This is a genomic window from Pantoea sp. y20, assembly GCF_054903455.1.
This window is the reverse complement of record NZ_CM142816.1, coordinates 230,687-461,372: the sequence shown is the minus strand read 5'-3', so window position 1 is coordinate 461,372 and position 230,686 is coordinate 230,687. Positions and strand designations below refer to the sequence as shown.

The 230,686-nt window shown below is 55.3% G+C and carries 187 protein-coding genes, 6 tRNA genes, 6 rRNA genes and 2 riboswitches (2 of these 201 cut by a window edge); of the genes, 64 read left to right on the top strand and 135 right to left on the bottom strand.

Annotated elements, in window-relative coordinates; translation table 11 throughout:
* Positions 1 to 852, top strand: the 3' portion of a protein-coding gene (locus tag ACYAC5_RS02045) for a Gfo/Idh/MocA family protein (protein WP_280172362.1). Its footprint begins 309 nt before the window's first position; only the last 852 of its 1,161 coding nucleotides appear in the window; the start codon falls outside the window, past its left edge; the stop codon is at positions 850 to 852.
* 64 nt (positions 853 to 916) lie between these two features.
* Here ACYAC5_RS02045 and ACYAC5_RS02040 read toward each other — a convergent pair whose 3' ends face one another.
* Entirely contained in the window at positions 917 to 2,155 is a 1,239-nt protein-coding gene (locus tag ACYAC5_RS02040; protein ID WP_462062333.1) for an MFS transporter, read from the bottom strand.
* Between the two features lie 419 nt (positions 2,156 to 2,574).
* Between ACYAC5_RS02040 and ACYAC5_RS02035 the strand changes: the two genes are divergently transcribed.
* Positions 2,575 to 3,174, top strand: a complete 600-nt coding sequence (locus ACYAC5_RS02035; protein ID WP_462062332.1) for a hypothetical protein — start codon at positions 2,575 to 2,577, stop codon at positions 3,172 to 3,174.
* A gap of 284 nt (positions 3,175 to 3,458) precedes the next feature.
* A complete protein-coding gene (locus ACYAC5_RS02030; RefSeq protein ID WP_217550018.1) occupies positions 3,459 to 5,849 on the top strand; it encodes a glucose/quinate/shikimate family membrane-bound PQQ-dependent dehydrogenase in 2,391 nt (796 codons plus the stop codon).
* An 80-nt stretch (positions 5,850 to 5,929) separates the two neighbouring features.
* On the opposite strand, the gene ACYAC5_RS02025 is transcribed toward ACYAC5_RS02030, so the two are convergent.
* The 3 genes from ACYAC5_RS02025 to ACYAC5_RS02015 form a co-directional block, all read right to left on the bottom strand.
* Positions 5,930 to 7,141, bottom strand: a complete 1,212-nt coding sequence (locus ACYAC5_RS02025; protein ID WP_277974416.1) for an MFS transporter — start codon at positions 7,139 to 7,141, stop codon at positions 5,930 to 5,932.
* Between the two features lie 112 nt (positions 7,142 to 7,253).
* A complete protein-coding gene (locus tag ACYAC5_RS02020) occupies positions 7,254 to 8,144 on the bottom strand; it encodes a LysR family transcriptional regulator (protein WP_309836209.1) in 891 nt (296 codons plus the stop codon).
* A 122-nt stretch (positions 8,145 to 8,266) separates the two neighbouring features.
* Positions 8,267 to 8,635, bottom strand: coding sequence for a helix-turn-helix domain-containing protein (locus tag ACYAC5_RS02015; protein ID WP_101762352.1), 369 nt, complete (start codon positions 8,633 to 8,635; stop codon positions 8,267 to 8,269).
* A gap of 165 nt (positions 8,636 to 8,800) precedes the next feature.
* On the opposite strand from ACYAC5_RS02015, the gene ACYAC5_RS02010 reads away from it, so the two are divergent.
* The 3 genes from ACYAC5_RS02010 to ACYAC5_RS02000 all read left to right on the top strand — a co-directional run bounded on the left by ACYAC5_RS02010 (position 8,801) and on the right by ACYAC5_RS02000 (position 12,070).
* Positions 8,801 to 9,460, top strand: a complete 660-nt coding sequence (locus ACYAC5_RS02010) for a response regulator (protein WP_008105599.1) — start codon at positions 8,801 to 8,803, stop codon at positions 9,458 to 9,460.
* Entirely contained in the window at positions 9,457 to 10,815 is a 1,359-nt protein-coding gene (locus ACYAC5_RS02005; protein ID WP_137384992.1) for a sensor histidine kinase, read from the top strand. Before ACYAC5_RS02010 ends, ACYAC5_RS02005 begins: the two co-directional genes overlap by 4 nt.
* Before the next feature lie 388 nt (positions 10,816 to 11,203).
* Positions 11,204 to 12,070, top strand: coding sequence for a nucleoside-specific channel-forming protein Tsx (locus ACYAC5_RS02000; RefSeq protein ID WP_101762354.1), 867 nt, complete (start codon positions 11,204 to 11,206; stop codon positions 12,068 to 12,070).
* Positions 12,071 to 12,192: 122 nt separating this feature from the next.
* Here ACYAC5_RS02000 and yjdN read toward each other — a convergent pair whose 3' ends face one another.
* On the bottom strand, positions 12,193 to 12,624 hold the full coding sequence (gene yjdN, locus ACYAC5_RS01995) for a VOC family metalloprotein YjdN (protein WP_280172360.1): 432 nt from the start codon (positions 12,622 to 12,624) through the stop codon (positions 12,193 to 12,195).
* 78 nt (positions 12,625 to 12,702) lie between these two features.
* On the bottom strand, positions 12,703 to 13,605 hold the full coding sequence (locus ACYAC5_RS01990) for a LysR family transcriptional regulator (protein ID WP_101762356.1): 903 nt from the start codon (positions 13,603 to 13,605) through the stop codon (positions 12,703 to 12,705).
* Between the two features lie 113 nt (positions 13,606 to 13,718).
* Between ACYAC5_RS01990 and ACYAC5_RS01985 the strand changes: the two genes are divergently transcribed.
* The 4 genes from ACYAC5_RS01985 (at position 13,719) to ACYAC5_RS01970 (ending at position 19,761) form a co-directional block, all read left to right on the top strand.
* Complete coding sequence (locus ACYAC5_RS01985; RefSeq protein WP_309836216.1) at positions 13,719 to 15,032, top strand: amidohydrolase; 1,314 nt, start codon at positions 13,719 to 13,721, stop codon at positions 15,030 to 15,032.
* Complete coding sequence (locus ACYAC5_RS01980) at positions 15,029 to 16,474, top strand: M20 family metallopeptidase (RefSeq protein ID WP_462062327.1); 1,446 nt, start codon at positions 15,029 to 15,031, stop codon at positions 16,472 to 16,474. Before ACYAC5_RS01985 ends, ACYAC5_RS01980 begins: the two co-directional genes overlap by 4 nt.
* Positions 16,475 to 16,622: 148 nt before the next feature.
* Positions 16,623 to 18,143 carry a p-aminobenzoyl-glutamate transporter gene (gene abgT / locus ACYAC5_RS01975; protein ID WP_462062326.1) on the top strand — a complete coding sequence of 507 codons (1,521 nt, stop codon included), beginning with the start codon at positions 16,623 to 16,625 and terminating at the stop codon, positions 18,141 to 18,143.
* A gap of 190 nt (positions 18,144 to 18,333) precedes the next feature.
* A complete protein-coding gene (locus ACYAC5_RS01970) occupies positions 18,334 to 19,761 on the top strand; it encodes an MFS transporter (RefSeq protein ID WP_309836221.1) in 1,428 nt (475 codons plus the stop codon).
* 189 nt (positions 19,762 to 19,950) lie between these two features.
* On the opposite strand, the gene ACYAC5_RS01965 is transcribed toward ACYAC5_RS01970, so the two are convergent.
* The 3 genes from ACYAC5_RS01965 to ACYAC5_RS01955 are packed head-to-tail and all read right to left on the bottom strand — an operon-like array spanning position 19,951 to position 23,803.
* A complete protein-coding gene (locus ACYAC5_RS01965; RefSeq protein WP_101762363.1) occupies positions 19,951 to 21,270 on the bottom strand; it encodes a c-type cytochrome in 1,320 nt (439 codons plus the stop codon).
* 11 nt (positions 21,271 to 21,281) lie between these two features.
* Entirely contained in the window at positions 21,282 to 23,066 is a 1,785-nt protein-coding gene (locus ACYAC5_RS01960) for a GMC family oxidoreductase (protein ID WP_192412642.1), read from the bottom strand.
* Positions 23,067 to 23,068: 2 nt separating this feature from the next.
* A complete protein-coding gene (locus tag ACYAC5_RS01955) occupies positions 23,069 to 23,803 on the bottom strand; it encodes a gluconate 2-dehydrogenase subunit 3 family protein (protein WP_101762365.1) in 735 nt (244 codons plus the stop codon).
* 296 nt (positions 23,804 to 24,099) lie between these two features.
* On the opposite strand from ACYAC5_RS01955, the gene sbmA reads away from it, so the two are divergent.
* Positions 24,100 to 25,335, top strand: coding sequence for a peptide antibiotic transporter SbmA (sbmA, locus tag ACYAC5_RS01950; protein ID WP_280172355.1), 1,236 nt, complete (start codon positions 24,100 to 24,102; stop codon positions 25,333 to 25,335).
* Between the two features lie 157 nt (positions 25,336 to 25,492).
* Here the strand turns inward: sbmA and ACYAC5_RS01945 are convergent, their stop codons facing one another.
* From ACYAC5_RS01945 to ACYAC5_RS01930, 4 genes are all read right to left on the bottom strand, one after another.
* A complete protein-coding gene (locus ACYAC5_RS01945) occupies positions 25,493 to 27,133 on the bottom strand; it encodes a dihydroxyacetone kinase subunit DhaK (RefSeq protein WP_192412647.1) in 1,641 nt (546 codons plus the stop codon).
* 122 nt (positions 27,134 to 27,255) lie between these two features.
* On the bottom strand, positions 27,256 to 28,308 hold the full coding sequence (gene yncE, locus ACYAC5_RS01940; RefSeq protein ID WP_192412649.1) for a 7-bladed beta-propeller protein YncE: 1,053 nt from the start codon (positions 28,306 to 28,308) through the stop codon (positions 27,256 to 27,258).
* 214 nt (positions 28,309 to 28,522) lie between these two features.
* Positions 28,523 to 28,732, bottom strand: a complete 210-nt coding sequence (locus ACYAC5_RS01935; RefSeq protein WP_192412651.1) for a YdgH/BhsA/McbA family protein — start codon at positions 28,730 to 28,732, stop codon at positions 28,523 to 28,525.
* A gap of 268 nt (positions 28,733 to 29,000) precedes the next feature.
* Positions 29,001 to 30,188, bottom strand: coding sequence for an MFS transporter (locus ACYAC5_RS01930; RefSeq protein ID WP_101763035.1), 1,188 nt, complete (start codon positions 30,186 to 30,188; stop codon positions 29,001 to 29,003).
* A gap of 104 nt (positions 30,189 to 30,292) precedes the next feature.
* On the opposite strand from ACYAC5_RS01930, the gene ACYAC5_RS01925 reads away from it, so the two are divergent.
* Complete coding sequence (locus ACYAC5_RS01925; RefSeq protein ID WP_101763127.1) at positions 30,293 to 31,243, top strand: AraC family transcriptional regulator; 951 nt, start codon at positions 30,293 to 30,295, stop codon at positions 31,241 to 31,243.
* Here the strand turns inward: ACYAC5_RS01925 and ACYAC5_RS01920 are convergent.
* The 7 genes from ACYAC5_RS01920 to gltP all read right to left on the bottom strand — a co-directional run bounded on the left by ACYAC5_RS01920 (position 31,240) and on the right by gltP (position 44,535).
* A complete protein-coding gene (locus ACYAC5_RS01920) occupies positions 31,240 to 32,784 on the bottom strand; it encodes a methyl-accepting chemotaxis protein (protein ID WP_462062323.1) in 1,545 nt (514 codons plus the stop codon). The genes ACYAC5_RS01925 and ACYAC5_RS01920 overlap by 4 nt on opposite strands.
* Positions 32,785 to 33,286: 502 nt before the next feature.
* The gene (locus ACYAC5_RS01915; RefSeq protein WP_462062322.1) at positions 33,287 to 39,358 is read right to left on the bottom strand and encodes an autotransporter outer membrane beta-barrel domain-containing protein; all 6,072 of its coding nucleotides are present in this window, start codon (positions 39,356 to 39,358) and stop codon (positions 33,287 to 33,289) included.
* Between the two features lie 491 nt (positions 39,359 to 39,849).
* Entirely contained in the window at positions 39,850 to 41,280 is a 1,431-nt protein-coding gene (gene murP, locus ACYAC5_RS01910) for a PTS N-acetylmuramic acid transporter subunit IIBC (RefSeq protein WP_462062321.1), read from the bottom strand.
* Positions 41,280 to 42,191, bottom strand: coding sequence for an N-acetylmuramic acid 6-phosphate etherase (murQ, locus tag ACYAC5_RS01905; RefSeq protein WP_192412661.1), 912 nt, complete (start codon positions 42,189 to 42,191; stop codon positions 41,280 to 41,282). Before murQ ends, murP begins: the two co-directional genes overlap by 1 nt.
* A gap of 140 nt (positions 42,192 to 42,331) precedes the next feature.
* Positions 42,332 to 42,736: a type II toxin-antitoxin system HicB family antitoxin gene (locus ACYAC5_RS01900; protein ID WP_101763040.1), complete on the bottom strand. Its 405-nt coding sequence runs from the start codon at positions 42,734 to 42,736 to the stop codon at positions 42,332 to 42,334.
* 112 nt (positions 42,737 to 42,848) lie between these two features.
* Positions 42,849 to 43,025 (bottom strand): type II toxin-antitoxin system HicA family toxin, encoded by a 177-nt coding sequence (locus ACYAC5_RS01895; RefSeq protein WP_222234556.1) that lies wholly within the window; start codon positions 43,023 to 43,025, stop codon positions 42,849 to 42,851.
* Positions 43,026 to 43,233: 208 nt separating this feature from the next.
* A complete protein-coding gene (gene gltP, locus ACYAC5_RS01890) occupies positions 43,234 to 44,535 on the bottom strand; it encodes a glutamate/aspartate:proton symporter GltP (protein ID WP_007888562.1) in 1,302 nt (433 codons plus the stop codon).
* Positions 44,536 to 45,116: 581 nt separating this feature from the next.
* Between gltP and acs the strand changes: the two genes are divergently transcribed.
* From acs to actP, 3 genes are all read left to right on the top strand, one after another.
* Positions 45,117 to 47,072: an acetate--CoA ligase gene (gene acs / locus ACYAC5_RS01885; RefSeq protein ID WP_462062318.1), complete on the top strand. Its 1,956-nt coding sequence runs from the start codon at positions 45,117 to 45,119 to the stop codon at positions 47,070 to 47,072.
* A 146-nt stretch (positions 47,073 to 47,218) separates the two neighbouring features.
* Positions 47,219 to 47,545: a DUF485 domain-containing protein gene (locus ACYAC5_RS01880; protein WP_008109989.1), complete on the top strand. Its 327-nt coding sequence runs from the start codon at positions 47,219 to 47,221 to the stop codon at positions 47,543 to 47,545.
* Entirely contained in the window at positions 47,542 to 49,194 is a 1,653-nt protein-coding gene (gene actP / locus ACYAC5_RS01875; RefSeq protein ID WP_462062317.1) for a cation/acetate symporter ActP, read from the top strand. The genes ACYAC5_RS01880 and actP overlap by 4 nt, the downstream gene beginning before the upstream one ends.
* 172 nt (positions 49,195 to 49,366) lie before the next feature.
* On the opposite strand, the gene ACYAC5_RS01870 is transcribed toward actP, so the two are convergent.
* From ACYAC5_RS01870 to ACYAC5_RS01855, 4 genes are all read right to left on the bottom strand, one after another.
* Complete coding sequence (locus tag ACYAC5_RS01870) at positions 49,367 to 49,912, bottom strand: YfaZ family outer membrane protein (protein WP_008109987.1); 546 nt, start codon at positions 49,910 to 49,912, stop codon at positions 49,367 to 49,369.
* A 140-nt stretch (positions 49,913 to 50,052) separates the two neighbouring features.
* Positions 50,053 to 50,595 (bottom strand): YfaZ family outer membrane protein, encoded by a 543-nt coding sequence (locus ACYAC5_RS01865; protein ID WP_462062316.1) that lies wholly within the window; start codon positions 50,593 to 50,595, stop codon positions 50,053 to 50,055.
* An 84-nt stretch (positions 50,596 to 50,679) separates the two neighbouring features.
* A complete protein-coding gene (locus ACYAC5_RS01860) occupies positions 50,680 to 51,375 on the bottom strand; it encodes an LrgB family protein (RefSeq protein WP_101763044.1) in 696 nt (231 codons plus the stop codon).
* Positions 51,368 to 51,790: a CidA/LrgA family protein gene (locus ACYAC5_RS01855; protein WP_462062315.1), complete on the bottom strand. Its 423-nt coding sequence runs from the start codon at positions 51,788 to 51,790 to the stop codon at positions 51,368 to 51,370. Before ACYAC5_RS01855 ends, ACYAC5_RS01860 begins: the two co-directional genes overlap by 8 nt.
* Before the next feature lie 104 nt (positions 51,791 to 51,894).
* Here ACYAC5_RS01855 and ACYAC5_RS01850 point away from each other — a divergent pair, with 104 nt between their 5' ends.
* Positions 51,895 to 52,797, top strand: coding sequence for a LysR family transcriptional regulator (locus ACYAC5_RS01850; protein WP_101763046.1), 903 nt, complete (start codon positions 51,895 to 51,897; stop codon positions 52,795 to 52,797).
* Positions 52,798 to 52,868: 71 nt separating this feature from the next.
* Here the strand turns inward: ACYAC5_RS01850 and ACYAC5_RS01845 are convergent, their stop codons facing one another.
* The 4 genes from ACYAC5_RS01845 to soxR all read right to left on the bottom strand — a co-directional run bounded on the left by ACYAC5_RS01845 (position 52,869) and on the right by soxR (position 57,452).
* On the bottom strand, positions 52,869 to 54,518 hold the full coding sequence (locus ACYAC5_RS01845; RefSeq protein ID WP_101763047.1) for a Na+/H+ antiporter: 1,650 nt from the start codon (positions 54,516 to 54,518) through the stop codon (positions 52,869 to 52,871).
* Positions 54,519 to 54,657: 139 nt separating this feature from the next.
* Complete coding sequence (locus tag ACYAC5_RS01840; protein ID WP_462062313.1) at positions 54,658 to 56,007, bottom strand: NCS2 family permease; 1,350 nt, start codon at positions 56,005 to 56,007, stop codon at positions 54,658 to 54,660.
* A 259-nt stretch (positions 56,008 to 56,266) separates the two neighbouring features.
* Positions 56,267 to 56,932 (bottom strand): glutathione S-transferase family protein, encoded by a 666-nt coding sequence (locus tag ACYAC5_RS01835; RefSeq protein ID WP_462062312.1) that lies wholly within the window; start codon positions 56,930 to 56,932, stop codon positions 56,267 to 56,269.
* 43 nt (positions 56,933 to 56,975) lie between these two features.
* Positions 56,976 to 57,452: a redox-sensitive transcriptional activator SoxR gene (gene soxR / locus ACYAC5_RS01830; RefSeq protein ID WP_101763050.1), complete on the bottom strand. Its 477-nt coding sequence runs from the start codon at positions 57,450 to 57,452 to the stop codon at positions 56,976 to 56,978.
* Between the two features lie 98 nt (positions 57,453 to 57,550).
* On the opposite strand from soxR, the gene soxS reads away from it, so the two are divergent.
* Together soxS and ACYAC5_RS01820 are read left to right on the top strand one after the other, a co-directional pair.
* Positions 57,551 to 57,982 (top strand): superoxide response transcriptional regulator SoxS, encoded by a 432-nt coding sequence (soxS, locus tag ACYAC5_RS01825; protein ID WP_036649992.1) that lies wholly within the window; start codon positions 57,551 to 57,553, stop codon positions 57,980 to 57,982.
* A 253-nt stretch (positions 57,983 to 58,235) separates the two neighbouring features.
* Positions 58,236 to 58,517 (top strand): YjcB family protein, encoded by a 282-nt coding sequence (locus ACYAC5_RS01820; RefSeq protein ID WP_008109973.1) that lies wholly within the window; start codon positions 58,236 to 58,238, stop codon positions 58,515 to 58,517.
* A gap of 55 nt (positions 58,518 to 58,572) precedes the next feature.
* Here the strand turns inward: ACYAC5_RS01820 and ACYAC5_RS01815 are convergent, their stop codons facing one another.
* Positions 58,573 to 59,523, bottom strand: a complete 951-nt coding sequence (locus ACYAC5_RS01815) for an ATP-grasp fold amidoligase family protein (protein WP_312462904.1) — start codon at positions 59,521 to 59,523, stop codon at positions 58,573 to 58,575.
* An 8-nt stretch (positions 59,524 to 59,531) separates the two neighbouring features.
* Entirely contained in the window at positions 59,532 to 60,788 is a 1,257-nt protein-coding gene (locus ACYAC5_RS01810; RefSeq protein WP_101763052.1) for an oligosaccharide flippase family protein, read from the bottom strand.
* 526 nt (positions 60,789 to 61,314) lie between these two features.
* Between ACYAC5_RS01810 and ACYAC5_RS01805 the strand changes: the two genes are divergently transcribed.
* Entirely contained in the window at positions 61,315 to 61,710 is a 396-nt protein-coding gene (locus tag ACYAC5_RS01805) for an IS3 family transposase (protein WP_008109970.1), read from the top strand.
* 934 nt (positions 61,711 to 62,644) lie between these two features.
* On the opposite strand, the gene ACYAC5_RS01800 is transcribed toward ACYAC5_RS01805, so the two are convergent.
* Both ACYAC5_RS01800 and ACYAC5_RS01795 read right to left on the bottom strand, forming a co-directional pair.
* Positions 62,645 to 63,598 (bottom strand): DMT family transporter, encoded by a 954-nt coding sequence (locus tag ACYAC5_RS01800; RefSeq protein WP_137384971.1) that lies wholly within the window; start codon positions 63,596 to 63,598, stop codon positions 62,645 to 62,647.
* A 72-nt stretch (positions 63,599 to 63,670) separates the two neighbouring features.
* Positions 63,671 to 64,501 carry an AraC family transcriptional regulator gene (locus ACYAC5_RS01795; protein WP_101763054.1) on the bottom strand — a complete coding sequence of 277 codons (831 nt, stop codon included), beginning with the start codon at positions 64,499 to 64,501 and terminating at the stop codon, positions 63,671 to 63,673.
* Between the two features lie 121 nt (positions 64,502 to 64,622).
* Between ACYAC5_RS01795 and ACYAC5_RS01790 the strand changes: the two genes are divergently transcribed.
* Positions 64,623 to 65,150 carry an isochorismatase family protein gene (locus ACYAC5_RS01790; protein WP_309836262.1) on the top strand — a complete coding sequence of 176 codons (528 nt, stop codon included), beginning with the start codon at positions 64,623 to 64,625 and terminating at the stop codon, positions 65,148 to 65,150.
* Positions 65,151 to 65,251: 101 nt separating this feature from the next.
* Here the strand turns inward: ACYAC5_RS01790 and ssb1 are convergent, their stop codons facing one another.
* Positions 65,252 to 65,806: a single-stranded DNA-binding protein SSB1 gene (ssb1, locus tag ACYAC5_RS01785; protein ID WP_192236001.1), complete on the bottom strand. Its 555-nt coding sequence runs from the start codon at positions 65,804 to 65,806 to the stop codon at positions 65,252 to 65,254.
* Positions 65,807 to 66,028: 222 nt separating this feature from the next.
* Between ssb1 and uvrA the strand changes: the two genes are divergently transcribed.
* Together uvrA and ACYAC5_RS01775 are read left to right on the top strand one after the other, a co-directional pair.
* On the top strand, positions 66,029 to 68,857 hold the full coding sequence (gene uvrA / locus ACYAC5_RS01780) for an excinuclease ABC subunit UvrA (RefSeq protein WP_101763058.1): 2,829 nt from the start codon (positions 66,029 to 66,031) through the stop codon (positions 68,855 to 68,857).
* 218 nt (positions 68,858 to 69,075) lie between these two features.
* Positions 69,076 to 70,140, top strand: coding sequence for an NAD(P)-dependent alcohol dehydrogenase (locus tag ACYAC5_RS01775; RefSeq protein WP_008109962.1), 1,065 nt, complete (start codon positions 69,076 to 69,078; stop codon positions 70,138 to 70,140).
* A gap of 6 nt (positions 70,141 to 70,146) precedes the next feature.
* Here the strand turns inward: ACYAC5_RS01775 and ACYAC5_RS01770 are convergent, their stop codons facing one another.
* From ACYAC5_RS01770 to dnaB, 7 genes are all read right to left on the bottom strand, one after another.
* A complete protein-coding gene (locus ACYAC5_RS01770; RefSeq protein WP_101763060.1) occupies positions 70,147 to 70,497 on the bottom strand; it encodes an MmcQ/YjbR family DNA-binding protein in 351 nt (116 codons plus the stop codon).
* A gap of 3 nt (positions 70,498 to 70,500) precedes the next feature.
* The gene (locus tag ACYAC5_RS01765; protein ID WP_061718371.1) at positions 70,501 to 70,917 is read right to left on the bottom strand and encodes a secondary thiamine-phosphate synthase enzyme YjbQ; all 417 of its coding nucleotides are present in this window, start codon (positions 70,915 to 70,917) and stop codon (positions 70,501 to 70,503) included.
* 108 nt (positions 70,918 to 71,025) lie between these two features.
* Positions 71,026 to 72,561, bottom strand: coding sequence for a catalase (locus tag ACYAC5_RS01760; RefSeq protein ID WP_462062307.1), 1,536 nt, complete (start codon positions 72,559 to 72,561; stop codon positions 71,026 to 71,028).
* A 190-nt stretch (positions 72,562 to 72,751) separates the two neighbouring features.
* Positions 72,752 to 73,945, bottom strand: coding sequence for an amino acid aminotransferase (locus ACYAC5_RS01755; RefSeq protein WP_101763128.1), 1,194 nt, complete (start codon positions 73,943 to 73,945; stop codon positions 72,752 to 72,754).
* 48 nt (positions 73,946 to 73,993) lie between these two features.
* Positions 73,994 to 74,608, bottom strand: coding sequence for a YitT family protein (locus ACYAC5_RS01750; protein ID WP_008109953.1), 615 nt, complete (start codon positions 74,606 to 74,608; stop codon positions 73,994 to 73,996).
* A 228-nt stretch (positions 74,609 to 74,836) separates the two neighbouring features.
* A complete protein-coding gene (locus ACYAC5_RS01745; RefSeq protein ID WP_097095220.1) occupies positions 74,837 to 75,328 on the bottom strand; it encodes an Lrp/AsnC family transcriptional regulator in 492 nt (163 codons plus the stop codon).
* A 128-nt stretch (positions 75,329 to 75,456) separates the two neighbouring features.
* Positions 75,457 to 76,863 carry a replicative DNA helicase gene (gene dnaB, locus ACYAC5_RS01740; RefSeq protein WP_101763062.1) on the bottom strand — a complete coding sequence of 469 codons (1,407 nt, stop codon included), beginning with the start codon at positions 76,861 to 76,863 and terminating at the stop codon, positions 75,457 to 75,459.
* A 73-nt stretch (positions 76,864 to 76,936) separates the two neighbouring features.
* Here dnaB and ACYAC5_RS01735 point away from each other — a divergent pair, with 73 nt between their 5' ends.
* Complete coding sequence (locus tag ACYAC5_RS01735) at positions 76,937 to 77,920, top strand: quinone oxidoreductase (RefSeq protein ID WP_192412679.1); 984 nt, start codon at positions 76,937 to 76,939, stop codon at positions 77,918 to 77,920.
* A 195-nt stretch (positions 77,921 to 78,115) separates the two neighbouring features.
* Here ACYAC5_RS01735 and pspG read toward each other — a convergent pair whose 3' ends face one another.
* The 3 genes from pspG to ACYAC5_RS01720 all read right to left on the bottom strand — a co-directional run bounded on the left by pspG (position 78,116) and on the right by ACYAC5_RS01720 (position 80,962).
* On the bottom strand, positions 78,116 to 78,382 hold the full coding sequence (pspG, locus tag ACYAC5_RS01730; protein ID WP_192412681.1) for an envelope stress response protein PspG: 267 nt from the start codon (positions 78,380 to 78,382) through the stop codon (positions 78,116 to 78,118).
* A 234-nt stretch (positions 78,383 to 78,616) separates the two neighbouring features.
* Positions 78,617 to 79,615 carry a tRNA dihydrouridine(20/20a) synthase DusA gene (gene dusA / locus ACYAC5_RS01725; RefSeq protein ID WP_137384962.1) on the bottom strand — a complete coding sequence of 333 codons (999 nt, stop codon included), beginning with the start codon at positions 79,613 to 79,615 and terminating at the stop codon, positions 78,617 to 78,619.
* Positions 79,616 to 79,711: 96 nt separating this feature from the next.
* Positions 79,712 to 80,962: a conjugal transfer protein TraF gene (locus ACYAC5_RS01720; protein ID WP_101763066.1), complete on the bottom strand. Its 1,251-nt coding sequence runs from the start codon at positions 80,960 to 80,962 to the stop codon at positions 79,712 to 79,714.
* Between the two features lie 451 nt (positions 80,963 to 81,413).
* On the opposite strand from ACYAC5_RS01720, the gene zur reads away from it, so the two are divergent.
* Positions 81,414 to 81,932: a zinc uptake transcriptional repressor Zur gene (gene zur / locus ACYAC5_RS01715; RefSeq protein WP_462062304.1), complete on the top strand. Its 519-nt coding sequence runs from the start codon at positions 81,414 to 81,416 to the stop codon at positions 81,930 to 81,932.
* Between the two features lie 75 nt (positions 81,933 to 82,007).
* Here zur and ACYAC5_RS01710 read toward each other — a convergent pair whose 3' ends face one another.
* The 4 genes from ACYAC5_RS01710 to ACYAC5_RS01695 form a co-directional block, all read right to left on the bottom strand.
* Complete coding sequence (locus ACYAC5_RS01710; protein WP_110868149.1) at positions 82,008 to 82,220, bottom strand: CsbD family protein; 213 nt, start codon at positions 82,218 to 82,220, stop codon at positions 82,008 to 82,010.
* Between the two features lie 164 nt (positions 82,221 to 82,384).
* Entirely contained in the window at positions 82,385 to 83,707 is a 1,323-nt protein-coding gene (gene dinF, locus ACYAC5_RS01705) for an MATE family efflux transporter DinF (RefSeq protein ID WP_462062303.1), read from the bottom strand.
* 136 nt (positions 83,708 to 83,843) lie between these two features.
* A complete protein-coding gene (lexA, locus tag ACYAC5_RS01700; protein WP_008109941.1) occupies positions 83,844 to 84,458 on the bottom strand; it encodes a transcriptional repressor LexA in 615 nt (204 codons plus the stop codon).
* Positions 84,459 to 84,563: 105 nt separating this feature from the next.
* Complete coding sequence (locus ACYAC5_RS01695; protein ID WP_101763070.1) at positions 84,564 to 84,932, bottom strand: diacylglycerol kinase; 369 nt, start codon at positions 84,930 to 84,932, stop codon at positions 84,564 to 84,566.
* Positions 84,933 to 85,059: 127 nt separating this feature from the next.
* On the opposite strand from ACYAC5_RS01695, the gene plsB reads away from it, so the two are divergent.
* A complete protein-coding gene (gene plsB, locus ACYAC5_RS01690; protein WP_110868147.1) occupies positions 85,060 to 87,483 on the top strand; it encodes a glycerol-3-phosphate 1-O-acyltransferase PlsB in 2,424 nt (807 codons plus the stop codon).
* Positions 87,484 to 87,531: 48 nt separating this feature from the next.
* Here the strand turns inward: plsB and ubiA are convergent, their stop codons facing one another.
* From ubiA to ACYAC5_RS01670, 4 genes are all read right to left on the bottom strand, one after another.
* Positions 87,532 to 88,416 (bottom strand): 4-hydroxybenzoate octaprenyltransferase, encoded by an 885-nt coding sequence (gene ubiA / locus ACYAC5_RS01685; protein ID WP_101763072.1) that lies wholly within the window; start codon positions 88,414 to 88,416, stop codon positions 87,532 to 87,534.
* Between the two features lie 7 nt (positions 88,417 to 88,423).
* On the bottom strand, positions 88,424 to 88,942 hold the full coding sequence (gene ubiC, locus ACYAC5_RS01680) for a chorismate lyase (protein WP_462062302.1): 519 nt from the start codon (positions 88,940 to 88,942) through the stop codon (positions 88,424 to 88,426).
* Between the two features lie 82 nt (positions 88,943 to 89,024).
* On the bottom strand, positions 89,025 to 89,435 hold the full coding sequence (gene psiE / locus ACYAC5_RS01675) for a phosphate-starvation-inducible protein PsiE (RefSeq protein ID WP_061718383.1): 411 nt from the start codon (positions 89,433 to 89,435) through the stop codon (positions 89,025 to 89,027).
* 68 nt (positions 89,436 to 89,503) lie between these two features.
* A complete protein-coding gene (locus ACYAC5_RS01670) occupies positions 89,504 to 90,202 on the bottom strand; it encodes a UTRA domain-containing protein (RefSeq protein WP_101763074.1) in 699 nt (232 codons plus the stop codon).
* Positions 90,203 to 90,426: 224 nt separating this feature from the next.
* Between ACYAC5_RS01670 and ACYAC5_RS01665 the strand changes: the two genes are divergently transcribed.
* From ACYAC5_RS01665 to ACYAC5_RS01640, 6 genes are all read left to right on the top strand, one after another.
* Positions 90,427 to 91,488, top strand: a complete 1,062-nt coding sequence (locus tag ACYAC5_RS01665; protein WP_277974398.1) for an ABC transporter substrate-binding protein — start codon at positions 90,427 to 90,429, stop codon at positions 91,486 to 91,488.
* A gap of 10 nt (positions 91,489 to 91,498) precedes the next feature.
* Positions 91,499 to 92,308 carry an alkaline phosphatase family protein gene (locus ACYAC5_RS01660; protein ID WP_192412697.1) on the top strand — a complete coding sequence of 270 codons (810 nt, stop codon included), beginning with the start codon at positions 91,499 to 91,501 and terminating at the stop codon, positions 92,306 to 92,308.
* Positions 92,308 to 93,153 carry an ABC transporter permease gene (locus tag ACYAC5_RS01655; protein WP_101763077.1) on the top strand — a complete coding sequence of 282 codons (846 nt, stop codon included), beginning with the start codon at positions 92,308 to 92,310 and terminating at the stop codon, positions 93,151 to 93,153. The genes ACYAC5_RS01660 and ACYAC5_RS01655 overlap by 1 nt, the downstream gene beginning before the upstream one ends.
* 10 nt (positions 93,154 to 93,163) lie before the next feature.
* Positions 93,164 to 93,949, top strand: coding sequence for an ABC transporter permease (locus tag ACYAC5_RS01650; protein ID WP_462062300.1), 786 nt, complete (start codon positions 93,164 to 93,166; stop codon positions 93,947 to 93,949).
* A gap of 2 nt (positions 93,950 to 93,951) precedes the next feature.
* Complete coding sequence (locus ACYAC5_RS01645) at positions 93,952 to 94,944, top strand: ABC transporter ATP-binding protein (protein ID WP_280172338.1); 993 nt, start codon at positions 93,952 to 93,954, stop codon at positions 94,942 to 94,944.
* Positions 94,945 to 95,052: 108 nt separating this feature from the next.
* Complete coding sequence (locus ACYAC5_RS01640) at positions 95,053 to 96,678, top strand: Na/Pi cotransporter family protein (RefSeq protein ID WP_222211738.1); 1,626 nt, start codon at positions 95,053 to 95,055, stop codon at positions 96,676 to 96,678.
* 85 nt (positions 96,679 to 96,763) lie between these two features.
* Here the strand turns inward: ACYAC5_RS01640 and gntU are convergent, their stop codons facing one another.
* The 4 genes from gntU to ACYAC5_RS01620 form a co-directional block, all read right to left on the bottom strand.
* Positions 96,764 to 98,104: a gluconate transporter gene (gene gntU / locus ACYAC5_RS01635; protein ID WP_462062299.1), complete on the bottom strand. Its 1,341-nt coding sequence runs from the start codon at positions 98,102 to 98,104 to the stop codon at positions 96,764 to 96,766.
* A gap of 2 nt (positions 98,105 to 98,106) precedes the next feature.
* On the bottom strand, positions 98,107 to 98,643 hold the full coding sequence (gene gntK, locus ACYAC5_RS01630; RefSeq protein ID WP_036621490.1) for a gluconokinase: 537 nt from the start codon (positions 98,641 to 98,643) through the stop codon (positions 98,107 to 98,109).
* 142 nt (positions 98,644 to 98,785) lie between these two features.
* Positions 98,786 to 99,781, bottom strand: a complete 996-nt coding sequence (gene gntR / locus ACYAC5_RS01625) for a gluconate operon transcriptional repressor GntR (protein WP_101763082.1) — start codon at positions 99,779 to 99,781, stop codon at positions 98,786 to 98,788.
* A 138-nt stretch (positions 99,782 to 99,919) separates the two neighbouring features.
* Complete coding sequence (locus ACYAC5_RS01620; RefSeq protein WP_110868138.1) at positions 99,920 to 100,615, bottom strand: pirin family protein; 696 nt, start codon at positions 100,613 to 100,615, stop codon at positions 99,920 to 99,922.
* Between the two features lie 217 nt (positions 100,616 to 100,832).
* Here ACYAC5_RS01620 and ACYAC5_RS01615 point away from each other — a divergent pair, with 217 nt between their 5' ends.
* Together ACYAC5_RS01615 and ACYAC5_RS01610 are read left to right on the top strand one after the other, a co-directional pair.
* Complete coding sequence (locus ACYAC5_RS01615) at positions 100,833 to 102,404, top strand: AbgT family transporter (RefSeq protein WP_192412701.1); 1,572 nt, start codon at positions 100,833 to 100,835, stop codon at positions 102,402 to 102,404.
* Between the two features lie 227 nt (positions 102,405 to 102,631).
* Entirely contained in the window at positions 102,632 to 103,123 is a 492-nt protein-coding gene (locus ACYAC5_RS01610) for a GNAT family N-acetyltransferase (RefSeq protein WP_101763085.1), read from the top strand.
* A 68-nt stretch (positions 103,124 to 103,191) separates the two neighbouring features.
* On the opposite strand, the gene ggt is transcribed toward ACYAC5_RS01610, so the two are convergent.
* On the bottom strand, positions 103,192 to 104,943 hold the full coding sequence (ggt, locus tag ACYAC5_RS01605) for a gamma-glutamyltransferase (protein WP_462062297.1): 1,752 nt from the start codon (positions 104,941 to 104,943) through the stop codon (positions 103,192 to 103,194).
* 327 nt (positions 104,944 to 105,270) lie between these two features.
* On the opposite strand from ggt, the gene ACYAC5_RS01600 reads away from it, so the two are divergent.
* Positions 105,271 to 105,549, top strand: coding sequence for a DUF2756 domain-containing protein (locus ACYAC5_RS01600; RefSeq protein ID WP_101763088.1), 279 nt, complete (start codon positions 105,271 to 105,273; stop codon positions 105,547 to 105,549).
* Here the strand turns inward: ACYAC5_RS01600 and ugpQ are convergent.
* The 10 genes from ugpQ to ACYAC5_RS01550 form a co-directional block, all read right to left on the bottom strand.
* Positions 105,546 to 106,289, bottom strand: a complete 744-nt coding sequence (ugpQ, locus tag ACYAC5_RS01595) for a glycerophosphodiester phosphodiesterase (protein WP_462062296.1) — start codon at positions 106,287 to 106,289, stop codon at positions 105,546 to 105,548. The two genes, ACYAC5_RS01600 and ugpQ, sit on opposite strands and share 4 nt — an antisense overlap.
* Positions 106,286 to 107,359, bottom strand: coding sequence for a sn-glycerol-3-phosphate import ATP-binding protein UgpC (locus ACYAC5_RS01590; RefSeq protein WP_462062295.1), 1,074 nt, complete (start codon positions 107,357 to 107,359; stop codon positions 106,286 to 106,288). The genes ugpQ and ACYAC5_RS01590 overlap by 4 nt, the downstream gene beginning before the upstream one ends.
* The gene (ugpE, locus tag ACYAC5_RS01585; protein WP_101763091.1) at positions 107,360 to 108,205 is read right to left on the bottom strand and encodes a sn-glycerol-3-phosphate ABC transporter permease UgpE; all 846 of its coding nucleotides are present in this window, start codon (positions 108,203 to 108,205) and stop codon (positions 107,360 to 107,362) included. It lies immediately after the preceding gene.
* Positions 108,202 to 109,089, bottom strand: a complete 888-nt coding sequence (gene ugpA / locus ACYAC5_RS01580) for a sn-glycerol-3-phosphate ABC transporter permease UgpA (RefSeq protein ID WP_101763092.1) — start codon at positions 109,087 to 109,089, stop codon at positions 108,202 to 108,204. Before ugpA ends, ugpE begins: the two co-directional genes overlap by 4 nt.
* A 63-nt stretch (positions 109,090 to 109,152) precedes the next feature.
* Positions 109,153 to 110,469, bottom strand: coding sequence for a sn-glycerol-3-phosphate ABC transporter substrate-binding protein UgpB (gene ugpB, locus ACYAC5_RS01575; RefSeq protein ID WP_110868133.1), 1,317 nt, complete (start codon positions 110,467 to 110,469; stop codon positions 109,153 to 109,155).
* Between the two features lie 291 nt (positions 110,470 to 110,760).
* Entirely contained in the window at positions 110,761 to 111,474 is a 714-nt protein-coding gene (gene livF, locus ACYAC5_RS01570) for a high-affinity branched-chain amino acid ABC transporter ATP-binding protein LivF (RefSeq protein WP_101763094.1), read from the bottom strand.
* A 1-nt stretch (position 111,475) separates the two neighbouring features.
* Complete coding sequence (gene livG, locus ACYAC5_RS01565; protein ID WP_110868131.1) at positions 111,476 to 112,243, bottom strand: high-affinity branched-chain amino acid ABC transporter ATP-binding protein LivG; 768 nt, start codon at positions 112,241 to 112,243, stop codon at positions 111,476 to 111,478.
* The gene (locus ACYAC5_RS01560) at positions 112,240 to 113,511 is read right to left on the bottom strand and encodes a high-affinity branched-chain amino acid ABC transporter permease LivM (RefSeq protein WP_462062294.1); all 1,272 of its coding nucleotides are present in this window, start codon (positions 113,509 to 113,511) and stop codon (positions 112,240 to 112,242) included. The genes livG and ACYAC5_RS01560 overlap by 4 nt, the downstream gene beginning before the upstream one ends.
* A complete protein-coding gene (gene livH / locus ACYAC5_RS01555) occupies positions 113,508 to 114,434 on the bottom strand; it encodes a high-affinity branched-chain amino acid ABC transporter permease LivH (RefSeq protein WP_101763097.1) in 927 nt (308 codons plus the stop codon). Before livH ends, ACYAC5_RS01560 begins: the two co-directional genes overlap by 4 nt.
* Before the next feature lie 66 nt (positions 114,435 to 114,500).
* Entirely contained in the window at positions 114,501 to 115,628 is a 1,128-nt protein-coding gene (locus tag ACYAC5_RS01550) for a branched-chain amino acid ABC transporter substrate-binding protein (RefSeq protein WP_061718403.1), read from the bottom strand.
* 191 nt (positions 115,629 to 115,819) lie between these two features.
* On the opposite strand from ACYAC5_RS01550, the gene ACYAC5_RS01545 reads away from it, so the two are divergent.
* A complete protein-coding gene (locus ACYAC5_RS01545) occupies positions 115,820 to 115,945 on the top strand; it encodes a hypothetical protein (protein ID WP_255527713.1) in 126 nt (41 codons plus the stop codon).
* A gap of 85 nt (positions 115,946 to 116,030) precedes the next feature.
* Positions 116,031 to 116,417, top strand: a complete 387-nt coding sequence (gene panM / locus ACYAC5_RS01540; RefSeq protein ID WP_462062293.1) for an aspartate 1-decarboxylase autocleavage activator PanM — start codon at positions 116,031 to 116,033, stop codon at positions 116,415 to 116,417.
* Between the two features lie 95 nt (positions 116,418 to 116,512).
* Here the strand turns inward: panM and rpoH are convergent, their stop codons facing one another.
* From rpoH to ftsY, 4 genes are all read right to left on the bottom strand, one after another.
* A complete protein-coding gene (gene rpoH, locus ACYAC5_RS01535) occupies positions 116,513 to 117,370 on the bottom strand; it encodes an RNA polymerase sigma factor RpoH (RefSeq protein WP_064737937.1) in 858 nt (285 codons plus the stop codon).
* 239 nt (positions 117,371 to 117,609) lie between these two features.
* Positions 117,610 to 118,593, bottom strand: coding sequence for a permease-like cell division protein FtsX (gene ftsX, locus ACYAC5_RS01530; RefSeq protein WP_101763100.1), 984 nt, complete (start codon positions 118,591 to 118,593; stop codon positions 117,610 to 117,612).
* Entirely contained in the window at positions 118,583 to 119,251 is a 669-nt protein-coding gene (gene ftsE, locus ACYAC5_RS01525; RefSeq protein WP_008109888.1) for a cell division ATP-binding protein FtsE, read from the bottom strand. The genes ftsX and ftsE overlap by 11 nt, the downstream gene beginning before the upstream one ends.
* Before the next feature lie 5 nt (positions 119,252 to 119,256).
* Entirely contained in the window at positions 119,257 to 120,702 is a 1,446-nt protein-coding gene (gene ftsY, locus ACYAC5_RS01520; protein ID WP_462062291.1) for a signal recognition particle-docking protein FtsY, read from the bottom strand.
* Positions 120,703 to 120,934: 232 nt separating this feature from the next.
* Between ftsY and rsmD the strand changes: the two genes are divergently transcribed.
* Together rsmD and ACYAC5_RS01510 are read left to right on the top strand one after the other, a co-directional pair.
* The gene (rsmD, locus tag ACYAC5_RS01515) at positions 120,935 to 121,531 is read left to right on the top strand and encodes a 16S rRNA (guanine(966)-N(2))-methyltransferase (protein WP_101763102.1); all 597 of its coding nucleotides are present in this window, start codon (positions 120,935 to 120,937) and stop codon (positions 121,529 to 121,531) included.
* The gene (locus ACYAC5_RS01510; RefSeq protein ID WP_008109883.1) at positions 121,521 to 121,790 is read left to right on the top strand and encodes a DUF1145 family protein; all 270 of its coding nucleotides are present in this window, start codon (positions 121,521 to 121,523) and stop codon (positions 121,788 to 121,790) included. Before rsmD ends, ACYAC5_RS01510 begins: the two co-directional genes overlap by 11 nt.
* A gap of 40 nt (positions 121,791 to 121,830) precedes the next feature.
* On the opposite strand, the gene ACYAC5_RS01505 is transcribed toward ACYAC5_RS01510, so the two are convergent.
* The gene (locus ACYAC5_RS01505; protein ID WP_101763103.1) at positions 121,831 to 122,187 is read right to left on the bottom strand and encodes a DUF2500 domain-containing protein; all 357 of its coding nucleotides are present in this window, start codon (positions 122,185 to 122,187) and stop codon (positions 121,831 to 121,833) included.
* A gap of 164 nt (positions 122,188 to 122,351) precedes the next feature.
* Here ACYAC5_RS01505 and ACYAC5_RS01500 point away from each other — a divergent pair, with 164 nt between their 5' ends.
* Together ACYAC5_RS01500 and ACYAC5_RS01495 are read left to right on the top strand one after the other, a co-directional pair.
* The gene (locus ACYAC5_RS01500) at positions 122,352 to 122,981 is read left to right on the top strand and encodes a lysoplasmalogenase (RefSeq protein WP_101763104.1); all 630 of its coding nucleotides are present in this window, start codon (positions 122,352 to 122,354) and stop codon (positions 122,979 to 122,981) included.
* Positions 122,982 to 123,073: 92 nt separating this feature from the next.
* Positions 123,074 to 125,350 carry a zinc/cadmium/mercury/lead-transporting ATPase gene (locus tag ACYAC5_RS01495; protein ID WP_462062289.1) on the top strand — a complete coding sequence of 759 codons (2,277 nt, stop codon included), beginning with the start codon at positions 123,074 to 123,076 and terminating at the stop codon, positions 125,348 to 125,350.
* Here ACYAC5_RS01495 and tusA read toward each other — a convergent pair.
* Positions 125,347 to 125,592, bottom strand: a complete 246-nt coding sequence (tusA, locus tag ACYAC5_RS01490; RefSeq protein ID WP_036649974.1) for a sulfurtransferase TusA — start codon at positions 125,590 to 125,592, stop codon at positions 125,347 to 125,349. The two genes, ACYAC5_RS01495 and tusA, sit on opposite strands and share 4 nt — an antisense overlap.
* 193 nt (positions 125,593 to 125,785) lie before the next feature.
* Here tusA and ACYAC5_RS01485 point away from each other — a divergent pair, with 193 nt between their 5' ends.
* Positions 125,786 to 126,451, top strand: a complete 666-nt coding sequence (locus tag ACYAC5_RS01485) for a 7-cyano-7-deazaguanine/7-aminomethyl-7-deazaguanine transporter (protein ID WP_137384947.1) — start codon at positions 125,786 to 125,788, stop codon at positions 126,449 to 126,451.
* Positions 126,452 to 126,567: 116 nt separating this feature from the next.
* Positions 126,568 to 127,125 carry a DcrB family lipoprotein gene (locus tag ACYAC5_RS01480; protein ID WP_061718408.1) on the top strand — a complete coding sequence of 186 codons (558 nt, stop codon included), beginning with the start codon at positions 126,568 to 126,570 and terminating at the stop codon, positions 127,123 to 127,125.
* 183 nt (positions 127,126 to 127,308) lie between these two features.
* On the opposite strand, the gene glgP is transcribed toward ACYAC5_RS01480, so the two are convergent.
* The 6 genes from glgP to asd form a co-directional block, all read right to left on the bottom strand.
* A complete protein-coding gene (gene glgP / locus ACYAC5_RS01475; protein ID WP_192236047.1) occupies positions 127,309 to 129,756 on the bottom strand; it encodes a glycogen phosphorylase in 2,448 nt (815 codons plus the stop codon).
* Between the two features lie 21 nt (positions 129,757 to 129,777).
* Entirely contained in the window at positions 129,778 to 131,211 is a 1,434-nt protein-coding gene (gene glgA / locus ACYAC5_RS01470; RefSeq protein ID WP_101763108.1) for a glycogen synthase GlgA, read from the bottom strand.
* A 63-nt stretch (positions 131,212 to 131,274) separates the two neighbouring features.
* Positions 131,275 to 132,567: a glucose-1-phosphate adenylyltransferase gene (glgC, locus tag ACYAC5_RS01465; protein WP_101763109.1), complete on the bottom strand. Its 1,293-nt coding sequence runs from the start codon at positions 132,565 to 132,567 to the stop codon at positions 131,275 to 131,277.
* 10 nt (positions 132,568 to 132,577) lie between these two features.
* Positions 132,578 to 134,557 (bottom strand): glycogen debranching protein GlgX, encoded by a 1,980-nt coding sequence (gene glgX, locus ACYAC5_RS01460; protein ID WP_462062287.1) that lies wholly within the window; start codon positions 134,555 to 134,557, stop codon positions 132,578 to 132,580.
* On the bottom strand, positions 134,557 to 136,743 hold the full coding sequence (glgB, locus tag ACYAC5_RS01455; protein WP_192236053.1) for a 1,4-alpha-glucan branching enzyme: 2,187 nt from the start codon (positions 136,741 to 136,743) through the stop codon (positions 134,557 to 134,559). The genes glgX and glgB overlap by 1 nt, the downstream gene beginning before the upstream one ends.
* A 356-nt stretch (positions 136,744 to 137,099) precedes the next feature.
* On the bottom strand, positions 137,100 to 138,209 hold the full coding sequence (asd, locus tag ACYAC5_RS01450) for an aspartate-semialdehyde dehydrogenase (RefSeq protein WP_101763112.1): 1,110 nt from the start codon (positions 138,207 to 138,209) through the stop codon (positions 137,100 to 137,102).
* A 195-nt stretch (positions 138,210 to 138,404) separates the two neighbouring features.
* Here asd and ACYAC5_RS01445 point away from each other — a divergent pair, with 195 nt between their 5' ends.
* Positions 138,405 to 138,998: a YhgN family NAAT transporter gene (locus ACYAC5_RS01445; protein ID WP_110868123.1), complete on the top strand. Its 594-nt coding sequence runs from the start codon at positions 138,405 to 138,407 to the stop codon at positions 138,996 to 138,998.
* A gap of 87 nt (positions 138,999 to 139,085) precedes the next feature.
* Here ACYAC5_RS01445 and panS read toward each other — a convergent pair whose 3' ends face one another.
* From panS to lysC, 3 genes are all read right to left on the bottom strand, one after another.
* Entirely contained in the window at positions 139,086 to 140,009 is a 924-nt protein-coding gene (gene panS / locus ACYAC5_RS01440; protein ID WP_101763113.1) for a ketopantoate/pantoate/pantothenate transporter PanS, read from the bottom strand.
* 174 nt (positions 140,010 to 140,183) lie between these two features.
* Positions 140,184 to 140,876 carry an aquaporin Z gene (aqpZ, locus tag ACYAC5_RS01435; protein ID WP_110868122.1) on the bottom strand — a complete coding sequence of 231 codons (693 nt, stop codon included), beginning with the start codon at positions 140,874 to 140,876 and terminating at the stop codon, positions 140,184 to 140,186.
* Between the two features lie 265 nt (positions 140,877 to 141,141).
* Positions 141,142 to 142,497, bottom strand: coding sequence for a lysine-sensitive aspartokinase 3 (lysC, locus tag ACYAC5_RS01430; protein WP_110868121.1), 1,356 nt, complete (start codon positions 142,495 to 142,497; stop codon positions 141,142 to 141,144).
* Between the two features lie 112 nt (positions 142,498 to 142,609).
* Positions 142,610 to 142,804, bottom strand: a riboswitch (Lysine riboswitch).
* Positions 142,805 to 143,177: 373 nt separating this feature from the next.
* Between lysC and pgi the strand changes: the two genes are divergently transcribed.
* The 5 genes from pgi to ACYAC5_RS01405 all read left to right on the top strand — a co-directional run bounded on the left by pgi (position 143,178) and on the right by ACYAC5_RS01405 (position 149,141).
* Positions 143,178 to 144,824: a glucose-6-phosphate isomerase gene (pgi, locus tag ACYAC5_RS01425; RefSeq protein WP_137384941.1), complete on the top strand. Its 1,647-nt coding sequence runs from the start codon at positions 143,178 to 143,180 to the stop codon at positions 144,822 to 144,824.
* Between the two features lie 523 nt (positions 144,825 to 145,347).
* The gene (yjbE, locus tag ACYAC5_RS01420) at positions 145,348 to 145,596 is read left to right on the top strand and encodes an exopolysaccharide production protein YjbE (protein WP_101763117.1); all 249 of its coding nucleotides are present in this window, start codon (positions 145,348 to 145,350) and stop codon (positions 145,594 to 145,596) included.
* Positions 145,597 to 145,669: 73 nt separating this feature from the next.
* Positions 145,670 to 146,317, top strand: a complete 648-nt coding sequence (locus ACYAC5_RS01415) for a YjbF family lipoprotein (protein ID WP_309836332.1) — start codon at positions 145,670 to 145,672, stop codon at positions 146,315 to 146,317.
* The gene (locus ACYAC5_RS01410; RefSeq protein WP_309836334.1) at positions 146,314 to 147,051 is read left to right on the top strand and encodes a capsule biosynthesis GfcC family protein; all 738 of its coding nucleotides are present in this window, start codon (positions 146,314 to 146,316) and stop codon (positions 147,049 to 147,051) included. The genes ACYAC5_RS01415 and ACYAC5_RS01410 overlap by 4 nt, the downstream gene beginning before the upstream one ends.
* A complete protein-coding gene (locus tag ACYAC5_RS01405; RefSeq protein WP_110868117.1) occupies positions 147,051 to 149,141 on the top strand; it encodes a YjbH domain-containing protein in 2,091 nt (696 codons plus the stop codon). Before ACYAC5_RS01410 ends, ACYAC5_RS01405 begins: the two co-directional genes overlap by 1 nt.
* A 97-nt stretch (positions 149,142 to 149,238) precedes the next feature.
* Here ACYAC5_RS01405 and metH read toward each other — a convergent pair whose 3' ends face one another.
* Positions 149,239 to 152,922: a methionine synthase gene (gene metH / locus ACYAC5_RS01400; protein ID WP_462062283.1), complete on the bottom strand. Its 3,684-nt coding sequence runs from the start codon at positions 152,920 to 152,922 to the stop codon at positions 149,239 to 149,241.
* A 197-nt stretch (positions 152,923 to 153,119) separates the two neighbouring features.
* Here metH and iclR point away from each other — a divergent pair, with 197 nt between their 5' ends.
* Positions 153,120 to 153,953, top strand: a complete 834-nt coding sequence (iclR, locus tag ACYAC5_RS01395) for a glyoxylate bypass operon transcriptional repressor IclR (protein ID WP_192412740.1) — start codon at positions 153,120 to 153,122, stop codon at positions 153,951 to 153,953.
* On the opposite strand, the gene aceK is transcribed toward iclR, so the two are convergent.
* The 8 genes from aceK to ACYAC5_RS01355 all read right to left on the bottom strand — a co-directional run bounded on the left by aceK (position 153,950) and on the right by ACYAC5_RS01355 (position 165,194).
* Complete coding sequence (aceK, locus tag ACYAC5_RS01390; protein WP_192412743.1) at positions 153,950 to 155,683, bottom strand: bifunctional isocitrate dehydrogenase kinase/phosphatase; 1,734 nt, start codon at positions 155,681 to 155,683, stop codon at positions 153,950 to 153,952. The genes iclR and aceK overlap by 4 nt on opposite strands.
* A 57-nt stretch (positions 155,684 to 155,740) precedes the next feature.
* Positions 155,741 to 157,042 (bottom strand): isocitrate lyase, encoded by a 1,302-nt coding sequence (gene aceA / locus ACYAC5_RS01385; RefSeq protein WP_101763124.1) that lies wholly within the window; start codon positions 157,040 to 157,042, stop codon positions 155,741 to 155,743.
* Positions 157,043 to 157,058: 16 nt separating this feature from the next.
* The gene (gene aceB, locus ACYAC5_RS01380) at positions 157,059 to 158,657 is read right to left on the bottom strand and encodes a malate synthase A (protein ID WP_462062282.1); all 1,599 of its coding nucleotides are present in this window, start codon (positions 158,655 to 158,657) and stop codon (positions 157,059 to 157,061) included.
* Positions 158,658 to 158,923: 266 nt separating this feature from the next.
* Positions 158,924 to 159,853, bottom strand: a complete 930-nt coding sequence (gene metA / locus ACYAC5_RS01375) for a homoserine O-acetyltransferase MetA (RefSeq protein WP_101763126.1) — start codon at positions 159,851 to 159,853, stop codon at positions 158,924 to 158,926.
* A 296-nt stretch (positions 159,854 to 160,149) separates the two neighbouring features.
* Positions 160,150 to 160,265 (bottom strand): 5S ribosomal RNA (rrf, locus tag ACYAC5_RS01370).
* Between the two features lie 106 nt (positions 160,266 to 160,371).
* Positions 160,372 to 163,276, bottom strand: a 23S ribosomal RNA gene (locus ACYAC5_RS01365).
* 215 nt (positions 163,277 to 163,491) lie between these two features.
* Positions 163,492 to 163,566, bottom strand: a tRNA-Glu gene (locus tag ACYAC5_RS01360).
* A gap of 88 nt (positions 163,567 to 163,654) precedes the next feature.
* Positions 163,655 to 165,194 (bottom strand): 16S ribosomal RNA (locus ACYAC5_RS01355).
* Together the 16S, 23S and 5S rRNA genes with 1 tRNA gene alongside form the textbook arrangement of a ribosomal RNA operon.
* A 630-nt stretch (positions 165,195 to 165,824) precedes the next feature.
* On the opposite strand from ACYAC5_RS01355, the gene purH reads away from it, so the two are divergent.
* Positions 165,825 to 167,414, top strand: a complete 1,590-nt coding sequence (gene purH, locus ACYAC5_RS01350) for a bifunctional phosphoribosylaminoimidazolecarboxamide formyltransferase/IMP cyclohydrolase (protein ID WP_192415510.1) — start codon at positions 165,825 to 165,827, stop codon at positions 167,412 to 167,414.
* An 18-nt stretch (positions 167,415 to 167,432) separates the two neighbouring features.
* A complete protein-coding gene (gene purD / locus ACYAC5_RS01345; protein WP_192415508.1) occupies positions 167,433 to 168,713 on the top strand; it encodes a phosphoribosylamine--glycine ligase in 1,281 nt (426 codons plus the stop codon).
* Between the two features lie 44 nt (positions 168,714 to 168,757).
* Here purD and ACYAC5_RS01340 read toward each other — a convergent pair whose 3' ends face one another.
* From ACYAC5_RS01340 to nudC, 6 genes are all read right to left on the bottom strand, one after another.
* Positions 168,758 to 169,423 (bottom strand): DUF1481 domain-containing protein, encoded by a 666-nt coding sequence (locus tag ACYAC5_RS01340; RefSeq protein WP_192415506.1) that lies wholly within the window; start codon positions 169,421 to 169,423, stop codon positions 168,758 to 168,760.
* A 68-nt stretch (positions 169,424 to 169,491) separates the two neighbouring features.
* Entirely contained in the window at positions 169,492 to 169,764 is a 273-nt protein-coding gene (hupA, locus tag ACYAC5_RS01335; RefSeq protein ID WP_007886275.1) for a nucleoid-associated protein HU-alpha, read from the bottom strand.
* A 188-nt stretch (positions 169,765 to 169,952) separates the two neighbouring features.
* Entirely contained in the window at positions 169,953 to 170,543 is a 591-nt protein-coding gene (locus ACYAC5_RS01330; protein WP_110868442.1) for a YjaG family protein, read from the bottom strand.
* A gap of 62 nt (positions 170,544 to 170,605) precedes the next feature.
* Complete coding sequence (gene nfi / locus ACYAC5_RS01325; protein WP_217550759.1) at positions 170,606 to 171,274, bottom strand: deoxyribonuclease V; 669 nt, start codon at positions 171,272 to 171,274, stop codon at positions 170,606 to 170,608.
* A 2-nt stretch (positions 171,275 to 171,276) separates the two neighbouring features.
* Positions 171,277 to 172,344, bottom strand: a complete 1,068-nt coding sequence (gene hemE, locus ACYAC5_RS01320) for a uroporphyrinogen decarboxylase (protein WP_192415504.1) — start codon at positions 172,342 to 172,344, stop codon at positions 171,277 to 171,279.
* Between the two features lie 39 nt (positions 172,345 to 172,383).
* On the bottom strand, positions 172,384 to 173,157 hold the full coding sequence (gene nudC, locus ACYAC5_RS01315; protein ID WP_110868440.1) for an NAD(+) diphosphatase: 774 nt from the start codon (positions 173,155 to 173,157) through the stop codon (positions 172,384 to 172,386).
* Between the two features lie 88 nt (positions 173,158 to 173,245).
* Here nudC and rsd point away from each other — a divergent pair, with 88 nt between their 5' ends.
* The 3 genes from rsd (at position 173,246) to thiE (ending at position 176,745) form a co-directional block, all read left to right on the top strand.
* On the top strand, positions 173,246 to 173,752 hold the full coding sequence (gene rsd, locus ACYAC5_RS01310; RefSeq protein WP_101763024.1) for a sigma D regulator: 507 nt from the start codon (positions 173,246 to 173,248) through the stop codon (positions 173,750 to 173,752).
* Positions 173,753 to 173,987: 235 nt separating this feature from the next.
* A riboswitch (TPP riboswitch) is annotated at positions 173,988 to 174,088 on the top strand.
* Positions 174,089 to 174,178: 90 nt separating this feature from the next.
* Positions 174,179 to 176,101 (top strand): phosphomethylpyrimidine synthase ThiC, encoded by a 1,923-nt coding sequence (gene thiC, locus ACYAC5_RS01305; RefSeq protein ID WP_277974381.1) that lies wholly within the window; start codon positions 174,179 to 174,181, stop codon positions 176,099 to 176,101.
* A complete protein-coding gene (thiE, locus tag ACYAC5_RS01300) occupies positions 176,098 to 176,745 on the top strand; it encodes a thiamine phosphate synthase (RefSeq protein ID WP_110868437.1) in 648 nt (215 codons plus the stop codon). The genes thiC and thiE overlap by 4 nt, the downstream gene beginning before the upstream one ends.
* 153 nt (positions 176,746 to 176,898) lie before the next feature.
* Here thiE and ACYAC5_RS01295 read toward each other — a convergent pair whose 3' ends face one another.
* Positions 176,899 to 178,353: an aminotransferase-like domain-containing protein gene (locus ACYAC5_RS01295; RefSeq protein ID WP_312464701.1), complete on the bottom strand. Its 1,455-nt coding sequence runs from the start codon at positions 178,351 to 178,353 to the stop codon at positions 176,899 to 176,901.
* A 175-nt stretch (positions 178,354 to 178,528) separates the two neighbouring features.
* On the opposite strand from ACYAC5_RS01295, the gene ACYAC5_RS01290 reads away from it, so the two are divergent.
* Complete coding sequence (locus ACYAC5_RS01290; protein WP_309836353.1) at positions 178,529 to 178,717, top strand: DUF1127 domain-containing protein; 189 nt, start codon at positions 178,529 to 178,531, stop codon at positions 178,715 to 178,717.
* Positions 178,718 to 178,783: 66 nt separating this feature from the next.
* On the opposite strand, the gene rpoC is transcribed toward ACYAC5_RS01290, so the two are convergent.
* The 13 genes from rpoC to ACYAC5_RS01225 form a co-directional block, all read right to left on the bottom strand.
* A complete protein-coding gene (rpoC, locus tag ACYAC5_RS01285) occupies positions 178,784 to 183,007 on the bottom strand; it encodes a DNA-directed RNA polymerase subunit beta' (RefSeq protein WP_101763019.1) in 4,224 nt (1,407 codons plus the stop codon).
* Positions 183,008 to 183,085: 78 nt separating this feature from the next.
* Positions 183,086 to 187,114, bottom strand: a complete 4,029-nt coding sequence (rpoB, locus tag ACYAC5_RS01280; RefSeq protein WP_008108400.1) for a DNA-directed RNA polymerase subunit beta — start codon at positions 187,112 to 187,114, stop codon at positions 183,086 to 183,088.
* A 332-nt stretch (positions 187,115 to 187,446) separates the two neighbouring features.
* The gene (rplL, locus tag ACYAC5_RS01275) at positions 187,447 to 187,809 is read right to left on the bottom strand and encodes a 50S ribosomal protein L7/L12 (protein ID WP_462062279.1); all 363 of its coding nucleotides are present in this window, start codon (positions 187,807 to 187,809) and stop codon (positions 187,447 to 187,449) included.
* Positions 187,810 to 187,875: 66 nt separating this feature from the next.
* The gene (gene rplJ, locus ACYAC5_RS01270) at positions 187,876 to 188,373 is read right to left on the bottom strand and encodes a 50S ribosomal protein L10 (RefSeq protein WP_007886294.1); all 498 of its coding nucleotides are present in this window, start codon (positions 188,371 to 188,373) and stop codon (positions 187,876 to 187,878) included.
* Positions 188,374 to 188,722: 349 nt separating this feature from the next.
* Positions 188,723 to 189,427, bottom strand: coding sequence for a 50S ribosomal protein L1 (rplA, locus tag ACYAC5_RS01265; protein ID WP_007886296.1), 705 nt, complete (start codon positions 189,425 to 189,427; stop codon positions 188,723 to 188,725).
* A gap of 3 nt (positions 189,428 to 189,430) precedes the next feature.
* Complete coding sequence (rplK, locus tag ACYAC5_RS01260; protein WP_007886298.1) at positions 189,431 to 189,859, bottom strand: 50S ribosomal protein L11; 429 nt, start codon at positions 189,857 to 189,859, stop codon at positions 189,431 to 189,433.
* A gap of 148 nt (positions 189,860 to 190,007) precedes the next feature.
* On the bottom strand, positions 190,008 to 190,553 hold the full coding sequence (nusG, locus tag ACYAC5_RS01255; RefSeq protein ID WP_007886300.1) for a transcription termination/antitermination protein NusG: 546 nt from the start codon (positions 190,551 to 190,553) through the stop codon (positions 190,008 to 190,010).
* Between the two features lies 1 nt (position 190,554).
* The gene (secE, locus tag ACYAC5_RS01250; protein WP_064741592.1) at positions 190,555 to 190,938 is read right to left on the bottom strand and encodes a preprotein translocase subunit SecE; all 384 of its coding nucleotides are present in this window, start codon (positions 190,936 to 190,938) and stop codon (positions 190,555 to 190,557) included.
* A 227-nt stretch (positions 190,939 to 191,165) separates the two neighbouring features.
* Positions 191,166 to 192,350, bottom strand: coding sequence for an elongation factor Tu (tuf, locus tag ACYAC5_RS01245; RefSeq protein WP_110867595.1), 1,185 nt, complete (start codon positions 192,348 to 192,350; stop codon positions 191,166 to 191,168).
* 107 nt (positions 192,351 to 192,457) lie between these two features.
* Positions 192,458 to 192,533: transfer RNA gene (locus ACYAC5_RS01240), tRNA-Thr, on the bottom strand.
* A 5-nt stretch (positions 192,534 to 192,538) separates the two neighbouring features.
* Positions 192,539 to 192,613: transfer RNA gene (locus tag ACYAC5_RS01235), tRNA-Gly, on the bottom strand.
* Between the two features lie 192 nt (positions 192,614 to 192,805).
* Positions 192,806 to 192,890, bottom strand: a tRNA-Tyr gene (locus ACYAC5_RS01230).
* A gap of 7 nt (positions 192,891 to 192,897) precedes the next feature.
* Positions 192,898 to 192,973, bottom strand: a tRNA-Thr gene (locus ACYAC5_RS01225).
* A gap of 327 nt (positions 192,974 to 193,300) precedes the next feature.
* Between ACYAC5_RS01225 and ACYAC5_RS01220 the strand changes: the two genes are divergently transcribed.
* Both ACYAC5_RS01220 and coaA read left to right on the top strand, forming a co-directional pair.
* A complete protein-coding gene (locus tag ACYAC5_RS01220; RefSeq protein WP_101762580.1) occupies positions 193,301 to 193,858 on the top strand; it encodes a GNAT family N-acetyltransferase in 558 nt (185 codons plus the stop codon).
* 202 nt (positions 193,859 to 194,060) lie between these two features.
* Positions 194,061 to 195,011, top strand: coding sequence for a type I pantothenate kinase (coaA, locus tag ACYAC5_RS01215; RefSeq protein WP_462062278.1), 951 nt, complete (start codon positions 194,061 to 194,063; stop codon positions 195,009 to 195,011).
* 60 nt (positions 195,012 to 195,071) lie between these two features.
* Here the strand turns inward: coaA and birA are convergent, their stop codons facing one another.
* The 10 genes from birA to pepQ form a co-directional block, all read right to left on the bottom strand.
* The gene (birA, locus tag ACYAC5_RS01210; RefSeq protein WP_192415497.1) at positions 195,072 to 196,034 is read right to left on the bottom strand and encodes a bifunctional biotin--[acetyl-CoA-carboxylase] ligase/biotin operon repressor BirA; all 963 of its coding nucleotides are present in this window, start codon (positions 196,032 to 196,034) and stop codon (positions 195,072 to 195,074) included.
* A complete protein-coding gene (murB, locus tag ACYAC5_RS01205; protein ID WP_462062276.1) occupies positions 196,031 to 197,068 on the bottom strand; it encodes a UDP-N-acetylmuramate dehydrogenase in 1,038 nt (345 codons plus the stop codon). Before murB ends, birA begins: the two co-directional genes overlap by 4 nt.
* A 148-nt stretch (positions 197,069 to 197,216) precedes the next feature.
* Positions 197,217 to 197,332, bottom strand: a 5S ribosomal RNA gene (rrf, locus tag ACYAC5_RS01200).
* A 105-nt stretch (positions 197,333 to 197,437) separates the two neighbouring features.
* Positions 197,438 to 200,342, bottom strand: a 23S ribosomal RNA gene (locus ACYAC5_RS01195).
* A 215-nt stretch (positions 200,343 to 200,557) separates the two neighbouring features.
* Positions 200,558 to 200,633, bottom strand: a tRNA-Glu gene (locus ACYAC5_RS01190).
* Positions 200,634 to 200,721: 88 nt separating this feature from the next.
* Positions 200,722 to 202,261: ribosomal RNA gene (locus ACYAC5_RS01185) — 16S ribosomal RNA — on the bottom strand.
* 409 nt (positions 202,262 to 202,670) lie between these two features.
* Positions 202,671 to 203,207 carry a menaquinone-dependent protoporphyrinogen IX dehydrogenase gene (gene hemG, locus ACYAC5_RS01180; protein ID WP_462062275.1) on the bottom strand — a complete coding sequence of 179 codons (537 nt, stop codon included), beginning with the start codon at positions 203,205 to 203,207 and terminating at the stop codon, positions 202,671 to 202,673.
* Between the two features lie 17 nt (positions 203,208 to 203,224).
* The gene (trkH, locus tag ACYAC5_RS01175; protein WP_101763723.1) at positions 203,225 to 204,676 is read right to left on the bottom strand and encodes a Trk system potassium transporter TrkH; all 1,452 of its coding nucleotides are present in this window, start codon (positions 204,674 to 204,676) and stop codon (positions 203,225 to 203,227) included.
* 27 nt (positions 204,677 to 204,703) lie between these two features.
* Positions 204,704 to 205,321: an IMPACT family protein gene (locus ACYAC5_RS01170; RefSeq protein ID WP_137384924.1), complete on the bottom strand. Its 618-nt coding sequence runs from the start codon at positions 205,319 to 205,321 to the stop codon at positions 204,704 to 204,706.
* Complete coding sequence (pepQ, locus tag ACYAC5_RS01165; RefSeq protein WP_462062274.1) at positions 205,321 to 206,652, bottom strand: Xaa-Pro dipeptidase; 1,332 nt, start codon at positions 206,650 to 206,652, stop codon at positions 205,321 to 205,323. The genes ACYAC5_RS01170 and pepQ overlap by 1 nt, the downstream gene beginning before the upstream one ends.
* A gap of 186 nt (positions 206,653 to 206,838) precedes the next feature.
* Between pepQ and fadB the strand changes: the two genes are divergently transcribed.
* Both fadB and fadA read left to right on the top strand, forming a co-directional pair.
* Complete coding sequence (gene fadB / locus ACYAC5_RS01160) at positions 206,839 to 209,022, top strand: fatty acid oxidation complex subunit alpha FadB (RefSeq protein WP_462062272.1); 2,184 nt, start codon at positions 206,839 to 206,841, stop codon at positions 209,020 to 209,022.
* Positions 209,023 to 209,032: 10 nt separating this feature from the next.
* Positions 209,033 to 210,196 carry an acetyl-CoA C-acyltransferase FadA gene (gene fadA, locus ACYAC5_RS01155; protein ID WP_101763726.1) on the top strand — a complete coding sequence of 388 codons (1,164 nt, stop codon included), beginning with the start codon at positions 209,033 to 209,035 and terminating at the stop codon, positions 210,194 to 210,196.
* A 117-nt stretch (positions 210,197 to 210,313) separates the two neighbouring features.
* On the opposite strand, the gene fre is transcribed toward fadA, so the two are convergent.
* The 3 genes from fre to pepE form a co-directional block, all read right to left on the bottom strand.
* On the bottom strand, positions 210,314 to 211,015 hold the full coding sequence (fre, locus tag ACYAC5_RS01150) for an NAD(P)H-flavin reductase (protein ID WP_101763727.1): 702 nt from the start codon (positions 211,013 to 211,015) through the stop codon (positions 210,314 to 210,316).
* A gap of 39 nt (positions 211,016 to 211,054) precedes the next feature.
* Positions 211,055 to 212,539, bottom strand: a complete 1,485-nt coding sequence (gene ubiD, locus ACYAC5_RS01145) for a 4-hydroxy-3-polyprenylbenzoate decarboxylase (RefSeq protein WP_462062271.1) — start codon at positions 212,537 to 212,539, stop codon at positions 211,055 to 211,057.
* A gap of 73 nt (positions 212,540 to 212,612) precedes the next feature.
* On the bottom strand, positions 212,613 to 213,344 hold the full coding sequence (pepE, locus tag ACYAC5_RS01140) for a dipeptidase PepE (protein ID WP_210080991.1): 732 nt from the start codon (positions 213,342 to 213,344) through the stop codon (positions 212,613 to 212,615).
* A gap of 209 nt (positions 213,345 to 213,553) precedes the next feature.
* Here pepE and rfaH point away from each other — a divergent pair, with 209 nt between their 5' ends.
* Positions 213,554 to 214,042 (top strand): transcription/translation regulatory transformer protein RfaH, encoded by a 489-nt coding sequence (rfaH, locus tag ACYAC5_RS01135; protein WP_101763730.1) that lies wholly within the window; start codon positions 213,554 to 213,556, stop codon positions 214,040 to 214,042.
* Here rfaH and tatD read toward each other — a convergent pair.
* The 10 genes from tatD to udp all read right to left on the bottom strand — a co-directional run bounded on the left by tatD (position 214,039) and on the right by udp (position 223,488).
* On the bottom strand, positions 214,039 to 214,821 hold the full coding sequence (tatD, locus tag ACYAC5_RS01130) for a 3'-5' ssDNA/RNA exonuclease TatD (protein WP_309836381.1): 783 nt from the start codon (positions 214,819 to 214,821) through the stop codon (positions 214,039 to 214,041). The two genes, rfaH and tatD, sit on opposite strands and share 4 nt — an antisense overlap.
* Before the next feature lie 84 nt (positions 214,822 to 214,905).
* Positions 214,906 to 215,664, bottom strand: coding sequence for a Sec-independent protein translocase subunit TatC (gene tatC / locus ACYAC5_RS01125; RefSeq protein WP_101763732.1), 759 nt, complete (start codon positions 215,662 to 215,664; stop codon positions 214,906 to 214,908).
* 2 nt (positions 215,665 to 215,666) lie between these two features.
* Positions 215,667 to 216,194 (bottom strand): Sec-independent protein translocase protein TatB, encoded by a 528-nt coding sequence (gene tatB, locus ACYAC5_RS01120; RefSeq protein WP_101763733.1) that lies wholly within the window; start codon positions 216,192 to 216,194, stop codon positions 215,667 to 215,669.
* Positions 216,195 to 216,196: 2 nt separating this feature from the next.
* Positions 216,197 to 216,451, bottom strand: a complete 255-nt coding sequence (gene tatA / locus ACYAC5_RS01115) for a Sec-independent protein translocase subunit TatA (protein WP_008105810.1) — start codon at positions 216,449 to 216,451, stop codon at positions 216,197 to 216,199.
* A gap of 110 nt (positions 216,452 to 216,561) precedes the next feature.
* The gene (gene ubiB / locus ACYAC5_RS01110) at positions 216,562 to 218,199 is read right to left on the bottom strand and encodes a ubiquinone biosynthesis regulatory protein kinase UbiB (protein ID WP_101763734.1); all 1,638 of its coding nucleotides are present in this window, start codon (positions 218,197 to 218,199) and stop codon (positions 216,562 to 216,564) included.
* Positions 218,196 to 218,801 (bottom strand): ubiquinone biosynthesis protein UbiJ, encoded by a 606-nt coding sequence (gene ubiJ / locus ACYAC5_RS01105; protein ID WP_462062269.1) that lies wholly within the window; start codon positions 218,799 to 218,801, stop codon positions 218,196 to 218,198. Before ubiJ ends, ubiB begins: the two co-directional genes overlap by 4 nt.
* Before the next feature lie 6 nt (positions 218,802 to 218,807).
* A complete protein-coding gene (ubiE, locus tag ACYAC5_RS01100) occupies positions 218,808 to 219,566 on the bottom strand; it encodes a bifunctional demethylmenaquinone methyltransferase/2-methoxy-6-polyprenyl-1,4-benzoquinol methylase UbiE (RefSeq protein WP_008105805.1) in 759 nt (252 codons plus the stop codon).
* 75 nt (positions 219,567 to 219,641) lie between these two features.
* Positions 219,642 to 221,153 carry a DNA recombination protein RmuC gene (rmuC, locus tag ACYAC5_RS01095; protein WP_101763736.1) on the bottom strand — a complete coding sequence of 504 codons (1,512 nt, stop codon included), beginning with the start codon at positions 221,151 to 221,153 and terminating at the stop codon, positions 219,642 to 219,644.
* Positions 221,154 to 221,355: 202 nt separating this feature from the next.
* Positions 221,356 to 222,627 (bottom strand): tetratricopeptide repeat protein, encoded by a 1,272-nt coding sequence (locus ACYAC5_RS01090; protein WP_101763929.1) that lies wholly within the window; start codon positions 222,625 to 222,627, stop codon positions 221,356 to 221,358.
* A 99-nt stretch (positions 222,628 to 222,726) separates the two neighbouring features.
* A complete protein-coding gene (udp, locus tag ACYAC5_RS01085; RefSeq protein ID WP_008105797.1) occupies positions 222,727 to 223,488 on the bottom strand; it encodes a uridine phosphorylase in 762 nt (253 codons plus the stop codon).
* Positions 223,489 to 223,789: 301 nt separating this feature from the next.
* Here udp and ACYAC5_RS01080 point away from each other — a divergent pair, with 301 nt between their 5' ends.
* Positions 223,790 to 224,626, top strand: a complete 837-nt coding sequence (locus tag ACYAC5_RS01080) for a dienelactone hydrolase family protein (protein ID WP_462062267.1) — start codon at positions 223,790 to 223,792, stop codon at positions 224,624 to 224,626.
* A 41-nt stretch (positions 224,627 to 224,667) separates the two neighbouring features.
* On the opposite strand, the gene metE is transcribed toward ACYAC5_RS01080, so the two are convergent.
* On the bottom strand, positions 224,668 to 226,938 hold the full coding sequence (metE, locus tag ACYAC5_RS01075) for a 5-methyltetrahydropteroyltriglutamate--homocysteine S-methyltransferase (RefSeq protein ID WP_462062266.1): 2,271 nt from the start codon (positions 226,936 to 226,938) through the stop codon (positions 224,668 to 224,670).
* 135 nt (positions 226,939 to 227,073) lie between these two features.
* Between metE and metR the strand changes: the two genes are divergently transcribed.
* Positions 227,074 to 228,006, top strand: coding sequence for an HTH-type transcriptional regulator MetR (metR, locus tag ACYAC5_RS01070; RefSeq protein ID WP_280172313.1), 933 nt, complete (start codon positions 227,074 to 227,076; stop codon positions 228,004 to 228,006).
* A gap of 93 nt (positions 228,007 to 228,099) precedes the next feature.
* Positions 228,100 to 228,579, top strand: a complete 480-nt coding sequence (locus ACYAC5_RS01065; protein WP_101763741.1) for a YehS family protein — start codon at positions 228,100 to 228,102, stop codon at positions 228,577 to 228,579.
* Positions 228,580 to 228,712: 133 nt separating this feature from the next.
* Here the strand turns inward: ACYAC5_RS01065 and ACYAC5_RS01060 are convergent, their stop codons facing one another.
* On the bottom strand, positions 228,713 to 229,576 hold the full coding sequence (locus ACYAC5_RS01060) for a carboxylate/amino acid/amine transporter (protein ID WP_137384917.1): 864 nt from the start codon (positions 229,574 to 229,576) through the stop codon (positions 228,713 to 228,715).
* A 336-nt stretch (positions 229,577 to 229,912) separates the two neighbouring features.
* On the opposite strand from ACYAC5_RS01060, the gene glpT reads away from it, so the two are divergent.
* Positions 229,913 to 230,686 carry the 5' portion of a glycerol-3-phosphate transporter gene (gene glpT / locus ACYAC5_RS01055; RefSeq protein ID WP_110867929.1) on the top strand. The gene runs 567 nt beyond the window's last position, so 774 of the gene's 1,341 nt are visible here — the first part of the coding sequence; the start codon lies at positions 229,913 to 229,915; its stop codon lies off the right edge, out of view.

Below are 230,686 nucleotides of genomic sequence, written 5' to 3'. Positions count from 1 at the left end.
ACCATGGCGATGGCGCAGCTGGTGCAGCAATATGGTCACGAGCGCATTCTGGTCGGCTTGGTATTGCGTTACTCGCCGCTCTATCGCGACCTGCTCACCGCGCGTGATGAAAATCGCCTCGGCGAAATCACCTCAATTGAAGCCACTGAACACATCAAGCCGTATCACGGTGCGTTCTTCCAGCGCGACTGGCGCCGTCTGGAGAAGTACGCCGGCCCGTATATTCTGGAAAAATGCTGCCACGATATCGATCTTTATCAGGGTCTGGTCGGCGAGCGTCCGGTTCGTGTTGCCAGCTTTGGCGGACGCAAAAACTTCACCCCGCAGCACGCGCCTAAAGGTGCGGTAACAGCGCAGTCAGAGGTGTATCACGTTAAACCGAGCGGCTGGTCGAGTACCGATGCGGTGTTTGACGGCGATGCCGACATCGTCGATTACCAAACCGCGCTGATTGAGTATGCCGGTGGCGCGACCCTCGCCTTCCATGCCAACCTTAACGTACCGGATGAGTTCCGCCGCTTCTGCGTGATGGGCACCGATGGCATGGCCGAAGGTGACTTCGTGCGTAACTACTTCCGCGTGCACAACGCGCGCACCGGTGCGCGCGAAGCGGATACTGAGTATGACGGCAACGCCTATGACGGCCATTACGGCGCAGATGCGCTGATGGCTGAAGAGATTGTGAAACACATTACACAGGGAACGCCGCTGAAGGTTTCAGTGGTGGACGCACTGGAAGCGGGCCTCACTGCGATCAAAATCGATGAAGCGCGAAAATCGAAAACCGTGGTGGATATGACGGAGAGTTGGAAAAAATTTGACGCCAACCTGGGGAAAGCAGCAACCGCGTAAGACACGCGCAATAAATTGCGCCGCTACAATCCGTAGCGGCGCGATTCATCGCGCGATGTTGAAGTTAGGTAACGGTTTCGTTTTCCAGCTTCTGCCGCTTACGCAGATGCGGGAAAATCGCCATCCACACGCCCACCACGATCAGCGTGCCGATGCCGCCAATCGCCGCCGCGGGCACTGCGCCCATCCATGCCGCCAGTAAACCTGACTCAAACTCGCCGAGCTGATTCGAGGTATTAATGAAGATGGCGTTGACCGCATTCACGCGGCCACGCATGTCATCCGGCGTATCGAGTTGCACCAGCGCGCCGCGAATCACCATGCTGACCATATCGAAGCCGCCCAACGCCGCCAGCGCGATCACCGACAGCCACAGCTGCGTGGAGAGCGCGAACACCAGCGTCGCCACGCCAAAACCGGCCACCGAGCCGAACATGATCATGCCGACGTTCTTTTCCAGCTTGTGACGACTCAGCCACACGCCAACCAGCAGCGCACCGACCGACGGCGCGCCGCGCAGGATGCCCAAGCCCCACGGCCCGGTATGCAGGATATCTTGCGCGAAGATCGGCAGCAGCGCGGTGGCCCCGCCCAGCAGCACGGCAAACAGATCGAGTGAAATCACGCCGAGCACATCTTTGCGATCGCGGATAAAGCGCACGCCGGCAAACAGGTTCGGCAGATTCATCGGCAAGCGCGCCTGCGGCGGCCGCTCATAGCGCAGTCGGCTCACCAGCACGATGGAGAACAGATAGAACAGCGCCGAGACGCCATACACCACTTCCGGACCGGCGACATAAAGGAAGCCACCGAGCGTTGGGCCGATAATCACCGCCGCCTGTCCGCCCACCGAACTGGCGGCCATGGCGCGCGCCAGAATCGGTGGCGGCACCAGCGCCGGCAGCATCGAGGTAATCGCTGGCCACTCAAGCGCCTTGGCGACGGAGATCAGAAACACCAATCCCCAAATCTCGATCTTGCCCGCCCAGTTCATCAGCGTGAGCGCAACCAGCCCCAGCAGCGCCAGCCACTCAATAAATTGTCCGAGCAATACGATACGACGACGGTCAAGCTGATCGGCCAGATGCCCGGCGGGCAGCGCCAGCAGTACAGAAGGCAGAAACTGCATCAGACCGATCATGCCGAGCGCCATCGCGCTGTGGGTCAGCGCGTAGATTTGCCAGCTGACCGCGACCGAAAACATTTGAAAACCAAACGATGAACAGGTGCGCGCCAGCCAAAAGGCGACAAACGACCTGTGCCGCAGCAATGAATCCTCTGCTGCGGATACTAGAGAACCCATAGTTTTATCCCATCCTAAACAATTACATCGGTTAGCGTCGTTGCACTAACCTGGTGAAAAGCCACGTTGCGGCTTCCGCTTTATTTTTTCAGGCCACAGAGTGCGGCATCTTACTGAGCCAGGCAATGGCTAGCCGTGCTGTTTAAAAACAGAAGCTTATCCAAAAATTAGCTAAGCATGGAGCTCTTAATATTAGCAGGCTGATGGTTATGAGATGAAAATATCCAAAAGTTTCCCAATATGGCAATAGCCGATTAATTCATCCTGCTCAGCGCCTAATATCTCTCTATCAGTGACAGTTAAAAAAAGGTGATCTTGATAAACAAAACGATCTATATTGACTGTGTTTAGATTTCATTATCCCGCCGTCCTTATAATAATTAAGACGCTCCAGTTAATTAATTTATTCACAGAGATAAATGGAAAACAGTTCTTATAATCCTTATGTTACTGAGCGCATCCATCGCTTCGACGGGGCGCTAGCTGGCGTGTGTTATTCAGCCCCCTTTATGCATTGCGAACAGGAAAACACAGCAATACTTAATGGACGCAACATAATTTCGCTGCATAATCAGTTGCCGGATACACCCGAATTAATAATCATCCCGTTAACGGGAAATAACCTTATGCGTTTTTTACAGGATCCGGAAATTTATTCCAGCCTGCAGGATGAGAATGTACAGCTGGCAATCAATTATGCCGATTTAGTTCAGCAAGATAGTGCTTTACGTAGGGCCGCAGAGCGTTTCTCATTTTGGCTCTATGATTTGGCACCGCCCGGCACCTGCTGGAAGAATATCGCTGCGTTTCCATTTAGCGGTATTGCGCTGACCAACGAGTTTTTTCACGATAATTATCTCAAGTTCAGCTTTCCTTTTCTGCTGGAATCCTGTCGTGAAAGAGAAGTGGAAGTAATATTACGCACGCCACAGTTAACGTTGCCCGCTGAGCACTATGCGCAACTTAATTTGAGCGGCTGGCAGGAACAACGCACCAGCAGCACGCTGTTTGAAGGGTAAACGTTTACACAATGTGTTGCTCTTAGGTGTTGTGGCCCGATCTAACCGGACATAACACCTTTATTCCCTCATAAAATGTCGCAGTACTTCCCTTCAACGAGTGCAAAGCACTAAAAATATCAAACCCTTTAACGTTTTTAAGATAAAATTTAACGCAAAGGGAACATCTCGCCGCACGGAAAGCGTCGCTCGAACCGTTTCGTTATTTCGTACTCTATGTCGGGAAGCAACCCAACGCGTTGTTTCCTTTTTAGTTTTTAATGGCAAAGAAAGAGGTCAATATTATGGGGAAAGCTTCCTCATCTTTTGGCGTAATCCGTTTTCTCACAGTGCTTTTTGCACTGCTGACGGGCGCGTTTATGCTGGTTGGTGGCGTTTGGTTAGCCGCCATTGGTGGTTCCTGGTACTACGTTATTGGCGGTGTGGTCATGTTGATCACCGCTATTCTGCTGTGGCGCCGTAGCGGCTCAGCATTACTGCTGTACGCATTGCTGCTGTTGGCAACGCTGGTGTGGGGCGTGTGGGAAGTCGGTTTCGACTTCTGGGCGCTGGCACCGCGTACCGATGTGCTGGTGATCTTCGGCATCTGGCTGATTCTGCCGTTTGTGTATCGCGGTCTGAATAATGCCGGCAAAGGCGCTCTGGCGCTGCTGTCAGTGGCGCTGCTTGCCAGCGTACTGGTGCTGGCGTGGGCGGTATTCCACGATCCGCAAGAGCTGAACGGTGAAATTCCAGCGACAGCAGCCAATGCTCCGCAGGCACAGCCGCTGAGCAACATCGCTGATGCTGACTGGCCGGCGTATGCGCGTGACCAGCAAGGCACCCGCTTCTCCCCGCTGAAGCAGATCAACACCGGTAACGTTAAAGAGCTGCAGGTTGCCTGGCAGTTCCAGACCGGCGATTTGAAGACGCCAAACGATCCGGGCGAAATCACCGATGAAGTCACGCCAATCAAAATCCGTGACACCCTGTATCTCTGCTCACCGCACCAGATTCTGTTTGCGCTGGATGCCAAAACCGGTAAGCAGAAGTGGAAATTTGATCCGGGCCTGAAGCCGAATCCAACCTTCCAGCACGTGACCTGCCGTGGCGTTTCTTACCACGAAGTGCCTGCTGCGGCCGATGCGGCCAATACCCAACCTGCGCTGTGCTCACGCCGCATTTACCTGCCGGTGAATGATGGCCGCATGTTCGCGCTGGATGCGGAAACCGGTGAACGTTGTGCTGCCTTTGGCAACAACGGTGAACTGGATCTGCAGCACAAGCAGCCGGTATTGACGCCAGGCCAGTATGAGCCGACGTCGCCGCCGGTCATCACCGACACCACCATCGTGGTAGCGGGTGCGGTCACCGATAACTACTCTACCCGTGAGCCGTCAGGCGCCATCCGTGGCTTCGACGTTAACACCGGTAAACTGCTGTGGGTGTTCGATCCGGGTGCCAAAGATCCAAACGCGATTCCAGCGGATGAACACAGCTTCACCATGAATTCACCGAACTCATGGGCACCGGCGGTGTACGATCCGAAACTGGATATCGTTTACCTGCCGATGGGTGTGTCAACGCCAGATATCTGGGGCGGCAACCGCACACCAGAGCAGGAACGTTATGCAAGCAGCGTACTGGCGCTGAACGCCACCACCGGTAAACTGGTGTGGTCGTATCAGACCGTGCATCACGATCTGTGGGATATGGACCTGCCGTCGCAGCCGACGCTGGCCGATATCACGACTAAAGATGGCAAAACCGTACCGGTGATTTATGCACCGGCGAAAACCGGTAACATCTTTGTCCTGGATCGTCGTACCGGTGAGCCGGTTGTCCCTGCGCCGGAAACTCCGGTTCCACAGGGTGCCGCTAAAGGTGACCACGTTGCGCCTACTCAGCCGTACTCCGAACTGACCTTCCGTCCGAAACAGAATCTGACGGACAAGGACATGTGGGGCGCGACGATGTACGACCAGCTGGTATGCCGCGTGATCTTCAAGCGTCTGCGCTATGAAGGTCCGTTCACCCCGCCGTCTGAGCAAGGTACGCTGGTGTTCCCAGGCAACCTTGGCATGTTCGAATGGGGCGGTATCGCAGTTGACCCACATCGTCAGATTGCGATTGCTAACCCAATGGCGCTGCCGTTTGTGTCGAAGCTGGTTCCGCGCGGTCCGGGCAACCCGATCGAGCCACCGGCTGACGACAAAGGCGGTTCAGGCACCGAAACCGGTATCCAGCCACAGTACGGCGTACCGTACGGCGTGGAGCTGAATCCGTTCCTGTCACCGTTTGGTCTGCCATGTAAACAACCGGCGTGGGGCTATGTCTCCGCAGTTGATCTGAAGACCAACGAAACCGTGTGGAAAAAACGCATTGGTACGGTTCGCGATAGCGCGCCAGTGCCACTGCCGTTCAAAATGGGTATGCCAATGCTGGGCGGCCCAATCACCACCGCCGGTAACGTGTTCTTCATTGGTGCCACCGCAGATAACTACCTGCGTGCGTTCGACACCAATACCGGTGAAATGCTGTGGCAGGCACGTCTGCCAGCAGGCGGCCAGGCAACGCCGATGACCTATGAAGTGGATGGCAAGCAGTACGTTGTTATCGCTGCCGGTGGTCACGGTTCGTTTGGCACCAAGCTGGGCGATTATGTGATTGCTTATGCACTGCCTGATGCGAAGTAAGTTTTCGCGTTGAGATAACAAAGCGGGCTTAGGCCCGCTTTTTTTATATGTAACGGTTGCCATGAATGGCGCCCTACATGTTAGGTTTTACGCAGCACTCGCGCGTTCAGCAATGCGCACAGCGCCATGATCACGCAGGTCGCCAGAAACACCGGACGCATACCAAACGCGCCGCCAATAAAGCCGCCGAACAGCGGACCTGAAACCTGGCCGACATACTGCGCCGAGGTTGAATAACCCAGCATCTTGCCCACCTGCGACTGCGGCACGCTGTGACGAATCAGCGCGGTGACGCACGGCATCAATCCACCCAGCGCCATGCCCATCAGAAAACGCAGCACCACCAATTGCCACGCTTCGCGGATAAACGCCTGCGGGATCAGCAGCAGCGCGCAGGCTATCAGCCCATACACCAGCACGCGACCATGCCCGACGCGATCGGCCAGCCGTCCCAGACGCGGCGCGGAAATAATGCTGCCGAGCGCGGCGGCGGCCATCACCAATCCGGCGGTGACGGTGATGGCGTGATCGCCGTTAACAAACTGGCCGATATACAGCGTGATGATCGGCTCAATCGACATATTGGCGAAAATCAGCAGCATGCCCGACAGCAACATTAGCCGCACCACGGGCAAATTGAGTGACTTCGCATCGTCAGCAATCTTCTGTGGGGTTTTCTTGCCAGAGGAGCGCGGCACCTCTTTCAGCAAAAAGGTGGTTGCGAGGAAGGCGAGGAAAATCACCGCGCCGGTCAGCCAGAAGGTGTGACGAATGCCAATCAGCGGCGGCAATACGCCGCCCAGCAGCGGCCCCACCACGTTGCCGGCCATAATGCCGGATGACAACACGCCGAGCGCCCAGCCGGTTTGTTCTTTCGGCGTTTGCGCCGCCACCAGAATGGTCGATCCCGAGGCGTAGCCGCCGAGCAAACCCGCCAGCAAACGCAGCGCCACCAGCTGCCACGGCGCGGTGGCCATACCAATCAGCGACATGGCAATCGCCATGCCGAGGCTGGCGCGGATCAGCATCAGTTTGCGGCCATAGCGATCGGCCAGTTTGCCCCATAACGGCGCGGTCAGGGCGGCGCTGAGGAAGGTGGCGCCGTAGGCCGCACCCGACCAGCGCGCAATCGCCGCCGGTTCCTGCACGCCAAGTTGCTGCACATAGAGCGGCAGAAACGGCAACAGCAGCGTCATCGCCACAATGGTGCTGAACGAACCCAGCACGCAGACACATAAATTTCGCTTCCAGTGTTGCTGTTCGGGCGCTAACGCGAGTGGAGGTTGCTGCATGGTAATATCCCTGTTTTTTGCTTTTTTAGCAGGCTAACAGTGACGCTGCGCAGAAAACAGAGTAGCGCGGATAATTGCCAGGCGGCGCAGCATTGTTGCCAGATAACAACAATTACGCTGTGCCAAGGGTGTTGATTAACGCATCGCACAGTAAGGTGACCGGCGAAGAGGGTTGCGGCTGCTCTTTCAGCAACAGATAGCTGTGCAGGCGGTCCATTTGCCAATCTGATAGCACCTGCTGGATTTCGCCGCGCGCTAAGGCATCTTGCGTCATATAAGCGGGCAGATAAGCGATGCCGGTGCCCGCCAGTGCGGCATTAAGCAGCGCCATACTGTTGTTGGCGCGGAAACGGCTGTGCACATCCAGCGCCAGGCGCTGTTTATCACGGCGAAACGGCAGCGCGGCGGTGTGCGCGGTGCCGTGAAACAGCAGCAAGTCGTGACGCATCAGGCGGTCGGGATGATCGATGGGCGCATGCGCCGCCAGATAATCTGGCGTGGCGTACAAGCCCCAATCAATGCTGGCGAGTTCACGATAATTGGCCGCGTCGGGCGCACGCGCGCGGATCACAATCGCCACGTCGGCGCTGGGTTGCGGGTCATCGCTGGTGGTGAGGTCGAGATCGACGTTGATGTGAATATGGCGGCGAATAAAGTCATTCAGCGTCGGCACCACGCACTGACAGCCGTAGGTGATCGGCGCCTGCAAGCGCACGTTGCCTGCGGGCAGTTGATGTACCTGCTGCACAAAGGCGTCGGCGCGATGCATCTCTTCCAGCATGCGCACGCAGAACGGATAGTAGGCCTGGCCGAGCTCCGTCAGCACCACTTTGCGCGTAGTGCGCTGCAACAGCTTGATGCCGAGGCGCACTTCCAGCCGCGCCACTTCACGGCTGACGTGCGATTTGGAGACGCCTAAGGTGCGTGCGGCTTCGCTAAAGCTTTGCCGTTCCACGACGCGTGCAAACAGCATCATGGCGGAGAGATTGTCGCTGTTATCCATGTTCTCTGGCAGTTAAGAGAGTGAGAACAGCAGCTTAAAAGCAAAAGGCGTCATTAGTCCATCAGCGTACATTTCGTAGCGGCGCGATGAATTGCGCCGCTACGAATGCGCATAGGCATACATCAACTCGCCATCGCCAATGGGAACAATAAACGATCCGGCTCAACGCGACGCTGGCGGCGCAGCTGGCCTGGCGTCACCATGAAGTAGTTTTTGAAGGTGCGAGTATAAGCCTGCTGCGTATCGAAGCCGTAACTCATCGCCACCTGCAAAATCGCCTCATCGCTGTTAATCAGCGTCAGCGCAGATTCGGTTAACCGGCGCTGGCGAATGTACTCGGCCAGTGAAAAGCCGGTGTGCTGACGGAACAGACGTTGCAGATGCCAGCGGGAGTATCCCGAGCGGCGTGCGACTTCATCCAGATGCAGATCGTGCCCTAAGTTATTCTCTATCCAGTCCAGCAAACTACGGATAAATTCGCGCTGATTCATGGGATTCTCCTGCGTTGGCAATATGTCCAGTGCCGCCACAATAGCGCGTTAAATTTATCCCTTAATTAGCAGAAAATTAGCGCAGAATTAGCAAGCGGGAAAACGGGTATAATTCTGGCCTAATTATCTGTCGCTACACTGCGTTCAGTTAAGTTGGAGGGCATCATGCGTGTGCTGCTGGTAGAAGATGACGAAATGATTGGCGCGAATCTGCAGCAAGCGCTGGAAGCGGCAGGTTGGTCGGTGGATTGGGTACGCGACGGCGTGTATGCCAGCAATGCCTGGGCTGAAGGCGGCTATACCTGCGTGTTACTGGATCTGGGCTTACCGCGTGAAGATGGCCTGCAGGTGCTGCGCCGTGCGCGCACGCGCGGCGACATGACGCCGGTGCTGGTGCTCACCGCCCGCGATACCGTGCAGCAACGTATTCAGGGATTGGACAGCGGCGCCGACGACTATTTGCTGAAACCCTTTGATCTGCAAGAAGTGCTGGCGCGTATGCGTGCCATTACCCGCCGTCGCCACGGTGCAGCAGATTCTCTGCTCGGCAGCGGCGATGTGCAGATCGACATCATGACGCGCGAAGTGCTGTACAAAGGCCAGCGCGAACAGCTCACCGCACGCGAATATGCCCTGCTCTACGCCTTGCTGGAGCGGCCGGGCGCCATTCTTTCGCGCGAACAGTTAGAAAACCGCATTTACGGCTGGGGCGAAGAGGTCAGCAGCAACGCGGTGGATGTGCTGATCCACGGTATGCGTCGCAAACTGGATAACGAAGTGATCCGCAACGTACGCGGACTTGGCTGGCGGGTACCGGCAATATGAAACCTTTCACCTTTATGCGCTCGCTGCGTAACAAGCTGCTCGCCACGCTGGTGATTCTGCATCTGGCGATGATTGGCGGCGTCACCTGGTATTTCTATCACTGCTACGGCGACATGATGGGCACCATGAAAGACGACCAGCTCGCCAAGATCGCCGATGCGTGGGCCAGCAGCCAACGTATGCCGGCCCTAATGCCGATGGTGATGCATGAAGAGAAACTGAAAAGCACCTATATCGTCCAGTTGTGGGACGAAAGCAATCATCTGCGCGCCAGCTCCTGGCCGGGCCTGCATGCGCCATTGCAGCTGAAAAAAGGCTGGACCGATTTGAAAGTCGGAGACTGTGGCGACGACTGCGAATGGCGTGTCTATACGCGACCCGGCGAGCTGGGCAGTGAAATTGGCAACATTCAGGTACTACACAATATCGGCTACATGAAAAGTATCATGGTCAAGCGAGCGCTCTCCGCCATCATTCCGCTGGTGCTGATGATGCCGCTCTCACTGATTGTGATATGGCTGGTGGTGCGTGCTATTACGCGCGATTTACGCGTGGCGTCGCGCCATATCGCCGCGCAGGAAACCCTGCATCCGCATAGCGTTTCACCTGATGGTTTACCGGATGAAGTGCTGCCGCTGGTGGCAGCTTACAACGCCTTGCTGGATAGACTGCGCGCGGCCTGGTCATCACAGCGCCAGTTCCTTGAAGATGCGGCGCATGAGCTGCGCACGCCGGTCACCGCCGTGACTTTGCAGCTGGAGAATCTGCGGCAACATATCCAACCCGGTGAAGCCAGCCGCCAGTTTGACCAGCTGGAAGCGGGCGTGACGCGCACGCGCCATCTGGTGACGCAGCTGCTGAATATCTCGCGTCAGGAAGATCAATCGGTGGTCGCCACAGTGGAAAGCATCGAACTGGACGACCTGCTGAAAGAGAGCATTGAGCAGCTGATGGTGGTGGCGGATAAGCGCGGCATCGATATCGGCTTCAACGGCACCACACACTATCGCCTGCACGCCAGCCGCTCCGATCTGCGCAGCCTGTTCGATAACCTGATTGGCAATGCGATGCTGCATACGCCGGAAGGCAGTTTGGTCGATGTGCTGCTGCATCGCGTCGGCAATCACACCGTGGTGGATATCGTCGATAACGGTCCCGGCATGGCGGAATCCTTTATCGAGCGCGCCTTTGACCGCTTCACCCGTTCGCCGGATGTGCAGGCGCAAGGCAGCGGACTGGGCTTGTCGATTGTGCGCAGCGTAGCGCAGAAACATCAGATGCAGGTTGCGCTATCGAACCGCCACGATCCGCAGGGCCAGATTGCCGGCCTGCAGGTACGCGTGACATTGCCATAAACTTCACCGTGCCGTAGCGGCGCAATGTATTGCGCAAAGTTGCTGTGGGCACGGTGCGACATCAAAACAACGCGATAAATCGCGCCGCTACATCCTTTCCCTACATCAATAACTTTCCCTGCTGAACGCGACACGTAAACGGTTGCGGGGTTCCGTTCGCTACACGGGGTTAATGTGATAGCGATCACATTTCCAGTGAATCAAACTGCAACACTTTTTGACAAACGTGACCAAAATCTATTTTCTATGCCTCTGTTACAGGCACATTACGCAAGCTTGAAAATCTGGCGATGCAGACCGGATACGACAACTCACTGCCCATCCCCTGGGATCAATTTCACCCGATCGCGGCGACGGCCCGGCGATCAAAAGCATGTGGTTAACAATAATGAAATATAAAGCGTTGATAGCAGGGGCCTTATTGGCCAGCAGCTGGACTGGTGCGGCACAAGCAGCAGACAGCGATCCGCAGTACGTTTCTGACTGGTGGCATCAGAGCGTGAACGTGGTGGGCAGTTACCACACCCGTTTTGGACCCCAGTTCAACAACGACGTGTACCTGGAATATGAAGCCTTTGCCAAAAAGGATTGGTTCGATTTCTATGGCTACCTCGATCTGACCAACTTCTTCGGCGTGGGCAACAGCAACGCTAACGGCGTGTTCGACCACGGTTCGCCGATGTTCATGGAAATTGAGCCACGTTTCTCCATCGATAAGCTGACCGGCACCGATCTCTCTTTTGGTCCGTTTAAAGAGTGGTACTTCGCCAACAACTACATCTATGACATGGGTCGCAACAGCGATAACCGTCAGAACACCTGGTACATGGGTCTTGGCACCGACATCGATACGCACAGCGATATCGGCCTGTCGCTGAACGTTTACGCTAAATACCAGTGGGAAAACTACGGTGCGGCGAACGAAAACAGCTGGGATGGTTATCGCTTTAAGGTGAAATACTTTGTGCCGATTACCGATCTGTGGGGCGGCAAGCTGAGCTATATCGGCTTCACCAACTTCGACTGGGGTTCAGATCTGCGTGATAAGTCCGATCGTTCACGCACCAGCAACTCGATTGCGTCCAGCCACATTCTGTCGCTGAACTACGATCACTGGCATGTTTCTACCGTGGCGCGTTATTTCCACAACGGCGGCCAGTGGGCTGACGGCCAGGAGCTAAACTTCGGTAACGGCCCGTTTGAAGTGAAATCAACCGGTTGGGGTTACTATTTGGTGGTGGGTTACAACTTCTAAGTTGTTGGTTTCCCTCACCCCGGCCCTCTCCCGCAAGCGGGCGAGGGAGTAAATAGGCTCGATCTGTTCCCTCTCCCACCTGTGGGAGAGGGTTAGGGTGAGGGCCAGCGCGCACCCTCTACTCAAATCTGCGGCTTATACGCATTCACCATCCACGGCACGCCGAACTTATCGGTCAACATACCAAAGCCATTGGCCCAAAACGTCGGTGCCCAGCTTTTCGTCACCTCACCGCCCACTGACAACGCATCAAACCAACGCTTGCCCTGCGCCTCATCCGGCGTGGATAAACTCACGGCAAAACCGCCATACGCCGCCTGCGGTGCGCCGTCACTCATCATCAATTCACCCTGCCCGATACGCAGATGGGCATGCATGATCTGCTCCGGCGAAAAGCTCACGCCCGAGATACAACCTTCATCCTCCACCGGCGTTTCATCCGGCATATCGCCATAGGTCATCTTGAACAGCAGCTCGCCGTCGGTGGCGTCGAGGTAGAAGGCAATCGCCTCTTCGCAGCGACCGCTGTAAAACACATACGGGGTAACTTGCATGGTCTGTTCTCCATAAAGGGAATGTCCACAGCAAGTGTAGTGCGCATTATTTAATCGGTTGCGAGCCGGGCCGCACTCTTACCTTTGCTGACAGTAGCGCCGGAACAGCTGCGCCATGTAGGCACTCATCGGCGTCAACGCGGTGTCTTTGCGCTGAATAAGATAGAAAGTGGCTTTCGGTAAAGGTTCGTCGAGAACGAGAGAAATCAGCTGGCCGCCGTGTGTAGGATCTTCAATCACGTCGCGCGAAATAATGCTGACGAAATCGCTCTGCGCCACCAGGCTGGTGCAGGCCATAAAGGTCTCGCAGGTGACGACGATTTTCGGCGCCATGCCGCGCTCGCCAAACAGATCGTGTAGCAGCCGATAATAGCTGCCTTGCGGTGTCGGCATGGTCCAGTCGCAGTGTTGCAGCTCGGCCAGCGTGCGCGCATGCGCCATCGGATGCCCTTTGCGCATCACCACCTGATAATCGCGCTCCATCAGCCGTTCAAAAACTAACTCCTGATCGAGATGATTTTTATCGTAGGTATTGATGGTGAAATCCAGCTCGCCCTGACGCAGTTCATGCACCATCGAAACCAGCTGACCTTCAACAATCCGCACCTTGACCAGCGGATATTCGCGATGAAACTGATTGATCACCTGCGGCATGACGGTGCGCGCAATACTGCCACCCACGCCGATGTTGACGCGCCCGCCGGCCAATCCCAGCCGCTGCTGAATATCTTCCTGCGCCACCCGCAACTCTTCCAGCACCAGGCTGGCATGCTTGAAAAAGTTATCACCGATATCAGTCAGCGTAACGCCCTGCTGTCGCCGCTCGAACAGGCGCGCGCCCAGCGCCAGCTCCAGTTCCTGAATCGCTTTGGTCAGCGCAGGCTGTGAAAGCCCGGACAAGCGGCTGGCGGCGCGGATGCTGCCCTGACGCGCCACAGCAACAAAAGCGCGCAACTGATGAAGTTTGAGGTTCGCAGACATAGTTTGGTGATAACCATTGTTTATCAGTAGCAAGATATTCGCATCTTATGCGCGGCAAAACCAATGTGTAGATTCGGATAAATGCATAAAAAACCAACACAAAGGAAATGCCGATGAAAACCCTTTCTGACCTCGTCAACGCGCGCATCCCGCAGATGCAGGCCTGGCGACGCGATCTGCACCACTTTGCCGAATCGGGCTGGCTGGAGTTCCGCACCGCCACGTTGGTGGCTGAAGAGCTGCATCGTCTTGGTTATCAACTCAAGCTGGGCCGCGAGGTGATCGATGCCGACTCGCGCATGGGATTGCCCTCTGATGAAGTGCTGGCGCAGCAGGAAGCGCGCGCGCTGGAACAAGGCGCGCTGCCGCAGTGGATTAAACACTTCTCCGGCGGATTTTGTGGCGTGGTCGCTACACTGGAAACCGGTCGTCCCGGCCCGGTGATGGGTTTCCGCGTAGATATGGATGCGCTTGATCAGAACGAAAGTCGCGCCGCCGATCATCTGCCAACGCGCGAAGGCTTTGCCTCCTGCAATCCCGGCATGATGCACGCCTGCGGTCACGACGGCCACACCACCATCGGCCTGGCGCTGGCGGGCGTATTGATGGAGATGAAAGCGCAGCTGAGCGGCACCATCAAAATCATTTTCCAGCCAGCGGAAGAAGGCGTGCGCGGTGCGAAGGCGATGGTGGCGGCCGGCGTGGTAGATGATGTCGATCTGTTCACCGCCATTCATCTCGGCACCGGCGTGCCCGCCGGCGAAATCGTTTGTGGCAGCGACAGCTTCCTCGCCACCACCAAACTCGATGTCAATTTCACCGGCGTTGGCGCACATGCTGGCGGTAAACCCGAAGAGGGCCGCAACGCCCTGCTGGCGGCGGCGCAGGCCACGCTGGCGCTGCACAACCTGCCGCAGCACAGCGGCGGTGTGGCGCGCGTCAACGTCGGCGTATTGCAGGCCGGAACCGGACGCAACGTGGTGCCCGACTGCGCGCTGATGAAAGTGGAAACGCGCGGCGTCAGCAACCAGGTTAACGACGATATCTATCAGCAGGCGCTGCGCGTGATTGGCGGTGCGGCGGCGATGTACGGCGTGGAATATGAGGTCAAGCTGATGGGCGGCGCGCGCAGCTGCACACCGAGCCCGCCGTGGGTGGCGTTCATCCACCAGCAGGCCGAGGCGCTGGGCATTTTCACCTCAGTGGTCGATACGAAACAGCAGGCGGCGGGCTCGGAAGATGCCACTTACATGCTGGAACGCGTGCAGCAGCGCGGCGGCCAATCCTCCTACGTGATTTTCGGCTGCGATCTGGCGGCGGGCCATCACAACGCGAAGTTCGATTTTGACGAAGCGATCATGGCGACCGCGGTGCAAACGCTGGCGACGCTGGCCCTTAATCACGCACAGTTTGGAGGCCAGCGATGAGCCACAGCGAATTTATAGATCGCTACATCAATCAAAATCAGCCGCGTTTTGCCGCCCTCAGCGATGCCATCTGGGACATACCGGAAACCCGTTTTGAAGAGACAAAGTCCTCCGCACTGCTGGCCGATGCGCTGGAGCAAGAAGGTTTTCGCGTGGAGCGCGGCGTCGGCAACATCGATACCGCGTTTATCGCCAGCATTGGCAGCGGCAAACCGGTGATCGCCATTCTCGGCGAGTTCGATGCGCTGGCCGGTCTGAGCCAGCAATCGGGTTGCGCCACGCCGCAGCCGCTGGTGGAAAACGGCAACGGCCACGGCTGCGGACACAATCTGCTCGGCACCGCCGGTTTGGCCGCCGCTTTCGCCATCAAAGCCTGGTGGGCGGAACACGGCCAGCGCGGCACACTGCGCTTCTACGGCTGTCCCGGCGAAGAAGGCGGCTCCGGCAAAACCTTTATGGTGCGCGAAGGCTTGTTCGACGATGTCGACGCGGCGGTGACCTGGCATCCCGAAGGTTTTAGCGGCATGTTCAACCTCAGCACGCTGGCCAATATTCAGGCCGCCTTCCGCTTCAAAGGCGTGGCGGCGCATGCGGCCAACTCACCGCATTTAGGGCGCAGCGCGCTGGATGCGGTGACGCTGATGAACACCGGCGCCAACTTTCTACGCGAGCACATCGTGCAGGAAGCGCGTCTGCACTACGCGGTGACCAATGCCGGCGGCGTCTCCCCCAATGTGGTGCAAGCCGATGCCGAAGTGCTGTACCTGATTCGCGCGCCGCAGCTCGATCAAGCGCAGGATATCTATCAGCGCGTCATCAACATCGCCAAAGGCGCGGCGCTGATGACCGACACGCAGATGACGGTGCGCTTCGATAAAGCCTGCTCCAATTACGTGCCGAATCGCGCACTGGAAAGCGTGATGGAGCGCTATTTGCATCAGTTTGGTTTGCCTGACTACAGTGATGCGGAACAGGCGTTTGCCGCCGAGATGCGCTCCACGCTAAGCAAAGACGATCTGCGTAACGCACGTCTCAATGCGGCGCGCACCGGCGGTGAAGCGGGCGTTGCCTGGGCAGCGGCGCTGGGCGACAAGATTTTGATGGATGAAGTGGCGCCCTATGCAGTGACGCGCGAGATCCTTTACGGCTCAACCGACGTTGGCGATGTGAGTTGGGTGACGCCCACCGCGCAATGCTTTGCGCCCTGCTTCGCCTTCGGCACGCCGCTGCACACCTGGCAGCTGGTGGCGCAGGGCCGCACGTCGATTGCGCACAAAGGCATGTGTCTGGCCGCCAAAGTGATGGCCGCCACCGCGCTGACCTTGCTGCAGGATGACGCGGCGCTGGCGCGCTGCCGCGACGAGTTCCAGCGCGTACGCCGCGAGCAGCCTTACGCCTGCCCGATTCCAGCAGATGTCACACCGTCGAAGTTAACGTCCTAGGATTTACCTCTCGCGTTTATAAACGCGGGCAAAAAAAAATATAAAAACTAAAGCCCAAAATACTTCGAGCTGCACGCAGCCAACGCACCTGCAGCTCGAAGTATGAAGGGCTTGCAAACACAATAAGACGACTAACGAGGATTGATCTATGGAAGCCACCACGGAGAACCGCAGCCCTGGAAAGCTGTTTAGCTGGATAGAACGCGTCGGCAACAAAGTGCCGAACCCGTTTTTACTGTTCGTCTATTTGATTGTGGTGCTGATGGTGGCCACCGCCGTGCTCAGCAGCCTCGACGTGGCGGTGAAAAACCCGGCCAACGGCGAGCTGGTGCGGGTGAATAACCTGCTGAGCGTGGCAGGGAATCAATGGATCCTGCCCAATATCATCAAAAACTTCAGTGGCTTCACGCCGTTGGGATCGATTCTGGCGCTGGTGATTGGTGCTGGCCTGGCGGAAAAAGTCGGCCTGCTGCAGTCGCTGATGGTGAAGATGGCTTCGCGCGTGAGCCGTCGCTACGCCAGCTACATGGTGCTGTTTATCGCCTTCTTCAGCCACATTTCGTCCGATGCCGCGCTGGTAGTAATGCCGCCGCTCGGCGCGCTGATCTTCCTCGCGGTGGGACGTCATCCGGTGGCGGGATTGATGGCGGCGATCGCGGGCGTGGCGTCCGGTTTTACCGCCAACCTGCTGATTGTCACCACCGACGTGCTGCTGTCCGGCATCAGTAGCGAAGCCGCCAAAGCGGTGAGCGACACCGTACACGTTAGCGTGATCGACAACTGGTACTTTATGGCCAGTTCGGTGATTGTGCTGACCATCGCCGGTGCGCTGCTGACCGACAAATTTGTCGAGCCGCGCCTGCCCGCGTGGAACGGCGGCAATAGCGATCGTCTGCCGCCGCTCACCGCACTGGAGAATCGCGGCCTGAAAGCCGCCGGCATCGCCGCATTGGTGTTTATCGCGCTGATGGCGCTGCTGGTGGTGCCGGAACACGCGCCGCTGCGCAATCCAAAAACCGGCGGCATTATTCCGTCGCCGTTTATTCAGGGCATTGTGCCGATCATCATCCTGTTCTTCTTTGTGGTGGCGATTGCCTATGGCGCGGTAACCAAGCAGATTCGCCGCGCGGATGATATCCCGCAGCTGCTGGTGGATCCGATGAAGAGCATGGCGGGCTTTATTGTGATGGTGTTTCCACTATCGCAGTTCGTGGCCTTCTTCAACTGGAGCAACATGGGCAAGTTCATGGCCATTGGCCTGACCGATGTGCTGGAGAGCGCGGGCATCAGCGGTGCACCGGCGTTTATGGGCTTGATGTTCCTGTCGGCGTTCCTGTGCATGTTTATCGCCAGCGGATCGGCGATCTGGTCGATTCTTGCGCCGGTATTTGTGCCAATGTTTATGCTGCTTGGCTTCCATCCGGCGTTTGCCCAGATGATTTTCCGCATCGCCGACTCTGCGGTGTTGCCGCTGGCACCGATGTCGCCGTTCCTGCCGCTGTTCCTCGGCTTCCTGCAGCGTTACCAAAAAGATGCGCAACTGGGCACCTATTACGTGCTGATCTTCCCCTATCCGCTGGTGTTCTTCACCACCTGGATTGTGCTGCTGCTGGCGTGGTACGCGCTGGGTTTACCGATCGGTCCCGGCGTCTACCCAAGCCTGCACTAAGCCTGCGCCACGGATGGCGATCACTTTTCTGTGAACTGCAACATATGTTGCCAAAATGTCACCGTCCTGCCTCTCGGCAACTCTCAGCGAATTTATTATCCTGCTATTCCTTCGCTTGCTAACGGTTAATTATTTTTAAAACCCATCTCAGCCGTCAGCGGGTTCTGCAAACACCGAGGTATACATAATAATGACAACCATCACGTCGACAGGGATGGCGAACGATCACATGAGCGCGGATCGCCGCACCTTAGCCGGGCGCATTGATGCGCTGCCCTCGTCCGCCGGTCTCTGGCGCTTTATCACGCTGCTGGCGCTGGGCGGCTTCTTTGAGCTCTACGATCTCTTTGAAACCGGCTATATCAGCTCCGGCCTGGTGGCGGCGGGCGTGTTTCATACCGGTTCTGCGGGCGTGTTCGGCATCGCCGACCAGGCCGCATTTGCCTCGGCCACCTTCCTCGGTTTGTTTGTCGGCGCGAGTTTGCTTGCGCCCTACGCCGACCGTTTTGGTCGCCGCCTGACCTTTATGTGCGCGCTGGCGTGGTACGGTGCGTTTTCGCTGCTGATGGCGTTCCAGCAGAGCGCAGAGATGATTATCCTGTTCCGCTTCCTGGTCGGCATTGGCCTCGGCGTCGAGCTGGTGACCATCGATACCTATCTTTCCGAATGGGTGCCGGCGCATCTGCGCAGCCGCGCGTTCGCCTTCTCCTTCTTTATCCAGTTCCTGTCGGTACCGACGGTGGCGCTGATGTCGTGGTGGCTGGTGCCGCAAACCATTCTCAGCCTCGAAGGCTGGCGCTGGGTGGTGATCGCCGGTGCGCTCTGCTCGCTGGTGATCTGGCTGATTCGCAAAAACCTGCCCGAATCGGCGCGTTGGCTGGCGCAACAAGGACGGCATCAGGAAGCGCATCAGGTGCTGAGTGCGATGGAAAAGCGCTGTGGTATCGCTTCTCCCCTTCCCCCAGTTGTGGGGGAAGGCCGGGATGGGGGACAGTTCGCACCTGAGCAACCTAAGCAAGGGCGTTTCAGCGAGATTTGGGCACCGGCCTATCGCCAGCGCACGCTGATGCTGGTGGTGATGAACTTCTTTCAGGCGATCGGCTTTTTTGGCTTCGGCAACTGGCTGCCGGCGCTGCTGTCGGGCAAAGGCGCCACCGTCACGCACAGCCTGCTGTATGCGTTTTTCATTACGCTGGCCTATCCGCTCGGCTCGCTGATTTGCAGCCGCTACGCCGATAAGCTCGAGAATAAATGGCAGATCGTGTTTTCATCGCTGATGACGGTGGTGTTCGGCACGCTGTTTGCGTTTATGACCAATCCGGTGCTGATGATCATCTGTGGTTTCCTGATCACTTACAGCAATGCATGGCTAACCTTCAGCTATCACGCTTATCAGACTGAAATTTTCCCGACGCACATTCGCGCCCGCGCGGTGGGTTTCTGCTACTCGTTTAGCCGCCTGTCGACGGTGTTCAGCAGTATTTTGATTGGCCTTATTTTGCAGTATGCCGGCAGCCAGGGCGTGATCGCCTTTATCGTGCTGAGCATGCTGATTGTGATGCTGTCGGTGGGGATTTACGGGCCGAAAACCCGTGGGATGGATTTGGAGAATATTTGAGGGTTGAGCGTGCTGGCTGTTCCAGATCGTGCTGGCTGTCCCAGATCGTGCTGGCTGCCCCCCTCCTCGGTCCTCCCCCATAAATGGGGGAGGAAGATGCTGCAAAATGTGAGTTTGGAAGCTGCATGAGGCAACGTCTCCTTCCCCCACTTGTGGGGGAAGGCCGGGATGGGGGACAGCGAGCAAAAACTACTGCCCTTCCAACACCTTAATATCCGCATTACCCTGCTTCGGCTGCACGGTTTCGTCTTTACGCAACTCGGCCACATCTTTCGCCGACACGCTCGACTTCACGCCATTGCCCCAGCTGCCACGGATAAAGTTCACCACATCCGCCACCTGCTGATCGTTCAGACGCCAGCCGAACGCTGGCATGGTGATCGCCGTAGGTGCGCCTTTCACGCCCGGCAAAGTGCCGCCGACCAATACGATGTGAATCAGCGAGGTCGGATCGTCTGCCATCACCACCGGATTGCCGCGCAGCGCCGGATAGAAGCGCTGATAGCCGCTGCCGTCGGTTTTGTGGCACGCCGCACAGCTATCGACATACGTCGATGCGCCCGGCTGGCTGTCGTCACCTTTCCACAACGCCTGAGACACCGCATCATCCTGCTTAAACACCGCCTGATTCGGATCTTTCGCGCCTAGGGATTTCAGATACTTAGCAATCGCGCTGATATCGTCATCGCTCAGATACTGCAGGCTGTGCTGCACCACATCGGTCATGCCACCGAATACGGCGGTGTGATCGTTGCGGCCAAAGCGCAGGAACTGCCTGAGATCCTCTTCGCTCCAGCGGCCTAAGCCATCGCGGTTATCGCCACGCAGGTTGCTGGCGGTCCAGCCATCAATCGGCGCGCTACTGCCGGCAAGATAGTTGTTGCCTTCGCCGTTGTTGAGCGCTTTTTCCTGCATGGTGATGCTACGCGGCGTATGGCAAGCGCCACAGTGACCGAGACCTTCCACCAGATAGCGACCACGTGCCAGCTGCGGATCTTCCTGTGCCGCCGGCTGGAACGCTTTCACATCCGGCGCAAAGATGCCGCGCCAGATGGACAACGGCCAGCGCATCGACAGCGGCCACGGAATGTCGCTCTCTTTGTTGGCCTGCGCCACCGGCTGCACGCCGTGCATGAAGTAGGCGTAGAGCGCCTTCATGTCGTCATCGCTGACCACCGCGTAAGACGGATACGGCATCGCCGGATAAAGCGTGTCGCCGTTTTTCGCTACGCCGTGACGCACCGCTTTCTGGAAATCGTCGTAGCTGTAGTCACCAATCCCGGTGGTTTTATCCGGCGTGATGTTGGTGGAGTAAATGGTGCCGATCGGCGTCGCCATCGGCAGTCCACCGGCAAACGGCTGGCCGCCCTGCGCGCTGTGACACGCCACGCAGTCGCCCGCGCGCGCCAGATACTCACCGCGCTTCACCAACGCGTCCGAACCTGCTTCGTCCGCCACTGCGGCGAACGTCATGGTGCCCAGAAACAGGGCTAAAATGCTTTTAATCATCGCCGTGTTCCTTATGCCTGTACCAGCGGGCCGGGGTTCTTCAGATACTGTTCACGAATCGCTTTGGCTGACCAATAGGTCAACGCGGCGACCATGCCCGTTGGGTTGTAGCCGAGTCCCTGCGGGAAAGCCGACGCACCTGGCACAAACACGTTCGGCACATCCCAGCTCTGCAGGTAACGGTTCACCGCGCTGGTGTTCGGATCTTCACCCATGATCGCGCCGCCGCTCATGTGCGTGGTTTGATACACGGTGGTGTCGAAGTGCGAGCCCGGCCCTTTCGCGCCGCCGATGATCATTTTCGGGTTCATCGCTTCGGTGATTTTACGCATCTTACCGATCATGAACTGCGCCATCTTGATGTCGTTATCCTGCCAGTCAAAGGTCATACGCAGCAGCGGCTGGCCGTAGGCATCTTTGTAGTTCGGATCGAGATCGAGATAGTTGGCGCGATACGACTGGTGCGCGCCGTGCGCATCCATCGAGATGTGATGGTTGTAGGTATCCGCGACCGCAGATTTCCACTGGCTGCCCCAGTTTGGCGTGCCTTTCGGCGTCGGCAAACCCGAGATCGGCTTGGTACCGGCCTGGTTCACCCAGAATGGCGAACCGCCCACGAAACCGTGCGGACCGTGATCGAAGTTGTCGGCGTTGAAATCGTCCACCGCCACACCTGCGCCACCGGCACCGATAAACGGGTTGGTGGTGGTGTTTTTGTCGAACAGCGCTTTCAGCGTCGAGATGTTCTGATAGGCGAAGTTACGCCCCACCACACCTTCGTTGGAAATCGGGTTATACGGCTTGCCGATGCCGGAGAGCAGCATCAGATGCACGTTGTGGAACTGGAACGCCGACAGGATCACCAGATCCGCAGGCTGCACCACTTCGCGGCCCTGACCATCGAGATAGGTCACGCCGGTGGCGCGCTTTTTATCGTCGGTCAGATTAACGCGCAGCACGTAGGCGTTGTTGCGCAGCTCGAACTTCGGTTCCTGACGCAACGCGGGCAGGATGTTGACGTTCGGCGAGGCTTTGGAATACATGTAGCAGGCGTAACCGCTGCAGAAACCGCAGAAGTTGCACGGGCCCATCTGTGCGCCGTAGGTGTTGGTGTAGGGGCCTGAGGTGTTGGCCGACGGCATATCATAAGGGTGATAACCCACTGATTCCGCCGCTTGCGCGAACAGCTGTGCCGAGTAGGTGCGCTTCTGCGCCGGCAGCGGGAAGTCGCTGGAACGATCTGGCGCGTACGGGTTGCCGCCCTTCTCTTTGCCCAGCAGTTTGCCTTTGATTGACCAGGCGCTGCCCGAGGTGCCGAACACTTTCTCGGCCTGATCGAAGAAGGGTTCCAGCTCGTCATAGTTGACGCCGAAATCCTGGATCGTCATGCCTTCCGGGATGAAGTTTTTACCGTAACGCTGCTCGTAATGGCTGCGCAGGTTCAGTTCTACCGGGTCAACACGGAAATGCACGCCTGACCAGTGCAGACCCGCGCCGCCGGTGCCAGTGCCGGGCAGAAACGCTGCCAGTTGGCGATAAGGTACGGCGGTTTGCGAGGCATCGTGACGAATCGTTACGGTGCTTTTCGACAAATCCTGGAACAGCTTTTTGCGGATGTTATAGGTCAGTTCGTCAATCGACTGCGGATAGGATCCATCCGGATAGGTATCGCGATGCGGACCGCGCTCCAGCGCCACCACATTCAGGCCCGCTTCGGTCAGCTCTTTCGCCATGATGGCACCCGCCCAGCCGAAACCGACGACGACCGCATCCACTTTTTTCAATTCATTTGCCACGCTTACGTCCTCTCCCCGCGAATATCCACTGACGGGAACGGATAACGTTCGCCGCGTTCCACCCAATCCATAAAGTCAGCGCGCGCGCCTGGGAAGCCAATCAGCTTCCAGCCCACCATGCCTTGATTGCCACCGTGGATCGGATCGCTGAAATAGCCCTCGCGGGTGTTTTGCAGCAGGAAGGAGAAGAAGGTTTTCGCCGGCAGCTGCGGGAACTCGGCCGTGCCGCTTTCAAACGCGGTGAGCAGCGCATCCTGCTGTTCGCCCGTCAGCTCGGCAAACACTTTGCCATGCTGTTTTTTGCTCCAGCCATCGGCATCGGCGAGGCCGAGACGGTAGATCTGCTGCGGCACCAGCGGCAGCTGATAACCTAACTCTTTTGGCAGATCGGGATTGAACGGACCTTGCATGTACCAGTTGTTACCGGTGGCATACGGCGTGTTCATTTGACGATCGATAAATTCCGGCACGCCGGCTTCCAGTGCGCCAGGACCGCGTTCGTCGTTGGGGATCAGGCGCGCCACGGCCGCAGTGATAAAGGCAAACTCTTCGGCGGTGAACCAGGTGGGCTGGTAGCTACGCGCCTGTTGTGGTGATGCGTTTTGTTCTGCTGCCCCAGCGGCCATTGGTGCCACCAGTGCGCCCATCGCCGTACTGCCCACCGCCATTGCCGGCGCCAGGGTGATGGTTCTCAGCAGAAAATCCCTGCGAGTGTGACCATTTTTTTGTTCTGACATGACATTGCCTCAGTACCACATATAATGCGGCATGAAAGTTAAGTAGTTGCGTTGTATTGTTTTTTTATTGATAGCTTAAGGGATACAGCAGCACTGTTACCGGTAACAGTACAAATATTGTAACACCATTGCTGTGGATAATTTAGTTGCTAGAAACAAATTCGCACTAATTACTTAACAATTGCCGCTGTCGTTTTACATCGCAGCGGCGAAACTGACATCGTCTGATACAACCCACAACAGACAGATAGAGGTCTGAAGCGGTATAAAAGCGTACACACAACAGCGGAGTGCCTATGTTTAAGTCCTTTTTTCCGCGGCCAACGCTGTTTTTCAGCTCAGCTGCGATTTGGAGTTTAGTCGCGATTTTTGCCTGGTTTGGCTTTTTCAGTGATTTCCCCGCGCGCTGGCCTGCACTCCAGGCGGCGATGCACGAACCTTTGCCAACCAATGCCAGCCGTTTTATTCACATCAGCCAACTGTGGTTTTATGCCTATTACTGGATCGTTGCCGGCCTCTTTGCGCTGGCGTGGCGCGTGATTGATAACCATCCGTGGCAGCGCTGGTCGGTTTGGGGGGCTGCGTTAATCATCTTCATTACCTGGTTTAGCGTGCAGGTGAGCGTGGCGATCAATGCCTGGTACAATCCGTTTGGCAATATGATCCAAAAAGCGCTGAGCAAGGCGAATGCCGTCACTATTGAGGAATTTTACCATCAGCTCACCGCTTTCCTCGGTATCGCGCTGATCGCGGTAGTGATTGGTGTAATAAGCTCCTTCTTTATCAGCCACTGGATATTCCGCTGGCGTACTGCGATGAACAACTACTACATGCATAACTGGCAACGCTTACGCCACGTGGAAGGTGCTGCGCAGCGTGTCCAGGAAGATACCATGCGCTTCGCCGGCACACTGGAAGATTGGGGAGTGAATTTTATTCAGGCGATCATGACGCTGGTGGCATTTCTGCCGGTGTTGGTCGCACTGTCACCCAACGTTAAAGAGGTGCCAATTCTTGGCAATCTTCCTTACGCGCTGGTCATCGCCGCCCTGCTGTGGTCAATTTTTGGTACGGGTTTACTGGCGCTGGTAGGTATCAAGCTACCCGGACTGGAATTCCGCAATCAACGGGTTGAAGCGGCCTATCGTAAAGAGCTGGTGTACGGGGAGGATCATGCCGATCGGGCGGCTCCGCCAACGGTGGCAGAGTTATTTAGCCGCGTACGCCATAACTATTTCCGCCTCTATTTCCACTATCTGTACTTTAATATCACCCGCATTCTTTATCTGCAGGTCGATAATCTGTTCGGACTGTTTTTACTGTTACCGTCGATTGTGACCGCATCCATTACGTTGGGCATGATGAACCAAATTACTAACGTGTTTGATCAGGTGCGTTCGTCATTCCAGTATCTCATTACCTCTTGGTCGACGCTGGTTGAGCTGATGTCGATCTATAAACGTCTGCGCAGTTTCGAGCAGATTTTGCAGGATATTCCACACGAAGAGATGATGCGCGAAGCCGCGGAGTAAGGTGGTAGTGCGGTGCGGTCTGGTGCCCTCACCCCGGCCCTCTCCCACGGAGAGGGAGACGCTGCCAAATGTCAAATATGTGCTCGGTCAGTCCCCTCTCCCGCTTGCGGGAGAGGGTTAGGGTGAGGGTGAGGGTGAGGGGCCAGGCGCACTCTGTTTAACCCGCCAACACCGCAAACACCTTCTCAATCGCATACGCGCCCGGATCTTTCACGCCATCCAGACTCTGCTGGTTCAGATACGCGGAACGCCCCGCTTTGGCGCTCTGCATCTGCGCAGTGGCGTCGGCGCCTTTCTGCGCCGCTTCTGCCGCCGCAGCCAGCGACTCGCCCGCCACTAACGCTTCCAGCGCCGGTTGCAGCGCATCCACCAACGTACGATGACCCGGCTGCGCGCCGCCGTAATGTTTCATGCGCTCCAGCCCGTGCATCAAGGCCTGCGGCAGCGCGCTGCCCTCTTCCAGCTGCTGGCCGGCGCTGGTGAACAGAATTGACATCAACACGCCGCTCGATCCCCCCATCACCGTCGCCAGCTGCTCGCCAATCAGCGCCAGCAAGGTTGGCAGCTCATCCAGCGGCAGCTGTTTTTCCTGCAGGCCGCGCTGAATTTTCTTCGCCCCGGCGGCAAAGGTTGAGCCGGTATCGCCATCGCCCACTTTGGCATCCAGCGCGTTCAGCTCGCTTTCCAGATCGATCAGCGTCTGCGTGACGCTGGCGACGATGCGCGCCACCTCCGCATTCTCAGAGGCATCAAAATCCAGCACGCTGCCGATTTTCTCTGCACGTTGCAGGCTGATCGGCGCAAAGTCATACACCGGCACCCAACCCAGCACCTGAACCGGCGCGTTTAACGCTTCGAGGAACGGCTCCTCCAGCGCCAGCAGCGTCAGCGAAAAACCTTTCATATCCAGCGCGCTGACCAGCGTTGCCGGCCCCAGCAGATGCGTGATGCGCGCCGCCAGCGGCGACTGCAACACTTCACGCGTTAACAGCGCCAGCTCCAGCTGCGAGAAGCCACCGAGATTGTTGATCAGCAACAGCGCTTGCTTGCCGTCCGGCAGCGCCTGCGCCAGTTTATCGGTCATGATGCTGGTGATTTGGCGGCTGTCTTGCGTATCCAGCGTGATTACACCCGGCTCGCCATGAATGCCCATGCCGAGCTCGCTGTGCCCGGGCGCGACGCGCTCATCGCGTTTTTCGCCCGGCACATGACAAGTGGCAAAAGCCAAACCGATGGACGATGTGGCATCAATCGCGCGCTGCGCCAGCGCTTTGACCTCATCCAGCGATTGTCCCTGCTCCGCCGCAAAGCCAGCAATTTTGTGCACCAGCACAGTCCCGGCGATGCCGCGTGGCTGCGGGTTTTCCGGCAGCGCGATATCATCCTGCACCATCACCAGCTCAACTTTGTAGCCGAGGTTTTTGGCTTTCTCTGCCGCCAGTCCGAAGTTAAGACGGTCGCCGGTATAGTTCTTCACAATCAGCAGGCAACCGGCATCGCCGGTGACGTTAACAATGGCGTTCAACACCGCATCGACGCTCGGCGAGGCGAAGATATCGCCGCACACCGCCGCCGTCAGCATGCCTTTGCCGACAAATCCGGCATGCGCCGGTTCATGGCCAGAACCGCCGCCCGAGATCAGCGCCACTTTGCTTTTATCCCAGTCCGAACGCACCACCACGCGAATCTCATCACCGAGATCGAGGCGACTGAGGTTGTGCCACGGCGTACTCAGCAAAACCCCTTCGATGGCTTCGTTAACCAGATCGTTTTTCTCATGCATAAAAAACTGGCTCATTGCATCCTCTCCATTGGTGTTGTCGTCCTACAAGGTAGCGTATGTGCGTAAAGAATAGGCGCAGCGAAGTGCGGAAATGCAAAGGGCGGCACAAGCCGCCCTTTAATTCAGACTATTACCGCTTATAAAGCGATGCGCAGCACGCTATCTGGATTTTTTGGTGGTTCTTTGCGTGAACCCGGCTGCTTGATGCTGACAAACAGGGTTTTGCCATCGGCGGAAAGCGCCAGGCTGTTTGGCAGGCCCGGCGCTTTCACCGTGCGTTTTACCTGGTAACTGCTGGCGTCGATGATGCTGATTTCGCCCGCTTTACGGTGCGTGACGTACAGCTCATCACGATCGGCATTAAACAATACCGCCAGCGATTCCGGCACATCGATCTTGTGGATCACCTGCTGGGTGCGGGTATCCAGCACCAGCACCTGCGGTTGTTTTGAGTCGCTGAGGAAGGCGCGATGGCCTTTGGTATCCAGCGAGATATTGAGGAAGAAGTGATCTTTGTCGCCATCGATTTTCTGACGCTTTTCAATCGCGTTCAGGCGCGTATTGATGGTCACCAGTTCGCCATCGGAGTTAGTGACGTACAGTTTTTGCGCCGCAGAATCGATCGCTAAACCGGTGCCCATTTTGCCGGTGTTCGGCACGGTGCTGATCAGTTGCAGGGTTTTGCCATCCACCACCCACACCACGCTCTGCTCACCGAGGCCAGTGATGTAAACGCGATCGGTCGCCGGATCAACCGCCAACTGGCGCGGCTGCAGCGGACGCACGGTTTCACTGCGCTGACGCCCATCCAGCACCAGCGTGTTGATCACCTTGCCGCTGGTGGCATCCACTGCAGTCAGTGCAGCATCGCGGGTGTTACCGAAATAGAGAATGTTGGTTTTCTGGTTGATCGCCGCGCCAAAGGTCGGCAGATCGGTGTTGATGGTTTGCTTTACCGCCAGATCCTGCGGATCGAGACGATAAACGGTGCCGCCTTTTTTGTCGGTGGTACTCTGCGCGGTCGCCAGGAACAGCGCATTATCGCTGTTGCTGAACGCCAACTCGTAAGCGCCTTTTGAGATCGCCTGGTTCAACGGCTGAGACTCCGCCGCCATCACCGCAGAGGTTGAGAACAGCGCTGTTGCCAGCAGCAGTGGACGCAGCGCCCACGATTTTTTATTCGCCTTCATAACTTCTCCATAGCAAAAACACCGCCTGATGGCAGTGAAGTGAAAGCCCGACATTACAACCAATGTTAAAAAGACAGCCCGAGGCGAGCCGACGAAGGGTGCTACTTTTTGAGAATAGTAATCATTTCGAAGGGAAAGTGACAGGATTTTATCGGCTTACCAACGCCGCCAGGGCGCCCGAAGGCACCCTGTCAGCACAGAACGTTAATGCAACTTATTTGGTCAGTTCAGCAGTCATGTGCACGCCGTTGTTGAAGTTGGCTTCGGTCACTTTATACGAAGCACCAGCTTCATGCGCCTGAGCAGCGATTTGCGCTTCTGCTCCATCCAGCGTTGAAGCGGTTGCAGTGATGCTTTGCGCAAAGCTCGCGAATGGCAGAACGGTCAGAGCAACAACAGCAGCAAAAGTTTTGATGGTTTTCATGGTCAATTCCTTAATGTACGTTTGATTGAGTAAGGCGTCATCGCCTTGTTGAGAGATATAATAGGCGCAGAATTGATCAGTAAAAAGCGGAGAGATTTGCCGTTGTCATTCGAATATTTTGAACATAAAAAGCACGTTTGGGTTAACCTTTGTGCAAAGGGTTAAAAATCTGACATTTAATTAAAAGGCAGGATATATGGCTGTGATAGCCAGAACGCATAATGCTATCGCGGCGCGATTTATCGCGCCGCGACGGATGGCATAGGTGTTAACCGTGATGACGAACGCGGGTGAAGATGGTGATGGCCGCCAGCAGCATCAGCACGCCGCTGGCGAGGAACACGCCGCCGGCGCCTTGCAAATCAAACATCCAGCCGCCGGCTGCGGCACCGGCGGTGATCGCCAGCTGAATGGTGGCGACCAGCAAACCGCCGCCTGATTCCGCATCGTCCGGCACCGCGCGGGAGATCCACGTTGACCACCCGGTTGGCATCGAACCAAACGCCAGGCCCCACAGCGCCACGCCCGCCGCGACCAGCCACGACACCTCGCCGAAACTCACCAGCAGCAGCGCGGTCACGCTCATCACCAGCGCCATCGCGGTTAACGTCAGCGATACGCTACGCGTCACCAGATATCCCGCCAGCGAAGTACCGAAGAAGTTCGCCACGCCAAACGCCAGCAGCACCAGCGACAGCTGATTGACGTTCAGCTGCGCGCTGCCTTCGAGGAACGGACGCAGATAAGTAAAGAAGGCGAAGTGGCCGGTAAACATCATAATCACCGCCAGCATGCCCCAGCGCATCACGCTTTTACGCAGCAGATCCAGCACGCCACCGCTGCGCGCTTTATTAATCGGCGGCATCGCGGGCAAGGTGAAGAACTGCCACAGCAGCGCCAGCACGCCTAATGCAGCGGTCAGAATGAAGATGTTACGCCAGCCAATAATGCCGCCCAGATAGCTGCCGAGCGGCGCAGCAATAATGGTCGCCAGCGAAATACCGCTAAACACGATGGATAGCGCGCGCGGCACCTGATCGCTCGGCACCAGACGCATGGTAATCGCGGTCGAGAGCGTCCAGAAGCCGCCAATCGCCACGCCCAGCAGCACGCGGGCCAGCAGAATCATTGGCAGATTCTCGGCAAAGGCCACCAGCAGCGCGGAGGCAATCAGCAGCAGCGTAAAGGCCAGCATCACCACGCGACGATCAAGTTGGCGCGTAACGTTGCCAATCACCAGGCTGGTGAGCAGCGCCACCAGCGCAGTCACGGTCACGGTTTGTCCCGCCTGCCCTTCGCTGATGCGTAGCGTGTCGGCAATCGGCGTCAGCAAGCTTACCGGCAGAAATTCTGCGGTAATCAGGCCGAACACGCCAAAGGCCATGGCAAACACCGCGCCCCACGCCGGTTTATCCACGTCTAACGGTGTTTCGACTATTTCAGTATCCAGGCTCATCTGTGATCCCCATCACAAAATATTTAGCGTTAAGCATAGTGACTGTTCATCAGACGATCTATGATGCAGAAACTTTGTTTTTTGATTATTCGTCTGGGATTGGTATGAGCCGCTATGAAGATCTGACCAGTGAATTGCTGATGGGCATGCGCCTGTACGGCGTCAAATACCAGCGTATCGCGCTGCACGCGCCTTTTGGCCTGCAATATGACGACGCGCCTGGTCGCGCGCAGCTGCATTTTGTTGGGCGCGGATCGTTACTGATTCGCTCGGCGTCAGGCGTGATCTATCCGCTGCAGGCCGGCGATGCGCTGCTGATCCCGCACGGCAAACCGCACGCGCTGATCTCCAGCGAAGAGGCCGTTTGCGAACCCATTTCGACGTTTAATAGCCGCCCGATTTGCGCCAGCGTCTGTGCCATCGACGACAGCACCGAACTTTGCCCGGATAACAGCGATGTGATTCTGTTCAGCGCCTGCATGGCGTTTGAACTGGGCGGCATGCAGCCGCTGGTGCACACCATGCCAGATGTGATGCTGGTGAGTACGCTGCTGGCGCAGTACCCGGAAATTCAGCCGATTCTCGATGCGATGGAGCGCGAAACGCGGCAGCGCAAAGCCGGTTTCGCCGGGATTTTGTCGCGGCTGGCGGATGTGGTGGCGGCGCAAATTGTGCGGGGCTGGGTGGAGAACGGCTGCGGCAAAGGCAGCGGCCTGGTGCAGGCGCTGCGCGATCCGCGTCTCAGCCTGGCGATGGCGGCGATGCATCGCGCACCCGGCGAAAATTGGACGGTGGAGCGGCTGGCGCGCGAATCCGGCAGTTCACGCTCGGTGTTTGCCGCGCGCTTCCAGACGGCAACCGGCATGACGCCGCTGCGCTATCTTACCGAGCTGCGCATGCGGCTGGCGGTGGAACGTATCGTGAACGAGGGCGAAGCGGTGGAAAGCGTTGCCTTCCACCTCGGTTACGGTTCGCTGGCGGCGTTTAGCCGCGCCTTCAAACGCATTGTTGGCACGCCACCCGGCGCACTGCGCGCCGAACGCGACATGCGTTAACGGAACACGCTGATCGCTTCCACCAGACGATTGGCCTGATGCTTCATGCGACCGGACGCTTCGGCGCTTTCCGCCACGCGCGCGGCATTTTGATGGGTGATTTCGTCGAGATCTTCCACCGCCGTGCTGACCTGCGTCAGCGCGATGGCCTGCTCGGCGGTCGCGCCGCTGATTTGCGCGATCAGCGCAGTGACATTCTGCACCTGATCGACAATCTCCTGCATGGTGTGCCCAGCGGCATCGGCGTGGTCGCTGCCCGATTGCACGCGGCTGGCGCTGGTTTCCACCAGATGTTTGATTTCGCTGGCGGCTTTGGCGCTGCGTTGCGCGAGATTGCGCACTTCACCGGCCACCACCGCAAAGCCTTTGCCCTGCTCACCGGCGCGCGCGGCTTCCACTGCGGCGTTAAGCGCCAGAATATTTGTCTGGAAAGCGATACCGTCAATCACGCTGGTGATGTTGGCGATGCGCTTCGAGCTGTCGGCGATCTCCGCCATCATGCCCACCATCTCCTGCATCACTTCGCCGCCTTTGATCGCCGCATGACTGGTGTTTTCCGACAGCCCATTGACCTCTTTAGCGGTATCAGTGTTGCTCTTCACCGTGGCGGTCATTTCGTTCATGGTGGCGGCGGTTTGCTGCACGTTAGCCGCTGCTTGTTCGGTGCGGCGGCTCAATTCGTCGTTGCTGCGCGCGATGGCATCGCTGGCGCTCAGCACGTTGATCGCCTGGCCGCTGACATCATCCACCAGCCAGCGGAACATCAGCCCAAGCTGACCGATGGCGCGCAGCGTCACGCCAATCTCATCAACGCGATCGATCTGCTCCACTTTATGGCTGGCGCCGGTCGCCACGCTCAATGCCTGACGGCACATGCGCTCCATCGGACGTGAAATTTGCTGCTCCAGCCACAGACTCGCCAGCAGTAAAAGGCCCGCCATGCCGCCGGCAAAGCAGCCAACGGCAAGAGGTGCAAGGCCCAGCAGCCAGACGCCAATCACCGAGAGCGGCAGCAGCGTTAATAAGGTTGAGCGGATGCGCCAGCGCAGCGGCAGAGTTTTCAGGATCGATCCCAGGCGACGCCAGCCGGTGCCGACCATCAAGCCTTTATGGAAGCGGCGTCCTTTGACGCGCCCTTCGCGGAAGTCGCGGTACAGCGCTTCGGTCTGGCGAACCTCCTCCACCGACGGCTTGGTGCGCACCGACATAAAACCCTGCACCTTGCCTTCACGCACTACCGGAATGGCGTTGGCGCGCACCCAATAGTGATCGCCATTTTTACGCCGGTTTTTCACCAGCGCCGTCCACGGCTCGCCCTGTTTGAGGGTCGCCCACATATCGGCAAAGGCTTCCGGCGGCATATCCGGGTGGCGCACCATGTTGTGTGGCTGGCCATTCACCTCTTCTGGACTGAAGCCACTGACTTCAATAAAGGCGTCGTTGGCATAGGTGATGTAGCTGTTGAGATCGGTAGTCGACATCAATGTGGCGTCATCGTCAAAAGCGAATTCACGCTGAGTGACGGGCTGGTTGTTACGCATGTGTGTGTCCTTGCAATACGCAGGCGAAAAGAAGCAATCGATAATACTTTTTTATCTTTTCGGCATCGTACGGCTTGAGCTTTAGCACCAGTTTCAAATTCAGGCCAATAAAAAAGCCGCTTTGCAGCGGCTTTCACACTTTTTCACTTAGCTCATCGATTAACCGGGTTTTACAGTAAACCAAATCAATCTTTTATTAAAAACCCAGTTAGCAGACCTGCAGCGCAAAGGGCGCAGGGAAATGGGATTTCCCAAAGCCATTTGTGTTGCAGGAAGGCGGCAAGCTCGCTCATTCCCGGGAGCAGAGTGAACTCTGTGACCGGGGTGAGCGAGCGCAGCCAACGCACCTGCAGCGCAAAAGGCGCAGGTAGATGGGATTTCCCAAAGCCATTTGTGTCGCAGGAAGGCGGCAAGCTCGCTCATCCCCGGGAGCAGAGTGAACTCTGTGACCGGGGTGAGCGAGCGCAGCCAACGCACCTGCAGCGCAAAGGGCGCAGGGAAATCAGAATTGCCAGCGAACCCCCACGTTATACCGCCACCCTTTAGCACCATTGCCAGCGATCTCTTTGCGATAATCCGCTTCCGCATACAATGAAACATCCTTCTGCAAGGTTGCAGTGCCGCCTGCGCCCAGTTCCCACATTTGACCAAATTTTCCGCTGCTGAAGGTTGCGCCAAATGCCGGATTATCCACCGATGACACCGAGGTATCTGCGCTGCCGCCCCAACCTTTGTAGTAGTTCGCGCGCAGATAAGGGGTGTATTGACGATTGCTGTCGTCGGTCCAGGTACGATCGAGGCGCGCGCCGAGACGACCAATAGTTTGGTTATAGTCGCCGTAACGCACTTTATTGCCGTCTTTATCGGTGAAATCATTCATATTCAGCTTCATGTACATTAGCTGCGCCTGCGGCTCAAGTTTGTAGCCATCGCCCAACGCAAACGGATAGCCGCTCTCCAGCGATGCCGTCCAGCCGTGGCCTTTCAGCTTCGCAACTTCTTGCGTGCGGGCGATATCGGTTTCGCCGCGATGCCAGTCAAATGACAACACACCGTCCAGATAGAAGCCGCTCTGACGCTGCCAGGTGCCGTAAAACGCCAGGCTGTCGCTGTCGAAAGTGGTGCTGCTGTAACCGTCGGCCGCATGCGGACGAATGCGCGTATTACCGCGCGTATAGGCTAAACCGCCGCGCAGGCTATCCTGCTCGCCATCGAGTCGCAGCAGATTGCCGCCCACCTGCACCGCACTGTAATCAAGGTCAAAGTCATAACCGAAGTCACGGAAACTCTTATCGCTCTTGTACTTCAGGTTTGAGCCGATATAGCGCAGGAACATCTCGCCGCCGTTGCCTTGCGGCCGTGTCTGCTCGTGGCGCAGTTCACCAAGACGTTTATGCAGATCGTCGATAATCGCCGAGGTGTAATAGGCCAGGCCAACCGGTGCCGACACATAAGATGGCACCTGCGGCACCACCGCCGGACGCGAATCGTAGCTTTGCGGCGTGCCAAAGGCATCGGTGACGAAGGTCGGCTGACAGTTAGCGCTATCCTCACACACGTAGTAGTTCGCCAGACGGTAATCCCAATAGTTATTGCCGCTGCCGCTGACTAAACGCTGGCTGGGATCGCTGCTGCCCGGTGCAAAGGTGTAGAGCCGATATTGCCACGGCCCGGCACCGAGATAGCCATCCTTCAACGCGAAGCTGTTGGCGCTGGCATTACCGCCTACCTGCGCCAGCGAGATCCCTTCGTTGCCCTCTACCCCTCCATTTTGATTGAGATCGGTGAGTGCGCCGGTGCTGGCATCCGCCAGTTTCACATTCACCAGCGTGGTACCGCTGGCATTGCCGGTGACGTTAATGTGGTCGGTGAGCTGATTGCTTAGCGCACCACCCTGGTTGAGGTTAGTGACCAGATTGAGCTGGCCGCCGCTCGACGCCAGCGAGCCAGCAATATCCAGCGTGTTGCCTGGCGAACCCGCGCCGTTAGTGAGATCCAGCGTACCGGCGTTGTTCACCACCAGGGAATCGGCGGTACCGCCGGATAGCGTCGGATGCACGTTATCGCCGGCATACAGCGTGGAATCCGCATCGACATTGATGGTGCTGTGCGCCAGCTGCAGGTTATCGGTTAGTGTCCATTGGGTATTGGCGAAGTTGATGGTGCTCCAGCCGCTGCCAAGATTAACGCCTTTGCTGAGATCGTCGGCGCTGAAGCTGCCGCCGCGCGCGCCAATCTGATTGAAGGTCAAGGTGTTGCCGGTGCCATTACCGCTGGTGAGATGGTAGGTGGTGCCGAGATCGACCTTGCTCACTTCAGCCGTGTTGTTGTTGTCGTTGCCCATGGTCAGGCTGCCGTTGAGCGTTCCGCCCGTCCAGCGGAACCGATCCGATCCGCCGCCCGGATTGATATCGCCCTGCACCGCGCCTTCGGTCAGCAGAATTTCGTCATCGGCGTTGCTGCCCGCTACCGCCACGGTTTGTGGGTTGGCGGTGATGATGTTGCCAAGGTTCTCGAAGATGGTTTTACCGCCGCGCAGATCCACCACCGGCGCCGTCAGGCTGTTGGAGGTGAAGTTGCCGGTATTGACGATGGTGCCCGCCGTGCTGGAGACCAGCGCCGATCCGCCCGCCGCATTGTCGATATTGACGTTGGCAGCGGTGGTGACATTGCCGGTGGTATTGGCGCGGATACCGGTGCCGCCTGCGCCGGTAACATTAAATTGATAGCCCGACCCCAACGTCAGATCGCCGCGGGTGGTGGAACCATCGGCATTGGCGATATTCAGGCCGCTGCCGCTGCCGGAGACGTTGGTGGTCACCGTCGAAGCCGGATCAAATGGCACGGCGGTGCGAATCCCGTTGCCGTCGCCGACGTTAATGGTGAGATTGCTCAGACCAACGTTGCTCAGTTCGGCGCGGTTTTCGATGCCGTTGCCGCTGCCCAGCACGTTCACCGTAGCGTCGCTGGCGCTGAGTGCGGTCGCACCGCTGTCCAGCAGGATGCCGTGCGCGTTGCCGCGCGTGGTAATCACCGTGTTGCTGCCGGTAAGCGCCAGCTGCGCGCCGTCGCTGATGCGCACGCCCGCGATACCGTTATCGACATTGATGGTGCCGCCTTTCGCCAGCGTGCTGCCGCTGCCGGAGACATCCAGCCCGGTGCCGTTGGCTACATTGACCACGCCGTTGTTGGTCAGCGTGCTGCCGGCGCGCGAACGGATCCCAATATTGTTGCTGCCGGTGAGGTTCACATTGCCGTTGTTGACCAGCTCTGCGCCGTTAGTGACATCAAAACCCATCGCGCCATTGCCCGCGCCGCTCACATTGCCGTTGCTGGTAACGCGGGTGGCCGCTGACGTGCCATCCAGCGCGTTGCTCAAATCGGTACGCAGATTATTAATCAGCACGCCGACCGCGTTGCTGCCGCTGAGGTTGATGCTGCTGCCGCTATCGAGCGTGGCGTTCGCACCGCCCTCAGCACGGATCGCCGTGCTGCCCTGGCCGCTGGCGGTGAAGTTGGCGTTGCTGCTATTCAGGCTGCTGCCGCTGCCGGAGATAATCGCGCCGGTGCTGCTGCTGGCGCTGGCGGTGAGGGTGGTCGGCGTGGTGAAACTCAGCGCCGCGCCGTCATCAATGCGATAGCCGGTTGAGCCGCTGCTGTTGATATTTAACGCGTTGGTGGCGGAGCTGATGCGCGATCCGCTGCCCGCCGCGTGATAAGCAATTTGGTCACTGTTGTTGAATACCGGCGCTGAACCGGCGGCGATATTCACCAGCGCACCGTTGAGCGCTTCCGCCCCAATCGCGCCGGTGCCGTTGAGATTCAGCGTGCCAGCGTTCAGGTTGGCTACCGCGCGATTGCCGCTGGCGCTGACGCCTCGGCTGCGGTTAGTGGTGCTGCCGCCATTAACATTGATGGTGCCGGTGTTATTGGCGGTGGTGGCAAAGGTGCTGCTGCCGCTGTTCACCGCGATGCCGGTGCCGCCATCGTTGATGTTGATATTGCCGCTGTTGGTGCCGGTCGCACCGCTCTCGACGCGAATGCCGGTGGCGTTGGCGCCGCTGAAGGTGATATCGCCGCTGTTGGTCAACTGCGCGCGATTGCGGGCCAGATAACCGGTCAAGCCACTCTGTGACGCATTCAATGACGCCGCAGAGTTCAGGCGGGTGCTGGTCACCGGCGAGCCGCTGTTTCTGCCAAAGATATCGTGTTTTTGTCCGTCAACGATCGCGCCAATTGCGTTGCTACCGGTGAGATTCATGGTGGTTGCGGCATCAATACTACCCGTTGCGCCCCCTTCCACCGTAATGCCATTGGCACCGCTGCCGCTGACGTTGATCACCGCCGCATCGCTGCTCACTTCGGTGCCTGCGCCGCTGCCGAGTACGGCGGTAGAACCGGCACCCGACGCGGTGAGCGACAAGGCGTTACCGTTGAAGTCTGCGCCCTGCTCAACACGAAACAGCGTGGAGTTCTGCGTGGTGACATCAAACGGATTGTTGCCCAGCACGTTAATCAGCGCATTGGGGCCGTAGGCAAAGAAGGCGATCTGATTGGTACCGTTAGAAAAGGTCGGCACGGCAGCCGGATCCACGGTCACTGTGGAATTGCCGCGCGCATGCACGCCGATCGCGCCATTGCCGCTGAGATTGATCGGGCCATCAACGGTGGCCTGCGCCGTGCCGGTTGCACCTTGCCCTTCCACCCACACGCCATAGTTGCGCGTGCCGCTGGCCGGATCGGCGCCGCCTGCCACGTTGATGGTGCCGGTTGAGGTGGCGCTGGCGGTGTTGCCATTGGTCGCCAGCACTTTCAGGCCGGTGCCGTTCACGCCATTCAGGTTAATGGTACCCGCGTTATTGATGTTGCCGGCACTGTTGGTCACCAGCATGCCGACGTTTTCACGCGGAATGGTGGCAGCCGCACCGTTCACATTGATGGTGCCGGTGTTGATCATGGTGGCGTTATTCGCGCCGGTCGCCGACATCCCCGCCGCATTTTGCGTTCTCGTGCCGAGGGTAATGCTGCCGTTGTTAACCGCGTTGCCGTTGGCGACCAGGGCGATACCGCTGGTCAACCCGCTTTGGTTCATCGCGGTATCCGCCGTCGCCTCACCCAGGCTGTTTTGCGGTCCGCGACCAATGTAGATATTGCCGCTGGCGTTATTGGTGAAGCTGGAAGTGGCGTCGGTCAGTAACACGCCAGACGCGGTACCGCGCGCGCTCGAACCGTTGACGCCGACGTTGATATTGCCGCTGTTATTGGCGGTGGAGGACACGCCAAGATTGATGCCCGCCACGCCATACTGTGAATTGCTGCCGGTGGTGGCGAGGTTGAGGATGCCGTTGTTGTTAAAGGTGCTACCGGTTTGCACGGCTACGCCATTGGCACCGTAGCCGGTCGAGCCAATGCCGGTACCATCCTGACGATTGAGGAAGCCGCCGTTAATTACCCCATTATTGGTTCCACTGCTGTTATCGGTTAACACCAGCGCCGTGCCGTTATTGGTGATGCTGCCGCGACTCGCCAGTTTGCCATCAATCACCGCTTGCGCGCCGTTGGAGGCTTTGATCGCACCGCCCGTCGCGCCCACCACTTCCAGCGTTTTACCCGCCGCCAGATTGACCCTCGCGTCCGCGCCATTGGCATTGATCACAATGCGATTGCCGATCGCCTGCGTCACCTCGTCTGGCGGCGTGGCGCTAACGTTGTAGACGATGTTGGCATTGGTGAAGGTGACAGCTTTATTGAACTCAGGCAGATAACGGGTTTTATCAAGATTGCCCGCCTGCAGCTGACCGATCAGCCAGTTGTTGTAGCTTTGCAGCTGGCTGGCGTTGGTGACGGTAAAGCTGGTGCTTTTGCCATCCAGCGTCTGCACGCTGAATGCGCCGTTATAGGTGGCGAGGTTTTGCACCTGATAGCTGCTGGTGGCCGATCCCGCGCCGTCCGGCGTGGCGGTGGCACCGAAAAAGCTGATGCGGTTATTACTGTTCCAGTTCACCGTGCCAGTGCCGCTCACATCAAATAGCTGTGTCTGCTTGGCGGCCATGGTCCAGCTGTTGGTGCTGGCGCTGCTGAGCGCATTCGCCTGGCCGATATTCACATCCAGCGTGCCGCCGGTGACATCCGCAATGCGCGCATCGATGTACTGCGCATCATTGACGTTCTGCACATCCGGCACGCTGGTGGCGCTGGTGACGGGCGCTAAGGCGACAAGACTGGCGGAGTTATATACCTGGAATGTGCTGTTGGTGCCGGTTGCGGGATCGGGCGTGGTGATCGCAAAGTTTTGCGGGCCGGGATCCAGGCGATCCTGATTGAGATACTGCGATCCCGAGGTGATCGCCACTTGCCCGAGCGTGGTGGTGACCGCGCCATCCGTTCCTGCCGTGAATGCCTGATTGCCGGTCAGACTTTCATTGCCGCTGCTGACGGTAATTTTACCGGTTTGGTTGTCATTATTTTCTGGTGTGTAAGTCCCCAACGTAACAGCCTGACTTTGCATCGCTGGATAGATCAGCAATTGCGCCGCCAACATCCCTAATGCGATAGGATTTAATGTAAACCTCATACTTCCTCCAGTGGGCGTGCAGCGTCCGCGCTGTTATTGCAACAGCGTTAAATTCTTCGCGTGGGGATAAAGCGGCAGATAATGACCAATCCCGTGTAGCAATCTAATTTGAGAACAACTGTGTGAAGAAATACGGTGCAGTGAAAAAAGGGATGGAATTGTTGTTATAGATTAATTGGCTTTAGGTATAGACTTTTTCGCTGGTGAGTGCAAAAGACAATTATGAGTAACCTATTGTCATCTCGGGGAATTAATTGCGATGCAGGTTGGATATTCTAAATAATTTGAGGCCATTTTAAATATTAGGTCTGGCTTTCTATCTCCTTAATAAAACCTTTATTTTTTGCTAACGCTTTACTTACAAACGGTACTTAAGCAGTGAATGTGGCTGTGACGGGTTAAGCGACTTGAGAGAGTTTAAAAAGCGTGATCGTGATCACGGTTAGACCAGGTCACGCTTTATGCCGACCTGGTCGATATCCGTACTTCACTTAACTTAAATCCACATTGCGGGTGCCGCCCCACCAGGTAAAGACGAACCCGCCAATCCACGCCACGATCAGCCCAGCGAGATACACCGCCATGCCGGCAAAAATGCCCTGCGATGAGGTCATTAGCGGCAATGTGACTAATCCTGAAGGGCCAAACACGGTGTTCATTCCCACTGGCAATCCCAGCCATGCCACCAGCCCGATAAAGAAGCCGCCCAGCGCACCGCCAAAACAGGCGGTGATAAAGGGTTTCAGACGCGGCAGCGTGACGCCATAAATCAGTGGTTCGCCGACACCGAGCAAGCCCGGCACAATGGCGCCTTTGATCTGTTTACGCAGCAGTGAGTCTTTATCCGCTTTGCACCATAACGCCAGTGACGCGCCGACCTGCCCGGCGCCGGCCATCGCCAGAATTGGGAAGAGCGAGTTAAAGCCCTGGGTTTCCATTAGCGCGAAATAGACCGGAATAAAGCCTTGATGAATGCCAAACATCACCGCGATCAAAAACAGTCCGGCCAGAATAGCGCAACCAAACGGATTGTTATTTAGATGAATGAACAACCACGACATGCCTTTAAATAATTCGCCGCCGATTGGCATAATCACCAGGAAAGTCACCGCGCCGGTAATTAATAACGTCAGCAACGATGTCAGGATCATATCGAGATTATCGGGAATGATTTTTCGCAGCTGTTTCTCAACCCAGGCACCAAATATTGCCGCCAGCAGCACGCCAATAATATTGCCGCGCGGATCGATCACCATGCCGAAGAAATCCTGCATCCCGCTGTAATAACCGACCTTCGCGTCAGGGATATAACCGAGCACAAACAGCGAGGCGATAATGGCCCCGTTGACGCCGGTACCGCCAAAGGCTTTCTGCGCGTTATAGCCAATCAAAATACTCAGGAAGGTGAACAACCCTTTGCCAAACACCTTCATGTACGCCACGGTATCCAGCAGCCAGCGTGCATGATCGCCAGGCTGATTAAGGTGGAAGATCTGCTCAATCAGCGTGGCGAAACCCAGCAGCAAGCCGGCACCGATAAAACCGGGGATCAGCGGCGTAAAGATGGTGGCGAAGCAGGAGAGAAAACGGTGCAATGCGCTGGTCTGCTTTGCCTTCATCTGCTGCTTTTGCGCGCTGGCGATGGCCTGCAGATCGCCCGGCGCCTGTTGATTAAGCAGTGCCTGCATTTTCTCTGCTGCAGTTTGCGCTTTACCGGGACCGAGCACGATCTGCAGCTGCGCATCGCTGTCGATCACGCCCAGCACGCCCGGCAGCGTTTTGAGTGTGGCGCTATCCACTCGCGCGGCATCGTTGAGTGTCAGACGCAGGCGCGTCATGCAGTTGCCGCACTGCACCACATTATTGGCGCCGCCCACCGCCAGCAAAATGTCGCGCACCAGATCCTCAGTAATGGCCGCCATTATTGCGCTCCTGCGTCACGCAAAGCGTTGCGAATGAAGCCCTGATTCTGACTCAGCAGCGATTTCGCTTCATCGGCCGCTAATCCCGCCAGCACCATGACAATCGCGGTTTTACAGTGCCCACTACACGCCGCCAACGCCTGCTGCGCGGTAGCATCGTCACAGTCGGTAGCTTGTTTGACGATGTTCACCTGGCGCTGCACCAGCTTCTGGTTGGTGGCTTCCACATCGACCATCAGATTGCCGTACACCTTGCCGCTGCGAATCATCGCGCCGGTGGTGAGCATATTCAGCACCAGCTTCTGCGCCGTGCCGGCTTTCATGCGCGAAGAACCGGTGACCACTTCCGGGCCCACCACCGGGGTCAACGCCACATCCGCGGCCTGCGACATTGGGCTGTTAGGATTACAGGTTAACGCTGCGGTAAATGCGCCTTGCTGACGCGCATACGCCAGCGCGCCCAATACATAGGGCGTGCGGCCGCTGGCGGCAATCCCGACCAGCACATCGTTAGCGTTGAAATTGATATCACGCAGATCCTGCGCGCCCTGCTCCACGTTGTCTTCGGCGTTTTCCACCGCCTGCAAAATCGCGGTGTGGCCGCCGGCAATTAGCCCAACCACCTGGCTGCGCGGCGTGCCGAAGGTCGGCGGACATTCGCTGGCATCCAGAATCCCCAGACGACCCGACGTGCCTGCGCCGCAATAGATCAGGCGACCGCCTTTGCTGAAGGCGTGGGTGATGGCATCCACCACCTGCGCAATCTGCGGCACAATGACTTCCACCGCCAGCGCCACTTTTTTGTCTTCATCATTGATCACCCGCAGCATCGCTTCGGTGGTCAGCTCATCAATGTTGTGGCTGGCGGGATTACGACCTTCGGTGATCATCTGGCTCAGATCGATCTGCATGAGACACTCCTATGTGAGAATAATTTATTCGTAAAACTATATATCACACAGAATTGTTAATTCCTCTGCTGCGCGGGATTTTTTTGCTTTTTGCCGCAGCGGACATAAAAAAACCCGCCGAAGCGGGTCGTTTTCGTGGTTCAGGCGTTTGCCAATTCTTTGCGCGCTAACGCGGCCAAAAAACCGCTTCTGGAACCATATTCACGATGGTGATCGACATAGCTATCAATTTTAGTTAACAGATTCTGCGGCAAGGTGATGTTGAGCTTTACTGCTTTGCCTTCATAGCGACTGAGATCGATATCGACAAAGGCCCAATAACCACCCTGACAATTTTCATCCTCAATATGCGTTTCAATGTTCGTTGCCACCGGCACCTCGTAACCCGCATCAGTCGACGACTCAACATGCGAATCAATCGCAGCAGAAGCATCGGTTAATGCATCATCCACTGTCTCGCCAGCAAAAAAACATCCAACAACGTCCGGTACAAAGCCAGAATAGGTGTTGCTTTCTGTCTTATGAAGATAAACGGGGAATCTCATGTTGAGCCCTCACTTGAAAATGATTTTAAAAAGACTTTTAGAAGATATGAAAGCATCACAATACCCGCTGACATTGCCACTTTTACAAATCGGGGGCCAGGCCCCCGTGAAATTAGTCCATTAACTTAATTAGCTTACGTACTGTTCCAGTTGCCAGGTCTTTCTCAGGATGAGGAAGCGAAATATGGTAGGGCTTGTCCCTTCTTACGAATACATGATGGCTTCCCTTAACACGATCTAATACCCAACCTCGCTCAAGCAACATCCTGATCAGCTCCCTGCTGCTCAATACAACCTCCTGATGTCTCCAGCCTAATAAATATACCCACTATAACCACCGAAGAAAAGTTTTGGTGGTTATAGTGGGTATGGATTTAAGCAATGGTTTGAGGCAAAGGGTTATAAGACTTGTCTGTAGCAGGCATAAAAAAACCCGCCGAAGCGGGTTTCTGTGCGTAGTGGTCGCCATGAATGTCGCCCCCTACGGCGCAGGTGCGTTAGCTGGCGCTTTGCGTGCGCAGCTGTTGCTCGTAGGCGGCGGCTTGTTTGGTGTCGAACTGGTCTTCCCAGCGCGCAATCACCAGCACCGCCAGCGCGTTACCGATCACGTTCAACGCGGTACGCGCCATGTCCATGATGCGATCGACACCAGCGATAAATGCCAGGCCTTCCAGCGGAATGCCCACGCTGCCCAGCGTTGCCAGCAGCACCACGAAGGAGACGCCCGGCACGCCAGCGATGCCTTTCGAGGTCACCATCAGCGTCAGCACCAGAATAATCTCGTCAGTCAGCGACAGATCAATGCCATACAGCTGGGCGATAAAGATCGCCGCGATGCTCTGATACAGCGTTGAACCGTCGAGGTTGAACGAGTAACCGGTCGGCACCACGAAGCTGGTGATGGCTTTCGGCGCACCGTAGGCTTCCATCTTCTGCATAATGCGCGGCAGCACGGTTTCTGAGCTGGAGGTGGAATAGGCAAGAATCAGCTCGTCTTTGAGAATGCGCATTAGCGTGGTAATGCGCAGCTTACAGAAGCGCGCCACCGTGCCGAGCACCACGAAAGCAAAGAACAGAATCGCCACGTACACCAGCAGCACCAGCTTGGCGAGCGGATAGAGCGACGCAAAACCGAAGTTCGCAATGGTGACCGCAATCAGCGCAAACACGCCGACTGGCGCATAACGCATGATCATGTGCGTCACTTTAAACATGGTTTCGGAAATCGAACGGAATACCGTGACCAGCGGATCGCGATGTTCCGATGGCAGCGCCGATAAGCCCATACCAAACAGCACCGAGAAGAAGATAATCGGCAGCATGTCGCCCTTCACCAGCGAGGCGAAGATGTTCTGTGGGATCAGCGACAGAATGGTGGTGACCAGACCGTGCGGTGCACCCTGAACCGCTTCGGTGGTGGCTTCGTATTTAGAGATGTCCACCGTTGCCAGCGTTGACATATCAATGCCGCTGCCGGGTTGGAATACGTTGGCCAGCGTGATGCCGACCACAATGGCAAGGGTGGTGATCACTTCAAAATAGATAATGGTTTTAACACCAATACGTCCGAGCTTTTTCGCATCACCCACGCCAGCAATGCCGACAATCAGTGAGGAGATAACAATCGGTACCACAATCATCTTGATAAGATGAATAAAGATGTCACCCGCGGGCGTCAGAATGTTAGTGATTAACCATTCACGATCGTCGGGCTGATTATGCAGCACGGTTCCCACAATCACGCCCAGAATCAGCGCGACTAAAATCTGCCATGCAAGGGTGAACTTAAAACCTTTCATAACGCGTTATTTCCTCAGTTAAAAACCCCTTTGCTCTGCTGCGAAGGTGCAGGAGAAATGTCACACAGGGAAGTGAGCAAAAGCCCGATAAAATAGAGGGTTATTTATGACTACGTCGGTTACAGCTGTGCAGGCATTTTGCGCCTGCGGGGTGATGCAGTCTGAGTTGATACCTGCTGAACAGGGCCGAGATAAGTACCATTTTCACTACGGTAAATGCAACCCCCGGCGTGATAGCGCAAATCTTATTCAGGTTAGTAGCATAAAATGCTGACGAAGGTTAACGGCCATAACTCGCTGTTATGAAAAGTGTTAATTCGATAAGTTTCAGCATAGCTATGCAATATTGCGCAAAAAGCGGCCCGGCGCGTTTGCTGATTATTTGCACAACAGAGGCAGCGATCTCGTAGGCTTAAGGCAGAAGATCGCGCTGCTGGCGCGGCGTTTTTGCCCGCCGTTCGCCGGGGATTTGGCAGTGATAAAAGGTCGTGATCCAGACTACAAAACAGAAACAAAGCCCTGTCGTGGTCTTCAATTAACCATTGATTGACATATGATTAACATCTTCAAGGAGGTCAGCCATGAGCCAAATACACAAGCATCCCGTACCCGCTGCCATTGCAGCGAATGCTCTCATTAATGCCGATCAGTATGCGGCGCTGTATCAACAATCGGTTGACGATCCCGACACCTTTTGGGGTGAGCAAGGCAAAATCCTCGACTGGATTAAGCCTTACAGCAAAGTGAAAAATACCTCCTTTGCCCCCGGCAATATTTCGATTCGCTGGTATGAAGATGGCGCACTGAACCTCGCCGCGAACTGTCTCGATCGCCATCTCGCCACGCGTGGCGACCATCCCGCCATCATCTGGGAAGGCGACGACGCCAGCGAAAGCAAAACCATTACCTTCCGCGAACTGCATGCGGACGTCTGCCGCTTTGCCAATGTGCTCGACAGCCTGGGCGTGAAGAAAGGCGACGTGGTGGCGATTTACATGCCGATGGTGCCTGAAGCCGCCGTTGCGATGCTGGCCTGTGCGCGCATTGGCGCGGTGCATTCGGTGATCTTCGGTGGCTTCTCACCGGAAGCCGTCGCCGGGCGCGTGGTCGATTCCAACGCCAAACTGATCATTACCGCCGATGAAGGCGTACGCGCCGGACGCAGTATCCCGCTGAAGAAAAACGTTGATGATGCCCTGAACAATCCAAACGTCACCACGGTGAAAAATGTGGTGGTGTTTAAGCGCACCGGTAAAGATACCGGCTGGCGTGAAGGCCGCGATCTGTGGTGGCACGATTTAGTGGCGAAGGCCAGCGATCAGCATGAACCGGTCGCCGTCGATGCCGAACATCCGCTGTTTATCCTTTATACCTCCGGTTCCACCGGCAAGCCGAAAGGCGTGCTGCACACTACCGGCGGTTATCTGGTGTATGCCGCCAGCACCTTTAAGTATGTGTTTGATTATCATCCTGATGATGTTTACTGGTGCACGGCTGATGTTGGCTGGATCACCGGCCACAGCTATCTGATTTACGGTCCGCTGGCGTGCGGCGCGACCACGCTGATGTTTGAAGGCGTGCCGAACTGGCCGAAGCCGAGCCGCATGGCGGAAGTGGTGGATAAACATAAGGTCACGCTGCTGTATACCGCGCCAACCGCGATTCGCGCGCTGATGGCCGAAGGCGATAAAGCGATTGAAGGCACCGATCGCAGTAGCCTGCGCATCATGGGTTCGGTGGGTGAACCGATCAACCCGGAAGCCTGGGAGTGGTATTACAAGAAGATTGGCGACAGCCGTTGCCCGATCGTCGATACCTGGTGGCAAACCGAAACCGGCGGCTTCATGATCACGCCGCTGCCGGGCGCGACCGAACTGAAAGCCGGTTCCGCTACTAAACCGTTCTTCGGTGTGCAGCCAGCGCTGGTGGATAACGAAGGCAATCCGCTCGAGGGTGCCACCGAAGGAAACCTGGTGATTGTCGATTCCTGGCCAGGCCAGGCGCGTACGCTGTATGGCGATCACGATCGTTTCGAACAGACCTACTTCTCCACCTTCAAAAATCGCTACTTCAGCGGTGACGGCGCGCGCCGTGATGAAGAGGGTTATTACTGGATCACCGGCCGCGTCGATGACGTGCTGAACGTCTCCGGCCACCGTCTCGGCACCGCCGAGATTGAATCGGCACTGGTGTCGCATCCGAAGATTGCCGAAGCGGCGGTGGTTGGCATTCCGCACAGCATTAAAGGCCAGGCAATCTATGCGTATATCACGCTTAACCACGGCGAAGAGCCGTCGCCAGAGCTGTATACCGAAGTGCGTAACTGGGTGCGTAAAGAGATTGGCCCGATTGCCACACCGGATGTGCTGCACTGGACCGACTCGCTGCCAAAAACCCGCTCCGGCAAGATTATGCGTCGCATTCTGCGCAAAATCGCTACGGGCGATACCAGCAATCTCGGCGATACCTCTACGCTGGCCGATCCGGGCGTGGTAGATAAATTGCTCGAGGAGAAACAGTCCATCACCATGCCGTAACCGGCTTCTGTTGTAGGGGCGACCATTTGGCCGCCCTTATATGCCACGTATTTCTGAGTTCGCACAACTTATAAAACTAGAATATTCAGCCAGTTAAATCACTTTATCGTGAGATATCTGTCTGCCTTGCCTCTGGAGAACATGTGATGAACGAAACCCCTGAACAGGAAGCAGTCTGGCAACAAGTCGAGAATAATCCGCGCTTTCATGAACTGGTGCACAAGCGCCAGGCGTTTGCGCTGCTGCTCAGCGTGATCATGCTGGTGCTCTATATCGGCTTTATTCTGCTGATCGCTTTTGCGCCCGCCTGGCTCGGTACGCCGCTGCACGCGGGCACTAACGTTACGCGCGGCATTCCGATTGGTGTCGGTTTAATTGTGATGTCATTCGTGCTGACCGGCGTCTACGTGTGGCGCGCCAACGGCGAGTTTGATCGTCTGACCAAACAGATCCTGAGCGAGGTGAAATCATGAAGCGCCTGCTTTCGATATTTTTAGCCATCGTGCCCGCCAGCGTGTTTGCCGCCGATGCCATTACCGGCGCGGTGCAACGGCAAGCCACCAACTATGAAGCCATCATTATGTTCGTGGTGTTTGTCGCGGCGACGCTCGGCATCACCTATTGGGCCTCGAAACGCACCCGCTCGCGCAGTGATTACTACACCGCAGGCGGCAATATCACCGGTTTCCAGAATGGCCTTGCCATCGCCGGTGACTTTATGTCCGCCGCCTCTTTCCTCGGTATTTCTGCGCTGGTTTACACCTCGGGTTACGACGGGCTGATCTACTCGCTCGGCTTCCTCGTCGGCTGGCCGATGATCCTGTTTTTGATCGCCGAACGTCTGCGTAACCTTGGGCGCTACACCTTCGCCGATGTCGCCTCCTATCGCCTCGCGCAGAAACCGATTCGCACGCTGTCAGCCTGCGGCTCGCTGGTGGTGGTGGCGCTGTATCTGATTGCGCAGATGGTGGGTGCCGGTAAGCTGATCCAGCTGCTGTTCGGCCTTGATTACCATATCGCGGTAGTGATGGTCGGGATTCTGATGGTGCTGTACGTGCTGTTCGGCGGCATGCTGGCGACCACCTGGGTGCAGATCATCAAAGCGGTGCTGCTGCTATTTGGTGCCAGCTTTATGGCGATTATGGTGATGAAAGCCACCGGCTTCAGCTTCAATACGCTGTTCACCGAAGCGATGGCGGTGCACCCGAAAGGCGCGGCGATTATGCAGCCGGGCGGGCTGGTGAAAGATCCCATCTCGGCGTTGTCATTGGGTCTCGGCTTGATGTTCGGTACCGCCGGTTTGCCGCATATTCTGATGCGCTTCTTCACCGTGGCCGATGCGCGTGAAGCACGTAAAAGCGTGTTCTGGGCCACCGGCTTTATGGGCTATTTCTACTTCCTGACCTTTATTATTGGCTTCGGCGCGATTTTGCTGGTGGGATCGAATCCAGCCTTTAAAGACGCCAGCGGCGCGCTGCTCGGCGGCACCAACATGGCAGCGGTGCATCTGGCGAACGCGGTCGGCGGCAGCCTGTTCCTCGGCTTTATCTCGGCCGTGGCCTTCGCCACCATTCTGGCGGTGGTGGCAGGTCTGACGCTGGCGGGGGCTTCTGCAGTTTCACACGATCTCTATGCCAGCGTGATCCGTGAAGGTAAAGCGACGGAACGCGATGAACTGCGCATCTCGAAGATCACCGTGCTGGTGTTAGGTGTGGTGGCGATTGCGCTGGGGATTCTGTTTGAGAAACAGAACATTGCCTTTATGGTCGGTTTGGCGTTCTCGATTGCTGCCAGCTGTAACTTCCCGATTATTCTGCTGTCGATGTACTGGTCAAAACTGACCACGCGCGGCGCGATGGTGGGCGGTTGGCTGGGACTCGTTACTGCGGTACTGCTGATGATCCTTGGCCCGACGATTTGGGTGCAGGTGCTCGGGCATGAGAAACCGATCTATCCGTATGAGTATCCGGCGCTGTTCTCAATGCTGGCGGCATTTATCGGTATCTGGCTGTTCTCAATTACCGACCATTCTGCACGCGGTGCCCAGGAACGTGCCCGCTTCCGTGGGCAGTTTATTCGCTCACAGACGGGGATTGGGATTTCGCAGGGGAAATCGCATTAAGTCCGTGCTGGCTTTCCCTCACCCTAACCCTCTCCCATAAATGGGAGAGGGAACCGATCGGCGCGTTTTCTCCTTCTCCCGCTTGCGGGAGAAGGCCGGGATGAGGGACAGACCGCACCCAAACAAAAATGGCGACCCATTGGGCCGCCATTTTTCATTCTAATTTAAACAATTAGAAACGCAGTGATGCGCCAACATACGGGCCATCGACCAGTACGTTATCTTTGCGGCTACCTTTGTTGTTCAGCTCAATGTACTGATAACCCACACGCAGGTTCAGCAGCGAAATCGGCGTGAAGCTCAGGCCACCTGAGGCTTCCTGGTAGCTATCCAGACGATCGGAGAACGCTTCTGGCGCATAGTAATATTCGCCGTACAGGCCCCACATGCTGTTGAAGCTGTATTGCGCTGCGCCACCGACTGCCACGGTGAAGCCATCACGACCATCTTCCGGATGGGTGAACAGCGCTTTCGCAGTAGGCGCAATGCGGAAATCACCCACGTCGATGTTATAGCCGAGGCCCGCACCGTAGGTGCTGCCATCGTGATCGCTGCGCAGCCAGTTGCCTTTCAGGAACAGGCCCGGTGAAGTGGTGCCGAGGCCAAGGTTCAGGTTGGTGCTATGCTCACCCACGTCAACACTGCCCTCAATTGCCTGCGCGCCGCTGCTCAGCAGTGCCAGACCCAAAACGCTTCCAGTAACAAGTTGCTTTAACATGTGATTCCACTCCATGAAGAACAATTAATTCGGCGGCAAGGGTACCAGCCTGGCGACGAGAGACAACATTATTTGGAAAGCTTTACGTAAAAATGGATTACGGCGGGGAAAAAAGTGGCCCTAAAAGGCCACTTTTCAGATTAGAAGCGCCAGGCTGCGCCGATAAAAAGACCATCAATCGCACGATGGGTTTTATATTCGTGCAAGCCACTGCCGAGATAGCGGTAACCGGAACTCAGCGTTAACCAGTGGGCCGGTTGGTAGTAAACTCCGGCCTCAAACTGATGCAGATGATCGAGCTTATAGGTGCTGAAGTTAGGCGCCATGCTGAAATCGAGATAGAGCCAGGTATGGCGCGCTTGTGGCAGTGGAGCCATCGCGCGTATACCCGCATTCACACCGTAGCTGGACGTTTTATCATGGTTCAATTCAGCCCAGAACAAACCGATGCGCGGCACAATGCGCATTGCGCCTACAGCCACGCCGTAACCCAGATTGGCGTCCAGCAATTCTGACTGATGTTTGGCATTCACATATTCCACGCCATATTGCAGGCCTGGCGCGCTTTTTTGGCTGTTGATGGCGGCCGCAAAGAAATCACTGCCCCCCTTCACGCCGATTTCCTGAGCAGTTACCCCAGCGGAGGCCAACAGGAGCCCCATTGCAAAATACTGACTTTTCATTTTTCGCTTCCTTATCGTTTAAGCGGGCAAACAATAAGCAAAGCGATCGGGCTGCTGTATGAGCAATGACTCAAAACCAGCGGATTACGATACCCACAGTAAGTGGCTTAACAGCGGCGCGAGAATGACGGTGACGACGCCAGACAGCATCATCACCAGGCTCGACACCACGCCTTCCTGCTGGCCGAGTTGATACGCGCGCGCGGTGCCTGCGCCATGTGATGCAGCACCAAAACCGGCGCCTTTAGCCACGCCCTGCTTGATGGCAAGACGCAGAAACAGCACGTCGCCCACCGCCATACCAAACACGCCGGTGATCACCACAAACAGCGCCACCAGATCCGGCTGGCCGCCGATCGGCTGCGCGGCTGCCAGCGCAAACGGCGTGGTGATTGAGCGTACCGCCAGGCTGCGCTGAATGGTTTCCGGTAACGTCAGCCAGCGCGCCAGCCACACCGAACTGCATACTGCCACCAGCGTGGCCGTCAGCACGCCCACGCTCAGCGACAGCCAGTGACGCTTGATGATCTCAAGGTTCTCATACACCGGCACGGCAAATGCCAGCGTCGCCGGGCCAAGCAGCCAAATCAGCCAGTGGCTTTCAGCGATGTAATTTTTCCAGCTGACGTGAGTGAGCAGCAACAGCGCCACCAGCACCAGCGGCGTCAATACCAGCGGCATCAACAGCAGCGTGCGCCAGCGGCGATAAAGAATTTTGTTGAGGTAGTAGACCAGCAGCGTGAACGCCAGACACAGCAGACTAATCAGCAGATCATTCATGATGCGCCTGCTTGCGTGCGGCGCGCGCCAGTTCGAAGCGATATAAACGATCAACCACCAGTGACGTCGAAGCCAGCACCAGCAAGGTACTGACGCCGATCACCACGCAGATGCGCCAGCCTTCACTGCGCAGCAAATCGCTGTAGTTCACTATCGCCACCACCGCTGGAATAAAGAACAGCAGCATTTCTGCCAGCAGCCAGTTGGCGCCAGCTTTCACCCAGCGCAGCGGCACGATGCGCGTCATGATCAACACCAGCAGCAGCACCATGCCCACTACGTTGGCGGGCAGCGGCAGATGCAGCCAGCTCACCAGCCTGTCGCTGAAAATAAACAAACCGACATACAGCACCAGCTGCAGCGGAACAAAGGTACGTTGCAGGAGATCCGTTCTGCGCGGACTTAATGCCATCATTGCTTGTTACCTGGATGAAAAATTGAGGTGCCCAGTATAAATCCGCCGCAAACTGTGAAAGAAATGAATTAAAATTATTCAAACTATGCCAAAAAGGAATGTTTATGGATGTGCGCGCCCTGCGCTACTTCACTGAGGTGGTGCGCCAGCAGAGCTTCACCCGCGCCGCTGAGAAGCTGTTCGTGACGCAGCCGACCATCAGCAAAATGCTGCGCCAGCTGGAAGAGGAGCTCGGCTGCACCTTACTGCTGCGCGAGGGCCGCAAACTGCATTTAACGGATAGCGGTCAGGCGGTTTACCAGCGCGGACTGGTGATTCTGCAAGAGTTCCACCAGCTTGAAGCGCAGTTGGGCGATATCAACCAGCTGAAAACCGGCGAGCTGCGGCTGGGTATTCCGCCGATGGTCGGCATGCAGATGGCCGGATCGATCTCCGCCTTTCGCCGCCGTTATCCCGGCGTACAGCTGAAAATATCCGAGTTCGGCGGACTGACGGCGCAGCAAGCGGTGCTGAGTGGCGCGCTGGATATCGCCCTCACCGCGCTGCCGATCGAATCCGAACTGCCGCTCAATACGCTGGAGCTGATGCACCATCCGCTGTGCGTGCTGCTGCCGCGCAGTGAACAATGGCGCGATCACCGTAAAGTCGGTTTGGCAGAGTTAGCTGAACATCCGCTGCTGATCCTCAATGAAGAGTTCGCCTTGAATCGCCAGATTCGTAAAGCGTTTCAACGCCAGAACCTGACGCCAACTATTGCGCTGCGCAGCGCGCAGTGGGATTTTCTCGCCGCGATGGTGCAGGCGGGTATGGGACTGGCGATTCTGCCGGAGCCCATTTGTCAGCGGCTGGATAAGCAGTCGCTGCTGTGGCTGCCGCTGGAATCGGAACTGCAGTGGAGTTTGGGGTTGATTTGGCGGGAAGGCAGTTATCTGTCGCGCAGCGCCGAGGCGTGGATTGCGTGCTGCCGTGAACACTGGCCGGATAGTGCGCCGCGGCTGTCGGTGTGAAAACAACCGCAGCACATTGGCGTAGCGGCGCAATGTTTTGCGCCGCTACCGATGAACAATATGGCTTACTGCTATTCCTCTTTCTCAATCAGCAACGCTTCCAACAGATCAAGATCGTGCAGCAGTTTCTGCATTGTCTCGTTGGAGATCTCCTGTGTGGCGCGCAGATGATAGACCTCGGCGCGTTCGGCACGCAGCGCATTGAGGCGGAAACGACGCTCGAGATTTTCGGCAAATTGCGCCTGCTCAATATCGTTTTTCCCCTCCGCGCGACGACGCAGGTTACCAATCACGCGCAGGCTGACCTCTTTCAGCAGCTCAGGATCGATGTTCTCTTCGGTGTCGCTCTCAAGACGCTGCTCCATTTTATGCAGGCTCTCAATCGCCACACCCGCCATCGCGGCACGCGCAAACTGAATCTCACGACGATGGCCGACCTTGTCGATGCTTTCCACGTCGCGCAGCAGAATCGGCAGCAGCACCACGCCAACCAGCAGCGACACCAGAATCACGCCGGTAGCGATGAAAACCAACTCATAGCGCGCCGGGAACGGATCGCCGTTGCTCAGGAACAGCGGAATCGACAGCACACCGGCCAAGGTAATGGCACCGCGCACGCCGGCAAAAGAGGCAATCAGCAATTCACGCAGTGAGTAATTGGTAAACTCCAGCGGCTTCTTCTTCAGCAGACGCATGCTGGTGCGCTTCATGATCCACAACCACCCGAAACGCACCACCATCAGCGCGGCGTACACCAACAGAACGTCGGTAAACAGCATCCACAGTTCGACGTTAGGATCGGCTTGCGCCTGCGCAATTGAGGTGGAAAGGATGTCGGGCAGCTGCAGGCCGAGCATCAGGAACACCATGCCGTTGAACACGAACTCCAGCATCTGCCACACGCTGTTCGCGCGCAAACGCATCGCCAGCGGTGCCTGGCGGATAATGCCGGAACGCGTAATGGTCATACCGGCGGCGACGGCGGCGAGAATGCCCGACACGCCAAGGTGTTCCGCAATCAGGTACGAGGCGAACGGTAACAGCAGCAGCAGCACGGTTTGTGTTGCCGGGTCATCCCCGCTCCAGCGGCTCAGCAGACGCAGCGAGCGGCCATACAGCCAGCATATCGCCACACCAGCGACCAAACCGCCGACCGCCACTTTGAGAAACTCAACGCTGGCGCCGCCCCACGTAAACACCATGGTGCCCATCGCCACCGCGACGGCAAACTTCAGCGATACCAGGCCCGACGCGTCGTTCATCAGGGCTTCGCCCTGCACAATCGACATAATTTTTTTCGGGATGCGTCCTTCACCAACAATGCCGGACAGCGCCACGGCATCGGTTGGCGAAAGCACCGCCGCCAGCGCGAAGGCGGGAATCAGCGGAATCCCTGGCACCAGCCAGTAGATCAGGTAGCCAATCCCGACAACCGTGATCAGCACCAGAACCAGCGCCAGCCCCATGATTTCGCGACCGTGATGCAGGAACTCGTTTATCGGCGTTTTCCAGCCATCCGCAAACAGCAGCGGCGGAATGAACAGCACGAGGAACAGTTCCGGATCAAAATCGACATGCAGGCCGAAGACGGGAAATGCGAGCAGTGCACCGGCGGCAATTTGCACCAGCGGCAGGGGAATTTGAAACGGCAGAATACGTGCCGCCACGCTGGAGAGTGAAACCACCAGCGTCATGATGAGAATAGTAAAGAAGATTTCCATGCTTTCCTTAGGCGAATCAATTTCATTAAAGCGATGTTGTTGCGTGGGAAAGTGTAAAACAAAACGCCGCACAGCGGAGCAACCCGATGTGCGGCGTGATGCAGAAAGCGAATAATCCTGGAATTATTCAACTTTCAGGTCAGATGGCCCAGCCACCGGCATAGAACGCGACCAGCGCGACAGCAATCACCACGGTGCCCACGTTCAGCTTGCGCCACTCACCGGCAAACAGGCGTCCAATCACCAGTGAAGCGAAGCCGAGCATGATGCCGGTGACGATGTTGCAGGTCAGCACGATGAACACGGCGGTCAGCAAGCCGGACATCGCATCAACGAAATCGTTGAAGTCGATTTTTGCCACGTTGCTCAGCATCAGTAAGCCAACGTACATCAGCGCCGGCGCGGTCGCGTAAGCCGGAACCAGATAGGCCAGCGGCGACATAAACAGGATCACCAGGAACAGCAAACCCACCACAATCGCCGTCAGACCGGTTTTACCACCCGCCGCCGTGCCCGCCGCCGATTCGATATAGACCGCAGCTGGCGAAGCGCCGACCAAGCCGGCAAACAGGCTGCTGACGGAATCGGTGGTTAACGCACGACCGCCGTTGATAATCTGCCCCTCTTTATCCAGCAGATTCGCCTGCCCCGCGACCGCGCGGATGGTGCCGGTGGCATCAAAGACCGCGGTCATCACCAGCGCCAGCACGCTTGGCAACACCACCGGTTGCAGCGCGCCCATGATATCGAGGCTAAACATCGCTGATTGCCCGTTAGCATCCTTCAGGCTCGGCATGGCAAACAGACCTTGATAGGTCACCGCCGGATCGAAAATCAGGCCGAGAATCGAGATGGCGATGATGGTCAGCAGAATGCCGCCCGGCACGCGGCGTTTTTCCAAACCAAAAATCGCCGCCAGTCCCACCAGCGACATGATCACCGGGAACGAAGCGAATTGACCCAACGCCACCGGCAAGCCCGGAGCCGGATTTTTCACCACTAAACCAATGCCGTCAGCGGCGATCAGCAGCAGGAACAAGCCGATACCTACGCCGGTGCCATGCGCCACGCCCATTGGTAAGTTGCGCAGTATCCATGCGCGGATGCCGGTGACCGAAATCAGCGTGAACAGCAAGCCCATCAGGAACACCGCACCAAGCGCCACCGGCACGCTAATGTGCTGGCCGAGCACCAGGCTGAACGCGGTGAAGGCGGTCAGCGAGATGGCGCAACCAATCGCCATCGGCAGATTGGCCCACAAACCCATGATGATCGATCCAAAACTGGCGACCAGACAGGTAGCGACGAACACCGCCGTTGGCGAGAAGCCCGCTTTGCCCAGCATGCCGGGCACCACGATGACGGAGTACACCATCGCCAGAAACGTTGTCAGACCCGCCAATATTTCCTGACGCACGCTGCTGCCGCGTGCAGAGATATTGAACCAGGCGTCCAGTTTTCCACTGGCCGGGCGCGATTCGCCAGACATAATTCTTCCTCAATTTTTTTGTGATGTGAGTCGCCGCGCGGCGCACGTTTGCCGTTCCCTGATGGCGGTTTTTCATAATGAAAATCCAGGCAAACGTTTACGTCGCCGCGTATTCCAGGCCGTAAAGGGGGACGCGGAAAAAAGGCAAACGATTATCTGGCGTTTGCCCTGGGGTTTTCAACTCTTAATCACGGGTATTGCAGGATAAATCCAGGCAACTCACCCCCCAGGGCCGCCAATTATGGCGGCCTGGCTGAACTCAGCGGCTTAACTCAATCGCGCCGCCCTGCTGGATCGCCCGCTGCCAGGCCGCGCGCTGCTGCATGGTTTCCAGCCAGCGGGCGGTGGCAGGCGTATCGCTCAGGGAACCACGCAGTTGCAGCGCCAGCAGCGGGAAGCTCATCTGCACATCGGCGATGCTAAAACGTGAACCGGCAAAAAACGCATGCTGCGTGAGATGCTCTTCAATTACCCGACCATGTAGAACCAGCTGTTTATTCAGCCAGGCTTTCTGAATCCCTTTGCTCAGGGCGATGCCGGCCGGGCGCAGCAGCCACGGCACCGGCTTTTTGCCAAACTGCGCAAACACCAGTTTCATTACCAGTAATGGCATCAGCGAACCTTCAGCGTAATGCAGCCAGTAACGCGCCTGAATCTGCTCATCTTCATGACTCAACGTCAGCTGATGCTCGCTGTCGTACTTCAGTTGCAGGTATTCGAGAATTGCGCCTGACTCGGCAATCACGCGATTGCCGTCGGTGATCACCGGAGATTTGCCCAGCGGATGCACTTTCTTTAGGGAATCGGGTGCCAGCAGGCTGTTTTCACGCTGATAGCGTTTGATTTGGTAAGGCACCGCAAGCTCTTCCAGAAGCCATAACACGCGATGCGAGCGGGAATTTTCCAGATGGTGAACGGTGATCATACGGTTTCCTTGCCGGTAAAAGTGTTCCGCCAAGTATAGTCGATCAGCGTTTTTGCTCGTCCTGTTCCGGATCGAGTAACACCGCGCCCGAACCTTGCTCGCCCAACCGGTCACCGGGATTGCGCAGCGGGCAATCACGCATCGATAAACAGCCGCAGCCAATGCAGCCATCGAGATCGTTACGCAAGCGCGTGAGGGTTTCGATACGTTTATCCAGCTCCTCGCGCCAGTGCTGCGTCAGCGCGTCCCACTCTTGTGTCGACATACGTTTATTAGCCGGCACGTGCGTCAGGCTGTCGCTCACCGTCGCCAGCGGAATGCCAATGCGTTGTGCAATTTTGATGATGGCAACGCGACGCAGCACGTCACGGCTGTAGCGACGTTGGTTGCCGCCGTTGCGCGAGCTACAGATCAATCCTTTGGTCTCATAGAAGTGTAGCGCCGACACCGCCACGCCGCTGCGCTTCGCCACTTCGCCCGGCGTCAAAACCGGCTTCGGGTAATTGCGTTCTTTTTTCATTTAGGGCCTTTACCTCAAGTTAACTTGAGGAATTATACTCGCACCCCAGCAAAACTTCGAATTTCTTACCAGGCAAAAAACATCAGAAGGATGAGGCTATGATGCAACAGGAAATCATTCATTCGCTGTCCAACTGGATCGATCAGAATCTGGATAAAGCGCTGTCAATTGATGAAGTCGCGGCAAAATCAGGTTACTCAAAATGGCATCTGCAGCGTATGTTCCGTGCCGTCACGAAACAAACGCTGGGTGGCTATATTCGCGAACGTCGTCTGACGCTGGCCGCTGAGGCGCTGCGTCAAACCCAGCGTCCGGTGTTCGATATCGCAATGCAATACGGTTATGACTCGCAGCAGACGTTCTCGCGCGTGTTCCGCCGTCAGTTCTCGCAAACGCCAACCGCTTATCGTCATACCATGCGTCGCCAGGCGATGATTCAGCGTCCGCGCTTGCTCAGTTTTGACTGTGCAGACAACAACATGACCAGTTTTGCCCAGCGTACCACCGGCGAGTGCTGCCCGGTTAGCTAACCCTTTCTGCGCGCCCCTTGCGGGCGCACCTCACTTTTCCTGCCTGTTTTTTCCTCAGTTCGATAAAAATCTTTCTACCTGACCCGGTATAAATTTTGTTCAAAATTTAAAATCGAGTGATATAATGTGAGCCAAGTCACACTTTTCTGTCTTCAGTTAGACGGCCAGAAGGACTTCCCTGACCTTCCTTCTTAGCCGCCAGTGATGTCGATTGAATGTCGGGGATATCACTGATTCTAAGAGGTTTTTGCAGATGGCCACCCTAACCACCAGTTTGATTGTAATGCGCTGGGAACTCCTGAGTGCGGTAATGATGTTTTTCGCCAGCACCATGAAAATTCGACTGCGTCAGAACAGTCACCACGTGATGGCGCTGCTGTGCGGTGGCATCGGCGTTGGCATGTCCTGCTGGTTTGTTACTGGCCTACTCGGTATCACGCTGAGCATGGAGAATCTGCATAACTTTATGGAAATCTCCAAAAACGCCTTTATCGAAGTGATGAGCCAGACGCCAACCGATTGGCCAATGCCTTAATCGCAGCCAATAAAAAACCCCGCCGAAGCGGGGTTTTTTATTTTGCTGTGTGATTCTAAATTTTCTTCAATACGGCCGGAATGGTCACTTCCGCCACCGTGATGCCCGGTATCTTCGTACCGCGGCGATCCTGAATCCACATATCACCCATCATTTGATTTAGCCCGCGATCCAGACCGGTCACCAAACCCGCGCCCGGCGTGAAGGTTAATTCGCCGAAGTAGATCTGCTCGTTATCGATGTACCAATCCACGCGCACATAATCGAAATCGCTCGCCAGCTTTTTACTCAACGCCAACGCGTGCTGCAACGAGGCCATTTGCGGCGTCACATCCAGGCCGGTATCACGAATTTTGTGATACGCCTCGTTGAGGTTGTTGACGTAGAAGTTCATCGACAATAGCGGATTGCAGCGGTTGTAGATCACCTGCAGCACATACTCAAAGCTGCCGTCGCGCTTGTTGAACATATGGAACTTGTAGTCAATCGGTGCCGATTTACCATCGCCAATGTACTGCTCCACCAGAATGCGTGGCTTGATGTAGCGATAGTGAATCTCGCGCGCTTCGTTGGCGAAATCGGTCTTCAGCCAGCGATGGCAATCGTTGATAATCTGCTGCTTCTTCAACGCATCCGGCTCTTCCAGCAGGATCTCCACCATGTTGGAGGCGTGATTCGGCTTGATAACGGTATTTTTCCAGCTCGGCAGCGTGTGCAATGAGCTGGGATCGCTGGTCTCGTAAACCAGCGGGATCAGGTATTCGCTACCCACTTTATCGGCGATATATTCACGCACCGAATATTTGTCCGACAGACGACCATAAATCTGATAATCGCCATGGATGAATTTGCGATACAGCACCTTCTCGTTAAACACTTTCGGCTCGCGCAGATTAGGCAATTTGCGGAACTTGTGAAAATAGTAGATACGATCCTGGTATGCCCAGGGCATCTTCTTGATGAAGTACTGAACGCTTCTTCTGAGTTCATCTTTCAACTTGAGCATATCTGACCTCATTTGTAGGTTTTGTAGTTGAGTGAGGAAACCTGGATTTTTTGGATGACGCCGTTTTTGAAGAAGTAATTCATTACGGTAAGAGACAGCAATTCTGAGATGAAAACGCTCCATGCAGCACCCATGATGCCGTAGCTCTGGATCAGCCACCACGACAGCGGCAAGCTGATGACCATCAGGCAAACGATTTTCTTCAACAGATAATTAAACCCGCCTTCTTTGACCATGTAGCGATACGCTACGGTCCCCATCGCCGAAAAGCAGGTTGCTAACGACAACAACGTAATGAGACTTCCTGACTGTGTGTACTCGTGACCATATAAAGCGATGATGATTTTTTCGCCGTACATCGCGATCACCGCTAACAACAACAATGAAACACCCATGACATAACCATTAAGCCGTGCTGTCAGCTTGATGGCGGTTTCTCCACGCTCACGGAAGATTTCCGAAAAGCAGGAAGTGATGATGGCGACCGGGATAAAAATCCAGGAGGCCGAAATGGTATTGGCGGCGGCGAACAAACCAAGATCGCGCGCTGAGGCGATGCCTGCCAGGAACATCTGTGCCGCTTTCACCTGCACCGAGATAAAGATGCTGGAGATGGCCAGCGGCAATCCGGCGTACAGCAAATAGCGCAGATAGGTGTTGCGCTTATCCTGCGGCGGCGCCACATCCTGATTTTCGCGATAAAAGTTAAAACGCTTAATGACGTACGGCACCAACGTGACGGCGACAATCGAAACGGTCAGCCATAGCGGATTGAGGTGCAGCCAGGCAATGGCGAAACTTAAGCTGAAGCCCAGCAGCAATCCGACAGAGTTGGCGATGGTATTCAGCCGCGACGCTAAGCGCGCATTGTTGTAGACACTGAAGGTGTCCTGCGTCACGAAAACCGAAGAGATAAACGAGGCCAGTGCAAAAGCGAGGAAGTTTTCCTGCATGTTGTACCAGACCCAAATCAAGACGGGCAGCGATGTAAGCAACAGTAAAACCATGCGCATGTTGCGCGCTACGGTCATCAGGCGCAGCCCTTTCGGTGCACTCTTACTGATACGTTTAAACAGAATGGTTTCCGTACCGAAAATCGCCACGGTCTGCACCATGGAAAACAGTGAGGTCGAAAACGCCATTTGGCCAAAGATGGTTGGACCAAAGGATTTTGCCACGTAGGAGGTCACAAATATGACGCCGAACACGGAGACGATCTTTTCAGACATCATCCAGGCGGCATTCGACATTACGCTCAATTTCATTGACTGATCCTTAGTATTACGAACTACAACAACTTTCGGTACAACGTCCTTGAAATGAATTAACAAGCGCTCAGTGGGCCTGACTTAATTTATTAACTTCAAACCAAACTGGTCCGAAAAATGAGACTCGCGTCAGCAATTAGGAATTATATTCAGGAAAATTCCGATTATATCCGGTGCGAAACTCGGTGGATGTAAACGATTTCAGCCTAAATTCTAAGCAAAAGTTTACTGGCATACCCTGACATTTCTGCAAGTGGTTTATGCCGATTTTCCAATGAATGTAGTATTTTTCTGCATTTGGGATGGAGAGAATTTATATCAAAAACCTAAAGCCAGGAAGGCGTTCAATGCCATTCGGAATAAAATAAGATTTATCCCATGATGATATTTCTTCTAAATATCTTAATTTAACCCTCGCAATTCAAATCGCGCACTTTAATACTGCATTAATAGTGTTTTTGCAGTGCCAGATATTAATACAGTAATTCTCATCCACTAATTGATAAGAAAGGTAATAGCATTTATGAGAAAGTCACGATATAGCGAAGAGCAAATCACAAATGCCATTAAAGCTTCTGAAACGGGAGTGAAAGTCAGGGAGATTTGTGAGGAGCTTGGCATTTCCGAGGCCACTTTCTATAGCTGGAAGAAGAAGTTTTCTGGGCTCTCTTCCGAAGAAGGTAGAAAAATCAAGGAGCTGGAAGATCAGCTACTTAACCTCACGCGTGAGCTGCAATCACTGAGTTCCGATAAAGAGATGCTGCAAAGCGTATTGAAAAACTTCTTCACCACCAATGAAAAGCGTCAGGCGGTTAACTTTCTGCAAACGACATTCGACATAGGTACCCGTCGTAGCTGCCGTTTACTGGATATTAGCCGTAGCGTTTATCATTATCCTGCAGGTACAGATAATCGCTAATACCATTAAGGCCGATGTTATTTGACCTAATGCTGAGATTTGTTCTTACCAGAAGATATGAAGATCATTTAATACGGCGTTCACAACATAACAATTCGCACCAATTTTTCCTGATGAATACCATCGCGGAATTGCTTCCTTTTTTGCGGTAAAATAGATTCACATCAGCAAAAGTCTCTCTATTCAAGCCATTCTAACGAAGTCCAATCTCATTTCGGTGAGATTGGCGCTTCGATTATTACTTTACCAACATTAATCATCAGTCCTGAATGCGGATAGTTCTGTTAAGCATTAATGAACAACCGCGTGTAACCGCTCACACACAACCTCTGTTTTCATCTGGATCTGTTCTGAGATCGATTCGTCAATCGTTTGACGCGCGTAGACCATAATTCCCTCTTCTGTTGCCAGGAATAATCCTGATAACAAAGGTTACCCGCCCTAAACAATAACGGCCAAAAAGCGGGAAATAAGTTAAATTCCTGCACCCTATTCATCGCTACGCTTAATGGTTTTTTGCCAAAGGTTAATGGAATCTTTCTTAACATCTCTCGATTCCCTTAAGCAAAAAGTGGTTTTCAAGTGCCAATCTTCAGTGCCAAATGGCAATAAACGGTAGGTTAGATGCATGTTTTTGCGCGTTAATGCGTCGGTTTTTTCCGCTTTAGGGCCTGCGATAGCCAGGAAGATTGGAGATTCGTGAAGGTTCAGTAAGCCTTAATACGGTTAAACACTCATACGCCGGATGAAACGGTATGACTTTTTATGACAAATCAGCGCTAAAAAGAGGGCTGCAATTAGCCAAAATGTTATATCGATGGCCAAGTGAGCGCCTGAATGGGCGAAGAGGCGCGTGAAAAGGGTTAGTCAAATTCTTAAAATACAGCGTAGTACGCTGCCGAAATGATTTTTCAGCAGCGCTGATTTTGATGACCTATACCGCAGTGATGTGCGGCTGGGGTTTAATACGCATCGCGTAGATCACGCCAATAATCAAACAACCAATGCCAAGCGCGGTTAGCAGCGGCGGCCAGCTTTGTCGCCACAGGAATGTCCACAGCAAACCGGCTAAGGTTTCGAACACAATCAGCGGCCCCATGATCACCGTCGGCACGCGTTGGCTGGCCGCATTCCAGCAGAGCGTGCCCAACCATGAGCAAATCAGCCCGATACCTAACATTAATAATAGAAAGCGTTGCGGCTGCGGCCCGAATGGCAGCGCAAATGCAGGTTGCTGCCAGTGAAGCTGCACGCAGACTAATAGATAGAACACTATTGCCAGCGGCAGCGTCACCAAACCTTGTGCCGTCGCCCAGCTGGATGGCTTGTGCTGGGGATGCGCGCGTAACCATAAACCATTACGCAGCGGATACCATGTCCAGCATGCCACCGCCAGAACCGCTAACCCTAAACCGGTGAGATAGCGCGACCAATCAAAATCGGGGCCTTGCGTCTGGAGTTCGGCGGCATTCACGCAAGCCAGGCCCACAGCAATAATCAGCAACGCTGGCGTCAATTTACGCCACGGCAAGCGCCCTTCAAGATGGCCATAACAGAGATTGGCCGTCACAGTAATCACCACCGGCAAGGTGCCGATAATCATGGTAGAAATGGGCGCGCCGGTGCGTTGAATCGCGCTGGCGAGAAACGCGTAATAGAGCAAATTGCCAATCAGCGACAGCTTCAGCGCTTCAATCCAGTCTTTGCGCGCCAGCTGACGCAAACGACGGCGATCCAGCCAGGCGAGCGGCAACACCACCAAACCAAAGGCAACGTAGCGTCCGGCCGATTGCAAGGTGCCGGGATAATCCGGTATTAACAACGGGCCCACAAAGATCAATCCCCACATCAGTCCCGCCGCCAGCGCAAACAGTATTCCAGCAAACATAAACTCTTCCTTTATATGCATTCCGCTGCAGTGTGACGCAGGTGGAGGCTAAAGGCTTGTAGCAGATTGCGGTTAGCGTGAAGGGAACACTTGTTTTTGATAGCGGCCCGGCGTGATGCCGTAGCGATGCGCGAAGGCGCGGGTGAGATGAGCCTGATCGGTAAGACCAACCGATGCCGCGACGGTTGCCGCACTGTCGCCGCGTGCCAGCTGCTGTTTTGCTGCGAACAGACGAAAAGCCATCAGCATTTGATGCGGCGTGACGTGGAAGTGTTGTTTAAAACTGCGCAGGAAATGCCACGGCGACAGTGATGCCAGCGCAGCAAGTTCTTCGAGGCGCACCGGTTCGGCGAGATTTTCACGCAAATAGTCTCTTACCGCATCAAAGCGATGTGCACCTTCGACAGGTCGCTGCTGTCCCTGACGCGCCAGCGGACGCATTAACTCCAGCAGTTCGAGCAAAATGCTTTCACGCTCCAGCGGGGTTTCCGCCTGCCACATCTGCGCCAGCAATTGAGAAAACGGCTGCGCCAGACGCGCATCGGTGCGCAGAGCGTCGGTGAACCACCAATGACGATCGCCGGTCAGACGATCCATCTCCTGCGGATCAATATAGATCATGCGATAACGCCAGCCTTCGTCGCAGGCAGATTCACCGGTGTGCAGCTCGTCAGGATTCATCATCACCAGCGAATGCTGCGGCGCGGTGTAACTGGCGCCGCGATAGCGAAAGCGCTGGGCGCCCGATTCGATAGTGCCGATGCCAAAGGCTTCATGGGTATGCGGTTCAAAAGCGTAGCGGGAGATGTGCGCCTGATACAGCTCGATGCCCGGCAGCTCAGCAAAATGCTGAAACTGCGCACGATCTTGCTCACAAGGAAAGATTTCAGGAACCACCTTCACGACACACCTCCGGGAAAAATCGCTTATAAGCATGCGCGGCAGTGGCGATAAATGCAAAGCGGATTTGCTTTACCTCGTTGCGAGTTCACCGGACACTGTCAAAACTTAACAGGAGATCAAAATGGCTAATCGTGTAGTTGTGGTAGTGGATATGCAAAACGGCGTGCTGGCATCGCCGCGTTTTGATCGTGCCGGACGCTGCGAGCGGATCAATCAGTTAACCGCTGCGGCCGATCAGGTGCTCTTCATCCAGCACGTTGGCCCAGGTTTAGAGGTCAATTCAGCAGGCTGGGCCATCGTGCCCGAGTTGCAGCAGCCGGCCAACGCCATCTTTGTCAATAAAACCGCCTGCGACAGTTTCTGGCAAACCGATCTCGCCGCTCAACTCGACCAACGCGGTATTAAAAGCTTCGTTATTTGCGGCTGCGCGACTGATTACTGTGTCGATACCACCATCAAAGTCGGCGCCAGCCTCGGCTATCACATCACCGTCGCCGCCGATGCGCATACCACCGCCGACCGCACCTATGTTTCCGCGCAGCAGCAAATCAATCAGCACAACGAAGTGTGGGCCGATTTGATTATGCCGGGCAACCCGGTGCTGGTACGTGAGACGGAAGCGTTATTGCGGGAATGGCGACCGCATTAAGGCTGCACCTTGTTTGGCTTGAGATAAAAAAAATGCCACTCCTCGCGGAATGGCATTTCTGGATTCGATAACGTCCGGCCTGAGATAGCTCAGGCGGATTATCAGAACGGAATATCGTCGTCAAAATCCATTGGCGGTTCGTTGTTAGCAGGCGCGCTCTGCTGCTGTGGACGCTGCTGCGCACCGCCGCTGAACTGGTTGCCACCGCCCTGCGGCTGCTGTTGTGGCTGCTGTGGCTGGCCCCAACCATTGTTATTGCCGCCGCCCTGGCCGCCTGCCGGTGCGCCACCTGCGTTCGCGCCCTGCTGACGTCCGCCCAGCATCTGCATGGTGCCGCCAACGTTAACCACCACTTCAGTGGTGTATTTATCCTGGCCGGCCTGATCGGTCCATTTGCGGGTACGCAGCTGACCTTCGATGTAAACCTGAGAACCTTTACGCAGGTATTCGCCAGCCACTTCCGCCAGCTTGCCGAACAGCACAACGCGGTGCCATTCCGTGATCTCTTTGTTTTCACCGGTTGTCTTATCGCGCCAGCTTTCTGACGTGGCCAGCGTAATGTTGGCTACCGCGCCACCATTTGGCATGTAGCGCACTTCCGGATCCTGACCCAGATTCCCGACTAGAATCACTTTGTTTACGCCACGACTGGCCATGTTGCTGTCTCCCGATGAGTTGATGCTAAAAGTCTAAGCGAAAAATTGTATCACGTCACATTGGCGTGTGCCCACTTTAGAGCGGGATTCCAAAATTTATCGGCGGACAGAATAGCAAAAACACTGGATATTTATTCAGTTTATTTTTTGTGCCATAATGGACCGTTTCTGCTGGTCGTGCTGGCAAGGCATGGCGAGTGTTGTTCAATCCGGGAAAGGTGAATGGATAAGATCGAAGTCCGCGGTGCTCGCACCCATAATTTGAAGAACATCAACCTGATCATCCCTCGCGATAAGCTCATTGTGGTCACCGGTCTGTCAGGTTCCGGTAAGTCTTCGCTGGCGTTTGATACGCTGTATGCGGAAGGCCAGCGTCGCTATGTCGAGTCGCTTTCGGCCTATGCGCGCCAGTTTCTTTCATTAATGGAGAAACCGGACGTTGACCATATTGAAGGTCTTTCGCCCGCCATCTCCATTGAGCAGAAATCGACTTCGCATAACCCGCGTTCCACTGTCGGCACCATTACCGAAATTCACGACTACCTGCGCCTGCTGTTCGCGCGCGTGGGTGAACCGCGCTGTCCGGATCATGACGTTCCACTGGCGGCGCAAACCGTGAGTCAGATGGTCGATCAGGTGCTGTCGCAGGAAGAAGGCCGTCGTCTGATGCTGCTGGCACCGGTGGTGAAAGATCGCAAAGGCGAACACACCAAAACGCTGGAAAACCTCGCCGCGCAGGGCTATATCCGTGCGCGTATCGATGGTGAAGTGTGCGATCTGTCGGATCCACCGAAGCTGGAGTTGCAGAAGAAGCACACTATCGAAGTGGTGATTGACCGCTTCCGCGTGCGCGAGGATCTGGCAACGCGTCTGGCCGAATCCTTTGAGACCACGCTGGAACTGAGCGGTGGCACGGCGATCGTCGCCGATATGGACGATACCAGCGCCGAAGAGATGCTGTTCTCGGCCAACTTTGCCTGCCCAATCTGTGGCTACAGCATGCGTGAACTCGAACCGCGCCTGTTCTCGTTCAACAACCCGGCTGGCGCCTGCCCGACCTGCGATGGCCTGGGCGTGCAGCAATATTTCGATCCCGATAGAGTGGTGCAGAACCCCGAGCTGTCGCTGGCCGGAGGCGCCATCCGCGGCTGGGATCGCCGTAACTTCTACTACTTCCAGATGCTGCGCTCGCTGGCAGAGCATCTGCAATTCGATGTTGAAGCTCCGTTTAACAGTCTGAGCGACAAAGCGCGCGAAGTGATTCTGTACGGTTCCGGCAAAGAGAATATCGAATTCAAATACATCAACGATCGCGGTGACACCTCAGTGCGCCGCCATCCGTTTGAAGGCGTGCTGCACAACATGGAGCGCCGTTATAAAGAGACGGAATCCAACGCGGTGCGCGAAGAGCTGGCGAAATTTATCAGCAACCGTGCCTGCGCCAGCTGTGAAGGTACGCGTCTGCGTCGTGAAGCGCGCCATGTATTTGTTGAAGACACCAACCTGCCGACCATCTCAGAAATGAGCATCGGTCATGCGATGGATTTCTTCGCCAACATGAAGCTGAGCGGCCAGCGTGCGCAGATTGCGGAAAAAATCCTGAAGGAGATTGGCGATCGCCTGAGCTTCCTGGTGAACGTCGGCCTGAATTACCTGTCGATGTCACGCTCGGCGGAAACGCTCTCCGGCGGTGAAGCGCAGCGTATTCGTCTGGCCAGCCAGATTGGTGCCGGTTTGGTCGGCGTGATGTACGTGCTGGATGAACCCTCAATCGGCCTTCATCAGCGCGACAACGAACGCCTGCTTGGCACGCTGATTCACCTGCGCGATCTCGGTAACACGGTGATTGTGGTGGAGCACGACGAGGATGCGATTCGTGCCGCTGACCATGTGATCGATATCGGCCCAGGCGCGGGCGTGCACGGTGGTCAGGTGGTTGCCGAAGGTGATGTGCACGCGATCATGGCGAATGAAAATTCCCTGACCGGCCAGTTCCTTAGCGGCAAACGTGAGATTGCGATCCCTCAAGAGCGCGTTAAAGGCGATCCAGCCAAAGTGCTGAAACTCACCGGTGCGCGCGGTAACAACCTCAAAGATGTCACGCTGACGATTCCGGTTGGCTTATTTACCTGCATCACCGGCGTGTCCGGATCGGGTAAATCGACGCTGATCAACGATACGCTGTTCCCGATTGCGCAGCGCCAGCTCAACGGCGCGACCACCATCGAAGCCGCGCCTTATCGTGAGATCGCCGGTCTGGAACATTTCGATAAAGTGATCGATATCGATCAGAGCCCGATCGGTCGCACACCGCGTTCGAATCCCGCGACCTACACCGGCATTTTCACTCCGGTGCGCGAACTGTTCGCCGGCGTGCCGGAAGCGCGTTCACGCGGCTACAATCCGGGGCGCTTCAGCTTCAACGTGCGCGGCGGACGCTGCGAAGCCTGTCAGGGTGACGGCGTGATCAAGGTAGAGATGCACTTTCTGCCCGACATCTACGTGCCGTGCGACCAGTGCAAAGGCAAGCGCTATAACCGCGAAACGCTGGAGATTAAATACAAAGGCAAGAGCATCCACGAAGTGCTGGATATGACCATCGAAGAAGCCCGCGAATTTTTTGATGCGGTGCCGGCGCTGGCGCGTAAGCTGCAAACGCTGGTCGATGTCGGCCTGTCGTATATCCGTCTGGGCCAGTCAGCTACCACGCTTTCTGGTGGTGAAGCGCAGCGCGTCAAGCTGGCGCGTGAGCTGTCAAAACGCGGCACCGGCCAGACGCTCTATATCCTCGATGAGCCGACCACCGGCCTGCACTTTGCGGATATTCAGCAGTTACTGGAAGTGCTGCATCAGCTGCGCGATCAGGGCAACACCATCGTGGTGATTGAGCACAACCTCGACGTGGTGAAAACCGCAGACTGGATTGTCGATCTCGGCCCGGAAGGCGGCAGCGGCGGCGGTGAAATCCTGGTGTCCGGCACGCCAGAAACGGTGGCGGAGTGTGAAAAATCACACACGGCGCGTTTCCTTAAGCCAATGTTGAAGAAGTAAATTTCTCTCAGGCCCGCCATTGCGGGCCTGTTTTTTCTGTCGGATTCCGCAACGAAATGCAGGAACAGGCAAGAATCAGACAACTTCAGGCATATACGCATTACCCCCTGCTGACTATCCTTACAACGTTCCTTTTGGCGTCCCTTACGCCCTTTATCCCTTCAGTACGCTGAACGGGATCCCGCATAGAAATCACGACACATCCTACTGGAGACACCATGAATATTACGCATGCCTATGCCGCACAGGACGCGAAAGCAAAACTCGCCCCGTTCGATTTTAAGCCACGCGAACTGCGCGCTCATGATGTGCAGATTGAAGTGTTGTACTGCGGCGTCTGCCACTCGGACCTGCATACCGCGCGCAACGAATGGCGCAACACCATTTTTCCTGTGGTGCCTGGCCATGAGATTGTCGGTCGCGTGACGGCCGTTGGCGCTCACACCCACAACTACAAAGTGGGCGATTTGGTCGGCGTTGGCTGTATGGTTGATTCCTGCCGCAGCTGTCCAAGCTGTCAGGAAGGGCTGGAGCAGTATTGCGAGAATGGCTTCGTTGGTACTTACAACGGTGAAGACCGTGAAACCAAAGCCATCACCTACGGCGGTTACTCCACCAGCATGGTAGTAGATGAAAGCTTCGTGCTGCGCGTACCAGAAAATCTCGATCTGGCGGGCGTTGCGCCATTGCTGTGTGCCGGTATCACCACTTACTCACCGCTGCGCCACTGGAATGTCGGTCCGGGTAAAAAAGTCGGTATCGTCGGTTTGGGCGGCCTTGGTCACATGGGCGTGAAGCTAGCTCATGCGATGGGCGCGCATGTGGTGCTGTTCACCACGTCACCGTCAAAAATTGAAGATGGTAAACGTCTGGGCGCTGATGAAGTGGTGATCTCGAAAGATGCCGATCAAATGGCCGCGCACACCAACAGCTTCGACTTCATCCTGAACACCGTTGCAGCGCAGCACGATCTCAACCCGTTCATCGCCCTGCTGAAGCGTGATGGCAACATGACGCTGGTCGGCGCGCCGGAGCACGATCACCCGGCACCGCAGGTCTTCAACCTGATCTTCAAACGTCGCAGCATCGCCGGTTCACTGATTGGCGGCATCGCGGAAACCCAGGAAATGCTGGATTTCTGCGGCAAGCACGGTATCACTTCAGATATCGAACTGATCGCGATGAATCAAATCAACGAAGCCTACGAGCGTATGCTGAAAAGCGACGTGAAATACCGCTTCGTGATTGATATCAATACTCTGCGCGAGGAATCTGCGGCTTAATTTGCCTCAGTGTTCATCATGGTTGACGCCCGCCGCGCGCGTGGCGTCAGCCTGTTGCCAGGAAGCATCCACCAGATAATAAATCTGCGAATCTTTTAGCGAACCATCCAGCCACAGCGTGCTCCAGTGCGACTTATTTAAATGTTCGCTGGGAAACACATCGTTGTGCTCCTCACGTAACAATTCCGCCAGCGCAGGCGTGGCTTTCAGCGACAAGGCCGGACGCCCTTTTACCTCATAAAGCATGGCAAACAGCACACCTTCACTTTTAATCTGCGTCGCCTGCCAGCACTCTTTAAAGCTTTGCTCCGCGCCCGGCTTGCTCATGCAGTACGTCAGTAAATCCGAAGTATTCATCTTTTATTCCCCTTGTAAGGTTGCCACGATACGCCGCGCACCGCCCTGCACCCGATGTTCACCCAACCAGATTCCCTGCCACGTACCTAACATCAGGCGACCGCGGTTAACCGGAATCAGCAGCGAAACGCCGAGCAGTGACGATTTGATGTGTGCCGGCATGTCGTCAGCCCCTTCGTAATCGTGCTGATAAGGCGCACTTTCCGGAACATGGCGTAAGAAATGCTGCTCCATATCGCTGCGCACGGTGGGATCGCAATTCTCATTGAGCGTTAACGACGCCGATGTGTGTTGCAGCAGCAGATGCAGTTGGCCGACGCGCACATCGGATAAGCCATGAAGCTGGCCGACAATCTCGTCGGTGATCAGATGAAAGCCGCGCGCTTTGGCGCCAAGCGTAAGCGTTTGTTGATGCCACATGCCAGAATCCTAAAAGTAATTACACCGTTTAAGTGTGCAGCATGTCGGCGAAAGGTAAACCCTGAAGAGAGGAAAAAACGGCAGAGCGTGAACTCTGCCGACTGAAGGTTAGTCGCTCAGCTTAGCGGCCATGGTTTTGATGCTGCCCACATCGTCTTTAGTGATCGCAGCCAGACGTTCGCCGTACTCTTTATCAGCCTTGTAGAAGTACGACAACATAATGGCGCGGCTTTGCACATCCACACCTTTTAGCGCGCCGCCCAGAGAATTGATCAGATCGGTTTTCTCTTTGTCATTGAAGGAACGATACAGATCGCCCGCCTGCTTAAAGTTCTGCGTTTTGGCAATCATCGCCTGCTGCGTGGTGCCGCTCAGCGGGCTGTGGCTGTATCGGGCGCTCTGCAGCTCTTCGCGTGGATAGACACGGCTTGGCTGATAGTTGACGCCATGATCGTCAGCCTTGCTGCTGTTCATTGCGCCGTCCTGATTACCGTTGCTCACCGGCACGCGCGGCGCGTTGACCGGCAACGTCAGGCCATTGGCGCCCAAACGGTGCATCTGGGTATCGGCGTAAGAGAACAAACGACCTTGCAGCAAGCGATCTTCCGATGGCTCAATGCCCGGAACCAGATTCGATGGCGCCATCGCCACCTGCTCGGTTTCCTGGAAGAAATTATCCACGTTGCGGTTCAATTCCATCTGGCCGACTTTCACTTCTGCGATACCCGGCCAGATTTTAGTGGCGTCCAGCGGGTTGAAGTCGAACTTATCCAGATCGCTGGCTTTGATGGTTTGAATATAGAGATCCCATTTCGGGAAGTCTTTGTTGTTGATCGACGCCACTAAATCTTCTGTCATATGGCTGAAAGTGCTGCTCTGAATAGCCGCCACTTCGCCCGGATCGAGATTTTTCTCGCCCTGCAGGGTTTTCCAGTGGAATTTCACGTAGTGCACTTCGCCTTTGGCGTTGACGAACTTATAGGCGTGCACGCTGTTGCCATCCATCTGGCGATAGTTTGCTGGCGTCCCCATGTTGGAGAACAGCATGGTCAGGCCATGCGTGGCTTCCGGTACGTGAGAGAAGAAATCAAAGGTGCGCGCGTCGTTGCCAAGGTTGGTACGTGGATCTGGCTTAAACGCATGCACCATGTCCGGGAATTTAATTGCGTCGCGGATAAAGAACACCGGCAGGTTGTTACCCACTAAATCCCAGTTGCCCTGGCTGGTGTAAAACTTGGTGGCAAAACCGCGTGGATCGCGCAGCGTTTCCGGTGAATGTTTGCTGTGCACCACGGATGAGAAGCGCACAAATACTGGCGTCACGCTGCCTGGTTTAAAGACTTCGGCAATGGTTAAGTCGCTGATGTCTTTGCTGGCGCGGAACTCGCCGTGCGCGCCGGTACCGCGTGCATGTACCACGCGCTCTGGAATGCGTTCTCGGTCAAAGCGTTGCAGCTTTTGGATCAGCTGCACATCTTGCAGTAACACTGCGCCATTTTCGCCTGCGGTTTGTGAGTTCTGGTTATCGCCGACGGGTGCGCCGTTATCACGCGTTAAAGCGGTGCTGTAAACCGGAAGGGAAAAGGCTAAGGCTAATACACAAGCGAGGGGTTTGACTGCAAAAGAGTAAGCGGTCCGGGTCATAAGCGTGCTTCCTTGTGAGTTTAAATATGCGACTACATTGCCGCTCTCGCGCCGTTTCAGGCTGGAGGATATTTACACTCATGGGGAGAAGCGCTAACGAGACCAGTCCGGTTTATAGTTAAAAAAAGTTATAAATAAAAAACCGCCAAACCATGTTGGCGGTTTTTTGTGGCGCGCCGTCGCAGTGAAGTTACATCACCGCAGCAAACGCCTCAGCAACCTGGTTGACGTTACGGCTGTTCAGGCCGGCAACGCACATGCGGCCGCTGGCGATCAGATACACGCCAAACTCATCACGCAGACGGTCAACCTGCTGCGCGCTCAAGCCGGTATAGCTGAACATGCCACGCTGTTTCAGCAGGTAATCAAAGTTTTGTCCCGGCAGTTTGGTACTCAATACTTCAACCAATGCCTGACGCATGTCGATGATGCGCAGACGCATCGCTTCGACTTCTGCCAGCCAGTTGTTGAGCAGCGCTTCGTCGTTCAGCACGCAGGAAACCACCTGCGCACCGAAGTTTGGCGGGCTGGAGTAATTGCGGCGCACGGTGGCTTTCAGCTGGCCCAGCACACGAGCGGACTCTTCCGCGCTATCGCAGACAATAGACAGGCCGCCAACGCGCTCGCCGTATAGCGAGAAAATCTTGGAGAACGAGTTGCTGACCAGCGCAGGCAGACCCGCTGCCGCAATCGCGCGAATCGCATAAGCATCCGCTTCCATGCCCGCGCCAAAGCCCTGATAAGCGATATCGAGGAACGGAATCAGCTCCTGCGCTTTCAGTACTTCGGTGGTTTCATCCCACTGTGCGTTGGTGAGATCGGCGCCGGTTGGGTTATGGCAGCACGGGTGCAGCAGCACGATGGATTGCTTCGGCAAGGTTTTCAGTTTGGCGATGAACGCATCAAACTTCACGCCGTTGGTTTCCGCGTCATACCACGGATAGGTATTCACCTCGAAACCGGCACCGTTGAAGATTGCGACGTGGTTTTCCCACGTCGGATCGCTCACCCACACGTTGGACGCCGGGAAGTAACGCTTGAGGAAATCAGCACCGACTTTCAGCGCGCCTGAGCCGCCCAACGTCTGGATGGACGCAATGCGGCCCGCTTGCAGCATCGGATGTTGTTTACCGAACAGCAGCGGTGCAATGGCGTTACGGTAAGCGTTCAGACCTTCCATCGGCAGATACAGCGACGCCTGATGCGGCTGCGCCTGCAGGCGCTCTTCTGCTGCGGCAACCGCCTGCAGCTGAGGAATGATGCCCGCTTCGTTGTAATAGAGACCAATGCTCAGGTTTACTTTGTTATCGCGCGGATCTTGTTTGAAGGTTTCCATCAACGACAGAATCGGATCGCCGGCATAGGCATCAACGTTTTGAAACACGGTGCAGATCTCCATGATTGGTCATAAATAAGAGGTAAAGATGCGTCATCAAACCATGTAACGGCCGGGACGATGATTCATTGCGATGATGAGATTGAGGATCACCGCGCCCGCGATTGAAGCAAACAGCATCGGTAACGACACCACAAACAGCGACGCTAATACCACGCAGGTATCGACCGCCATTTGCAGTTTTCCGGCACGCAGACCGATGCGGTCCTGCAGCCAGAGCGCCAAAATATTAATACCGCCGAGGCTGGCTTTGTGACGGAACAACACTATAAACCCAATGCCCATCACCACGTTACCGAACAGTGTCGCATAAAACGGATTTAGCGCAGAAAAATGCACAAACAGTGGATGCAGATGGGTGAACAGCGACACCAGGCCAACCGCGCAGAAGGTTTTCAGGGTAAATTCCCAGCCCATGCGCCGCACGGCTAGCCAGTAAAATGGCAGGTTGATCAGGAAGAAGGCGCTACCAAAGGAGAGCGGTGACAAATAGCTGATTAAGAAGGCAATACCGGCAGAACTGCCGGTGAGTGCACCCGCCTGTTTCAGCATAATGACGCCGAAAGAGACCATTAGCGTGCCGAGGACTATCGCCAGCGCATCTTCAATCAGCGAATGCGGAACTTTAGTGGGTTGAACAACGTTATCCATGGGTTAATCTCATTGCAAATGATGCGGTTCAAATGCAAAAAACGCACCACATCGGCGGCGTATGCTCGCCGCCGATGGGTGCCAGTGATTATCCAATTGATAACTAAGGCGCTTTATTGCAGGTTTTTGTGCATCAGTTGAGACATAAACCATCAACCCATGCACAAATCTGTTTTCTGGTGCGCGTTTTTTGCATTATTAAGGCAATAATTGCACCAGATTAGCACGTCACGCACTTTTTTGGCGCGTTTTGTGCTGTGGGATGATCATTAAACCGTTCTCTTTCAAACGGCTCAATACCACGGAGGTTTTCACGTGCGCCACGCTTTGATGGCCAGCCACTAGCTGGCTGATCAGCGCGCTCAGTGAAGCCAGATCGGCTACCGCCACTTTCAGCAGATAATCGGCATCGCCGGTGGTTTTGAACGCATCAACAATCGCGGCTTCTTCTTCCACCATGCGATGGAAACTCTCTTCATAATCCGGCGTATGGTTTTTCAATCGCACTTCAATCAATCCCACCATGCCAAGGCCCACCGCGTCGGGCGAGAGGCGTGCGTGATAGCCGAGAATGAGATTGGCCTGCTCAAGATTGATGCGGCGGCGTGAACATTGCGACGCCGAAAGTCCGACTAAATCACTGAGTTCCTGGTTGGTGAGGCGTCCGTTAGATTGTAATAATGTCAATATCTTAAGGTCGTGATCGTCTACCTGAGTCATTCTGTTTCCACAGCGTAATAAGGGGCGCTTTGCTACAGATAACCTGATTAAAGCCGGGGTTGTCCAACACTATTTTCTGATGACGTGAAATGCATGCACAAAACGTGCATGCATCCGGAATGAAAGGGTTATTCGTCGTCGTATTGCGGGCCAGCGTAGTTATCAAAGCGAGACCATTGGCCATTAAAGGTCAAGCGTACCGTACCGATCGGGCCGTTACGCTGCTTACCCAGGATGATCTCGGCGATGCCTTTAAGATCGCTGTTTTCGTGATACACCTCGTCACGGTAGATGAACATGATCAAGTCGGCATCCTGCTCGATCGAACCTGATTCACGCAGATCCGAGTTCACTGGGCGCTTATCCGCACGTTGTTCCAGTGAGCGGTTCAGCTGCGACAGCGCCACCACCGGCACATTCAGCTCTTTCGCCAGCGCTTTGAGCGAGCGCGAGATTTCAGCGATCTCCAGCGTACGGTTGTCCGACAGCGCAGGCACGCGCATCAGCTGCAGATAGTCGATCATGATCAGGCTCAACCCGCCGTTTTCGCGGAAGATGCGGCGCGCGCGTGAGCGCACTTCGGTGGGCGTCAGGCCAGAAGAGTCATCGATAAACATGTTCTTCTTCTCAAGCAAAATCCCCATAGTGGCGGAAATGCGCGCCCAATCTTCATCTTCCAGCTGACCGGTACGAATGCGCGTCTGATCCACGCGCGACAGCGACGCCAGCATACGCATCATCAGCTGCTCGCTGGGCATCTCCAGGCTGAAAATCAACACCGGCTTGTCCTGCAGCATCGCGGCGTTTTCGCACAAATTCATGGCGAAGGTGGTTTTACCCATCGAAGGACGCGCCGCGACGATGATCAGATCCGAGCCCTGTAAACCGGCGGTTTTTTTGTTCAAATCCTGATAGCCGGTATCGACGCCGGTGACGCCGTCGTGCGGCGTTGAGACCAGCGACTCAATGCGCGATACCGTGGCTTCCAGAATCTGCTCGATATTCTGCGGGCCCTGATCTTTATTAGCGCGCTGTTCAGCAATTTTGAAAACGTTCGATTCAGCAAAGTCGAGCAGATCTTCACTGCTCCGTCCTTGCGGATCGTAACCGGCATCGGCGATTTGGTTCGCCACAGAAATCATTTCGCGCACTACCGCACGTTCACGCACGATATCGGCATAAGCACCAATGTTCGCGGCACTTGGCGTATTTTTTGCCAGCTCGGCCAGATAGGCGAAGCCGCCGGCCATCTCTAATTCGCCTAGTGTTTCCAGCGATTCAGAGAGCGTAATCAGGTCGATCGGCTGGCCAGCTTCCAGCAAACGCTGCATTTCCGTGAAAATCAGACGGTGCGAGCGGTTGAAGAAATCACTGGCGACGACGCGTTCAGAAACGTTGTCCCAGCGCTGGTTATCCAGCATCAACCCACCGAGCACCGACTGCTCCGCTTCTATGGAATGCGGCGGCATTTTCACGCCTTCCAGCTGCCGATCGCGGGGTTCGTTCGATTTGTTGGTGGGTTTATTTCCTGCCATAGTGAATGCATTACCGATCGTGAAAGGGACGCGCAAGTATACCGTCCCAGGATGAACAATCACAGGAGTCAGAATGGCAAAGCGTATTCAGTTCAACCAACACGGCGGCCCAGATGTACTGCAATGGGTCGATTTCGAACTGGCCGATCCCGCCGAACATGAAGTGCAGGTGGAAAACAAGGCAATTGGCATTAACTACATTGATACCTACGTGCGCAGCGGCTTGTATCCGCAAAGCAGCTTCCCTTCCGGCCTGGGTACCGAAGCCGCCGGCGTGGTGAAGCGCGTCGGATCGGCGGTGACGCGGTTTAAGGCGGGCGATCGCGTGGTCTATTGCCAGGCCGCGCTGGGCGCCTACAGCGAAGTGCACAATGTGGCGGAAGATCGTCTGGTGATCCTGCCCGACAGCATCTCCTTTGAGCAAGGCGCGGCCTCTTTCCTCAAAGGTTTAACCGTGCAGTATCTGCTGCGCCAAACCTATAAAGTGAAAGCTGATGAAATCTTCCTGTTCCACGCCGCCGCGGGTGGCGTGGGTTTGATCGCCTGCCAATGGGCCAAAGCGCTCGGCGCACATCTGATTGGCACGGTGGGTTCCGCAGAGAAAGCGAAGATAGCTAAAGATGCCGGTGCTTGGGCGACAATTAACTATCGTGAAGAGAATATCGCGAAGCGCGTCAGCGAGTTGACCCATGGCGAGAAAGTGGCCGTGGTATATGACTCAGTGGGGAAAGATACCTGGGAACCATCGCTGGATAGCCTGCGTCGCCACGGATTAATGGTCAGCTTTGGTAATGCGTCGGGTCCGGTTACCGGCGTTGATCTCGGCATTCTCAACAAGAAGGGCTCGCTGTTCGTCACCCGACCTTCGCTGTTCGGTTACATCACCAACCGTGAAGAACTGGATACCGCCAGCAATGAGTTGTTCTCATTGATCGCCAGCCGCGCGATTCAGCTTAACGTGCCCGAGCAGCAGAAATTTGCCTTGAGTGACGCGGTGCGCGCGCATCAGGTGCTGGAGAGTCGCGCGACTCAGGGTTCCAGCCTGCTGATTCCCTGATCGCTAAATGCAAACGGGGCTTCCCGTAGGAAGCCCCTTTTTTTCTTTCTTTTTATAGTTCGCGCTGGTGTAGGGACAGCGGCGATGAATTCGTTTGAAACAACGCCAATCATCCTGACAGAAAACATAAGTAAAAAATATGTTTAAATGCGGAATAATGCTAAGCAATATCCGAGTCTGTGATCGTCACCGCAATTAGCGCCAGTCCCTTCTATCTAAGTCGCTGATTTTTCTTTTCAGCCTGCGCATCTTTGCCTCACCTGAAGGCGTGGTAAATGCCCGATAAAGCCAGACAGCGAGAACCGCCAATACCAGCCATGGCAACACTTTAATAACAATTGCCAGCAATCCGCCAAAGAACATCAAAGCGGTCGCCACCATCAATGCCGCAATAACGCCCAGCAACGAAACGCCGGTGAACAGCAGCATCAGAAAAAAGCCGATAACAAATAGAATTTCCACGAAGGCTCTCCTGTGAAAGTAACATCAGGAACATTACAAGATACGTGCCAGGTTATAAAAACAGCTAATTGATTGAAAGCAATGGACAAAGTTTAAATGAAGAAGCATTGAGGTGATGAAAAAAACTAATTCCAGGCGTAGAAATAACCATCTATAAAATTATGGTACTGGCTTTACGGTGCGCATGAAGGCGCACCGTACCAAATCGGAACGTTCCGGCATGCTAAACAGTGATTACATCACTTCCTGCGGGATCTTATCCGCTACCAGCGCTAACGCCGCTTCCAGCACGCGCACATCGGCGCCGGGTTTGTGGGCGTTTTCACTTAAATAGCGACGCCACTGGCGCGCACCCGGAATGCCCTGGAACAGGCCAAGCATATGGCGCGTCACATGGCCGAGGTACATACCTTTGGATAGTTCAGCTTCAATGTAAGGATACATCGAGCGCACCACCGCTACCGGATCGACGCGCGGCATATCGCGACCAAACAGCTCGCGGTCAACCTGCGCCAGAATGCCCGGATTCTGATAGGCTTCGCGCCCCATCATCACGCCATCCATATGCTGCAGATGCAGTTTGGCCTCTTCCAGCGTTTTGATGCCGCCATTAATCGCCATGGTCAGCGCCGGAAAATCGCGCTTCAGCTGGTAAACGCGGGGATAATCGAGCGGCGGAATCTCGCGATTCTCTTTCGGGCTTAAACCCGACAGCCACGCTTTGCGCGCGTGGATAATAAAGGTATCGCAGCCGCCCTGTTGCGCCACGGTGCCAATAAAATCACACAGGAATTCGTAGCTGTCCTGCTCATCAATACCGATGCGGGTTTTAACCGTCACCGGAATGCTCACCACATCACGCATCGCTTTAATGCAGTCGGCAACCAGCGCCGCATCGCCCATCAGGCAGGCGCCAAAACGTCCGTTCTGGACGCGATCGGATGGACAACCCACGTTGAGGTTGATCTCATCGTAGCCACGCTCTTCTGCCAGCTTAGCGCACTGCGCCAGCGCGGCGGGATCGCTGCCACCCAGCTGCAGCGCCAGCGGATGCTCTTCCTCGCTGTAGGCCAGATAGTCGCCTTTACCATGAATGATCGCGCCGGTCGTCACCATTTCGGTGTACAGCAGCGTGTCACCGCTCAGCTTACGGTGAAAATAACGACAGTGACGATCGGTCCAGTCGAGCATTGGGGCGATGGAAAAACGTTGCGAGGAGAAAGTATCGGTCATGAAACGCAGTAAATCCGCAGTAAGTAAGTGATGAGAAACTGCGCAATCATATCACAGCAAAACGGGCGGCACAGCCGCCCGTTATCAGACGGGTAATCAGAAGTTGAATCCGAGCTGCAGCATGGCACCTACGGTGTTGTCTTTACCTACAGAACCGGCCAGGTCCAGATGGACAGCATTGTTGAACGGTGACACACCCAAACCGGCGGTGAACACGTCAGTATCGGTCGACTTCAGATCGGCGCGATAGCCGGCACGCAGCGCCAGCCAATCCAGCACACGATATTCCGCACCTACGCCAGCATATTGGCTGGTGTCTTCCGACTTGAAGCGCTTGGTTTCAGTCAGATCAACATCCCCCGCCAGCGTAAACGGCCCGTTATTCCAGGAAAGCCCTGTAGTGACCAACGGACGAATTTGATAAGTATCGCGGTAACCGTTCACCTCTTTAGTATCGAGATCGCGCGAGATCAGGTTTTGTCCGGTCACGCCAAAGGTCCAGTTCTCACCGAAATCTGTTGCGACACCCGCATCCATGTTGAAACCGGTATCGCTGCTGCGGTAGCGGCTGCTGTTGATGTCGCTCTTGTCGTAGTTGTAGATACTCGCGGTGTAGTTATACAGCCAGGTTTTCTGCAGCTTTGGCGTCACGCCGACAGAAACCGGATGGCCGGCAATCGAGAACTCATGCGCGACTGACACACCATAATCGGTGACTAATGCCGCCAGGCCATTGGCGCTGGAGCGTAAGTTATTTTCATCACCCGGCACAGGCACTCTCGTGCCATTGGCAACCGCGCGCAGGTAGGCAATATCGCTATCTGCCACGTTGGCGCGCACAATCGCAGTGCCGTAAGCCTTGGTGATAAAGGCAAAAGGTAAGGTTTCATTCGGAACGGTGACGGCCACGGCCACGCCGGCTGTTGCGTGAGCTTTATTGCCACGCAGATCGCTGAGTTGGTTAGCCATATCGCCCGCGGCAGCCTTCAGCTGCGGGTAACCATTGAGGTAATCCTGAAAGGTTAGGTCATCGATCACGTCCTGATAACGATCAACGGTATCGGTAATGTCGTCAACGCGATCGATCAATTTGTCTTTATCGGTAACCTGTGCGCCGGCTGATGGCAGAATGATGCTGACGTTATCTTCAGGCTGCGCCTTGGTCATTAATGCTGGGTTAGCCAGCACCGCTGAACTCCAGGTGGAAGAGGCTACGCCGGTACCGCCCATTGCGTCGTTACGCGCGTCGTACCATGTACCTGCTGCCAGAGCTGAGGAAGAGAGAAATACTGCATTCAAACCAACAAGATAAGCTACTTTTTTGTGCCTGAATAATGTCTTCGCCATGAGCCTGCCATCACCTTTGAAATGTCGCTGAATCACTCACCGACTGAAAGTTTAGTTAGCCGCTATTCTGAACCCTGGCTAACGCTTCATTGCTGTGAATTAAAAGGAAATAGCACTGCTATTCGCAGAATTGGACGCTTCCACGCCATTCCGCTGTGTTTTTATGCAGAAAAATTAACAGTGAGTTAAATGAGACCAGAAATTACTTAAGACCTTTTGAACCATAGCCGCTAACCCGGTGAGTTGCAAAGCAAAATCCGTGCAGGCGTTGCGCTGCCTGGCCGGACGCATTTTGCAGACATAAGGGTTGCAGCAATATTGACGGAAAAATGGCGAAGGTAATCTATTGATTGGGGAGAATTTTCTTAGGGATTTTAAGGACAATAAGCAATCACAGCAGCGTAAAAATTTGTGTGATAAAATAACATCACCTGCAACCCGGAGAATGCTTATGTCAAACCTCACGCCAGAACAACTTCTTACCCAGGCTGAATCACTTTGCCTTGATCGCGGCGTGCGCCTGACCACTCAACGCGCCGAAGTGTTGCGCTTAATGGCAGAGCAGAACGGTTCGATAAGCGCTTACGATTTGCTGGATCAACTGCGTGTCAGTGAACCGCAAGCAAAACCGCCCACCATCTATCGCGCGCTGGATTTCCTGCTGGAACAGGGATTTATTCATCGCGTAGAGTCAAATAACAGTTACGTGGTTTGCCATCATTTTGATGAGCCAGCACATACTTCTGTAATGTTAGTGTGTGACGGTTGTGCGGCAGTTAGCGAAAAACATGCTCATGGCGTGGAAAAAACCATCGCTGCATTAGCGGATCAGGCGGGATTTTCTCTGCGACATACCGTGATTGAGGCACATGGCCTGTGTGAAAATTGCGCAGAGGTGGCGGCTTGTACGCACCATGAAAGCTGCGAGCATGACCATCAGCTCGAGGGTAAAAAGCGGGTAAGAAAATAGGGAGGCACATCCTTGTGCCGGGCCAATCACTACGCTAAATGATTGGCGGGTAGGAGCATCATCCGTGAAGTGAGATTACCAGCGGTAATCTTTATTGGTTGTTTCCCAATCTTTCACTTCTTTCTCGGCCTGGTCTTTACCATAGCCGTAGCGTTCCTGGATTTTACCAACCAGCTGATCGCGTTTACCTTCGATCACAGTGAAGTCGTCGTCGGTTAGCTTGCCCCACTTCTCTTTAAATTTGCCTTTGAACTGCTTCCAGTTTCCGCTCGCTTCGTCTTTGTTCATAATATTCCTCCACTACATCCTGAGTGAGATAGATATATTGCCTGCTTAGCTGGCGATATACCCAGACAACGCGCTACTCATATGCGCCGTATGAGGTAATTGTAGTAGCCGCTTCGCAGTTTGCAGGGAAATACAGATTAATCTGTAGGTTACGCTTCGCTTATTCAGGCGTTAAACCAGCTATCGCGCCGCCAGTGACCACGCCAAATGAGCCACAGCGTGAGTCCGCGTAACGCGAGGAATACCGTCACCGCCAGCCATAAACCGTGATTACCGAGCCACGGCAGCGTGAGCAGCGAGACACCGTAGCCGATCGCCGCCATCACCATGCTGTTGCGCATCTCACGCCCGCGCGTCGCGCCGATAAACATGCCGTCCAGCAGATAGCACCAGACGCCAACCAGCGGCAGAATCACTTGCCAAATCAGATAGCGGTCGGCCATCTCTCGTAGCGCTTCCAGTGACGTTAGCATCGCCACAATCTGCGGACCGGTGAATGCATAAATCAGCGCAAAGATCGCGGCGACGAAGCATGCCTGGCGACAAGCCGCATGCCAAATCAGCAATAGTCGGCTGCGATCTTTGGCCCCAACCGCTTCACCCGAACAGGCTTCAACCGCGTAGGCAAATCCATCCAGCGCGTATGCGGTGAAAGTGAGGAACATCAGCAGCACCGCATTGACTGCCACTACATCCGGCCCAATGCGTGCGCCAAGGATGGTGAGCGACGCGAAGCAGATTTGCAGCATCAAAGACCGCAGCATAATGTCGCGATTGAGGCGGAATAGCCGCGCCGCATCGCCGCGCCAGCTGCTTTTGAGTAAAGCAAAATGGATACCGCGCATCTTCAGCACCCGCGCCACCATCCACAGACCCACGCCCAGCGTGACATATTCTGCCAGCGCGGTAGCCGCCGCCGCTCCGGCGACACCCCAATGCAGTTTGAGCACGAACAGCAGATCCAGCAGGATATTCACCAGGTTGCCGATGATTAGCAGCACCATCGGTGCCCGCGCGTACTGCACGCCCAGCAGCCAGCCAAGAATCACCAAATTGGCCAAGGTTGCGGGCGCACTTAGCCAGCGAATCTCAATAAATATTTTCGCCTGTTGCTGCACTTCCGGGCTGCCACCCATTAACGCTGCCGCCAGGCTGCTGACCGGCGTTCGCAGCACCATAAACAGCGCACCAAAAACCAGCGCAATCAGTAGCGGTTGTGTTAAGGCGCGCGCCAGCGCCGTTTTGTCATTGGCGCCAAATGCCTGAGCGGTGAGTCCGGTGGTGCTCATGCGCAGGAACAGCAGGAGCATAAAGATGAAGCTGGTGGCGGTTGTGCCCACGGCGACGCCACCGAGGTAGATCGGGCTATCGAGATGACCAATAACGGCGGTATCCACTACACCCAGTAATGGGACGGTGATATTTGACAGGATCATCGGCAGCGCTAGCCGCCAGAGAGTTTTATCTGAAGAGGAAAACAGCTGCATTAGCCCATTCCGTTGTGTGCGGTAATCAGCGTAATGGCGCCAGAATGAGCCGCAGAAAGAGTCACAGAGAAGTAAAACAGCAGACTGCGGTCAGCGCAAACACGCACCGCCGCAGTTAAAGTGGATCAGAAACTGATCAGAGCCACTCGCCGTTGCGCACAATTCCGACAGCTAAACCTTCAACGGTTAGCGACTGCTCACGGGTATCCACGACAATCGGCTGAAAATCGGTGTTTTCCGGCAGCAGATGTACAATCGCACCCTGCTTTTTCCAGCGTTTCACTGTGACTTCATCATCAATGCGCGCCACGACAACCTGGCCGTTACGTACTTCCTGCGTTTTGTGTACCGCTAACAGATCGCCATCCATAATGCCGATATCTTTCATCGACATACCGCTCACGCGCAGCAGGAAATCGGCGCTCGGTTTAAAGAGGTTAGCATCCACCTGATAGTGGGCTTCGATGTGTTCTTGTGCCAGCAAAGGTTCACCGGCAGCGACGCGGCCAATCAGCGGCAGCCCTTCGCTCGGTTCTTCTTCCATCAGCAAACGAATCCCGCGCGATGCGCCGGAAACAATTTCAATTACGCCTTTACGCGCCAGCGCTTTCAGATGCTCTTCGGCAGCATTGGGCGAGCGGAAACCCAGTTGCGCAGCAATTTCCGCACGCGTTGGCGGCATGCCCGTCTGGTTAATATGGTCGCGAATCAGGTCATAGACCTGTTGCTGCCGTGCAGTTAACGCTTTCATCCCGCCCCCTGGTTGTTTATACAGTCGCTGTGAGTATATACAGGTATTCGCGAAATGAAAACCGTAACAGAGGGAAAAATCAGCGGTTTGATGAATCTGGAATCCCTATCTCAAATGCGTCCAGAGCAGCGCGATCCAGACGAACAGAGCCAGTAAGATAGTCAGCAATACGGCAGCCGATCCCATATCTTTGGCGCGGCCCGCGAGCGGATGTTGCTCCTGCCCGATGCGGTCGACCACCGCTTCGATAGCGCTATTAAGGATCTCAACGATGATAACCAGCACTACCGAGCCAATCATCAGGATGCGGGAAAGGGTATCTACATCCAGCCAGCAAGCCACGAGAATGGCCACCAGCGCGGCAATGGCTTCCTGCCGAAAAGCGGCTTCGTGCTGCCATGCGGCACGCAGGCCCTGCCAGGAATAACCGGCGGCTTTCACTATTCTTACTAAACCGGTGACGTTATTTGCCATGTCTATGGAACCCTTGAACTATTTTGACGTCAATGTGTGGGCAGTATGAGGCGGCAGAGCCACAGACCTTCGCTGCGCTTTCTGGTATGCTTGCCGCGCTTTGCTAACAAGAGGCTTAAAGTTGTCTATGTCAGGTTGGCGTAAACTCTATTACAAATTATTGAATTTACCACTCTCTATTTTGGTAAAAAGTAAGGTCATTCCGACCGATCCTATCTCTGAACATGGGATCGATCCGACACGTCCGGTGATGTATGTTTTGCCTTATGATTCAAAGGCTGACCTGCTCACACTGCGTGCTCAATGCCTGAAACATGATCTGCCCGATCCGCTGGCTCCGCTGGAGATCGATGGCACCCTGCTGCCGCGCCACGTGTTTATTCACGATGGCCCACGCGTAATTCCCTATTTCGTGGCCAATCCCGAATCGGTAAAGCTGTTCCACGATTATCTGGATTTGCACCGCAGCAACCCGCAACTCGATGTGCAAATGCTGCCGGTCGCGGTGATGTTTGGTCGTGCGCCGGGACGTGAAACCTCCGGTGAATCCACGCCGCATCTGCGCGTGCTCAATGGCGTGCAGAAGTTCTTCGCCATTTTGTGGCACGGCCGCGACAGCTTTGTTCGCTTCTCGCAAACCGTTTCGTTGCGCCAGATGGCGACCGAGCACGGCACCGATAAGTCGATTGCCCAAAAGCTGGCTCGCGTGGCGCGCATTCATTTTGCCCGCCAACGTCTGGCCGCGGTCGGCCCGCGTCTGCCTGCACGTCAGGATCTCTTCAACAAGCTGTTACAATCCAAAGCGATCGAAAAAGCAGTAGAAGATGAAGCGCGCAGCAAAAAGATTTCGCATGAGAAAGCCCAGCAGAACGCCATCGAAATGATGGAAGAAGTGGCGGCGGACTTCTCTTATGAAGCGATTAAAGTCACTGACCGCGTGATGGGCTGGCTGTGGAGCCGCCTGTATCAGGGCATCAACGTGCATGGCGGTGAGCGCGTGCGTCAGCTGGCGCAGGATGGTCATGAGATTGTCTATGTGCCCTGCCACCGTAGCCACATGGATTACCTGCTGCTCTCCTACGTGCTTTATCATCAAGGCCTGGTGCCGCCGCACATTGCTGCCGGTATTAACCTGAACTTCTGGCCAGCCGGCCCGATTTTCCGTCGTCTGGGCGCCTTCTTTATTCGTCGTACCTTTAAGGGCAACAAACTCTATTCCACCGTGTTCCGTGAATATCTTGGCGAGCTGTTTAGCCGGGGTTACTCCGTGGAATACTTTGTGGAAGGCGGACGTTCGCGTACCGGTCGTTTGCTGGATCCAAAAACCGGCACCCTATCAATGACGCTGCAGGCGATGCTGCGCGGCGGCAGTCGTCCAATCACCTTCGTGCCGATTTACATTGGCTACGAGCATGTGATGGAAGTGGGCACCTACGCCAAAGAGCTGCGGGGTGCGGCCAAAGAGAAAGAGAGTTTCCTGCAGATGGTGCGCGGTTTACGTAAGCTGCGCAATCTCGGCCAGGGCTACGTTAACTTCGGTGAACCCCTGCCGTTGATGAACTATCTGAACAAAAACGTGCCCGAATGGCGAGATGCGATTGATCCTATCGAACCGCAACGCCCAGCCTGGATGACGCCCGCCGTGAATGACATTGCGGCGAAGCTGATGGTGCGCATCAATGAAGCCGGTGCAGCCAACGCCATGAACCTGTGCGTCACCGCCCTACTGGCGTCACGTCAGCGTTCACTGACCCGCGAACAGCTGATCGAGCAGTTAGAGTGCTACACCCAGCTGCTGCGCAATGTGCCCTATTCGCCGGAAGCCACGGTGCCTGACATGAGCGCCGAAGCGCTGCTTGATCACGCCATGGGCATGAACAAGTTCGAGACCGAGCAAGACAGCATTGGCGACATCATCATTCTGCCGCGCGAGCAGGCGGTGCTGATGACCTACTATCGCAACAACATTCATCACATGTTGGTGATGCCATCGTTGATTGCCGCCATCGTGCAACAACATCGGGAAATCAGCGAAGCAGAGCTGCTGCGTCAGGTTAGCCTGGTATATCCGATGCTAAAGAGCGAGTTGTTCTTGCGCTGGGACAAGGCGGAGTTGCCTGCGCTACTTAACGCACTCTGTGCAGAGATGGCGCGTCAGGGCCTGATCACCTTGCAGGATGGTCAACTAAGAATGACGCCGGCACGTCACCGTTCGCTGCAACTGCTGGCGGCGGGTATTCGTGAGACGCTGCAACGCTTCGCGATTACCTTCGCTATCCTCAGCGCGAAACCGGCCATCAACCGTGGCACGCTGGAGAAAGAGAGCCGCACGCTGGCTCAACGCCTGTCTGTGCTGCACGGTATCAACGCACCAGAGTTCTTTGATAAAGCAGTGTTTACTGCGCTGGTCCTCACGCTGCGTGATGAAGGATATATCAGTGACAAAGGCGATGCCGATGCCGAACGCAGTCATATGATGTGGCAGATGCTGGCGGAACTGGTGACCAGCGACGTGCGTCTGACGATTGAAAGCGCGGTCACCCACGATTAACGCGGCGATAAGCTAATAAAAAGGCGCACTTCAGTGCGCCTTTTTTGTTTATAACAGATCCGCGAACGGCACGGTGCTGAGCAGAATGCCGAGAAACAGCACCATGCCCACATAGTTGTTATTCAGAAACGCCTGGAAGCAGGGATCGCGCTCGCGCTGGGCAATTAGCTTCTGCTGATGCACAAACAAGCCCGCAGCCAGCAGCAGCGACCAGTAAAACGCCCCATTCAGTTGAAGCATCATGCCCACCAGCGCCATCAAACCGAGCGTTGCCAGCTGCAGTAAACCAATAATCAGTTTGTCGTAACGGCCAAACAGAATCGCCGTTGATTTTACGCCGATCTTCAAGTCGTCATCGCGATCGACCATCGCGTACTGCGTGTCATAGGCCACCGTCCAGCAGATATTCGCCAGGAAAACCAGCCAGCAGACCAAAGGTAAGGACTCACTAACTGCCGCCCATCCCATGGGAATCGCCCAGCCAAACGCTGCGCCGAGCACCACCTGCGGCAGATGCGTGTAGCGCTTCATAAACGGATAAACCCACGCCAGCGCCAGGCCGCCAAACGACAGCAAAATGGTCATGGTGTTCATGGTCAACACCAGCATAAACGCCAGCAAACCGAGACCGGCAAACAGCAGCTTCGCCTCTTTCCCGGACACCGCGCCGCTGGCCAGCGGACGTGACGCCGTGCGCTTGACGTGACCATCGATTTTGCGGTCTGCGTAATCGTTGATAACGCAGCCGGCAGCACGCATCACGATAACGCCGAGCACAAACACCAGCAGCACCGGCAGCGGTGGAATCGCCATGCCGGAGAGCCACAGTGCCCACAGAGTTGGCCACAGCAGTAACACGGTGCCGATGGGTTTATCGATACGCATCAGGCGGCAGTAAGCCTGCCATTTGGTCATGGGTAAGGTGTTTTGCACAGTGGTTTTATCCTTGATCCAGCGCGCGATAGAGCGGCGACGCCGGTAAAAACAGTTCAGTTAACAGTAGCGGCTTGCCCGACAAACGCAGGCGGGAACGGCGTCCCCATAAATCGCCAACCTGACCGGGATCGATAAAATCGCGGCTCAGGGTAGATGAAGAGAACAGATAGCGGCCAAGCGGGCGCGTACCGAGCTGTTGCAGCATCTGCTCGGGGCCGTTCAGCGTGCTTTCTGGCACCACGGTGCGGCCAATCAGCCAGGGCTCGCCATCACCGCACAGCACAATTTCACGTAACCAGAAGCGCGGGTCGGCGGGCAAAAATTCCGCTTCCTCCGAGATCTCTTCAGCGCCAATAAACGCTTCGCGGATCAGTTTTACGGTCACTTGCTGGCAATGCTGCTCGAAGCGACGCGTCATGGAGTCTTCTTCCATTAACCAGTCAAGTAGCGGGGCAGAAAGCTTCGGTGAAGAGGCTGGCAGCCAGTGCAGTGCGCGTAACTGGCGCAGCGCGTCATGCGACATCAGGACATCTCCGGGAAAAAAGTTGCCCTAGTTTAGCGCAGAGGAGAATGCGTGGCACGGCTCGTTGTGCCACGCGATATTATTACTCGCGTTTCAGGCGGTTACTGTTCGCCAACCACAGCGTCACCACCAGAATCAAAATCGCCGCCGAGTAGTAGAGCGTATCGAACGGATTTTTATGGTCGACGATGATCAGGCGGATAATCGCCGTGATGCCGATGTAGATGAAGTAGCGCAGCGGGAAGTGATAGCCCGACTGAAAGTACTTCACAATCAACGCGATAAATTCGAAGTAGAGGAAATAGATAACGATGCCTTCAATCAGCAGATAGGAAGACGTCTGCTCGCCGGTGCTCAACAGCACGTTGGCCAGATGAATGGTTTCTTTACCGAGGAACACCACCAGAATAATGGCCAGAATGATCAGACCAATATTCAGCACCCACTGCAATGCTAAAGAGATGTACTGCCCAACCCCTGTTTTTATTGTCATTTTTGCGCCTCACGCTCTCAATTACTCACTGGCGCTATCATGCTGTAGTGTGATCAAAATCACAATATTTATACTTCGACATCCACGCACAGCGCGTCATAGCGCCAGAACTCGCAGTCGCAATCAATCACGCGCTTGTGCTGATCGCGATTGATGCGGGTAATCAACAATCCGGGCGTGCCGCTCGCCACGTTGAGCGCAGGCGCAGCGCGCACCGGCAGCGGTCCCGGCAAAATGGTAAAACGCGCGCCGCCGTAGCGAATGCCATAGCGCTGGTCATACAGATCGGTGAGTGAACGCGTCAGGTCTTCATCCAGCAATCCCGGAAAGAAGGCGGGATTGAGGTAATGCTCGACATACAACACGGCGCGGCCATCAATACGGCGCAAACGGCGAATGCGGTAAACCCGATCGCCCTCCAGCAGTTGCAGATGACGCGCGATGGCTAATTGCGCTGGCACTTCACGCGCCTCCAGCACTTCAGTGCTGGCAATACGGCCTTGCTCAGCGGCCATGGCGTGAAAATGGCTATGATGAGAGGGGTTGTAGACTAGCCGCGGCGGTGCGAGAAACCAGCCACGACGCAGTTCACGATAGATAATGCCTTGCGCTTCCAGCAAGCCCAGCGCCTCACGCAGCGTAATGCGCGTGGTGGAATAGTGTTCGCTTAAGCTGCGTTCGGCGGGCAAACGACCGCCGGCAAATTCACCGCTTTCAATGCGTTCCCGCAGCCCTGCTGCAATCACATCCGCCGTTTTCGACATCATTTTTCAGCCTCATTTTGGGGCAAATCTGCACTATGACAGTTCGATGACTACAATGTGACAGAGAACAACCCACGCTTTAGCGCGCTGTAACCGCATGTGGATCGTCGCGCCACACCCCGTTTCACCACCATGGTCATAAAACCTTCATCTATTCGGGCTACATTGGCTCGGTTCTTGCTGGACTAGACCAAGAAGTCCCACAACATATACCGGGAGCAATCGAGATGAAAGCGTTTATCGCCTCTGTAGTAGCCAGTGCCGTACTGCTTGCGCTGCCCGCCGCGCAAGCCGTAGATAATGACCTCGCCGCGTTAGAAAAAGCCGCGCGCGCCGAAGGTCAGGTCAACAGCGTCGGCATGCCAGATAGCTGGGCCAACTGGAAAGATACCTGGAGTGACCTCAACAGCAAATATGGCCTGAAGCACAGCGACACCGACATGTCCTCGGCGCAGGAACTGGCAAAATTTGCTGCAGAGAAAGAGAACGCCAGCGCCGATATCGGTGATGTGGGCGCTGCTTTCGGTCCGATTGCCGTCGCTAAAGGCGTGGCGCAACCGTATAAGCCAACGCATTGGGAGCAAATCCCGAGCTGGGCAAAAGATCAGGATGGCAACTGGATGCTGGCGTATACCGGCACCATCGCGTTCCTGGTGGATAAGCAGCAGGTCAAAGATGTACCGCACAGCTGGGCCGATCTGAAGAAAGGTAAGTATGTGGTCACTATCGGTGACGTCGGCACTGCGGCTCAGGCAGCGAACGGCGTGTTAGCGGCCAGCTATGCATTAGGCGGTGACGAGAAGAATGTGAAACCGGCGTTGAGCTTCTTCGGCGATCTGGCGAAAGAAGGCCGCCTTGGCGTGACCGATCCGGTGATTGCCAACATTGAGAAAGGCGAAATTCAGGTGGCGGTGGTGTGGGACTTTAACGGTCTGAACTACCGCGATCAGATCGACAAAAACCGCTACGAAGTGGTGATCCCTTCCGACGGTTCCGTCACTTCTGGCTACAGCACCATCATCAATAAATACGCCAAACATCCGAACGCCGCCAAGCTGGCGCGTGAATACATCTTGTCTGATGAAGGCCAGATCAACCTGGCGAAAGGCTATGCGCGCCCGATTCGTGCCGAGCATTTAACTCTGCCCGCCGACGTGCAGGCTAAGCTGCTGCCGCAGTCTGAGTATAAGAATGCCCGTCCAATCAAAGACCAGGCCGCGTGGGATAAAACTTCGAAAATGCTGCCGCGTCTGTGGCAAGAGAACGTCATCATTAATATGAAGCAGTAAGGAGCGAGGGATGAAAACGATCCTGGTGGTGTTGGATGGGCTGAGTAATCAGGTAGCGCAGCACGCAATGGGCTATCTGTTTGCTGAATGCGCGCAGGGCAACGGCCAATATTATACGCTGACTTGCGAACTGCCTTCGCTGTCGCGCCCGCTGTACGAATGCATTCTCACCGGTATTCCACCGGTGCGCAGCGGTATTATTCATAACGGCGTCAGCCGCTTGAGTAATCAGCGCAGCATCTTCCATTACGCGCGTGCCGCCGGTCTCACCACTGCAGCGGCCGCCTACCACTGGGTGAGTGAGCTCTACAATCAATCCCCGTTCAACGCAGCGCGCGACCGCCACACGGTCGCGCCCGATCTGCCGATTCAGTATGGGCATTTTTACTGGGACGACGGTTATCCGGATTCCCACCTGTTTGAAGATGCAGAAAGCCTGCGTTTGCGGCACGATCCCGACTTCCTGCTGATCCACCCGATGAACATTGACGATGCCGGACACAAGCACAGCCTGTCATCGCCGCAGTATCGCAACCGCGCGCGCATGGCCGATGGTTATCTGTCGCAGTGGATGCCGGACTGGCTGGCGGCTGGTTATCAGGTGATTGTCACCGCCGATCACGGCATGAACGATGACCGCTCGCACGGCGGCATTTTGCCAGAGGAGACGCAGGTGCCGCTGTTCGTGTTTGGCAAAGGTTTCTCGCTGCAGCCGGATCTCCAGCCGCAGCAGACCGAACTGTGTGGCATCGTGTGCACCTTGCTCGGCGTCGAACATGACAAACCGCTATGTCGCGCGTTACTGGCGGAGCCGCAGTAATGAAAGGCAAAACGCTCGCCGCGCTATTGCTGCTGCCGTTTGCGCTGTTCTGGGTGGCATTCCAGCTCGCGCCGCTGCTGTGGATTGCCATCAACAGCTTCTGGAGCGACATCAATGAGCGTTGGGGCTTCGACAACTACAGCGATATCCTCACCTCGCCGTTCTATTTGCAGGCGTTTCGCCTGTCGCTCGACATCTCCATCTGGTCGAGCATTTACGGCCTGCTGATCTCACTGGTTGCCGGATATTCGCTGCATCAGCTCGGCAGCGGCCGCTTTCAACGCTTTTTGATGTCATTCACCAACATGACCAGCAACTTCGCCGGCGTACCGCTGGCGTTTGCCTTTGTCATTCTGCTCGGTCTGAACGGTTGTCTGACGCTGCTGCTGCGCCATTACGGCGTGCTGGAAGGCTTCAAGCTGTTCTCGCGTGACGGCATGGTGCTGGTGTACACCTGGTTCCAAATCCCGCTCGGCATTTTGCTGCTCTATCCCGCGTTTGATGGCTTGCGACAGGATTGGCAAGAGTCCGCCGCGCTGCTGGGTGCGGGCCGCTGGCGCTATTGGTGGCACATCGGTTTGCCGATTCTGTTCCCGGCGCTGCTCGGTACTTTCGTGATTTTGCTGGCGAACGCGCTCGGCGCTTACGCCACCATTTACGCGCTCACTACCGGCAACTTTAACGTGGTGCCGGTGCGCATTGCCGCGCTGGTCTCTGGCGATATCTCGCTTGATCCCAACACCGGCGGCGCGCTGGCGATGTTGCTGGTGCTGATTATGGCGCTGATTACCGTGGTGCAGCAGTATCTGGTGCGCCGCAGCTATCTCAACGCCAAACCTTCCTGAGGAGCTACACGTGTCGCGCGCGGAAAAATTTTATCATCGCCTGATTGTCTGGCTGCTGCTGGCCATTTTAGCCGCGCCGCTGCTGGCGACGTTACTGTACGGCATTTCCACCAGCTGGAGCGACACCATCCTGCCGCAGGGCTTTACGCTGAAGTGGCTCAGCGCGCTGTGGAGCGATGCGCGTTTCCTGACCGCGCTCGGTCATTCGCTGCTGGTTTGCAGCGGTGCGCTGTTGTTCTCGCTGGTGCTGGTGCTGCCTGCCATGTTTGTGATCGCTTACTACTATCCGAAACTGGATGCGGTGATGAACGTGCTGATCCTGATGCCCTTCGCCGTACCGCCGGTGGTGTCGTCGGTCGGGCTGCTGCAACTCTATTCGTCGTCGCCGCTGATGCTGACCGGCACGCCGTGGATTTTGATCGGCTGCTACTTCACCATCGCCTTGCCGTTTATCTATCGCGCCATCTCCAACAATATGCAGGCCATCAACCTGAAAGAGCTGATTGATGCCGCGCAGCTGCTCGGTGCCAGCACCTGGCAGGCGGCGCTGTTTGTGGTGTTGCCGAACCTGCGCAAAGGGGTATTTATCGCGGTGCTGCTCTCCTTCTCCTTCCTGATTGGTGAGTTTGTCTTCGCCAATATGCTGGTCGGCACCCGCTATGAAACCTTGCAGGTTTATCTGTTTAACATGCGCAACGGCAGCGGCCACTTCACCAGCGCGCTGGTGATCTCCTATTTTGCCGTCGTCCTGCTGGTTACCTGGCTGGCGAATGCCCTCAATCCTGAACGAGGCTGACCATGAGTTATCTGAGCGTCACCCAGCTGAACAAAAGCTACGGTCCGACCACCATTTTTGAAAACATCGATTTCAGTGCCGAAGAAGGCGAGTTTGTTACGCTGCTCGGCCCCAGCGGCTGCGGCAAATCGACGCTGCTGCGCTGTATCGCCGGGTTAACCGAAGTGGATAGCGGCAAAGTATTGCTGCAAGGTCAGGATATCGTGCCGCTGCCGCCGCAGAAGCGCACCATCGGCATGGTGTTCCAGAGCTACGCGCTGTTCCCCAACATGACGGTTGAGAAGAACGTGGCGTTTGGCCTGAAGATGCAGAAACTGGCGAGCAGCGAGATTCAGAAACGCGTGATGGAGGTACTGGCGCTGGTGGAACTCACCGACTTCGCGCGGCGTTATCCGCATCAGCTCTCTGGCGGACAGTGTCAGCGCGTGGCGCTGGCGCGTTCGCTGGTGACGCGTCCACGCTTGCTGTTGCTGGATGAACCGCTGTCGGCGCTGGATGCGCGCATTCGTCGCCATCTGCGTGAACAGATCCGCAATATTCAGCGCGAGCTGAAACTCACTACCTTGTTTGTCACCCACGATCAGGAAGAGGCGTTGACCATGTCCGATCGCATCGTGCTGATGAATCGGGGAAAGATCGTGCAGAACGGCAACGCGGAAATGCTCTATACCCAACCGGCCGATCTGTTTGCCGCCGGGTTTATCGGCAACTACAACCTGCTGAGCGCCGAGCAGGCAACGCAGCTGACCGGACAGGCGTTTAGCGGTCAGGTAGCGATTCGCCCGGAGTCGATCCAGCTGTGCGCACCGCAGGCGGGCATTCCCGCCACCATCCTCAGCCACAGCTTGCTTGGCAACGTGATTCGCTATCGGGTGCGCGCGCAAAACGTGGAGCTTTCGATTGATGTACTCAACCGCAGCGTGGCAGATTTGCATCCCGCTGGTATGCAGATTGGGCTACAGTTAGAGATGTCGACGTTGCGCCAGGTTGCTTAATTTAAACGAAAAAAGGCGACACAACGCGGCGAAGGTTTTACCGGTTGTGCTCACCGTCAGGCTGGCAATCGGTGTGGTTTGAGCCTGACGGATGAGGAGCCTCTATACGTGTTAACTCTGCTTAATTTACTTTCTGCCGTTGCGCTGCTGGTGTGGGGCACACACATTGTGCGCACCGGCATCATGCGCGTTTACGGTGCCGATCTGCGTCGCGTACTCAGCCGCAGCGTTGAAAAAAAACCGATGGCGTTTCTTGCCGGCATTGGCGTCACGGCGCTGGTGCAGAGCAGTAACGCCACCACGCTGCTCGTTACCTCTTTTGTGGCGCAGAATCTGGTCAGTCTGACGCCCGCACTGGTGGTGGTGCTGGGCGCGGATGTCGGGACCGCGATCATGGCGCGTATCCTGACCTTCGATCTGTCGTGGCTGTCGCCGCTGTTTATCTTCTTTGGCGTGGTGTTCTTTCTCAGCCGCAAGCAAACGCGCATTGGGCAGTTAGGCCGCGCCAGTATTGGGCTTGGCCTGATTCTGCTGGCGCTGCAGCTGATTGTCGCGGCTGCCAAACCGATCACCCAGGCGGCGGGCGTTCAGGTACTGTTCTCAACACTGACCGGCGATGTGATGCTCGATGCACTGATTGGTGCGGTGTTCGCCATCATCAGTTACTCCAGCCTCGCGGCGGTCCTGATTACCGCAACGCTGACCGCTACCGGTGTCATCTCCTTCAAGGTGGCACTCTGTCTGGTGATTGGTGCCAACCTCGGCAGCGGCCTGCTGGCGATGATCAACGCCAGCGGCTCCAATGCAGCGGGCAAACGCGTCGCGCTCGGCAGCCTGCTGTTTAAGCTGATTGGCAGCATCGCCATTTTGCCGTTCGTCAATGTTGTCGCCGATGTGCTGGATAAGCTGCCAGTCAATGATGAAGAGCTGGTGATCTTCTTCCACGTCTTCTACAACCTGATTCGCTGTTTAGTCATGGTGCCGTTTGCCGATCCAATGGCGCGCCTGTGCCGCCGTATGATTGCCGATGATCCCGAAAACGAAGCCCATCTCAAACCCAAACACCTCGACAGCAGCGCGCTGGATACGCCAGCGTTAGCGCTGGCTAACGCCTCACGCGAAACACTGCGCATCGGTGATGTGGTCGAGCAGATGATTGAGTCATTCAATAAGGTGGTGCATGGCGACCTGCGCGAAGAGCGCGCGGTGCGGCGGCTGGATGATGATGTTGATGTGCTTTACACCGCGATCAAACTCTATCTGGCGCGTATGCCAAAAGAGGATTTGCCGGAGGATGATTCGCGCCGCTGGGCGGAGATCATTGAGATGGCGCTCAACCTGGAGCAGGCGGGCGACATTATCGAACGCATGTGCGCCGACGTAGCGGATAAGTCACTGACCGCGCGCCGTGCCTTCTCTGCCGAAGGACTGGAGGAGCTGCAAACCTTGCAGGAACAGGTGCTGTATAACCTGCGTCTGAGTTTGTCGGTGTTTTTGTCGCACGATGTCACCAGCGCCAAACGCCTGCGCCGATCCAAGCATCGCTTCCGCATCCTGATTCGCCGTTTCTCCCACGCGCACGTCGAGCGCTTGCATCTGCAGAATGTGCAAAGCATTGAGACAAGCTCGTTGCACCTTGGCTTGCTGGGCGATTTGAAGCGTTTAAATTCGCTGTTCTGCGCCGTGGCGTACACGGTTTTGGATCAGCCGGATGATGAGCGGGAAGAGGATTAAGAAGGTCAGAATCGCGCGATAAATCGCGCCGCTACAAATCCGCGTAATGGTCCGTAGCGGCGCAATGTATTGCGCTGGTTTTACATCACGACAGCAAACTGAACGCAATCATGCCAACAATCGCGCCGGTGGTGCCCAAAATGGTTTCCATCAGCGTCCATGTCTTCAGCGTTTCGGCTTCGGTGGCGCCGGTGAAGCGGCCAAACAGCCAGAAACCCGCATCATTCACATGACTGATAATGATCGAGCCGCCGCCGATACAGATCGACAGCGCGGCCAGCTGCGCGCCGCTGTAGTGCAGCGGTTCTATCACCGGCATCACTAAACCGACGGTGGTTAAACACGCCACGGTGGCCGAACCCTGAATCACGCGAATCGCGCCAGAAAGGATGAAGCATGCCAGCGCAATCGGCATACCTGCGCCGGTCAACGCATGTCCTAAAACCGGGCCAACGCCCGAATCCACCAGCACCTGCTTAAACACGCCGCCCGCACCAATCACCAGCAGAATAATGCCCGCCGGTTGCAGCGCGCTGCCGCACACTTGCATCACCTTCTCTTTATCCATGCCCTGACGATAAGCCAGGCCATAAATCGCCACCAGACAGGCCAGCAGAATCGCGGTGAACGGATGGCCGATAAACTCCAGCCACTCATACAGATGGGAACCCGGCGTGGTGAAGCGTGCGCCGATAGTTTTCAGGCCAACCAGCAGCAGCGGGAACAGAATCAGCGCCAGGCTAAAGCCAAACGACGGCAGTTTGCCCTCTTCCACTTCCGGCTGATGATCTTCCGGCGGTGCGCTAAAGCTGACGTGCCGCGCAATAAAGCTGCCAAACAGCGGACCGGCAATCAGCATGCCCGGAATCGCCGCGCACAGACCCAGCAGAATCATCCAGCCAAAGTCGGCGTGCATCTGCGCCGCCAGCAGCATCGGCGCGGGTCCCGGCAGCAGAAACGCGGCGGAGGCCGCAACACCGGCAAACAGCGGGATCACCAGCTTAACTAGATTGCCTTGGGTGCGACGCGCCACGGCGAACGCAATGCTGATCAGCAACACCACCGCCACTTCAAAGAACAGCGGCAACGCACAGATCAAGCCGGCGACGCCCATCGCATAGTGCGCGCGGCTTTCCCCAAAGTTTTTCAACATGCGAATGGCGATCTGATCGACGGCGCCGGTTTCATGCAGGATCTTGCCGAACATCGCGCCTAACGCCACCACAATGGCGAGAAAGCCGAGCGTTCCGCCCATGCCTTTTTCCATGGTTTGTGCGATTTTATCGAGCGGCATGCCGGAGAACAGACCGGCACCAATGGAGACTAACATCAGGGCAACAAAGGCGTGCATACGCGCTTTCATCACCAAAAACAGCAGCAGCAGGACAGAGCCTGCTGCGGTTAACACTAGCGTTGCGGTACTCATGACTAACCCTTGTTGATTGCACCCTCAATGGTCGCAACCGTGGCCGCAACTACCTCATCCAGTGAATGATTGATATCAACCACCAGTACATCGGGCTCATCCGCGCCGGGTTCCTGCAGCGTGGCGAACTGCGTCACCAGCATCTGCGGTTTGAAGAAGTGACCTTTACGCGCTTTCAGGCGGGATTCGATGGTTTCGAAATCGCCCTGCAGATAGATAAATTTCAGGTTCTCGTTGCCCTGACGCAGGATGTCGCGATAGGACTTTTTCAGTGCCGAACAGACGATGATGGAGATCTCCTGCGTGCGCTGCATGGCAAAGGCCGCATCATTCAGCGCCTGCAGCCACGGCTGGCGATCGTTGTCGTCCAGCGGATGGCCATCCGCCATTTTCATGATGTTGCTGCGCGGATGGAGGAAATCCCCATCGAGGAACGCAGTGTTTAACTGATGAGAGACCTGATTGGCGACGGCAGATTTTCCGCTGCCGGAAACGCCCATCAGGATAAAGACGTGGTGCGATGGAGATGGCGTTGTCATTGTTTTGCGCTCCGGCAGTGAATTCTGCCCAATGTTACCGATAACAAATCGAGCTGCCATTGTCAGAGCCCACTGAAAGGCTGGCAACCCTTCTCAGGTGGAAAAGCACGAAAGTGTGAACTGACTCAAATAATCGCCAAAATCAGATGCTGTCACCTTCGGAGATTTCAAAGCCAACATCCAGCGGTTGCGTTAGCGTGCGATCGCCGCCAATGCGCGCCAGCAGCATCGCTGCCGATTCCCGTCCCATACGCTCGCGCGGCGTTAACACCGTGGCGAGGCGCGGATTCACCACTTGCGTAATGTCGTGGCCGTGGAAACCGGCAATCGCCATCTGCTGCGGCACGCGTAATCCCTGACGCTGGCACTCAAACATCGCGCCTACCGCCAGGTCATCGTTGGTACAAAACAGGCTGTCAGTTTCCGGATAACGCTTTTGTGCCTCGCACAGCAGTTGCGCGCCGGCGCTGAAAGAGGAGGCATCTTCCATCATCACGCTGTGTGGCGTGAGCCCCGCTTCGCGCATCGCTTTTTCGTAGCCCTGCTGCTTCTGCAAGGTACGTTCATCAAGGCGTGCACCGAGATAAACCGTGTGGCGATGGCCTTTTTTCAGAATAGCATGCGTCATCTGCCGCGCGGCTTCGACGTTATCAAAGCCCACCGCCATATCGAGGCACGGCGTGACCGAATCCATCATTTCAATTACTGGAATGCCCGCGACTTCCAGCATGCGCAGCGTGCCCGGCGTATGGGTACGCTCGGTGAGGATCACGCCGTCGATGTTCCAGCCGAGCAGCGATCGCAGCTGTAACTCCTCTTTCTGCGCGTTGTAGCCAAAATGCGCCACCAGCGTTTGGTAACCCGCTTCGTCGGTAACGGCCTCAATGCCGCGCAATACGTCGGCGAAAACCTGGTTGGTTAAGGAAGGCAGCAGCACGCCGATAGCGCGACTGGTGGCGTTGGAGAGCATATCGGGGGCGCGATTGGGGATGTAACCGAGTTCGTCCAGCGCCACGGCGATTTTGTCGCGCAGCGCCGCAGAAACCTGATCGGGATTGCGCAGGTAGCGACTGACGGTCATTTTTGTGATGCCGACGCGATCGGCAACGTCCTGTAATACCGGCCTTTTCTTCTTCATCGTATGCGCCTGAAATCAGAGATACGACGAGTTTATCATTTTTTTGTCATGCACTGCTTTTGAGGAAAACCTGCGCGATCAATCGCGCCGCTACAAATACGTGCAGATATTGCAGCGGCGCCGTTCATTGCGCGACCTTTAAACCGGTGGCAAATCAAACAGCAGAATCTCTGCATCGCTGTCAGCTTTGATGCTCAGCGCACTTTCATCCCAAATCGCCAGCGCATCGCTGCTGCCAACCTGTTCGCCATTCACGCTCACCAGCCCTTTCACCACCTGAATCCACACGCGACGACCTGCTTCAACTGTCACTTCATCGCTTTCGCCCTCCGCAAAGACCCAGCGCGACAACGTCATGTCCTGAAACACCTTGAGCGATCCGTCACGTTCATCCGGCGTCAGCACAAACTGGCGGCCTTTAACATCATCGAAACGGCGCTGCGCGTAACGCGGCTCAATGCCTTTGCGCTCTGGAATGATCCAGATCTGATACAGGTGCAGCGGATCGGTGGCGCTGGCGTTGTACTCCGAATGTCGCACGCCGGTACCGGCGCTCATGATTTGGAACTCACCGCTCGGAATCTGCTCTTTATTGCCCATGCTGTCTTGATGTTCAACGGTGCCAGACAGCACATAGGTCAGGATTTCCATGTCTTTATGCGGATGGGTGCCGAAGCCCTGACCACCATCGATAACATCTTCGTTAATCACGCGCAGTGCCGAGAAGCCCATAAAGTTGGCATCGTGATAATCGGCGAAAGAAAAGGTGTGCCAGCTATCCAGCCAACCGTGATTAGCGTGACCGCGTTCTTCAGCTTTGCGTACATAAATCATGTTCAATTCTCCTCAATGTTTTTTACAGTTTGGTACTGCGAAGGATTGATTGATAGCTGAAAAAATTCATCTCTCTGTTCAAAAAAAGTGAATGAAAACGAAAAAACGACCCAGGATTTACTGATGAGGAAGTGCGAACGAGATTGGTCTTGTAGATAACCCACTACATAACAATGAGCATCACGGACCCTGCAAGCAGGAATAACAAGGAAAAATTATGTCAGAACACATCACTCCACCCGCTAAGCGCCCGATTGAGCGCTTTTTGAATACCGTTGAATGGTTGGGTAATTTATTACCGCATCCGATTACTTTATTTGCCCTGTTTTCACTGTTTATCATTGTTGCGTCTGCCATTGCCGCAGCGTTTGGCGTCAACGTGATCGATCCCCGCCCAGTTGGCGCGGCAGGACGCGCACCAGACGGTGTGATTCACGTGGTTAGCCTGATGAGTGCCGAAGGTTTGCAACGCATCGTCAGCCATCTGGTCACCAACTTTACCGGCTTTGCGCCGCTCGGCACCGTGTTGGTTGCGCTGCTCGGTGTGGGGATTGCCGAACATTCAGGGCTGCTCTCGGCGGCGATGCGCGCGCTGGTGTTTAACGCACCGAAAAAGCTCATCACCTTCACCATCGTCTTCGCTGGCATTATCTCCAACACCGCTTCTGAGCTGGGCTATGTGGTGCTGATTCCGCTGGCCGCGATGATTTTCCACTCATTGGGCCGTCATCCCCTGGCGGGCCTGGCCGCGGCGTTTGCCGGGGTTTCTGGCGGCTACAGCGCCAACTTACTGCTTGGCACCATCGATCCGCTGCTCTCGGGCATTACCCAAAGCGCCGCGCAGATTATCGATCCTGACTACCATGTTGGCCCGGAAGTGAACTGGTACTTTATGTTTGTCAGTACCTTCGTGATTGCCATTCTTGGCACCTGGATCACCAACAGCATCGTCGAACCTAAACTGGGCAAATATCACGACAGCGAAGGTGATGCGGTGCGAGGCGATATGGGCGCGCTGACGACGCAAGAACGTCGGGCGTTGAAAGGCGCGGGCTGGGCGGTTCTTGGCGTTACGCTGCTGCTGATCCTGACCGTGATTCCGGGCTACGGCGTGTTACTCAACCCGAAAACCGGCACGCTGGCGGGTTCACCGTTCCTGAAGGGCATCGTGGTGTTTATCTTTGTCTTCTTCGCTATTCCCGGCATGGTATATGGCCGTCTGATCGGCAATATGCGCAACGATCGCGACGTCATTAACGCCATGTCCGCCAGTATGAGCAGCATGGGCATGTATATCGTGCTGGTGTTCTTTGCTGCGCAGTTCGTGGCGTTTTTTAACTGGAGCAATTTCGGCACCGTGGTGGCAGTGAAAGGCGCTAATCTGCTGGCATCAATCGATATGGGCGCGCCGCTGCTGTTTGTCTGCTTCATCATGATCTGCGGCTTTATCAACCTGATGATCGGCTCCGCCTCGGCGCAATGGGCGGTGACCGCACCGATCTTTGTCCCGATGCTGATGCTGGTCGGCTTTGCGCCCGAAGTGATTCAGGCGGCATATCGCATCGGCGATTCGGTGACCAACGTGATTACACCCATGATGAGTTACTTTGGCCTGATTATGGCGGTGGCGGCGCGTTATCGACGCGATATGGGCATCGGTACGCTGGTGGCGATGATGTTGCCGTATTCGGTGGTGTTTATGATTGGCTGGACGCTGCTGTTTGTGCTTTGGGTGTTTGTCTTCAATCTGCCGGTCGGGCCCGGTGCGGCAACCTGGTACACGCTGTAAAGGCAAAAAAAAAGCCAGCACCCGAGCTGGCTAAATAATACCTGGAAGCAATGTGAGCAATGTCGTGCTTACCCGGTTGTCAGGAGACGTTTCCGAGCTCGCATGGCAATAATAATCATTATCATTCTCGTCTGTAAAGCCCTTTTGCGAATTATTTTGCATTGACGAAGAGCGAGAATTCCTTGATGTTAAAGGGGATTTTATCCATTTTGCACAAGGAGTCGCTCATGAGTCAGATCGTTGTTCGTCACGCTATTCCCGAAGATGCTGCTGCTTTAACGCGCATGTACAGTCAGCCTGAACCGCAGGCCAACACGCTGCATCTGCCGTATCAATCGCCGACGCTGTGGCAGGACCGCCTCAGTAATCTGCGTCCGGGTGTGCATATGCTAGTGGCGTGCATTGACGATCAGATTGCCGGGCAACTCACGGTGGAAGTGCTGTCGGTGGCGCGCCGTCGCCATACCGCGACATTTGGCATGGGCGTCGATTCTGCTTTTCATCGGCGCGGCGTCGGTAAAGCGCTGATGTCAGCGATGATTGATTTGTGCGACAACTGGCTGCAGGTGACGCGCATTGAGCTGACGGTGTTCGCCGATAATCATAAAGCGCTTGGCCTGTATCGGCAGTTTGGCTTTGAGATCGAAGGCACCGCACGTCGCCACGCCATGCGCGACGGCGAAATGGTGGATACGCACTATATGGCGCGCTTGAAATAACCTGTTAAATCGCGCCGCTACAAATGCGTGCACATACCGTAGCGGCGCAATTTATTGCGCATTAGCGTTCAATAACCTGCGCTTAAATCATCCACTGAACGCGGATCCGATGCGCCATAACGCGTGCCGTCCGGCCCAATCATAATGCTCTGCGTGCTGCCCATCGCGGGCATCACTTTCACATGCTGGCCTTTGGCTTCCAGCAGGCGCAACGTATCCGGGCTGAAGCCTTTCTCTACGCGCAACTGGTCGGGCAACCATTGATGATGGAAGCGCGGTGCGTTGGTCGCTTCCGCGACGTTCATGCCGAAATCGATGCTGTTCACCACCATTTGCAGCACGGTGGTGATAATACGGCTGCCGCCTGGGCTACCGGTCACCAGCCAGGTTTTACCGTCTTTTGCCACAATAGTGGGCGACATCGATGACAGCGGACGTTTAGCCGGTTGCACCGCATTCGCCTCGCCACCGACTAAGCCGTAGACGTTTGGCGTACCCGGTTTGGCCGAGAAATCATCCATTTCATTGTTCATCAAGATGCCGCTTTGTCCGGCGACAATGCCGCTGCCGAAGTAAGTATTCAGCGTGTAAGTCACCGCGACCGCGTTGCCATCTTTATCCACCACCGAAAAGTGCGTGGTTTGATTGCTTTCATACGGCGCCAGTTTGCCCGGCTTGATCTCGCTGGATGGACGCGCTTTATTGACGTCAATCTGCTGCGCCAGGGTTTTGGCGTAGGCTTTGCTGGTCAGCGCCTGCTGCGGCACTTTGACGAAATCAGGATCGCCAAGGTATTCGGAACGGTCGGCGTAAGCGTATTTTTCCGCTTCCGCCATCACCTGCATCGCATCCGCGCTACCAAAGCCGAATTTTGCCAGGTCGAAGTTTTCCAGGATATTGAGGATCTGCACGATGTGAATCCCGCCGGACGATGGCGGCGGCATGGAGAACACTTCATAGCCGCGATAGGTGCCGCTCACCGGCTTGCGTTCTACCGCGCGATAAGCCGCCAGATCCTGCTTGCCGATCAGGCCGCCGTGCTGCGCCATTTCACCGGCAATTTCATCGGCGATTTTGCCTTTATAGAACGCATCCGGCCCTTGCTGGGCGATCAGCTGCAGGCTGCGCGCGAGGTTTTTCTGCATCAGACGTTCGCCCTTCTGATACGGCTTACCGTCGGCTTTGTAGAAAATCGCGCGGCTGTTGTCGTGGTTGATCAGCGTCTCTTTGCCGTAGGTGGCGAGATCGTCGGCCAGCGCATCGTTCACTACGATACCGTCACGCGCCAGTTTGATAGCAGGCGCCAGTAATGTGCTCAGCGGCAAGGTGCCGTATTTCTGCGCCGCCAGCGCAAAACCGGCCACGGTGCCCGGCGTACCTGAGGCTAAATGAGAAGTGAGTGACAACTTACTATCAGCGTTGCCCTGCTTATCAAGGAACATATCGCGTGACGCGCGCGCCGGTGCCATTTCGCGGAAGTCGATGGCGGTGGTGCGGCCCGATGCGGTGCGTAGCAGCATAAAGCCCCCGCCGCCGAGATTACCGGCCTGCGGATGCGTCACCGCCAGCGCGAAACCCACCGCAACCGCCGCATCCACCGCGTTACCGCCCTGCTTAAGAATATCGACGCCGACTTCTGTCGCCATCGCATCCACCGATGCCACCATGCCATGTTTGGCTTTTACCGGGTGAAACGTATCACTATCAACGCCATACGAAACCGGCGGCGCGTTAGGGGGCGCAGCGTGTGCGCCTTGCACCACGGTAAAACTCATCAATAATGCCCAGCCGAACTGACGCACGTTGCCCTGTATCCTCATCTGCCACCATCCTTTTAAAGTTATTTATACCCTTCATACTTCAAGGTGCAGATGCGTTGGCTGCTCTCGTTCACCCGAATCACTTACTTATGTAAGCTCATCGGACTCTCTCGTTTGCCGCCTTCCTGCGCCTCGAATTATTTTGGGTATCCATTTGTTATTTATTGATGCAAGTGTTTGCAAACACGGTAAAAAGCGTAGCAGTAAGCTAAATTCGGCGCACTCCTGGATCATAGGTTTGTGATATCGCATAAACTTATGGCTGCAGCGCGTGTTGCCACTTTGGCAGCATCAGCACACAGCAGGCTGCATGAATGGAGGAAGACCATGAACAAATGGCTAATTGTGATCGCAGCATTGCTGCCGTTAAGCAGCATGGCAAATACGTTGAACAGCACCAACGACCCGAACAAACCCGGCTTCAACCCAAGCCAGCAGCGGATGCAGTCGCAGATGCAGAATCAGCAGCAACAGCAGAAGCTCAGGTTGCAGCAGAATCAGCAGCAGCAAAGTCAGGATGTCCAGCGCAAGGTGCAGGAACAGCGGGATAGCGCCCAGCAGCGGGTGATTCAGTCGCAGCCGGGCCAGAAACAGCAGCAGAACTAGCGGAAGTCGGGACCGATAATATCGATGCGGTCGGTGCAGATAGCATCGACGCCCCAACTCAACAGCTCGCGCGCCCGCGCGGGCTGATTCACGGTATACACCAGAATATGCAGACCGGCCGCTTTCAGCTGCGCGGTGCGTTTGGCGTCGAGTAATTTGTGGTTGAGATGGATCGACACGCAATCCAGACGCGCCGTCAGCGCCTGCCAATCGTCGTGCCACTCATCCAGCAGCAACCCGCGCGGCAGTTCAGGTGCTGCCTCCATCGCAGCCTCCAGCGCTGCGTAAGAGAAGGAGGAGAGCAGCGGTGCGGTTTGTCCTTGCCACAGTTCGCGTGCGGCCAGCGCCACATTGCGGCCAGTTTCCACCTCCTGCCCGGTGGTGGGTTTGATCTCGATGTTCGCCATCATCTGATGCTGGCGACAACGCTCGGCCACTTCGCTCAGCAGCGCCAGCGGTTCGCCTTCGTAATCGCGGCTAAACCAGCCGCCGGCATCCAGCTGTGACAGCTTATGCCACGACAGCGCGCCCGCCACGCCCCAACCGTTGCTGGTGCGATCCAGCGTATCGTCGTGCAGCAGGAAAATCTGCTTATCTTCCGACAGCTTGGCATCAAACTCGATCATGGTGTGACCGTGCTGCGCGCCGACATCAATCGCCGCGAGGGTATTTTCCGGGGCCAGTTTGCCGCCGCCGCGATGCGCGACAATGTACGGATAAGGCCAGTTGTGTTGACTCATTCCAGACGCTTTCCATAGGTTGAATCGAAGAAGTGTAACGCATCTGACGGCAGATGCAGCCACAAGGTGCTGCCCGCCAGCGGGCGCTCGCTGTGCGGCAAACGGACCACCATGCGCACGTTACCGATGCGGCCGTGCGCCAGATTATCCGCGCCGAGCATCTCCAGCGTTTCAACCACCAGCGGAATGCCGCCCGCATCGCGGCTGCTGAGTTTGATGTGCTCGGGACGAATGCCGAGCGTCAGCGGGCGATTGGCCCATTTGGCTCTGCTCTCGCCCAGCAGCAGGCTGTTGAGCGCATCAAGCGTGAAACGCGTGCCGTCGCTGCTGATTTGTCCTGGCAGCAAATTCATGGCGGGCGCACCGATAAACGAGGCAACAAACTGGCTGGCCGGACGCTCGTAAACTTCCACCGGCGTGCCCACCTGCTCCACCACGCCTTTGTTCATGACCATCACGCGCTGCGCCAGCGTCATCGCTTCTACCTGATCGTGCGTCACGTAGATACTGGTGGTTTTCAGGCGGCGATGCAGCTGTTGCAGCTCAAGACGCATCTGCACGCGCAGGCGCGCATCCAGATTCGACAACGGCTCATCAAACAGGAAAACCGCCGGTTCACGCACGATAGCGCGTCCCATCGCCACGCGCTGACGCTGCCCGCCCGACAGCTCACGCGGGCGGCGATGCAGCAGATGATCCAGTTCGAGGCTGCGCGCGGCTTCCATGACGCGCTGCTCAATCTGCACTTTGCCCATGCCGCGAATCTTCAGGCCATACGCCATGTTTTCACCCACCGTCATGTGCGGATAGAGCGCATAGTTTTGAAACACCATGGCGATGCCGCGATCTTTCGGCTCCATGTTGGTGACGCGTTTGTCGTCGATATAAATATCGCCCGACGATACGCGCTCAAGGCCCGCCACCATGCGCAGCAGCGTCGATTTACCGCAGCCGGATGGGCCCACCATCACCATAAACTCACCGTCGTTGATGGTGATATTCAGCGGCTGAATGATCTGATTTTTGCCGTCATACGATTTGGTAACGGTCTGAAGGGTTACGCCTGCCATTTATTTATCACTCTCTACCAGGCCACGCACAAACGCACGTTGCATCACGAGTACCACCACCACCGGTGGAATCAGGGTTAATAACATTGCCGCCATCACTTCATTCCACTGCGTCGGGCCGCCGCTGCTGTTGATCATGCTTTTCACTCCGGCGACGGCGGTGCTGAGGCTGGCATCGTTGATGATCAGCAGCGGCCACAGATATTGGTTCCAGCCGTAGATAAAGGTGATCACGAAGAGCGCGGCGAGATTGGTTTTGGACAGCGGTAACACGATGTCCCAGAAGAAGCGCATGGGGCTGGCACCGTCGATACGCGCCGCTTCAATCAACTCGTCCGGCAGCGACATAAAGAACTGACGGAACAGGAAGGTTGCCGTCGCCGATGCCATCAGCGGCAGCGTTAAGCCGCTGTAGCTGTCGAGCATATTCAGCGTCGAAATCACTTCCACCGTCGGGAAAATACGCACTTCAACCGGCAGCATCAGGGTGATGAAAATCAGCCAGAAAAACAGCGAGCGCAGCGGGAAGCGGAACCACACCAGCGCGAAGGCGGAGAGCATCGAGACGCTGATTTTGCCAATGGTGATGCCGAGCGCCATCAGCAGGCTGTTGAGCATCATCATGCCAAATGCCGGGCCGTTGCCATTCACGCCATGCGTCCAGATGCGCGCGATGTTCTCCCACAAATGCGTACCCGGCAGCAGCGTCATCGGCACCTGATACACCGCCTCGTTATCCAGCGTCGCCGCGACAAAAGCGATGTAGAGCGGGAACAGAATGGTCAGCACGCCCAGCACCAGCAAGGTATGGCTGAAGATGTCCAGCCCGCGTCGATTCTCAATCATTGGTATTGCACCTTACGCTCGACAAAGCGGAATTGCAGGATAGTCAGGCCAATCACCAGCAGCATCAACACCACCGATTGCGCGGCGGAGGAAGAGAGATCCAGCCCGGTGAAGCCTTCGCGATAGATTTTGTAGATCAGCGTGGTGGTGGCCTGTACTGGCCCGCCGCCAGTGGCGGCATCGATCACCGGGAAGGTATCGAAGAAGGCATACACCAGATTGACCACCAGCAGGAAAAAGCTCACCGGCGTAATCAGCGGCAGGGATAAATTGAAGAAGCGACGCACCGGACCGGCGCCATCGATCGCTGCCGCTTCCACCAGCGATTTGGGAATCGACTGCAGCGCGGCGAAGAAAAACAGGAAGTTATAGCTCATTTGCTGCCAGATCGACGCCAGCACAATCAGGAACATCGCCTGACCGCTGTTTTGCGCGTAGTTCCAGTTGTAGCCCATTTGGTTTAGCAGGTGGCTGAACAAACCGAGGCCCGGATTAAACAGGAACATCCACAGCACCGCCGCTACCACCGGCGCCACCGCGTACGGCAGCAGCAGCAAAGTTTGGTAGAGCTTGCGCAGGCGAATCACGTAATCCACCAGCGCCGCCAGCAGCAGGGAAAAGGTCATGCCGCAAATCGTGACCAGCGCACTGAACTCAATGGTGGTCCAAAAGGACGCCAGATAGTACTCGTCGCTGAACAGGCGTTTAAAGTTCGCCATTCCGACGAAGGTGCTGGAGATGCCAAAAGGATCAATGCTTTGCAGCGAATACCACAAGGCTTCACCGGCTGGCCACAGAAAGAAGATGGCCGTGATCACCAGTTGCGGCAGCAGCAGCAAATAGGGCAGAAAACGGGAGCGAAATACCGGGCGCGATGAGGACATAGCAGGCTCAATCCAGGAGAAAAATCGGGGCGAACGCCAGGCGTCGGCCCCGAGATAACAGCGTTACTTCACTTGCTGCTCAAAACGGCGCAGCAGTTCGTTACCGCGCTTCACAGCGTTATCCAGCGCGGCTTGCGGTGCCTGTTTGCCGGTCCACACGCCTTCCAGCTCTTCGTCCACGACAGTACGAATCTGTGGCATGTTGCCCAGACGCATGCCTTTGGTGAACGGCAGCGGATCTTTGTTCAGCATCTGACGCGTAGCGATGTCTGCGCCGGGGTTCTTGTCATAGAAGCCCTGTTGCTTAGTCAGTTCGTATGCGGCGGTGGTGATAGGCAGGTAACCGGTTTTCTGGTGCCATTCGGCAGCGATTTCCGGCTGTGCGAGGAACTTCATGAACTCCGCCGCGCCTTTGTAGGTGTTGGCATCTTTGCCTTTCATCACCCACAGGCTCGCGCCGCCAATGATGGCGTTTTGCGGTGCGTTCGGAACGGTTTCATCGTACGGCATCATGCCTACGCCGAAGTTAAATTTGGCGTAGTGTTTGATGTCGGCCAGCGAACCGGAAGACGCGGTGGTGATGCCGCAATCGCCGTTGTAGAACTTGGCGGTGGATTCATCTTTGCGACCGAAGTAGGTGAAATCCCCCTTCTTGTTCATCGCTTCCAGCATTTCGATGTGGCGCACCTGCACCGGCTTGTTGAATTCAAGTACAGCATCGGTACCGTCAAAGCCGTTATTTTTGGTGGCGACCGGCAGCGCATGCCAGGCGCTGAAGTTTTCAATCTGAATCCAGCCCTGCCAGCCGCTGGCGTAACCGCAGGTCAGGCCGGCTTTGCGCAGCGCTTCGGCGTCTTTCGCCAGCTCCTGCCAGGTTTTTGGTGGCTGATCCGGGTTCAGACCGGCTTTTTTGAACGCATCTTTGTTGTAGTACAGCACCGGCGTGGAGCTGTTGAACGGCTGCGAGATCAGCTGGCCTTTGCTGTCGCTGTAGTAACCGGCAACGGCTGGCACGAACTGCCTGGGATCCATTTGCACGCCGGCGTCTTTAAACACCTGGTTGACCGGCACGATAGCTTTTGACGCCATCATGGTCGCCGTACCGACTTCATACACCTGCAGCAGCGCAGGTGCTTTACCGGCGCGCACTGCCGCGATACCCGCCGCTAAGCTCTGCTCGTAGTTGCCTTTGTAAGTCGGAACGATTTTGTAATCGGGATGAGCCTGGTTAAAACGTTGTGCCAGAGAATCAACTTCTTTGCCTAACTCGCCTTCCATTGAGTGCCAGAAAGGGATCTCAGTTGCAGCAAGCGCATTACCGCTGAGCGCCAGACCGAGCACGGCACTCATCAGGCGGGGACGAAGCGTAAAAGCGGACATAAGGTTTTTCCTGTGCTGTTAAGTACGCGCGAATGCGCGCATTTTTTAGTTCGCGACGTAACATGACACGGGGAAATGACGGATTAATAACAGGTTTATGACGGGGATGTGACAGGTGGGTTGGTAATGAAAACTGAGCTAATTCGTGCGTGCTCGCTGTCCCCCTCCTCGGTCCTCCCCCATTAATGGGGGAGGAAGATGCTGCTATATGTGAGTTGGGAGTGGCATGTGGCAGCGTCTCCTTCCCCCGCTTGCGGGGGAAGGCCGGGATGGGGGACAGCGAGCACCAACTTACGCGCCTAAATACGCACTCCGCACCGCTTCGTTGGACAGCAACGCTTCGCCGCTGTCCTCCAGCACCACGTGGCCGTTCTCCAGCACATAGCCGCGATCTGCCAGCTTCAGCGCCTGGTTGGCGTTCTGCTCGACGAGGAAGATGGTCATGCCCTCTTTACGCAGCTGCTCAATGGTATCGAAGATCTGCTGAATGATAATCGGCGCCAACCCCAACGACGGCTCATCCAGCAGCAGCAAACGCGGCTGGCTCATCAACGCACGACCAATCGCCAGCATCTGCTGCTCACCGCCAGACATGGTGCCCGCGCGCTGTGCTTTACGTTCTGCCAGCCGTGAAAACAGCTGATAAACGCGATCGATACGCTCCAGATACTGCTGACGCGTGGCGAAAAAACCGCCCATCGCCAGGTTCTCTTCCACCGTCATGCGCGAAAACACCCGACGGCCTTCCGGCACGATGGCAATCGCTTCACGCATGATTTTCGCGGTTTGCCAGTCGGTGATTGTTTTACCATCAAAGGTGATGGTGCCGCTGGTGGCGCGTGGTTCGCCACACAAAGTGCCGAGCAACGTGGTTTTACCCGCGCCGTTGGCACCGATCAGCGTGACGATTTCACCCTGATTGATGTGCAGATTAATGTTATGCAGCGCCTGAATCGGACCGTAATGGGCGCTGACATTCTGCAAAGTTAAAATCGGGTTTGCCATGTTACGCCTCACCTAAATAAGCACGGATCACATCCGGATTGTTACGCACCTGTTCCGGCGTGCCGTTAGCCAGCGGCGTTCCCTGATTAACCACGTAAATGCGGTCAGAAATGCCCATCACCAACTTCATATCGTGTTCAATCAGCAGCACGGAAACCTTGTGCTCACCGCGCAGTTCGGCGATCAGCTCATCGAGTTCGTGCGTTTCACGCGGGTTAAGACCCGCCGCCGGTTCATCCAGCATCAGGATTTCCGGACGCGTCACCATGCAGCGCGCAATCTCCAGACGACGCTGCTGACCATAAGCAAGGTTACCCGCCTGACGGTTAGCCAGATCCAGCAAACCGATGCGTTCAAGCCAGGTTGCCGCGCGATCCAGCGCTTCGCTCTCACCGCGACGGAAAGCCGGGGTTTTGAACAAGCCGGAGAACACGCCGCTTTTCAGGTGCTGATGCTGTGCCACCAGCAGGTTCTCAATCACCGTCATTTCACGGAACAGACGCACATGCTGGAAGGTACGCACAATGCCCATGCGCGCAATCTTCTGGCCTGGCAAACCTTGCAGTTGTTGATCGCGCAGTTTGATGGTGCCGCCGGTCGGTTTGTAGAAACCGGTCAGGCAGTTGAACACCGTGGTTTTACCGGCACCGTTCGGGCCGATCAGCGAAACAATTTCCTGTGGATGCAGCTCAAGCGCCACGTTGTTGACGGCTAACAGGCCGCCGAAGCGCATCATCAGGCCTTCAACGGCTAATAAAGGCTGACTCATGCCTGCTCTCCTTGTTTACTGCTTTTCATCTTCAGATGCGGACGCTTCATCGGCAGCAGACCTTGCGGACGCCAGATCATCATCAGCACCATCAAACCGCCGAGCACCAGCATGCTGTACTCGTTCAAATCACGCATCAGCTCGCGTGATACCACCAGCAGAATCGCTGCAAGGATCACTGCCAGCTGCGAACCCATGCCGCCCAACACCACAATCGCCAGCACAAAGGCCGATTCGACAAAGGTGAAGGATTCCGGGCTGACGAAGCCCTGACGAGCGGCGAACAGCGTCCCCGCGAAGCCTGCGAACACGGCGCTGATGGTGAAAGCCGTCAGCTTGATGCGCGTTGGGCTCAGGCCGAGCGAACGGCAGGCGATCTCATCTTCACGCAGCGCTTCCCACGCGCGGCCCAGCGGCATACGCAGCAAACGGTTGATCACAAACAGCGTCAGCACCACCAGCAGCAGCGCCACCAGATAGAGGAAAATCACGCGGTCGCTGGGATCGTATTTCAGGCCAAAGAAATCATGGAAAGTGCTCCAGCCGCCTTCACTGACGCGGCGGCCAAACTCCAGACCAAACAGACTTGGCTTGGGAATCTGCGCGATGCCGTTCGGGCCGCCGGTGAACGCGGTATTATTCAGCAGCAGAATACGCACGATTTCACCGAAGCCGAGCGTGACGATCGCCAGATAGTCACCGCGCAGGCGCAGCACCGGGAAGCCGAGCATCAGGCCAAACGCACCGGCGACTAAACCGGCCAGCGGCAGACTTTCCCAAAAACCAAAACCGTAATAGTGATTTAGCAACGCGAAGGTGTAAGCGCCGATGGCGTAGAAACCGCCGTAGCCCAGCACCAGCAAACCAGACAAACCCACCACCACGTTCAACCCGAGACCGAGCATCACGTAGATCAGCGTCAGCGTGGCGATATCGACGCTGCCGCGCGAGACCAGAAACGGCCAGATAACGGCGGCGGCAATCACCAGCGCCATCAACAGCTTCTGCTTTGGCGTTGATCCATCAAAACCCGGCAGAACAAAACCTTTGCCGCTGCGTTTGAATTTGCCCTGCACCAGCGGACGCAGCAGCTGGAAGACAAACACCACCGCACAACCCATGAAAATCCAGTTCCAGCGCACCGCGCCCGCATTGGCGACCACCAGTTTGGTGCCGTCCAGATCGAGGCGCACGCCCATAAAGAAGGTAGCGAGAATCAGCAACATCACCGTGGAGATCACGGCGTTGACCAAACCGAGGCGTTTCATACTTTCTCCACCTCCGGACGGCCAAGAATCCCGGTTGGCATCACCAGCAGCACCACAATCAGCAGCGCGAAGGAGACCACATCTTTATACTCGGTCGACAGATACGCCGAGGTTAGCGCTTCTGCAATGCCCAGCACCAGGCCGCCAATCATCGCGCCTGGAATACTGCCGATACCGCCTAATACCGCGGCGGTGAAGGCTTTCATCCCGGCCATAAAGCCAATGAATGGGTTAATGGAGCCGTAGAATTGACCGAGCAATACGCCCGCCACCGCGGCCATCGCCGCACCAATGATAAAGGTGAGAGAGATAACGCGATCGGTGTTGATACCCAGCAGGCTGGCCATTTTCAAATCTTCTGCACAGGCGCGGCAGGCGCGGCCCATGCGCGAATAACGGATAAACAGCGTCAGCGCCAGCATCGACAGGAAGGTCACCACCCAAATCACCAGTTGCATGGTGGAGAGCGTGGCCGCAAAGCCGTTGCTCTCGCCCAACGTCCACTGGCCGGTGATCAGGCTTGGCAGCGCGAGATCGCGCGAGCCTTGCGTCAGGCTGACGTAGTTTTGCAGGAAGATCGACATACCGATCGCTGAGATCAGCGCGATCAGGCGCTTAGACGATCGCACCGGCCGGTACGCCACGCGCTCGATGCTCCAGCCATAGGCGCTGGAGATGATCACCGCCATCACGAAACCAGCGGCGATCATCAGCCACGAGGTATCGATGCCCATCATCATCAGGGCGGCAATCACGATAAAGGAGACATAGCTACCGATCATGTACACCTCGCCGTGGGCGAAGTTGATCATGCCGATAATGCCGTAAACCATGGTGTAACCGATGGCGATCAGCGCGTAGGTGCTCCCGAGGGTCACCCCGTTGAACATCTGCTGAATAAAATAGAGAAACTGCTCGGACATAGTGAGGACCTGCTCTGGAGCTGAATAATTCCCTCTCCCGCGTGCGGGAAAGGGAATTTTGGGGGATTACTTAACTGCGGTAGAAGAGCCGTCTTTGTGCCATTTGAAGACACCAAATTCGAAGCCCTTCAGGTCACCTTTCTCATCCCAGTTCAGGTTGCCCATCACGGTTGGAACGGCAGCGCCCTCTTTCAGGTTCTTCGCAATTGCATCAGGCTCATCGCTCTTGCTGCGTTCGATTCCGGCCACCAGCGACTGAATCGCCGCGTAGGTGGTCCAGACGAACGGACCGGTTGGATCTTTGCGGTTAGACGCGGTGTTGGCTTTAATCGCATCAACAATCGCCTTGTTCTCTGGCAGCTGGTCATAACGTTTCGGCAGGGTCACGAACAGGCCTTCAGACGCATCGCCAGCGATGTTAGACAGAGAAGCATTGCCCACGCCTTCCGGACCCATGAAGCCGGCATTCAGGCCAGCGGATTTTGCCTGACGCAGAATCTGGCCCAGCTCCGGGTAATAGCCACCGTAGTAAACGAAATCGACGTTTTCTTTCTTCAGACGCGCAATCAGCGTGGAGAAGTCTTTATCACCGGCGGTGATACCTTCAAACAGCACCACGTTGCCGCCTTTGGCTTTCAGGGTTTTCTGCACCGATTCCGCCAGGCCCTGACCATATTGCTGTTTGTCATGCACCACAGCGATACGTTTTGGCTTGATGTGGTCGAGGATGTAGGTCGCCGCCGTTGGGCCCTGATCGGAATCCAGGCCAGTAGTACGCAGCACGTCAGCATAGCCACGTGCAGTCAGTTCAGGCGCGGTAGCGGCTGGGGTGATCATCAGCACGCCTTCATCGTTATAGATGTCTGAAGCTGGCTGAGTAGAGGAGGAGCACAGATGGCCGATAACGTATTTGATGCCGTCGTTAACCACTTTGTTGGCAACCGCAACCGCTTGTTTCGGGTCACAGGCATCGTCATATTCCACGCCAACCAGTTTGTCACCGTTAACGCCGCCTTTGGCGTTGATGTCCTTAATCGCCTGCGCGGCACCGGTAAACTGCATGTCACCGTACTGCGCGACCGGACCGGTTGATGCGCCTACGATGGCAATTTTGATGTCTTTAGCCAGCGCCGCATGGCTCATCGCCAGGGCAACGCAGCCCGCCAGTAATGCGCGTCCTTTACTCATTTTCATGCGAACTTCCCCATCTGTTGTGTCGTGTTTGTTGTGATTGTTTATTTTCTGCCAGTCAAAGAGGAAAACTCATTCTGCAATAATGGGTTAGCGCGCTTTTCTGGCATTTATAGGTAATAAGGCTTTATTTTTCAGGTTATTAAACAGGAACTTTCTTCTGTAAATCAACTGACATATTCAGAATTGACTGAGTGGATCAGCAGAATCGTCTGGTTGTTATGGCCGATTTTTCAGCAGGATACCAGCGCGTTATGCTGGCTTTTTCAACTATCGTTGATGGCTTACTCCACAATCCTGGCAAACTGACCGGCATTTGACCTATTTTCATCAGAAAAAAGTGACAGCGCTCTGACTGTCTAAATTCGCTACACTATCGCCTTTGCACTAGTACAGGTATTAGGTATGAAGCTGACAATCCAGCGCTTAGCATCGTTAACCGCTCAGGATCGTATCGATTTAGCTAAAGTCTGGCCGGAAATCGATATTGTGCAACTGGAAGCACAACTCAGCGACACGCAGCGTTTGTATGCGGCGCGTTTTAACGACCGATTACTGGCGGCGCTGCAGCTGACCCTCAGCGGCACGCAGGGGAAAATCATCCACCTCAACGTTCGCGAAGTCACGCGTCGACGTGGCGTGGGGCAATACTTGCTGGAAGAGACAATCGCGCAGAATAGCGCGTTAGCAGATTGGTGGATTGCCGATGACGGCGACGCCGATCAGGGGGTGCGTGCGGCGTTTATGCAGGCTTGTAGTTTTCGTGCGCAGGCTGATGGTTGGGTACGTTGAAAGGATGTCGCGCGGAATGTCTGAACATGATGCGTAGCGACCAGGTAATAAAAAGGGCGACTTAAAAGTCGCCCCGTTTTTCCACCCGATCACTATCAGGCTTCAATCGCCACACGCAGTTTCTTCATGGCATTTTTTTCCAGCTGACGCACGCGCTCCGCAGAGACGCCGTATTTGTCGGCCAACTCCTGCAGCGTGGTTTTGTTGTCATCGTCCAACCAGCGGGCACGGATAATGTCCTGACTACGCTCGTCGAGGCTCAGCATCGCATCGCTCAGCTTGTCAGCCGCATGTGCATCCCAGTTGTCCTCTTCAATGCCATCGGCAAAGTCAGAGGTTTTATCCTGCAGATACAGCACCGGCGCCATCGCTTTGCCTTCGCCTGCTTCGTCATCAGACGACATGTCGAAAGTCATATCCTGCGCAGCCATGCGCGATTCCATTTCCAGCACGTCTTTGCTGCTCACGCCCAGCTCGCGTGCGACCATTTCTACTTCGTCCTGGTTGAACCAACCGAGACGCTGTTTGCTTTTACGCAGGTTAAAGAACAGCTTGCGCTGCGCTTTGGTGGTCGCGACTTTCACAATACGCCAGTTACGCAGCACGTATTCGTGAATCTCTGCTTTAATCCAGTGCACGGCGAACGACACCAGACGCACGCCGACTTCAGGGTTGAAGCGACGCACCGCCTTCATCAGGCCGATGTTACCTTCCTGAATCAGGTCCGCCTGCGGCAAGCCGTAACCGGAGTAGTTACGAGCAATATGAACAACAAAGCGCAGGTGAGACAGGATCAGCGTCTTTGCTGCATCCAGATCGCCCTGGTAATGCAGCCGCTCAGCCAATGCTTTTTCCTCTTCTGCCGTCAGCACCGGCCAGTTGTTGGCAGCCCGAACGTAAGATTCCAGGTTACCCAGAGGAGCAATCGCTAAAGTTTGCATTTCTTTGGTCATTCAAACCCTCACAAATTCAATGGACTTGCTGCACAGTTCCTTGCGCAAACGCTACATTATGTCAACGTCGCGAAAAAACCAGAAGCAATCTGTGCTACTTGGACGACAAAGTTATCCACAAGTTCAAATATAGCAGTGAATATTTTACACACAGATGACGGCGGGGGATATAGGAGAATTCCTCTGCTCCCAGGTCGTCGGCAGCAGAGGAAGAGTATAGCAAAAAACGTTGCTTTTGGTTACTGCGGCGTAAAACGGCGTAAATGTTGCACTGTTGCCAGCCAGGCGGCAATCCAGCCGATGATGGCGGCGATCAGCAGTAATAGCAGCCCTTCATCCCAGGAGAAACCTTCCAGCACAAAGGTGGTACCGAATACGGTTGCTACTTGCGCCACCACCGATTGCAGGCGCAACACCAGCACTTCCGAGAGCAGCAGCGACAGCACCGCGCCGCCCAAACCTAACAGCGCACCGCCGTACAGGAATGGACGCAGGATAAAGCCGTCGGTGGCACCAATCAGCTTCTGCACGTTAATTGTATCGCGCCGCGCAAAGATGCTGAGCCGCACGCTGTTGCCGATCACCAGGAACACCGCAACCACCATCAGCAGGCCAATCATTGAGGCAATCTGTCCCACCAGCCCGGTTAGCGCCGCTAAACGCGCGAACCAGCTGTCATCCATACGCACTTCATCAACGCCCTGCACTTTAGATACGCGATCGCGCAGATTCGCCATGGTGTCCGAATTCTGGAAATTAAGTTTCGGCGTGATGATGGCCACCGCCGGCAGCGGATTCTGCTCCAGCATGTCCATCGAACCACCAAAACCAGACCAGTTGCGGAACTCATTCAACGCTTCTTCACGCGTCAGATAGTTGACGTTGTCCACGCCATCGAGCTGCTTGAGCTGCGCGGTGACATTCTCCGCTGCAGTGTCATCCAGCGCTTTATCCAGATAAACCGTTAGCTGCGGCGCGGGATACCACTGCGTCGCCGCCTGGCTGACGTTCTTCCACACCATGTAGCACACGCTCGGCAGCGTCAGGGAAATGGCGATCACCATCACCGTCAGCAGCGTCGCCAGCGGCTGACGCCACATATCCGACAGCGTGCCGCGCAGCGCATAGCGCCACTGTTCCTGCCAGCCGCCTTTCAGCGCCTTGCTTTTAGAGGGCTGCTTCGCTTTCGGCGCTGGTGCGCGCTTGTTGCGTTTATTGACCATCGTGGCCTCCGTGCAGACGTCCCTGATTGAGCGTCATCACGCGGTAATTCCGGCGTGCAATCAGCCCGACATCGTGCGTTGCCATTAACACCGTGACACCAACGCGGTTGAACTCTTCGAACAGGCGCAGGATGTCTTCCGACAGCGCATTGTCGAGGTTACCGGTGGGTTCATCCGCCAGCAGCACCGCGGGCTTGTTCACCACCGCGCGGGCAATGCCGACGCGCTGCTGTTCACCGCCAGAGAGCTGAATCGGATAGCTTTTCGCTTTGTCGAGCAGGCCGACTTTATCCAGCGCGGCCGACACGCGCCGACGAATATCTTCGCCGCTGGCACCGGAAATGATCAGCGGGATCGCCACGTTGTCGTAGACCGAACGATCCATCAACAAATGGTGATCCTGGAAAATCATGCCGATTTGACGTCGCAGGAAAGGCACTTCGCTGTGACGCAGACGCGAAATATCGTGGCCGCTAAACCAGATCTGCCCGGCGCTCGGGCGCTCAATGCCACAAATCAGCTTTAGTAAGGTACTTTTCCCCGCACCGGAATGGCCGGTCAGGAACGCCATTTCGCCGGGACGCAGATGGAAATCCACTCCCTGCAGCGCCTGACGTCCTCCCAGGTAAGCTTTACTGACCTCTTCAAAGCGAATCATCCCAATCATTCCTCTCGGGCAAACAGTGCCTCAATAAAGTCTGCGGCCTTAAACGGCCGTAAATCCTCGATGCCTTCCCCAACACCGATATAACGAATCGGAATGCCGAACTGATCGGCAACCGAGAAGATCACGCCGCCTTTGGCGGTTCCATCCAGTTTCGTCAGGGTGATGCCGGTCAGGCCCACCGCTTCATGGAACAGTTTGGCCTGGCTGATAGCGTTTTGCCCGGTGCTGGCGTCGAGCGTCAGCATCACTTCATGTGGCGCATCTTCGTCCAGCTTCTTCATCACGCGGGTAATTTTCTTCAGCTCTTCCATCAGGTGCGATTTGTTCTGCAGACGACCCGCGGTATCGGCGATCAGTACATCCACATTGCGCGACTTGGCCGCCTGGATGGCGTCAAAAATCACCGAGGCAGAATCTGCGCCGGTATGCTGCGCCACCACAGGAATGTTGTTGCGCTGGCCCCAAACCTGCAGCTGCTCAACGGCGGCGGCACGGAAGGTATCGCCCGCTGCCAGCATCACCGATTTGCCCTGCGCCTGATACTGACGCGCCAGCTTACCGATGGTGGTGGTTTTACCCACGCCGTTGACGCCTACCATCAGGATGACGAATGGCGTTTTGCCACCCACTTCCAGCGGCTGATCCACTTTTTCCAGAATACCGGACATTTCCGCTTTCAGCAGGCCATACAGCGCTTCCGCATCGCGTAGCTGCTTGCGGTTGGCCTGTTGTGTCAGATTGGTGATGATGCGGCGGGTGGTTTCGACGCCAACGTCGGCAATCAGCAGCTGCTCTTCCAGCTCTTCAAACAGATCGTCATCGATTTTCTTGCCGCGGAACAGGCTGATAAAGCCAGAACCGAGGTTTTCACGGGTTTTTACCAGGCTGCGTTTCAGTCGGGCGAAGAAGCCCTCTTTGGTCGGACGCTCCTGCTCCTGCGCGATGATTGGCGCAGCGGCCAGCGGCAGATCGCTCACGGTATCCTGCGTGGCTTCGGCTAGCTCAGCATCTTCCGCATAGGTTTCCGCTAACGCCAGCGCTTCCAGTTCTTCGTCAGTTAATGGCGCTTCTTCGTGCAGTTCAGGCTCATCAAGCGCCAGCTCTTCCAGCTGCGGCTCTTCTTCGATCGGTACCACATCCGGCGCTGCTATCTCTTCTGGCTGCACCTCTTCAACGATTGCGGTAACCGGCTCAGGTTCCTGCGGCTCGATGACCGGCTCTTCAATCAGTTCCGGTTCAACCTGCTGCTGTTCCGCCACCTGTTCAGTGACGGCGACGGTTTCAACAGCCTGCGCTTCGGCGCGATCGAGCGCACTCTCTTCAACGGCAGGCTCAGCGACCACCTCGGCAGTTTGCTGCTGCTCTTCAGCAGGTAGTTGCGTCTCTTCTTCTTTGCCAAAGCCTAACCAGGAAAAAAAGCCGCGTTTTTTCTCTTTTGCCATTGTGTGACCCTACTCCTCGATGGCTTATTCCCGGTAGCACGCTTGTTCCCAGGGGATAAAATATTCAATTTTAAGCGGGTGAGCGGCGTAAAAATCAGGTAATTACGCGCGCTATACCAACTCAGTAGTCTAACACTTTCCAGCCAGCGCACCACAGCACCCTTTTTTAACGTTTCTTCTGCCCGCTACGCCCGTTAAACTACGCAACAAAATATGACGAGTTGTGAGCGAAATGAGTAAATCCCCCCGCAGCAGCAGCGCTGGCCAGATCCGCATCATTGGCGGTCAGTGGCGCGGCCGTAAATTACCGGTGCCGGATAGCGCAGGTTTGCGCCCGACCACCGATCGCGTACGTGAAACCCTGTTTAACTGGCTGGCGCCGGATATTCAGGAAGCGCGCTGCCTCGATTGCTTCGCCGGCAGCGGCGCGTTAGGGCTGGAAGCGCTGTCTCGCTATGCAGCGTCGGCCACGCTGCTGGAGCTGGAGCGTTCGGTGGCGCAACAGCTGTCACAGAATCTGCAAACGCTGCGTGCTACGCAGGCAAAAGTGGTGCAAACCAACACGCTGCAGTGGTTAAGCCAGCCGGGCGAGCCGTTTGACGTGGTGTTTGTTGACCCGCCTTTCCGTAAAGGGCTGTTACAGGAAACATTGTCGCTGCTGGAGCAAAATGGCTGGTTAGCGGCTGAAGCGCTGATTTATGTCGAGAGCGAAGTGGAAAATGGCACGCCTGTCGCACCCGCAAATTGGGATTTGTACCGCGAGAAGATTGCCGGTCAGGTGGCTTATCGCTTATATCAACGCCAACAGGAGACGCACGATGTGGCTTAATTTGGGACGTTTGCTGATGATTTGCGTCTGGGCCTTTTTATTGCTCAATCTGGTGCAACCTTTCCCAACGCCGCTGCGCTATTTCGTGCACGTGGCGCTGTTCTTTATGGTGATTATGCACGGCCTGCAGCTGGTGTTGCTGCGCGCCACCCAGCCCAAAGACGCCCCAAAACTGAGCGGCGTAACCCAGGCGAAGATCTTCTTTTTTGGCGTGTTTGAGCTGCTGGCGTGGCAGAAAAAGCATTATCCGAAGATGTAGTTTCGTGCGGTTTATAGCCAGGTCGCCATGAATGGCGGCCCTATTGGGCCGGAGTAAAACTCACAAAACGCGTGCCTTTCATCTTCAACTCGCCCTTCGCGCCTTTATCGATCTGGTGATACTGGTTCGCATTCACCGTCACTTTAATATCGCTGGCACCGTTCAACGGATGGAACCAGGCTTCATATTTCATCTCTTCCGCCACAATCTCTTCACGCTGACGTGAACGGCGATTGGGCGACGGAAATTCGCGTTTGGTTTTCACTTCCACGCTCAGTGAGCGCACCGGCGAGGCATCGTTCACCGCCGTTTCGCGGCGCTGTTTAATAAACTGACGGGTCGCCAAAACGGCAATAATGGCCAGTACGATGAAAAAGATTAGCGGTGGTTTGCTCATGATTTATCTCGTGCTTTGCGTTAATTCGGAACGGGTAAAGACGACAAAGCATACAACCAGAGTCGGCTGATTGTCACATTTGGCGCCGGTAACTTACACTGAGAGGGTGATTTTGGGAAAATTCATCAAACTGGCGGACATTTCGTCCAGAAAAGGGAGAAAACATGCTTTGGTCTTTCCTTGCCGTACTTTTTTCCGGCTGGCTTTACGTCGATGCTTCATATCGCGGTCCGCAATGGCAACGCTGGCTATTTAAACCTGTCACCTTGCTGTTACTCGTTGCCTGGGCGTGGCAAGCGCCAACCTTCAACACCACCGATTATTTGATTCTGGCCGGGCTGGTCGCCACGCTGGTGGGTGACGCGTTAATGCTGTTACCGCGTCAGCAAATGCTCTATGCGCTAGGCGCATTCTTCCTGTCGCATCTGCTGTACACCATCAGTTTTGCCGCACACATGACCATGAGTTTCTTCTGGCCGATTCCCCTCACCTTCCTGATCATTGGCGTGATCGTTATCGGGATTCTGTGGAGCAAACTGGAAGATCTGCGCTGGCCTATCTGCACCTTGATCGGCATGACGCTAGTGATGAACTGGATGGCGGCGGAGAACTACTTCTTCCGTCCAACTGACTTCAGTTTCTCGCTGCTGGTGGGTGCCGCGTTGCTGCTGTTAGCCAATATTGTCTGGTTTATCTCGCATTATCGCCGCCGTTTCAGCGCCGATAGCGCCATCGTCGCCGCTTGCTACTTCGCCGGTCACTTCATGATTGTGCGTTCACTGTGGCTCTACTGAAGATAACCTTACCTTCCGCTTGACTCTGGAGTCCACTCCAGAGTGTAGCATTAGGGTGCGGGCAACAGCCCGCCCCTGATTCCGGAGGCTACATGCATCAACATGCTCACCCTTGCCGCTGTGGCAAATCACACCGTCAGCCACAGCCGCTATGCTCGATTCGCAGCGTAAAACCCGCAACATTGAACATCTCCGCAGCGCAGCCCATCACGCCAGACAGCGATTGCGGCTGCTGTGACAGCGACAGCGGATCGCCAGGCGGCGAAAGCGACGCCGAAAGCGACAGGCCCGCCTTTTCTTCACATCAATTCCGCTGGCAGATTGCGGGCATGGATTGCCCTAGCTGCGCGCGTAAAATCGAAACTGCCGTGCAACGTGTACCGCAGGTTCAGCAAGCACGCGTGATTTTTGCCAGTGAAAAACTGGTGGTCGATGCCGACCAGGATATCCGCGCCACCATTGAACAGGTGGTGAAAAATGCCGGCTTCGCGCTGAGCGCCAGTGATTCCCCATCGTCGCCACAACCCGAAAGCCGCTGGCAGGAAAACGCCGGTTTGCTGCTGCTTGGCGTACTGATGCTCGCCAGTTGGCTGCTGAGCCAGCTTTCGCCGGTTTGGGGCGATCGCCTGTTTATCGCCACCACGCTGGTAGGTTTAGCGCCGATCGCGCGCAGCGCCTGGAAGCTCCTGCGCAGTGGTTCGCCGTTCAGCATTGAGATGCTGATGACCATTGCCGCCGCCGGTGCGCTGGTGATTGGCGCGCACGCCGAAGCCGCGATGGTGCTGCTGCTGTTTCAACTGGGTGAACGCCTCGAAGCGTACGCCGCCACACGCGCACGCCGTGGCGTCACCGCGCTGATGGCGCTGCGTCCCGCTACCGCCACGCGCATCAACGGCACACAGCGGGAAAACGTCCGCTTAGAAGCACTGCAGCCCGGCGATGTGATTGAAGTGGCGGCCGGCGGACGTTTACCCGCCGATGGCGAACTGCTGCACGCCAGCGCCAGCTTCGATGAAAGCGCGCTGACCGGTGAATCGTTGCCGGTGGCGCGTGAGCCAGGCGAGCAGATCATGGCCGGTGCCACCAGCCTTGATCGTCTGGTGACGCTGAAAGTCATTTCCCAGCCGGGCCAAAGTGCCATTGACCGCATCCTGCAACTGATTGAGGAAGCCGAAACCCATCGTGCGCCGGTTGAGCGCTTTATCGATCGCTTCAGCCGCATCTATACGCCCGCCATTATGCTGCTGGCGCTGCTGGTGATGGTGCTGCCGCCGCTGCTGGGTTTTGGTGCGTGGTTGCCGTGGATTTATAAAGGGCTGACGCTGTTGCTGATTGGTTGCCCCTGTGCGCTGGTGATCTCCACGCCCGCTGCCATCACTTCCGGCCTGGCTGCTGCCGCGCGTCAGGGCGCGCTGATCAAAGGCGGCGCGGCGCTGGAGCGGCTCAGTCGCGTAAATATGATGGCGTTCGATAAAACCGGCACGCTGACCGCCGGTAAACCGCAGATCAGCCACATCCAGCCATTTGGCGTGATGGCGGAAAACAACTTGCTCACCATCGCCGCCGCCGTTGAACAGGGTTCCACCCATCCGCTGGCGCGGGCGATTGTCAGCGAGGCCGAGCGGCGCGCGCTCAGGCTTCCGCAAGCTGCACAGCAGCAAACGCTGGCCGGCAGTGGTATTCGTGCTGCGATAGATGGCGTGACCTATCAACTGCTGACGCCGCGCGAAGTCAGCCATCTTGATAATGCACAACAGCAGCAGATTGCTCAGCTGGAAGCGCAAGGCCAAACTGTGGTGCTGCTGTTGCAGGAGCAGCAGGTTCTTGGCGCGTTAGCCTTGCAGGATCAGTTGCGCGCTGAAGCCCTCAGCGCGCTGTCTGAACTGAAGAAGCTTGGTGTTAACAGCATGATGCTGACCGGCGACAATCCACGCGCGGCTGCGGCCATTGCCGCTAAGCTCAACATCGATTACCGCGCAGGTTTACTGCCCGCCGATAAAGTTGCGGCGGTGAGGACGTTAGGCACACAGCACGCATTGGCAATGGTCGGCGATGGCATTAACGATGCGCCCGCCATGAAAGCCGCCACCATCGGCATTGCGATGGGCAGCGGCACCGATGTGGCGCTGGAAGCCGCGGATGTGGCATTAACGCAAAATCAGCTGGCGATTCTGCCGCGCACCATTGTGCTGGCACGGCGCACGCGCGCCATCATTCGTCAGAACGTGGCGCTGGCGTTGGGATTAAAGGCGATTTTTCTGGTCACCACGCTGCTCGGCTTCACCGGTTTGTGGCTGGCGGTCTTAGCGGATTCCGGTGCCACCGCACTGGTGACAGCCAACGCGCTGCGCTTGCTGCGTCAGCGTTAGGCGCCTTTTTTAATTAGAAACTGGTACGGCAGGCTTTCGGTCTGCTGTGCCAGCAACTCATGCTCCATAAAGCGGCAGAAACCGGGGATATCGCGCGTGGTGGCGGGATCGTCAGCAATGATCAGCAAGGTTTCACCGGCCTGCATGCTGCGCACGGTTTTACGCACCATCATTACCGGCTCCGGGCAGCGCAGGCCAAGGGCATCAAGCTGATGGTCAGGCGCAGAAAAGGGATCGCTCATGATTCTCTGTCTGTAGTGGGTAATGGGCGCTCATTCTAGCGCGCGAATAAGCCAACGCAAGGCGATAACGATTGCGTTAAAATTAACCATTGCATAAATTGCGCAACGCGTTAAGATGCCGCCGATTTTTTATTTACCACCGTGCCAATGCACGAATCTGGGTTCCCTCACCCCATCACTAAAAAGGCTTACAATGATTAACTTCTCTGCACGTCAGCGCATGCATGCGCTGTTTTGGCTATCGCTATTCCATCTGCTGGTGATCACCTCCAGTAACTATCTGGTCCAGCTGCCGGTTTCCATCTTCGGTTTTCACACCACATGGGGCGCGTTTAGCTTTCCGTTTATTTTCCTCGCCACCGATCTGACCGTGCGCATCTTTGGCGCGCCGCTGGCACGTCGCATTATTCTGGCGGTGATGATTCCCGCGCTAGTGATCTCCTACATTGTTTCCTGCGTGTTCTATCAGGGCGAATGGCAAGGTTGGGCATCACTGGAAGAGGTGAATCTGTTTGTTGCCCGTATCGCCTGCGCCAGCTTTATGGCTTATGCGCTGGGACAAATCCTCGATGTACACGTTTTTAACCGTTTGCGCCGTTTATCGCAGTGGTGGATTGCGCCAGCGGCAGCGATGTTCCTCGGTAATATCAGCGATACGTTGGCCTTCTTTTTCATCGCCTTTTACAAGAGCCCAGATCCGTTTATGGCCACGCATTGGGTCGAAATCGCGCTGGTGGATTACAGCTTCAAAGTGCTGATCTGCATGATCTTCTTCCTGCCCGCTTACGGCGTGCTGCTAAATGCCATGCTGAAGCGCTTAGCCGAACGTTCCGCGCAGCAGCAGATCAATTTCGGCTGATTGCACATACACTAAATGCCGCATTACGCTAAGATTTCCTGACACTCCGGCGGTTGCTTTTGCTAACTAAATCCGCTTGTATAACGGCTGACTGGAATCATGTAAAAGGGAAAAGAATGCGTAACGTAGTGAAATATGTGGGTATTGGCCTGTTGGTTATCGGCCTGGCGGCATGTGACCAGAAGAAAGATGATGCGGCAGCGAACAGCAACGGTGCGAGCGCCAGCCAGTCGGCCCAGACGGTTAACCTGATGGACGGCAAACTGAGTTTCTCTCTACCGGCGGGCATGTCTGACAAGAGCGGCAAGCTCGGCTCTGAATCCACCAACATGCACGTCTATGCCGACGAAACCGGTCAGCGCGCGATTATCGTGATTGCCGGCGATCCCACCAACGAAGCGCTTGATGCGCTGGCACAGCGTCTGGAACAGCAGCAGCGCGGTCGCGACCCACAGCTGCAGGTGGTGTCTAACAAAGCGGTGACGCTGAAAGACCAGCCGGCACAGCAGCTGGATACGGTGATTTCTGCCAACAATCAGACCTCATGGTCTTCGGTGATTCTGGCGAAAGTGGATGGCAAACTGCTGACGCTGCAAATTACCTTGCCAGCAGATAATCAGCAGCAAGCACAGAGCGATGCAGATGGGATCGTCAAAAGCATCACGTTGAAATAATACCCTTCATCCTTCGAACGGCAGGTGCGTTGGCTGCATTCGTTCACCCCGGTCACTTACTAAAGTAAGCTTCCGGGGATTCGCTCATTTGCCGCCTTCCTGCCGTCCAAATGATTTTGGGTATCGATTTGGGTGTTCACGTAGGGTCGCCATTCATGGCGACTTGGTTCTGCAATCCTCGCCTTACAATCTCACTGGCGAAATGTGCCAGATCTCATCCGCATATTCCTGAATGGTGCGGTCCGACGAGAAATAACCCATATTGGCGATATTCAACGCCGCGCTGCGTTGCCACTTATCCGGCTGGCGATACAGCTTGTCCACCTTATCCTGCGTATCCACATAGCTGCGGTAATCCGCCAGCAGCTGATAGTGATCGCCGAAGTTCACCAGCGCATCAAACAGATTGCGATAGCGCCCTGGCTCCTGCGGGCTGAACACCCCGCTGGCGATTTGCGTCAGCGCCTGATGCAGCTCAGGATCATCCTCATAATACTTACGCGGGTTGTAACCGTCGGTGCGCAGCTTCTCGACCTGCGGCGTAGTGTTACCGAAGATAAAGATATTCTCCTTGCCGACATGCTCCAGCATCTCAACGTTGGCACCATCCAGCGTACCGATGGTTAACGCGCCGTTCAGCGCAAACTTCATGTTACTAGTGCCAGAGGCTTCGGTACCGGCAGTGGAGATCTGCTCGGAGAGATCCGCCGCCGGAATGATGATCTGCGCCAGGCTCACGCCATAGTTTGGAATGAACACCACCTTCAGCTTGTTCTTCACCTGCGGATCGTTGTTGATCACATTGGCGACATCGTTGATCAAGTGAATGATGTGTTTCGCCACGTAATAGGCCGACGCCGCTTTGCCGGCGAAGATATTAACGCGCGGCACCCATTCTGCGCTGGGATCGGCCTTGATGCGGTTGTAGCGCGTGATAACGTGCAGCACGTTCAGCAGCTGACGTTTGTATTCGTGGATGCGCTTAATCTGCACATCAAACAGCGCATGCGGATCGAGCACGATATCCATGTTCTTCGCCACCCAATCCGCCAGGCGTTTTTTGTTGGCAAACTTGGCGTCGGCGATCTGCTGGATAAAGGCCGGATAATCGATCTGCGTGGTCAATTCGTTGAGCTGGCCAAGATCGGTGCGCCAGTTGCGGCCAATCGCCTCGTCCAGCACCTCGGAGAGCGCCGGATTCGCCAGCGCCAGCCAGCGACGTGGCGTCACGCCGTTAGTTTTATTGCAGAAACGGCCCGGGAACAGACGCGCGAAGTCAGCGAACAGCGATTGCACCATCAAGTTGGAGTGCAACTCTGACACACCGTTAACTTTGTGGCTCACCACCACCGCCAGCCACGCCATGCGAATGCGGCGGCCGTCGTTCTCATCGATGATCGAGATGCGCGCTAACAGCTCCCAATCATCCGGGTAATATTCCTGAATGGTTTTCAGGAAGTAGTCGTTAATTTCAAAAATAATGCTGAGATGACGCGGCAGGATCTTGCCAATCATATCCACTGGCCAGGTTTCCAGCGCTTCCGTCATCAGCGTGTGGTTGGTGTAGGAGAACACCTGACAGGTCACTTCAAAGGCATCGTCCCAGCTGAATTTCTGCTCGTCGATCAGTATGCGCATCAGTTCCGGGATCGCCAGCACCGGATGCGTATCGTTGAGGTGGATGGCAATTTTGTCCGGCAAATTGTCCCAGGTTTCATGCATCTGCCAGTGACGATTGAGAATATCCTGCACCGTCGAGGAGACGAGGAAATACTCCTGACGCAGACGCAGCTCGCGCCCCGAATAGGTGGAGTCATCGGGATAGAGCACGCGCGACACGTTTTCCGAGTGGTTTTTATCTTCTACCGCGGCGAAGTAATCACCCTGGTTGAACTTACCGAGGTTGATTTCGTTACTGGCCTGCGCGCCCCACAAGCGCAGCGTGTTGGTGGCATCGGTATCAAAACCGGGAATGATTTGATCGTAAGCCATCGCCACGATCTCCTCGGTTTCCACCCAGCGCACCCGCGCGCCTTCATGTTGCAGACGGCCGCCGAAGCGCACTTTGTAGCGCGTGTTAAAGCGCTGGAATTCCCACGGATTGCCGTACTCCAGCCAGTAATCCGGCGATTCGCGCTGCTGGCCGTCAACGATATTCTGCTTAAACATGCCGTAGTCATAACGAATGCCGTAGCCGCGCCCCGGTAAACCGAGCGTGGCGAGCGAATCCAGGAAGCAGGCCGCCAAACGCCCTAAACCGCCATTACCGAGGCCGGGATCGTTCTCCTCTTCCATCAGTTCGCTGAGGTCGAGGCCCATCTCTTCCAGCGCCTGATTGAGATCCTCATAAATGCCCATCGCCAGCAACGCGTTGCCGAGCGTGCGCCCCATCAGGAACTCCATCGACAGGTAATAAACCTGCCGCACATCCTGCGAGAGCTGCGCGCGGCTGGAGCGCAGCCAGCGTTCCACCATGCGATCACGCACCGCCAGCAGCGCGGCGTTGAGCCACTCATGCTTATTCGCGATCGATGGATCTTTACCAATAGTAAACATCAGCTTATAGGCGATTGAGTGCTTCAGTGCATCAACCGTCAGCGTGGGTGAGGCATAGGTGAAAGGTGCATTCATATCAAGTATCCCAATCTCTCATTACAGCAAACGTTGATAAAGATCGCGGTAGGCTTGTGCTGCCACCTGCCAACTAAAATCCATCCCCATCGCCTGCCGCTGAACGTAACGCCAGAGTGCAGGACGAGACCACAGAACAAATGCGCGCCGAATCGCCCGCAGCAGCGACCAGGCATTACTGTCTTCAAAAGTGAAACCGCTGGCGACGCCATCCGCCAGATTCTCAAGCGAGCTGTCTTGCACCGTATCCGCCAGTCCGCCAGTGCGACGCACCAGCGGCAGCGTACCGTATTTCAAACCATACAGCTGGGTTAAGCCGCACGGCTCAAAACGGCTCGGCACCATAATCACATCCGCGCCGCCGACAATGCGGTGCGAGAAGGCTTCGTGATAACCAATCTGCACGCCAACGCGGCCCGGATGCTCCGCCGCCGCCGCAAGGAAACCTTGCTGCAGCTCCGCATCGCCCTGGCCGAGCAGCACCAACTGTCCGCCCTGCGCCAGTAAGCCCGGTAGCGCTTCCAGCACCAGATCCAGCCCTTTCTGTTTGGTCAGGCGGCTGATGACGCAGAACACCGGTGCTTTGTCATCCACCTTCAGGCCCATGGCAATTTGCAGCTGGCGCTTGTTCTCCGCTTTGCTCTCCAGCGTTTCGCTGTCGTAGCGCGCGGTGAGCAGCAGGTCGTGCGCCGGGTCCCAGATGCCGGGATCGACGCCGTTCAAAATCCCGCTCAGGCGCCCTTCACGCAGTCGCTGTTCGAGCAGTGATTCCATGCCGTAACCAAATTCCGGTCGGGTAATCTCCAGCGCGTAAGTCGGGCTGACCGCCGTAATGTGATCGGCAAAGAACAGCCCCGCCTTGAGGTAGGAAATTTGCCCGAAGAACTCCAGTCCATGCATGTCGAAGAACGCGCGCGGGATCTGGATCTCATCCAGATGACGCGCCGAAAACAGCCCTTGATATGCCAGATTATGCACGGTGAACACCGTTTTCGCCGGACGCCCGCGCGCCGCAATATAGGCGCAGGTTAAGCCAGCATGCCAGTCATGCGCATGCACGATATCTGGCTGCCAGTCGGTATCCAGCCCGCTGGCAATCTCGGCGCCCATCCAGCCCAGCAGCGCAAAACGCAGATAGTTATCGACGTAAGCAAACTGCGACGTATCGTGATACGGGCTGCCGGGACGTTCATACAATCCCGGCGCATCGATTAAATAAATACCAACGCCGTTAAATTGTCCAAAAAGTAAGCGTACCGGTCCCGCAAAAGTTTGCAACTCCGCCAGGACCTCTGTATCAGGAATCCCTTTACGCAGATCCGGAAAGGCGGGAATCAACACCCGCGCATCCGTACCATCGGCTATTTGCGCCTGTGGTAATGCACCGACGACATCAGCCAGTCCGCCGGTTTTCAACAGCGGGAAAAGCTCTGAACAGACATGTAAAACCTGCATCCTGAACCCCTATTGTTATCGCACACGTTCCACGCGGCAATTTTCTCTATATTCTTTCGTCACTTACTGACCGCCTCCGGCCAATTTGGCCAGCATGGCGCGCGTCACCAGTACGATGCCCTCTTCAGAACGGTAAAAACGACGGCTGTCTTCGTCGGGGTTTTCGCCAATGACCATGCCTTCTGGCAGTTCGCAGGCGCGATCGATCACGCAGCGACGCAGACGACACGATCGGCCAACCACCACATCAGGCAGCAGCACTGCGGAATCAATATTGCAAAACGAGTTGATGCGAATACGCGGGAACAGCACCGAGTTCACCACCACCGAACCGGAGATGATGCAGCCGCCCGAGACCAGCGAATTCATTGTCATGCCGTGGCTACCGGATCGATCCTGAACAAATTTCGCCGGCGGCAGCGGCTCCATGTGGGTACGAATCGGCCAGCTGTGATCGTACATATCCAGCTCAGGCGTGACCGACGCTAAATCGAGATTGGCGCGCCAGTAAGCTTCCAGCGTTCCAACGTCGCGCCAGTACGGCTCAGCGTTTTCATCAACCTGCACGCAGGAGAGCGTGAAGGAGTGCGCATACGCCTCGCCGCTGGCGACGATTTTCGGCAGCAGATCTTTGCCGAAATCGTGGCTGGAATCGGCTACATGCAGATCCTCTTCCAGCAGCTGATAAAGATAATCGGCGTTGAACACATAAATGCCCATGCTGGCCAGCGCGCGGGTATCGTCACCCGGCATTGACGGCGGCTTCGGCGGTTTTTCGACAAAATCGATTACGTTGTTTTCGGCATCCACCGCCATCACCCCAAACGCCGTGGCTTCAGCTAACGGCACCGGCAAGCAGGCGATGGTGCATTTGGCACCGCGATCGACGTGGTCGAGCAGCATGCGCGAATAATCCATTTTGTAGATGTGATCCCCGGCGAGGATCACGATGTACTGCGCGTTATAGCGGCGAATAATGTCGAGGTTTTGCGTCACCGCATCGGCAGTCCCGCGATACCAATGTTCGGTAGCGGCACGCTGCTGCGCCGGCAGCAGATCGACAAACTCGTTCATCTCTTCGTTGAACAGCGACCAGCCACGCTGGATGTGCTGCACCAGCGTATGCGACTGATATTGGGTGATCACGCCGATGCGCCGAATGCCCGAGTTGATGCAGTTGGACAGCGCAAAGTCGATGATGCGGAACTTGCCACCGAAGTGCACGGCAGGTTTGGCGCGTTTCGCGGTGAGATCTTTCAGGCGCGTACCGCGCCCGCCAGCAAGGATCAGGGCGACCGTTTGTGTAGGGAGCTGGCGCGCCAGCATCAGATGATCTGTTCTATCTAATTTCACCATGTCTGACTCCTTATGATTGCTTTAGGAACACACACACACCGTGTGCGGGACCGTGCCAGACAGTTGTCAGGATGGGGTTATCTTCCCCGGCGAAAGGAGGAATGGCACGCCACTCTCCGTCTGGTAAGGCGATATCACTCACCGATTCCGTGGCGTTTATTGTTATTAACCAGCGGCCGGAGAGCAGGATCTGCATTCGGTGCGTCCCCTGTTCCCACTGCTCGGTTTCCAGTGGTGTGCCGCTGGCATTGCACCACTGCACGCTGCCATCGCCCTCCTGCCACCAGCGATCCTGCGTCAACGCGGGAATGCGCTGGCGCAGACGGATTAACGCAGCAGTGAAGTCTACCAGGCCAAAATCATCCTGTTGCCAGTTCAACCAGGTCAGCGGGTTGTCCTGACAATAGGCGTTGTTGTTGCCATGCTGGCTGTGACCGCGTTCGTCACCCGCCAGCAGCATCGGCGTGCCCTGCGCCAGCAGCAGCGTGGTCAGTAAGCCATGCACGCTGCGCCGCCGCCGTTCGACAATATCGAAATTGACCTGCAGTCCCTCTTTGCCGTGGTTATGGCTAAAGTTACTGCTGCTGCCGTCGCGATTGTCTTCGCCGTTAGCCTGATTGTGTTTGTTGTTAAAACTCACCACATCGCGCAGCGTGAAGCCGTCGTGAGCGGTAATGAGATTGATGCTGGCGTGCGGCAGCCGCGCCTCACGCTGGAAAACGTCGCTGGATGCGGCAAAACGGCGGGCGAAATCGCCATTATTCAATTGACCATGCAGCCAGTAACGGCGCGCCGCATCGCGAAAATGGTCGTTCCACTCGGCGAAGTCTGGCGGAAAGTTGCCGACCTGATAACCGCCGGGGCCGATGTCCCACGGCTCGGCAATCAGCTTCACCTGCGACAGCAGCGGACAGGCTTTGATGGCGGCAAACAGCGGCGCATCCTGATGAAACTCCGGTGTGCGTCCCAACACGCTGGCGAGGTCAAAACGGAACCCATCAACATGGCAAACACGCACCCAGTAGCGCAGCGCTTCCAGCGCCCACGTCATCACCTGCGGATGACTGAGATTTAGCGTGTTGCCGCAGCCGGTCCAGTTTTGATAGTCGCCGTTGCCATCCAGCCAGTAATAGCTGGCGTTATCCACGCCGCGCAGGGAAATCGTTGGCCCGATCTCTTCCAGCTCGGCGGTGTGGTTGAACACCACGTCCAGAATCACTTCGATGCCCGCGGCATGCAGCGCTTTAACCGCCTGCTGAAACTCCTGCAGCGGCGTTAAACCGTTTTCGCCCGAGGCGTAACGCGCATCCACCGCCCACAAGGCAAAGGGGTTGTAGCCCCAGTAATTACTCAATCCCAAACGGCGCAGGCGCGGCTCGCTGGTGAATTGGGCAATCGGCAGCAGTTCCAGCGCGGTGATGCCGAGGTGGCGCAGGTACTTCACCATAGCAGGATGACCCAGCGCCGCATAAGTGCCACGCAACCTTTCCGGAATTTCCGGATGCTGCTGGGTTAAGCCGCGTACGTGTGCTTCATAGATCACCGTGTTGCCCCACGGCGTGCGCGGCGCGTGATCGTCCTCCCAGTCAAAATCTTCGGCAGTCACCAACGATTTCGGCGCGATGGCGGCGTTATCCAAACCATCCGGCTCGCGTTCGCCGCCGTTGAAACGCGCGTCGTCCGCCACTTCACCCGCCACCGCTTTGGCGCAGGGATCGACCAACAGCTTAGCCGGATTGAAGCGATGTCCCTGCTGCGGCGCCCACGGACCGTGAACGCGATAGCCGTAGCGCTGGCCGGGCTTCAGCGCGGGAAAATAGCCGTGCCAGATATCACCGCTGCGCGCGGGCAGCGCGAAACGGCGCTCAGCACCGTGCGCGTCGAACAGGCAGAGTTCAACGCGTTCGGCATGCTGGGAGAACAGCGTGAAATTAACGCCGTGCCCATCATAGTGCGCACCTAACGGTTCCGGCTGCCCCTGCTCCAGCATCAGTCGCTCTCCCGCACCAGCCAAAGTGTTGCCAGCGGCGGTAAGGTCAAACTCAGCGACTGCGGCCGACCGTGACTCTCCATCTCATCGGTGTGTACCACGCCGTGATTGCGCGTGTCGCTGCCGTGATAATCGTGCTGATCGGTATTCATGATCTCGCGCCAGCCGCCACGCTGGTTGACGCCAAAGCGATAGTTGTGACGCGCCACTGGCGTAAAGTTGCTGGCTACGATGATTTCATTGCCGTCGCGATCGCGGCGCACAAATACAAACACGGAGTTTTCGTAGTCATCGACCACCAGCCACTCAAAACCTTGCCCATCAAAGTCGAGTTGATGCAGCGGCGCGTAATGGCGATAGGTGTGATTGAGATCGCGCACCAGACGATGCACGCCGTTGTGCCAGTTATCCTCACCTTCCAGCAGATGCCAGTCGAGGCTGGTGTCGTGGTTCCATTCGCGACCCTGCGCAAATTCATTGCCCATAAATTGCAGCTTCTTACCGGGGAAACCCCACATCCAGCCGTAATAGGCGCGCAGGTTAGCGAACTTCTGCCAGGCATCGCCCGGCATGCGATCGAGAATCGAACGTTTGCCGTGCACCACTTCGTCATGCGACAGCGGTAGCACGAAGTTTTCGGTGTAGTTGTAAATCATGCCAAAGGTCATCAGCTGATGATGATAACGGCGATGCACCGGGTCGAGCTTCATATAGTCCAGTGTGTCGTGCATCCAGCCAAGGTTCCATTTGAACCAGAAGCCGAGGCCGCCATCTTCTGAAGGGCGCGTAACGCCGGGATAATCGGTGGACTCTTCCGCCACCGTGACGCTGCCCGGTGCGGCGCGACCCAAAACGCGGTTGGTGTGACGCAGGAACGAAATCGCTTCGAGGTTCTCGCGTCCACCAAACTGGTTCGGCACCCATTCGCCTTCGGCGCGGCTGTAATCACGGTAGATCATTGATGCCACCGCATCGACGCGCAGCCCATCAATGCCGAAACGCTCCATCCAGTACAAGGCGTTGCCGGAGAGATAATTGCTCACTTCACGGCGACCAAAGTTGTAGATCAGCGTGTTCCAGTCCTGATGAAAACCTTCGCGCGGATCGCTGTGTTCGTAGAGTTCGGTGCCATCGAACTTCGCCAGGCCGAAATCATCGCTTGGGAAGTGGCCTGGCACCCAATCGAGCAGCACGTTAATGCCAGCATCATGCGCGGCGGCCACGAAGTGGCGGAACTCATCGCGCGTACCGAAACGGCGCGTCGGCGCATACATGCCGAGCGGCTGATAGCCCCAGCTGCCGTCGAAGGGGTGTTCGTTAATCGGCATCAGTTCGATGTGGGTGAAGCCCATCTCTTTAACGTAAGGAATCAGCTGTTCCGCCAGCTCTTTGTAGCTGAGCCAGAAGTTGTTATCGGTGTGACGTCGCCATGAACCGAGGTGCACTTCATAAATCGAAATCGGCTGGTCAAAAGCATTGGCGGCCTTACGCTGCGGCTGCATCTCGGTTTTCGGTGGCAGCCCGCAGATCATCGAGGCGGTTTGCGGACGCATCTGTGCTTCAAAGGCGAAAGGATCGGCTTTGATGCGCATCTGGCCGGAATTATCCACGATTTCAAATTTATACAGCTGACCGTTTACCGCGCCCGGCACAAACAGTTCCCAGACGCCAAGTTCACGGCGAAAACGCATGGGATGACGTCGGCCATCCCAGAAGTTGAACTCGCCTACCACCGATACGCGACGCGCATTAGGTGCCCAAACGGCGAACCGCGTGCCGTGCACGCCATCAATGGTGGTGCCGTGCGCGCCGAGGGTTTCGTAGGGACGCAGATGCGTGCCTTCACCCAATAACCATGCATCCATCTCCTCCAGCAGCGGGCCGAAGCGATAGGCATCATCAATCAGGTTTTGCTGGCCGTGCCAGTTCACCGCCAGCTGATAACCAAAGCGGTTTTTACGACGCGGAATCACGCCACAGAAGAAACCGCGTGAGTCGAGGCAGGTAAGCTGAGCACATTTGCGTCCGGTGTTGGTTTCAATGACCCAAACATCGGAGGCATCGGGCAGCAGCGCACGCACTTCAAGGCCTGCAGCCGTTTGGTGCATACCCAGTAGTGAAAAGGGATCGGCATAATTCCCGGCAAAAAGGGCATTGATCGCCTGGCGATCGGGAAGCTCTGACATGACTTTCTTCCTATGATTTTGCGCAGGCGACCAGAGTCGGCAGGATTATCGCCTCGGGTGCGCTGCTTTTCATTGAGCCATAGGTACACCGTGAGGACACAACCGTCCGTGGGAAAGATCTTCACCGTGTACAACAACCATTCAGTTCGAAAAAACAAAAACAGTTAACAACCGGCACATCTCTGTTAAATCATAGCTTGGGGATAGCAGAAGCCAGGGAGGATCGTGAAAAATACTTATCGGGCAAGCAAAAAAGGGAAGCGGATCACTTGTCAGGCGCAATTTGCATGAATTTTTGCAGCCTGGATAATAAAAAAAGGCCGGGAAACCCCGGCCTTTCTGATTTGCCGCTGCGCTTAGTCGATCAGCAGACGCAGCATGCGGCGCAGCGGTTCAGCCGCGCCCCACAGTAACTGATCGCCCACCGTGAAGGCAGAAAGGTATTCCGGTCCCATATTCAGTTTGCGCAGGCGGCCTACTGGCGTGGTCAGGGTGCCGGTGACGGCGGCTGGCGTCAGTTCGCGCATGGTGATGTCGCGGTCGTTTGGCACCACTTTCACCCATTCGTTATGCGAGGCCAGCAGCTGTTCGATTTCGCTCAGCGGCAGGTCTTTTTTCAGCTTCAGAGTGAATGCCTGGCTGTGGCAGCGCAGCGCGCCAACTCGCACGCACAGGCCATCAACCGGAATCACACTGCTGGTACGCAGGATTTTGTTGGTCTCCGCCTGGCCTTTCCACTCTTCACGGCTCTGGCCGTTATCCAGCTGCTTGTCGATCCACGGAATCAGGCTGCCCGCCAGCGGTACGCCGAAATTGTCGGTTGGCAAAGTGCCAGAACGGGTGAAATCGGTCACGCTGCGTTCGATATCCAGAATTGCCGAAGCCGGATCCTGGAGCGATTTCGCCACGTGGTCATGCAGCATGCCCATCTGCGTCAGCAGTTCACGCATATGACGCGCGCCGCCGCCCGATGCCGCCTGATAAGTCGCCACCGAGGCCCATTCAACCAGATCGTTAGCAAACAGACCGCCCAGCGACATCAGCATCAGGCTGACGGTGCAGTTACCGCCGACAAAGGTTTTGATGCCGTTATCGAGGCCCTGACGAATCACATTATGGTTAACCGGATCGAGAATGATGATGGCGTCATCTTTCATGCGCAGCGTGGAAGCCGCGTCAATCCAGTAACCCTGCCAGCCGCTTTCGCGCAGCTTCGGATAGACTTCACTGGTGTAATCGCCGCCCTGGCAGGTGATAATAATATCCAGCGCCTTCAGCGCCTCGATATCAAAAGCATCCTGCAGCGCACCGGTCGACTTACCGCCGAATGTGGGTGCCGCCTGACCAAGCTGTGACGTGGAGAAGAAGACCGGATTGATGACATCAAAATCGCGTTCTTCGCTCATGCGTGACATCAGCACTGAGCCGACCATGCCACGCCAACCAATAAAACCTACATTCTTCATTTTCTGTCCGTCTCGGGTGCTCTCGAAAGAGGCCGTGTGGTGCGAGGAAAAGACTGGCCGGATAATCGTGCCGGTCTGCGTAATAATCAGGTTTACCTATGACCGTCAACTCTACAAAATGCAGCACTTCTGGCAAGTGAATTAATTCGATTGCGCCAACTTTTTCAGCAGTACAACTAATAATGGCTAACCAACATGACTGAAATGATATCCGCGACCATATTGCTGTTGTTGATTATGGATCCGCTGGGCAACCTGCCGATTTTTATGTCGGTATTGAAGCATCTGGAACCCAAACGCCGCCGCGTGGTACTGATGCGCGAAATGCTGATTGCGCTGATTCTGATGCTGCTATTTTTATTCGCCGGTGAACGCATTCTGGCGTTTCTCAATCTGCGCACCGAAACCGTGTCGATCTCCGGCGGCATCATTCTTTTTCTGATCGCCATCCGCATGATTTTCCCGTCAGAGGAGAGCAGCTCGAGTGGCTTGCCGGCCGGTGAAGAACCGTTCCTCGTGCCGCTGGCAATTCCGCTGGTGGCCGGTCCGTCCCTGCTGGCGACGCTGATGCTGTTGTCGCATCAATATCCCAACCAAATGACGCATCTGGTCGGCGCGCTGCTGATCGCGTGGGGTTTGACGGTGGTGATTCTGCTGATGTCGGGGCTGTTTTTACGCCTGCTGGGCGACAAAGGCGTTAACGCGCTGGAGCGCCTGATGGGATTGATTTTGATTATGCTGGCGACGCAGATGTTCCTGGATGGGATTCGTACCTATCTGAAGCTGTAATACATTCAGAGCGCAGGCAGCGTAGCGGCGCAATTTATTGCGCCGCTACGCTATGTGCATGAATTGAATGTGATGCTTTTTTGAATATTACTTCTGCTTCTTATCGATCGGTTTACCCGACCAGTAACCGGCCAGCAGCGAACCTGACAGGTTGTGCCACACCGAGAACAGCGCGCCCGGCAAGGCCGCTAACGGCGAGAAGTAAAGTTTGCCCAGCGTCGCCGCCAGACCTGAGTTCTGCATACCCACTTCCAGCGCCAGCGTGCGGCAGGTCGATTCATCGAAGCCAAACAGCTTACCGCCCCAATAACCGCCCAACAGACCGATCGCGTTGTGCAGGATCACCGCCACAATCACCATCAAGCCGACAGAACCGATAAAGCCCTGGCTGCCAGCCACCACCGCGCTAATGATCAGCAGAATGCACACCATAGAAAACGCCGGCAGATAAGGCTCAACGCGGCGCACCACGCTATTCATGGAGTGATGGATAATCAGACCCAGGCTAATCGGAATCACCACGATTTTCACGATGCTGAGCAGCATACCGACCACATCCACCTGAATGTGGGTATCAACGTAGAAGCGTGTTAGCAGCGGTGTGGCGAATACACCTACCAGCGCCGACACGGATGAGATGGTCACCGACAGCGCCACATCGCCCTTCGCCAGATAAATCATCACGTTTGAAGCGGTGCCGCTGGCCACGCTGCCGACCAGAATCATGCCTGCCGCCAGATCCGGTGGCATCTGGAACAGCTTCGCCAGGCCCCACGCGGCCAGCGGCATCACCAGATAATGCAGGAAAGTCCCGGCGATCACCGGCGCAGGACGCACTAGCACGCGTTTGAAATCATCAATGTTTAGCGTCACGCCCATGCCGAACATAATCAGCATCAGCAGGTAAGTCACCCACGGCCCAATGCCGAGAAAGGTGCCAGGAGAATAATAAGCAGCGACCGAGAGCAGCACGGCCCAGAGCGGGAACAGGCGGGTAAGTTTGCCGAGCATAACCAGACTTCCTTAGGAATTTTTTTATATTGCCACAGATGAAATGTCGCGCAGGGAACGACCACAGCGACGGACGCGGGATCATAACATTTCATTATCTTGACGTAAGGCGGGAAGTCGCTTGCGGGGCAAAATGCGGATCGGCTGCTGCCGATCCGCTGAAATACGGCAAAGTTACTCTGCTTTTTCCAGTGCAAAGCGGTAGATCGCACCACCAATCGCGGCACCGATAATCGGTAACAACCAGAACATCCACAGCTGTTCCAATGCCCAGCCGCCCTGGAAGATCGCCACACCGCTACTGCGCGCCGGGTTGACTGAGGTATTGGTGACGGGAATGCTCACCAGGTGAATCAGCGTTAGCGCCAGGCCGATTGCAATGGGCGCGAAGCCAGCCGGAGCACGTTTATCGGTCGCGCCCATGATCACAATCAGGAATACGGCGGTCAGCACCAGTTCGGCGATCATGCCCGCCTGCAGGCTAAAGCCCCCCGGCGAATGTTCACCGTAACCGTTCGACGCGAAGCCGCTGGCCACGGCATCGAAACCGGCTTTACCGCTGGCGATCAAATACAGCACGCCAGCCGCCGCAACCGCGCCGACCAGCTGCGCGATAATATAAGGCACAACCTGCGCCGCCGGGAAACGTCCGCCAACCGTCAGACCGAGGGTGACCGCCGGGTTAAAATGGCCGCCCGAAATATGGCCGACGGCAAATGCCATTACCAACACCGTCAGACCAAACGCCAGCGCAACACCAGCAAAACCAATACCCAATTCTGGAAACGCCGCGGCCAAAACCGCACTACCACAACCGCCCAACACCAGCACGAAAGTGCCCAGCGTTTCAGCCACTAATCTTTTCATCTCTGCTCCCTCAAATAATTTAATGTTTTCGCGGCGGGATTATCGTTTTTGGCGATTGAAGCGCAACCGAAGAATAAGGGATTAGGGTGATTTTTAGGCGATAGCAGCGTATTTGAGACGGTTCTCGCGAGATATGACGGGGTTCATCAGAAATGTCTGGCGCGAAGCAGTGAATGTCGTTGGGCTTGAATTATTGTTTAAAAAATTTCACCAATAAAAAAAGCCGGACCCGGTCCGGCTTGATTCCGCATGCTAAAAACTGGCCTTAAGAACCAAAAAGATTCTTATGCAGCGCACGTACCACTTCCTCGGCATCTGGGGTTGGCACCAGGAAGCAAAGGTTATAACTGCTGGCACCGTAACAAATCATGCGCAGGTTGAACGGCTCGAGTGCGCCAAACACTTCTTTGCCGACGCCGCACGCTTTTGACAGGTTGTTGCCGATGATCGCCACCAGCGCCAGATTCTCTTCCACTTCCACACGGCACAGTGAAGAGAGCTCAGTCAACAGCGCCTGGGTCAGCAAGCTGTCGCCGGTGGTGGTTGAACCGGTGCTGTCCAGCGTCAGCGCCACGCTCACTTCGGAAGTGGTCACCAGATCAACGGAGATGCTGTGGCGCGCCAGAATGTTAAACACTTCGGCGAGGAAGCCATGTGCATGCAGCATGTTCAGGCTGTGCAGCGTTACCAGCGTCTGCTTACGACGCAGCGCCAGCGCACGGAACAGCGGTGGATTCTTGGTTTCGTTGCACACGCGCGTACCGCCTGCAGCGGGATCTTTGCTCGAACCGACAAACACCGGAATATCGCTACGCACGGCCGGCAGCAAAGTGGCCGGATGTAGCACTTTGGCACCAAAGATCGCCATCTCCGCTGCTTCTTCGAAGGTAATCTCTTCGATGCGTTTAGCGGTGGACACCACGCGTGGATCGGTGGTGTAGATACCGGCCACATCGGTCCAGATATCAATGCGCGCGGCCTGCAGCGCTTCGCCCAGCAGCGCAGCGGTATAGTCGCTGCCGCCACGACCAAGCGTGGTGGTGCGCCCTTTGATTTCGCTACCGATAAAGCCCTGCGTCACCACCAGCGCTTCCGCAATGCGCGGCTGCAGCTGCGTTGCGGCCAGCTCTTTCAGCGTCGCCACTTCGGGTTCTGCGCGGCCAAAACGATCGCTGGTGCGCATCACTTTACGCACGTCAAACCATTCGCTGTTGACCTGACGCTCGCGCAGAATCTCCACGAACAACAGCGTCGACATCAGCTCACCGTGGCTCACCAGCTCATCGGTCAGCGCATGTGAGGTCGCCAGCGAGGTGGCTTCAGACAGCATGGTGATGTTTTCCAGCATGCGATCAATCTCATCGCGGATCACATCCGGCGATTGCAGACGATCGATGATGGCATATTGAATACGGCGGATTTCATCCAGCAGGTAAGCGCGCTGCGCTTGTTCCTGGCCTTCAGCAAGGGCAACCAGCAGATTGGTTACGCCAGCGGAGGCAGAGAGCACCACTAAGCGGGTATTGGCGTCCGACAGCACAACATCTGCGCTGCGGTTCATAGCATCAAAATCGGCAACGCTGGTGCCGCCAAATTTAGCCACGATAAGATTTTGGGACATATTACGAACCCCGTGTCAGGTTATCTTTCTTCCGTTTTGGGGCGGAAGACATAGTAGCAGCCTAGGCACAAGAGAAGAGCAGAATTGGGCAGACAAGATCAGTAGTAGACAAGTCACCAAAAGCGCTTCACCTTGCGAACCGTCCGACTGTGGACGATTCTGGTGACAACCCAGAGGATTCAGCCCCTGCAGCCGACAGTGCAACACCCCGCGTGTTGCCCCACCTCGGCGTCACACCCCCTGATGTGTTCTCTGCGGATACGGATCCTCAAACACACTGCCTGGGCGACGCGCCTCTTCTGGCTTACACCCGGAGGTGTAAGTAGCGCGCATAAATTACTGATTATTTTCCCCCCTGTCCATCCCCGCACTTTGAGGATTTCTCACTTTTACACTTCGGTAAACGCATCGTTGAACAAACGCGCCCACCAACAGCGGCCTAAAGTAGTGTCCGAATCAGACAAAAGCGGCTTTTTTCTGATGCGGCACAGGGAATTCTGCTGGCGCAGCACCGACAATCGCTGCCGGATTTACCTGAAACAGTGCGGCCACGGTCACAAATTTTTTCCCTTAGCCAGTAACTGTGGTCATACTCATCCCCGTGCAAGAATGCTATGGATGCCGGGCCAGCAGGACGCCCCGGATGGAATGACGGTTCTTATATCAACTAGAGTGTTGCCATGAAAAATATCAATCCGACCCAAACCGCTGCCTGGAAAGCGCTGCAGCAGCATTTTGAGCAGATGAAATCGGTGCAAATCGCCGACCTGTTTGCGCAAGATGCCGATCGTTTTGCGAAATTCTCTGCCACTTTCGATGACCAGATGCTGGTGGATTTCTCAAAAAACCGCATCACCGAGGAAACCCTCGAAAAATTACAGGCGCTGGCTAAAGAGACCGATCTGGCAGGCGCCATTAAATCGATGTTCTCTGGCGAGAAGATCAACCGCACCGAAGAGCGTGCAGTTCTGCACGTTGCGCTGCGTAACCGCAGCAACACGCCCATTGTGGTGGACGGCAAAGATGTGATGCCGGAAGTCAACGCGGTGCTGGCGAAGATGAAAGGCTTCTCCGAGCGCATCATCAGCGGCGACTGGAAAGGCTATACCGGCAAAGCCATCACCGACGTGGTGAATATCGGGATTGGCGGTTCAGACCTCGGCCCGTTCATGGTGACCGAAGCGCTGCGTCCGTACAAAAACCACCTGAACATGCACTTTGTTTCTAACGTCGATGGCACCCATATCGCCGAAACGCTGAAAGATCTCAGCCCGGAAACCACGCTGTTCCTCGTGGCATCTAAAACCTTCACCACGCAAGAAACCATGACCAACGCCCACAGCGCGCGTGACTGGTTCCTGAAAACTGCGGGCGATCAGCAGCACGTGGCGAAGCACTTCGCTGCGCTGTCGACCAACGGTAAAGCGGTGGGTGAGTTCGGTATTGATACCGACAACATGTTTGAGTTCTGGGATTGGGTTGGCGGCCGCTATTCACTGTGGTCAGCTATCGGCTTGTCGATCATTCTCTCCATCGGCTTCGAGAACTTCGAGCAGCTGTTGAGCGGCGCGCACGCCATGGATAAGCACTTCGCCAACACGCCTGCCGAGCAGAACCTGCCGGTGCTGCTGGCGCTGATCGGTATCTGGTACAACAACTTCTTTGGTGCCGAAACCGAAGCGATTCTGCCGTACGATCAGTACATGCATCGCTTTGCTGCTTACTTCCAGCAGGGCAACATGGAATCCAACGGTAAATACGTTGACCGTGAAGGCAATCCAGTGGATTACCAGACCGGCCCAATCATCTGGGGCGAGCCTGGCACCAACGGCCAGCATGCGTTCTATCAGCTGATTCATCAGGGCACCAAACTGATTCCGTGCGACTTTATCGCACCAGCACTGAGCCACAACGTGCTGACCGATCACCATCCGAAGCTGCTGTCGAACTTCTTCGCGCAGACCGAAGCGCTGGCGTTTGGTAAGTCACGCGATGTGGTGGAGAAAGAGTTTACCGATGCGGGTAAATCTGCCGAATCTGTCGCGCACATCGTGCCGTTCAAAGTGTTCGAAGGTAACCGCCCAACTAATTCCATTCTGCTGCGTGAAATTACCCCGTTCAGTCTGGGTGCACTGATTGCGCTGTATGAGCACAAGATCTTCACTCAGGGCGCGATTCTCAACATCTTCACCTTTGACCAATGGGGTGTTGAGTTGGGTAAACAGCTGGCAAACCGTATTCTGCCAGAACTGGAAAATGACGCTGAAATTAGCAGCCACGATAGCTCCACCAATGGCTTAATTAATCGCTACAAATCCTGGCGTTAATTTTCCGGCTAATTTACATAAGGCGGCGTAATTGCCGCCTTTTTTTTGTCAACCAGGCCATCTCACACGCAATATTATTAATTACTGCATTAAACAGGGTTAGAAAATTCTTAAAGTGGCGTAAGGAAATTCGTAATTCATTTCAATTTACCGCACCTTACCTGGCTTAAAAATGGACCTAATTCAGCCCGACAAATAGTTTATCCATCTGATAGATCTATGATTTTAATTTAAGCCTTATAAGTAAATTCCGATTATTCCCATTCCGTACCAATAATTAGTGCAAAAGTGAAAAACTCTGCCGTGAAATGCGCAGGCATTCACTTATCCTATTAGCCTGAAAAAAGGCGTTAAAAAAAAGCAGCTAACGCCAATTCGCCGTATTTATCACCAGAAAAAACCCGACTTCCTGCCCTCTTTTACTCATGCTGAACTCTGGTAATTTGTTGCCCTATACTGAACGCGCCCGAAATCTGGGTAAATCCTACATTCATTGATTCATATAAATGCAGGAAACGTTGTTATGAAAAAACTGATGGTTGCCGGTGCAGCCTTACTTTACGTTGCCGTTTCTTCCGCTGCGATTGCCGCGCCGGAAGAAGCTGGTGCTGCAGCAGGCGCGCAGGCGGGAGCAATCTCTTCCGGCGCGTCTACCGCTGTGGGTATCGGCGCGCTCGGTGCGTTAGTGGGTCTCGGCATTGCTGCTTCTGGCGGCGGTGACGGTGCAAATACCGGTACAACAACAACCACCACAACGAGCACCACTCGTTGATGTAGCACCTTTAAGCATAACCACACACCCGTGTGGTTATTTTTTGCTTGGCTTATTTAGACAGGGATACACCGTGCGCCGACTCTCTTTGCTACTTCTTTGCCTGTTGTTGCAGGCCTGCACACAAACGCAAAAAGGCCTCGAACAAACCGTGATGCTGGCCGTGAATGGCCCGGATGATGTCACGGTCACCAACGAGCAGGTTGCTAACCTGCCCTACGCCAGCCTCTATGCCCGCATCAATGAAGGACCGCGCATCTTCGTGGTGCTCGGTTACAACGAAAACGGCCAGCAGAAGTGGATCACCCAGGATAAAGCGATGCTGGTGATGCAGCATGGCCGTCTGATCAAAACCCTGGGTTTACCGAGCAACCTCGCTGACGTCAGTAACCTGGCGCAGGATCCGCTCGCCGATGCGCTGCATCTGCAACACGGTGCCAGCTGGACGCGCGTGGTGCAGTGGCGCGAGCAAGATAAAGTGCGTGCCGCCACAGCGGTTTCCCGCTTCGAGCGCGGTGACGATACGGTGCTGGACATCGCCGGTGAACGCGTACCGTGCCGCGTCTGGCATGAAACCGTGCGCATGGAGAACGTAGGCGCGGAGTGGCAGAACACCTTCTGGATCGATAACCGTGATGGCACGGTATTGCAGGCCAACCAGATGCTGGCCGCCGATGCCTTCCCCGTTGAAACCACCATTCTGAAGCCGGCGAAATCATGAAAAAAATAACTCCAATGCTGGCAGCATTGACGCTGCTCACGGCTGGCCACGCACTGGCGGCGGCGCAAGTCACCGTTCACGATCTGCCGGGAAAAAACACACTGCAAATTAACGATGCGCAGAATCTTAGTCAGTTGCTCACCCATCCTGAACTGCGCAGTTGGTGGCCGGGCACGGTGATTGCCGAACGCGGCGCAACGGCGGTAGCACAGCAGCAACAGAAGCAGCTGCTGGCCGATCTGCGCGCCTGGCAAGCCGACAGCGGCGAGTCGTTGGCCGCAACCATCGGCTCGGTTATCCACCAGCTTGGCGCGCTGCAGGTAACGGGCCGCCAGTTCACCTCGCTCGATCCCGATGACGTGCGTCTGCGTCCACAGGATAACCGCACGCTGCAAGGCAGCTATGACCTCTATATGCTGGCGCAGCCGACGCAGGTACTGGTGCTGGGGGCGTTGAGCAATCCGGGTAAAGCGCGCTGGCAGCCTGGCCGCGAAGTGCGTGATTACCTCGAAGGCCACGATCGTCTGTCCGGCGCGGAACGCAGCTATGCCACGGTGATTGCGCCGTCCGGCAGCACCCAGCAAGTTCCGGTTGCCTACTGGAATCATCGCCATATCGAAGTGGAACCCGGCAGCATTATCTGGCTCGGTTTCACCTCATGGAGCTTGCCATGGGGCCACAGCGATTTGAATGAGCGCATGCTTTCCGTTCTGACTCACCGGATACCAGACTGATGAAAAAACAATTACTTCTCAGCCTGTTGGCTGCTTCTGTTTCCGCCGCTTGCCAGGTGCATGCGGAAACCTGGCCTGAACCGGTCGGTCCTTCTCAATCGGATTTTGGTGGCGTTGGCCTGATGCAGACGCCCACCGCGCGTATGGCGAAAGAGGGCGAATTTAGCGTCAACTTCCGCGATAACGATCAATATCGCTACTATTCTGCCTCGCTGCAGCTGTTCCCGTGGCTGGAAACCACCGTACGCTATACCGATGTGCGTACCCGCCGTTACAGCGCAGTAGAAGGTTTCAGCGGCAACCAAAGCTATAAAGATAAAGCCTTCGATGTGAAGCTGCGCCTATGGCAAGAGAGCTACTGGCTGCCAGAAGTGGCGGTTGGCTCACGCGATTTAGGCGGTACCGGTCTGTTCGACAGCGAATATCTGGTGGCGAGCAAAGCGTGGGGCCCGTTCGATTTCACCTTGGGTCTGGGCTGGGGTTATCTCGGCAACAGCGGCACCATTAAGAACCCGTTCTGCTCCTACAGCGACAGCTTCTGTAGCCGCACCGGCGGTGGCGAAGCGGGTTCAATTAATGGCTCGCAGATGTTCCACGGTCCGGCGGCGCTGTTTGGCGGCGTAGAGTATCAAACACCGTGGCAGCCGCTGCGCCTCAAGCTGGAGTACGAAGGCAACGATTATCAGGATGATTTCGCCGGTCGTTTGGATCAGCGCAGTAAAGTCAACGTCGGCGCGATTTATCGCCTCACCGACTGGGCGGACATCAACGCCAGCTACGAGCGCGGCAACACCTTTATGTTCGGCTTTACCCTGCGCACCAATTTCAACGATCTGCATCAGTCGCATATCGATAGCGAGAAGCCGGCCTACAACCCGCAGCCGCAGGGCGATCTGTTGCAGCCAACGGTGGTGGCAAACCAGCTGACCGATCTGAAGTACAACGCAGGACTGAATGGCCCGCATATTCAAACCAAAGGCAGCACGTTGTATGTTTCCGGCGAGCAGACCAAATATCGCGATACGCGCGAAGGGGTCGATCGCGCCAATCGCATTATCATGAACAACCTGCCGGCCGGCATCGATACCATCGACGTCACCGAGTCGCGCTTCAATATGCCGCAGGTGAGCACGCGCACCAACGTTGCCAGCCTGCATAACGAACTCGTGGGTTATCCGCTGGGGCATGAACAGCCGCTGCAGCAGACGCGTGAAAATCCGGTCGATCCCGGTGCCACCGAGCAAGGTTTCTTCATCCGCAAAGATCGTCTGAACTACAGCCTGTCGCCGGTGCTGAATCAGTCCGTCGGCGGACCGGAAAGCTTCTACATGTATCAGGTTGGCGTGATGGCCAACGCCGATTACTGGCTTACCGATCACCTGTTGGTCGGCGGCAGCCTGTTTGGCAACCTCGCCAATAACTACGATAAGTTCAACTACAACGGCGCACCGGCGGATTCAACGCTGCCGCGCGTGCGTACTCATATTCGTGATTACGTTGAGAACAACGTTTACGTTAACGATCTGCAAGCCAACTACATGCAGGCGCTCGGCAACGGTTTCTACGGCCAGGTTTACGGCGGTTATCTGGAAACCATGTACGGCGGCGTCGGCGGCGAAGTGCTGTATCGTCCGATAGATAGCAACTGGGCCTTCGGGGTTGATGCCAACTACGTGAAGCAGCGTGATTGGGACAACATGATGCAGTTCACCGATTACAAAGCGCCAACCGGACATTTCACCGCGTACTGGCGTCCGTGGTTTATGCAGGACGTATTGGTGAAAGCCAGCGTCGGTGAATATCTGGCGAAGGATAAAGGCGTTACCGTTGATGTGTCGAAGCGGTTTGATAGCGGCGTGATGGTGGGCTTCTACGCCACCAAAACCAACGTGTCGGCGGAAGCCTATGGCGAAGGCGACTTCACTAAAGGCTTCTATATTTCGGTGCCGATGGATCTGTTTACCGTGACGCCAACGCGAGGCCGCGCGCAGGTGAACTGGGTGCCGTTGACGCGAGATGGTGGGCAGATGCTGGGTCGTAAATATCAGCTGTATGACCTGACGTCAGATCGTGATGCGCGATTTAATTAACATCAGCACGGGTGGTTTGAAACCCGCGCGATAAATCGCGCCGCTACGGAGAGGTGCACATACCGTAGCGGCGCCATTTATTGCGCGTTACCGACTATTAATCTGCGTCATAACCCAAATTGGGTGCCAGCCAGCGCTCAACTTCGCTCACGATCATGCCTTTACGCGCGGCGTAATCTTCCACCTGATCGCGCTGAATCTGCGCCACGGCGAAGTACTTGCTATCGGGATGGCTGAAGTACCAGCCGGAAACCGCTGCGCCTGGCCACATGGCGAAAGACTCGGTGAGCTTCATGCCGGTATGTTTTTCCACCTCCAGCAGCTGCCAGATCGGTGCTTTCTCAGTGTGTTCCGGACACGCCGGATAACCCGGTGCGGGACGAATGCCCTGATAATTTTCGCGAATCAGCTCTTCGTTGCTGAGATTTTCATGAGCGGCAAAGCCCCAAATCACCTTACGCACGCGTTCGTGCAGATATTCAGCAAAGGCTTCTGCCAGGCGATCCGACACCGCTTTCACCATGATTTTGTTGTAATCATCGTGCTGCTTGTCATACGCCTCGGCCAGCGCATCTTCCTCAATTCCGGCGGTAACCGCAAACGCGCCGAGATAATCGGCTTTACCGCTGGATTTTGGGGCCACAAAGTCGGCTAAACAGTAGTTGGCGAAGTCGGTTTTCTCGGTCTGCTGACGCAAGTGATGACTGACGCACAGCACCTGATTGCGGTTCTCGTTGCTGTAGATTTCAATGTCATCGCCGACACGGTTGGCCGGGAAAATCCCCACCACGCCGCGTGGATTGAGCGTGCCGGTGCTGCTCAGCATATCGAGCATGGCGTTGGCATCGGCAAACAGGCGTTTGGCCTCTTCGCCCACCACTTCATCTTCCAGGATACGCGGATATTTGCCGGCCAGCGACCAGGTCATAAAGAACGGCGTCCAGTCGATGTAATTACGCAGCGTTTCAATGCTGGCTTCGACCGGACTCACGCCGAGGCGGTGCGCCACCGGCGGCGTATAGCTTTCCCAATCGATGACATAATCATTATCGCGCGCAGTTTGCAGGCTCACCGGCGGCGTGCGCGGCTTTTTGCGTGCGTGCTGAATACGCACAGTGTCGTACTCTTTGCGCGTGCGCGCCACGAAATCTTCTTTCAGCGTTTCGGACAGCAGCGATGACACCACGCCCACGGTGCGCGAGGCGTTCTGAACGTACACCGTTGGGCCGCTATAGTTCTGCTCGATTTTCACTGCGGTATGCGCTTTCGAGGTAGTCGCGCCGCCAATCAGCAGCGGGATGGTGAATCCCTGGCGCTCCATCTCTTTGGCGACGTTGACCATCTCATCCAGCGACGGCGTGATCAGGCCGGAAAGCCCGATGATATCGGCGTTCTCGGCAATCGCGGTTTTGAGGATTTTGTCACTCGGCACCATAACGCCGAGGTCAATGATTTCGTAGTTGTTACATTGCAGCACTACGCCGACGATATTTTTGCCGATGTCATGCACATCGCCTTTTACCGTTGCCAGCACAATCTTGCCGTTGCTGCGTCCGGCCTCTTTGCTGGCCTGAATATAAGGTTCGAGATAGGCCACCGCTTGCTTCATCACGCGCGCTGATTTTACCACCTGCGGCAGGAACATCTTGCCCTCGCCGAACAGATCGCCAACCACGTTCATGCCGGACATCAGCGGCCCTTCAATCACTTCAATCGGCCGCGCTGCTGCCTGGCGCGCCTCTTCGGTATCCAGCTCAATAAACTCGGTGATGCCTTTCACCAGCGAGTATTCCAGACGTTTTACCACGTCCCAGCTGCGCCATTCGGCCTGCTGTTTCTCCTGCTCGCCGTCGCTTTTGCTGCCGCGATATTTCTCCGCCAGTTCCAGCAAGCGCTCGGTGCCATCGTCACGACGATTCAGCACCACATCTTCCACCGCGTCGCGCAGTTCGGCAGGCAGATCGTCGTAAATCGCCAGCTGACCGGCGTTCACGATGCCCATGTCCATGCCGTTGCGGATGGCGTAATAGAGGAACACCGCGTGAATCGCTTCGCGCACCGGTTCGTTACCACGGAACGAGAACGACACGTTGGAGACGCCGCCGGAGATCATCGCGTGTGGCAGTTCGCGCTTGATGTCTTCGCAGGCACCGATAAAGTCCATCGCGTAATTGTTGTGTTCTTCAATGCCAGTCGCCACGGCAAAAATATTCGGGTCGAAAATGATGTCTTCTGGCGGGAAACCAACCTCTTCGGTCAAAATCTTGTAGGCGCGACGACAGATCTCAATTTTGCGCGCCCGCGTATCCGCCTGACCCGCTTCGTCAAACGCCATCACCACCATCGCTGCGCCGTAGCGACGCACTTTGCGCGCGTGCGCGATAAACGGTTCCACGCCCTCTTTCATCGAAATAGAGTTCACAATGCCTTTGCCCTGAATGCACTGCAGGCCTTTCTCGATCACTTCCCATTTGGAGGAGTCGATCATAATTGGCACGCGGGCGATATCCGGCTCACCGGCAATTAGATTGAGGAAGCGCACCATCGCCGCTTCCGCATCCAGCATGCCTTCATCCATGTTGATGTCGATGATTTGCGCACCGTTCTCTACCTGCTGGCGCGCCACATCCAGCGCTTCGTTGTATTTCTCTTCTTTGATCAGACGCTTAAATTTGGCCGAGCCGGTGACGTTGGTGCGTTCACCGACGTTGACGAACAGCGAATCGGCCTGAATGTTAAGCGGTTCAAGCCCGGCTAAGCGACAGGCAACCGGAATCTTTGGCAGCTGGCGCGGCGCAACGCCGTCTACCGCTGCCGCCATCGCCGCGATGTGCTCCGGCGTGGTACCGCAGCAGCCGCCGATAATATTGAGGAAACCGGCGCGCGCCCACTCACCAATTTGCTCAGCCATGATCGCCGCATCGAGATCGTATTCACCAAAGGCGTTGGGCAAACCGGCGTTCGGGTGCGCGGTGACGTAGCCTTCAGCAATGCGCGACAGCTCCGCCACATACTGACGCAGTTCATCCGGGCCAAGCGCACAGTTGAGGCCGAACGACAGCGGTTCGGCGTGGCGCAGCGAGTTATAGAAACCTTCGGTGGTTTGGCCGGAGAGCGTACGACCGGACGCATCGGTGATGGTGCCGGAGATCATTAGCGGCAGCTTCACGCCCATCGCTTCCATCTCGGCCTGAACCGCGTAGATCGCCGCTTTGGCGTTCAGGGTATCGAACACCGTTTCGATCATGATGAGGTCGGAGCCACCGGCGATCAGCGCATGCGTCGATTCGCGGTAGGCTTCCACCAGCTGGTTAAAGGTGACGTTACGATAGGCGGGATCGTTGACGTCCGGCGAGATAGAACAGGTGCGGTTGGTCGGGCCCAACACGCCCGCCACGTAGCGCGGACGATGCGGCGTTTTCTCCGTCCATGCGTCGGCGCTGGCACGCGCCAGTTTGGCGGCTTCGAGGTTAATCTCCGCCGACAGCGCTTCCATCGCGTAATCGGCCATCGCAATGGTGGTGGAGTTGAAGGTGTTGGTCTCGAGAATATCCGCGCCGGCAGCGAGATAGGCATCGTGGATTTCGCGGATCACCTCCGGTTTGGTTAGCACCAACAGATCGTTGTTGCCCTTCAAATCAGATGGCCAGTCGGCAAAGCGGCTGCCACGGAAATCCTGCTCACTCAGTTTATAACTCTGAATCATGGTGCCCATGCCACCGTCCAGAATCATAATGCGTTGCGCCAGCTGCTGCTGCAGCATTTCTGTTTTGTTGCTCACTCTCGCCCCGTCCACGTCATTGCGTTGGCTAATATGCCAGCCAGTCATACTGGCACAACTTGCAGGTGATCAAAAGTCAGCTCAGATGAGACATTTTCAGCTATTGCCGATGACAGGTCTGACCAGAAAGTCAGCGTTTGCATTAATGCGGTTAAAAACGAAAATGGTTTCCAGCATTGATGCGAATTGGAGACGTTATGGCAACCCCTGCGCCCGTGAAACGCGGCAAGAAACCGCGTGCGACAACGGCTACCACCAGCGCGCCCGTCGGCGGGCAAGTACAATCTTTGACGCGTGGTCTGCGCCTGCTGGAGCTGATTGCCGAATCCCAAGGCAGCGTGGCGCTGACCGAACTGGCACAACAGGCCGGTTTACCCAACTCCACCACTCATCGCCTGCTCTCCACCATGCAACAGCAAGGTTTTGTGCATCAGGTGGGCGACTTAGGTTTGTGGACCATTGGTTCGCACGCGTTTGTGGTCGGCAGCAGCTTCCTGCAGAGCCGCAATCTGCTGGCGATTGTGCATCCGCTGCTGCGCAAGCTGATGGAAGACGCCGGCGAGACGGTGAATCTGGCGGTGCTGGATCTCAGCGATTATCAGGCGGTGATCATCGATCAGGTGCAGTGTACGCAGCTGATGCGCATGTCCGCGCCGATTGGCGGCAAGCTGCCGATGCATGCATCCGGCGCCGGCAAAGCGTTTCTGGCGCATCTGAGCGATGAGCAAGTTACCGCGCTGCTGCATCAAAAAGGGCTGCATCACTACACGCCGAAAACGCTGATGTCGCCGCACAGCCTGAAGGAGAATCTGGCGCTGATTCGTAAGATGGGCTTTTCGCACGATGATGAAGAGCACGCGCTGGGTCTGCGCTGCGTTGCGGCACCGATTTATGACGAACATGGCGAACCCTTCGCCGCCATCTCAATCTCCGGCCCGATTGCGCGCATGACTGACGACCGCATCACCGAGCTGGGAGCGCTGGTGATCCGCGCCGCGAAGCAGGTGACCCAAACCTATTCTGGCCGCTAAGCGGCCACCGACGCATAGCGCGCGCTGAAACGCTGGCTGGCGCGCCACGCAATGACCTCTTCAATATGCCCTTCGCGGATGCGCGTTTGCAGCGCGCGCCACCAGTTGGGATCAAACAGCTGCGGATGCAGCGCCTGCAGCAGTTTGCCGGTCGAGGGTTCGCTGCACAGCGCATAGCGGAAGGTTTCCGGGAACACATCATCCGGCCCGACGCTGTACCACGGCTCGGCCTGCAGCTCATCTTCCTCATAGCGCGCCTGCGGCACATCGCGGAACACCAGCTCGGTCATCGGGCGGATTTCGTCGTAATCGTAAAACACCACGCGGCCATGACGCGTCATGCCAAAGTTTTTGTACAGCATGTCGCCGGGGAAAATATTCGCCGCCGCCAGCTGACGAATCGCATCACCATATTCGCCAATCGCATGCTGCCGCTGTTCCGGCGAAGCCTGAGCCAGCCACAGATTAAGCGGCTCCATGCGGCGTTCCAGCCACAAATGGCGGATGATCACCACATCGTCGCGCAGCTCGAGCTTTTCCGGGATATCGCGCTCAAACTCCGCCATCAGCTCGGCCGGAATACGCGCGCGCGGTAACGCAAAGTGCTCAAACTCCTGCGTATCCGCCATGCGGCCCACGCGATCGTGCTCTTTGACCATGCGATAGCAGTCGCGCACCTGCGCATCGGTGACCTCTTTTTGCGGTGCGAAGCGGTCTTTGATCACCTTAAATACGCGATCAAAACCCGGCAGCGTGAACACCATCATTACCATGCCGCGGATGCCGGGCGCGACGGTGAAATCTTCCTGACTGTGCGCCAGATAGTGCAGGTATTCACGGTAGCATTCGGTTTTACCGTGCTTCTGACAGCCAATCGCCATGTAGCGCTCTGCCACGGTTTTTCCCGGCAGAATCGGTTGCAGCCACGCCACCAGCGCGGCTGGCACCGGCGCGTACACCATGAAATAGGCGCGGGCAAAACCAAACACGATGCTGGCATCATCGCTGTCGGTGAGACAGGTATCAATCCACAAACGGCCAGCATCATCGCGCTGAATCGGCAGCAAACAGGGCACCATGCCATCACTCAGCTGCAGGCGCGCCACAATCCACGCGGTTTTGTTGCGGTAAAACAGTTCGCTGGCGACATCCAGCGTCGCCGTCGCCAGCTGTGTGGCACCAAACTGCTCGTGCAGATGGCGCACAATCCAGCCGATATCGCGCGTTTGATCCTGCCACGTTAGACGCAGCGGAATGTCATTCAGCACCTGACGCAGTGTTTCCTGCCAATTCTGCTGCGGACGATAGAGGCGCGACAGCGGGCGCGGCGCAACCGGTGCAGGCGCATAGGGCTGCGACGGCAAGATAAACAGACGCTCGGGCGACAAATGGCTGTGGCCCTGCAGGCGACAATAGACCGAATTGAAGAAGCTTTCGGCGATTTCATGGCGCGGATAGCCGGGCAGCAAGGTTTCGTAATGGCTTTTCACCCGTAACCAGAACGCGTCATCCCAGTCCGAAGTGTCATTGAGAATGCGCAGCTGGTTGGTGACCAGGCCAACATGGTGATCGTAAAGATGGATACGCGCTTTCATTGCCTGCTGCACCGCGTGCCAGTCGGCCTGCTCGAAGCGCTGTTGCGCACCGGCGGTGATATCCAGAAAGCGGCCATACTGCGCGTCAAAACCTTGCAGAATGGTGTGGGCGATCAGCGATTCTCTCGGTGTCATCGGCAACGCTCCTTTAGCGGTAAGTGGTCGCCATTGAATGGCGACCTTACAACGGCTTCAGAATTGTGCGGCTTCGGTAGAGCCGGTCAGCGCGGTCACGGAGGATTGTCCGCCCTGGATGACGTTGGTGACGCGATCGAAATAGCCGGTGCCCACTTCCTGCTGATGCGATGAGAAGGTGTAACCCTTATCGCGCGCCGCAAACTCCGGCTGCTGCACTTTCTCCACGTAATGGCGCATGCCTTCGCCCTGTGCATAGGCGTGCGCCAGGTCAAACATGTTGAACCACATGCTGTGAATCCCGGCGAGCGTAATGAACTGGAAGCGATAGCCCATTTCGCTCAGCGCCTGCTGGAAACGGGCGATAGTGCGATCGTCAAGGTTCTTCTTCCAGTTGAACGAAGGCGAGCAGTTGTAAGCCAGCAACTTGCCGGGATACTGCGCGTGAATCGCGTCGGCAAAGCGCTGCGCCATCTCCAGATCTGGCGTTGAGGTTTCGCACCACAGCACATCGGCATAAGGCGCATACGCTAGCCCGCGGCTGATCGCCTGTTCAATCCCGGCACGCGTGCGGAAGAAGCCTTCCGAGGTGCGCTCGCCGGTGATAAACGCCGCATCGCGCGGGTCGCAATCTGAGGTGATCAGATCGGCGGCATCCGCATCGGTGCGCGCCAGCAACACCGTCGGCACGTTCATGACGTCCGCGGCCAGACGCGCCGCCACCAGTTTCTGAATCGCTTCCTGCGTTGGGACTAATACCTTGCCACCCATGTGGCCGCACTTCTTCACCGCCGCCAGTTGGTCTTCAAAATGCACCGCGCCGGCACCGGCCTGAATCATCGATTTCATCAGCTCGAACGCATTGAGCACGCCGCCAAAGCCCGCTTCCGCATCGGCGACAATCGGCAGGAAGTAATCAATAAAATCACTGTCTTCTGGCGATACGCCGCTGGCCCACTGAATTTGATCGGCTCGCTGGAAGCTCTGATTAATCCGCTCCACCACATTTGGCACCGAATTCACCGGATACAGCGATTGGTCGGGATACATCTGCCCGGCCAGGTTAGCATCTGCCGCCACCTGCCAGCCGGAGAGGTAAATCGCCTCTATGCCGGCTTTCGCCTGCTGCACCGCTTGTCCGCCGGTCAACGCGCCGAGGCTGTTGATGTAGCCTTTGCTCGATTCACCATTCAGCAGCGACCAGAGTTTGGTGGCACCGCGCTCCGCCAGCGTGCAGGCGGGATTGACCGAACCGCGCAGATTGACCACATCCTCCGCACTGTACGGACGAGTAATTCCCTGCCAGCGCGCATCATTCCAGCTCGATTCCAGTTGTTTGATCTGTTGCGTACGATTCATCGTCATATCTCCAGGTTCAAGGCAGCAGGCGGTAGCCCGGCAGAGTGAGGAAGGAAACCAGTTCGTCATCGGTGGTAATTTGCGCCATCAGCGCGGCGGCATCGTCGAAGCGCCCATTTTGAAAACGTTCTGCGCCAACGGTTTGCTGCAAGGTGGCCAGCTCTTCCTCCAGCAGCCGTTCAAACAGCGCCACCGTTACCGGCTGGCCATCGCTGAGAATTTGTTTGTGATGAATCCATTGCCAGATGGAGGTGCGGGCGATTTCAGCGGTGGCGGCATCTTCCATCAACCCATCAATCGGAACGCAGCCGTTGCCGCTGATCCAGGCTTCCAGATATTGCAGCGCCACGCGGATATTGGCGCGCATGCCGGCTTCAGTACGCTTGCCGCGACAGGGCGCCAGCAGACGTTCGGCGGTGATTGGCGCATCCTGCTCACGCGTGATGTGCAGTTGGTTGGGCTGATCGCCCAGCCGACGGTCAAACTCCTCCATCGCGATATCAGCCAGGCCGGGATGCGCCACCCAGGTTCCGTCGTGACCGTTGCCCGCTTCTCGCGCTTTATCTTCCTGCACCTTTTGCGTCACCCATACATTGCGCTCCGCGTCTTTGCTCGGAATCAGCGCCGACATACCGCCCATCGCCAGCGCACCACGACGATGACAGGTTCGAATCAGCAGGCGTGAATAGGCATCGAGGAATGGCTGATCCATGCTGATTTGCTGGCGATCCGGCAGGATACGATCGGGATGCTGGCCCAGCGTTTTGATGTAGCTGAAGATGTAATCCCAACGGCCACAGTTGAGGCCAACGACGTGATCACGCAGTTCCCACAGGATCTCATCCATCTGGAATACCGCCGGCAGCGTTTCGATCAATACCGTGGCTTTGATGGTGCCGCGCGGCAGATCGAAGCGATCTTCACTGAAGCGGAAGATCTCACGCCACCACGCCACTTCAGCGGCATGCTCGGTTTTCGGCAGATAGAACCATGGCGCGTGGCCCTTCTCCAGCAGCGCTTCAACGTTGTGGAAAAAGTAGAGCGCAAAGTCGAACAATCCGCCGGGAATGGCCCGATCGCGCCACTCCACATGCTTTTCATTCAGATGCAGACCGCGCACCCGACACATCAGCAGCGCCGGATTGGCGCGCAGCTGATAGATCTTGCCGGTTTCACTGGTAAAGCTCAGCGTGCCGTTGGTGGCATCGCGCAGTGTTAATTGTCCGTCGATTAGCTTCTGCCAGGTTGGCGCCAGTGAATCTTCAAAATCGGCCATGAAGACGTTGACGTTCGCGTTGAGCGCGTTGATCACCATTTTGCGATCCGGCGGCCCGGTGATCTCTACGCGACGATCTTGCAGCAGCTGCGGAATAGGACGAACTTGCCACGCATTTTCACGAATGGAAGCGGTTTCCGAATCAAAGCCGGGTAACTCACCCTGATCGTAACGCTTCTGTCGTTGCTGGCGTGCTTTCAGCAGGCGTTCGCGCTCTGGTGCAAAGCGCACCACTAATGCGTGTATAAAGTCGATCGCTTCTGGGGTAAGCAGCTGCTTTTCCGCGTGGGTAAAGGGCTGGCTGAAGGTTAGCGTATTGCTGATAACCGAGTCTGTCATGCGGGCTGCCTCCTGAGTTGATCCATCGTTTAACGATCGGATCCGGATGTAGGGTGTTTTATAACCTGCAAGATCAGAGCATAATGATTTTTATTTTAATTTCAAAAACTATTTCCATTTTAATGTTTATGTTAATTTATCAGATTGATATTTATGTAATTTAATCTCTCGAATTAAAGGCAATAACTTCCACTGGTGAATTGAAGGCAAAAAAAAAGCCGCGATAGCTTTCGGCTAGCGCGGCAGGATCAAACGAGGTGTTTGATCTATTCGAGTGTTGGATTCATCCGGCGCAGATCGAACGGCGTGATCTGATAAACGTAGTAGTTCAGCCAGTTGGAGAACAGCAGGTTGCCGTGGCTGCGCCAGGTGGCGCGCGGTGGCAGCTCTGGGTTGTCGTGCGGGAAGTAATTGAACGGCACGTCCGGCTGCAGGCCAGCATCGTAATCGCGATGATACTCACCCGAGAGCGTCAGGGCATCGTACTCCGGATGGCCGGTGACAAACGCCAGGCGCTTGTCTTTGCTCGCCATCAGATATGCGCCGGTGGATTCCGATTCGGCAAATAGCTCGAGATCGGTGTAATCGCGGATCAGCTGGCTCGGAAAATCAGCATAGCGTGAATGCGGGGCCAGGAAATTGTCGTCAAACCCGCGCGTTAGTAAGGCGTGGGGATGCAGGATTTGGTGCTCATAAACACCGGACAATTTGTTCTGCCGCGTCTGCTTAGGAATGCCATACAGAATGTTGAGTGCCGCCTGAACCGCCCAACAGACAAAGAGCGTGGAGGTAACGTGTTCATTCGCCCAATGCAGTACGCGCTGAATCTGCGGCCAGTAAGCGACATCATTGAAATCGACCAATCCCAGCGGCGCGCCGGTCACAATCAGTCCATCGAAGTTATCGTTTTGGATGTCTTCGAAGTTGCAGTAGAAGTTGTTCAGATGCTCCGTCGGCGTGTTGCGCGACTCGCGACTATCAATGCGCAGCAGCTGCACATCAATCTGCAACGGTGAGTTAGAGAGCAGACGCAGGAACTGATTTTCTGTCTCAATCTTCTTTGGCATCAGGTTAAGAATCAGCACTTTTAGCGGACGGATCTCCTGAACACTGGCGCGCGACGACGTCATGACAAAGACGTTTTCATCACGCAAAAAATTCACTGCCGGTAATTCGTCGGGAATCCTGATTGGCATAACCTGCTCACCTCGTACTGATAACCGTATAAACGTTTAGACATCCAGATGCCCGACATTAACGTGTTATGTCGAGAATGTCGAGTCTTCATGCGGTTTATGAAAATGTTTCAGCTTTAGATGGGATTTGGGATAAGTCGTGGCGTATTTATGCTGGATTTGCTTCTTGAAATGAAAGTTTGAGATGAAATTTGCGTGATTTTCATACACTGAATCGCTCTATTCTATGCGATTTTAGCTGATTTCAGACGCAAAAAAACCCCGGACTCTCGTCCGGGGCTTCTTCACTATTTGATGCCTGGCAGTTCCCTACTCTCGCATGGGGAGGCCCCACACTACCATCGGCGCTACGGCGTTTCACTTCTGAGTTCGGCATGGGGTCAGGTGGGACCACCGCGCTAAAGCCGCCAGGCAAATTCTTTGTGCAAAAACGAATGACATTCGCTTCCGCTGATTCTTTAATCCGTAAACAAGCTGAAAATATCCGGTCTCTCAGACCAAAACGCCTCTGGCGTTGTAAGGTTAAGCCTCACGGGTCATTAGTACCGGTTAGCTCAACGCATCGCTGCGCTTACACATCCGGCCTATCAACGTCGTAGTCTTCAACGTCCCTTCAGGACTCTCAAGGAGTCAGGGAGAACTCATCTCGGGGCAAGTTTCGTGCTTAGATGCTTTCAGCACTTATCTTTTCCGCACTTAGCTACCGGGCAGTGCCATTGGCATGACAACCCGAACACCAGTGGTGCGTTCACTCCGGTCCTCTCGTACTAGGAGCAACCCCCCTCAATTCTCCAGCGCCCACGGCAGATAGGGACCGAACTGTCTCACGACGTTCTAAACCCAGCTCGCGTACCACTTTAAACGGCGAACAGCCGTACCCTTGGGACCTACTTCAGCCCCAGGATGTGATGAGCCGACATCGAGGTGCCAAACACCGCCGTCGATATGAACTCTTGGGCGGTATCAGCCTGTTATCCCCGGAGTACCTTTTATCCGTTGAGCGATGGCCCTTCCATTCAGAACCACCGGATCACTATGACCTGCTTTCGCACCTGCTCGAGCCGTCACTCTCGCAGTCAAGCTGGCTTATGCCATTGCACTAACCTCCTGATGTCCGACCAGGATTAGCCAACCTTCGTGCTCCTCCGTTACTCTTTGGGAGGAGACCGCCCCAGTCAAACTACCCACCAGACACTGTCCGCAGCCCGGATTACGGGCCTACGTTAGAACATCAAACATTAAAGGGTGGTATTTCAAGGTTGGCTCCACGCAGACTGGCGTCCACGCTTCAAAGCCTCCCACCTATCCTACACATCAAGGCTCAATGTTCAGTGTCAAGCTATAGTAAAGGTTCACGGGGTCTTTCCGTCTTGCCGCGGGTACACTGCATCTTCACAGCGATTTCAATTTCACTGAGTCTCGGGTGGAGACAGCCTGGCCATCATTACGCCATTCGTGCAGGTCGGAACTTACCCGACAAGGAATTTCGCTACCTTAGGACCGTTATAGTTACGGCCGCCGTTTACCGGGGCTTCGATCAAGAGCTTCTCCTTGCGGATAACCCCATCAATTAACCTTCCGGCACCGGGCAGGCGTCACACCGTATACGTCCACTTTCGTGTTTGCACAGTGCTGTGTTTTTAATAAACAGTTGCAGCCAGCTGGTATCTTCGACTGCCTTCAGCTCCATCCGCGAGGGACTTCACCTGATGACAGCGTGCCTTCTCCCGAAGTTACGGCACCATTTTGCCTAGTTCCTTCACCCGAGTTCTCTCAAGCGCCTTGGTATTCTCTACCTGACCACCTGTGTCGGTTTGGGGTACGATTTCGTGTTACCTGGAGCTTAGAGGCTTTTCCTGGAAGCAGGGCATCAGTTACTTCACCACCGTGGTGGCTCGTCGTCACGCCTCAGCCTTAAGATACCCCGGATTTACCAAAGGTATCAGCCTACACGCTTAAACCGGGACAACCGTCGCCCGGATAACCTAGCCTTCTCCGTCCCCCCTTCGCAGTAACACCAAGTGCAGGAATATTAACCTGCTTCCCATCGACTACGCTTTTCAGCCTCGCCTTAGGGGTCGACTCACCCTGCTCCGATTAACGTTGAACAGGAACCCTTGGTCTTCCGGCGAGCGGGCTTTTCACCCGCTTTATCGTTACTTATGTCAGCATTCGCACTTCTGATACCTCCAGCATGCCTCACAGCACACCTTCAACGGCTTACAGAACGCTCCCCTACCCAACAACACATAGTGTCGCTGCCGCAGCTTCGGTGCATGGTTTAGCCCCGTTACATCTTCCGCGCAGGCCGACTCGACCAGTGAGCTATTACGCTTTCTTTAAATGATGGCTGCTTCTAAGCCAACATCCTGGCTGTCTGTGCCTTCCCACATCGTTTCCCACTTAACCATGACTTTGGGACCTTAGCTGGCGGTCTGGGTTGTTTCCCTCTTCACGACGGACGTTAGCACCCGCCGTGTGTCTCCCGTGATAACATTCTCCGGTATTCGCAGTTTGCATCGGGTTGGTAAGCCGGGATGGCCCCCTAGCCGAAACAGTGCTCTACCCCCGGAGATGAGTTCACGAGGCGCTACCTAAATAGCTTTCGGGGAGAACCAGCTATCTCCCGGTTTGATTGGCCTTTCACCCCCAGCCACAAGTCATCCGCTAATTTTTCAACATTAGTCGGTTCGGTCCTCCAGTTAGTGTTACCCAACCTTCAACCTGCCCATGGCTAGATCACCGGGTTTCGGGTCTATACCCTGCAACTTAACGCCCAGTTAAGACTCGGTTTCCCTGCGGCTCCCCTATACGGTTAACCTTGCTACAGAATATAAGTCGCTGACCCATTATACAAAAGGTACGCAGTCACCCCATTAAAGAGGCTCCCACTGCTTGTACGTACACGGTTTCAGGTTCTGTTTCACTCCCCTCGCCGGGGTTCTTTTCGCCTTTCCCTCACGGTACTGGTTCACTATCGGTCAGTCAGGAGTATTTAGCCTTGGAGGATGGTCCCCCCATATTCAGACAGGATACCACGTGTCCCGCCCTACTCTTCGAACTCACAATCTGTGCACTTTCGTGTACGGGACTATCACCCGGTATCGTGCGACTTTCCAGACGCTTCCACTAATGCACAAACTGATTCAGGTTCTGGGCTGTTCCCCGTTCGCTCGCCGCTACTGGGGGAATCTCGGTTGATTTCTTTTCCTCCGGGTACTTAGATGTTTCAGTTCCCCGGGTTCGCCTCGCAACACTATGTATTCATGTTGCGATGATGCACTGGGTGCACCGGGTTTCCCCATTCGGACATCGTCGGCTGTAGCGGTTCATATCACCTTACCGACGCTTTACGCAGATTAGCACGTCCTTCATCGCCTCTGACTGCCAGGGCATCCACCGTGTACGCTTAGTCGCTTAACCTCACAACCCACAGGCGTTTTGCAACGCGCGCAGACTGCAAGCATTTGAGAGACTCGAACGCGCTGTTATTCATTTCTTATTACGGAGAAATGAACCAACGCGTCGTTTCAATTTTCAGCTTGTTCCGGATTGTTAAAGAGCAGTATCTCAGACGCAGCTCGTAAGCTTCGTTTGAGATACGTCGTGGAGACACCTTTCACCTGTCACCAAGCAAGTGGCGTCCCCTAGGGGATTCGAACCCCTGTTGCCGCCGTGAAAGGGCGGAGTCCTAACCGCTAGACGAAGGGGACACGATAGTGTCACGACTTCGCAGCCGTCTTGCTCATTACTTTCTATCAGACAATCTGTGTGAGCACTTCGCGGGAAGGTATCTTCAGGTAAGGAGGTGATCCAACCGCAGGTTCCCCTACGGTTACCTTGTTACGACTTCACCCCAGTCATGAATCACAAAGTGGTAAGCGCCCTCCCGAAGGTTAAGCTACCTACTTCTTTTGCAACCCACTCCCATGGTGTGACGGGCGGTGTGTACAAGGCCCGGGAACGTATTCACCGTAGCATTCTGATCTACGATTACTAGCGATTCCGACTTCACGGAGTCGAGTTGCAGACTCCGATCCGGACTACGACGCACTTTATGAGGTCCGCTTGCTCTCGCGAGGTCGCTTCTCTTTGTATGCGCCATTGTAGCACGTGTGTAGCCCTACTCGTAAGGGCCATGATGACTTGACGTCATCCCCACCTTCCTCCAGTTTATCACTGGCAGTCTCCTTTGAGTTCCCGGCCGAACCGCTGGCAACAAAGGATAAGGGTTGCGCTCGTTGCGGGACTTAACCCAACATTTCACAACACGAGCTGACGACAGCCATGCAGCACCTGTCTCAGAGTTCCCGAAGGCACCAAAGCATCTCTGCTAAGTTCTCTGGATGTCAAGAGTAGGTAAGGTTCTTCGCGTTGCATCGAATTAAACCACATGCTCCACCGCTTGTGCGGGCCCCCGTCAATTCATTTGAGTTTTAACCTTGCGGCCGTACTCCCCAGGCGGTCGACTTAACGCGTTAGCTCCGGAAGCCACTCCTCAAGGGAACAACCTCCAAGTCGACATCGTTTACGGCGTGGACTACCAGGGTATCTAATCCTGTTTGCTCCCCACGCTTTCGCACCTGAGCGTCAGTCTTTGTCCAGGGGGCCGCCTTCGCCACCGGTATTCCTCCAGATCTCTACGCATTTCACCGCTACACCTGGAATTCTACCCCCCTCTACAAGACTCCAGCCTGCCAGTTTCGAATGCAGTTCCCAGGTTAAGCCCGGGGATTTCACATCCGACTTGACAGACCGCCTGCGTGCGCTTTACGCCCAGTAATTCCGATTAACGCTTGCACCCTCCGTATTACCGCGGCTGCTGGCACGGAGTTAGCCGGTGCTTCTTCTGCGGGTAACGTCAATCGGTGAAGCTATTAACTTCACCGCCTTCCTCCCCGCTGAAAGTACTTTACAACCCGAAGGCCTTCTTCATACACGCGGCATGGCTGCATCAGGCTTGCGCCCATTGTGCAATATTCCCCACTGCTGCCTCCCGTAGGAGTCTGGACCGTGTCTCAGTTCCAGTGTGGCTGGTCATCCTCTCAGACCAGCTAGGGATCGTCGCCTAGGTGAGCCATTACCCCACCTACTAGCTAATCCCATCTGGGCACATCCGATGGTGTGAGGCCCGAAGGTCCCCCACTTTGGTCTTGCGACGTTATGCGGTATTAGCTACCGTTTCCAGTAGTTATCCCCCTCCATCGGGCAGTTTCCCAGACATTACTCACCCGTCCGCCACTCGTCACCCGAGAGCAAGCTCTCTGTGCTACCGTTCGACTTGCATGTGTTAGGCCTGCCGCCAGCGTTCAATCTGAGCCATGATCAAACTCTTCAATTTAAGTTTGATTTGCTGAAACCAGTTCAGCGGTGCTCATCTGTAAAACGTCATAATGAATTTCATTATGTGTTCACTCGTGAGGCTTTGATATTTTTTTGCGTCCGGAGACGCGGATATCAATCCTGCGAGTGCCCACACAGATTGTCTGATAAATTGTTAAAGAGCATTGCGAACAGCGGCTGAACCGTCTGTCGCGAGGTGGCGTATACTACGCTACTCTCCTTCGGAGTCAAACACTTTTTTCAGCGTTTTCATCCGGCGGAAGTTCTTATCGAATCTTCCTCACCAACACCGCACTTCGTAAACCGTTGTGCCGTGTTGATGGATGCGCATTATAGGGAGTTGTTCTCAGCACGCAACCGCTAAATTCAATAAAAACAACCGTTCGCTGCATTCCACAGCAAAACCCCGCCTTATACGCAGTTACACACAGTGTTATCCACACTCTGCCGCACAAATGAATTTAGGCGAGCATCACGCAAACGTTTTCGCTACAATGCCCGGCGACGTCAAGGATGCCCCTTTTGGGGCGTTACATGAGGCAAGCGTTTCCTTCTATATAGAAGAGAGACACTAAGCTTGATGTAACGCTCTTTTTTACGCGAAACAAAGCCAAGGGATAAAACCACCATGCAACAACGTCGTCCTGTACGCCGCGCTCTACTCAGTGTCTCTGACAAAGCCGGTATCCTCGAATTTGCTCAGGCACTCTCCAGTCGTGGTGTTGAGCTGCTCTCCACAGGCGGTACCGCACGTCTGCTGGCAGATGCGGGCTTGCCCGTCACCGAAGTTTCTGACTACACCGGTTTCCCGGAAATGATGGATGGACGCGTCAAAACGCTGCACCCGAAAGTGCATGGCGGCATTTTGGGTCGTCGTGGTCAGGATGATGCGATCATGGCTGAACACGCCATCAACCCAATCGACATGGTGGTCGTCAACCTCTATCCCTTCGCACAAACCGTTGCCAAACCTGATTGCTCATTAGCTGACGCGGTTGAGAACATCGATATCGGTGGCCCAACCATGGTTCGCTCAGCGGCGAAGAACCACAAAGACGTGGCGATCGTGGTGAAGAGCAGCGATTACGAAGCGATCATTGCCGAGCTGGATGCCAACGAAAACTCGCTCACGCTGGAAACGCGTTTCGATCTGGCTATCAAAGCTTTCGAACACACTGCCGCCTACGACAGCATGATCGCCAACTACTTCGGTAGCCTGGTGCCGGCTTATCACAGCGACAGCAAAGAACCGGCTGGCCGCTTCCCGCGTACGCTGAACCTCAACTTCATTAAGAAGCAGGATATGCGTTACGGCGAGAACAGCCATCAGGATGCTGCCTTCTATATAGAAGAGAATGTTGCTGAAGCTTCTGTGGCCACTGCGCAGCAGGTTCAGGGCAAAGCGCTCTCATACAACAATATCGCCGATACCGATGCCGCACTTGAATGCGTGAAAGAGTTCGACGAAGCCGCTTGTGTGATCGTCAAACACGCTAACCCATGCGGCGTGGCAGTTGGCGGTTCGATTCTTGACGCTTATGAGCGTGCCTACAAAACCGATCCGACTTCCGCTTTCGGTGGCATCATCGCCTTTAACCGCGAGCTGGACGAAGCCACCGCGCAGGCGATCATCAGCCGTCAGTTTGTTGAAGTGATCATCGCGCCATCCGCCAGCGAAGCGGCACTGAAAATTACCGCGGCCAAGCAGAACGTGCGCGTTCTGGTGTGTGGTCAGTGGCAAGGTCGCGTTGCGGCGCTGGATTTCAAACGAGTTAACGGCGGCGTACTGGTTCAGGATCGCGATTTGGGCATGGTCGATGCCAGCCAGCTGCGCGTTGTCAGCAAACGTCAGCCAACTGAGCAGGAACTGCGTGATGCGCTGTTCTGCTGGAAAGTGGCGAAGTTCGTTAAATCCAACGCCATCGTCTACGCACGTGACAACATGACCATTGGCATTGGCGCCGGCCAGATGAGCCGCGTTTACTCGGCCAAAATTGCCGGTATCAAAGCCGGTGACGAAGGTCTGGAAGTGAAAGGCTCCGCGATGGCGTCTGATGCCTTCTTCCCGTTCCGCGACGGTATCGACGCCGCTGCGGCTGTCGGTATCAGTTGCGTGATTCAGCCAGGCGGTTCAATCCGTGATGATGAGGTGATCGCCGCCGCTGATGAGCACGGCATCGCGATGATCTTTACCGACATGCGTCATTTCCGCCATTAATTGTTGGGAGCAGTACAGATGAAAATTTTAGTGATTGGTAATGGCGGACGTGAACACGCGCTGGCATGGAAAGCGGCACAATCGCCACTGGCGGAAACAGTATTTGTCGCGCCTGGCAATGCGGGCACCGCGCTCGAGCCGGCTCTGCAAAACGTGGCAATCAGCGCCACCGACGTTCCCGCGCTGCTGGCCTTTGCTCAGCAGGAAAAGATCGATCTGACCATCGTTGGTCCGGAAGCACCGCTGGTGATTGGCGTAGTTGATGCGTTCCGTGCTGCAGGCCTGAAGATCTTTGGCCCAACGCAAGCCGCTGCCCAGCTGGAAGGCTCAAAGGCGTTCACCAAAGATTTCCTGGCACGTCAGCAGATTCCAACCGCTGAATATCAGAACTTTACCGAAGTGGAGCCTGCGCTGGCGTATCTGCGTGAGAAAGGCGCACCGATCGTGATCAAAGCTGACGGTCTGGCTGCCGGTAAAGGCGTGATCGTGGCGATGGAACTGGCGGAAGCGGAAGCCGCTGTGCAGGACATGCTGGCTGGCAATGCGTTCGGCGATGCTGGTCACCGCATCGTGATTGAAGAGTTCCTTGATGGCGAAGAGGCCAGCTTCATCGTGATGGTCGACGGCAACAACGTGCTGCCGATGGCCACCAGCCAGGATCACAAACGTGTCGGCGATGGCGATACCGGTCCAAATACCGGCGGCATGGGCGCGTATTCTCCGGCGCCCGTGGTAACCGATGAGATCCACCAGCGCGTGATGGATCAGATCATCTGGCCAACCGTCAACGGTATGAAAGCAGAAGGCAACATCTATACCGGCTTCCTGTACGCTGGGTTGATGATCGATAAAGCCGGTCAGCCTAAAGTGATCGAATTCAACTGCCGCTTCGGCGATCCGGAAACTCAGCCGATCATGCTGCGTTTGCAGTCGGATTTGGTGGCGCTGTGTCTGGCGGCTACCGACGGTAAACTGGATCAGCAAACCTCGCAGTGGGATCCGCGTCCCTCTCTCGGCGTGGTGTTAGCGGCGGGTGGTTATCCGGGCGATTACAACACGGGCGATCAGATTCACGGTCTGCCGCTGGAAGAAGTGCCGGACGGCAAAGTGTTCCACGCTGGCACCACCATGAAGGACGATCTGGTGGTCACCAACGGTGGTCGCGTACTGTGCGTCACCGCACTGGGCGACAATGTTGCCGCTGCGCAGAAAAACGCATATGCGCTGGCGCAGCATATCTCTTGGGATGGCAGCTTCTGCCGCCGCGATATCGGCTACCGCGCGATTAACCGCAAATAAGTATGCAAAGGGGCACAGCAAGTGCCCCTTCTCTTATCCGCCTGTCAGAAATCACTCTCTTTTGGCTGCCAGCTGCATTCGTCATCCGGCGTAGCACGCAGCAGTTGCACACCCTCCGGCGCTTCCAGCCACGACACCATCAATGGCGCAGCCTGGCTCTGCTGCTGGCGACCTAGCGTATACAGCGTGTCGCGATCAAAGGCCGCATTCACCAGCTTGTCATCGCACTCACGCACCTGATTGCCACCCAGCCAATGGCCCTGACGCAGTAATACGCGGCCTTCCAGCAACGCATTGCTCTGATCCAGCATGCGCTGCGCATCGAAGCGATACAGCTCAACGCTATCAGCGCTGACTGCTTCACGTCGTCCCGCCAGCTGGCGCTGCATGAAATTGAGATTGCCCAGATGATCAAAGCGTAAGGTGACATCATCCGGCTGAGCACCCGCGACGCGCCGTTCGACGCTAATCAGCTTCTGCTGCTGCCAGTTGTAGTCAGTGGTTTCCATCGCATCGCCATTAAACGGCGTGAAGACCGTACGCAGGTGAACAACTTGATGGTCGCTATTCTTGCGCCAGATGCGCACAGTGCCGCGGTCGGCCAAATAGCCGCTCGCCGTGAAGGCAGGAAGTTCAGGAGTGGAGCTACAGCCCGTCAGCAGCGCACCAAATAACAGGGCGCAAACGCGCTGAGGAATTGAATTCAGCATGGCAGGTCCCGGCAACAAAAAGGGGCGCTAACGCCCCCTCTTTTAAAGCTAAACCGCAATGCGGAAACTTACTTAACAGCGTCTTTCAGAGCTTTGCCTGAAACGAACGCTGGCACGTTAGCTGCTGCGATTTTGATCTCTTTGCCAGTCTGCGGGTTGCGACCGGTACGCTCAGCGCGGTGGTTCACTTTAAAAGTACCAAAACCAACCAGTTGTACAGCATCACCTTCTTTCAGAGACTCAGTGATCGCAGCCAGGGTAGATTCCAGCGCAGTCTTAGCCTGGGTTTTAGACAGGTCAGCTTTCTCTGCGATCACATCAATCAGTTGAGTCTTGTTCATAAGTTATCCTTAAAGTGTATTTATCGCTTGCTAAGCAACGAGTGCGAGGGAAAAGCCATTCTCAGACCTTGTTCAGCCGGCACGCACCGATAGCCACAATTTTCAGCCCCCCAAATGTAGACCAGACTGGGGGCTGATGTGAAGCCTCCAGGCGCGGTAATTCGGGCCTGAAGTCACGTTTTCTTGCCTTATTGCTGAAAAAGTATACCGATGTTACTGATTCCCGCTTCGCGCAGGTCTGCACGCAGGCCTTTAATCAATTCCAGGTCTCGCTCCTCGCACTCTGACAGCAGGCGGAAAATCTCCCACTGCAGGTCCCATTCATCGATGACAGCCTGATTTCCGCGCAGCTCTTCGTCGGTCATTTCGCGACCGGCCTGCGTCATTTCCAGAATCGCCACGGTGGTGATCGATGTACGGCTGACTTCAACGGCGTGCTCAAGCGTTTCGCCGCTGAGCTGTGCATGCAGCAGTTCACTCAAGGCCACGCAGGCATCAATCGCCGGATGAACACCGTAAACCTCAAAATCGTCACCATCCGGGATCGCCGCTTCAAATTTCTCCAGCTGACCGTCGAAATTGATTTTGGCATCTTTGACCGTCAGGCTTTCCCAGATGAGATCGAGGATGCGGCGATAGAGTTGCGGATCGGCGAATGCGGTCTGCTGACAAAAAGCCCAATAGTTGGGGAACATACGCTCGCAAAGGCAGGCCATGAAAGTCATATGCTGCCAGCTTTCAAGCTTCGCCAGACGCAAATGGACGGGATTCTGTAACATCAAACTTACTCTCAATAGGTTAGCTGGCGGCAGTGTACCGCAAAAGCCGGGCACAAACAGCGTTAAGGCGTGTTTTGCCAGCGCAGAAAGGCCGGGCGTCCGGAGGCGACAGCATCCGCCCAACGCGTCGGTTCCGGCAAACGATAGCCCGCAGTACAGGCTTCCACCCATTGCAATGCGCTATCCATGCTGACGCGATGGCCGGTCGAGATAAACAGCGGATTACAGCGCGCTTTACTGCGCCATACCCAGCCAATCTGTTCGCCTTTGTCGAGCAGCGGCTGACGGCTGCCTGGCTCGGCGTCCAGCTCAGCAAAACGTCCACACAAACGCTTCTTCGCCACGCCAATGGTGGGCACATCCACCAGCGAACCGAAATGCGCCGCCACGCCAAGCCGACGGGGATGGGAAATACCGTGGCCATCCACAAACAGCAGATCGGGCAACTGGGAGAGCTGCTGCCAGGCTTCCAGCAGCGCCGGCATTTCGCGGAAGGATAAGAAGCCCGGAATATAGGGCATGGTGGTGGCCACGCGCGCAATGCGGTGTTCCACCAGCTTTAAGGATGGATACTCGAGGATGATCAGAGCCGCGCGCGTGATCTCGCCGCCCTGTTCAAATCCCACGTCGGCACCACCAATAAAGCGTGGCGGCAGCACATCGAAATCATCCTGCCGCACCACATCAGCAGCGCGCTGTAACTGTTCCTGGCGTAGTGCGGCTAAATCCATCATCAGCCCTGATGATACGGACGTGACAGACGATGCACCGCTTCAACAAACGCACCAGCATGCTCAGGCGGCACATCAGGATGGATGCCGTGGCCCAGGTTAAACACGTGACCTTCGCCAGTGCCAAAACCTTCGAGAATCCCGGCGACTTCCTGCTCAATGCGCGCAGGCGGTGCATACAGCATGGAAGGATCCATGTTGCCCTGCAGCGCCACTTTATCACCCACACGACGACGCGCATCGGCGATATCGGTGGTCCAGTCGAGTCCCAGCGCATCGCAGCCGGTCGCCGCTATCGCTTCCAGCCATTGGCCGCCACCTTTAGTGAACAGCGTAATAGGAACGCGGCGACCTTCATTCTCATGCAGCACGCTATCGACGATTTTATGCATGTAATAGAGCGAGAATTCGCGATAGTCGCGTCCGGTCAGCACGCCGCCCCATGTGTCGAACACCATGACCGACTGCGCGCCAGCTTTGATCTGCGCATTGAGATAAAGAATCACGCTATCTGCCAGCTTATCCAGCAGCTTGTGCAGGGTTTGCGGCTCGGCGTACATCATCTTTTTAATTTTGGTGAACGCTTTGCTGCTGCCGCCTTCAACCATGTAGGTTGCCAGCGTCCATGGGCTGCCGGAGAAACCGATCAGCGGCACTTCGCCTTTCAGGTTGTGACGAATGGTACGCACCGCGTTCATCACATAACCGAGCTCTTGCTCTGGATCCGGCACTGGCAGATTGTCGACATCCGCACGGCAGGTGATCGGATTGGAGAAACGCGGGCCTTCGCCGGTCTCAAAGTAGAGCCCAAGTCCCATCGCATCCGGAATGGTGAGGATATCGCTGAAGAGAATTGCCGCATCCAGCGCATAGCGACGCAGCGGTTGCAGCGTGACTTCACACGCCAGCTCAGCATTCTTACACAGCGACATAAAATCACCGGCTTCAGCGCGCGTGGCTTTGTACTCCGGCAAATAACGCCCGGCTTGTCGCATCATCCATACCGGTGTGACATCTACCGGCTGACGTAACAGGGCGCGCAGATAACGATCGTTCTTCAGTTCACTCATAATGGGCTCTCTCATGCTAAGGCCAGCAGTGTAGCATTTTCACGCCGCGCTGGCGCGGCACAGGGCAACGGTATCTTCAATCAGGCGACGCGCCACCGTGCCGGGCGGCGGCAACAGCGGCAGATCGTCGTAGCGATACCAGCCGGCATCCAGCAGCTCTTTGCCGTCGTGTTGCAGATCGCCGCCGTCATATTCCGCCATATACGCCATCATCAGAGAGTGCGGGAACGGCCACGGCTGCGAGGTAACGTAACGCACGTTTTTCACCCGCACGTTGCTCTCCTCCATCACTTCCCGCGCCACCGCTTGTTCTAAGGTTTCGCCCACTTCGACAAAGCCCGCCAGCACGGTGTAGATATTGTTACGATGACGCGCATGATTGGCGAGCAGGATCTCATCGCCACGGCGGATAGCCACGATGATGCACGGCGCAATTTGCGGGTAATAACGCTCGCGGCAGTGATTGCACAAGCAGGCAAATTCGCGTTTGCTGATGTGCATCTCATGGCCGCAATAGCCGCACCAGCGATGCGAGCGGTAAAACTCCGCCAGCTGCACGCCACGTCCGGCGATTTGGAACAGGCCGACATCCTCATCAATCAGTTGGCGCACGGAGCCCATGCTGTCCGGACGCGATTCACGTACCAGCCAGACATTCTCGCCCTGCCACTCGCCGATCAAAATCGCGTTGCTGCCGCTGAGGCCAAAATCGCTGGCTAAGCCATGCGGCAATTCGCCCTGCGGCAACCAAAGTTTTTGCTCATGGCTGACAACCCACCATCCAGCGTCTAAGCTTGAGATCTCACGTTGCATCTTAATCGTTGTCCTTAGCGTCAAATCGCACGCTGAAATCCTAATATTAAGTGTGTAATAAACAACTATAACCTACCTGGAGCCCCATATGCTTAACCAGTTAGATAACCTGACAGAGCGTGTAGGCGGCGGAAATGAATTGGTTGATTCATGGCTGCGCGCCCGTCGACAGCTGCTCGTCACTTACTACGAGCTTATTGGCATGAAGCCACAAAAAGATGCGTTATCCACGCTGGATGAACAGGCGCTGGACGCATTTTGTCACAACCTGGTGGATTACCTTTCCACCGGCCATTTCAGCGTGTATGAACACATCATTAGTGAGATGCAGGGTGATAGCCCCTTATTCGTCGCTGCGCAGATTTATCCGGCACTGGAGGCGAATACCGATCGCATCATGCAGCTCTACGATAGCCATCTGCAGCAAGCGATTAACGATGATAATTGCGTGGATTTTCAAACCGCGCTCTCCGAAGTCGGCGAGGTGCTGGAATCGCGCTTCACGCTGGAAGATAAGCTGGTGCAACTCGCCTGGGACAACCAGCTGGCGCTTCCGCCGGTTGCCAACGACAGCGCCATTGCCCGCCCGGCTTAGAACCCCGAAGATGTAAAAAACTTGTTATTCAAGAAAAGCCCTCTTATGCTAAATGGGCTTTTTTATTGTCTTCTTTAACGACAATCAAAAGGCAAATTTTGCGGTTTAAGCGTAGCGTGCGCAGCCAGTTTGCACTCGGACAGCGCGCAGGGACCGGAGCGTACACGTAGTACGTGACGGTCACGAGCACTGCCCAGGTGCAAAATGGCAAGCAAAGTAGCTTAAACCACAAAACACCAACTTGTCGGAGTGCCCTCTAGGGCTGAGACCGTTAATTCGGGATCCGCGGAACCTGATCAGGTTAGTACCTGCGAAGGGAACAAGAGTAGACATTATCAGCACGGTGCATGCTGGCGCCCGGCACCGTACCTGTTACTCCTTCCGAACTCTGGACAAGCAACTTCCAACCGTTACCGGAAACTTGCTATGTCTGCTAAAACTTCTCGTCGTGAACAACGCGCTCAGGCGCAAGAATTTATCGATTCCCTGCAGGGAACCGCTTTCCCCAACTCCAAACGTATCTGGATCACCGGCAGCCGCGCGGATATTCGCGTGCCGATGCGTGAGATACAGCTCAGTCCAACGCACATAGGCGGCAGCAAAGAGAATCCGCACTATGAGCCAAATGAAGCGGTGCCGGTTTACGACACCGCCGGGGCTTATGGCGATCCTCAAGCCACCATTAATGTGCATCAGGGACTCGACAGGCTGCGTGCCAATTGGATCGAAGAACGTGACGACAGCGAAACCATCCACCAGCTGAGTTCCCGTTACACGCAGCAGCGTCTGGCGGATGAAGGCCTGGACCATCTGCGTTTTGAGCAGCTGCCGCAACCGCGCCGTGCCAAAGCGGGTCGCCGGGTTACCCAACTGCACTATGCGCGTCAGGGCATCATCACGCCGGAGATGGAGTTTATCGCGCTGCGTGAAAACATGGGCCGCGAGCGTATTCGCGGTGAAGTGCTGTTACAGCAGCATCCGGGTCACAGCTTTGGTGCCAATCTGCCAGAAAATATCACCGCGGAATTTGTCCGTCAAGAAGTCGCCAATGGGCGCGCCATCATCCCTTCGAACATCAACCATCCCGAATCCGAACCGATGATTATCGGCCGCAACTTCCTGGTGAAAGTGAATGCCAACATTGGCAACTCTGCGGTGAGCTCATCTATTGAAGAGGAAGTGGAGAAGCTGGTGTGGTCAACGCGCTGGGGCGCAGACACTGTGATGGATCTCTCAACCGGCCGCTATATCCATGAAACGCGTGAGTGGATTTTGCGCAATAGTCCGGTGCCGATTGGTACGGTGCCGATTTATCAGGCGCTGGAGAAAGTGAACGGCATTGCAGAAGATCTCAACTGGGAGATTTTCCGCGACACGCTGCTGGAGCAGGCGGAACAAGGCGTTGACTACTTCACTATTCACGCTGGCGTGCTGCTGCGCTATGTGCCGATGACGGCCAAACGCCTGACCGGCATTGTGTCGCGCGGTGGCTCGATTATGGCGAAATGGTGCCTGTCGCATCACACCGAAAATTTCCTCTATCTGCACTTCCGCGAGATTTGTGAAATTTGTGCCGCCTACGATGTGGCGCTGTCACTGGGCGACGGCCTGCGTCCCGGCTCGATTCAGGATGCCAACGATGAGGCGCAATTTGCCGAACTGCATACGCTGGGCGAACTGACCAAAATCGCCTGGGAATACGATGTGCAGGTGATGATTGAAGGTCCGGGCCATGTGCCCATGCAGATGATTCGACGCAATATGACCGAACAGCTTGAGCATTGTCACGAAGCCCCGTTTTACACGCTTGGCCCGCTCACCACCGATATCGCGCCCGGCTATGACCATTTCACTTCCGGCATCGGCGCGGCCATGATTGGCTGGTTCGGCTGCGCCATGCTGTGTTACGTGACGCCGAAAGAGCACCTCGGTTTGCCGAACAAAGAGGATGTGAAGCAAGGGCTGATCACCTACAAGATCGCTGCGCACGCGGCGGATCTGGCGAAAGGTCATCCCGGTGCGCAGATCCGTGACAATGCGATGTCGAAAGCGCGTTTTGAATTCCGCTGGGAAGATCAGTTCAATCTGGCGCTCGATCCGCACACCGCACGCGCCTATCACGATGAAACCCTGCCGCAGGAATCGGGAAAAGTGGCGCACTTCTGCTCGATGTGCGGCCCGAAATTCTGCTCGATGAAAATTACCCAGGAAGTGCGTGAGTTTGCCGCCCGCCAACAGGCTGAAGCCCAGCCGATTGAGATGGGTATGGCGCAAATGTCGAACGCCTTCCGCAATCGTGGCGGCGAGATCTATCACGCTGCCGATACCCTTAAAGAGGAAAATGTATGACCGACGCCTTTCCTGCCACAGCCTCAAAGCTGGGGCTGTATCCGGTTGTTGATAGCGTGGAATGGATCGCGCGCTTGCTGGAAGCCGGTGTGCGCACCATACAGCTGCGCATCAAAGATTGTGAAGATTACGAGGTGGAAGATGCGGTGCGCGAGGCGATTGCACTCGGCAAACAGTATCGCGCTCGCCTGTTTATCAATGATTACTGGCGCTTAGCCATTAAATATCACGCTTATGGCGTGCACCTCGGCCAGGAAGATCTCGATGTAGCCGATCTGGCGGCCATTCGCGAGGCGGGATTGCGCCTGGGTTTATCGACGCATGACGATGCCGAGTTAGATCGGGCTCTGGCGCTGCGCCCTTCTTACATTGCGCTTGGCCACATCTATCCTACGCAAACCAAAGATATGCCTTCTGCGCCGCAAGGCGTGGTGGAATTGAAACGCCACCTGGCGCGTTTGCAGAATGTGCCAACCGTGGCGATTGGCGGTATTTCACTGGCGCGCGTGCCGGAAGTGCTGGCTACCGGCGTGGGCAGCATTGCGGTGGTGAGCGCGATTACCCAGGCCGCCGACTGGCGCGCAGCAACGCAGCAGTTACTGTCACTGGTGGAAAATGGAATCGAACCTGCAGAAGCAGTGTAATGCGCGGCAAGTAAAGATGAAACGCTGGAATCTGCCGCGCAGCAGCGTGATGTAGGGGCTGGCGTCATTTCCTGACAAGACTAAAGTGTGCCTGCCCGCTGTCGCTTGCAGCGGGCCAGGGCTGGTCTCAACCTCTCCCAGCCCTGCCTTTCTTCACGTGATCAGGGAGGAGGTATGCACGGATCCATGACTACAAGCCAGCATGGCACGTTCTACCGCTGCGCCGAGTTGAGCTATCGCCTGCTCTGTGTGCTCATTCATTGGCAAACCATAATTCAGGCGCAAGCAGTTGCGATACTTACCCGAGGCCGAAAACAGCGAGCCGACGGCAACCTGCATGTTCAGCTCACGCAATTCGGTATTGAGCCTGACCGCGTCAAATGCCTCTGGCAATTCAATCCACATCAGGAAACTGCCCTGCGGACGCGACACACAAATCCCACACGGAAAGTAGTGGCGTACCCAGCAGCTAAAGGTTTCATAATTGCGTTGATACACCTGACGCATGCGCCGCAAATGCGGCAGATAATGACCAAGACGAATAAACTCGGCGACCGCATGTTGCGGCTGGGTGGCCGTCGATCCGGTGCTGATATATTTCATATGCAGCACGCGATCGCGATAGCGTCCCGGCGCCACCCAACCGACACGCAGCCCCGGCGCCAGCGTCTTGGAGAAGGAACTGCACAGCAATACCCGTCCATCGTGATCCAATGACTTAAGGGTAACCGGACGCGGATACTCCCACGCCAGCTCGCCGTACACATCGTCTTCAATAATCGCGGCATCGAAACGCTGTGCCAGCGTCACCAGCGCACGTTTGCGAGATTCCGGCATGATAAAGCCCAGCGGATTATTGCAGTTTGGCACCACCACCACCGCTTTAATCGGCCACTGTTCGAACGCAAGTTCCAGCGCTTCCAGGCTGATGCCGGTAACCGAATCGGTAGGAATCTCAATGGCGCGAATGCCGAAGCCGCGCAGAGTTTGCATGGTGCCGTGGAAAGTCGGCGACTCCACCGCAATGATGTCACCAGCCTGACATATCGCACGAATCGAGATCGACAACGCTTCATGGCAGCCGGTGGTGATCACGATATCGTCTGCCGTGAGCTGACAACCGCTGTCGATCGTCAGGCGCGCAACCTGTTCGCGCAGTGCCGCGACACCCAGCAAACTGTCATAGTTGAGCTGATCGATATCCTGCTTCTGCGCCATACGGCTTTGAATTTTCCACAGCGGTTTCAACGTGGGCTGGGTCAGATCAGGCATACCGCTGCCGAGTTGCAACACATCGTTATTAGTTCGGCTGCTGAGCAACTCCAGCACCGATTCCCACTGCGTGATTTCCACCGGACGCTGTGCAGGTCGGGTGATGGCCGGCATCGGCGGCGTCGCTTTGCGTGTTGCAACGAAATATCCGGAACGTGGCTGCGGCACAATCAGCTGTTTCTCTTCCAGCAGATGATATGCCTGCTGAACGGTGCTGATACTCACGCCGTGTTCAAGACTCAGCGTGCGCACCGACGGCAAGCGCTCGCCGCTGCGGTACAGCCCTTGCTCTATACGATCCGAAAGCAAACATGCTAAATGTTGGTAGCGCGTCATCGTATGCCTCACTCAGCCATCAATCATAATAAACCAGTACAGATAGACCTCATTATTACCATTCAGATCCACCTTAAGGCAATCTGTATGTTAAAGATAAGTGTTTTTTGCGTCTGTATCATAATGCGTGGGAATAAGACAATGCTTCTCAGGCAACCTACTGAGGGCAAGGATTATGGAATTCGATCAAAACCGCGCGGCTAAACCTTTTGATGTCACTTTACTGGATATCTTCCGCGGCGTAGTGCGTATGGTTAAACACTGGAAAGCACGGCGTGAAACTCACCGCATCCTGTCAAAACTGAGTGATAACCAGCTGCGTGATATCGGACTGACACGCGAAGATGTCTGCCGCAAGTTCTGACAAAATGAAGACGAAAAAAAACCCTGCCGAAGCAGGGTTTTTTATTGGTCAGCTTTAGCAGACGAATTACTCGTCGTCGCTTCCGCCCAGACCGGCGTTCAGCAATTCTGCCAGGCTTGCAGAGGCTTCATCCGCAGTAACCTGCGGTGCAACCGGTGCTTCGCCCGCAGAGCGGCGACGCATACGATCCTGGTGATAAGCATAACCGGTACCGGCTGGGATCAGACGACCCACGATGACGTTCTCTTTCAGGCCGCGCAGTTCATCACGCTTACCTGCAACTGCTGCTTCGGTCAGGACACGCGTGGTCTCCTGGAACGATGCTGCAGAGATGAACGATTCGGTTGCCAGTGACGCTTTGGTGATACCCAGCAGATCGCGCATGAATGTTGCGCCGATTTTGCCATTCGCTTCAAGTTCACGGTTAGAGATCTTGATGCGTGAGTATTCAGCCTGCTCACCTTCCAGGAAGTCGGTGCTTCCCACGCTCGAGATGGTTGCTTTACGCAGCATCTGACGAACGATGACTTCGATGTGTTTATCGTTAATCTTAACGCCTTGCAGACGGTAAACTTCCTGCACTTCGTTAGTGATGTAACGGGTCACAGCATGGACGCCACGCAGACGCAGGATGTCGTGCGGAGACTCTGGGCCGTCAGATACGACGTCACCACGTTCTACGCGCTCACCTTCGAATACGTTAAGCTGACGCCATTTTGGAATCATCTCTTCGTACGGATCGCTACCATCAACCGGCGTAATCACCAGACGACGCTTACCTTTGGTCTCTTTACCGAAGGAGATGATACCGCTGATCTCTGCCAGGATTGCTGGCTCTTTCGGACGACGCGCTTCGAACAAGTCAGCAACGCGCGGCAGACCACCGGTAATATCCTTGGTACCGCCAGATTCCTGCGGAACACGCGACAGCGTGTCACCGGCACTGATCTTAACGCCATCTTCCAGCTGAACAATTGCTTTGCCCGGCAGGAAGTACTGTGCTGGCATGTCGGTACCTGGAATCAAAACATCATTTCCGTTGGCATCAACAATTTTCAGCGCAGGACGCAGATCTTTACCACCCGCAGTACGTTCTGCAGAATCCAGAACCACCAGCGATGACAGACCGGTTAAGTCGTCAGTCTGACGCGTAATGGTCTGACCGTCGATCATGTCAGTGAAGCGAATGAAACCGCCCACTTCGGTGATGACCGGCATGGTATGCGGATCCCAGTTTGCTACGGTTTCGCCCGCGGCAACCTGCTCGCCATCACCTTTAGCCATGACCGCACCGTAAGGTACTTTATAGCTCTCTTTGGTACGACCGAACTCGTCGATCATCTTCAGCTCAACGTTACGTGAAACGATAACCAGTTTCCCTGAGGAGTTGGTTACAGACTTCGCGTTGGTCAGCTTGATAGTACCTTTGTTCTTCACCTGGATGCTGGATTCAGCAGCCGCACGAGATGCCGCACCACCGATGTGGAACGTACGCATCGTCAGCTGTGTACCCGGCTCACCGATGGACTGTGCTGCGATAACACCGATGGCCTCACCTTTGTTGATGATGTGACCACGTGCCAGATCGCGACCGTAGCAGTGTGCACACACACCGAAGTCGGTTTCACAGCCAACAACCGAGCGCACTTTGATCGCATCGACTGAATTCAGTTCGATCACATCACACCAGTGTTCATCGATCAGGGTGTTACGCGGGATCAGGATGTCCGCAGTGCCTGGCTTCAGAACGTCTTCAGCCGTTACACGACCCAGTACACGCTCACGCAGCGGCTCTTTAACGTCGCCACCTTCGATGACTGGAGTCATCATGATGCCTTCGAACGTGCCGCAGTCATCTTCGGTAACAACCAGATCCTGCGCTACGTCGACCAGACGACGCGTCAGATAACCGGAGTTAGCAGTTTTCAGTGCGGTATCCGCCAGACCTTTACGCGCACCGTGCGTGGAGATGAAGTACTGGAGTACGTTCAGACCTTCACGGAAGTTCGCGGTGATCGGCGTTTCGATGATTGAGCCATCTGGCTTAGCCATCAGACCACGCATACCGGCCAGCTGACGAATCTGTGCAGCAGAACCACGCGCACCGGAGTCGGCCATCATGTAGATGCTGTTGAACGATACCTGCTGCTCTTCTTCGCCATCACGGTTGATCACGGTTTCAGTTTGCAGGTTATCCATCATCGCTTTGGAAACACGTTCGTTAGCGGCGGCCCAAATATCGATAACTTTGTTGTAACGTTCGCCAGCAGTTACCAGACCAGACTGGAACTGTTCCTGAATCTCAGCAACTTCCGCTTCCGCTTCGGCTACGATTTCCGCTTTCTTCGCTGGGATGACCATGTCGTCGATACCTACAGAGGCACCTGAACGGGCTGCGTAAGCAAAACCGGTGTACATAGTTTGGTCAGCAAAGATAACGGTCGGCTTCAGACCAAGAATGCGGTAACAGGTGTTCAGCATCTTGGAAATGGCTTTCTTACCCAGCGCCTGGTTGACGATGGAGTAAGGCAGGCCTTTCGGAACGATCATCCACAGAATCGCACGACCAATGGTGGTGTCGATAATGCTGGTTTTCGCAACGAACTCTTCCTGCTCGTTCTTGGTGTATTCAGTGATACGCACTTTAACGCGTGCATGCAGCTCGGCCAGGCCAGCGCGATAAACACGCTCAGCTTCTTTCGGGCCAGTCAGCACCATGCCTTCGCCTTTGGCGTTCACTTTGTCGCGGGTCATGTAGTACAGACCCAAAACAACGTCCTGTGAAGGAACGATGATTGGCTCGCCGTTCGCTGGTGACAGAATGTTGTTGGTCGACATCATCAGCGCACGCGCTTCCAGCTGGGCTTCCAGCGTCAGCGGTACGTGAACAGCCATCTGGTCACCATCGAAGTCGGCGTTATATGCCGCACAAACCAGCGGGTGCAGCTGGATCGCTTTACCTTCGATCAGAACCGGTTCAAACGCCTGGATACCCAAACGGTGCAGAGTTGGTGCACGGTTCAGCAGTACCGGGTGTTCGCGGATCACTTCGTCCAGGATATCCCAAACGACAGCCTCTTCGCGCTCAACCATTTTCTTAGCGGCTTTGATGGTGGTGGCCAGGCCACGCAGTTCCAACTTGCCGTAGATGAACGGTTTGAACAGCTCAAGAGCCATTTTCTTCGGCAGACCGCACTGATGCAGACGCAGGTATGGACCAACGGTGATAACTGAACGGCCAGAGTAGTCAACACGTTTACCCAACAGGTTCTGACGGAAACGACCCTGCTTACCTTTGATCATGTCTGCCAGAGATTTCAGCGGACGCTTGTTCGAGCCAGTGATGGCGCGACCGCGACGGCCGTTATCCAGCAGTGCATCAACCGCTTCCTGCAACATACGTTTTTCGTTACGTACGATGATATCTGGCGCAGCCAGATCCAGCAGGCGTTTCAGACGGTTATTACGGTTGATCACGCGACGATACAGATCGTTCAGATCCGACGTTGCGAAACGACCACCGTCCAGCGGTACCAGCGGGCGCAGATCTGGCGGCAGAACCGGCAGAACGGTCAGGATCATCCACTCTGGCTTGTTACCAGACTGAACGAACGCTTCCAGCAGCTTGATACGCTTGGTCAGCTTTTTACGTTTGGTCTCGGAGTTGGTCTCGTTCAGCTCTTCACGCAGCTGCTCGCACTCTTGCTCCAGATCCATGTTTTTCAGCAGCGCCTGGATCGCTTCCGCACCCATCTTCGCGTCGAATTCGTCACCGAACTCTTCCAGCGCGTCAAGGTACTGCTCTTCCGTCAGAATCTGACGTTTTTCCAGGTTGGTCATGCCGCCTTCGATAACCACATAAGATTCGAAGTACAGCACGCGCTCGATATCACGCAGTGGCATATCCAGCAGTAAGCCGATACGCGAAGGCAGTGATTTCAGGAACCAAATGTGCGCAGTCGGTGAAGCCAGCTCAATGTGGCCCATGCGCTCACGACGTACTTTGGTCTGTGTAACTTCAACGCCACACTTCTCACAGATCACGCCGCGATGTTTTAAACGCTTGTACTTACCGCACAGGCATTCGTAGTCTTTTACCGGTCCAAAAATACGGGCACAGAAAAGACCGTCACGCTCAGGCTTGAAGGTACGGTAGTTAATGGTTTCCGGCTTTTTAACTTCACCAAAAGACCATGAACGGATCATGTCTGGCGAGGCCAGAGCAATTTTGATCGCATCAAACTCTTCGGTCTTAGTTTGCGCTTTCAGAAACTTAAGTAAGTCTTTCACGGATTAGCTCCCGTCGGAGTGGAACTCTCAGGGACGCGCACCCGAAGTGCACGTCCCGTAACCAGTACTTGCGAGTACTTACTCGTCTTCCAGCTCGATGTTGATACCCAGCGAGCGAATCTCTTTCAACAGTACGTTGAAGGATTCCGGCATGCCCGGTTCCATCTGATGGTTACCGTCGACGATGTTTTTATACATCTTCGTACGGCCGTTAACGTCATCAGATTTAACGGTAAGCATTTCCTGCAGGGTATACGCGGCACCGTATGCTTCCAGTGCCCACACTTCCATCTCACCGAAGCGCTGTCCACCGAACTGCGCTTTACCACCCAGCGGCTGCTGAGTAACCAAGCTGTAAGAACCGGTAGAACGTGCGTGCATCTTGTCGTCAACCAGGTGGTTCAGTTTCAGCATGTACATGTAACCTACGGTTACCTGACGCTCAAACTGCTCACCGGTACGGCCGTCGAACAGGGTGATCTGACCGGAAGAAGGCAATCCGCCGAGCTGCAGCAGCTCTTTGATTTCGCTCTCTTTCGCACCGTCAAACACCGGAGTCGCGATTGGCATACCCTTCTTCAGGTTCTCTGCCAGACGCAGTACTTCGTCATCTGTAAAGGTGTTCAGGTCAACTTTCTGACGCACATCAGTGCCCAGATCGTAAGCACGCTGGATGAACTCACGCAGTTTGGAGACTTCTTCCTGCTTCTTCAGCATCGCATTGATTTTTTCACCAATGCCTTTAGCCGCCATACCGAGGTGAGTTTCCAGAATCTGACCGATGTTCATACGCGATGGTACGCCCAGCGGGTTCAGTACGATGTCGACCGGCGTACCGTTCTCATCGTAAGGCATGTCTTCGATAGGGTTGATCTTCGAGATAACACCCTTGTTTCCGTGACGACCTGCCATCTTGTCACCAGGCTGAATCTGACGTTTAACGGCCAGATACACCTTAACGATTTTCAGCACGCCTGGTGCCAGATCATCGCCTTGGGTGATCTTGCGACGCTTAGCTTCAAGTTTCTTCTCAAACTCGTGCTTCAGTTCGTCGTACTGCTCAGCCAGCTGCTCCAGAGAGTTCTGCTTCTCTTCGTCAGTCAGGCCCAGCTCCAGCCAGCGCTCACGTGGCAGTTTGTCCAGCTTCTCAGCTTCAACACCACCCGAGATCAGTACTGCCTGGATACGGCCAAACAGGCCAGCTTCGAAGATCTGCAGTTCTTCAGACAGGTCTTTCTTAACCTGCTTCAGCTGCATCTCTTCGATTTCCAGCGCGCGCTTGTCTTTTTCCACGCCATCGCGAGTGAAGACCTGCACGTCAATAACAGTACCGGATACGCCGTTCGGAACGCGCAGTGACGAATCTTTTACGTCAGAGGCTTTTTCACCGAAGATCGCACGCAGCAGTTTCTCTTCTGGCGTCAGCTGGGTTTCACCTTTCGGTGTTACCTTACCAACCAGAATGTCGCCACCGGTCACTTCCGCACCGATGTACACAATGCCGGATTCATCCAGTTTAGAAAGCGCAGCTTCACCCACGTTCGGGATATCAGCGGTGATCTCTTCTGGCCCCAGCTTGGTGTCGCGAGACACACATGCCAGTTCCTGGATGTGGATAGTGGTGAAACGGTCTTCCTGAACCACACGCTCGGATACGAGGATGGAGTCTTCGAAGTTGTAACCGTTCCATGGCATGAACGCCACGCGCATATTCTGACCCAGCGCCAGTTCACCGAGGTCGGTAGACGGGCCATCTGCCAGCACGTCGCCACGCTCAATCGGCTCACCCAGATTGACACACGGCATCTGGTTGATGCAGGTGTTCTGGTTAGAACGGGTGTACTTGGTCAGGTTGTAGATGTCGATACCCGCTTCGCCCGGATACATCTCTTCTTCGTTAACTTTGATAACGATACGAGAAGCATCAACGTACTGAACGGTACCACCACGTTTCGCGACAGCAGTTACACCGGAGTCAACCGCTACTGCGCGTTCCATACCGGTACCAACCAGCGGCTTATCAGCACGCAGAGTTGGAACCGCCTGACGTTGCATGTTCGCACCCATCAAGGCGCGGTTAGCATCATCGTGCTCCAGGAACGGAATCAGTGAAGCACCGACAGAAACCACCTGTTGGGTGGAAACGTCCATGTAGTCAACCTGATCGCGGCTGAACAGGCTTGACTCACCCTTGCTACGGCAGGTGACGAGATCGTCAACAAAGCTGCCATCTTCTGCGAGGTTGGTGTTTGCCTGAGCGATAACGTAGTTACCCTCTTCAATTGCAGAGAGGTAATGAATTTCATCACTCACTTTACCGTCAACAACGCGGCGATACGGGGTTTCAAGGAAACCGTATTCGTTAGTCTGCGCGTAAACCGAGAGTGAGTTGATCAGACCGATGTTTGGGCCTTCTGGGGTTTCGATAGGACATACACGACCGTAGTGGGTTGGGTGTACGTCACGTACTTCGAAGCCGGCGCGCTCACGGGTCAGACCGCCTGGGCCCAGAGCAGAGATACGACGTTTGTGCGTAATCTCGGACAATGGGTTGTTCTGATCCATAAACTGGGACAGCTGGCTTGAACCGAAGAACTCTTTCACCGCCGCCGAAATCGGCTTAGCGTTGATCATGTCCTGAGGCATCAGCGTATCGAGGTCGCCCAGAGACAGACGCTCTTTAACTGCACGCTCAACACGCACCAGACCCACACGGAACTGGTTTTCTGCCATTTCGCCAACAGAACGAATACGACGGTTACCGAGGTGATCGATATCATCCACTTCACCGATACCGTTACGGATACCGATAAGCTTTTTCATCACTTCGATGATGTCGTCTTTGCTCAGGATACCTGAACCTTCGATCTCATCACGCAGCAGAGAACGGTTGAACTTCATACGGCCAACCGCAGAAAGATCGTAACGATCTTCAGAGAAGAACAGGTTCTCGAACAGGTTTTCAGCAGCTTCACGCGTTGGTGGCTCACCAGGACGCATCATGCGGTAGATCTCAACCAGCGCGCTTAAACGATCGTTGGTTGGGTCTACACGCAGAGTCTCGGAGATGTACGCACCGTGATCCAGGTCGTTGGTGAACAGCGTTTCAATGCGCTTGTGGCCTGACTGGCTCAGTTTCGCCAGCAGATCCAGTGACAATTCCATGTTTGCAGGAACGATCAGCTCGCCGGTGTTCAGATCGACGTAGTCTTTAGCAACCACTTTGCCAGCAATGTATTCAACTGGCACTTCGATGTGCTGAATGTTGTCTTTTTCCAGCTGACGGATGTGGCGCGCAGTGATGCGACGACCTTTCTCAACGTAGACCGTGCCATTTGCTTCGATATCGAAGGAGGCGGTTTCACCACGCAGGCGCTCAGGCACCAGTTCCATCTGCAGTTTGTTATCGCGGATTTCATAAACGACTTTATCAAAGAACAGATCAAGGATTTGTTCTGAAGTGAAGTTTAACGCGCGCAGAATGATACTGGCCGGCAGCTTACGACGACGGTCAATACGGACGAAGAGGTTGTCTTTCGGGTCAAACTCGAAATCGAGCCATGAACCGCGGTAAGGGATGATACGTGCGTTATACAGCACTTTACCGGAAGAGTGCGTTTTACCCTTATCGCTGTCGAAGAACACGCCAGGACTACGGTGCAGCTGAGAAACGATAACACGCTCAGTACCATTGATAACAAAGGTACCATTGTCCGTCATGAGTGGAATCTCACCCATGTAGACTTCTTGTTCTTTAATGTCTTTTACGGTGCCTTCCGGCGCTTCGCGCTCGTAGATCACCAGACGCAGTTTCACGCGCAGCGGTGCCGAATAGGTCACGCCACGGATCTGACATTCAGTTACGTCAAAGACAGGCTCACCCAAACGGTAGCTGACATACTGCAACTCAGAGTTGCCGCTGTAGCTTGAGATTGGGAATACGGAGCGGAAGGCTGCTTCCAGACCGTACTGGCCTTCTGGATCTTGCTCGATGAACTTCTGGAACGAGTCAAGCTGGATAGAAAGGAGATAAGGTATGTCCAAAACTTGTGGACGTTTACCAAAATCCTTACGAATACGTTTTTTCTCGGTATAGGAGTAAACCATGGGGTTCCTCAGCTAGCTGACATGTCGAACCACGCTGTCCGTCCTGAAAAGGACAGTTCATGCAACACTATTTTTTGTTTTTCATGCGATGCGCAGCACCCCATGCAATACATCTTTCTATCACTCTTAAATCATTTCATCGCCGTTGTTCAGGCAGGGAACCTTCGCAGGAGAGCGATATATTAAGGCGTCGATAGAAAAAGATATTGAAGAGGCATGATGGACAAACAGTGCGAAACGCCATCATTCCCCTGTAGCGCAAAAAGGCTGGTGACCTAAACAGTCACCAGCCATCAGCCTAATGTTACTCAGGCTGCAACCCGAAGGTTGTCTTACTTAACTTCAACTTCAGCGCCAGCTTCTTTCAGAGCAGCTTCAAGAGCGGCTGCGTCTTCTTTGCTGATGCCTTCTTTGATAGTACCGGTAGCTTCAACCAGGTCTTTAGCTTCTTTCAAGCCCAGGCCAGTTGCAGTACGTACTGCTTTGATTACTGCGACTTTGTTAGCGCCAACAGCTTTCAGAATTACGTCGAATTCAGTTTTCTCTTCAACAGCTTCAGCTGGGCCAGCAGCAACAGCTACAGCGGCAGCAGCAGAAACGCCGAATTTTTCTTCCATAGCAGAAACCAGCTCAACTACTTCCATTACGGACATAGCGGCAACAGCTTCCAGAATTTGGTCTTTAGTGATAGACATATCGATTGTTCCTAAAAATCAGAAAAAGTTTATACGGTAGCAAGCACGAAGGAAAAGAATTTGGCCTTAAGCCGCTTCTTTTGCATCGCGCACAGCAGCCAGAGTACGGACCAGTTTGCCAGCAGCGGCTTCTTTCATGGTCGACATCAGACGTGCCAGTGCTTCTTCGTAAGTCGGCAGAGTTGCCAGACGGTCAATATTGGCCGCCGTGATCAGCTCACCTTCAAAGGCTGCAGCTTTGACCTCAAATTTTGCATTCGCTTTAGCGAAATCTTTGAACAAACGAGCGGCAGCGCCCGGGTGTTCCAAAGAGTATGCAATCAGGGTCGGACCAACAAACGTGTCTTTCAGGCACTCGAAAGGAGTACCTTCAACGACGCGGCGCAGCAGGGTGTTACGAACAACACGCATGTAAACGCCAGCTTCACGACCTGCTTTACGCAGTTCGGTCATTTTATCAACGGTCACGCCACGGGAATCCGCAACAACCGCTGAAAGCGCGCCTTTGGCTACTTCGCTAACTTCAGCAACAATCGCTTGTTTGCCTTGAAGATTTAATGCCATTAGCTTTTGCTCCTGGATTGACCGGGAATAATTTCCCGGAACTCACTTCACTTATTCACCCGAAGGCGATAAGCGCTATTACACGGTGAGCAGAATCCAGCGAAGAAATAATTCTTTTTGGTTCTGTCACCGTCTACGCAGGGTATTAAGCAAGATATCCGAAAATATTCTGCTCCTGCGGTCTCGGACGGAGGCCAGGATAAGGCCTGGCTCCAACCTAAGCGACTGAACAACCAAGTGTTTAGACTTTGTCACTCACTCGCTTTGAATCTGGGTTCTGAATTGTGCAAACAACCAGAACAACGGGCGTAAGATTCTAGATGAATTTTTCGCCCGTTACAAGCAGCAATTAGTTTGCTGATGCACTCAGACCAGCCTGGTCAACGGCAACGCCGGCGCCCATGGTGGTAGAGATGCTGACTTTCTTGATGTACACGCCTTTCGCCTGTGATGGTTTAGCTTTTTTCAGCGCAACCAGCAAAGATTCCAGGTTTTCTTTCAATTTGTCAGTGTCAAAATCCACTTTACCGATGGTGGTGTGGATGATGCCGTTTTTGTCGTTACGATAACGAACCTGACCTGCTTTAGCATTTTTAACTGCTTCAGCAACGTTCGGCGTTACAGTACCAACTTTCGGGTTTGGCATCAGACCGCGTGGGCCCAGAACCTGGCCCAACTGGCCAACAACGCGCATTGCATCTGGAGATGCGATTACAACGTCAAAGTTCATTTCGCCTTTTTTGATCTGCTCAGCCAGGTCTTCCATACCAACCAGTTCTGCGCCAGCTGCTTTAGCAGCTTCAGCGTTTGCACCTTGGGTGAAGACGGCAACACGTACTGAACGACCAGTACCGTGTGGCAGAACGGTCGCACCGCGCACGTTCTGATCAGATTTACGTGCATCGATGCCGAGGTTAACGGCAACGTCAACGCTTTCTACGAACTTGGCAGTAGCCAGTTCTTTCAGCAGAGCAACAGCTTCGTTAATGTCGTACTGCTTAGTAGCATCAACTTTGTCACGGATTACGCTCATGCGCTTGGTCAGCTTAGCCATTTCTTAATCCTCTACTACCAGGCCCATGGAACGAGCAGTACCTTCGATAGAGCGAGTCATCGCTTCTACGTCAGAACCAGTCATGTCCGCAGCTTTAGTTTCTGCGATTTCACGTACCTGAGCACGGGAAACTTTACCGACTTTGTCTTTGTTCGGCTTACCAGAACCAGACTTGATGCCCGCTGCTTTTTTCAGCAGTACGGCAGCCGGAGGCGTTTTGGTAACGAAGGTGAAAGAACGGTCACTGTATACGGTGATAACAACAGGAGTAGGCAGGCCTTTCTCCAGGGATTCAGTCTTAGCGTTGAACGCTTTGCAGAATTCCATAATGTTAACACCCTGCTGACCCAGTGCTGGACCAACAGGTGGACTTGGGTTAGCCATACCAGCTGCAACTTGCAACTTAACGTAGGCTTGTACTTTCTTGGCCATGATAATTCCTCAATTGGGTTATAACGCCTGAAAAACAGGCTCCCCGTGATAACGATTTATATGCCGTTGCGGGCACATAAAAACAAAAGGCGCGAAATTATAGGTAAATTTCGCGCCTTCCGCAAGAGCTAAAAAGTGAACAGAAGGGTTAACCTTTCTCCACCTGAGCGAAGTCGAGTTCCACTGGCGTTGCACGGCCAAAGATGGAAACGGACACTTTCAGGCGGCTCTTCTCGTAGTCCACTTCTTCGACCACTCCGTTGAAGTCGGCAAACGGGCCGTCGCTGACGCGTACCATCTCGCCTGGCTCGAACAGCGTTTTTGGACGCGGCTTATCACCCACCTGCTGCAGGCGGTTCATAATCGCATCAACTTCTTTATCACTGATTGGCGCAGGACGGTCGGAAGTACCACCGATAAAGCCCATTACACGCGGTACACTGCGTACTAAGTGCCAGCTGGCGTCATTCATTACCATCTGAACCAATACGTAGCCAGGGAAGAATTTACGTTCGCTTTTGCGACGCTGGCCGCCACGGATTTCGACGACTTCTTCAGTCGGCACCATGACTTCGCCAAAAAGCTCTTCCATGTTGTGCAGTTTGATATGCTCGTGCAGCGATTTCGCTACGCGGGCTTCAAAACCAGAGAACGCCTGAACGACGTACCAGCGTTTTTTTGGAGCTTCAGACATCTCAGAACCTCAGGCCAGTGATAAACGATACCAGACGGACCAGAATACCATCCAGCCCCCACAAAATCAGTGACATCACGGCAGTAACCGCGGCAACGATTAACGTGGTGTGCAGTGTTTCCTGGCGAGTCGGCCAAATGACCTTACGCATTTCGGTTTTAGCTTCACGGGCAAATGCCACAGTCGCTTTGCCTTTGATTGTCAGCAAAGCAATGCCGCCCGCTGCAGCGATCAGCACAACCACAGCCAGCGCGCGCAGAGGCAATGTTACATCGCGATAGATATAGTTGCCGACGATTGCTACCAGGAGCAATGCGATCACAACTACCCATTTCATCGCTTCAAGGCCGCGCCCGCTTCCTTGAGCTTCGGTATTCGCACTCATAAACCAACCTGCCACAATAATTCAGAAACTATACTGCCCCGCAGTGCGAGGCATCCAAACCGAATGAGCTTTTGAGCGTAACTCGGTATCCAACGCCGTGAAACAGAGCCTGTCTCAGCAATGATTATGATGCAAAATCACTGATGAGCCAGGTTCTATACAACAGCGTGCAAAAAGGGCATCAAATGATGCCCTTTCCTTGTGCATTGCGTCAAATCTTATCGCAGTTAAGCGATAATTTCAGCAACAACACCCGCACCAACAGTACGGCCGCCTTCACGGATTGCGAAACGCAGACCCTGATCCATAGCGATTGGCTTGATCAAAGTAACGGTCATTTTTACGTTGTCGCCTGGCATTACCATCTCAACGCCTTCTGGCAGTTGAACGTCACCGGTCACGTCAGTAGTACGGAAGTAGAACTGAGGACGGTAGCCTTTGAAGAACGGAGTATGGCGGCCGCCTTCATCTTTAGACAGAACGTAAACTTCTGAAGTGAACTGGGTATGTGGCTTGATTGAACCCGGCTTAGCCAGAACCTGGCCACGCTCGATGTCTTCACGCTTGATACCACGCAGCAGAACACCACAGTTCTCGCCTGCCTGACCCTGATCCAGCAGTTTGCGGAACATTTCAACGCCAGTACAGGTTGATTTCACAGTGTCTTTAAGGCCAACAACTTCAACTTCGTCGCCCACTTTAACGATACCGCGCTCAACACGACCGGTAACAACGGTACCACGGCCAGAGATTGAGAATACGTCTTCGATTGGCAGCAGGAACGGCTTGTCGATTGCACGTACTGGCTCTGGGATATAGGTATCCAGGTGCTCAGCCAGCTCAATGATCTTAGCTTCCCACTCAGCGTCGCCTTCCAGCGCTTTCAGAGCAGAACCACGTACGATTGGAGTGTCGTCGCCTGGGAAGTCATATGCTGACAGCAGGTCACGTACTTCCATCTCAACCAGTTCCAGCAGCTCTTCATCATCAACCATGTCGCACTTGTTCAGGAACACGATGATGTAAGGAACGCCAACCTGACGACCCAGCAGGATGTGCTCACGGGTCTGTGGCATTGGGCCATCAGTCGCAGCAACAACCAGGATCGCGCCGTCCATCTGCGCTGCACCGGTGATCATGTTTTTCACATAGTCGGCGTGGCCTGGGCAGTCAACGTGCGCATAGTGGCGAGACGGGGTTTCATATTCAACGTGAGAAGTGTTGATGGTGATACCACGTGCTTTCTCTTCTGGCGCTTTATCGATCTCATCGAATTTGCTTGCCTTACCGCCGTAGGTTTTAGCCAGTACGGTAGTAATTGCTGCAGTCAGGGTGGTTTTACCGTGGTCGACGTGACCGATGGTGCCCACGTTTACGTGCAGTTTATTACGCTGAAATTGCTCTTTAGCCATCGCTAGTCCCTCTAAGACACGGATATATCGAAGATATCGTCATATCAACCAGGCATTGCCTGACTGTTTGGTTTACAGAGAGAGAATCAGGAGAGAGATAAAGGAAGTGGTGCTGATACCCAGAGTCGAACTGGGGACCTCACCCTTACCAAGGGTGCGCTCTACCAACTGAGCCATATCAGCACATCTGGAGCGGGCAGCGGGAATCGAACCCGCATCATCAGCTTGGAAGGCTGAGGTAATAGCCATTATACGATGCCCGCATCCTGGAACTCGGCTACCTGTTCTTTCTGTAGCTTATGAATAATAAAAGAAGACCTTCTATTATTCGAGCCGGTCAGAGTTGCTGACCAACTTTGATTGCGCTAATGCGCAATCTGAAATTCGAAGGTGAGAGATGAAGAACTCACCCATCAGATAAAGACTTTATCTGACGCCCAACCAGGAGGTTGAGATGGTGGTGGGAGAAGGATTCGAACCTTCGAAGTCTGTGACGGCAGATTTACAGTCTGCTCCCTTTGGCCGCTCGGGAATCCCACCTACTTGATGGTGCCGGCTACCGGAATCGAACTGGTGACCTACTGATTACAAGTCAGTTGCTCTACCAACTGAGCTAAGCCGGCATCAAGTGGAGCGCATTCTAGGAATACCCGAAGAAGGATGCAACAAAAAAATCGTCAAAATTGCTCTATCGCTTACTATTTGTGCAAATCATCTCAAATCAGCCATCAGTCGCAGTAAAATCCCCCTAAACCTGTGCGTTTTTACACCACCACATTGATTGATTGCTATGAACCGCCATCATTTTCAATGCACATATTTGAAGCACACTGCCTTTCTGCTGTGCAAATTGCAGAAAATTTTTTTTGAAACTACCCGCTACACTCGTTTTTCTGCTGGCCTGCATTTTGCTTATCTATTTAATCGGGTCATTAAATGGAGGATGTCGCATGAATATTGTACAGCTCACTGCAGAAACATTACCCCTTTATCGTCAGGCTTTGGCTGCCCTGATGGTTGAAGCGGTAAAAAACAATATGACTTCGGCATTTCAACATTCGCAAAAGATGCAACAGTATCAGGATGCCGAGCGCTATTTTCATAGCTTGCGCAACAAAATGGCACGCCATGAGTTGCTGCTATGGATTGCCGTCATCGACTCGGTTGTGGTGGGAAGCGTGCAGCTCAATATTTGTCAGCGTCCAGATGGACAAAATCGCGCGGAAGTTTTACAGCTGCTTGTGCATTCAAATGCTCAGCGAGAAGGGATTGGACGCAGATTAATGCAGACGCTTGAGCACAAGGCAGAAAGCTATCAGCGTGGTCTGCTTTATTTGGATGTCATTGCAGGTTCTGCAGAAGAAATTTTTTATCGGGCACATGGCTACCGCTATTTAGGGGAATTGCCCGACTATGCATTATGCGCGGATGGGCATCCTCATCCCGGCGCGATTTACTATAAACGTCTGCGTACCAGCCCAGCAGAAAATGTAGCGACAAGCTACTGACCGACAAGAAAAATGCGGGCACGCTTGCGAAAGCGTGCTCCTGTTTATCATTTTACTTCTTTTTAAAGTCACACTGGTGTTACCCTCCTGCCCATTGTTCTCGTTAATTACCCCTGTGACGTGCAATTGAGTTTGATACATCTTCGTATGCCTAATGCAGCAAGGTGTTGATTAATCAGAATTTGCACTCAGATGCATGCTTATGAGTAAAAAAACGACACCTCTTACTACGCCTTATTTGCAGTTCAATCGCCAGCAATGGGCAGCACTACGCGATTCAGTACCAATGACATTGGCTGAAGGTGAAATTGAGCGTCTGCGTGGTATCAATGAAGATCTTTCATTAGAAGAAGTGGCCGAGATTTATCTGCCGCTATCGCGTCTGCTTAATTTTTATATCAGTTCTAATCTGCGTCGTCAGGCGGTGCTTGAGCAATTCCTTGGCACTAATGGGCAGAAAATCCCTTATATCATCAGTATTGCCGGCAGCGTTGCGGTAGGAAAAAGCACAACTGCTCGTGTGCTTCAGGCACTTCTTAGCCGCTGGCCAGAACACCGCAAAGTAGAACTGATCACTACTGATGGTTTTTTGCATCCTAATGCCGTGCTTAAAGAACGCGGTTTGATGAAGAAAAAAGGGTTCCCTCAATCTTACGATATGCATCGCCTGGTTAACTTCGTATCTGATTTAAAATCGGGTGCTAGCCAGGTGACAGCGCCGGTTTATTCTCATCTGATTTATGATGTCATTCCGAATGGCGATAAAGTCGTACAACAGCCTGATATTCTTATTCTTGAAGGATTGAATGTGCTGCAAAGCGGTATGGACTATCCTCACGATCCTCATCATGTATTTGTGTCTGATTTCGTGGATTTTTCAATTTACGTCGATGCACCAGAGTCTTTACTTGAGAACTGGTATGTAAATCGCTTTTTGAAATTCCGTGAGGGCGCGTTTAGCGATCCGGACTCTTATTTCCATCACTATTCGCAATTACCTGAAGAGGATGCACTCAATATTGCGCATGGTCTGTGGAAAGAGATTAACTGGCTTAATTTAAAGGAAAATATCCTGCCTACACGTGAACGAGCAAGTCTTATTATGACGAAGTCGGCTGATCATGCGGTGCAAAGTGTACGTTTGAGGAAATAGTCTTTTTTATAAAATGCCCATAAAAGATCGTGGGCATTTTAATTTGTTAGCTCAGATGCATTAATTGTCTGGACGAAGAGAAATCTCACCCCCTACCCAGGATTTAATGACTCCATTCTGCTCCAGTAATAAGCCACCCTGCTTATCAATACCTCGCGCAATGCCATGTACCTCACGATCCCCAATAAGAAGCTTCACTGGACGATTAATGAAGTTATCAAGGGCTTCCCAGCGGGAAACAAATGGCGCCAAACCATCGCGCTCAAAAATAGGTAACGCTTCACGCAGGCTATTGATCAACTTCGCAGCTAACTCGTTGCGATCGATATCAACACCAGCTTCCTGAAGATTAATCCAACCCTGATTAATTTCTGCCGTGCCTTCTGAACGCATCAGCAAATTGACACCAGCACCTATAACAATCTGAGCTGCATCGCCGGTTTTTCCAGTTAACTCAACTAAAATACCAGCAAGCTTACGATCGTTAAGATAGAGATCATTCGGCCATTTAACCCGGACATCCGGAGCACCTAATGACTGAATCACTTCTGCCATGATGATACCAATCACCAGACTCAGGCCCATCGCCGCAGCTGGCCCCTGATCAAGACGCCAATACATGGACATATACAGGTTGGAGCCAAACGGTGAAAACCATTTACGCCCGCGACGTCCGCGCCCTGCTTGCTGATACTCGGCTATGCATGCGTAGCCAGACGGCAATTGATCCATCCGATCCAGCAAATACTGGTTGGTAGAATCGATAACAGGAATAACCGCCAGATTAGGTTGATGCAGGAGAGACAGAATGATTTCTTCATCCAGTAACTGAATTGGCTCTGGTAAGCTGTAGCCTTTACCCGTTACCGTATATACATCCAGACCCCAACTTTTGAGAGTCTGTATATGTTTATTAATGGCAGCACGGCTCATACCAAGCGCTTCGCCCAGCTGCTCACCAGAGTGAAATTCACCATCGGCCACCAATGCCACTAACTTTAACGGCACGCTATTATCTTTCATGAAATTACCTCAACGGCATTACGCTCGCCTCGAGCACCGATAAAGCGCACTTCTGGCTCCAGCCAAACATCAAACTTTTGTCCGACTCTATTTCTAACCTGATGCGCTAAATCGACAATATCCTGTGGAGTGGCATGATCTTCATTTATCAGTACCAAAGCCTGCTGACGGTGAACTGCGGCGCCACCTACACGGAAGCCTTTAAGACCACATTGGTCGATCAACCAGCCAGCTGCTAATTTCACTTCGCCACTGGCCTGTGGATAATGAGGAATGGATGGCCACTGCTTAATTAGCGCATCTGCATGCTCAGCTGTGATCAGCGGATTTTTGAAGAAACTACCCACATTGCCTGTGATTTTTGGGTCGGGCAGTTTGCTTTGGCGCATATGGCAAATAGCATTGAATACATCCCAGGCACACACTGTTGCTGGGTTTAACTTAGTCAGCTCGCCATAAGTTAGAACTGGTTTCCACTGTTTTGCCAGACGTAATCCCACTGCAACAATGACATAGTCATTTTTCATAGCATGTTTGAAAATACTATCGCGATAGCTAAACTGGCACTCTTCTCGATACAACCGAATTATATTTTGCGATGGGAGGTGTATAGCTTCAACGTAGTGACAGATATCTTTAAATTCGACACCATATGCACCGATATTTTGAATCGGTGCTGAGCCGGCCATACCAGGAATCAGCGCCAGGTTTTCCAGTCCTGTAATACCCTTCTTTAGCGTGTTTTCAACTAAAGCATGCCAATTTTCGCCGGCACCAACATGCAAGTGCCAGGCTTCGTCATGCTCTTCGATAGCGATGCCTTTAATCGCATTAACCACCACCGAGCCGCTAAAATCTTCAAGAAAGAGTACGTTGCTCCCTTCGCCTAATACAATAAAAGGCAGATTTGATTGCTGACTGTTTTTCCAGGCCAAAGTAATAGCGTCAGGAGTTTCAGCGATGGTCAGTGTTTGTGCATTGATCGTAAGACCAAGAGTGTTGAAAGCTTTCAGGGATGTATTGGGGCTGGACATTTCACGGCCTTTACTGATTAATCTGACCGTAGTTTACCTGATCGGTAGGTTGCGAGTTTGATGTTTTCTTATTTCTGATGGGAAATTGCTAATGTACAGACGTAAAAAAGCCCCGGACTTTCGTCCGGGGCTTCTTCACTTATTTGATGCCTGGCAGTTCCCTACTCTCGCATGGGGAGACCCCACACTACCATCGGCGCTACGGCGTTTCACTTCTGAGTTCGGCATGGGGTCAGGTGGGACCACCGCGCTAAAGCCGCCAGGCAAATTCTGTCGCAAAAACGAATAACATTCGCTTCCGCTAAATCTTTAATCCGTAAACAAGCTGAAAATATCCGGTCTCTCAGACCAAAACGCCTCTGGCGTTGTAAGGTTAAGCCTCACGGGTCATTAGTACCGGTTAGCTCAACGCATCGCTGCGCTTACACATCCGGCCTATCAACGTCGTAGTCTTCAACGTCCCTTCAGGACCCTCAAGGGGTCAGGGAGAACTCATCTCGGGGCAAGTTTCGTGCTTAGATGCTTTCAGCACTTATCTTTTCCGCACTTAGCTACCGGGCAGTGCCATTGGCATGACAACCCGAACACCAGTGGTGCGTTCACTCCGGTCCTCTCGTACTAGGAGCAACCCCCCTCAATTCTCCAGCGCCCACGGCAGATAGGGACCGAACTGTCTCACGACGTTCTAAACCCAGCTCGCGTACCACTTTAAACGGCGAACAGCCGTACCCTTGGGACCTACTTCAGCCCCAGGATGTGATGAGCCGACATCGAGGTGCCAAACACCGCCGTCGATATGAACTCTTGGGCGGTATCAGCCTGTTATCCCCGGAGTACCTTTTATCCGTTGAGCGATGGCCCTTCCATTCAGAACCACCGGATCACTATGACCTGCTTTCGCACCTGCTCGAGCCGTCACTCTCGCAGTCAAGCTGGCTTATGCCATTGCACTAACCTCCTGATGTCCGACCAGGATTAGCCAACCTTCGTGCTCCTCCGTTACTCTTTGGGAGGAGACCGCCCCAGTCAAACTACCCACCAGACACTGTCCGCAGCCCGGATTACGGGCCTACGTTAGAACATCAAACATTAAAGGGTGGTATTTCAAGGTTGGCTCCACGCAGACTGGCGTCCACGCTTCAAAGCCTCCCACCTATCCTACACATCAAGGCTCAATGTTCAGTGTCAAGCTATAGTAAAGGTTCACGGGGTCTTTCCGTCTTGCCGCGGGTACACTGCATCTTCACAGCGATTTCAATTTCACTGAGTCTCGGGTGGAGACAGCCTGGCCATCATTACGCCATTCGTGCAGGTCGGAACTTACCCGACAAGGAATTTCGCTACCTTAGGACCGTTATAGTTACGGCCGCCGTTTACCGGGGCTTCGATCAAGAGCTTCTCCTTGCGGATAACCCCATCAATTAACCTTCCGGCACCGGGCAGGCGTCACACCGTATACGTCCACTTTCGTGTTTGCACAGTGCTGTGTTTTTAATAAACAGTTGCAGCCAGCTGGTATCTTCGACTGCCTTCAGCTCCATCCGCGAGGGACTTCACCTGATGACAGCGTGCCTTCTCCCGAAGTTACGGCACCATTTTGCCTAGTTCCTTCACCCGAGTTCTCTCAAGCGCCTTGGTATTCTCTACCTGACCACCTGTGTCGGTTTGGGGTACGATTTCGTGTTACCTGGAGCTTAGAGGCTTTTCCTGGAAGCAGGGCATCAGTTACTTCACCACCGTGGTGGCTCGTCGTCACGCCTCAGCCTTAAGATACCCCGGATTTACCAAAGGTATCAGCCTACACGCTTAAACCGGGACAACCGTCGCCCGGATAACCTAGCCTTCTCCGTCCCCCCTTCGCAGTAACACCAAGTGCAGGAATATTAACCTGCTTCCCATCGACTACGCTTTTCAGCCTCGCCTTAGGGGTCGACTCACCCTGCTCCGATTAACGTTGAACAGGAACCCTTGGTCTTCCGGCGAGCGGGCTTTTCACCCGCTTTATCGTTACTTATGTCAGCATTCGCACTTCTGATACCTCCAGCATGCCTCACAGCACACCTTCAACGGCTTACAGAACGCTCCCCTACCCAACAACACATAGTGTCGCTGCCGCAGCTTCGGTGCATGGTTTAGCCCCGTTACATCTTCCGCGCAGGCCGACTCGACCAGTGAGCTATTACGCTTTCTTTAAATGATGGCTGCTTCTAAGCCAACATCCTGGCTGTCTGTGCCTTCCCACATCGTTTCCCACTTAACCATGACTTTGGGACCTTAGCTGGCGGTCTGGGTTGTTTCCCTCTTCACGACGGACGTTAGCACCCGCCGTGTGTCTCCCGTGATAACATTCTCCGGTATTCGCAGTTTGCATCGGGTTGGTAAGCCGGGATGGCCCCCTAGCCGAAACAGTGCTCTACCCCCGGAGATGAGTTCACGAGGCGCTACCTAAATAGCTTTCGGGGAGAACCAGCTATCTCCCGGTTTGATTGGCCTTTCACCCCCAGCCACAAGTCATCCGCTAATTTTTCAACATTAGTCGGTTCGGTCCTCCAGTTAGTGTTACCCAACCTTCAACCTGCCCATGGCTAGATCACCGGGTTTCGGGTCTATACCCTGCAACTTAACGCCCAGTTAAGACTCGGTTTCCCTGCGGCTCCCCTATACGGTTAACCTTGCTACAGAATATAAGTCGCTGACCCATTATACAAAAGGTACGCAGTCACCCCATTAAAGAGGCTCCCACTGCTTGTACGTACACGGTTTCAGGTTCTGTTTCACTCCCCTCGCCGGGGTTCTTTTCGCCTTTCCCTCACGGTACTGGTTCACTATCGGTCAGTCAGGAGTATTTAGCCTTGGAGGATGGTCCCCCCATATTCAGACAGGATACCACGTGTCCCGCCCTACTCTTCGAACTCACAATCTGTGCACTTTCGTGTACGGGACTATCACCCGGTATCGTGCGACTTTCCAGACGCTTCCACTAACGCACAAACTGATTCAGGTTCTGGGCTGTTCCCCGTTCGCTCGCCGCTACTGGGGGAATCTCGGTTGATTTCTTTTCCTCCGGGTACTTAGATGTTTCAGTTCCCCGGGTTCGCCTCGCAACACTATGTATTCATGTTGCGATGATGCACTGGGTGCACCGGGTTTCCCCATTCGGACATCGTCGGCTGTAGCGGTTCATATCACCTTACCGACGCTTTACGCAGATTAGCACGTCCTTCATCGCCTCTGACTGCCAGGGCATCCACCGTGTACGCTTAGTCGCTTAACCTCACAACCCACAGGCGTTTTGCAACGCGCGCAGACTGCAAGCATTTGAGAGACTCGAACATATCGCCGCTTCATTCTTATTACGGAGAATGAAGACGATACGTCGTTTCAATTTTCAGCTTGTTCCGGATTGTTAAAGAGCAGTATCTCAGACGCAGCTCGTAAGCTTCGTTTGAGATACGTCGTGGAGACACCTTTCACCTGTCACCAAGCAAGTGGCGTCCCCTAGGGGATTCGAACCCCTGTTACCGCCGTGAAAGGGCGGTGTCCTAGGCCTCTAGACGAAGGGGACACGATAGTGTCACGACTTCGCAGCCGTCTTGCTCATTACTTTCTATCAGACAATCTGTGTGAGCACTTCGCGGGAAGGTATCTTCAGGTAAGGAGGTGATCCAACCGCAGGTTCCCCTACGGTTACCTTGTTACGACTTCACCCCAGTCATGAATCACAAAGTGGTAAGCGCCCTCCCGAAGGTTAAGCTACCTACTTCTTTTGCAACCCACTCCCATGGTGTGACGGGCGGTGTGTACAAGGCCCGGGAACGTATTCACCGTAGCATTCTGATCTACGATTACTAGCGATTCCGACTTCACGGAGTCGAGTTGCAGACTCCGATCCGGACTACGACGCACTTTATGAGGTCCGCTTGCTCTCGCGAGGTCGCTTCTCTTTGTATGCGCCATTGTAGCACGTGTGTAGCCCTACTCGTAAGGGCCATGATGACTTGACGTCATCCCCACCTTCCTCCAGTTTATCACTGGCAGTCTCCTTTGAGTTCCCGGCCGAACCGCTGGCAACAAAGGATAAGGGTTGCGCTCGTTGCGGGACTTAACCCAACATTTCACAACACGAGCTGACGACAGCCATGCAGCACCTGTCTCAGAGTTCCCGAAGGCACCAAAGCATCTCTGCTAAGTTCTCTGGATGTCAAGAGTAGGTAAGGTTCTTCGCGTTGCATCGAATTAAACCACATGCTCCACCGCTTGTGCGGGCCCCCGTCAATTCATTTGAGTTTTAACCTTGCGGCCGTACTCCCCAGGCGGTCGACTTAACGCGTTAGCTCCGGAAGCCACTCCTCAAGGGAACAACCTCCAAGTCGACATCGTTTACGGCGTGGACTACCAGGGTATCTAATCCTGTTTGCTCCCCACGCTTTCGCACCTGAGCGTCAGTCTTTGTCCAGGGGGCCGCCTTCGCCACCGGTATTCCTCCAGATCTCTACGCATTTCACCGCTACACCTGGAATTCTACCCCCCTCTACAAGACTCCAGCCTGCCAGTTTCGAATGCAGTTCCCAGGTTAAGCCCGGGGATTTCACATCCGACTTGACAGACCGCCTGCGTGCGCTTTACGCCCAGTAATTCCGATTAACGCTTGCACCCTCCGTATTACCGCGGCTGCTGGCACGGAGTTAGCCGGTGCTTCTTCTGCGGGTAACGTCAATCGGTGAAGCTATTAACTTCACCGCCTTCCTCCCCGCTGAAAGTACTTTACAACCCGAAGGCCTTCTTCATACACGCGGCATGGCTGCATCAGGCTTGCGCCCATTGTGCAATATTCCCCACTGCTGCCTCCCGTAGGAGTCTGGACCGTGTCTCAGTTCCAGTGTGGCTGGTCATCCTCTCAGACCAGCTAGGGATCGTCGCCTAGGTGAGCCATTACCCCACCTACTAGCTAATCCCATCTGGGCACATCCGATGGTGTGAGGCCCGAAGGTCCCCCACTTTGGTCTTGCGACGTTATGCGGTATTAGCTACCGTTTCCAGTAGTTATCCCCCTCCATCGGGCAGTTTCCCAGACGTTACTCACCCGTCCGCCACTCGTCACCCGAGAGCAAGCTCTCTGTGCTACCGTTCGACTTGCATGTGTTAGGCCTGCCGCCAGCGTTCAATCTGAGCCATGATCAAACTCTTCAATTTAAGTTTGATTTGCTGAAACAAGTTCAGCGGTGCTCATCTGTAAAACGTCATAATGAATTTCATTATGTGTTCACTCGTGAGGCTTTGATATTTTTTTGCGTCCGGAGACGCGGATATCAATCCTGCGAGTGCCCACACAGATTGTCTGATAAATTGTTAAAGAGCGTTGCGAACAGCGGCTGAACCGTCTGTCGCGAGGTGGCGTATACTACGCTACTCTCCTTCGGAGTCAAACACTTTTTTCAGCGTTTTTATCCGGCGGGATGAATTTCGTCACTCCCTGCCAAGCAGTCTGCGTTGCCGCTTTGCCGTCTCAGTGGTGGCGCATTATAGGGAGTTATTTGGGGCTGACAAGGGTTAATTGCAAATAAATTACTGTTCGACCTAAATTTCGCCACAACGCTGTATTTCACAACGATTTGCCTGGTAACTGCGCAAAACCCTGGGCAAAAAGCGCCACTTTATTCCAATCGGTGTATTCAACTTCTTTCGATGTGTCGGTTTCCCCGCCGGTCATACGCATAATGAATTGAATCATGACGCGATCAAACCAGCGATAACGCGGATAACGCAACGCCCCGGCGAAAACCGCACAGCAATCGGGTTGCCACGGTGACTGCTCCAGGAACTTGCGCGTATACGCATTGGTCTCTGGCGTACACTTATCTGCTTTACGCGCCGTCAGGTTGACACTAAAGAAGCCGCTCACCCGCTGCTGCAGCTGTGCTCTGTGCTGGGTGACAAATTTCAGCAACGCCGGATTGAAATGGCCATAGCGGATCGAAGCACCAATCAGCACGCGATCATACTGCAACCAATCAATCTGCTGCGCATGCAGTAAATCGATCACGTCACACAGTTGATGCGGCACTAACGTCTGTGCAATATGCGCGGCAATGTCACGGGTTTGCCCATCGCGGCTGGAATACAGAATCAACGCTTTCATTACTCAATCCTATTTTATTATTCGCGCCAGAAGGTCGGCGTGAACAGCACCAGCAGCGTGAACACTTCAAGGCGTCCAAACAGCATGGTTAAAATCAAAATCCACTTCGCGACATCATTCATTGAAGTGAAGTTGTCTGCTACCACACCCAAACCGGGCCCGAGGTTATTCAGGGTCGCGGCCACGGCAGCAAAAGCCGAGAAGTCATCCACGCCAGTGGCGATGATCGCCAACATGCTGAGCAGGAACACCAGCGCATAAGCTGAGAAGAAACCCCACACCGCTTCGAGGATACGTTCCGGCAGCGCGCGATTACCCAACTTGATGGTGTAAACCGCATTCGGGTGCACCAATCGCTTCAGTTCACGCGAACCCTGTTTGAACAGCAGCAGTATGCGAATCACCTTCAAACCGCCGCCGGTTGAACCCGCCATGCCGCCGATAAAAGCCGAGCACAGTAGCAGCACCGGCAGGAACAGCGGCCAGCGCGCAATGCTGTCGGTGGTAAAACCGGCCGTGGTCGCCATTGATACCACCTGGAAAAACGCCTGATTCAGCGTTTGCCAGCCGCTGGCGTACACATTGTGGAACCACAACACTATGGTACAGATCAGCACTAAGGTCAGTTGTACGCCAATAAACATGCGGAATTCGGGATCGCGCCAGTACACTTTCAGGTTGCGACCACTTAATAAAGAGAAGTGCAGGCCATAGTTACAGCCCGAGATCAGCAGAAATACCGCGACAATGGTGTTGATAGTTGGGCTATTAAAGTAGCCGATGCTGGCATCATGGGTTGAGAACCCGCCAATCGCGATCGTCGAGAAGCTATGGCCGATAGCATCAAACATCGGCATGCCCGCCAGCCACAGCGCCACCGCGCACGCCACGGTGAGCAATACGTAGATCAGCCACAACGTTTTAGCTGTTTCCGCGATACGCGGACGCATCTTGTTATCTTTCAACGGTCCCGGCATTTCGGCGCGATAGAGCTGCATGCCACCCACGCCCAGAATGGGCAGAATCGCCACCGCCAGCACAATGATCCCCATCCCGCCGAGCCACTGCAGCATCTGACGATAAAACAAAATCGCTTTAGGCAACGTATCCAGTCCCACCAGCGTGGTGGCGCCGGTGGTAGTGAGGCCAGAGAAGGACTCAAAGAAGGCATCAGTGATTGAGAGATGCGGCTGCTCGGCGAAGATAAACGGCATCGCACCGACGCTGCCCAACACGGTCCAGAACAGCACCACAATAAGGAAACCTTCGCGCGGCTTGAGTTCGGTTTTCTGCTTGCGGTTTGGCCACCACAGCAGTGAACCGATAACGATCGCCATCATAAAGGTCTGACTGAACGCGCGCCCGGCACCATCACGGTAAATCAAGGCGACGAGGCCCGGTAAAATCATGGTCACCGAGAACAGAATCACCAGCAGGCCCACGATGCGGGTAATGGCGCGAAAATGCATTCAGCCGTTTCCTTTAAACAGAAGCTTTTAGTTTGTCAGCGGGATGAGCGTCAGCGCGCCCCGGCTGTAATCAGAGAGGTTTTGGCGAAAGCCATCAATCTGCGCATGCGGCAACGCTAAACGCAGCGCAATACGATCCTGATAATGGCTCTCTTCTATAATGCCGTCAAAACGTTGCAGCAAGCGTTCGATGTCGCTGAGTTGGGCGTAATCGCACTGCAGAGTAAAAGATTCCATCGGCACTTTACGCTGACGCGCCAGTTGCTTCAGCCCTTGCTGCACGCCGCCGCCATAAGCTTTTACCAGTCCGCCGGTGCCCAGCATGATGCCGCCATAATAACGCACCACCACCGCGGTGATCTCACCGACACCGCTACCCATCAGCTGGGCCAGCATCGGTTTGCCCGCGGTGCCAGAAGGTTCGCCATCATCGGAGAAACCCAGCTGCTGCGAATCATCCGGCGCACCCGCCACCCACGCCCAGCAGTGATGCCGCGCGGTAGGATGTTCCTGCTTCACCTGCTGCACAAACGCGCGCGCCGCTTCCACGCCGGCCGTGTGCGCCAGCAAGGTGATGAAGCGGCTTTTCTTGATGGTTTCCTCGCTGAGACTTACGGCCTGAGCGGGAATGTCGTAAGCATCCATCAGGCAAGGTGCAAGTCGCGCGTCATGTTTTCAATGCGATTAGCGTGAACCACCACGTTATCCTCGATACGAATACCGCCGTAAGGTTTCAGTGCATCAATTGCCGTCCAGTCAAAGTATTGGCTGAACTTGCCGCCGCGCAGGTTCGTCAGCAGCGAATCGATAATATAGAAGCCCGGTTCGATAGTCAGCACCATGCCAGGTTCCAGCACGCGCGTACAACGCAAATACGGATACTGCGACGGTGCCGCCAGATGCGTGCCATTGTCGTCCTGCATAAAACCAGCCACATCGTGCACCTGCAGGCCGAGCGGATGTCCAAGGCCGTGCGGCATAAACGGACCGGTTAAATCTTCCGCCACCAGCGTCTCTTCAGTCAGGCCTTTCACCAACTCGAACTTCAGCAGCAGACGCGCAATGCGCTGATGCATCTGCAGATGATAATCGGTATAGCGCACGCCGGCTTTCAAGGTGGCGATCAGCGCCAGCTCTTCCTTGTTCATCGCCGCAACCATGTCGGCATAGCGCGATTTGCTCTGCGCCGCGTAGCTGCGCGTCAGGTCAGCGGCGTAACCGAGGTATTCCGCACCGGCGTCAATCAGGAAGCTGTGGCGTTTGGCCGGCGGCTGATGATCCAGTTTGGTGTAGTGCAGCACCGCGGCATGTTCATTGAGCGCAATGATGTTGCCATAAGGCACATCGGTATCGCGATGGCCGGTTGCGGTCAGATAGGCGATATTGATATCGAACTCGCTCATGCCAGAGAAGAACGCCTCTTTGGCAGCGCGATGGCCCGCCACCGCCAGCTTCTGCGCTTCGCGCATACACGCCAGTTCATAGTCGGTTTTGATACTGCGATGATAATGCAGGAAATCGATCACGCCTTTCGGGTTCACCTGCTCGCTGTTAATACCGAGCTGGGAAGCACGTGACGGCATCGGACCGATATAGGCTACGTTTTCACGCTGTGCTGGCAGCAGCTGCGCGATCTCATCGGCACTCTTCAGGCTAATCACCTCCACATCGTTAGTCCAGAAGCTGTTTGGCAGCGGCTCAACGTTGTGCCAGTAATCAACCGGCGAATAGAACCACAGCTTGGGTTTATTCACGCCATCAATCCATAACCAGCAGTTTGGCACCTGCGTCACCGGCACCCACGCTTTGAACTGAGGATTCACCTTAAACGGATAGTCGTGATCGTCGAGAAAAACGGTCAACAGCTCGCCGGAATGAATCAGCATGGCATCAAGCTTAAAGCGAGCCAGCACCTGCTGCGCTCGCTGCTGCAGCGTATTGATGTGCGCGTGATACAGGGTTTTCAGTGAATCCATGGACTAGTCTCCGATGTCGCGAAAGTGGCCGCAGTGTAGCACAGCCGTGTTAGCGATGCCGTGCTGCGCACGCTGTGATCGTTGTATCAAATAATCAAACTCTCGTTTGCAAATAATTAACATCACACTCACACTCCAACTCATCTGGTATGACCAGATCAACTTTCGCGGTTTCAGGAGACGGACATGCTCTACCAAGGCGATACCCTTTCAGTTCACTGGCTTGACGACGGCATCGCCGAGCTGGTTTTCGATGCGCCCGGTTCGGTGAACAAACTCGATACCAAAACCGTTGCCTCGTTGGGCGAGGCATTAAGCGTATTGGAACAGCAACCCGCGCTGCGCGGCCTGTTGCTCTCGTCGGCCAAACCGGCATTTATCGTTGGTGCCGACATCACAGAATTCCTGTCGCTGTTTGATGCGCCAGAAGAGAAGCTGAGCCAATGGCTGGCGTTTGCCAACAGCATCTTCAATCGTTTAGAGGATTTGCCGGTGCCCACCGTGGCCGCCATCGACGGCTATGCGCTGGGCGGCGGCTGTGAATGCATACTGGCGACCGACTTCCGCATTGCCACGCCGACCGCACGCATCGGCCTGCCGGAAACCAAACTGGGCATTATGCCGGGCTTCGGCGGCAGCGTGCGCTTGCCGCGCCTGCTTGGCGCCGATAGCGCGATGGAGATTATCGCCGCCGGTAAAGATGTTGATGGCAGCAGCGCCCTGAAACTCGGTTTGGTGGATGCGGTAGTCAGCAGCGACAAACTACATGCCGCTGCGCTGACCGTGTTGCAGGACGCCATCGTGCAGGGCAACTGGCAGACACGCCGCGCGCCGAAGCTGGCACCGCTGAAACTCAGCCCGATTGAAGCCGCCATGAGCTTCACCATCGCCAAAAGCATGGTGCTGCAAACCGCGGGCAAACACTATCCGGCACCGATCACCGCCGTGAAAACCATTGAAGCTGCCGCCAGCCTCGGACGTGATGATGCGCTGAAGCTGGAAACCGCCGCGTTTGTGCCGCTGGCGCAGAGCGATGTGGCACGCGCGCTGGTCGGTATCTTCCTGAACGATCAGTACGTCAAAGGCCTGGCGAAAAAGCACAGCAGTGCGGCCGGTGCGCCGCAGCAAGCAGCAGTATTAGGCGCAGGCATTATGGGCGGCGGCATTGCTTATCAATCGGCATGGAAAGGCGTGCCGGTGATGATGAAAGATATCAATCCGCAGGCGTTAACGCTGGGCATGACCGAAGCCAGCAAGCTGCTGAACAAACAGCTGGAGCGCGGCAAAATTGATGGCGCGAAACTGGCGAGCGTACTCACCACCATTCAGCCCACGCTGGATTACGCCGGATTCGAACGCACCGACGTGGTGGTAGAAGCGGTAGTAGAGAATCCGCAGATCAAAGCCAAAGTGCTGGCAGAGACCGAACAGCATCTGCGCGAGGACGCCATTCTCGCCTCCAACACCTCAACCATTCCGATCAGCCTGCTGGCGCAAGCCCTGAAACGTCCGGAAAACTTCTGCGGCATGCACTTCTTCAATCCGGTACCGCGTATGCCGCTGGTTGAAGTGATTCGCGGTGAGAAAACCTCAGAAGCGACCCTCAGTAAAGTGGTGGCCTGGGCGAGCAAAATGGGCAAGACGCCGATTGTGGTGAATGACTGTCCCGGCTTCTTTGTGAATCGCGTGCTGTTCCCCTACTTCGCCGCCTTCAGCCTGCTGCTGCGCGACGGCGCGGATTTCCGTCAGATCGATAAAGTGATGGAAAAACAGTTCGGCTGGCCGATGGGCCCCGCGTGGCTGCTGGATGTGGTCGGCATTGATACCGCGCATCACGCTCAGCAGGTGATGGCGCAAGGTTTCCCGTCTCGCATGCAGAAAGATTATCGCGACGCGATCGACGTGCTGTTTGACGCCAAACGTTACGGCCAGAAAAACGGTCAGGGCTTTTACCGCTGGGAGCAGGATAAAAAAGGCAAAGCGCAGAAGAGAGCCGATGCGGCTGTCGATGCGCTGCTGGAACCGATTTGCCAGCCGAAGCGCGTGTTCAGCGATGACGAGATCGCCAACCGCATGATGCTGCCGATGCTCAACGAAGTGGTGCGCTGCCTCGAAGAGAAGATCATCGCTTCACCGGCCGAAGCTGATATGGCGCTGGTGTACGGTTTAGGCTTCCCGCCGTTCCGTGGCGGCGCGTTCCGCTACATGGATACGCTGGGCAACAGCAACGTGGTCGATCAGGCCAAACGTTATACCGCGCTCGGCCCGCTGTATGCGCTGCCGGAGCTGCTGTTGCAAAAAGCCCATCAGCATCAGAGCTGGTATCCCGCGGTGCAACCGATTGACGAAGCGGCGCTGCAAAGTGCCTGAGGTAATGAAAATGGAAAAAGTGGTAATTGTTGATGCGGTCCGCACGCCGATGGGCCGCTCCAAAGGCGGCGCGTTTCGTCAGGTACGGGCGGAAGATCTCTCGGCGCATTTGATGCGCGAGCTGCTGAGCCGCAACCCGGCGGTTGATCCCGCCACGCTGGACGACATTATCTGGGGCTGCGTGCAGCAGACGCTGGAGCAAGGCTTCAACATTGCACGTAACGCCGCGCTGCTGGCGGAGATCCCGCATCGCGTACCTGCCAGCACCGTCAACCGCCTGTGCGGTTCGTCGATGCAGGCGCTGCACGACGCGGCACGCGCGATTATGGTTGGCGATGCGCACAGCTGCCTGATTGGCGGCGTAGAACATATGGGCCACGTGCCGATGAGCCACGGCGTGGATTTCCATCCGGGCCTGGGTCGCACGGTGGCGAAAGCGGCGGGCATGATGGGGTTAACAGCCGAGATGCTGGCGCGCATGCATCACATTACGCGTGAGCAGCAGGATGCTTTTGCGCTGCGTTCGCACCAGCGTGCGTGGGCGGCAACTCAACGTGGCGATTTCAAGCGTGAGATTGTGGCGACCTACGGCCACGACGCCGACGGCGTGTTGAAGCGCTTTGAGAGCGACGAAGTGATCCGCGAAGAGACCAGCCTCGAAGGATTGGCTGCGCTGCGCCCGGCATTCGATCCGGTCAACGGCACCGTGACCGCAGGCAGCTCATCCGCGCTTTCCGACGGCGCAGCCGCGATGTTGATCATGAGTGAAAGCCGCGCACGCGAACTCGGTCTGACAGCGCGCGCGCGCATTCGCAGCATGGCGGTGGTTGGCTGCGATCCGTCGATTATGGGTTACGGTCCGGTTCCCGCCAGCAAGCTGGCGCTTAAGCGCGCCGGATTGAGCGTGCAGGATATCGACCTGTTCGAGTTCAACGAGGCTTTTGCCGCACAGGCGCTGCCATGCATTAAAGACATGGGCTTGCTGGAACAGCTGGATGAGAAAGTGAATTTGAACGGCGGCGCGATTGCGCTCGGTCATCCGCTGGGATGTTCCGGTGCGCGTATCAGTACTACGCTGCTGAATCTGATGGAACGTCGCGATGTGCAATTTGGTCTGGCGACCATGTGCATTGGTTTAGGCCAGGGCATCGCCACGGTGTTCGAACGGGTTTAATACGTTAATGTTGCACGTGTTACCGCCCTTTCGGGCGGTTTTTTTACGCAATACATTGCGCCGCGACGAATCCGTGCACATTCTCGTAGCGGCGCGATTTATCGCGTTCTGTTGACCTTAAATAAAGGCAAATGCATCGCCAAACATCTGCGCTTCCAGCGCACCGCGCTCGGCGCAGAAACGCTCACGCGCAATCTTCGCCATCTCAAAACGACCGGCAATATAGATATCGTGCTCGCTGAGCGACGCGAAATCCTGCATCACTGCCGTCAGCACCGTGCCGCTGCGTCCGGTCCAGTCATCCGCCGGTTGTTCAACCACCGGGATCACTTTCAGGTTCGGATGCTTCACCGCCAGCGCATTCAGCTCATCCAGATCGTACAGATGCATCAGCTCACGGCCGCCCCAGTAAATCGCAATCTCGCGATCGGGTTGCTGTGCCAGCGCGGTCAGCAGAATAGAACGCGCATAGGAGAAGCCGGTACCGCCCGCGATCAGAATGATCGGACGCTCGCTATCTTCACGCAGCCAGGCATCGCCGTGCGGCATATCAACCGTAATCTGGCGATCGTTCTTGATGCGGTCCATCACCGCCATCGCGTAGAGATTGAGATCCGACGCGCCGATGTGCAGCTCAATGATGTCCTTTTCCATTGGCGTAGAAGCCAGTGAAAACGGGCGCTTATCGCGCTCATCCATCACCACCATCAAATACTGTCCGGCGCGGAAGTTAAAATCCGCCGCCGGAATTAAACGAACGCGGTAAACCGTGTCCGTAATCGCTTCAACCGAAGTCACTTTGCAGCTTAACGTTGTCATGCGTTCCCTTTTTCTTCGGGTCTAATTGGTCTGCCGCCGTTAGCGCTGCGGCGGCTCGGCAAAGATAGCTAACTCATCCCAAATGGCGTCAACGCGCGCGGTCACCGCCGGATCTTTCACAATCGGCGTGCCCCACTCGCGCGTGGTTTCGCCCGGCCACTTATTGGTCGCATCAAGTCCCATCTTCGAGCCTAAGCCGGAAACCGGCGAGGCAAAGTCGAGATAATCGATGGGCGTGTTCTCAACCAGCACCGTATCGCGCGCCGGATCCATGCGTGTGGTAATCGCCCAAATCACATCATTCCAGTCGCGCGCGTTGACGTCGTCATCGCACACAATCACGAACTTGGTGTACATGAACTGACGCAGGAACGACCACACGCCGAACATCACGCGCTTGGCGTGACCCGCGTACTGTTTCTTGATCGTTACTACCGCGAGGCGATAAGAGCAGCCCTCCGGTGGCAGATAGAAATCAACGATCTCCGGGAACTGCTTGATCAGAATCGGCACCAGCACTTCATTGAGCGCCACGCCCAGCACCGCCGGTTCATCCGGTGGACGTCCGGTGTAGGTTGAATGATAAATCGGGTTGCGACGTTGCGTTACGTGCGTCACGGTAAACACCGGGAAGCTATCTACTTCATTGTAGTAGCCTGTGTGGTCGCCGTACGGACCTTCCGGCGCGACATCGCCCGGCTCGATATAACCTTCCAGCACGATTTCCGCGCTGGCCGGCACTTCGAGTTCGTTTGAAACGCACTTCACCACTTCGGTTTTATTCCCGCGCAGCAAACCGGCAAAGGCGTATTCGGAGAGTGTATCCGGCACCGGCGTTACCGCGCCGAGAATGGTGGCAGGATCGGCGCCCAGCGCCACCGACACCGGGAAACGTTCGCCCGGATGCGCTTTGCACCACTCCTGGAAATCCAGCGCGCCGCCGCGATGCGATAGCCAGCGCATAATCACGCGGTTCTTGCCGATCACCTGCTGGCGATAGATACCCAGATTTTGTCGCTCTTTATGCGGGCCGCGCGTGACGGTCAATCCCCACGTAATCAGCGGCGCAGCATCGCCCGGCCAGCATTTCATCACCGGAATGCGCGACAGATCGACGTCATCGCCGCTGAAAATCTCTTCCTGGCACGGCGCATTGCGCAGACGCTTGGTTGGCATGTTCAGCACTTGCTTGAACTGCGGCATCTTATCAAACAGATCGCGGAAGCCTTTTGGCGGCTCCGGCTCTTTCAGGAACGCCAGCAGCTTGCCCACTTCACGCAGCGCACTGACCTCTTCCTGGCCCATGCCCATCGCCACGCGTTTTGGTGTGCCAAACAGATTACACAGCACCGGCATGTCGTACCCTTTCGGGTTTTCGAACAGCAGCGCCGGGCCGCCGGCGCGCAGCGTGCGGTCGGCAATTTCCGTCATCTCTAACTCAGGATCGATCTCCTGAGTGATGCGCTTTAACTCGCCACGCTGTTCCAGCAATGCGAGGAAGTCTCGTAAATCCTGATATTTCATGCGGCTTTAGCTTTCCGGCCAGAGTGAAACGCCATTATAGAGGCGTTTTACGCTGACATGTTGAGGTTTTGCGTCAGGCAGGCTGACAGGAAAACGGCACCAGCGACTGAATCGCCAATACATCGTGATAAGCAGTAATCGGCTCGCCGTGACGGAACACTTTGAAGTCTTCACCGCGTGCGCTGTAGTAACGCAGGCGATTTTCGCTCACGTGCAGGAAGCTGGCTTCACGCAGCGCAATCACCGATTCATGCGGGTTAACGGCACAGAACTCGGCCAGTCGTTCGTCACGCGTTTCGCCCATATGGCCGCTGACGTGCGCATCAAGATAATGCGGATTGATCTGCACCGGGAACAAACCCAGCGCGGGCAACACTACGCTGCTGCGCACCGGCATATCATTGGTGGTGCGAATGGAAGGCGTTGCGACATTGCAACCGGCGCTCCAGCCGACGTACGGCACATCACGCTCGCGCACCGCGCGTTGGATAGCGACGATCAAGCCGTGCTCGTGCAGCATTTGATTGAGGAACCAGGTATTTCCGCCGCTCACCAGAATCAGCTCAGCTTGTTCAATCGCCGCAACGGGCGATGCAAACTCGTGCACGGTGCGCACGTCAATGCCTAACGACGCGGATAACTCCTGCGCGCGCTGCGCGTGATCGCCACGAATAATCGCGTACGGTACCAGCACCGCCGAAGTGATGCCGCGCTGGGCGATCATCGCATGCAGCTGCGGGTGGGCGTAACTTAACAGCGGCGCATCGTCAGCCACTTTACCGTTACTCAACAGGAACAGTTCCATCAGCCACTCCTTTTCAATCGAAAGATGGGGAGGGAGTCTGATACAGATGGTCGCCGGCCGTCAATTTTCTTGCAAGAAAGCGTAAATAAGCCGCATCAATCGGATAAATCGTAGTGAAATTGTTTTCAGCGCCCGGTTTCCACCCGCCGATGCGCTATAACTCTGACAACTGATTTGATATTCTTAGCGTCCATTATTTGGGAGCGGTTATGGAATCCTGGTACTTACTCTATTGCAAACGTGGACAACTGTTGCGCGCGAAAGAGCATCTTGAGCGGCAAGAGGTCAATTGCCTCAGCCCGATGATCGCTCTGGAGAAGATTGTGCGCGGTAAACGCACCACCGTGAGTGAGCCGCTGTTTCCCAACTATCTGTTTATCGAATTCGATCCCGAAGCGATTCACACCACCACCATCAGCAGCACGCGCGGCGTCAGCCACTTCGTGCGCTTTGGCACCATGCCGGCCACCGTATCAAATGATGTGATCGAAGCGCTGCAAACCGACGTGCCGCAGATCGTGCTTGATGCGGAAACCCCGCAAAGCGGTGATGAAGTGATCATCACCGATGGCACGTTCGAAGGATTGCGCGCCATTTTTGCCGAGCCGGATGGTGAAACGCGCTCCGTTTTGCTGCTCAACATGCTGAACAAACAGGTGATGCGCAGCGTGGATAACAAACAGTTCCGTAAACTCTAAGCGAGTTTAAACAGCTGACGCGCGTTGAGATTAACCTGCGCGCCCAGCGCTTCCGCCTCCTCGCCACGCCAGTTCGCCACCTGCTGCACAATATGCGGCAGGAAGCATGGCTCATTGCGGCGCGAAGTGGGACGCGGATGCATATCGCGCGGCAGTAAATACGGTGCGTCGGTTTCCAGTAACAGGCGCTCAGCCGGAATCAGCGGCAGCAATTCACGCAGTTCCATACCGCGACGCTCGTCGCACACCCAACCGGTAATGCCCACCGACAATCCCAGCGCCAGACACGCTTGCAGCTCGTCACGCGTACCGGTAAAGCAGTGCACGACTGCACCAACCAGCTTCGGTAGCCACGGCTCAAGTACTGCAACAAAACGATCGTGCGCTTCACGGCAATGCAAAAACACCGGTAGCTGTAGCTCAGCAGCCAACGCCAGCTGCGCATCGAAAGCGTATTCCTGCTGATCGTGGGCCGAAAGATTGCGATTGAAATCCAGGCCACATTCGCCAATCGCGACCACCTGCTCACTTTCCGCCAGGCGACGCAAGGTATTCGCGGTTTCCGTCGACCATTCACTGGCATGGTGCGGATGGACGCCGGCGGTTGACCAGCAATAGCCCGCGTGCAATGCCGCCAGCTGCCGCGCCTGCTGGCTCTCCAGCGCGTTGGTGCCGGTAATTAACAGGCCGGTGACGCCTGCTTCGCGCGCACGTTTTACCACCTGCTCGCGATCTTTTGCGAATTGCGTGCTGGTCAGGTTTACACCGATATCAAACATGTCTTCTCCCCAATAAAAAACCGCCCAACGGGGCGGTTTAGATTCATCTTCCCGCGCGCTGCGGGATGCCCTGCATTAAGGACATCAGGATTCGGTGTTGTGTTCCTCATCCGAAGACTGACGTCCTTTACCCACATAGTAGCGGGAGAAGAATACGCCGACTTCAAACAGGCAGTACATCGGAATAGCGAGCAAAGTTTGCGAGAAAACATCCGGCGGTGTGAGCAACATCCCAACCACGAACGCGCCAACCAACATGTAAGGACGTTTCTTTTTCAAATCTTCTGGTGAAGTTATGCCGGTCCAGCACAGCAGCACAATCGCAATCGGCACCTCAAACGCCACGCCGAAGGCCATGAAAATCGTCATGACGAAGTCGAGGTAGTTGGTGATATCCGTTGCGATGGTCACGCCTTGCGGCGCGGTTTTGGCGAAGAAGCCAAACGCCAGCGGGAACACGATGAAGTAAGCAAACGCCACGCCGACGTAAAACAGCAGCGTACTGGAGAACAGCAGCGGCATCACCAGTTTGCGTTCGTGGCGATAGAGCGCGGGCGCCACAAAGGCCCACACCTGATACAAAATCACCGGCACGGCCAGAAACACCGAAACGATGATAGTCAGCTTGATCGGCGTGAAGAATGGCGATGCGACGTCGGTAGCGATCATACTCGCCCCGGCTGGCATCTGGCTGATCAGCGGCGACGCGACCAGATGGTAAATATCATTCGCGAAATAGACCAGACACAAAAAGATGACTAAAACAGCGATGATGCAATTCAACAAACGCTTGCGCAGCTCAATCAAATGGCTAATGAGCGGTTGGGTATCTTCAACGGCCATGTTTATCGTTCATCTTTTACGAGAGAAGTCTTCGCGGTGCTTTCAGGAGCACTGGCGACGGGAGGGGTTTCTGCGGCAGAGATTTCGTCAGTAGGCTGCGGAGTCTGTGCAGGCGCACTGGTTTGATGCTCTGCTGCTGCGGGCGTGACCGCAGGTGAAGTCACGGGCTGCACGGCGGCTGGCGGAGTCTGATGAATAGTGTTGGCTTCATCTTCCTCTTTTTCGAGATCGATACTCTGCTGCACCGAACGCTTCATGGAGTCGGCGGTTTTACGCAGTTCTTCCATCGACTCTTTCAGCTCGGGTGACAACGTGCCACGGCCCGCTTCTTCCACCTTTTTCAGGCTGTCCTGCAATTCCTGCAGTTTCAACTCTTGCGCCAGTTCGTTTTGTACATTCGCGGCCAGCGAGCGAATGGCTCTGATCCAGCCGACGACGGTTTTCACCGCAACCGGTAACCGCTGCGGGCCAAGCACAATCAGCCCGATCACGAACACTAATACCAGTTCACTAAAACCAATGTCGAACACAGTTATACCTGCTTGTCGTTCCGGGCGTCGTCTTTAGTCGCCGTGGTTTGCTGTTTGTCTGCCAGAGTTTTGGCGTTGAAGTCAGCGTCCTGCTCTTTCGGTTGATCCTTTTTATCGTCTTCATCGCCCATAGCTTTTTTGAAGCCACGAATGGAAGATCCTAAATCCGAACCCAGGTTACGAAGTTTGTTGGTACCGAACAGAAGAACAACAATGACGGCAATGATTAACAATTGCCAAATACTGATACCGCCCATGAGATATGCCTCTAATATTCTGTGAAAAACTGTTGACTGTAACGCACAGAAAGCCCGTATGATTTCGGGCTTTAGCTTGCGACATTACGCGATTTGCACCAGGCAGACAATCAGTTTGTCTTGCGCCAGCCAATAAGCCAGGTGACGATGCCAGCGGCCATTAATAGCGCCGGGAAGAAATCCCAATCCGGTCGACTTAACAGCACGGCGGTGCCACTTAATAACAGTGTAGCGCCTACACCAAACAGATAGCGCGCCTGATGATTGCGTGTTCGCTGTACGTTTAAATCGGTGACGAGTTTATCGACGCTGTGCTTCAATAATTTGTGCTGGCGCATGCTGTCGTAAAATAGCTCCGGCAACTCCGGCAGTTTTTCCGCCCAGTACGGCGCTTTCTCTTTCACCGCCCGCAAAATCGCCGGGATACCAATCTGATCTTTGATCCAATCTTCGAGGAAAGGCTTGGCCGTTTTCCACAGGTCAAGCTGCGGATAGAGCTGGCGGCCAATCCCTTCAATATACAGCAGCGTCTTCTGCAACAGCACCAGCTGCGGCTGCACTTCCATATTAAAGCGACGCGCGGTGTTGAACAGGTTGAGTAGCACGTGGCCAAACGAAATCTCAGCCAGCGGCTTTTCGAAAATCGGCTCACACACGGTACGAATGGCAAACTCAAAGTCTTCGACGTTGGTATCGGCCGGTACCCAGCCAGAATCCACATGCAGCTCGGCCACTTTGCGGTAATCGCGGTTAAAGAAGGCGATGAAGTTCTCGGCCAGATAGCGCTTATCTTCTTTGTTCAGCGAACCGACAATACCGCAGTCGATGCCGATGTATTGCGGATCTTCCGGGTGATCGTAGCTGACGAAGATATTGCCAGGATGCATATCGGCATGGAAGAAGCTGTCGCGGAACACCTGGGTGAAGAACACTTGCACACCGCGCTCGGCCAGCAGTTTCATGTTAACGCCGTGCTGCTCCAGCGTGGCGATATCTGAGATCGGAATGCCGTAAATGCGCTCCATCACCATCATCGATTCGCTGCAATAATCAGAAAACACTTCCGGCACATACAGCATGCGGCTTTGGTCAAAGTTACGACGCAGCTGGATGGCATTCGCCGCTTCACGCAGCAGATTCAGCTCATCAATTAAGGTCTTTTCGTAATCGCGCACCACTTCTACCGGACGCAGACGACGACCATCCGGCAACAAACGCGGCACCCACCGCGCCAGACGGTAAATCAGTCGCATATCGGCTCTGATCACCGGCAGGATGTCGGGACGAATCACTTTAATTACCACCGCGCGGCCGTTGGATTTCAGCGTTGCGGTATGCACCTGCGCGATAGAAGCCGAGGCCAGCGGTTTGATATCGAAGTCTTCAAACCAGGTTTCCACCGGGCCGCCAATCGACTTTTCAATCTGCTGTTTGGCTTTCACGCCATCAAATGGCGCAACGCGGTCCTGCAGCACCGCCAGTTCATCGGCAATCGCCGGTGGGAACAGATCGCGACGCGTCGAGAGCATTTGACCGAATTTGATCCACACCGGCCCCAACTGCTCCATCGCTAAACGGATGCGCACGCCGGCGGAAGCATCTTTATGTTGGTTAGGGATCCAGAAGATGCAGCGCCGCCACAAGCGTAAAAGCAGTGTGAAGCGCATGCGGGGAATCAGTTCATCAAGGCCGTAAGTCAGAAAGATCTTGATGATGAAGTATAAGCGCCGAATTTCTCCCAGCGTCATTTCGCCTCCAGCTGTGCCAAACGCGTTTCAAACGCATTGAGCGAACGTTCTGTCGCTTCCACTTCCTCGCAAAACCATGCCAGTTCCAGTGCACCCGGCGCAACGCGCCACTCTTCTGTCAGCACCTGACCAAGATAATCCTGACGGCGGATGAACTGCTGCTGCACGAACTTCAGCGCCTGCTGTGCGGCCTGGCTTACGCCTTGCGCAGCGATATCGCCAATCCACGGTGCAAGATATTCCGCCGGATCCAGCTCGGCGAGATCCATCAGTGCGGAGAATTGCTGTACCACCTGCAAGTCGCCGTCAACCTCCAGTTCACCGCTACGAATCAGGCTGGTGAGCTGCTGGCGATCGCGCAGTTTCGGCAAGGTACTGACACGCAAACTCACCGTGCAGTCGCTGTTGTCTTGCCAATCACTCAGCACATCGAGTTGCGATTCGCTAAATACCAGCACCAAAGGAAAATCGAGCTCTTGCAGACGCAGCATCAATACCTTGCCAGCCAAACGCTGGCGTGCGGCTTTCAGGCTGCGATCGCGATAGAGAACACGGTTCAGGGCGGTCTCAAGACCGCCGGTGATGAGAGGAGTTAAAGTCATGATGGATTAGAATTTAAATCCGCGATGCAGCGCGACAATACCGCCAGTCATGTTGAAGTAGGTGGTATTTTCAAAGCCCGCATCGTTCATCATCGCTTTCAGGGTTTCCTGATCGGGATGCATACGAATCGACTCCGCCAGATAGCGATAGCTTTCAGCGTCTTGCGCCACCAGCTGACCAATACGCGGCAGAATGTGGAATGAATAGGTATCGTAGGCTTTGCTGAGCGGCTCCAGCAACGGCTTCGAGAACTCCAGCACCAGCAGACGTCCGCCTGGCTTCAGCACGCGGAACATTGATGCCAGCGCTTTCTCTTTTTCGGTCACGTTACGCAAGCCGAATGAGATGGTGATGCAATCGAAGTAGTTATCCGGGAACGGCAGCGCTTCGGCATTCGCCTGCACATAGCTGACATTGCCCGACACGCCGAGATTGCGCAGCTTTTCGCGGCCCATCTTCAGCATCGAACTATTGATGTCTGCCAGCACAACCTGGCCGGTTTCGCCCACCAGACGTGAGAATTTTGCCGTGAGATCGCCGGTACCACCCGCCAGATCCAACACGCGCTGACCGCGGCGCACGCCGCTGCTGTCAATGGTAAAACGCTTCCAGACACGATGGATGCCAAACGACATCAAATCGTTCATCAGGTCATATTTTGCCGCGACGGAGTGAAACACGTCCGCAACTTTATCGGCCTTTTCGCTTTTCGCGACGGTCTGGAAGCCAAAATGGGTAGTTTCCTGCTGTGATTCATCTGCCATCGGTTTTACCTGTTCCACAAACAATTCTTGCCGAAGTGTATCAGAGTCGCGCTACACGAGCACGCGACCACCGTGCTATTCGTTGATGCGGCGCAGCGAGTCTGTTGTTGGTTCTGCAACGTTTTCATCCTCGGTGCGATCGTCTGCCCAATCTTCATCCGCTTCTTCCGGCTGCGCTTGTTCAACCAGTTGCGGATTAATCGGACGTTTGATCTCCACGCCAAGCGAACGGAACGCTTCACTTTGTGCGATCAGATTGCCGCGCCCTTCAGACAGCTTTTTCATCGCCTGATGATAACTTTGCTGCGCTTTGTCGAGATTGTGCCCGATGCCACTCATGTCATCGACAAACAGCCGCATTTTGTCGTACAGCCGCGTTGCCCGGTCGGCGATGCGCTGTGCGTTGCGGCTTTGATGCTCATAACGCCAGAGATTATTGATAGTACGCAGCGCCACCAGCAACGTGGTGGGACTAACCAGCATGATGTTCTGCTGTAACGCTTCGCTGATCAGCTCGGGCTGACGATCAATCGCCAGCAGAAACGCCGGTTCCACCGGGATAAACATCAACACATAATCCAGAGAGCGTAAACCGGGCAATTGTTGGTAATCTTTACGGCTCAGCAGGCGAATGTGTCCGCGCATGGCGCTAATGTGTTCCTGAATCGCCTGCTCACGCGTGGCTTCATCGTCGGCATTGAAGTAGCGTTCGTAGGCAACCAGCGTCATTTTGGCGTCAATCACCACATCTTTACCCTGCGGCAAACGCACGATCACATCCGGTTGCATCCTGCCCTGCTGTTCCAGCTGCACGCTCACCTGCGTTTGGTATTCGTAACCTTCACGCAGGCCCGATGCTTCCAGCACACGGGCCAACACCACTTCGCCCCAGTTTCCCTGAATTTTATTGTCGCCTTTCAGCGCCTTAGTAAGATTGACCGCTTCCTGCGCCATCTGTGCGTTGAGTTGTTGTAGCTGGCGAATTTCGTGGGTCAGCGTGTGACGTTCACGCGCTTCCAGGCCAAAGCTGTCGGTGACCTGACGGCGGAAACCGTCCAGCTGTTCGCGCAGCGGACCAATCAGACTATTCAGGCTTTGACGGTTTTGTTCATCGACGCGCCGCCCGCTGTTTTCGAAGATGCGATTGGCGAGATTTTCAAACTGCGCGCTGAGGCGCTGTTCGCTGTTGGTCAGTAGTCGCTGCTTCTCTTCTGCACCGTAGCGCGTCTCTTCAAGACGAATGGTCACTTCGCGCAGTTCGGCTTCCTGCGCGCTGTTCACTTCCAGCTGATTTCGCAGTTCACGGCTGAGTTGTTCACTTTCGCCGCGCCAGTAATCAAGCTGCTGCAAACGTTCCTGCGCACCGCTCAGTGCACCGTGTAGCTGGCGCATCTCCTGTTCGCGTTGTTGGATTTGCTGCTGTAACTGTTCGAGCTGCTGCTGCTGACGCTGCTGCGCCTCTTCCAGCAGGCGACGCTCGGTGGTGAAGCTGGCGTGCTGATGACCGGCGCGCAGTTGAGCAATGATCCAGCCAATGCCCAAACCGGCCAGCGCCAGCGCGCCGCTAATAATAAGTTGCTGATCCATAATCCCCCCGCGGATCGACTTGCTGAGGGAAAAGGTAGAGCTCTACTGTATGAATGTCCAGATTTTTTTCCCTTCATACTTCAAGCCGCAGATGCGTTGGCTGCACGTTCTCACCCCAGTCACTTACTGATGTAAGCTCCCGGGGATTCGCTCGCTTGCCGCCTTCCTGCGACTCGAATTATTTAGGGAAAACGTTCTCTAATTAGAGGGCTTTTACGGTGAGATCGCCCGCTTTCCACGCATCAATCAGGAAGAAGGGCATCGGCAACACCCATTCGGTTTCACCCTGGATTTTGGCCGGATAGGTCCAGCTTTTCCCGTCGTAGGTGATCTCAACCTGCTGCCAGCCGTTCTCAGCGTTTTCGACCTGGCCCGCCATGCTGGCAAAACCGGCGTTACTACCGACGTGGAAGCTGTCGGTTTGCCAGCGAATCGGCTGATGCGCCGGCCACGGTTGTGCATGATGGAAGCGGAAAATATCGTCATGATTCAAGATGCTCTCACGTACCGTCGGCCACAGCGCCACTTTGAGGAAGTACTGATCGGTAAATCGTTCGCTGCCTTCGTATTGCGCGATAAAGTCACGCATCTGCTGCTCAACGTTGTGGAACACGCCGTGGCAGCCGCCCCACATGCCCGCCAGCAGCAGCTCGGTATGCGAGAAGTAATCGCGCATATGATGGAACCAGTAAGGCGAAGTCAGCCAGGCTTCTACCGCCACGACTTCGCGCTCGGACAGCAACGAATCCGCATCACGCACGATGTAGCGTTTGACGCTGTCATCGTCCATCACCAGGAAACGCCACAGCGTTGGGAAGATAGTTTTCTCATGCGACATATCCACCAGTTGGGTGTTTGGCTGCGTCAGGCGCTGCCAGACGTGCTGCGGCACGCTGTCGTCGAGATAGATGCGGCAGATCCAGTCGGGATAAAGCTCGCGCGCCACTTCGATGTTTTTAATCAAGGTTTCGCAGTAGCGTGGCTGACTGCCATACAGGCTAAAGGAGATGATATTTTCTGCCGGATTACTGCGGTTGATCGGCGGTGGTGTCTCAGAAGGGAAGGCGACTTTCGCCCCTTTACTGAAAGTCACATCAGATTTTTGCAGCGATTCGAGGCCGTAACGTGCCGCTTCATCTTCTTTATTCAACCAGCCGCACACTTCGGTTAATCCATCCAGCCAGGTTTCCGATGCCTGTGCACGCTGCGCGGCCGGAGCCTGGTAGATCTTCTGGTAAATTTTATAAGATTTTTTGTATTCGCCAACGCGCATCAGGGTGAGCGCGTAGTCGCTGAGCACCTGCATATGATGGGGCAAGACGCGCAGCACTTCTTCACAGCATTGACGCGCAAGAGGATAATTATTCGCCGCCATCGCCTGGCGAAATCTCGCTGCTGCACCTTCAACGCGTGATTGTGCAGTAGCGGGATTATTCATGAAATTGGGACGTGAGACAGAAACCATTTTGCGCATAAGAATTTTCTCAGTAGCTGCTGAAATTGCGCGCATTCTAATCAGGAAGTTGCGGGATTCCTTATAAGCCTGGTCTCGAATTCATCCCTGACTGGCGCACTAAATTAAGCGACGCGCGGCTTCAACCACAATTTTCACCGCATCACTTTCGGTCTGCTTCATGGTCGCGGCATCCGGGATCTCTTTTTGCGTACGGTTAACGATGACGCCAGCCACCATGCCGGCACGCAGTCCCTGACTGGCGCACATGGTTAACAGTGTAGCGGATTCCATCTCATAGTTGAGGACGCCCATTTGCTGCCACTCTTCCATTGAGCCCTGGAAGCGATTCACCACGCGACCGGAGAAAGTGTCGTAGCGTTCCTGGCCTGGATAGAAGGTGTCAGATGAGGCGGTAATACCAATGTGGGTTTTCGCGCCGCACGCTTCTGCCGCTGCCACCAGCGCGGTGGTGCAGGTGAAATCAGCCACGGCCGGGAACTCCATCGGCGCAAAGTGCAGGCTGGCACCGTCGAGGCGTACCGAAGCGGTAGTGACCAGCACATCGCCCACATTAATATGCGGCTGGATAGCGCCGGTGGTGCCAACGCGCAGGAAGGTGCGCACACCCAGTTGCGCCAGCTCTTCAACCGCAATTGAGGTAGAAGGTCCGCCGATACCAGTGGAGCACACCACAACCGGTTTGCCATCCACTTCAGCCAGATAGGTAGTGAATTCACGGTGTGAAGCCAGATGCTGTGGATTGTCCATCAACGCGGCGATTTTCTTTACGCGCTCAGGATCGCCAGGCACGATGGCCAACGTGGCTCCTTTCAAATCAGCTTTAGTAATGCCAAGGTGGAAAACGTCAGACTGGGCCATAACAGACTCCTGATAATTGGGGATGAGCGCGCCACTCTACGTGAGCAGGCGGCATAAATATGTGACTCAATTCACCATCGATAATGAAACTTACATTATCAGAAAAACATTATGTGACATAAATCACACATTCACGCTGTGCAATTCTGAATTGCTACAAGCGGTGCTGTGTAAGTGTTGGTGGCAATGTTAATAGAGAAGCAGCACACGTGAAAAAATCCCTCTGTACCCTACGACAGCCTTGCTTCACTTCGCCAGGCTATAGTTACGTGATTGCGCATTTGCTAGCACGGAGAGAACAATGAAAACCGAAGACAATATGGCACAAAAAACGGCACCCGGCGGCTTTGCACCGGCCGTTCAGCCCACCGCAAGCAGCACCATTATTACCGGCAGCGACGCGATTCATGCTGGCGAGACCTCAGTTGCGAGCCAGGGCGAAAACCTGCCTGCCTATTACGCACGACCAAAAGAGTATCAAGGCACCTTGCCGGTTGTGTTGGTGGTGCAGGAGATTTTCGGCGTGCACGAGCATATCCGCGATGTCTGCCGCCGTCTGGCGCTGGAAGGTTATCTGGCCATCGCTCCGGAACTCTATTTCCGCGAGGGCGATCCCAACGATTACCACGACATTCCCACGCTGTTTAAAGAGCTGGTGAGTAAAGTTCCGGATTCGCAAGTGTTGTCCGATCTCGATCATGTGGCCAACTGGGCCACGCGCCACGATGGTGATATCCGTCGCCTGGCGATTACCGGTTTCTGCTGGGGCGGACGTATTAGCTGGCTGTTTGCCGCGCACAATCCGCAGGTGCGTGCAGCGGTGGCGTGGTATGGACGCTTAGACGGTGAGAAGACGCTGAAGCAGCAGAAGCATCCGATCGATATCGCGGTGGATCTCAACGCACCGGTGCTGGGCCTTTACGGTGGTCAGGATGAGAGCATCCCGCTGGAGAGCATTGATAAGATGCGTCAGGCGCTGCATGCCGCCAATGCCAAGGCGGAAATCGTGGTGTATCCGGATGCAGGACATGCTTTCAATGCGGATTATCGTGCCAGTTATCACGCCGATTCCGCCAAAGATGGCTGGCAACGCATGCTGGCGTGGTTCACGCAGTATGGCGTAGCGCCAAACGCGTAATAATAAGGGGCGCATTTGCGCCCCAATCTCATTTACAGCGACTAAGCCGTTTCACCCCGCAGGTTTTGCGCCGCTTTTACCATGTTCGCCAGCGCCTGACGGGTTTCCGCCCAGCCACGCGTTTTTAGGCCACAATCCGGGTTAACCCACAGACGCTCTGCCGGGATGCTCTGCGCCGCTTTACGCAGCAACTCTTCCATCCACTCCACGCTCGGCACGTTTGGTGAGTGAATGTCATACACGCCCGGACCGATTTCGTTGGGATAGTCGAACTCCTTAAAGGTATCCAGCAGATCCATATCGGAACGTGAGGTTTCGATGGTGATAACGTCCGCATCCAGCGCGGCAATCGAGTCCATGATGTCATTGAACTCGCAGTAACACATGTGGGTATGGATCTGGGTTTCATTCTGCGCCACGGCGGCATTGAGACGGAACGCATCCACCGCCCAGGCCAGGTACGCCGCCCAATCGGACTGATGCAGCGGCAGGCCTTCGCGCAGTGCCGGTTCATCAATCTGAATAATGCCAATACCGGCTTTTTCCAGATCTTCCACTTCGTCACGCAGCGCCAGCGCAATCTGTTTGGCGATGGTTTCCCGGCTTACATCTTCACGCGGGAACGACCAGCAGAGAATCGTCACTGGACCGGTCAGCATGCCTTTCACCGGTTTATCGGTCAGCGACTGCGCGTACTTCGCCCACTCAACGGTGATAGCTTGCGGACGGCTTACGTCGCCGATGATGATCGGCGGTTTAACGCAGCGCGAGCCGTAGCTCTGTACCCAGCCGTTTTGGGTGAACACGAAGCCGTCGAGGTTTTCGCCGAAGTATTCCACCATGTCGTTACGTTCTGCTTCGCCATGCACCAGCACGTCGAGGCCCAACCGTTCCTGCTCCACAATTGCCTGTTTGATGTGCTCGGCGATGCCAGTGCGGTAGTTTCCACCATCAATGTTGCCTTTTTTAAAGTCGAGGCGCAGGCCGCGAATTTCGGTGGTTTGCGGGAATGAACCTATGGTGGTGGTCGGCCACGCTGGCAGGTTAAAGCGGTGACGCTGCGCTTTGGCACGCTCGGAGTAGCTGCTGGCACGTTCAACGTCTCTGGCCTGAATTTTCGCCAGACGCTCGCCGACTGCGGCATTGTGAACGCGCGTGGAGTTGGCACGCGCACGAATCGGTGCGCTCCACTCAACCAGCGAAGCGGCATCGTTGTTGTTCAGCGCATGACTCAGCAGTGCAAGCTCAGCGCACTTCTGCAGAGCAAAGGCGAACCAGCTTTTCACTTCCTCATCGAGGCGCGTTTCCACGCTTAAGTCGATTGGGCTGTGCAGCAGCGAGCAGGATGATCCAATCCACAATTGTTGACGCTGCCCCACCAGCGGCTGCAGGCGCGTAAACCAGCTGCTGAGATCGGCACGCCAGACGTTACGGCCATTGATTACGCCGACGGAGAGCAGCCAATCCGCGGGAATCTGCTGGTTCACCTGTTGGATGTCGTCTTTGCCGTGGACCATGTCAACATGCAGACCTTGCACCGGCAGCGCTTTGATCACGTCGAGATTCTGACCGATGCTGTCGAAATAGGTGGTGAGCAGCAATTTGCTTTCGCCCTGCAGCGCGTCGTAAGCCGGTTTGAAGGCATCGCGCCACGCTTGCGGCAGCTCCAGCGCCAGTGCTGGCTCATCGATTTGTACCCATTCGATGCCGCGTTTTTTCAGTTCAGCCAGCACCTGTTGGTAAACCGGCAGAATGTCTTTGAGCAGTGACAGGCGGTCGAACGACGTACCTTTCACTTTACCCAGCCACAAATAGGTAACCGGACCCAGCAGCACCGGTTTAATCTTGTGCCCGAGCGCCAGCGCTTCATCAACCTCATCCAGCAACTGAGTCCAGGTCAGTTTGAACTGCTGCCCTTGAGTGAATTCCGGCACCATGTAGTGATAATTGGTGTTGAACCATTTGGTCATTTCCGCCGCTGCCGCCGGTTCACCGCTTGGTGCGCGGCCACGGCCAAGGCGGAACAGCGTGTCGAGATCGACCGAGCCATCCTGATTTTGGTGACGAGCTGGCACGTTACCCAGCAGCAGGCTGGTGGTGAGCACGTGATCGTACCAGGCGAAATCGCCGACTGGCAGCAGATCCACGCCCGCCTCTTTCTGCTGTTGCCAGTGACGGGCGCGCAGTTCACGCCCCACCGCCAGTAGCTCTTCCTGTGAGCTTTTACCTGCCCAATAGCTTTCCTGTGCTTTTTTCAATTCACGACGCAATCCAACGCGAGGGAAACCGAGAGTATGGTTCAGAATGGTCATTTTCTGTTCTCCAGATATTCTTAACTGAATAGGGGGCAGAGATGTTTAGCCGTCCAGATGTTTACACCGCCATAATCTGCGGGTACTGTATGTTCCTCAAGCGCAATTTGTTCAATCTCGATGTGAAGGATTCTCATGATCGAACTCAAACACCTGCGGACGCTGCAGGCGTTACGGAACACCGGCTCGTTAGCTGCCGCCGCCTCCCAGCTTCATCAGACGCAATCGGCGTTATCCCACCAGTTCAGCGATCTGGAGCAGCGGCTGGGTTTTCGCCTGTTTGTGCGTAAAAGCCAGCCGCTGCGTTTTACGCCGCAGGGAGAGATTTTGCTGCAGTTGGCTGAGCAGGTTTTACCGCAGATTCAGCAGGCTTTGCAGGCGTGTCATGAGCCGCATCAGGCCACGTTGCGTATTGCCATTGAGTGTCACAGCTGTATTCAGTGGCTGACGCCCGCGCTGAATAATTTCCGCCAAAGCTGGCCGCAGGTGGTGATGGATTTCAAATCCGGCGTGACCTTTGATCCGCAACCCGCGTTGCAACAGGGCGAGCTGGATGTGGTGTTGACCTCCGATATTTTGCCGCGCAGTGGATTGTTTTATTCACCGATGTTCGATTTTGAAGTGCGTTTGGTGATGGCACCGGATCATCCTTTGGCGCAGCTTGAGCACATTGCTCCGGAAGATATGGCCGATGAAGTGCTGATGATTTATCCGGTGCAGCGTCAGCGTTTGGATGTGTGGCGCCATTTCCTGCAGCCTGCGGGCGTCAGTCCAGCCTTGAAGAGCGTCGATAACACGCTGCTGCTGATTCAGATGGTGTCGGCGCGCATGGGCATCGCCGCGTTGCCACATTGGGTAGTAGAGAATTTTGAGCAGCAGGGTTTGGTGGTGACCAAGACCTTAGGCGGTGGTTTGTGGAGCCGCTTGTATGCCGCCGTACGCGAAGGCGAGCAGCGTCAGCCGGTAATGGAAGCCTTTGTGCGGTTTGCCCGTCAGCACGCCTGTGAACATCTGCCCTTTGTGCGCGATGCCGCGCGTCCCGGCTCACTGCAAATCACCTCATCCTGATGTTGTTGGGCGGCGAAGGTCGCCCGCGCTGTTATCCCTGCCCCGCCTGCTCTATAATGCGCCGCCTCAACCCGCGACCAAGAGAGTTTCACCATGATGAGTAACGATGTTCTGCGCAGCGTGCGCTATATGCTGGATTTGAGCGATAGCAAAGTGGTGGAGATTTTTGCCCTGGCGGGAAGTGAAGTGCCGCTGGAAGACGTGCAGGCGTGGATGAAGAAAGATGACGATGCCGCGTTTCGCAAGCTGCCAGATGTATTGATGGGCTACTTCCTTAACGGTCTGATTTTTTACCGTCGCGGTAAGAGTGAAGATGCGCCCGCGCCTTCGATTGAGCGCCGCATGAATAACAACATTTTCATGAAGAAATTGCGTATCGCCTTTGAGCTGAAGACCACCGATATTCCGGATGTGCTGCTGAAAGCGAACTTTAAGATCTCACAGGCTGAAGTTGGCGCGATTTTCCGCAACCCAGATCATAAGAATTTCCGCGAATGCGGCGATCAGATTCTGCGTAATTTCCTGAAAGGGTTGACGATGATTCATCGTCCGGGGCCGGCTAAGAAGGGTTAATCGCTTCTTTGTTCGAGCCGGGTCAGGGATAGCGCAGCAGATCGCAAAGGGAAACCACTTCCTTGTGGATCAGCCTCGCCATCCATGGCTCGGATGCTTTGCTCCACTGCCGCGCTATCCCTTCCCTTTTAGCCTATGCGTTGCTTTTCTTACCTAATACCCAGCGTTTGTGCACATAAAGGGATGCGAAAATCACGGCGGCACCGGCGAGAAAACTTGGCCAATGCGGTTTCTCCTGCCAGATCGCCAGATTCACCAGCAAGCCCGCTGGCACATGCATGTTGTTCATAATACCCAGCGTGCCAGCATCCACCTGCGTAGCGCCATAGTTCCACATGAAATAGCCCAAACCTGAAGCCGCCACGCCCAGCCACACCAGAATGCCCCACTGCAGCGACGTGGTCGGCAGTTTGTTCGGATTGCCCCACAAGCTCCAGGCGATCACCGCGATCATCACCGCGCCCAGATAGAACCACGAAAATGCGGTGTGCTGCGGCATCGGGCGAGTTTCCTGCAGGCGTTTGTAGCCCACCATGCCGATGGCGAAGCAGATGTTTGCCGCCTGTACCAGCAGCAAACCAAACCAGAAATGGTCGCTGACTTTGTCGTAACGAATAATCGCCGCACCGATTACCGCCAGTAGCGCGCTGAAGGCATAGCCGATACGCAGCGGACGTCGGCTGAGCAAATCGTAGATCAGCGTGACATACAGCGGCGTCATCACGGTGAACAGCAGGAACTCGGTCACGCTGAGATACAGATAAGCCTCAAAGCTTAATAAATACATGATGCCAAGCTGCAGCATGCCCACCAGCATATACAGCAGGATGGTGGAAGCACGGTAACCGCGCCAGCGCAGGAACGGCAGGAAAACGATGGCGGCGAGCGCCAGACGCATCAAAACAGAGAACCAGGAATCCACCTGACCTGCGAGGTATTCCCCGATCAAACTGAAGGAAAAGGCCCACAGAATGGTGGTAACGATCAGTAACAGCACGGTAACGATCTCAAAATGAACAGTGGCGCTAGTGTAAACAAACTGTCGAAATCGGGGTGAACTATCTGGTTTACAAGTGGATAAAATAACGACGAATAATTTTCATTTCTCATTTTAACGTCCGGGTAAAAATGCGCGAAATACAACATTTCCTGGTTTTTTTCGCTCTCAATTGTCATAAAACTGTAACATATGTGTCACATGTCACAGTAACTGCGCGTGACCATCACTATCCTTTGCGCGAAATGGAAACTTCGCTTTGCCATTTTTACTGCCTGTTTTTGCCCCAACCTGCTGGGAACTCATAACTATATCGCGCCCTGGAGGGCCACACTCATGTTGAGTATTTTCAAACCTGCACCGCATCGCCCACAAGTGGCCGATGATCGTGTTGATCCGCTTTATCGTCGTCTGCGCTGGCAGATTTTCCTGGGAATATTTTTTGGCTATGCCGCCTACTATTTGGTGCGTAAAAACTTTGCGCTGGCAATGCCTTATCTGGTGGAACAAGGCTTCTCGCGCGGCGATCTCGGCTTTGCGCTATCGGGCATTTCCATCGCTTACGGCTTCTCGAAATTCATTATGGGCTCGGTCTCAGACCGCTCGAATCCGCGCGTGTTTTTGCCCGCCGGATTGATCCTTGCCGCAGCGGTGATGCTGGTGATGGGATTCGTGCCGTGGGCCACCTCCAGCATCATGGTGATGTTTGTGCTGCTGTTCCTGTGCGGCTGGTTCCAGGGCATGGGCTGGCCGCCGTGCGGGCGCACCATGGTGCACTGGTGGTCGCAGAAAGAGCGCGGCGGAATTGTGTCGGTGTGGAACTGCGCGCATAACGTCGGTGGCGGTATTCCTCCGCTGCTGTTCCTGCTCGGCATGGCGTGGTTTAACGACTGGAAAGCCGCGCTGTATATGCCGGCGTTTGGCGCCATCCTCATCGCGATTATTGCCTTCGCCTTGATGCGTGACACACCACAATCTTGCGGTTTACCGCCGATTGAAGCGTGGAAAAATGATTATCCGCCGGATTACAACGAGGATCACGAGCAGGAGCTGACGGCGAAGCAGATTTTCATGCAGTACATTCTGCCCAACAAGCTGCTGTGGTACATC

Bases quoted from the DNA above. Each gene is read 5' to 3' on its own strand.
- ACYAC5_RS01855 (WP_462062315.1), bottom strand. From the start codon at position 51,790: ATGATGGCATTAAGTCCGCGCAGAACGGATCTCCTGCAACGTACCTTT.
- ACYAC5_RS01955 (WP_101762365.1), bottom strand. From the start codon at position 23,803: ATGTCAGAACAAAAAAATGGTCACACTCGCAGGGATTTTCTGCTGAGA.
- ACYAC5_RS01600 (WP_101763088.1), top strand. From the start codon at position 105,271: ATGAACAAATGGCTAATTGTGATCGCAGCATTGCTGCCGTTAAGCAGC.
- hemE (WP_192415504.1), bottom strand. From the start codon at position 172,344: ATGAGTGAACTGAAGAACGATCGTTATCTGCGCGCCCTGTTACGTCAG.
- metE (WP_462062266.1), bottom strand. From the start codon at position 226,938: ATGACCATTCTGAACCATACTCTCGGTTTCCCTCGCGTTGGATTGCGT.
- ACYAC5_RS01655 (WP_101763077.1), top strand. From the start codon at position 92,308: ATGAAAGGCAAAACGCTCGCCGCGCTATTGCTGCTGCCGTTTGCGCTG.
- dinF (WP_462062303.1), bottom strand. From the start codon at position 83,707: ATGCAGCTGTTTTCCTCTTCAGATAAAACTCTCTGGCGGCTAGCGCTG.
- ACYAC5_RS01645 (WP_280172338.1), top strand. From the start codon at position 93,952: ATGAGTTATCTGAGCGTCACCCAGCTGAACAAAAGCTACGGTCCGACC.
- ACYAC5_RS01880 (WP_008109989.1), top strand. From the start codon at position 47,219: ATGAACGAAACCCCTGAACAGGAAGCAGTCTGGCAACAAGTCGAGAAT.
- ACYAC5_RS01670 (WP_101763074.1), bottom strand. From the start codon at position 90,202: ATGATGTCGAAAACGGCGGATGTGATTGCAGCAGGGCTGCGGGAACGC.
- rsd (WP_101763024.1), top strand. From the start codon at position 173,246: ATGCTTAACCAGTTAGATAACCTGACAGAGCGTGTAGGCGGCGGAAAT.
- ACYAC5_RS02010 (WP_008105599.1), top strand. From the start codon at position 8,801: ATGCGTGTGCTGCTGGTAGAAGATGACGAAATGATTGGCGCGAATCTG.
- ACYAC5_RS01835 (WP_462062312.1), bottom strand. From the start codon at position 56,932: ATGATCACCGTTCACCATCTGGAAAATTCCCGCTCGCATCGCGTGTTA.
- ACYAC5_RS01970 (WP_309836221.1), top strand. From the start codon at position 18,334: ATGACAACCATCACGTCGACAGGGATGGCGAACGATCACATGAGCGCG.
- yjdN (WP_280172360.1), bottom strand. From the start codon at position 12,624: ATGCAAGTTACCCCGTATGTGTTTTACAGCGGTCGCTGCGAAGAGGCG.
- ugpE (WP_101763091.1), bottom strand. From the start codon at position 108,205: ATGATTGAGAATCGACGCGGGCTGGACATCTTCAGCCATACCTTGCTG.
- aceB (WP_462062282.1), bottom strand. From the start codon at position 158,657: ATGACAGACTCGGTTATCAGCAATACGCTAACCTTCAGCCAGCCCTTT.
- rplK (WP_007886298.1), bottom strand. From the start codon at position 189,859: ATGGCCAAGAAAGTACAAGCCTACGTTAAGTTGCAAGTTGCAGCTGGT.
- hemG (WP_462062275.1), bottom strand. From the start codon at position 203,207: ATGAAAGCGTTGATTCTGTATTCCAGCCGCGATGGGCAAACCCGTGAC.
- acs (WP_462062318.1), top strand. From the start codon at position 45,117: ATGAGCCAAATACACAAGCATCCCGTACCCGCTGCCATTGCAGCGAAT.
- ACYAC5_RS01775 (WP_008109962.1), top strand. From the start codon at position 69,076: ATGAATATTACGCATGCCTATGCCGCACAGGACGCGAAAGCAAAACTC.
- ACYAC5_RS01170 (WP_137384924.1), bottom strand. From the start codon at position 205,321: ATGGATGCTTACGACATTCCCGCTCAGGCCGTAAGTCTCAGCGAGGAA.
- metA (WP_101763126.1), bottom strand. From the start codon at position 159,853: ATGCCAATCAGGATTCCCGACGAATTACCGGCAGTGAATTTTTTGCGT.
- uvrA (WP_101763058.1), top strand. From the start codon at position 66,029: ATGGATAAGATCGAAGTCCGCGGTGCTCGCACCCATAATTTGAAGAAC.
- thiC (WP_277974381.1), top strand. From the start codon at position 174,179: ATGTCTGCTAAAACTTCTCGTCGTGAACAACGCGCTCAGGCGCAAGAA.
- ACYAC5_RS01495 (WP_462062289.1), top strand. From the start codon at position 123,074: ATGCATCAACATGCTCACCCTTGCCGCTGTGGCAAATCACACCGTCAG.
- ACYAC5_RS01510 (WP_008109883.1), top strand. From the start codon at position 121,521: ATGTGGCTTAATTTGGGACGTTTGCTGATGATTTGCGTCTGGGCCTTT.
- ACYAC5_RS01750 (WP_008109953.1), bottom strand. From the start codon at position 74,608: ATGGATAACGTTGTTCAACCCACTAAAGTTCCGCATTCGCTGATTGAA.
- aceA (WP_101763124.1), bottom strand. From the start codon at position 157,042: ATGAATCGTACGCAACAGATCAAACAACTGGAATCGAGCTGGAATGAT.
- fadB (WP_462062272.1), top strand. From the start codon at position 206,839: ATGCTCTACCAAGGCGATACCCTTTCAGTTCACTGGCTTGACGACGGC.
- ACYAC5_RS01660 (WP_192412697.1), top strand. From the start codon at position 91,499: ATGAAAACGATCCTGGTGGTGTTGGATGGGCTGAGTAATCAGGTAGCG.
- ubiC (WP_462062302.1), bottom strand. From the start codon at position 88,942: ATGTCGCATGACGCGCTGCGCCAGTTACGCGCACTGCACTGGCTGCCA.
- soxS (WP_036649992.1), top strand. From the start codon at position 57,551: ATGATGCAACAGGAAATCATTCATTCGCTGTCCAACTGGATCGATCAG.
- nudC (WP_110868440.1), bottom strand. From the start codon at position 173,157: ATGCAACGTGAGATCTCAAGCTTAGACGCTGGATGGTGGGTTGTCAGC.
- ACYAC5_RS01080 (WP_462062267.1), top strand. From the start codon at position 223,790: ATGAAAACCGAAGACAATATGGCACAAAAAACGGCACCCGGCGGCTTT.
- zur (WP_462062304.1), top strand. From the start codon at position 81,414: ATGTCAAACCTCACGCCAGAACAACTTCTTACCCAGGCTGAATCACTT.
- dnaB (WP_101763062.1), bottom strand. From the start codon at position 76,863: ATGGCAGGAAATAAACCCACCAACAAATCGAACGAACCCCGCGATCGG.
- ACYAC5_RS01930 (WP_101763035.1), bottom strand. From the start codon at position 30,188: ATGAGCCTGGATACTGAAATAGTCGAAACACCGTTAGACGTGGATAAA.
- ACYAC5_RS02040 (WP_462062333.1), bottom strand. From the start codon at position 2,155: ATGGGTTCTCTAGTATCCGCAGCAGAGGATTCATTGCTGCGGCACAGG.
- nusG (WP_007886300.1), bottom strand. From the start codon at position 190,553: ATGTCTGAAGCTCCAAAAAAACGCTGGTACGTCGTTCAGGCGTTCTCT.
- ACYAC5_RS01765 (WP_061718371.1), bottom strand. From the start codon at position 70,917: ATGTGGCATCAACAAACGCTTACGCTTGGCGCCAAAGCGCGCGGCTTT.
- ggt (WP_462062297.1), bottom strand. From the start codon at position 104,943: ATGAGGATACAGGGCAACGTGCGTCAGTTCGGCTGGGCATTATTGATG.
- ACYAC5_RS01990 (WP_101762356.1), bottom strand. From the start codon at position 13,605: ATGTCTGCGAACCTCAAACTTCATCAGTTGCGCGCTTTTGTTGCTGTG.
- gntK (WP_036621490.1), bottom strand. From the start codon at position 98,643: ATGACAACGCCATCTCCATCGCACCACGTCTTTATCCTGATGGGCGTT.
- pepQ (WP_462062274.1), bottom strand. From the start codon at position 206,652: ATGGATTCACTGAAAACCCTGTATCACGCGCACATCAATACGCTGCAG.
- ACYAC5_RS01945 (WP_192412647.1), bottom strand. From the start codon at position 27,133: ATGAGCCAGTTTTTTATGCATGAGAAAAACGATCTGGTTAACGAAGCC.
- ACYAC5_RS01340 (WP_192415506.1), bottom strand. From the start codon at position 169,423: ATGCTGAATTCAATTCCTCAGCGCGTTTGCGCCCTGTTATTTGGTGCG.
- ACYAC5_RS01925 (WP_101763127.1), top strand. From the start codon at position 30,293: ATGAGCCGCTATGAAGATCTGACCAGTGAATTGCTGATGGGCATGCGC.
- ACYAC5_RS01820 (WP_008109973.1), top strand. From the start codon at position 58,236: ATGGCCACCCTAACCACCAGTTTGATTGTAATGCGCTGGGAACTCCTG.
- rfaH (WP_101763730.1), top strand. From the start codon at position 213,554: ATGGAATCCTGGTACTTACTCTATTGCAAACGTGGACAACTGTTGCGC.
- ACYAC5_RS01850 (WP_101763046.1), top strand. From the start codon at position 51,895: ATGGATGTGCGCGCCCTGCGCTACTTCACTGAGGTGGTGCGCCAGCAG.
- aceK (WP_192412743.1), bottom strand. From the start codon at position 155,683: ATGACACCGAGAGAATCGCTGATCGCCCACACCATTCTGCAAGGTTTT.
- fadA (WP_101763726.1), top strand. From the start codon at position 209,033: ATGGAAAAAGTGGTAATTGTTGATGCGGTCCGCACGCCGATGGGCCGC.
- ACYAC5_RS01845 (WP_101763047.1), bottom strand. From the start codon at position 54,518: ATGGAAATCTTCTTTACTATTCTCATCATGACGCTGGTGGTTTCACTC.
- ACYAC5_RS01485 (WP_137384947.1), top strand. From the start codon at position 125,786: ATGATTAACTTCTCTGCACGTCAGCGCATGCATGCGCTGTTTTGGCTA.
- abgT (WP_462062326.1), top strand. From the start codon at position 16,623: ATGGAAGCCACCACGGAGAACCGCAGCCCTGGAAAGCTGTTTAGCTGG.
- murP (WP_462062321.1), bottom strand. From the start codon at position 41,280: ATGGCGGCCATTACTGAGGATCTGGTGCGCGACATTTTGCTGGCGGTG.
- ACYAC5_RS02025 (WP_277974416.1), bottom strand. From the start codon at position 7,141: ATGCAGCAACCTCCACTCGCGTTAGCGCCCGAACAGCAACACTGGAAG.
- ubiE (WP_008105805.1), bottom strand. From the start codon at position 219,566: ATGGCAGATGAATCACAGCAGGAAACTACCCATTTTGGCTTCCAGACC.
- glgP (WP_192236047.1), bottom strand. From the start codon at position 129,756: ATGAATGCACCTTTCACCTATGCCTCACCCACGCTGACGGTTGATGCA.
- pepE (WP_210080991.1), bottom strand. From the start codon at position 213,344: ATGGAACTGTTCCTGTTGAGTAACGGTAAAGTGGCTGACGATGCGCCG.
- ACYAC5_RS01695 (WP_101763070.1), bottom strand. From the start codon at position 84,932: ATGGCAAATAACGTCACCGGTTTAGTAAGAATAGTGAAAGCCGCCGGT.
- ACYAC5_RS01090 (WP_101763929.1), bottom strand. From the start codon at position 222,627: ATGCGCAAAATGGTTTCTGTCTCACGTCCCAATTTCATGAATAATCCC.
- panM (WP_462062293.1), top strand. From the start codon at position 116,031: ATGAAGCTGACAATCCAGCGCTTAGCATCGTTAACCGCTCAGGATCGT.
- glgA (WP_101763108.1), bottom strand. From the start codon at position 131,211: ATGCAGGTTTTACATGTCTGTTCAGAGCTTTTCCCGCTGTTGAAAACC.
- ftsE (WP_008109888.1), bottom strand. From the start codon at position 119,251: ATGATTCGCTTTGAAGAGGTCAGTAAAGCTTACCTGGGAGGACGTCAG.
- ACYAC5_RS01500 (WP_101763104.1), top strand. From the start codon at position 122,352: ATGCTTTGGTCTTTCCTTGCCGTACTTTTTTCCGGCTGGCTTTACGTC.
- dusA (WP_137384962.1), bottom strand. From the start codon at position 79,615: ATGACCGATACTTTCTCCTCGCAACGTTTTTCCATCGCCCCAATGCTC.
- yncE (WP_192412649.1), bottom strand. From the start codon at position 28,308: ATGAAGGCGAATAAAAAATCGTGGGCGCTGCGTCCACTGCTGCTGGCA.
- ACYAC5_RS01445 (WP_110868123.1), top strand. From the start codon at position 138,405: ATGACTGAAATGATATCCGCGACCATATTGCTGTTGTTGATTATGGAT.
- ubiJ (WP_462062269.1), bottom strand. From the start codon at position 218,801: ATGACTTTAACTCCTCTCATCACCGGCGGTCTTGAGACCGCCCTGAAC.
- aqpZ (WP_110868122.1), bottom strand. From the start codon at position 140,876: ATGAAAAGATTAGTGGCTGAAACGCTGGGCACTTTCGTGCTGGTGTTG.
- murQ (WP_192412661.1), bottom strand. From the start codon at position 42,191: ATGCAGATCGATCTGAGCCAGATGATCACCGAAGGTCGTAATCCCGCC.
- sbmA (WP_280172355.1), top strand. From the start codon at position 24,100: ATGTTTAAGTCCTTTTTTCCGCGGCCAACGCTGTTTTTCAGCTCAGCT.
- ACYAC5_RS01805 (WP_008109970.1), top strand. From the start codon at position 61,315: ATGAGAAAGTCACGATATAGCGAAGAGCAAATCACAAATGCCATTAAA.
- ACYAC5_RS01590 (WP_462062295.1), bottom strand. From the start codon at position 107,359: ATGGCAGGCGTAACCCTTCAGACCGTTACCAAATCGTATGACGGCAAA.
- nfi (WP_217550759.1), bottom strand. From the start codon at position 171,274: ATGGATTTAGCCGCACTACGCCAGGAACAGTTACAGCGCGCTGCTGAT.
- ACYAC5_RS01405 (WP_110868117.1), top strand. From the start codon at position 147,051: ATGAAAAAACAATTACTTCTCAGCCTGTTGGCTGCTTCTGTTTCCGCC.
- glgC (WP_101763109.1), bottom strand. From the start codon at position 132,567: ATGGTGAAATTAGATAGAACAGATCATCTGATGCTGGCGCGCCAGCTC.
- psiE (WP_061718383.1), bottom strand. From the start codon at position 89,435: ATGACAATAAAAACAGGGGTTGGGCAGTACATCTCTTTAGCATTGCAG.
- ACYAC5_RS01505 (WP_101763103.1), bottom strand. From the start codon at position 122,187: ATGAGCAAACCACCGCTAATCTTTTTCATCGTACTGGCCATTATTGCC.
- ACYAC5_RS01720 (WP_101763066.1), bottom strand. From the start codon at position 80,962: ATGGCGAAGACATTATTCAGGCACAAAAAAGTAGCTTATCTTGTTGGT.
- ACYAC5_RS01770 (WP_101763060.1), bottom strand. From the start codon at position 70,497: ATGAATACTTCGGATTTACTGACGTACTGCATGAGCAAGCCGGGCGCG.
- ACYAC5_RS01290 (WP_309836353.1), top strand. From the start codon at position 178,529: ATGGAATTCGATCAAAACCGCGCGGCTAAACCTTTTGATGTCACTTTA.
- gntU (WP_462062299.1), bottom strand. From the start codon at position 98,104: ATGAGTACCGCAACGCTAGTGTTAACCGCAGCAGGCTCTGTCCTGCTG.
- ACYAC5_RS01865 (WP_462062316.1), bottom strand. From the start codon at position 50,595: ATGAAAAGTCAGTATTTTGCAATGGGGCTCCTGTTGGCCTCCGCTGGG.
- gltP (WP_007888562.1), bottom strand. From the start codon at position 44,535: ATGAAAGGTTTTAAGTTCACCCTTGCATGGCAGATTTTAGTCGCGCTG.
- rpoB (WP_008108400.1), bottom strand. From the start codon at position 187,114: ATGGTTTACTCCTATACCGAGAAAAAACGTATTCGTAAGGATTTTGGT.
- ACYAC5_RS01760 (WP_462062307.1), bottom strand. From the start codon at position 72,561: ATGACCCGGACCGCTTACTCTTTTGCAGTCAAACCCCTCGCTTGTGTA.
- rmuC (WP_101763736.1), bottom strand. From the start codon at position 221,153: ATGGATCAGCAACTTATTATTAGCGGCGCGCTGGCGCTGGCCGGTTTG.
- livF (WP_101763094.1), bottom strand. From the start codon at position 111,474: ATGGCAAACCCGATTTTAACTTTGCAGAATGTCAGCGCCCATTACGGT.
- ACYAC5_RS01735 (WP_192412679.1), top strand. From the start codon at position 76,937: ATGGCAAAGCGTATTCAGTTCAACCAACACGGCGGCCCAGATGTACTG.
- ftsX (WP_101763100.1), bottom strand. From the start codon at position 118,593: ATGGTCAATAAACGCAACAAGCGCGCACCAGCGCCGAAAGCGAAGCAG.
- ACYAC5_RS01065 (WP_101763741.1), top strand. From the start codon at position 228,100: ATGATGAGTAACGATGTTCTGCGCAGCGTGCGCTATATGCTGGATTTG.
- ubiD (WP_462062271.1), bottom strand. From the start codon at position 212,539: ATGAAATATCAGGATTTACGAGACTTCCTCGCATTGCTGGAACAGCGT.
- ACYAC5_RS01985 (WP_309836216.1), top strand. From the start codon at position 13,719: ATGAAAACCCTTTCTGACCTCGTCAACGCGCGCATCCCGCAGATGCAG.
- rpoH (WP_064737937.1), bottom strand. From the start codon at position 117,370: ATGACCAAAGAAATGCAAACTTTAGCGATTGCTCCTCTGGGTAACCTG.
- soxR (WP_101763050.1), bottom strand. From the start codon at position 57,452: ATGAAAAAAGAACGCAATTACCCGAAGCCGGTTTTGACGCCGGGCGAA.
- ACYAC5_RS02035 (WP_462062332.1), top strand. From the start codon at position 2,575: ATGGAAAACAGTTCTTATAATCCTTATGTTACTGAGCGCATCCATCGC.
- ACYAC5_RS01330 (WP_110868442.1), bottom strand. From the start codon at position 170,543: ATGTTACAGAATCCCGTCCATTTGCGTCTGGCGAAGCTTGAAAGCTGG.
- ACYAC5_RS01935 (WP_192412651.1), bottom strand. From the start codon at position 28,732: ATGAAAACCATCAAAACTTTTGCTGCTGTTGTTGCTCTGACCGTTCTG.
- purH (WP_192415510.1), top strand. From the start codon at position 165,825: ATGCAACAACGTCGTCCTGTACGCCGCGCTCTACTCAGTGTCTCTGAC.
- ACYAC5_RS01840 (WP_462062313.1), bottom strand. From the start codon at position 56,007: ATGTCTGGCGAATCGCGCCCGGCCAGTGGAAAACTGGACGCCTGGTTC.
- ACYAC5_RS02005 (WP_137384992.1), top strand. From the start codon at position 9,457: ATGAAACCTTTCACCTTTATGCGCTCGCTGCGTAACAAGCTGCTCGCC.
- secE (WP_064741592.1), bottom strand. From the start codon at position 190,938: ATGAGTGCGAATACCGAAGCTCAAGGAAGCGGGCGCGGCCTTGAAGCG.
- rsmD (WP_101763102.1), top strand. From the start codon at position 120,935: ATGAGTAAATCCCCCCGCAGCAGCAGCGCTGGCCAGATCCGCATCATT.
- ugpA (WP_101763092.1), bottom strand. From the start codon at position 109,089: ATGTCCTCATCGCGCCCGGTATTTCGCTCCCGTTTTCTGCCCTATTTG.
- coaA (WP_462062278.1), top strand. From the start codon at position 194,061: ATGAGTAAAAAAACGACACCTCTTACTACGCCTTATTTGCAGTTCAAT.
- livH (WP_101763097.1), bottom strand. From the start codon at position 114,434: ATGTCCGAGCAGTTTCTCTATTTTATTCAGCAGATGTTCAACGGGGTG.
- glgX (WP_462062287.1), bottom strand. From the start codon at position 134,557: ATGCTGGAGCAGGGGCAGCCGGAACCGTTAGGTGCGCACTATGATGGG.
- birA (WP_192415497.1), bottom strand. From the start codon at position 196,034: ATGAAAGATAATAGCGTGCCGTTAAAGTTAGTGGCATTGGTGGCCGAT.
- ACYAC5_RS01295 (WP_312464701.1), bottom strand. From the start codon at position 178,353: ATGACGCGCTACCAACATTTAGCATGTTTGCTTTCGGATCGTATAGAG.
- tusA (WP_036649974.1), bottom strand. From the start codon at position 125,592: ATGAGCGATCCCTTTTCTGCGCCTGACCATCAGCTTGATGCCCTTGGC.
- ACYAC5_RS01800 (WP_137384971.1), bottom strand. From the start codon at position 63,598: ATGTTTGCTGGAATACTGTTTGCGCTGGCGGCGGGACTGATGTGGGGA.
- ubiB (WP_101763734.1), bottom strand. From the start codon at position 218,199: ATGACGCTGGGAGAAATTCGGCGCTTATACTTCATCATCAAGATCTTT.
- ftsY (WP_462062291.1), bottom strand. From the start codon at position 120,702: ATGGCAAAAGAGAAAAAACGCGGCTTTTTTTCCTGGTTAGGCTTTGGC.
- tatC (WP_101763732.1), bottom strand. From the start codon at position 215,664: ATGGCCGTTGAAGATACCCAACCGCTCATTAGCCATTTGATTGAGCTG.
- ACYAC5_RS01900 (WP_101763040.1), bottom strand. From the start codon at position 42,736: ATGAGATTCCCCGTTTATCTTCATAAGACAGAAAGCAACACCTATTCT.
- ugpQ (WP_462062296.1), bottom strand. From the start codon at position 106,289: ATGAGTCAACACAACTGGCCTTATCCGTACATTGTCGCGCATCGCGGC.
- ACYAC5_RS01815 (WP_312462904.1), bottom strand. From the start codon at position 59,523: ATGCTCAAGTTGAAAGATGAACTCAGAAGAAGCGTTCAGTACTTCATC.
- ACYAC5_RS02015 (WP_101762352.1), bottom strand. From the start codon at position 8,635: ATGAATCAGCGCGAATTTATCCGTAGTTTGCTGGACTGGATAGAGAAT.
- glgB (WP_192236053.1), bottom strand. From the start codon at position 136,743: ATGTCAGAGCTTCCCGATCGCCAGGCGATCAATGCCCTTTTTGCCGGG.
- ugpB (WP_110868133.1), bottom strand. From the start codon at position 110,469: ATGTCCGCTTTTACGCTTCGTCCCCGCCTGATGAGTGCCGTGCTCGGT.
- panS (WP_101763113.1), bottom strand. From the start codon at position 140,009: ATGCTCGGCAAACTTACCCGCCTGTTCCCGCTCTGGGCCGTGCTGCTC.
- ACYAC5_RS01920 (WP_462062323.1), bottom strand. From the start codon at position 32,784: ATGCGTAACAACCAGCCCGTCACTCAGCGTGAATTCGCTTTTGACGAT.
- ACYAC5_RS02020 (WP_309836209.1), bottom strand. From the start codon at position 8,144: ATGGATAACAGCGACAATCTCTCCGCCATGATGCTGTTTGCACGCGTC.
- ACYAC5_RS01665 (WP_277974398.1), top strand. From the start codon at position 90,427: ATGAAAGCGTTTATCGCCTCTGTAGTAGCCAGTGCCGTACTGCTTGCG.
- ACYAC5_RS01915 (WP_462062322.1), bottom strand. From the start codon at position 39,358: ATGAGGTTTACATTAAATCCTATCGCATTAGGGATGTTGGCGGCGCAA.
- plsB (WP_110868147.1), top strand. From the start codon at position 85,060: ATGTCAGGTTGGCGTAAACTCTATTACAAATTATTGAATTTACCACTC.
- tuf (WP_110867595.1), bottom strand. From the start codon at position 192,350: ATGGCTAAAGAGCAATTTCAGCGTAATAAACTGCACGTAAACGTGGGC.
- purD (WP_192415508.1), top strand. From the start codon at position 167,433: ATGAAAATTTTAGTGATTGGTAATGGCGGACGTGAACACGCGCTGGCA.
- ACYAC5_RS01610 (WP_101763085.1), top strand. From the start codon at position 102,632: ATGAGTCAGATCGTTGTTCGTCACGCTATTCCCGAAGATGCTGCTGCT.
- trkH (WP_101763723.1), bottom strand. From the start codon at position 204,676: ATGCATTTTCGCGCCATTACCCGCATCGTGGGCCTGCTGGTGATTCTG.
- tatD (WP_309836381.1), bottom strand. From the start codon at position 214,821: ATGTTTGATATCGGTGTAAACCTGACCAGCACGCAATTCGCAAAAGAT.
- ACYAC5_RS02000 (WP_101762354.1), top strand. From the start codon at position 11,204: ATGAAATATAAAGCGTTGATAGCAGGGGCCTTATTGGCCAGCAGCTGG.
- ACYAC5_RS01620 (WP_110868138.1), bottom strand. From the start codon at position 100,615: ATGATTTATGTACGCAAAGCTGAAGAACGCGGTCACGCTAATCACGGT.
- gntR (WP_101763082.1), bottom strand. From the start codon at position 99,781: ATGAAGAAGAAAAGGCCGGTATTACAGGACGTTGCCGATCGCGTCGGC.
- ACYAC5_RS01615 (WP_192412701.1), top strand. From the start codon at position 100,833: ATGTCAGAACACATCACTCCACCCGCTAAGCGCCCGATTGAGCGCTTT.
- ACYAC5_RS01550 (WP_061718403.1), bottom strand. From the start codon at position 115,628: ATGAAAATGAGTAAAGGACGCGCATTACTGGCGGGCTGCGTTGCCCTG.
- tatA (WP_008105810.1), bottom strand. From the start codon at position 216,451: ATGGGCGGTATCAGTATTTGGCAATTGTTAATCATTGCCGTCATTGTT.
- ACYAC5_RS02030 (WP_217550018.1), top strand. From the start codon at position 3,459: ATGGGGAAAGCTTCCTCATCTTTTGGCGTAATCCGTTTTCTCACAGTG.
- ACYAC5_RS01745 (WP_097095220.1), bottom strand. From the start codon at position 75,328: ATGACTCAGGTAGACGATCACGACCTTAAGATATTGACATTATTACAA.
- asd (WP_101763112.1), bottom strand. From the start codon at position 138,209: ATGAAGAATGTAGGTTTTATTGGTTGGCGTGGCATGGTCGGCTCAGTG.
- lysC (WP_110868121.1), bottom strand. From the start codon at position 142,497: ATGTCCCAAAATCTTATCGTGGCTAAATTTGGCGGCACCAGCGTTGCC.
- ssb1 (WP_192236001.1), bottom strand. From the start codon at position 65,806: ATGGCCAGTCGTGGCGTAAACAAAGTGATTCTAGTCGGGAATCTGGGT.
- ACYAC5_RS01980 (WP_462062327.1), top strand. From the start codon at position 15,029: ATGAGCCACAGCGAATTTATAGATCGCTACATCAATCAAAATCAGCCG.
- iclR (WP_192412740.1), top strand. From the start codon at position 153,120: ATGGCAACCCCTGCGCCCGTGAAACGCGGCAAGAAACCGCGTGCGACA.
- ACYAC5_RS01860 (WP_101763044.1), bottom strand. From the start codon at position 51,375: ATGAATGATCTGCTGATTAGTCTGCTGTGTCTGGCGTTCACGCTGCTG.
- rplA (WP_007886296.1), bottom strand. From the start codon at position 189,427: ATGGCTAAGCTGACCAAGCGCATGAGCGTAATCCGTGACAAAGTTGAT.
- fre (WP_101763727.1), bottom strand. From the start codon at position 211,015: ATGACAACGTTAAGCTGCAAAGTGACTTCGGTTGAAGCGATTACGGAC.
- rplL (WP_462062279.1), bottom strand. From the start codon at position 187,809: ATGTCTATCACTAAAGACCAAATTCTGGAAGCTGTTGCCGCTATGTCC.
- ACYAC5_RS01870 (WP_008109987.1), bottom strand. From the start codon at position 49,912: ATGTTAAAGCAACTTGTTACTGGAAGCGTTTTGGGTCTGGCACTGCTG.
- ACYAC5_RS01790 (WP_309836262.1), top strand. From the start codon at position 64,623: ATGGCTAATCGTGTAGTTGTGGTAGTGGATATGCAAAACGGCGTGCTG.
- ACYAC5_RS01810 (WP_101763052.1), bottom strand. From the start codon at position 60,788: ATGAAATTGAGCGTAATGTCGAATGCCGCCTGGATGATGTCTGAAAAG.
- ACYAC5_RS01220 (WP_101762580.1), top strand. From the start codon at position 193,301: ATGAATATTGTACAGCTCACTGCAGAAACATTACCCCTTTATCGTCAG.
- ACYAC5_RS01710 (WP_110868149.1), bottom strand. From the start codon at position 82,220: ATGAACAAAGACGAAGCGAGCGGAAACTGGAAGCAGTTCAAAGGCAAA.
- ACYAC5_RS01480 (WP_061718408.1), top strand. From the start codon at position 126,568: ATGCGTAACGTAGTGAAATATGTGGGTATTGGCCTGTTGGTTATCGGC.
- metR (WP_280172313.1), top strand. From the start codon at position 227,074: ATGATCGAACTCAAACACCTGCGGACGCTGCAGGCGTTACGGAACACC.
- udp (WP_008105797.1), bottom strand. From the start codon at position 223,488: ATGGCCCAGTCTGACGTTTTCCACCTTGGCATTACTAAAGCTGATTTG.
- hupA (WP_007886275.1), bottom strand. From the start codon at position 169,764: ATGAACAAGACTCAACTGATTGATGTGATCGCAGAGAAAGCTGACCTG.
- livG (WP_110868131.1), bottom strand. From the start codon at position 112,243: ATGAGTCAGCCTTTATTAGCCGTTGAAGGCCTGATGATGCGCTTCGGC.
- pgi (WP_137384941.1), top strand. From the start codon at position 143,178: ATGAAAAATATCAATCCGACCCAAACCGCTGCCTGGAAAGCGCTGCAG.
- ACYAC5_RS01410 (WP_309836334.1), top strand. From the start codon at position 146,314: ATGAAAAAAATAACTCCAATGCTGGCAGCATTGACGCTGCTCACGGCT.
- rplJ (WP_007886294.1), bottom strand. From the start codon at position 188,373: ATGGCATTAAATCTTCAAGGCAAACAAGCGATTGTTGCTGAAGTTAGC.
- ACYAC5_RS01560 (WP_462062294.1), bottom strand. From the start codon at position 113,511: ATGAAACGCCTCGGTTTGGTCAACGCCGTGATCTCCACGGTGATGTTG.
- yjbE (WP_101763117.1), top strand. From the start codon at position 145,348: ATGAAAAAACTGATGGTTGCCGGTGCAGCCTTACTTTACGTTGCCGTT.
- actP (WP_462062317.1), top strand. From the start codon at position 47,542: ATGAAGCGCCTGCTTTCGATATTTTTAGCCATCGTGCCCGCCAGCGTG.
- murB (WP_462062276.1), bottom strand. From the start codon at position 197,068: ATGTCCAGCCCCAATACATCCCTGAAAGCTTTCAACACTCTTGGTCTT.
- ACYAC5_RS01965 (WP_101762363.1), bottom strand. From the start codon at position 21,270: ATGATTAAAAGCATTTTAGCCCTGTTTCTGGGCACCATGACGTTCGCC.
- lexA (WP_008109941.1), bottom strand. From the start codon at position 84,458: ATGAAAGCGTTAACTGCACGGCAGCAACAGGTCTATGACCTGATTCGC.
- thiE (WP_110868437.1), top strand. From the start codon at position 176,098: ATGACCGACGCCTTTCCTGCCACAGCCTCAAAGCTGGGGCTGTATCCG.